The sequence below is a fragment of the Rhodococcus sp. BE178 genome (genome assembly GCF_050433545.1).
In the GTDB taxonomy this organism is placed as follows: Bacteria; Actinomycetota; Actinomycetes; order Mycobacteriales; family Mycobacteriaceae; genus Prescottella.
Genome location: NZ_JBNPXA010000002.1, coordinates 1 through 230,686, shown reverse-complemented (window position 1 = coordinate 230,686; position 230,686 = coordinate 1). Strand labels below are relative to the sequence as shown.

At 68.3% G+C, this 230,686-nt stretch carries 194 protein-coding genes, 19 pseudogenes and 1 riboswitch (1 of these 214 cut by a window edge); of the genes and pseudogenes, 108 read left to right on the top strand and 105 right to left on the bottom strand.

Annotation, left to right across the window (positions count from 1 at the left end; translation table 11 throughout):
- From J2X34_RS05070 to J2X34_RS05040, 7 genes are all read left to right on the top strand, one after another.
- A protein-coding gene (locus tag J2X34_RS05070; protein ID WP_114722359.1) for an amidohydrolase crosses the window boundary here: on the top strand, positions 1 to 243 show its 3' end. It extends 1,371 nt beyond the left edge of the window; 243 of the gene's 1,614 nt are visible here — the last part of the coding sequence; its start codon lies off the left edge, out of view; the stop codon is at positions 241 to 243.
- Positions 233 to 1,942, top strand: a complete 1,710-nt coding sequence (gene lnt / locus J2X34_RS05065) for an apolipoprotein N-acyltransferase (protein WP_114722360.1) — start codon at positions 233 to 235, stop codon at positions 1,940 to 1,942. Before J2X34_RS05070 ends, lnt (J2X34_RS05065) begins: the two co-directional genes overlap by 11 nt.
- Complete coding sequence (locus J2X34_RS05060; RefSeq protein ID WP_114722460.1) at positions 1,869 to 2,651, top strand: polyprenol monophosphomannose synthase; 783 nt, start codon at positions 1,869 to 1,871, stop codon at positions 2,649 to 2,651. The genes lnt (J2X34_RS05065) and J2X34_RS05060 overlap by 74 nt, the downstream gene beginning before the upstream one ends.
- Before the next feature lie 97 nt (positions 2,652 to 2,748).
- Positions 2,749 to 4,875 (top strand): FAD-dependent oxidoreductase, encoded by a 2,127-nt coding sequence (locus J2X34_RS05055; protein ID WP_429516285.1) that lies wholly within the window; start codon positions 2,749 to 2,751, stop codon positions 4,873 to 4,875.
- A 157-nt stretch (positions 4,876 to 5,032) separates the two neighbouring features.
- A complete protein-coding gene (locus J2X34_RS05050) occupies positions 5,033 to 5,257 on the top strand; it encodes an MbtH family protein (RefSeq protein ID WP_429516284.1) in 225 nt (74 codons plus the stop codon).
- A 204-nt stretch (positions 5,258 to 5,461) separates the two neighbouring features.
- On the top strand, positions 5,462 to 32,329 hold the full coding sequence (locus tag J2X34_RS05045) for a non-ribosomal peptide synthase/polyketide synthase (protein WP_429516283.1): 26,868 nt from the start codon (positions 5,462 to 5,464) through the stop codon (positions 32,327 to 32,329).
- Between the two features lie 127 nt (positions 32,330 to 32,456).
- Complete coding sequence (locus tag J2X34_RS05040; protein WP_114722462.1) at positions 32,457 to 32,858, top strand: hypothetical protein; 402 nt, start codon at positions 32,457 to 32,459, stop codon at positions 32,856 to 32,858.
- Positions 32,859 to 32,883: 25 nt separating this feature from the next.
- Here J2X34_RS05040 and J2X34_RS05035 read toward each other — a convergent pair whose 3' ends face one another.
- Genes J2X34_RS05035 through J2X34_RS05020 form a run of 4 tightly spaced genes read right to left on the bottom strand, consistent with a single transcriptional unit; the run spans position 32,884 to position 37,289 of the window.
- On the bottom strand, positions 32,884 to 33,879 hold the full coding sequence (locus J2X34_RS05035; protein WP_429516282.1) for an AurF N-oxygenase family protein: 996 nt from the start codon (positions 33,877 to 33,879) through the stop codon (positions 32,884 to 32,886).
- A complete protein-coding gene (locus J2X34_RS05030) occupies positions 33,876 to 34,772 on the bottom strand; it encodes a prephenate dehydrogenase/arogenate dehydrogenase family protein (RefSeq protein WP_114722364.1) in 897 nt (298 codons plus the stop codon). The genes J2X34_RS05035 and J2X34_RS05030 overlap by 4 nt, the downstream gene beginning before the upstream one ends.
- Positions 34,769 to 36,910, bottom strand: coding sequence for an aminodeoxychorismate synthase component I (gene pabB / locus J2X34_RS05025; RefSeq protein ID WP_429516281.1), 2,142 nt, complete (start codon positions 36,908 to 36,910; stop codon positions 34,769 to 34,771). The genes J2X34_RS05030 and pabB overlap by 4 nt, the downstream gene beginning before the upstream one ends.
- A 7-nt stretch (positions 36,911 to 36,917) precedes the next feature.
- Positions 36,918 to 37,289: a chorismate mutase family protein gene (locus tag J2X34_RS05020; RefSeq protein ID WP_429516280.1), complete on the bottom strand. Its 372-nt coding sequence runs from the start codon at positions 37,287 to 37,289 to the stop codon at positions 36,918 to 36,920.
- 432 nt (positions 37,290 to 37,721) lie between these two features.
- Here J2X34_RS05020 and J2X34_RS05015 point away from each other — a divergent pair, with 432 nt between their 5' ends.
- Positions 37,722 to 38,987: a lipase family protein gene (locus tag J2X34_RS05015; RefSeq protein WP_429516424.1), complete on the top strand. Its 1,266-nt coding sequence runs from the start codon at positions 37,722 to 37,724 to the stop codon at positions 38,985 to 38,987.
- A 123-nt stretch (positions 38,988 to 39,110) separates the two neighbouring features.
- Here the strand turns inward: J2X34_RS05015 and J2X34_RS05010 are convergent, their stop codons facing one another.
- The gene (locus tag J2X34_RS05010) at positions 39,111 to 39,449 is read right to left on the bottom strand and encodes an RNA polymerase-binding protein RbpA (protein ID WP_114722367.1); all 339 of its coding nucleotides are present in this window, start codon (positions 39,447 to 39,449) and stop codon (positions 39,111 to 39,113) included.
- 184 nt (positions 39,450 to 39,633) lie between these two features.
- On the opposite strand from J2X34_RS05010, the gene J2X34_RS05005 reads away from it, so the two are divergent.
- The gene (locus tag J2X34_RS05005) at positions 39,634 to 39,966 is read left to right on the top strand and encodes a hypothetical protein (protein ID WP_114722368.1); all 333 of its coding nucleotides are present in this window, start codon (positions 39,634 to 39,636) and stop codon (positions 39,964 to 39,966) included.
- Here the strand turns inward: J2X34_RS05005 and J2X34_RS05000 are convergent.
- Genes J2X34_RS05000 through J2X34_RS04975 form a run of 6 tightly spaced genes read right to left on the bottom strand, consistent with a single transcriptional unit; the run spans position 39,908 to position 44,896 of the window.
- A complete protein-coding gene (locus J2X34_RS05000) occupies positions 39,908 to 40,399 on the bottom strand; it encodes a hydrogenase maturation protease (protein WP_429516279.1) in 492 nt (163 codons plus the stop codon). The two genes, J2X34_RS05005 and J2X34_RS05000, sit on opposite strands and share 59 nt — an antisense overlap.
- Positions 40,396 to 41,727, bottom strand: coding sequence for a Ni/Fe hydrogenase subunit alpha (locus tag J2X34_RS04995; RefSeq protein WP_429516278.1), 1,332 nt, complete (start codon positions 41,725 to 41,727; stop codon positions 40,396 to 40,398). Before J2X34_RS04995 ends, J2X34_RS05000 begins: the two co-directional genes overlap by 4 nt.
- Positions 41,717 to 42,502 (bottom strand): oxidoreductase, encoded by a 786-nt coding sequence (locus J2X34_RS04990; protein ID WP_429516277.1) that lies wholly within the window; start codon positions 42,500 to 42,502, stop codon positions 41,717 to 41,719. Before J2X34_RS04990 ends, J2X34_RS04995 begins: the two co-directional genes overlap by 11 nt.
- On the bottom strand, positions 42,502 to 43,326 hold the full coding sequence (locus tag J2X34_RS04985) for an FAD/NAD(P)-binding protein (RefSeq protein ID WP_429516276.1): 825 nt from the start codon (positions 43,324 to 43,326) through the stop codon (positions 42,502 to 42,504). Before J2X34_RS04985 ends, J2X34_RS04990 begins: the two co-directional genes overlap by 1 nt.
- Positions 43,323 to 43,793, bottom strand: a complete 471-nt coding sequence (locus tag J2X34_RS04980; protein WP_429516275.1) for a Crp/Fnr family transcriptional regulator — start codon at positions 43,791 to 43,793, stop codon at positions 43,323 to 43,325. The genes J2X34_RS04985 and J2X34_RS04980 overlap by 4 nt, the downstream gene beginning before the upstream one ends.
- On the bottom strand, positions 43,790 to 44,896 hold the full coding sequence (locus J2X34_RS04975) for a 4Fe-4S dicluster domain-containing protein (protein WP_114722373.1): 1,107 nt from the start codon (positions 44,894 to 44,896) through the stop codon (positions 43,790 to 43,792). The genes J2X34_RS04980 and J2X34_RS04975 overlap by 4 nt, the downstream gene beginning before the upstream one ends.
- A 143-nt stretch (positions 44,897 to 45,039) precedes the next feature.
- On the opposite strand from J2X34_RS04975, the gene J2X34_RS04970 reads away from it, so the two are divergent.
- From J2X34_RS04970 to J2X34_RS04960, 3 genes are read left to right on the top strand one after another with little or no spacing between them, the layout of a single operon-like run.
- On the top strand, positions 45,040 to 46,017 hold the full coding sequence (locus J2X34_RS04970) for a 1-phosphofructokinase family hexose kinase (RefSeq protein WP_429516274.1): 978 nt from the start codon (positions 45,040 to 45,042) through the stop codon (positions 46,015 to 46,017).
- A complete protein-coding gene (locus J2X34_RS04965; protein WP_397484721.1) occupies positions 45,918 to 46,184 on the top strand; it encodes a hypothetical protein in 267 nt (88 codons plus the stop codon). The genes J2X34_RS04970 and J2X34_RS04965 overlap by 100 nt, the downstream gene beginning before the upstream one ends.
- 6 nt (positions 46,185 to 46,190) lie before the next feature.
- The gene (locus tag J2X34_RS04960; RefSeq protein ID WP_429516273.1) at positions 46,191 to 47,699 is read left to right on the top strand and encodes an AAA family ATPase; all 1,509 of its coding nucleotides are present in this window, start codon (positions 46,191 to 46,193) and stop codon (positions 47,697 to 47,699) included.
- A 14-nt stretch (positions 47,700 to 47,713) separates the two neighbouring features.
- Here the strand turns inward: J2X34_RS04960 and J2X34_RS04955 are convergent, their stop codons facing one another.
- Genes J2X34_RS04955 through J2X34_RS04935 form a run of 5 tightly spaced genes read right to left on the bottom strand, consistent with a single transcriptional unit; the run spans position 47,714 to position 52,682 of the window.
- Entirely contained in the window at positions 47,714 to 48,652 is a 939-nt protein-coding gene (locus J2X34_RS04955; RefSeq protein WP_429516272.1) for a potassium-transporting ATPase subunit C, read from the bottom strand.
- A 1-nt stretch (position 48,653) separates the two neighbouring features.
- Positions 48,654 to 50,804, bottom strand: a complete 2,151-nt coding sequence (gene kdpB, locus J2X34_RS04950; protein WP_429516271.1) for a potassium-transporting ATPase subunit KdpB — start codon at positions 50,802 to 50,804, stop codon at positions 48,654 to 48,656.
- A complete protein-coding gene (gene kdpA, locus J2X34_RS04945) occupies positions 50,801 to 52,471 on the bottom strand; it encodes a potassium-transporting ATPase subunit KdpA (protein WP_429516270.1) in 1,671 nt (556 codons plus the stop codon). Before kdpA ends, kdpB begins: the two co-directional genes overlap by 4 nt.
- Complete coding sequence (locus J2X34_RS04940) at positions 52,471 to 52,560, bottom strand: potassium-transporting ATPase subunit F (RefSeq protein ID WP_114722380.1); 90 nt, start codon at positions 52,558 to 52,560, stop codon at positions 52,471 to 52,473. Before J2X34_RS04940 ends, kdpA begins: the two co-directional genes overlap by 1 nt.
- A complete protein-coding gene (locus J2X34_RS04935; protein WP_429516269.1) occupies positions 52,557 to 52,682 on the bottom strand; it encodes a hypothetical protein in 126 nt (41 codons plus the stop codon). Before J2X34_RS04935 ends, J2X34_RS04940 begins: the two co-directional genes overlap by 4 nt.
- Positions 52,683 to 52,780: 98 nt before the next feature.
- Here J2X34_RS04935 and J2X34_RS04930 point away from each other — a divergent pair, with 98 nt between their 5' ends.
- The 10 genes from J2X34_RS04930 (at position 52,781) to J2X34_RS04885 (ending at position 62,959) form a co-directional block, all read left to right on the top strand.
- Entirely contained in the window at positions 52,781 to 55,192 is a 2,412-nt protein-coding gene (locus J2X34_RS04930) for an ATP-binding protein (RefSeq protein WP_429516268.1), read from the top strand.
- A gap of 103 nt (positions 55,193 to 55,295) precedes the next feature.
- On the top strand, positions 55,296 to 55,733 hold the full coding sequence (locus J2X34_RS04925) for a hypothetical protein (RefSeq protein ID WP_114722382.1): 438 nt from the start codon (positions 55,296 to 55,298) through the stop codon (positions 55,731 to 55,733).
- On the top strand, positions 55,730 to 56,680 hold the full coding sequence (locus tag J2X34_RS04920) for a hypothetical protein (protein WP_114722383.1): 951 nt from the start codon (positions 55,730 to 55,732) through the stop codon (positions 56,678 to 56,680). Before J2X34_RS04925 ends, J2X34_RS04920 begins: the two co-directional genes overlap by 4 nt.
- Entirely contained in the window at positions 56,667 to 58,055 is a 1,389-nt protein-coding gene (locus tag J2X34_RS04915; protein WP_258557946.1) for a V-type ATPase 116kDa subunit family protein, read from the top strand. The genes J2X34_RS04920 and J2X34_RS04915 overlap by 14 nt, the downstream gene beginning before the upstream one ends.
- Positions 58,052 to 58,471, top strand: coding sequence for an ATP synthase subunit C (locus tag J2X34_RS04910; RefSeq protein ID WP_114722385.1), 420 nt, complete (start codon positions 58,052 to 58,054; stop codon positions 58,469 to 58,471). Before J2X34_RS04915 ends, J2X34_RS04910 begins: the two co-directional genes overlap by 4 nt.
- A 4-nt stretch (positions 58,472 to 58,475) precedes the next feature.
- Positions 58,476 to 58,694, top strand: a complete 219-nt coding sequence (locus tag J2X34_RS04905) for a hypothetical protein (RefSeq protein ID WP_114722386.1) — start codon at positions 58,476 to 58,478, stop codon at positions 58,692 to 58,694.
- Complete coding sequence (locus tag J2X34_RS04900; RefSeq protein ID WP_181818810.1) at positions 58,691 to 59,215, top strand: V-type ATP synthase subunit E family protein; 525 nt, start codon at positions 58,691 to 58,693, stop codon at positions 59,213 to 59,215. The genes J2X34_RS04905 and J2X34_RS04900 overlap by 4 nt, the downstream gene beginning before the upstream one ends.
- Positions 59,212 to 60,927 carry a V-type ATP synthase subunit A gene (locus J2X34_RS04895; protein ID WP_429516267.1) on the top strand — a complete coding sequence of 572 codons (1,716 nt, stop codon included), beginning with the start codon at positions 59,212 to 59,214 and terminating at the stop codon, positions 60,925 to 60,927. The genes J2X34_RS04900 and J2X34_RS04895 overlap by 4 nt, the downstream gene beginning before the upstream one ends.
- On the top strand, positions 60,924 to 62,318 hold the full coding sequence (locus J2X34_RS04890) for a V-type ATP synthase subunit B (RefSeq protein ID WP_114722389.1): 1,395 nt from the start codon (positions 60,924 to 60,926) through the stop codon (positions 62,316 to 62,318). Before J2X34_RS04895 ends, J2X34_RS04890 begins: the two co-directional genes overlap by 4 nt.
- A complete protein-coding gene (locus tag J2X34_RS04885) occupies positions 62,315 to 62,959 on the top strand; it encodes a V-type ATP synthase subunit D (protein ID WP_429516266.1) in 645 nt (214 codons plus the stop codon). Before J2X34_RS04890 ends, J2X34_RS04885 begins: the two co-directional genes overlap by 4 nt.
- 10 nt (positions 62,960 to 62,969) lie before the next feature.
- Here the strand turns inward: J2X34_RS04885 and J2X34_RS04880 are convergent, their stop codons facing one another.
- Positions 62,970 to 63,602 carry a response regulator gene (locus J2X34_RS04880; RefSeq protein WP_429516265.1) on the bottom strand — a complete coding sequence of 211 codons (633 nt, stop codon included), beginning with the start codon at positions 63,600 to 63,602 and terminating at the stop codon, positions 62,970 to 62,972.
- 169 nt (positions 63,603 to 63,771) lie between these two features.
- Between J2X34_RS04880 and J2X34_RS04875 the strand changes: the two genes are divergently transcribed.
- Genes J2X34_RS04875 through J2X34_RS04865 form a run of 3 tightly spaced genes read left to right on the top strand, consistent with a single transcriptional unit; the run spans position 63,772 to position 65,415 of the window.
- The gene (locus J2X34_RS04875) at positions 63,772 to 64,662 is read left to right on the top strand and encodes a universal stress protein (protein WP_220181926.1); all 891 of its coding nucleotides are present in this window, start codon (positions 63,772 to 63,774) and stop codon (positions 64,660 to 64,662) included.
- 25 nt (positions 64,663 to 64,687) lie between these two features.
- The gene (locus tag J2X34_RS04870; protein ID WP_429516264.1) at positions 64,688 to 64,876 is read left to right on the top strand and encodes a hypothetical protein; all 189 of its coding nucleotides are present in this window, start codon (positions 64,688 to 64,690) and stop codon (positions 64,874 to 64,876) included.
- Complete coding sequence (locus tag J2X34_RS04865; protein ID WP_114722394.1) at positions 64,864 to 65,415, top strand: flavodoxin domain-containing protein; 552 nt, start codon at positions 64,864 to 64,866, stop codon at positions 65,413 to 65,415. Before J2X34_RS04870 ends, J2X34_RS04865 begins: the two co-directional genes overlap by 13 nt.
- A gap of 22 nt (positions 65,416 to 65,437) precedes the next feature.
- Here the strand turns inward: J2X34_RS04865 and J2X34_RS04860 are convergent, their stop codons facing one another.
- On the bottom strand, positions 65,438 to 66,421 hold the full coding sequence (locus tag J2X34_RS04860; protein ID WP_429516263.1) for an Acg family FMN-binding oxidoreductase: 984 nt from the start codon (positions 66,419 to 66,421) through the stop codon (positions 65,438 to 65,440).
- 189 nt (positions 66,422 to 66,610) lie between these two features.
- Here J2X34_RS04860 and ppsA point away from each other — a divergent pair, with 189 nt between their 5' ends.
- The 3 genes from ppsA to J2X34_RS04845 are packed head-to-tail and all read left to right on the top strand — an operon-like array spanning position 66,611 to position 70,284.
- Entirely contained in the window at positions 66,611 to 68,926 is a 2,316-nt protein-coding gene (gene ppsA, locus J2X34_RS04855; RefSeq protein ID WP_429516262.1) for a phosphoenolpyruvate synthase, read from the top strand.
- 3 nt (positions 68,927 to 68,929) lie between these two features.
- Entirely contained in the window at positions 68,930 to 69,355 is a 426-nt protein-coding gene (locus J2X34_RS04850; protein ID WP_429516261.1) for a CBS domain-containing protein, read from the top strand.
- Positions 69,352 to 70,284: a universal stress protein gene (locus tag J2X34_RS04845; protein WP_429516260.1), complete on the top strand. Its 933-nt coding sequence runs from the start codon at positions 69,352 to 69,354 to the stop codon at positions 70,282 to 70,284. The genes J2X34_RS04850 and J2X34_RS04845 overlap by 4 nt, the downstream gene beginning before the upstream one ends.
- Here the strand turns inward: J2X34_RS04845 and J2X34_RS04840 are convergent.
- The 4 genes and pseudogenes from J2X34_RS04840 to J2X34_RS04825 all read right to left on the bottom strand — a co-directional run.
- Entirely contained in the window at positions 70,268 to 70,690 is a 423-nt protein-coding gene (locus tag J2X34_RS04840; protein WP_114722467.1) for an Hsp20/alpha crystallin family protein, read from the bottom strand. The two genes, J2X34_RS04845 and J2X34_RS04840, sit on opposite strands and share 17 nt — an antisense overlap.
- Before the next feature lie 109 nt (positions 70,691 to 70,799).
- Entirely contained in the window at positions 70,800 to 71,732 is a 933-nt protein-coding gene (locus J2X34_RS04835) for a universal stress protein (protein WP_429516259.1), read from the bottom strand.
- Between the two features lie 79 nt (positions 71,733 to 71,811).
- Positions 71,812 to 73,446 carry a sensor histidine kinase gene (locus tag J2X34_RS04830; protein WP_429516258.1) on the bottom strand — a complete coding sequence of 545 codons (1,635 nt, stop codon included), beginning with the start codon at positions 73,444 to 73,446 and terminating at the stop codon, positions 71,812 to 71,814.
- Between the two features lie 375 nt (positions 73,447 to 73,821).
- Positions 73,822 to 74,022: pseudogene (locus tag J2X34_RS04825) on the bottom strand (SDR family NAD(P)-dependent oxidoreductase); the annotation flags it as partial.
- Between the two features lie 411 nt (positions 74,023 to 74,433).
- On the opposite strand from J2X34_RS04825, the gene J2X34_RS04820 reads away from it, so the two are divergent.
- Positions 74,434 to 75,333, top strand: a complete 900-nt coding sequence (locus J2X34_RS04820; RefSeq protein WP_429516257.1) for an ABC transporter ATP-binding protein — start codon at positions 74,434 to 74,436, stop codon at positions 75,331 to 75,333.
- Positions 75,330 to 77,657 carry a hypothetical protein gene (locus J2X34_RS04815; RefSeq protein WP_429516256.1) on the top strand — a complete coding sequence of 776 codons (2,328 nt, stop codon included), beginning with the start codon at positions 75,330 to 75,332 and terminating at the stop codon, positions 77,655 to 77,657. Before J2X34_RS04820 ends, J2X34_RS04815 begins: the two co-directional genes overlap by 4 nt.
- 218 nt (positions 77,658 to 77,875) lie before the next feature.
- Here J2X34_RS04815 and aspS read toward each other — a convergent pair.
- Positions 77,876 to 78,749, bottom strand: a pseudogene (aspS, locus tag J2X34_RS04810) (aspartate--tRNA(Asn) ligase).
- Between the two features lie 185 nt (positions 78,750 to 78,934).
- On the opposite strand from aspS, the gene J2X34_RS04805 reads away from it, so the two are divergent.
- Positions 78,935 to 79,090 carry a hypothetical protein gene (locus J2X34_RS04805; protein WP_174907154.1) on the top strand — a complete coding sequence of 52 codons (156 nt, stop codon included), beginning with the start codon at positions 78,935 to 78,937 and terminating at the stop codon, positions 79,088 to 79,090.
- A gap of 128 nt (positions 79,091 to 79,218) precedes the next feature.
- Here the strand turns inward: J2X34_RS04805 and J2X34_RS04800 are convergent, their stop codons facing one another.
- The 7 genes from J2X34_RS04800 to J2X34_RS04770 all read right to left on the bottom strand — a co-directional run bounded on the left by J2X34_RS04800 (position 79,219) and on the right by J2X34_RS04770 (position 84,359).
- Positions 79,219 to 79,638, bottom strand: coding sequence for a hypothetical protein (locus J2X34_RS04800; RefSeq protein ID WP_429516255.1), 420 nt, complete (start codon positions 79,636 to 79,638; stop codon positions 79,219 to 79,221).
- A gap of 100 nt (positions 79,639 to 79,738) precedes the next feature.
- A complete protein-coding gene (locus tag J2X34_RS04795; RefSeq protein ID WP_429516254.1) occupies positions 79,739 to 79,990 on the bottom strand; it encodes a WhiB family transcriptional regulator in 252 nt (83 codons plus the stop codon).
- A 25-nt stretch (positions 79,991 to 80,015) separates the two neighbouring features.
- Complete coding sequence (locus tag J2X34_RS04790) at positions 80,016 to 80,393, bottom strand: HNH endonuclease (RefSeq protein WP_429516253.1); 378 nt, start codon at positions 80,391 to 80,393, stop codon at positions 80,016 to 80,018.
- A 417-nt stretch (positions 80,394 to 80,810) separates the two neighbouring features.
- A complete protein-coding gene (gene lepB / locus J2X34_RS04785; RefSeq protein WP_114722404.1) occupies positions 80,811 to 81,584 on the bottom strand; it encodes a signal peptidase I in 774 nt (257 codons plus the stop codon).
- 144 nt (positions 81,585 to 81,728) lie between these two features.
- On the bottom strand, positions 81,729 to 82,040 hold the full coding sequence (gene mihF, locus J2X34_RS04780; RefSeq protein WP_114722405.1) for an integration host factor, actinobacterial type: 312 nt from the start codon (positions 82,038 to 82,040) through the stop codon (positions 81,729 to 81,731).
- An 82-nt stretch (positions 82,041 to 82,122) separates the two neighbouring features.
- Positions 82,123 to 83,112 (bottom strand): alpha/beta hydrolase, encoded by a 990-nt coding sequence (locus J2X34_RS04775; RefSeq protein ID WP_429516252.1) that lies wholly within the window; start codon positions 83,110 to 83,112, stop codon positions 82,123 to 82,125.
- 20 nt (positions 83,113 to 83,132) lie between these two features.
- Positions 83,133 to 84,359 (bottom strand): lipase family protein, encoded by a 1,227-nt coding sequence (locus J2X34_RS04770; RefSeq protein ID WP_429516251.1) that lies wholly within the window; start codon positions 84,357 to 84,359, stop codon positions 83,133 to 83,135.
- A gap of 630 nt (positions 84,360 to 84,989) precedes the next feature.
- On the opposite strand from J2X34_RS04770, the gene J2X34_RS04765 reads away from it, so the two are divergent.
- The 5 genes from J2X34_RS04765 (at position 84,990) to J2X34_RS04745 (ending at position 87,224) form a co-directional block, all read left to right on the top strand.
- A complete protein-coding gene (locus tag J2X34_RS04765; RefSeq protein WP_258557949.1) occupies positions 84,990 to 85,127 on the top strand; it encodes a hypothetical protein in 138 nt (45 codons plus the stop codon).
- Between the two features lie 433 nt (positions 85,128 to 85,560).
- Positions 85,561 to 85,821, top strand: a complete 261-nt coding sequence (locus tag J2X34_RS04760) for a hypothetical protein (protein ID WP_147283523.1) — start codon at positions 85,561 to 85,563, stop codon at positions 85,819 to 85,821.
- Positions 85,818 to 86,072 (top strand): hypothetical protein, encoded by a 255-nt coding sequence (locus J2X34_RS04755; protein WP_114722410.1) that lies wholly within the window; start codon positions 85,818 to 85,820, stop codon positions 86,070 to 86,072. Before J2X34_RS04760 ends, J2X34_RS04755 begins: the two co-directional genes overlap by 4 nt.
- A gap of 201 nt (positions 86,073 to 86,273) precedes the next feature.
- Positions 86,274 to 86,759 carry a hypothetical protein gene (locus J2X34_RS04750; RefSeq protein ID WP_147283524.1) on the top strand — a complete coding sequence of 162 codons (486 nt, stop codon included), beginning with the start codon at positions 86,274 to 86,276 and terminating at the stop codon, positions 86,757 to 86,759.
- 45 nt (positions 86,760 to 86,804) lie between these two features.
- The gene (locus tag J2X34_RS04745; RefSeq protein ID WP_114722412.1) at positions 86,805 to 87,224 is read left to right on the top strand and encodes a DUF2628 domain-containing protein; all 420 of its coding nucleotides are present in this window, start codon (positions 86,805 to 86,807) and stop codon (positions 87,222 to 87,224) included.
- Positions 87,225 to 87,301: 77 nt separating this feature from the next.
- Here the strand turns inward: J2X34_RS04745 and J2X34_RS04740 are convergent, their stop codons facing one another.
- Positions 87,302 to 87,649 (bottom strand): hypothetical protein, encoded by a 348-nt coding sequence (locus tag J2X34_RS04740; RefSeq protein WP_114722413.1) that lies wholly within the window; start codon positions 87,647 to 87,649, stop codon positions 87,302 to 87,304.
- A gap of 66 nt (positions 87,650 to 87,715) precedes the next feature.
- Between J2X34_RS04740 and J2X34_RS04735 the strand changes: the two genes are divergently transcribed.
- The 5 genes from J2X34_RS04735 (at position 87,716) to J2X34_RS04715 (ending at position 90,453) form a co-directional block, all read left to right on the top strand.
- Positions 87,716 to 88,201, top strand: coding sequence for a hypothetical protein (locus J2X34_RS04735; RefSeq protein WP_429516250.1), 486 nt, complete (start codon positions 87,716 to 87,718; stop codon positions 88,199 to 88,201).
- Positions 88,202 to 88,320: 119 nt separating this feature from the next.
- Positions 88,321 to 88,740 (top strand): hypothetical protein, encoded by a 420-nt coding sequence (locus J2X34_RS04730; RefSeq protein ID WP_429516249.1) that lies wholly within the window; start codon positions 88,321 to 88,323, stop codon positions 88,738 to 88,740.
- Complete coding sequence (locus tag J2X34_RS04725) at positions 88,694 to 89,212, top strand: hypothetical protein (RefSeq protein ID WP_429516248.1); 519 nt, start codon at positions 88,694 to 88,696, stop codon at positions 89,210 to 89,212. The genes J2X34_RS04730 and J2X34_RS04725 overlap by 47 nt, the downstream gene beginning before the upstream one ends.
- 251 nt (positions 89,213 to 89,463) lie before the next feature.
- Positions 89,464 to 89,778 carry a hypothetical protein gene (locus J2X34_RS04720; RefSeq protein ID WP_114722416.1) on the top strand — a complete coding sequence of 105 codons (315 nt, stop codon included), beginning with the start codon at positions 89,464 to 89,466 and terminating at the stop codon, positions 89,776 to 89,778.
- Between the two features lie 141 nt (positions 89,779 to 89,919).
- A complete protein-coding gene (locus J2X34_RS04715; protein WP_429516247.1) occupies positions 89,920 to 90,453 on the top strand; it encodes a hypothetical protein in 534 nt (177 codons plus the stop codon).
- On the opposite strand, the gene metA is transcribed toward J2X34_RS04715, so the two are convergent.
- Positions 90,434 to 91,348 (bottom strand): homoserine O-acetyltransferase MetA, encoded by a 915-nt coding sequence (metA, locus tag J2X34_RS04710; protein ID WP_114722434.1) that lies wholly within the window; start codon positions 91,346 to 91,348, stop codon positions 90,434 to 90,436. The genes J2X34_RS04715 and metA overlap by 20 nt on opposite strands.
- Positions 91,349 to 91,539: 191 nt before the next feature.
- Between metA and J2X34_RS04705 the strand changes: the two genes are divergently transcribed.
- Complete coding sequence (locus J2X34_RS04705; protein ID WP_397484723.1) at positions 91,540 to 91,686, top strand: helix-turn-helix domain-containing protein; 147 nt, start codon at positions 91,540 to 91,542, stop codon at positions 91,684 to 91,686.
- A gap of 10 nt (positions 91,687 to 91,696) precedes the next feature.
- Here J2X34_RS04705 and J2X34_RS04700 read toward each other — a convergent pair whose 3' ends face one another.
- Positions 91,697 to 91,939 (bottom strand): hypothetical protein, encoded by a 243-nt coding sequence (locus tag J2X34_RS04700; RefSeq protein WP_429516246.1) that lies wholly within the window; start codon positions 91,937 to 91,939, stop codon positions 91,697 to 91,699.
- Positions 91,940 to 92,317: 378 nt separating this feature from the next.
- On the opposite strand from J2X34_RS04700, the gene J2X34_RS04695 reads away from it, so the two are divergent.
- Complete coding sequence (locus tag J2X34_RS04695; RefSeq protein ID WP_174910357.1) at positions 92,318 to 93,277, top strand: COX15/CtaA family protein; 960 nt, start codon at positions 92,318 to 92,320, stop codon at positions 93,275 to 93,277.
- A 1,079-nt stretch (positions 93,278 to 94,356) separates the two neighbouring features.
- On the opposite strand, the gene J2X34_RS04690 is transcribed toward J2X34_RS04695, so the two are convergent.
- Together J2X34_RS04690 and J2X34_RS04685 are read right to left on the bottom strand one after the other, a co-directional pair.
- The gene (locus tag J2X34_RS04690; RefSeq protein ID WP_114722438.1) at positions 94,357 to 94,767 is read right to left on the bottom strand and encodes a hypothetical protein; all 411 of its coding nucleotides are present in this window, start codon (positions 94,765 to 94,767) and stop codon (positions 94,357 to 94,359) included.
- A gap of 376 nt (positions 94,768 to 95,143) precedes the next feature.
- Complete coding sequence (locus J2X34_RS04685; RefSeq protein ID WP_429516245.1) at positions 95,144 to 95,632, bottom strand: hypothetical protein; 489 nt, start codon at positions 95,630 to 95,632, stop codon at positions 95,144 to 95,146.
- Between the two features lie 380 nt (positions 95,633 to 96,012).
- Here J2X34_RS04685 and J2X34_RS04680 point away from each other — a divergent pair, with 380 nt between their 5' ends.
- Positions 96,013 to 96,432 (top strand): barstar family protein, encoded by a 420-nt coding sequence (locus J2X34_RS04680; RefSeq protein WP_429516244.1) that lies wholly within the window; start codon positions 96,013 to 96,015, stop codon positions 96,430 to 96,432.
- Positions 96,433 to 96,686: 254 nt separating this feature from the next.
- Here the strand turns inward: J2X34_RS04680 and J2X34_RS04675 are convergent, their stop codons facing one another.
- Both J2X34_RS04675 and J2X34_RS04670 read right to left on the bottom strand, forming a co-directional pair.
- Complete coding sequence (locus J2X34_RS04675) at positions 96,687 to 97,343, bottom strand: hypothetical protein (RefSeq protein ID WP_429516243.1); 657 nt, start codon at positions 97,341 to 97,343, stop codon at positions 96,687 to 96,689.
- A 90-nt stretch (positions 97,344 to 97,433) separates the two neighbouring features.
- Positions 97,434 to 98,765: a hypothetical protein gene (locus J2X34_RS04670; RefSeq protein WP_429516242.1), complete on the bottom strand. Its 1,332-nt coding sequence runs from the start codon at positions 98,763 to 98,765 to the stop codon at positions 97,434 to 97,436.
- 1,006 nt (positions 98,766 to 99,771) lie between these two features.
- Between J2X34_RS04670 and J2X34_RS04665 the strand changes: the two genes are divergently transcribed.
- From J2X34_RS04665 to J2X34_RS04655, 3 genes are all read left to right on the top strand, one after another.
- Positions 99,772 to 100,143, top strand: a complete 372-nt coding sequence (locus J2X34_RS04665) for a hypothetical protein (protein ID WP_429516241.1) — start codon at positions 99,772 to 99,774, stop codon at positions 100,141 to 100,143.
- A gap of 213 nt (positions 100,144 to 100,356) precedes the next feature.
- A complete protein-coding gene (locus tag J2X34_RS04660) occupies positions 100,357 to 100,731 on the top strand; it encodes a hypothetical protein (protein ID WP_147283530.1) in 375 nt (124 codons plus the stop codon).
- 177 nt (positions 100,732 to 100,908) lie between these two features.
- Entirely contained in the window at positions 100,909 to 101,262 is a 354-nt protein-coding gene (locus J2X34_RS04655) for a hypothetical protein (RefSeq protein WP_429516240.1), read from the top strand.
- Here J2X34_RS04655 and J2X34_RS04650 read toward each other — a convergent pair whose 3' ends face one another.
- Positions 101,263 to 101,949 carry a response regulator transcription factor gene (locus tag J2X34_RS04650; RefSeq protein WP_429516239.1) on the bottom strand — a complete coding sequence of 229 codons (687 nt, stop codon included), beginning with the start codon at positions 101,947 to 101,949 and terminating at the stop codon, positions 101,263 to 101,265.
- Positions 101,946 to 103,214 carry a histidine kinase gene (locus tag J2X34_RS04645; protein WP_429516238.1) on the bottom strand — a complete coding sequence of 423 codons (1,269 nt, stop codon included), beginning with the start codon at positions 103,212 to 103,214 and terminating at the stop codon, positions 101,946 to 101,948. Before J2X34_RS04645 ends, J2X34_RS04650 begins: the two co-directional genes overlap by 4 nt.
- Positions 103,215 to 103,323: 109 nt before the next feature.
- Here J2X34_RS04645 and J2X34_RS04640 point away from each other — a divergent pair, with 109 nt between their 5' ends.
- Positions 103,324 to 104,073: an ABC transporter ATP-binding protein gene (locus tag J2X34_RS04640; protein ID WP_429516237.1), complete on the top strand. Its 750-nt coding sequence runs from the start codon at positions 103,324 to 103,326 to the stop codon at positions 104,071 to 104,073.
- Positions 104,070 to 106,001 carry an FtsX-like permease family protein gene (locus J2X34_RS04635; protein WP_429516236.1) on the top strand — a complete coding sequence of 644 codons (1,932 nt, stop codon included), beginning with the start codon at positions 104,070 to 104,072 and terminating at the stop codon, positions 105,999 to 106,001. Before J2X34_RS04640 ends, J2X34_RS04635 begins: the two co-directional genes overlap by 4 nt.
- Positions 106,002 to 106,073: 72 nt before the next feature.
- On the opposite strand, the pseudogene J2X34_RS04630 reads toward J2X34_RS04635, so the two are convergent.
- Both J2X34_RS04630 and J2X34_RS04625 read right to left on the bottom strand, forming a co-directional pair.
- Positions 106,074 to 106,588 (bottom strand): annotated as a pseudogene (locus J2X34_RS04630) (transposase); the annotation flags it as partial.
- 619 nt (positions 106,589 to 107,207) lie between these two features.
- Positions 107,208 to 107,327 (bottom strand): annotated as a pseudogene (locus tag J2X34_RS04625) (phosphatidylserine/phosphatidylglycerophosphate/cardiolipin synthase family protein); the annotation flags it as partial.
- Positions 107,328 to 107,742: 415 nt separating this feature from the next.
- Here J2X34_RS04625 and J2X34_RS04620 point away from each other — a divergent pair.
- Together J2X34_RS04620 and J2X34_RS04615 are read left to right on the top strand one after the other, a co-directional pair.
- Positions 107,743 to 108,633 (top strand): crotonase/enoyl-CoA hydratase family protein, encoded by an 891-nt coding sequence (locus J2X34_RS04620; protein ID WP_429516235.1) that lies wholly within the window; start codon positions 107,743 to 107,745, stop codon positions 108,631 to 108,633.
- Positions 108,596 to 109,246, top strand: a complete 651-nt coding sequence (locus J2X34_RS04615; RefSeq protein WP_429516234.1) for a TetR/AcrR family transcriptional regulator — start codon at positions 108,596 to 108,598, stop codon at positions 109,244 to 109,246. Before J2X34_RS04620 ends, J2X34_RS04615 begins: the two co-directional genes overlap by 38 nt.
- A 1,137-nt stretch (positions 109,247 to 110,383) precedes the next feature.
- Here J2X34_RS04615 and J2X34_RS04610 read toward each other — a convergent pair.
- The 4 genes from J2X34_RS04610 to J2X34_RS04595 all read right to left on the bottom strand — a co-directional run bounded on the left by J2X34_RS04610 (position 110,384) and on the right by J2X34_RS04595 (position 116,071).
- Positions 110,384 to 112,015, bottom strand: a complete 1,632-nt coding sequence (locus J2X34_RS04610; RefSeq protein ID WP_429516233.1) for an AMP-dependent synthetase/ligase — start codon at positions 112,013 to 112,015, stop codon at positions 110,384 to 110,386.
- A 99-nt stretch (positions 112,016 to 112,114) separates the two neighbouring features.
- A complete protein-coding gene (locus J2X34_RS04605; protein WP_429516232.1) occupies positions 112,115 to 113,233 on the bottom strand; it encodes a serine hydrolase domain-containing protein in 1,119 nt (372 codons plus the stop codon).
- Entirely contained in the window at positions 113,230 to 114,786 is a 1,557-nt protein-coding gene (locus tag J2X34_RS04600; protein WP_429516231.1) for an acyl--CoA ligase family protein, read from the bottom strand. Before J2X34_RS04600 ends, J2X34_RS04605 begins: the two co-directional genes overlap by 4 nt.
- 514 nt (positions 114,787 to 115,300) lie before the next feature.
- A complete protein-coding gene (locus J2X34_RS04595) occupies positions 115,301 to 116,071 on the bottom strand; it encodes an SDR family NAD(P)-dependent oxidoreductase (protein ID WP_429516230.1) in 771 nt (256 codons plus the stop codon).
- 252 nt (positions 116,072 to 116,323) lie between these two features.
- Here J2X34_RS04595 and J2X34_RS04590 point away from each other — a divergent pair, with 252 nt between their 5' ends.
- The 3 genes from J2X34_RS04590 (at position 116,324) to J2X34_RS04580 (ending at position 117,894) form a co-directional block, all read left to right on the top strand.
- A complete protein-coding gene (locus tag J2X34_RS04590) occupies positions 116,324 to 116,647 on the top strand; it encodes a hypothetical protein (protein WP_429516229.1) in 324 nt (107 codons plus the stop codon).
- Positions 116,644 to 117,081: an MFS transporter gene (locus tag J2X34_RS04585; RefSeq protein ID WP_429516423.1), complete on the top strand. Its 438-nt coding sequence runs from the start codon at positions 116,644 to 116,646 to the stop codon at positions 117,079 to 117,081. The genes J2X34_RS04590 and J2X34_RS04585 overlap by 4 nt, the downstream gene beginning before the upstream one ends.
- Before the next feature lie 210 nt (positions 117,082 to 117,291).
- A complete protein-coding gene (locus J2X34_RS04580) occupies positions 117,292 to 117,894 on the top strand; it encodes a TetR/AcrR family transcriptional regulator (RefSeq protein ID WP_429516228.1) in 603 nt (200 codons plus the stop codon).
- Between the two features lie 125 nt (positions 117,895 to 118,019).
- On the opposite strand, the gene J2X34_RS04575 is transcribed toward J2X34_RS04580, so the two are convergent.
- Positions 118,020 to 118,340, bottom strand: a complete 321-nt coding sequence (locus J2X34_RS04575) for an AMP-binding enzyme (protein WP_429516227.1) — start codon at positions 118,338 to 118,340, stop codon at positions 118,020 to 118,022.
- 378 nt (positions 118,341 to 118,718) lie between these two features.
- On the opposite strand from J2X34_RS04575, the gene J2X34_RS04570 reads away from it, so the two are divergent.
- Positions 118,719 to 120,239: a flavin-containing monooxygenase gene (locus J2X34_RS04570; protein ID WP_429516226.1), complete on the top strand. Its 1,521-nt coding sequence runs from the start codon at positions 118,719 to 118,721 to the stop codon at positions 120,237 to 120,239.
- Between the two features lie 110 nt (positions 120,240 to 120,349).
- Here the strand turns inward: J2X34_RS04570 and J2X34_RS04565 are convergent.
- The 4 genes and pseudogenes from J2X34_RS04565 to J2X34_RS04550 form a co-directional block, all read right to left on the bottom strand.
- A pseudogene (locus J2X34_RS04565) lies at positions 120,350 to 120,913 on the bottom strand (IS256 family transposase); the annotation flags it as partial.
- A gap of 32 nt (positions 120,914 to 120,945) precedes the next feature.
- Positions 120,946 to 122,148 (bottom strand): annotated as a pseudogene (locus J2X34_RS04560) (IS3 family transposase).
- A gap of 39 nt (positions 122,149 to 122,187) precedes the next feature.
- Complete coding sequence (locus J2X34_RS04555; protein WP_429516225.1) at positions 122,188 to 122,685, bottom strand: transposase; 498 nt, start codon at positions 122,683 to 122,685, stop codon at positions 122,188 to 122,190.
- A gap of 70 nt (positions 122,686 to 122,755) precedes the next feature.
- Positions 122,756 to 122,935 (bottom strand): annotated as a pseudogene (locus J2X34_RS04550) (transposase); the annotation flags it as partial.
- Positions 122,936 to 123,377: 442 nt separating this feature from the next.
- On the opposite strand from J2X34_RS04550, the gene J2X34_RS04545 reads away from it, so the two are divergent.
- Positions 123,378 to 124,663 (top strand): IS3 family transposase gene (locus tag J2X34_RS04545; RefSeq protein WP_429516224.1). Its coding sequence is split into 2 segments (ribosomal slippage): positions 123,378 to 123,651 and positions 123,651 to 124,663, totalling 1,287 coding nucleotides; the frame shifts between segments, so codons are not numbered across the junction.
- Positions 124,664 to 124,764: 101 nt separating this feature from the next.
- Here J2X34_RS04545 and J2X34_RS04540 read toward each other — a convergent pair.
- The 3 genes and pseudogenes from J2X34_RS04540 to J2X34_RS04530 all read right to left on the bottom strand — a co-directional run.
- Positions 124,765 to 124,917 (bottom strand): annotated as a pseudogene (locus J2X34_RS04540) (IS1380 family transposase); the annotation flags it as partial.
- A gap of 263 nt (positions 124,918 to 125,180) precedes the next feature.
- Positions 125,181 to 125,804, bottom strand: coding sequence for a winged helix-turn-helix transcriptional regulator (locus J2X34_RS04535; protein ID WP_429516223.1), 624 nt, complete (start codon positions 125,802 to 125,804; stop codon positions 125,181 to 125,183).
- Positions 125,804 to 126,637, bottom strand: a pseudogene (locus J2X34_RS04530) (IS30 family transposase); the annotation flags it as partial. The gene J2X34_RS04535 and the pseudogene J2X34_RS04530, both read right to left, overlap by 1 nt.
- Positions 126,638 to 127,162: 525 nt before the next feature.
- On the opposite strand from J2X34_RS04530, the gene J2X34_RS04525 reads away from it, so the two are divergent.
- Positions 127,163 to 127,606: a hypothetical protein gene (locus J2X34_RS04525; protein WP_429516222.1), complete on the top strand. Its 444-nt coding sequence runs from the start codon at positions 127,163 to 127,165 to the stop codon at positions 127,604 to 127,606.
- A gap of 444 nt (positions 127,607 to 128,050) precedes the next feature.
- Here the strand turns inward: J2X34_RS04525 and J2X34_RS04520 are convergent, their stop codons facing one another.
- The gene (locus tag J2X34_RS04520) at positions 128,051 to 128,356 is read right to left on the bottom strand and encodes a GNAT family N-acetyltransferase (RefSeq protein WP_174910367.1); all 306 of its coding nucleotides are present in this window, start codon (positions 128,354 to 128,356) and stop codon (positions 128,051 to 128,053) included.
- Between J2X34_RS04520 and J2X34_RS04515 the strand changes: the two genes are divergently transcribed.
- The gene (locus tag J2X34_RS04515) at positions 128,252 to 128,983 is read left to right on the top strand and encodes an AAA family ATPase (RefSeq protein WP_429516221.1); all 732 of its coding nucleotides are present in this window, start codon (positions 128,252 to 128,254) and stop codon (positions 128,981 to 128,983) included. The genes J2X34_RS04520 and J2X34_RS04515 overlap by 105 nt on opposite strands.
- A gap of 405 nt (positions 128,984 to 129,388) precedes the next feature.
- On the opposite strand, the gene J2X34_RS04510 is transcribed toward J2X34_RS04515, so the two are convergent.
- A complete protein-coding gene (locus J2X34_RS04510) occupies positions 129,389 to 130,102 on the bottom strand; it encodes a hemerythrin domain-containing protein (RefSeq protein WP_429516220.1) in 714 nt (237 codons plus the stop codon).
- Between the two features lie 12 nt (positions 130,103 to 130,114).
- Positions 130,115 to 130,666 (bottom strand): TetR/AcrR family transcriptional regulator, encoded by a 552-nt coding sequence (locus tag J2X34_RS04505; protein WP_429516422.1) that lies wholly within the window; start codon positions 130,664 to 130,666, stop codon positions 130,115 to 130,117.
- 1,279 nt (positions 130,667 to 131,945) lie between these two features.
- Between J2X34_RS04505 and J2X34_RS04500 the strand changes: the two genes are divergently transcribed.
- Together J2X34_RS04500 and J2X34_RS04495 are read left to right on the top strand one after the other, a co-directional pair.
- Positions 131,946 to 132,155 carry a hypothetical protein gene (locus J2X34_RS04500; RefSeq protein WP_147283566.1) on the top strand — a complete coding sequence of 70 codons (210 nt, stop codon included), beginning with the start codon at positions 131,946 to 131,948 and terminating at the stop codon, positions 132,153 to 132,155.
- Between the two features lie 81 nt (positions 132,156 to 132,236).
- Positions 132,237 to 133,193 carry a ferritin-like domain-containing protein gene (locus J2X34_RS04495; protein WP_429516219.1) on the top strand — a complete coding sequence of 319 codons (957 nt, stop codon included), beginning with the start codon at positions 132,237 to 132,239 and terminating at the stop codon, positions 133,191 to 133,193.
- A gap of 24 nt (positions 133,194 to 133,217) precedes the next feature.
- Here J2X34_RS04495 and J2X34_RS04490 read toward each other — a convergent pair whose 3' ends face one another.
- From J2X34_RS04490 to J2X34_RS04480, 3 genes and pseudogenes are all read right to left on the bottom strand, one after another.
- The gene (locus J2X34_RS04490; protein WP_114723575.1) at positions 133,218 to 133,457 is read right to left on the bottom strand and encodes a hypothetical protein; all 240 of its coding nucleotides are present in this window, start codon (positions 133,455 to 133,457) and stop codon (positions 133,218 to 133,220) included.
- Positions 133,458 to 134,167: 710 nt separating this feature from the next.
- Positions 134,168 to 134,731 (bottom strand): TetR family transcriptional regulator, encoded by a 564-nt coding sequence (locus tag J2X34_RS04485; RefSeq protein WP_429516218.1) that lies wholly within the window; start codon positions 134,729 to 134,731, stop codon positions 134,168 to 134,170.
- Positions 134,728 to 135,239 (bottom strand): annotated as a pseudogene (locus tag J2X34_RS04480) (FBP domain-containing protein). Before J2X34_RS04480 ends, J2X34_RS04485 begins: the two are co-directional and overlap by 4 nt.
- A gap of 490 nt (positions 135,240 to 135,729) precedes the next feature.
- Between J2X34_RS04480 and J2X34_RS04475 the strand changes: the two are divergent.
- The 3 genes from J2X34_RS04475 to J2X34_RS04465 all read left to right on the top strand — a co-directional run bounded on the left by J2X34_RS04475 (position 135,730) and on the right by J2X34_RS04465 (position 138,373).
- Positions 135,730 to 136,107: a VOC family protein gene (locus J2X34_RS04475; RefSeq protein ID WP_174910380.1), complete on the top strand. Its 378-nt coding sequence runs from the start codon at positions 135,730 to 135,732 to the stop codon at positions 136,105 to 136,107.
- Between the two features lie 714 nt (positions 136,108 to 136,821).
- Complete coding sequence (locus J2X34_RS04470; RefSeq protein WP_174910382.1) at positions 136,822 to 137,445, top strand: RNA polymerase sigma factor; 624 nt, start codon at positions 136,822 to 136,824, stop codon at positions 137,443 to 137,445.
- A complete protein-coding gene (locus J2X34_RS04465; protein WP_147283565.1) occupies positions 137,438 to 138,373 on the top strand; it encodes a hypothetical protein in 936 nt (311 codons plus the stop codon). Before J2X34_RS04470 ends, J2X34_RS04465 begins: the two co-directional genes overlap by 8 nt.
- Positions 138,374 to 138,891: 518 nt before the next feature.
- Here J2X34_RS04465 and J2X34_RS04460 read toward each other — a convergent pair.
- The 4 genes and pseudogenes from J2X34_RS04460 to J2X34_RS04445 form a co-directional block, all read right to left on the bottom strand.
- On the bottom strand, positions 138,892 to 139,650 hold the full coding sequence (locus tag J2X34_RS04460) for a hypothetical protein (RefSeq protein ID WP_147283564.1): 759 nt from the start codon (positions 139,648 to 139,650) through the stop codon (positions 138,892 to 138,894).
- Between the two features lie 390 nt (positions 139,651 to 140,040).
- On the bottom strand, positions 140,041 to 140,661 hold the full coding sequence (locus tag J2X34_RS04455; protein WP_429516217.1) for a hypothetical protein: 621 nt from the start codon (positions 140,659 to 140,661) through the stop codon (positions 140,041 to 140,043).
- A gap of 339 nt (positions 140,662 to 141,000) precedes the next feature.
- Positions 141,001 to 141,738 carry a hypothetical protein gene (locus J2X34_RS04450; protein WP_429516216.1) on the bottom strand — a complete coding sequence of 246 codons (738 nt, stop codon included), beginning with the start codon at positions 141,736 to 141,738 and terminating at the stop codon, positions 141,001 to 141,003.
- A gap of 635 nt (positions 141,739 to 142,373) precedes the next feature.
- Positions 142,374 to 142,595, bottom strand: a pseudogene (locus J2X34_RS04445) (manganese catalase family protein); the annotation flags it as partial.
- A gap of 171 nt (positions 142,596 to 142,766) precedes the next feature.
- Between J2X34_RS04445 and J2X34_RS04440 the strand changes: the two are divergent.
- Positions 142,767 to 143,732, top strand: coding sequence for a TIGR03557 family F420-dependent LLM class oxidoreductase (locus tag J2X34_RS04440; protein ID WP_114723566.1), 966 nt, complete (start codon positions 142,767 to 142,769; stop codon positions 143,730 to 143,732).
- A 22-nt stretch (positions 143,733 to 143,754) separates the two neighbouring features.
- Positions 143,755 to 144,162 (top strand): annotated as a pseudogene (locus tag J2X34_RS04435) (ChaB family protein); the annotation flags it as partial.
- A 223-nt stretch (positions 144,163 to 144,385) separates the two neighbouring features.
- Here the strand turns inward: J2X34_RS04435 and J2X34_RS04430 are convergent.
- The 4 genes and pseudogenes from J2X34_RS04430 to J2X34_RS04415 form a co-directional block, all read right to left on the bottom strand.
- Positions 144,386 to 145,117 carry a HemK2/MTQ2 family protein methyltransferase gene (locus J2X34_RS04430; protein WP_114723564.1) on the bottom strand — a complete coding sequence of 244 codons (732 nt, stop codon included), beginning with the start codon at positions 145,115 to 145,117 and terminating at the stop codon, positions 144,386 to 144,388.
- Positions 145,118 to 145,121: 4 nt separating this feature from the next.
- A complete protein-coding gene (locus tag J2X34_RS04425; RefSeq protein WP_429516215.1) occupies positions 145,122 to 145,361 on the bottom strand; it encodes a CsbD family protein in 240 nt (79 codons plus the stop codon).
- A gap of 78 nt (positions 145,362 to 145,439) precedes the next feature.
- Positions 145,440 to 145,727, bottom strand: a pseudogene (locus tag J2X34_RS04420) (FAD-dependent oxidoreductase); the annotation flags it as partial.
- 29 nt (positions 145,728 to 145,756) lie between these two features.
- A pseudogene (locus J2X34_RS04415) lies at positions 145,757 to 146,226 on the bottom strand (SRPBCC family protein).
- Between the two features lie 171 nt (positions 146,227 to 146,397).
- On the opposite strand from J2X34_RS04415, the gene J2X34_RS04410 reads away from it, so the two are divergent.
- Together J2X34_RS04410 and J2X34_RS04405 are read left to right on the top strand one after the other, a co-directional pair.
- Positions 146,398 to 146,769: a DUF6098 family protein gene (locus J2X34_RS04410; protein WP_429516214.1), complete on the top strand. Its 372-nt coding sequence runs from the start codon at positions 146,398 to 146,400 to the stop codon at positions 146,767 to 146,769.
- 206 nt (positions 146,770 to 146,975) lie between these two features.
- Positions 146,976 to 147,169, top strand: a pseudogene (locus tag J2X34_RS04405) (transposase); the annotation flags it as partial.
- Positions 147,170 to 147,306: 137 nt separating this feature from the next.
- On the opposite strand, the gene J2X34_RS04400 reads toward J2X34_RS04405, so the two are convergent.
- Positions 147,307 to 147,687, bottom strand: coding sequence for a nuclear transport factor 2 family protein (locus tag J2X34_RS04400; RefSeq protein ID WP_114723562.1), 381 nt, complete (start codon positions 147,685 to 147,687; stop codon positions 147,307 to 147,309).
- A 1,939-nt stretch (positions 147,688 to 149,626) separates the two neighbouring features.
- A complete protein-coding gene (lnt, locus tag J2X34_RS04395; protein WP_114723561.1) occupies positions 149,627 to 151,168 on the bottom strand; it encodes an apolipoprotein N-acyltransferase in 1,542 nt (513 codons plus the stop codon).
- Positions 151,169 to 151,419: 251 nt separating this feature from the next.
- Here lnt (J2X34_RS04395) and J2X34_RS04390 point away from each other — a divergent pair, with 251 nt between their 5' ends.
- Positions 151,420 to 152,205, top strand: a complete 786-nt coding sequence (locus J2X34_RS04390) for a SigB/SigF/SigG family RNA polymerase sigma factor (protein ID WP_429516213.1) — start codon at positions 151,420 to 151,422, stop codon at positions 152,203 to 152,205.
- A gap of 9 nt (positions 152,206 to 152,214) precedes the next feature.
- Here J2X34_RS04390 and J2X34_RS04385 read toward each other — a convergent pair whose 3' ends face one another.
- Complete coding sequence (locus tag J2X34_RS04385) at positions 152,215 to 152,448, bottom strand: hypothetical protein (RefSeq protein ID WP_114723560.1); 234 nt, start codon at positions 152,446 to 152,448, stop codon at positions 152,215 to 152,217.
- 254 nt (positions 152,449 to 152,702) lie between these two features.
- Between J2X34_RS04385 and J2X34_RS04380 the strand changes: the two are divergent.
- A pseudogene (locus J2X34_RS04380) lies at positions 152,703 to 153,633 on the top strand (quinone oxidoreductase family protein); the annotation flags it as partial.
- 352 nt (positions 153,634 to 153,985) lie between these two features.
- Here J2X34_RS04380 and J2X34_RS04375 read toward each other — a convergent pair.
- Complete coding sequence (locus J2X34_RS04375; protein WP_114723559.1) at positions 153,986 to 154,537, bottom strand: DUF302 domain-containing protein; 552 nt, start codon at positions 154,535 to 154,537, stop codon at positions 153,986 to 153,988.
- 431 nt (positions 154,538 to 154,968) lie between these two features.
- Between J2X34_RS04375 and J2X34_RS04370 the strand changes: the two genes are divergently transcribed.
- The 4 genes from J2X34_RS04370 (at position 154,969) to J2X34_RS04355 (ending at position 159,937) form a co-directional block, all read left to right on the top strand.
- On the top strand, positions 154,969 to 155,994 hold the full coding sequence (locus tag J2X34_RS04370; RefSeq protein WP_258558101.1) for a tyrosine-type recombinase/integrase: 1,026 nt from the start codon (positions 154,969 to 154,971) through the stop codon (positions 155,992 to 155,994).
- 136 nt (positions 155,995 to 156,130) lie between these two features.
- The gene (locus tag J2X34_RS04365) at positions 156,131 to 156,511 is read left to right on the top strand and encodes a hypothetical protein (protein WP_114723557.1); all 381 of its coding nucleotides are present in this window, start codon (positions 156,131 to 156,133) and stop codon (positions 156,509 to 156,511) included.
- 520 nt (positions 156,512 to 157,031) lie between these two features.
- A complete protein-coding gene (locus J2X34_RS04360; protein ID WP_114723556.1) occupies positions 157,032 to 158,405 on the top strand; it encodes an MFS transporter in 1,374 nt (457 codons plus the stop codon).
- A gap of 158 nt (positions 158,406 to 158,563) precedes the next feature.
- Positions 158,564 to 159,937, top strand: a complete 1,374-nt coding sequence (locus J2X34_RS04355) for an NAD(P)/FAD-dependent oxidoreductase (RefSeq protein ID WP_429516212.1) — start codon at positions 158,564 to 158,566, stop codon at positions 159,935 to 159,937.
- A gap of 9 nt (positions 159,938 to 159,946) precedes the next feature.
- Here the strand turns inward: J2X34_RS04355 and J2X34_RS04350 are convergent, their stop codons facing one another.
- Both J2X34_RS04350 and J2X34_RS04345 read right to left on the bottom strand, forming a co-directional pair.
- Positions 159,947 to 160,408, bottom strand: a complete 462-nt coding sequence (locus tag J2X34_RS04350) for a PaaI family thioesterase (protein WP_114723597.1) — start codon at positions 160,406 to 160,408, stop codon at positions 159,947 to 159,949.
- A 266-nt stretch (positions 160,409 to 160,674) separates the two neighbouring features.
- Positions 160,675 to 161,415 carry a hypothetical protein gene (locus J2X34_RS04345; protein ID WP_114723554.1) on the bottom strand — a complete coding sequence of 247 codons (741 nt, stop codon included), beginning with the start codon at positions 161,413 to 161,415 and terminating at the stop codon, positions 160,675 to 160,677.
- A gap of 185 nt (positions 161,416 to 161,600) precedes the next feature.
- Between J2X34_RS04345 and J2X34_RS04340 the strand changes: the two genes are divergently transcribed.
- The 6 genes from J2X34_RS04340 (at position 161,601) to J2X34_RS04315 (ending at position 167,628) form a co-directional block, all read left to right on the top strand.
- Positions 161,601 to 163,082, top strand: a complete 1,482-nt coding sequence (locus J2X34_RS04340; RefSeq protein WP_397484744.1) for an iron ABC transporter permease — start codon at positions 161,601 to 161,603, stop codon at positions 163,080 to 163,082.
- Between the two features lie 104 nt (positions 163,083 to 163,186).
- Positions 163,187 to 164,182, top strand: a complete 996-nt coding sequence (locus J2X34_RS04335) for a FecCD family ABC transporter permease (protein WP_397484748.1) — start codon at positions 163,187 to 163,189, stop codon at positions 164,180 to 164,182.
- Entirely contained in the window at positions 164,179 to 165,045 is an 867-nt protein-coding gene (locus tag J2X34_RS04330) for an ABC transporter ATP-binding protein (protein WP_429516211.1), read from the top strand. Before J2X34_RS04335 ends, J2X34_RS04330 begins: the two co-directional genes overlap by 4 nt.
- 477 nt (positions 165,046 to 165,522) lie before the next feature.
- A complete protein-coding gene (locus J2X34_RS04325) occupies positions 165,523 to 165,714 on the top strand; it encodes a hypothetical protein (RefSeq protein WP_429516210.1) in 192 nt (63 codons plus the stop codon).
- Positions 165,715 to 165,860: 146 nt separating this feature from the next.
- On the top strand, positions 165,861 to 166,283 hold the full coding sequence (locus tag J2X34_RS04320; RefSeq protein ID WP_429516209.1) for a hypothetical protein: 423 nt from the start codon (positions 165,861 to 165,863) through the stop codon (positions 166,281 to 166,283).
- Positions 166,284 to 166,839: 556 nt separating this feature from the next.
- Entirely contained in the window at positions 166,840 to 167,628 is a 789-nt protein-coding gene (locus tag J2X34_RS04315) for an SDR family NAD(P)-dependent oxidoreductase (RefSeq protein ID WP_429516208.1), read from the top strand.
- A gap of 64 nt (positions 167,629 to 167,692) precedes the next feature.
- Here J2X34_RS04315 and J2X34_RS04310 read toward each other — a convergent pair whose 3' ends face one another.
- Positions 167,693 to 168,304 carry a hypothetical protein gene (locus J2X34_RS04310; RefSeq protein WP_429516207.1) on the bottom strand — a complete coding sequence of 204 codons (612 nt, stop codon included), beginning with the start codon at positions 168,302 to 168,304 and terminating at the stop codon, positions 167,693 to 167,695.
- Between the two features lie 428 nt (positions 168,305 to 168,732).
- Between J2X34_RS04310 and J2X34_RS04305 the strand changes: the two genes are divergently transcribed.
- Positions 168,733 to 168,909: a hypothetical protein gene (locus J2X34_RS04305; RefSeq protein WP_174910416.1), complete on the top strand. Its 177-nt coding sequence runs from the start codon at positions 168,733 to 168,735 to the stop codon at positions 168,907 to 168,909.
- A 27-nt stretch (positions 168,910 to 168,936) separates the two neighbouring features.
- Here J2X34_RS04305 and J2X34_RS04300 read toward each other — a convergent pair whose 3' ends face one another.
- The 3 genes from J2X34_RS04300 to J2X34_RS04290 form a co-directional block, all read right to left on the bottom strand.
- Positions 168,937 to 169,407 (bottom strand): DUF3995 domain-containing protein, encoded by a 471-nt coding sequence (locus J2X34_RS04300; protein WP_429516206.1) that lies wholly within the window; start codon positions 169,405 to 169,407, stop codon positions 168,937 to 168,939.
- Between the two features lie 531 nt (positions 169,408 to 169,938).
- The gene (locus J2X34_RS04295) at positions 169,939 to 170,319 is read right to left on the bottom strand and encodes a hypothetical protein (RefSeq protein ID WP_429516205.1); all 381 of its coding nucleotides are present in this window, start codon (positions 170,317 to 170,319) and stop codon (positions 169,939 to 169,941) included.
- A 245-nt stretch (positions 170,320 to 170,564) separates the two neighbouring features.
- The gene (locus J2X34_RS04290) at positions 170,565 to 171,059 is read right to left on the bottom strand and encodes a DUF1877 family protein (RefSeq protein ID WP_429516204.1); all 495 of its coding nucleotides are present in this window, start codon (positions 171,057 to 171,059) and stop codon (positions 170,565 to 170,567) included.
- A gap of 436 nt (positions 171,060 to 171,495) precedes the next feature.
- Between J2X34_RS04290 and J2X34_RS04285 the strand changes: the two genes are divergently transcribed.
- Together J2X34_RS04285 and car are read left to right on the top strand one after the other, a co-directional pair.
- Complete coding sequence (locus J2X34_RS04285; protein ID WP_114723544.1) at positions 171,496 to 173,067, top strand: class I adenylate-forming enzyme family protein; 1,572 nt, start codon at positions 171,496 to 171,498, stop codon at positions 173,065 to 173,067.
- 147 nt (positions 173,068 to 173,214) lie between these two features.
- Positions 173,215 to 176,580: a carboxylic acid reductase gene (gene car / locus J2X34_RS04280; protein WP_429516203.1), complete on the top strand. Its 3,366-nt coding sequence runs from the start codon at positions 173,215 to 173,217 to the stop codon at positions 176,578 to 176,580.
- Positions 176,581 to 176,603: 23 nt separating this feature from the next.
- Here the strand turns inward: car and J2X34_RS04275 are convergent, their stop codons facing one another.
- Together J2X34_RS04275 and J2X34_RS04270 are read right to left on the bottom strand one after the other, a co-directional pair.
- Complete coding sequence (locus J2X34_RS04275) at positions 176,604 to 177,227, bottom strand: RES family NAD+ phosphorylase (RefSeq protein ID WP_429516202.1); 624 nt, start codon at positions 177,225 to 177,227, stop codon at positions 176,604 to 176,606.
- Positions 177,224 to 177,748 carry a hypothetical protein gene (locus J2X34_RS04270; RefSeq protein ID WP_429516421.1) on the bottom strand — a complete coding sequence of 175 codons (525 nt, stop codon included), beginning with the start codon at positions 177,746 to 177,748 and terminating at the stop codon, positions 177,224 to 177,226. Before J2X34_RS04270 ends, J2X34_RS04275 begins: the two co-directional genes overlap by 4 nt.
- A gap of 196 nt (positions 177,749 to 177,944) precedes the next feature.
- On the opposite strand from J2X34_RS04270, the gene J2X34_RS04265 reads away from it, so the two are divergent.
- From J2X34_RS04265 to yidC, 4 genes and pseudogenes are all read left to right on the top strand, one after another.
- Complete coding sequence (locus J2X34_RS04265) at positions 177,945 to 178,733, top strand: LLM class F420-dependent oxidoreductase (protein ID WP_429516201.1); 789 nt, start codon at positions 177,945 to 177,947, stop codon at positions 178,731 to 178,733.
- 36 nt (positions 178,734 to 178,769) lie between these two features.
- Complete coding sequence (locus tag J2X34_RS04260; RefSeq protein ID WP_429516200.1) at positions 178,770 to 180,278, top strand: MFS transporter; 1,509 nt, start codon at positions 178,770 to 178,772, stop codon at positions 180,276 to 180,278.
- 64 nt (positions 180,279 to 180,342) lie between these two features.
- Complete coding sequence (locus J2X34_RS04255; protein ID WP_114723540.1) at positions 180,343 to 180,663, top strand: DUF6412 domain-containing protein; 321 nt, start codon at positions 180,343 to 180,345, stop codon at positions 180,661 to 180,663.
- Positions 180,664 to 180,800: 137 nt separating this feature from the next.
- Positions 180,801 to 181,721 (top strand): annotated as a pseudogene (yidC, locus tag J2X34_RS04250) (membrane protein insertase YidC); the annotation flags it as partial.
- Between the two features lie 32 nt (positions 181,722 to 181,753).
- Here yidC and J2X34_RS04245 read toward each other — a convergent pair.
- Together J2X34_RS04245 and J2X34_RS04240 are read right to left on the bottom strand one after the other, a co-directional pair.
- The gene (locus J2X34_RS04245) at positions 181,754 to 184,312 is read right to left on the bottom strand and encodes a phosphatidylglycerol lysyltransferase domain-containing protein (RefSeq protein WP_429516199.1); all 2,559 of its coding nucleotides are present in this window, start codon (positions 184,310 to 184,312) and stop codon (positions 181,754 to 181,756) included.
- Complete coding sequence (locus J2X34_RS04240; protein ID WP_429516198.1) at positions 184,309 to 185,616, bottom strand: alpha/beta hydrolase; 1,308 nt, start codon at positions 185,614 to 185,616, stop codon at positions 184,309 to 184,311. The genes J2X34_RS04245 and J2X34_RS04240 overlap by 4 nt, the downstream gene beginning before the upstream one ends.
- Before the next feature lie 136 nt (positions 185,617 to 185,752).
- Between J2X34_RS04240 and J2X34_RS04235 the strand changes: the two genes are divergently transcribed.
- The 4 genes and pseudogenes from J2X34_RS04235 (at position 185,753) to gndA (ending at position 191,474) form a co-directional block, all read left to right on the top strand.
- Positions 185,753 to 186,196 carry a BlaI/MecI/CopY family transcriptional regulator gene (locus J2X34_RS04235; RefSeq protein WP_114723537.1) on the top strand — a complete coding sequence of 148 codons (444 nt, stop codon included), beginning with the start codon at positions 185,753 to 185,755 and terminating at the stop codon, positions 186,194 to 186,196.
- Between the two features lie 29 nt (positions 186,197 to 186,225).
- Entirely contained in the window at positions 186,226 to 187,191 is a 966-nt protein-coding gene (locus J2X34_RS04230) for a M56 family metallopeptidase (protein WP_114723536.1), read from the top strand.
- Between the two features lie 293 nt (positions 187,192 to 187,484).
- Positions 187,485 to 189,461 (top strand): annotated as a pseudogene (locus tag J2X34_RS04225) (DEAD/DEAH box helicase); the annotation flags it as partial.
- Between the two features lie 552 nt (positions 189,462 to 190,013).
- Positions 190,014 to 191,474, top strand: coding sequence for an NADP-dependent phosphogluconate dehydrogenase (gene gndA, locus J2X34_RS04220; RefSeq protein WP_429516197.1), 1,461 nt, complete (start codon positions 190,014 to 190,016; stop codon positions 191,472 to 191,474).
- A 66-nt stretch (positions 191,475 to 191,540) separates the two neighbouring features.
- Here the strand turns inward: gndA and J2X34_RS04215 are convergent, their stop codons facing one another.
- Entirely contained in the window at positions 191,541 to 192,044 is a 504-nt protein-coding gene (locus J2X34_RS04215) for a nucleoside deaminase (protein WP_429516196.1), read from the bottom strand.
- A 163-nt stretch (positions 192,045 to 192,207) separates the two neighbouring features.
- Here J2X34_RS04215 and J2X34_RS04210 point away from each other — a divergent pair, with 163 nt between their 5' ends.
- The 8 genes from J2X34_RS04210 (at position 192,208) to J2X34_RS04175 (ending at position 201,442) form a co-directional block, all read left to right on the top strand.
- Entirely contained in the window at positions 192,208 to 193,587 is a 1,380-nt protein-coding gene (locus J2X34_RS04210; RefSeq protein WP_114723533.1) for a DEAD/DEAH box helicase, read from the top strand.
- 5 nt (positions 193,588 to 193,592) lie between these two features.
- A complete protein-coding gene (locus tag J2X34_RS04205; protein ID WP_429516195.1) occupies positions 193,593 to 194,456 on the top strand; it encodes a DMT family transporter in 864 nt (287 codons plus the stop codon).
- A 94-nt stretch (positions 194,457 to 194,550) separates the two neighbouring features.
- Complete coding sequence (locus J2X34_RS04200) at positions 194,551 to 195,609, top strand: pirin family protein (RefSeq protein WP_114723531.1); 1,059 nt, start codon at positions 194,551 to 194,553, stop codon at positions 195,607 to 195,609.
- Positions 195,610 to 195,650: 41 nt separating this feature from the next.
- Entirely contained in the window at positions 195,651 to 197,087 is a 1,437-nt protein-coding gene (locus tag J2X34_RS04195; RefSeq protein WP_429516194.1) for a GuaB1 family IMP dehydrogenase-related protein, read from the top strand.
- Between the two features lie 316 nt (positions 197,088 to 197,403).
- Entirely contained in the window at positions 197,404 to 198,774 is a 1,371-nt protein-coding gene (locus J2X34_RS04190) for a hemolysin family protein (protein WP_114723529.1), read from the top strand.
- Positions 198,767 to 199,855 (top strand): hemolysin family protein, encoded by a 1,089-nt coding sequence (locus J2X34_RS04185; RefSeq protein ID WP_429516193.1) that lies wholly within the window; start codon positions 198,767 to 198,769, stop codon positions 199,853 to 199,855. The genes J2X34_RS04190 and J2X34_RS04185 overlap by 8 nt, the downstream gene beginning before the upstream one ends.
- Before the next feature lie 5 nt (positions 199,856 to 199,860).
- On the top strand, positions 199,861 to 200,757 hold the full coding sequence (locus J2X34_RS04180) for a 3-methyladenine DNA glycosylase (protein ID WP_114723527.1): 897 nt from the start codon (positions 199,861 to 199,863) through the stop codon (positions 200,755 to 200,757).
- Between the two features lie 154 nt (positions 200,758 to 200,911).
- The gene (locus tag J2X34_RS04175) at positions 200,912 to 201,442 is read left to right on the top strand and encodes a hypothetical protein (protein ID WP_114723526.1); all 531 of its coding nucleotides are present in this window, start codon (positions 200,912 to 200,914) and stop codon (positions 201,440 to 201,442) included.
- 89 nt (positions 201,443 to 201,531) lie between these two features.
- Here J2X34_RS04175 and J2X34_RS04170 read toward each other — a convergent pair whose 3' ends face one another.
- Positions 201,532 to 202,581: a lipoate--protein ligase family protein gene (locus tag J2X34_RS04170; protein ID WP_114723525.1), complete on the bottom strand. Its 1,050-nt coding sequence runs from the start codon at positions 202,579 to 202,581 to the stop codon at positions 201,532 to 201,534.
- A gap of 106 nt (positions 202,582 to 202,687) precedes the next feature.
- Here J2X34_RS04170 and J2X34_RS04165 point away from each other — a divergent pair, with 106 nt between their 5' ends.
- Positions 202,688 to 203,170: a hypothetical protein gene (locus J2X34_RS04165; protein ID WP_114723524.1), complete on the top strand. Its 483-nt coding sequence runs from the start codon at positions 202,688 to 202,690 to the stop codon at positions 203,168 to 203,170.
- A 51-nt stretch (positions 203,171 to 203,221) separates the two neighbouring features.
- Here the strand turns inward: J2X34_RS04165 and J2X34_RS04160 are convergent, their stop codons facing one another.
- Complete coding sequence (locus J2X34_RS04160) at positions 203,222 to 203,578, bottom strand: VOC family protein (RefSeq protein WP_114723523.1); 357 nt, start codon at positions 203,576 to 203,578, stop codon at positions 203,222 to 203,224.
- Positions 203,579 to 203,985: 407 nt separating this feature from the next.
- Between J2X34_RS04160 and J2X34_RS04155 the strand changes: the two genes are divergently transcribed.
- The 3 genes from J2X34_RS04155 (at position 203,986) to J2X34_RS04145 (ending at position 209,222) form a co-directional block, all read left to right on the top strand.
- Positions 203,986 to 206,181 carry a malate synthase G gene (locus tag J2X34_RS04155; protein WP_429516192.1) on the top strand — a complete coding sequence of 732 codons (2,196 nt, stop codon included), beginning with the start codon at positions 203,986 to 203,988 and terminating at the stop codon, positions 206,179 to 206,181.
- 146 nt (positions 206,182 to 206,327) lie between these two features.
- A complete protein-coding gene (locus tag J2X34_RS04150) occupies positions 206,328 to 208,076 on the top strand; it encodes a substrate-binding domain-containing protein (RefSeq protein WP_429516191.1) in 1,749 nt (582 codons plus the stop codon).
- A gap of 3 nt (positions 208,077 to 208,079) precedes the next feature.
- On the top strand, positions 208,080 to 209,222 hold the full coding sequence (locus tag J2X34_RS04145) for a metallophosphoesterase (RefSeq protein ID WP_114723520.1): 1,143 nt from the start codon (positions 208,080 to 208,082) through the stop codon (positions 209,220 to 209,222).
- Positions 209,223 to 209,379: 157 nt separating this feature from the next.
- Here the strand turns inward: J2X34_RS04145 and J2X34_RS04140 are convergent, their stop codons facing one another.
- From J2X34_RS04140 to J2X34_RS04075, 14 genes are all read right to left on the bottom strand, one after another.
- Positions 209,380 to 209,820, bottom strand: a complete 441-nt coding sequence (locus J2X34_RS04140) for a hypothetical protein (protein WP_114723519.1) — start codon at positions 209,818 to 209,820, stop codon at positions 209,380 to 209,382.
- Positions 209,821 to 209,854: 34 nt separating this feature from the next.
- Positions 209,855 to 210,694 carry a class I SAM-dependent methyltransferase gene (locus tag J2X34_RS04135; RefSeq protein ID WP_429516190.1) on the bottom strand — a complete coding sequence of 280 codons (840 nt, stop codon included), beginning with the start codon at positions 210,692 to 210,694 and terminating at the stop codon, positions 209,855 to 209,857.
- Between the two features lie 288 nt (positions 210,695 to 210,982).
- Positions 210,983 to 213,823 carry an aminomethyl-transferring glycine dehydrogenase gene (gene gcvP / locus J2X34_RS04130; RefSeq protein ID WP_114723592.1) on the bottom strand — a complete coding sequence of 947 codons (2,841 nt, stop codon included), beginning with the start codon at positions 213,821 to 213,823 and terminating at the stop codon, positions 210,983 to 210,985.
- A gap of 180 nt (positions 213,824 to 214,003) precedes the next feature.
- Positions 214,004 to 214,110: riboswitch (glycine riboswitch) on the bottom strand.
- Positions 214,111 to 214,164: 54 nt separating this feature from the next.
- Positions 214,165 to 214,782: a MerR family transcriptional regulator gene (locus J2X34_RS04125; RefSeq protein ID WP_114723517.1), complete on the bottom strand. Its 618-nt coding sequence runs from the start codon at positions 214,780 to 214,782 to the stop codon at positions 214,165 to 214,167.
- A gap of 238 nt (positions 214,783 to 215,020) precedes the next feature.
- The gene (locus J2X34_RS04120; RefSeq protein WP_114723591.1) at positions 215,021 to 215,494 is read right to left on the bottom strand and encodes a bifunctional nuclease family protein; all 474 of its coding nucleotides are present in this window, start codon (positions 215,492 to 215,494) and stop codon (positions 215,021 to 215,023) included.
- A gap of 99 nt (positions 215,495 to 215,593) precedes the next feature.
- Positions 215,594 to 216,331, bottom strand: a complete 738-nt coding sequence (locus J2X34_RS04115) for a MerR family transcriptional regulator (protein WP_114723516.1) — start codon at positions 216,329 to 216,331, stop codon at positions 215,594 to 215,596.
- Positions 216,328 to 216,825, bottom strand: coding sequence for an oxoglutarate dehydrogenase inhibitor Odhl (odhI, locus tag J2X34_RS04110; protein ID WP_114723515.1), 498 nt, complete (start codon positions 216,823 to 216,825; stop codon positions 216,328 to 216,330). Before odhI ends, J2X34_RS04115 begins: the two co-directional genes overlap by 4 nt.
- Positions 216,826 to 217,046: 221 nt before the next feature.
- Entirely contained in the window at positions 217,047 to 217,451 is a 405-nt protein-coding gene (gene gcvH, locus J2X34_RS04105; protein WP_114723514.1) for a glycine cleavage system protein GcvH, read from the bottom strand.
- Between the two features lie 45 nt (positions 217,452 to 217,496).
- Positions 217,497 to 218,216: a DUF881 domain-containing protein gene (locus J2X34_RS04100; protein WP_429516420.1), complete on the bottom strand. Its 720-nt coding sequence runs from the start codon at positions 218,214 to 218,216 to the stop codon at positions 217,497 to 217,499.
- A gap of 86 nt (positions 218,217 to 218,302) precedes the next feature.
- The gene (locus tag J2X34_RS04095) at positions 218,303 to 218,653 is read right to left on the bottom strand and encodes a small basic family protein (protein ID WP_114723513.1); all 351 of its coding nucleotides are present in this window, start codon (positions 218,651 to 218,653) and stop codon (positions 218,303 to 218,305) included.
- Positions 218,650 to 219,456 (bottom strand): DUF881 domain-containing protein, encoded by an 807-nt coding sequence (locus J2X34_RS04090; RefSeq protein ID WP_429516419.1) that lies wholly within the window; start codon positions 219,454 to 219,456, stop codon positions 218,650 to 218,652. Before J2X34_RS04090 ends, J2X34_RS04095 begins: the two co-directional genes overlap by 4 nt.
- A 56-nt stretch (positions 219,457 to 219,512) precedes the next feature.
- Positions 219,513 to 220,136 carry a CDP-alcohol phosphatidyltransferase family protein gene (locus J2X34_RS04085; RefSeq protein WP_114723511.1) on the bottom strand — a complete coding sequence of 208 codons (624 nt, stop codon included), beginning with the start codon at positions 220,134 to 220,136 and terminating at the stop codon, positions 219,513 to 219,515.
- 92 nt (positions 220,137 to 220,228) lie between these two features.
- Positions 220,229 to 221,272 carry an SMP-30/gluconolactonase/LRE family protein gene (locus J2X34_RS04080; protein WP_114723510.1) on the bottom strand — a complete coding sequence of 348 codons (1,044 nt, stop codon included), beginning with the start codon at positions 221,270 to 221,272 and terminating at the stop codon, positions 220,229 to 220,231.
- 41 nt (positions 221,273 to 221,313) lie between these two features.
- Positions 221,314 to 221,931 (bottom strand): NUDIX hydrolase, encoded by a 618-nt coding sequence (locus J2X34_RS04075; RefSeq protein WP_114723509.1) that lies wholly within the window; start codon positions 221,929 to 221,931, stop codon positions 221,314 to 221,316.
- Positions 221,932 to 222,024: 93 nt separating this feature from the next.
- Between J2X34_RS04075 and J2X34_RS04070 the strand changes: the two genes are divergently transcribed.
- From J2X34_RS04070 to J2X34_RS04055, 4 genes are read left to right on the top strand one after another with little or no spacing between them, the layout of a single operon-like run.
- Positions 222,025 to 223,287, top strand: coding sequence for a hypothetical protein (locus tag J2X34_RS04070; protein ID WP_397484747.1), 1,263 nt, complete (start codon positions 222,025 to 222,027; stop codon positions 223,285 to 223,287).
- The gene (locus J2X34_RS04065) at positions 223,284 to 223,754 is read left to right on the top strand and encodes a GyrI-like domain-containing protein (RefSeq protein ID WP_174910476.1); all 471 of its coding nucleotides are present in this window, start codon (positions 223,284 to 223,286) and stop codon (positions 223,752 to 223,754) included. Before J2X34_RS04070 ends, J2X34_RS04065 begins: the two co-directional genes overlap by 4 nt.
- Before the next feature lie 50 nt (positions 223,755 to 223,804).
- Positions 223,805 to 224,305 (top strand): DUF732 domain-containing protein, encoded by a 501-nt coding sequence (locus J2X34_RS04060; protein WP_114723506.1) that lies wholly within the window; start codon positions 223,805 to 223,807, stop codon positions 224,303 to 224,305.
- Positions 224,306 to 224,315: 10 nt separating this feature from the next.
- Positions 224,316 to 224,531 carry a hypothetical protein gene (locus tag J2X34_RS04055; RefSeq protein WP_429516189.1) on the top strand — a complete coding sequence of 72 codons (216 nt, stop codon included), beginning with the start codon at positions 224,316 to 224,318 and terminating at the stop codon, positions 224,529 to 224,531.
- A gap of 90 nt (positions 224,532 to 224,621) precedes the next feature.
- On the opposite strand, the gene J2X34_RS04050 is transcribed toward J2X34_RS04055, so the two are convergent.
- Positions 224,622 to 225,557, bottom strand: a complete 936-nt coding sequence (locus tag J2X34_RS04050; protein WP_114723504.1) for an aldo/keto reductase — start codon at positions 225,555 to 225,557, stop codon at positions 224,622 to 224,624.
- 77 nt (positions 225,558 to 225,634) lie between these two features.
- On the opposite strand from J2X34_RS04050, the gene J2X34_RS04045 reads away from it, so the two are divergent.
- Positions 225,635 to 226,234 carry a TetR family transcriptional regulator gene (locus J2X34_RS04045; protein ID WP_429516188.1) on the top strand — a complete coding sequence of 200 codons (600 nt, stop codon included), beginning with the start codon at positions 225,635 to 225,637 and terminating at the stop codon, positions 226,232 to 226,234.
- Positions 226,235 to 226,305: 71 nt separating this feature from the next.
- Here the strand turns inward: J2X34_RS04045 and J2X34_RS04040 are convergent.
- The 6 genes and pseudogenes from J2X34_RS04040 to J2X34_RS04015 form a co-directional block, all read right to left on the bottom strand.
- Positions 226,306 to 226,365: pseudogene (locus tag J2X34_RS04040) on the bottom strand (hypothetical protein); the annotation flags it as partial.
- 728 nt (positions 226,366 to 227,093) lie between these two features.
- Positions 227,094 to 227,225 carry a hypothetical protein gene (locus J2X34_RS04035; protein WP_258558097.1) on the bottom strand — a complete coding sequence of 44 codons (132 nt, stop codon included), beginning with the start codon at positions 227,223 to 227,225 and terminating at the stop codon, positions 227,094 to 227,096.
- 206 nt (positions 227,226 to 227,431) lie between these two features.
- Positions 227,432 to 227,602 (bottom strand): enoyl-CoA hydratase, encoded by a 171-nt coding sequence (locus J2X34_RS04030; RefSeq protein WP_114723588.1) that lies wholly within the window; start codon positions 227,600 to 227,602, stop codon positions 227,432 to 227,434.
- 173 nt (positions 227,603 to 227,775) lie between these two features.
- A complete protein-coding gene (locus tag J2X34_RS04025; RefSeq protein WP_114723587.1) occupies positions 227,776 to 227,955 on the bottom strand; it encodes an enoyl-CoA hydratase in 180 nt (59 codons plus the stop codon).
- 399 nt (positions 227,956 to 228,354) lie between these two features.
- Complete coding sequence (locus J2X34_RS04020) at positions 228,355 to 229,572, bottom strand: tyrosine-type recombinase/integrase (RefSeq protein ID WP_429516187.1); 1,218 nt, start codon at positions 229,570 to 229,572, stop codon at positions 228,355 to 228,357.
- 38 nt (positions 229,573 to 229,610) lie between these two features.
- Entirely contained in the window at positions 229,611 to 229,943 is a 333-nt protein-coding gene (locus J2X34_RS04015; RefSeq protein ID WP_429516186.1) for a transcriptional regulator, read from the bottom strand.
- 333 nt (positions 229,944 to 230,276) lie between these two features.
- Here J2X34_RS04015 and J2X34_RS04010 point away from each other — a divergent pair, with 333 nt between their 5' ends.
- Positions 230,277 to 230,519, top strand: a complete 243-nt coding sequence (locus J2X34_RS04010) for a helix-turn-helix domain-containing protein (RefSeq protein WP_429516185.1) — start codon at positions 230,277 to 230,279, stop codon at positions 230,517 to 230,519.
- Positions 230,520 to 230,686 lie beyond the last annotated feature (167 nt).

The window sequence follows — 230,686 nt, the reverse complement described above, 5'->3', positions numbered from 1 at the left end:
GGCGCGTGGCGGGCCGGCGGCGTCCGCGACGGCATGGCCGGCACGCTCACCCCGGGCGCGCCGGCGTCGTACGTGGTGTGGGACGCCGACGAACTCGTCGTCTCGGCGCCCAAGGACTCGGTGCAGCGCTGGTCGACCGATCCGCGCTCGCGCGTGCCGGCGCTGCCGCGGCTCGAGGACGGCGCACGCACCCCCGTGTGCGTGCGCTCGGTGCACCGCGGGGTCACCGTCCATGGGGCGTGACCGGAGCGCCCTGACCGCGACACTGCGCGACTGCGTGCTCGCGGTCGTGTCCGGCCTGCTGCTGTTCGCGAGCTTTCCGCCGCGCCCACTGTGGTTCCTGGCCCCGGTCGGAGTCGCGCTGCTGGTGGCGGTCCTCACCGGCTACGGCCGCGGGGGGCGCACACTGCGCGCCGGATTCGGCTACGGCTACCTCGCCGGGCTCGGGTTCCTGGTGCCGTTGCTGCCGTGGATCGGCGAGTACGTGGGACCGCTGCCCTGGCTGGCGCTGTCCGCCGCGGAGTCGGTGTTCATCGGGCTGTTCGGGCTCGGCACCGTGCTCGTCCACCGGCTGCGCGCGCCGGTGTGGGTGGTCGCACTGGCGGTCGCGGCGGTGTGGAGTCTCACCGAATGGCTGCGCTCGTCGGTGCCGTTCGGCGGATTCCCGTGGGGCAAGCTCGCGTTCGGTCAGCCCGACGGCTGGCTGCTGCCCCTGGCCGCGCTGGGCGGGGCGCCGCTGCTCAGTTTCGGCGTCGCGCTCACCGGCACCGGCCTCGCGGCGGTGGCACTCGTGGCCGCCCGCAACCGCAGCCTCCGGGCATTCGCGGGACCGCTCGTGGTCGCCGTGTCCGCGTCGGCGGTCGCCCTCGCGGCCGTGCCGTACGTGCACGCGGACAGCGACGGGGACCGCACCATCACCGTGGCAGCGATCCAGGGCAGCGTGCCCCGGCTCGGCCTGGAGTTCAACGCGCAGCGTCGCGCGGTCCTCGACAACCATGTCCGCCGCACCTTCCAACTCGCCGACGACGTAGCCGCCGGCCGCGCGCCGCAGCCCGACCTGGTGATCTGGCCCGAGAACGCGTCGGACATCGACCCGCTCCGCAACGCGGACGCCGCCGAGGAGATCACCGCCGCGTCGGAGGCGGTCGGCGCCCCGATCCTGGTCGGAGCCGTCCTCGTCAACGCCGACGGCACCACCACCAACTCCGTGATCGTGTGGGACGGCGCGCAGGGGCCCGGCGAGCGTCACGACAAGCGGATCATCCAACCGTTCGGGGAGTACCTGCCGTACCGGGACTTCTTCCGGCTGTTCTCGTCGTACGCCGACCAGGCCGGCAATTTCGTCCCCGGTCACGGCAACGGCGTCGTCACCGCCGACGGCATCGAGGTCGGTGTCGCGACCTGCTACGAGGTCGCGTTCGACCGGGCACTCACCGAATCGGTCCGCAACGGCGCGGAGCTGATCGCGGTGCCGACCAACAACGCCACGTTCGGCGACACCGAGATGACTTACCAGCAGTTGGCGATGTCGCGGGTGCGCGCCGTCGAGCACCGGCGCGACGTGGTGGTCTCCGCGACCAGCGGGGTCAGCGCGATCATCGGGGCGGACGGTTCGGTGGGGCAGGAATCGGCCCTTTTCGTGCCCGCGGCCCTGGTGTCGGAGGTCTCACTACGTACCGGTACTACGCTGGCAACTCGGCTCGGCCCGATTCCGGAGGTTCTCCTGTGTCTCGGTGCCGCCGCCGCCCTCGTGTTCGCTGCCGTGCGCAGCCGGCGGGGCGACGGATCGGCCGGCAAGACGACGCAGACCGACTGCGACGTACAGGACACACAGAAGGCACCGGCCTCGGCCGGCAGGGAGGATCTCGATGTCAGCGGGGACGCCGAACGGGGGCAACGCGCGACCGAGCGCACGGACCCTGGTGATCATTCCGACGTATAACGAACGCGAGAACCTGCCGCTGATCGTCGGCCGGCTGCACGCCGCGCTGCCGGCGACCGACGTCCTCGTCGTCGACGACGGCAGCCCGGACGGCACCGGCGGTCTCGCCGACGAGCTCGCCGCGGCCGACGACGCCCGCCGCATCCACGTGATGCACCGCACCGAGAAGAACGGCCTCGGTGCCGCGTACATCGCCGGCTTCCGATGGGGCCTGGAGCGCGACTACACGGTGCTGGTCGAGATGGACGCCGACGGCAGTCACGCACCCGAGCAGTTGCACCGGCTGCTCGACCAGGTGGACGCGGGCGCCGACCTCGTGCTCGGGTCGCGGTACGTGCCCGGCGGGACCGTCGTGAACTGGCCCAAGCACCGCGAATGGCTCTCCCGCGGCGGCAACATCTACTCCCGCCTCGCGCTCGGCGTGCGGATCCAGGACATCACCGGTGGCTACCGCGCGTACCGGCGCGAGGTGCTCGAGGCGCTGGATCTCGCGGCCGTCGAATCGCACGGCTACTGCTTCCAGGTCGATCTCGCGTGGCGGGCGATCAACCAGGGGTTCACCGTCACCGAGGTGCCGATCACGTTCACCGAGCGGGAGATCGGCGAGTCGAAGATGAGCGGCAACATCGTCCGGGAGGCGCTGCTCAAGGTCACCCGATGGGGGCTGGCCAAGCGTGCCGGCCAGGTGAAGGCACTGCTCGGGCGGTAGTGCGGGCGCGAGCGTGGGGCCGGCGGGGGAGCCCCACCGAGTCCCGCTGAGCGGGAAGCCGCCACAAGAGGTTGCCGTCGCGAAATACCTTCTGCTCGTGACGATCCGAAACCAGACGTTCCCGCACCTGCTCGCTCCCGGCACGATCGGGCCCATCACGTTGGAGAACCGGGTCGTTCTCCCCGCCATGGACATGAACCTCTGCGAGGACGGCGAGATCCACCAGGGCGACATCGACCACTTCGCCGCCCGCGCCGAGGGTGGTACCGGTCTGATCATCACGGGCTGCTGCGCCGTCGCGTACCCGGCGGGCTGCACCAGCCGCAAGGAGCCGGGCCTGTCCGAGGACCGGTTCATCCCCGGCCTGAAGGCGCTCGCCGACGCGATCCACGAGGCGGGCAGCAAGCTGTGCGTGCAGATGACGCACCACGGCAAGGTCGCCCGGATCGACACCCTCGACGGCCGCCCGCAGCTGGTGCCGTCCATTCCGAAGCCGCCCGGTGACATGAGTGCGATGGCCGACTGCACCCCCGCGGAACTCGGGAAGATGGCCGCCATCCAGGAGGGCAAGAAGGCCACCTACCACGAGGCCACCCAGGACGATCTCGACTGGCTGGTCCGCATGTTCGCGGAGGCGGCGGGCCGCGTGAAGGCCGCCGGCGGCGACGCGGTCGAGATCCACTGCGCCCACAACTATGTGCTCGGCGGCTTCCTGAGCCGCTACTCGAACCAGCGCACCGACGAGTACGGCGGATCGCTGGAGAATCGGGCGCGGCTGTCGTGCGAGGTGATCCGCGCGGTCAAGGCCGAGGTCGGCGACAGCCTCGCGGTCATCGTCCGTCTGGCGGGGCAGGAGTACGGCGAGTCCGAGGGCCTGACCCCCGAGGAGGCCGCCGGCGCGGCCGCCATGTTCGAGAAGGCCGGCGCGGACGCCATCCACGTCACGGGCACCGCACTGAACGCATTCGCGAACTTCACCGACGGCCCGCTGCCCGACAAGGTCGGCTACTACACCGACAACGCCGCGGTCGTGAAGCGTGCGGTGTCGATCCCGGTCATCACCGTCGGTCGCATGCTGCCCGAGGTCGGCGAGCAGATGATCTCCGAGGGCCGGACCGACTTCGTCGCCATGGGCCGCCAGCTGCTGGCCGATCCCGGCCTGGTCAACAAGCTCGAGGCCGGCCGCAGCGAGCAGGTCCGTCCCTGCATCAACTGCTACGTGTGCGTGCAGGAGAACTTCTGGGACGACACCCCGCTGTGCGCGGTGAACCCGGCACTCGGCAACGAGACACTGCTGCCGTTCCCGGCGAGCACGACCCGCAAGCATGTCGTGGTGGTCGGTGCCGGTCCGGGTGGACTGGAGACCGCCCGTGTCGCCACCGAGCGTGGTCACCGTGTCACGCTGCTGGACAAGACCGACCGCCTCGGCGGAACGCTGTGGTTCTCCACCCTCACCACCCCCGACAACGAACGCCTGCTGAACTGGCTCAGCAACGAGGTCCGGCGTCTGGGCGTCGACGTCCGGCTGAACACCGACGCCACGGCCGCGACCATCAAGGCCCTCGCGCCCGACGCCGTCGTGGTCGCGACCGGTGCGGTGCGAGCGCGGCCGAGCGTCCCCGGCGGCAACCTGCGGCACGTGCACACCGGTGACAGCCTGCGTGGCCTGATGACCGGCACCGGCGACGTCTCCGACCAATCGCTGTTCCTGCGGGTCGCGGGCAGGCTCGGTGGGCTCGTCGGCATCACCAAGAGCCCCGAGAAGATCCGCGTCCTGAGCCGCAAGTTCCTCAAGTTCCTGCCGATGAGCAAGAACGTCGTCGTCATCGGCGGGTCGCTCGTCGGTCTCGAGCTCGCGGAGTTCCTCGCCGAGCGTGGTAGCCGGGTGACGCTGATCGAGGAGGGCCAGCAGTTGGGCGTCCCGATGGCGATGCCGCGCCGCTGGACCGCGGTCAAGCACGCCAAGGAGCTGGGCGTGAACATCCAGCGCAACGCGACGGTCGAGCGCATCACCAAGAAGTCGGTCGAGTTCACGGTCGGGGGCAAGACGCTGTCCGTGCCGGCGAGCATGGTCGTGGTGGCGTCGGGGGTCTCGGCGGCGGCGCCGCTGGCCGATGTGCTGGCACGCGACGGCGTCGACGTCCGCGTCGTCGGTGACGCCGGCGAGGTCGACTACATCGAGGGCGCGATGCACTCGGCGTGGAAGGCCGCCACCGCCATCTGATCCCGATTCTTCGTCTCGACCCGAGCCCACCCGCGCCCTCGCCGCACGGGTGGGCTATCACGTTTTGGGACTAGCATGGTGTAACAGCCCCGGTGTGTCGCTCGATCTAAATAATGGTGTGCATCACTCTTCGTCGGAACGATCGAGAGGTGTAGTGGTGACCAACCCGTTTGACGACCACGATGCGAACTTCCTGGTGCTGGTCAACGAGGACAACCAGTATTCGCTCTGGCCCGCGTTCGCAGATGTTCCCGCCGGCTGGGCCGTAGCGCACGGGAAGGACACCCGCCGCGCCTGTGTCGACTACATCGACACCAACTGGACCGACCTTCGGCCGGGCACTCTGCTCGCCGCGCGGGAGCATGATTCGTCGTTCGATTAGGCGTCCCGAAAGGCGCCTGCGAGCCCCTCGATCCGACCCCCGACAGGGGCGCACGGACGAATCGGACCGAAGGGGCATTTTTGCCTATCTACCAGGCCATATGTCGGTCTTTCGTGCGGCCGGAAACCGTCCGGGCGGCGAAAGGATCTTGATATGGTGTGGTCCCGATGCAACCGGGGCATTCTGCTCTCAGGGGGCGAGTAAATGACGTTGTCAGGATCTCGGGAACCCGGCTCACGCGGTTCCGATCATCCGGATGTACCCACCGAGGCTTTTCCGCTGTCCTCGGTGCAGCGGAGTATGTGGTTCGCCCAGCAGCTCCGGCCGAGCGTTCCGATCTTCATCGCACAGTATGTGGCGCTGCACGGCGACCTCGACCTCGACCTGCTCGGCCGGTGCGCGGTGGTGGTGGCGGAGGAGTTCCAGTCGCCGTTCCTGCGCCTGGTCGACGTCGACGGCGAACCCTGGCAACTGCTCGATCCCGACATCGACACCTCGATCGGCCGGATCGACCTGCGTGAGCATCCCGACCCGATGGCCGCGGCCCGTGAGTGGATGGACCACGACCACTCGGTCCCGATCGACCTGACCCGGGATCGTCTCATCGACATGACGATCCTGCGGATCGGCGACCGAGACTATTTGTGGTACACGAGAATTCACCACGTCGCCCTCGACGGCTACAGCGGCATGACCATGGCGAACCGCATCGCGGCGCTCTACACCGCGGCCGTGGAACATCGTGAACCCGAACCCAATCGGGCCCTCGATCTTCGCGAACTCCTCGCAATCGACCAGAAGTACCGGGCGTCGAGCCGATTCCAGGCCGACCGCGAGTACTGGGCCGACCACATCGCCGGCATCGAGTCCGGGTCCTCCCTCTCCGAGCACGACGCGCCGGTCGAGGCCGTCAGCCGGGTCGCGAGCGCCCCGCTGCCCGCGGCGGTGATCGAGGCCCTCGACACCACCGACCGGCGCCTCGAGGCCACCCCGGCGGCGGTGCTGATCGCGGCCTTCGCGTGCTACCTGAGCCGGATGACCGGCCGCACGGACGTGCTGGTCAACATGCCGGTGTCGGCGCGGACCACCGCCCCGTTGCAGCGGTCGGGCGGCATGCTCGTCAACGTCGCGCCGCTGCGGGCGACGGTGCTGCCCAACGACACCGTCGCCGACGTCGTCGGACGGATCCAACTGGAGTTGATGGGCGCGCTGCGGCACCAGCGGTGCAGCATCGAGGACATCCGCCGCGACGCCGGGTTGACCGGCACCGCGCGAGGGCTGGCCGGCCCGATGGTCAACGTGATGCTGTTCCACCAGCAGATGACACTGGGGCCGATCGTCGGCGAGTATCACATCGTCACGTCGGGACCGGTCGAGGACCTGCTGATCAACTTCGTCCAGAGTGGAACCCCGACAAGGACATTCGTCGAATTCCGGGCTAACCCCGGGCGCTACACCGAGGATGCGCTGCGCACCCACCACCGGCGGTTCCTCGAGCTGATCGACGAGTTCGTCCTCGCGGCCCCCGAGACCCGCGTCGCCGACATCCATACGGAGAGCTCGGCGGTGGGGGCGCAGCTGTTGCGGACCGCGGCGCAGCTCGAGTTCTGGTCCCGCGAGCTGGCGGGGCTGCCCGACATCCTGTCGCTACCGTCCGATCGCCCACGCCCGTCGCGCCGCGCGCTGGACGGCGACCGGGTGGACTTCGTGATCGCGCCGGACGCCCACCGGGCCCTGACGGAGCTGGCCGCCGAGCGCGGGTGCACGGTGTTCGTGGCCGTGCACGCGGCCCTGGCGGTGTTGCTGTCGCGTCTGGCCGATGTGGACGACATCGCGATCGGGACGCCGGTCGCCGGCCGCGCCGCGGGCGGCGTATTCGTCAACACGCTCGCCCTGCGCACCACACTGCCGCCGGGGATCACGTTCGACGAACTGCTCACCGCCGTGTGCAGATCCGACCTGGCTGCGTTCCGGCACGCCGAGACCCCGTTCGCGCAGCTGGTGGAGGCGCTGGACCGGACCCGGGAGAACGCGCACTCGCCGCTGTTCCAGGTGATGCTCGAGTTCCGCGACGGACGCACCCCCCACCTCGAGCTCGACGATCTGTTCGTCCGGGGCGCGGACGCGGGGCCCGACCTGTCCGCGCTCGACCTGCGCCTGACCGTCGAGCAGCGATTCGATGCCGACGGCGCCGACCGCGTGCAGGACGGGATGGACGCCTCGTTCGCGTACGCGACGGACATGTTCGACCGCGAGACCATCGAGGCGCTCGCGTCGCGTTTCGTCCAGGTGCTCGACGCGGTGCTCGACGATCCGTCCACCACTGTCGCCGACATCGACCTGCTCGGCGACGACGAACGTCGGGCACTGTCCGGGGTGTGGGGAGGCGACGGCGTCACACCGCGCACCCTGGCCGATCTGCTCGACGGCGCCGCACGCCGGGACCCGGATCGGGTCGCGCTGACGTACGAGGGCCGGGACGTCACCTACCGCGAACTCGGCGAGCAGTCGAACCGGTTGGCGCGCATGCTGATCGCGCGAGGGGTGGGTCCCGAGACGGTGGTGGCGCTGTCGATGCCGCGGTCGATCGAGTCGGTGACGTCGGTGTGGGCGGTCGCGAAGACCGGCGCGGCGTTCGTTCCCGTGGACCCGAACTATCCGGCCGACCGGATCGAGCACATGCTCACCGACTCCGGTGCGGTCCTGGCGCTGACGGTCGCGGCGCACACCGACGCGGTCGCCGACACCGTCGCGACGCTGGTGCTCGATGCGCCGGGCTTCGCCGAGCAGGTGCGCCAGTGGCCGACCGATCCGGTCACCGACGCCGACCGGATCGCCGGCATCCGCATCGACCATCCCGCCTATCTGATCTACACGTCGGGATCGACCGGCACCCCGAAGGGCGTCGCGGTGACCCATCGGGGCCTGGCGAACTTCGCCGAGGACGAACGGGTCCGGTACGGGGTGCGGAACGAGTCGCGGACCCTGCACTTCTCGTCACCGAGCTTCGACGCGTCGGTGCTGGAACTGATGCTCGCGTTCGGCGCGGGCGCGACCATGGTGATCGCGCCGCCGACGATCTACGGTGGCGCCGAACTGACCCGGCTGTTGCGGCAGGAGCACGTCACCCACGCGTTCGTGACACCCGCCGCGCTCGGGTCGGTCGATCCGGTGGCGCTCACCGATCTGGAGTGCGTCGTGACCGGCGGTGAGGCCTGCCCGCCGTACCTGGTCGAACAGTGGGCGCCCCGGCACCGGATGTTCAACGCGTACGGCCCCACCGAGGCGACGGTGGTGTCGAGCGTGTCCGCACCGCTCGAGGTGGGCCGCGAGGTCACGATCGGCAGTCCACCGCTCGGGACCGGGGCGCTGGTGCTCGACGGCCGGCTGCGCCCGGTGCCGGTCGGCGTGGCGGGCGAACTCTACGTGTACGGCGACGGGCTGGCCCGCGGCTACCACGACCGTCCCGGTATCACCGGCGAGCGTTTCGTCGCGAACCCGTTCGGCCCCGCCGGCGACCGCATGTACCGGACCGGCGACCTGGTGCGCTGGAAGCGATCGGGCGGACGCGAGTACACGCTCGAGTATCTCGGCCGCACCGACTTCCAGATCAAGATCCGCGGCTACCGCATCGAACTCGGCGAGGTGGAGGCCGCGCTGCGCTCGCACCCCGAGGTCGGGTTCGCGCTCGCGACCGGTTTCGTGGGGCCGGCCGGGGACACCCTCCTGGTGGCCTACGTCCAGCCCGACAGCAACCAGGACCTCCACGCCGGCGGTGCCGGCAATCGGCTCGGCGGCGACGTCATCACCCACGTCGCGGACGTGCTGCCCCCGCACATGGTGCCCGCCAGCGTCGTCGTGCTCGAGTCGCTGCCGCTGACCCCGGCGGGCAAGCTGGATCGGCGCGCCCTGCCGGAACCCCGATTCGACACGGGCACCGGCGAATTCCGGGCGCCGAGCACGCTCGACGAGAAGAAGATCGCCGGCGTGTTCTCCGAACTGCTGGGCATCGAACGGATCGGCACCACCGACAGCTTCTTCGACCTGGGCGGCAACTCGCTCACCGCGACCCGCATCGTGGCCCGCATCAACGCGACCCTCGGCACCGAACTGGGCGTCCTCGATCTGTTCGAGGCCCCCACCGTCGGTGAACTCGCCGCCCGCGTCGAGGCCGCCGGCCCCGGCCACGGGGCGCGGCCGCCGCTGGTGCCACGCGACCACGACGGGCCGGTGCCGGTCTCGGCGGCGCAGCAGCGAATGTGGTTCGTCAACCAGTTCGACCCCACCTCCGCGGCGTACAACATTCCGATCGCGGTGAAGATGACGGGTGATCTCGACGTCCGGGCCCTGCGCACCGCGCTCACGGACGTGTTCGAGCGGCACGAGGCGTTGCGGACGGTGTTCCCCAACACCCCGGACGGCCCGGTCCAGTCGGTGCGCCCGACCGCGCAGGTCGCACCCGACCTCGAACCGGTCACCGTGACCGAGGACGAACTGCCGCAGCGGATGACGGCCGCCGCGACGGCGGCGTTCGACGTGACATCGGCGCCGCCGGTGCGGGCGAACCTGTGGCGGCTCGGACCGACCGAGCACGTCCTGACGCTCGTGGTGCACCACATCGCCGCGGACGGGCTGTCGATGGCGCCGCTGGCGCGGGACGTGATGGTCGCCTACGGTGCTCGCGCCGCGGGCACACCGCCCGAATGGTCGCCGCTCGCGGTCCAGTACACCGACTACTCGCTGTGGCAGCGCGACCTGCTGGGCGCGGAGGACGACCCGCACAGTCTGGTCTCGCGTCAACTGGACCACTGGCGTGGCGAACTGGCCGGTGCGCCCGACCTGCTCGAGTTGCCCACCGACCGGCCCCGGCCGCCGCAGCAGTCGATGCGGGGTGCCGAAGCCGACTTCACGATCGCGCCGCATCTGCACCGCCGCCTGCTCGACGTGGCCGGCGAGTACGAGGCGAGCCTGTTCATGGTGCTGCACGCCGCCCTCGCGGTGCTGCTCGCCCGATCGAGCGGCACCTCCGACATCTCGATCGGCTCCCCGGTGTCGGGCCGCGGCGAGGCCGAACTCGACGACCTGATCGGCATGTTCGCCGGCACGCTGGTGCTGCGCACCCAGGTGGAGCCCGCGTCCACGTTCAGCGATCTGCTGGCCCGCACCCGCGCCACCGATCTGGCCGCCCTCGGCAACACCGACGTGCCGTTCGAGCGACTGGTCGAGGTGCTCGATCCGACACGGTCGGGCGCGTACTCGCCGCTGTTCCAGGTGATGCTGGTGCTGCAGGGCTCGGACAACGCCGACCAGAACCGACTGGAACTGCCCGGTCTCGCGGTCGAGGTCTCCGAGGTTCATACCGGCACAGCCAAGTTCGACATGCAGTGGATCCTCACCGAGAGCACCGACGAGGAGGGCCGGCCCGGCAGCATCGACGCGACGGTGTCGTACGCGACCGATCTGTTCGATCCGTCGACGGTGGCAGGGTTCGCGGACCGCTTCGTGCGGATCCTCGAGTCGATCACCGTCGACATCGCGGTCCGGGTCGGCGACATCGACGTCCTCGTCGACGGGGAACGCGAACTGGTGCTCGGCGAATGGAACGCCACCGGTCACGCGGTGCCCGTGAGCACCCTCGCGGGCCTGTTCGACGCGCAGGTGCGCCGCACCCCGCACGCGGTCGCGCTCACGTTCGGCGACGAGGAACTGACCTACGCGCAGTTCGCCTCCCGCGTGCACCGGCTCGCCCGCGAACTGATCGAGCGCGGGGTGGGACCGGACACCCGGGTCGCCCTGTCGATCCGGCGCTCGTTCGACCTGCTCGTCGCGATGTACGCGGTCGTCGAGGCGGGCGGCGCCTACGTTCCGCTCGACCCGGACCATCCCTTCGCCCGCACCGAGTACGTGCTCGACAGCTCGCAACCGGTGTGCGTGCTCGGCACCCGACGGGACCGCGGGCGGATGCCCGCCGGTGTGGACGTCGTGGAGATCGACGGGCTCGACCTCGGCGACCGCGACGACAGCCCGATCCGCCCCGAGGAACGCCGCGCCACGCTGCGCCCGGACGACGTCGCGTACGTCATCTACACGTCGGGCTCCACCGGACGACCCAAGGGTGTGGCGGTGAGCCACCGCGCGATCGTGAACCGGCTGTCGTGGATGCAGGGGCAGTACCGGCTCACCGCGTCCGACGTGGTGGTGCAGAAGACACCCGCGACCTTCGACGTCTCGGTGTGGGAGTTCTTCTGGCCGTTGCAGACCGGCGCGAGCCTGGCGATCGCGATCCCCGACGGGCACCGCGATCCCGCCTACCTGTCCCAGCTGATCGAGGATCGTCAGGTCACCGTCGCGCACTTCGTGCCGTCGATGCTCGCGGCGTTCGTCGTCGGCGGCCGGCCGGCGCAGTGCCGGTCGCTGCGGATGGTGTTCTGCAGCGGCGAGGCGCTGCCGCCCGCGACGGCGGCCGCATTCGCGGAGTTCGCCGCCGCGTCCGGTGCCGACCTGCACAACCTGTACGGCCCCACCGAGGCGGCGGTCGACGTCACGTACCGGCAGTACACCGACGCCGATCGGGTGAGCGTGCCGATCGGTGCGCCGGTGTGGAACACGCAGGTGTTCGTGCTGGATTCGCGGCTACATCCGGTCCCGGTGGGCGTGCCCGGCGAGCTGTACCTCGCGGGTGTCCAGCTGGCCCGCGGGTACGTCGGCCGCCCCGACCTGACCGCGGAGCGGTTCGTCGCCGACCCGTTCGGGCCGCCCGGCTCGCGGATGTACCGCACCGGCGACGTGGTGCGCTGGAAGAGATCGGGGCGACTCGACTACTCACTCGATTACCTCGGCCGGACCGACTTCCAGGTCAAGCTCCGCGGCCTGCGGATCGAACTGGGCGAGGTCGAGTCGGCGCTGCTCGCGCAGCCGGGGGTGGCGCAGGCCGTCGTCGTGGTGCGCCGCGACGAGATCATCGGCGAGGCGCTCATCGGCTACGTCATCGCCGATCCGGACGCGACGGTCGACCCCGCCGCCCTCCGGGACGCGGTCGCCGAGTCGCTGCCCGCGTACATGGTGCCGGCCCAGATCCTCGTCGTCGACGAGTTCCCGCTCGGTGCCACCGGCAAGCTCGACCGCGGCGCCCTGCCCGCCCCCGAGTTCCGTTCCGCGGAAACCGAATTCGTTGCGCCGCGCACCCCGGTCGAGGAGATCCTGGCGTCGATCTTCGCCGAACTGGTCGGCGCGCCCCGGGTCGGGGTGTACGACAGCTTCTTCGACCTGGGCGGCAACTCGCTCACCGCGACCCGGCTGGTCGCGCGCGTCAACACCGCCCTCGACACCCGGGTCGGGGTGCGCGAGGTCTTCGACGCCCCCACCGTGTCCGCGCTGGCGCTGCGGATCGCGTCCGCGGGTACCCGCGGCGCCGACCGGCCACCGCTGTCGGCGGGGGAGCGGCCCACCCCGGTGCCGGTGTCGCTGGCGCAGAAGCGAATGTGGTTCATCAACCAGTTCGACACCACCTCGCCGGCGTACAACGTCGTGCTGCCGGTGCGCCTCGACGGCGACCTCGACCGGGACGGGTTGCGGGCCGCGATCGCCGACGTCCTGGACCGGCACGAATCGCTGCGCACCCGGTTCCCGATGGTCGACGGCGAGCCCACCCAGGTGGTGCTGCCCACCGCGGCCGTCGTCCCCGACCTGGAGCCGGTCACGGTGTCCGAGACCGAGGCGCCGGAGCGGATCGCGGAGTTCGGGGGCACCGGATTCGACGTCACGCTCGCCCCGCCCGTCCGGTCGCTGCTGTTGCGGCTGGCCCCGCACAGCCATGTGCTCGTCATCGTCGTCCACCACATTTGCGCCGACGGCTTCTCGATGGCCCCGCTCGCGCGGGATCTCATGACCGCCTACGTGGCCCGCGCCGCAGGGGAGATGCCGGGTTGGGAGCCGTTGCCGGTGCAGTACGCCGACTACGCGCTGTGGCAGCACCGCGTGCTCGGCAGCACCGACGACCCCGACAGCCTGCTCTCGACCCAGCTCGACTACTGGGCCCGCACCCTCGACGGGCTCCCGGAGGTGCTGGCGCTGCCGACCGACCGACCGCGGCCCGCGGAACGCTCGATGCGGGGCGCGGTCCACGACTTCCGCATCGACGACGACACGCACCGGCGCCTGGTCGCGATCGCCCGCGGCCACAATTCGACGGTGTTCATGGCGGTGCACGCCGCCCTGGCCGCGCTGCTGGCCCGGCTGGGCGACACCGACGACGTCGCGGTCGGCACCCCGATCGCCGGTCGCGGGGAGGCGGCGCTCGACGACCTCGTCGGCATGTTCGTCAACACCCTCGTGCTGCGCAGCCGGTTCGATCCCGACGCCACCTACTCGGCGCTGCTCGCCGGTGTCCGCGACTCCGACCTCGACGCCTTCCACCACGCCGACCTGCCGTTCGAGCGGCTGGTCGACGCGCTCGCCCCGGAACGCTCCACAGCGCACACGCCGCTGTTCCAGGTGATGCTCGAGTTCCGCAACACCGACCGGCCGCGACTCGAACTGCCCGGGCTGACCGTCACGACCGTGGACGCCGCGGCCGAGATCGCGAACTTCGATCTGCAGCTCACGCTGACCGAGGATTTCGCCGAGTCCGGGGAACCGGAAGGGATCACCGCCGGATTCACGTACGCGACCGATCTCTTCGATCCCGCGACCGTCGCCCGGCTCGCCGAACGGTTCACGGCGGTGCTGCGCGCGGTCACGGCCGATCCGACCACCCGGGTCGGCGACGTCGACCTGCTCACCAGCGACGAGCGGGCGGCCCTCGCCCCGGTGAGCGGCGGCGCCGGCGTGCCCGCCCGCACCCTGCCCGAACTGTTGGCGGCCGCGACCGTCATCGATCCCGAGTCCACCGCGGTGGTGTTCGAAGGGCGCGAGCTGTCGTACCGCGAACTGGACTCCCGGTCGGATCGACTGTCCCGGCTGCTGATCGAGCGCGGGGTGGGCCCGGAATCGGTGGTGGCCCTCGCCCTGGCCCGGTCGCTCGAGTCGGTGACCGCGACGTGGGCGGTGGCCAAGACCGGGGCGGCGTTCGTGCCGGTGGACCCGAACTACCCGCCGGACCGGATCGCGCACATGCTCACCGATTCCGGAGCCGCCGTCGGCCTCACCACCACCGCGCACCGCGACACCCTGCCGCAGGCCACCGACTGGATCGTGCTCGACGACAGGGACGTCCGGCAGGAGGTGCGCCGTCAGCCGGCCGGGTCGATCACCGACGCGGACCGGATCCGGCCGCTGCTCCTCGACCATCCCGCCTACCTGATCTACACGTCCGGATCGACCGGCACCCCGAAGGGCGTCGTCGTCTCGCACCGTGGCCTGGCGAACTTCGCGGCCGAGGAACGGACCCGGTTCGGGGTGACGCCGGCGTCGCGGACCCTGCACTTCTCGTCACCGAGCTTCGACGCCTCGATCCTGGAACTGCTGCTGGCGATCGGGGCGGGCGCGACGATGGTGGTCGCGCCGCCGACGGTGCTCGGCGGTGACGAACTGCGGGACGTGCTGCGCGCCGGCGCCGTGACTCATGCGTTCGTGACCCCGGCCGCACTCGGGTCGGTGGACCCGACCGGGCTGGACCGGATCGAATGCGTGGTCACCGGCGGCGAGGCGTGCCCGCCGGAACTGGTCGCGCAGTGGGCGCCGGGGCGGCGGATGTTCAACGCGTACGGGCCCACCGAGGCCACCGTCGTCGCCGCCGTCAGCGAACCACTCGCCGTCGGGGTGCCGGTCACGATCGGCCGGCCACCGATGGGCGCCGGCGCGGTGGTGCTCGACTCGCGCCTGCACCCGGTGCCCGGCGGGGTGCCCGGCGAACTGTACGTGCTCGGGACCGGGCTGGCCCGCGGCTACCACGACCGCCCCGGCATCACCGGCGAGCGCTTCGTCGCGAACCCGTTCGGCGGGCCCGGCGAACGGATGTACCGCACCGGCGACCTGGTCCGCTGGAACGGGTCGGGGCAGCTCGAGTATCTGGGCCGCACCGACTTCCAGGTCAAGATCCGCGGGTTCCGCATCGAGCTGGGCGAGATCGAGTCCGCGCTGCGCCGCCACGACGGGGTCGCGACGGCCGTCGTCACCGTCGACGGGTCCGGTCCCGCGAGCCGGCTGGCGGGCTACGTCGTGCCCGAACCCGGCGCCGAACTCGATGCTGGCGAGATCACCGAGTTCGTCGGGACGCTGCTGCCGTCGTACATGGTGCCGTCCGCGGTGACCGTGCTCGACCGGCTGCCGCTGGGCCCGGCCGGCAAGGTGGACCGCAAGGCGCTGCCGGCGCCGGACTTCGGGACGCGCGTCACGACCGGCCGGGCGCCGCGGTCGCCACGCGAGCAGGATCTGGCCGGGCTGTTCGCGGACGTCCTGGGTCTCGACGCGGTCGGCGTGAACGATTCGTTCTTCGCGCTCGGCGGCGACAGCATCATGTCGATCCAGCTGGTCTCGCGGGCGAAGGCGCTCGGCCTGCACTTCTCGCCGCGGGACGTCTTCGAGCACAAGACGATCGCGGCGCTGGCCGCCGTCGCCCAGTCGGGCCCCGGCGAGACGGTGCTGACCGAACTCGACGGTGGCGGGCTCGGTGACGTGCCGCTGCTGCCGGTGGCGCACTGGTTACTCGGCCGCGGCGGCCATCACGACCGGTTCTCGCAGGCGGCGTTGCTCACCGCGCCCGACGGACTCGACGAGGCCGGCCTCGCGGGCGCGTTGCAGGCGGTCCTGGACCGGCACGACATGCTCCGCGCCCGCACCCGTCCCGGCGAGCACCGCATGACGGTGCCGCCGCCGGGATCGGTGTACGCGGAGGGGCTGATCCGCCGCGTGGACGTCGACGGGGCGACCCCCGGCACCGACGCGTTCGCGGAGATCGTGCGCGCCGAACTCGATGCCGCCGAGGACCGGCTCGATCCCGCGGCCGGTGAGATGGTCCAGGTGGTGTGGCTGGACTCCCGCACCGACCGCGGACGCCTGCTCGTCGTCGTTCATCACCTGGTCGTGGACGGGGTGTCCTGGCGGATCCTGGTTCCGGACCTGGCGATCGCGTGGGCGCGGATCGTCGCGGGTGAGCAGCCGGCTCCCGCGCCGGTGGGGACGTCGATGCGCCGGTGGGCGCACGGCCTCGTCGATGCCGCACCGGAGCGCCGCGGCGAGCTGGATCTCTGGCGGGGGATGCTCGCCGGCCCCGACCCGGTCCTGGGGTCGCGTCCTCTCGACCCCGCGGTCGATGTCGCGGCGACGGTCGAGAGTGTCACCGTGGAGGTGTCCCCGGACGTCACCGAGGCACTGCTGACGACCGTGCCGGACGCGTTCCGCGGCAGCGTCAACGACGGCCTGCTGACCGCGCTGGCGCTCGCGCTGGTCCGGTGGCGCCGCGGTCGCGGGGTCGACAACGACGACGCGCTGGTCACCCTCGAGGGGCACGGGCGCGAGGACCACGTGCTGCCGGGCGCCGACCTGGGCCGGACCGTCGGCTGGTTCACCACCCTGTTCCCGGTGCGGCTGGACCTCACCGGGGTGGACGTCGACGACGCGTTCACCGGCGGCCGTGGCGCCGGCGCCGCGGTGAAGGCGGTCAAGGAGCAGCTCCTCGCCGTTCCGGACCACGGCATCGGCTACGGGATGCTGCGCTACCTCGATCCGGACGGTGAGCAGGACCTCGGCGGCCTGCACGCCCCCCAGGTCAGCTTCAACTATCTGGGCCGGCTCACCGCGAGCGTGCCCGACGATCAACGCGACGCGGGCTGGGTGCCGACCGACGACGCCGACCTGGGGATCCTGCAGGACGCCGATCTGCCCGTCGCGTCGGTCCTCGACATCAACGCCGTCACCACCGACGGCCGGGACGGCTCCCGGATCCGGGCCACCTGGGCGTTCCCGGCCGGTGTGCTGACGGCCGCCGAGGTGGGGGAGTTGGCGGACCTGTGGACCGAGGCACTGATCGCGCTCGCCCGGCACGTGTCCCGGCCGGGCGCGGGCGGCGCGACACCGTCCGACCTGGATCTGGTCGCGCTCGACCAGGTCGAGATCGAGCGTCTCGAACAGCGCTTCCCCGCACTCGCCGACGTGTGGTCGCTCTCCCCGCTGCAGTCCGGCCTGCTGTTCCATGCGCAGATCGCGGAACAGTCCGTCGACGCCTACATGGTGCAGATGATGCTCGACGTGCGGGGCGCCGATCCGCAGCGCCTGCGGCGCGCGGGTCAGGCGATGCTCGACCGGCACCCCAACCTGCGGGCCGCGTTCGTGCACTCCACCGACGGGACGCCGGTCCAGGTGATCGTCGACGGCGCCGAGCTGCCGTGGACCGAGGTGGATCTCTCCGAACTCGACGAGCCGGTGCGGGCGACGGAGCTGTCCCGGCTGCTGGCCGCCGACCGGGCGCAGCGGTTCGACATGGCCGCCGCGCCCCTGATCCGGTTCCTGCTGGCGCGCACCGGACCCGACGAGCACCGGCTGGTGCTCACCAACCACCACATCCTGCTCGACGGCTGGTCGACGCCGCTGATGATGCAGGAGTTGCTGACGCTGTACGCCACCGACGGCGACGCCTCCGCGCTGCCCCGGGTGCATCCGTACCGCGACTACCTGGCCTGGATCGCCGCCCAGGACTCCACACACTCGCTGCGGGCCTGGACGGACGCCCTCACCGGGATCGAGGAGCCGACCCTGCTCGCACCGCTCGACCGCGCCCGCGAGCAGTCCACGATGCCGGACGCGGTGGAGACGGCGCTGGACGCGGCCGGCACCGGCCGGCTCGTCGCGATCGGCCGCCAGCTGGGTGTCACGCTCAACACGATGGTGCAGGCCGCGTGGGCGATCGTGCTCGGCGCGCTCACCGGCCGCGACGACGTCGTCTTCGGCGGCACGGTGTCGGGCCGGCCGCCGCACATCCCCGGCATCGAGTCGATGATCGGCCTGTTCATCAACACGCTCCCGGTGCGGGTGCGCCTCGACCCGCGCGAGTCCGTGGGCGAGTTGCTGCGCCGGGTGCAGGCCGAGCAGGCCGGGCTGCTCGACCACCACCACGTGGGGTTGACCGAGATCCAGAACGCGGCCGGACCGGCGCTCGCGTTCGACACCCTCACCGTGTTCGAGTCGTACCCGGTCGACCGGTCCGCGGTCGCCGACGCGGACATCGCCGGCCTGCGGCTGGTCCACATCCACGAGGGGACCGACGCCGCCCATTACCCGTTGACGCTGGTCGCGAACGCCGACGACCGGCTGCGGATGAAGCTCGAATACCTGCCGGACCTGTTCGACCGCACCACCGCGCAGGCGCTCGCGGACCGCGTCGCCCGGATCCTCGCCGACGTCGCCGAGGATCCGCAGTGCACGCTGGCCCGGCTGCGGTTGCTCTCCGACGAGGAATGGGCCGAACTGGTGCCGCTGCGGGGGCGTCCCGGGCGATCCGTGCGGACCCTGCCCGACCTGTTCACCGACGCCGCCGCCGCGGACCCCGACGCGGTCGCGCTGGTCTCCGGCGCCGCCGAGGTGTCCTACCGCGAGCTCGACGAACGGTCGAACCGGCTGGCGCGCCTGCTGGTCGAGGAGGGAATCGGGCCGGAATCGTTCGTCGCCCTGGGAATCCCACGGTCGATCGAGTCGATCGTCGCGGTGTGGGCGGTCACCAAGACCGGCGCCGCGTTCGTCCCCGTCGACCCGAACTACCCGTCCGAACGCATCGCCTTCATGCTCGACGATTCCGGCGCCGACGTCGGTCTGACGGTGACCGGGTCCCGCGACCGGCTACCGGGCACCGTGCCGTGGCACGTGCTCGACGACGCCGGCTTCGGCGCGCGCTGCGCTGCGACACCGGCGGCACCGGTCACCGATGCGGACCGGACGGTGCCACTGCGACTGGCCCATCCCGCCTACGTGATCTACACGTCCGGCACCACCGGCATCCCGAAGGGCGTCGTCCTCTCGCACGAGGGTCTGGACAACCTGTCCGAGGACTACCTGGCGCGCTTCGCGACGCGGCCGTCGTCGCGGACCCTGCACTTCTCGACACCGAGCTTCGACGCGGCGGTCCTGGACTACCTGCTGGCGTTCGGCGCGGGCGCGACCATGGTGATCGCACCGACCACCGTGTACGGCGGCAGCGAGCTCGCCGAGCTGATCCGCGAGCAGCACGTCACGCATACGTGGCTCACCACCGCCGCCGCCGCCACCGTGGAGCCCTCAGACCTCGACGAGCTGGTCGAGGTCATGGTCGGCGGCGAGGCGGTCCCGCCGGAATTGGTGGCCCGCTGGGCGCACGGTCGACGCTTCTACAACGGCTACGGACCCACCGAGACGACGGTGATCGCGAACGCCAGCGCACCGCTGGTGACAGGGGAGACCGTCACGATCGGCGCCCCGCTGCGGGGTGTGACCGAACTCGTCCTCGACCCGAGCCTGCGGCCGGTCCCGGTCGGCGTGCCGGGCGAGCTGTACATCGCCGGGTGCGGACTGGCGCGCGGCTACCACCGTCGGCCGGGTCTGACCGCGGAACGGTTCGTCGCCAACCCGCACGGCGCGCCGGGCGAGCGCATGTACCGCACCGGCGACGTGGTGCGGGTGCGACCCGATCACACCGTCGAGTACATCGGTCGCTCCGACTTCCAGGTCAAGGTGCGCGGCTTCCGCATCGAACTCGGCGACATCGACACCGCGTTCGGCGACCATCCGGCGATCCGCTTCGCGGTCACGCTCGGCCGGCCCGGACCCGGCGGCGACACCGCGCTGGTGACATACGTGCTGCCCAACGCGGACGCGCGACCCGAGCCCGGCGAGCTGCGGGACTACGCCGCGGCACGACTGCCCGTCCACATGGTGCCGTCGAGCATCATGGTCCTCGACGAGCTCCCGCTGACCCCGATCGGCAAGCTCGACCGCGCGGCGCTGCCGGAACCCGAGTTCCTGCCGGCCGCGACGACGTTCCGGGCGCCGACCACCCCCACCGAGCAGACCGTCACCGAGGTGTTCGGCGAGGTCCTCGGCCTGGAGCGGATCGGTGTCGACGACAGCTTCTTCGAGCTCGGCGGCAACTCGCTGATCGCGACCAGGGTCACCGCCCGGCTCGCCGCCGCACTCGGCGTGGACGTCGGGGTGCGCTCGTTGTTCGAGGCGCCGACCGCGCACGAACTCGCCCGCTGGATCGAGCGGAACCAGGGGACGGCGGCCTCCCGGCCGGCGCTGGTGCCGATGGCGCGACCGCACCGGGTGCCGTTGTCGTTGGCGCAGCAGCGGATGTGGTTCATCAACCAGTTCGACACCGACTCGGCCGCCTACAACATCCCGCTGGCGGTGCGGCTGTCCGGGGACCTCGACGCGGCCGCGCTGCGAGTCGCGGTCCGCGACGTCCTCGACCGGCACGAGTCGCTGCGGACGTTCTTCCCGTCCCGCGACGGGGGTCCGGTGCAGCAGATCGTCCCGGCCGCCGAGGCAGCCCCGGATCTGACCGTGATCGACGTTCCGCCGGACGAGGTGCCGGCACGGGTGTCGGCGCTGATCTCCCGCGGCTTCGACGTCACCGCGGCGGTGCCGGTGCGGGCCGAACTGCTCCGGCTCGGCCCCACCGAGCACGTGCTGGCGATCGTGGTGCATCACATCTGCGCGGACGGGTTCTCGATGGCCCCGCTGGCTCGTGACGTCATGACGGCGTACATGGCCCGCACCGGCGGGCACCTGCCGCAGTGGGCGCCGCTGCCGGTGCAGTACGCGGACTTCGCGTTGTGGCAGCGCGAGGTGCTCGGTTCGGAGGACGACCCGGAATCGCTGGTCCACCGCCAGCTGGCGTTCTGGACCGACGCGCTGGCCGGTCTGCCCGAGGCGATCACCCTGCCCACCGACCGGCCCCGGCCGGTGCAGCAGAGCTTCGACGGTGCCCGCGTGCACTTCGCGATTCCCGCCGACGTGCACCGCTCGCTCGCCGACCTCGCCCGCCGCGGCGGCGCGACGATGTTCATGGCCGCGCACGCCGCGCTGGCGGTGCTGCTCGCCAAGCTGAGCGGCAGCGACGACATCGCGATCGGCACCCCGATTGCGGGCCGCGGCGAGGCCGAACTCGACAACCTGGTGGGCATGTTCGTGGGCACGCTGGTGCTGCGCAGCCGTGTCGCCCCCGCCGACGGGTTCGAGGAACTGCTGGCCCGGACCAAGGAGTTCGACCTGGCGGCGTTCGGGCACGCGGATCTGCCGTTCGAGCGGCTCGTCGACGTCCTGGCTCCCGAGCGGTCGACGGCGCACTCGCCGCTGTTCCAGGTGATGCTCGAGTTCCAGAACAACGAGCTGCCCCGCCTGGAGCTGCCCGGCCTGACCGCCGAACCGGTGGACGCGGAGCTCGCCGTCGCCAAGTTCGACCTCCAGCTGACGCTCGCCGAACGCCACGACGAGCGGGGCGTCCCGGCCGGTATCACCGCGGCCTTCACGTACGCGACGGATCTGTTCGACGCCGACACGGTCGCCGAACTGGCGGAGCGGTTCGTCGGCCTGGTCGAGGCCCTGACCGCCGACCCGGGCCGTCCGACCGGCGACGTCGGCATCGCCACCGACGCCGAGCTCGCCGTGCTGCTGCGGGACTGGAACGCCGCGGGGTCCCGCGCGCCGGAGGCCACGCTCGCCGACCGGCTGGCGGTGACCACGGCCCGGTTCGCGGACGCCGAGGCGCTCACCTTCGACGGGCTGACCCTCAGCTACGCCGAGCTCGACGGGCGGGCCAACCGCCTCGCCCGGCACCTCGTCGCGCTCGGGGTGGCCCCCGAGTCGCTCGTGGCGGTGGCGCTGCCGCGGTCGCTGGATCTGGTGGTCGCGCTGCTCGCCGTGATCAAGGCGGGGGCCGGCTACCTGCCGATCGATGTCACCTACCCGGCGGATCGGCTCGCGTTCATGCTCGAGGACTCCGCGCCGGTGTGCGTGTTGACCACCGAGGCCGACGCCGAGGCGATCCCGCCCACCGACGTGCCGCTGGTGCGCCTCGACGACGCCGCGGTGATCGACGCGCTCGCTGCGCTGCCGGACCGTCCGGTCACCGACGCCGACCGCCGGGTCCCGCTGCGCCCCGACGACGTCGCGTACGTCATCTACACCTCCGGATCGACGGGGCGGCCCAAGGGGGTGCAGGTCACCCACCGCAACGTGCTGACCCTCTTCGAGAACACCGCCGCGACGTTCGGGTTCGACGAGACCGACGTGTGGACGATGTTCCACTCGTACGCGTTCGACTTCTCGGTGTGGGAGCTGTGGGGGCCGCTGCTGCACGGTGGCCGCCTCGTCGTGGTCGACTTCTACACCGCGCGCTCGCCGGAGATGTTCCTCGACCTGCTGCGCGCCGAGCGGGTGACGGTGCTCAACCAGACCCCGACCGCCTTCTACCAGCTCGCCGAGGCCGACCGGCTGGCCGGCGAAACCTCGACGGACACTGCGGAACTGGCATTGCGCTACGTCATCTTCGGCGGCGAGGCGCTGGATCTGGGCCAGCTCGGACGGTGGTACGCGCGGCACCCGGACACCGCGCCGCGCCTGGTCAACATGTACGGCATCACCGAGACCACCGTGCACGTCACCCGGCTCGACCTCGACCGCGACTACGCGGCGGAGGCGAACGCGAGCGTGATCGGACGCGCGATCCCCGGCCTGCGGGTGGTGGTCCTCGACGAACGCCTGCACCCGGTCCCGGCCGGGGTGACCGGCGAGATGTACGTCGCCGGCGACCAGCTCACCCGCGGCTACCTCGGCCGCGCCGCCCTCACGTCGGGGCGGTTCGTCGCCGACCCGTTCGGGGCGCCCGGCGAGCGCATGTACCGCACCGGCGACCTGGCCCGCTGGAACCGCGACGGCCGCCTCGAATACCTGGGCCGCAGCGACTTCCAGGTCAAGATCCGCGGGTTCCGCATCGAGCTCGGCGAGATCGAGTCGGCGCTGCTGCGGTACCCGGGGGTGGCGCAGGCGGTGGTGACCGTCCACGAGGGCGATCACGGTGCCGCGCGGCTGGTCGGCTACACGGTCCGCGAACAGGGATTCGATCTCGACCCACAGGACGTGCTCGACCAGGTCGGCGCCGAGCTGACCTCGTACATGGTGCCGGCCGCCCTCGTGGTGCTCGACGAACTCCCGCTCACCGCGAACGGCAAGCTCGACCGCAAGGCCCTGCCGGAACCGGACTTCGGGGCCCGCACCACGATCGGCCGCGCCCCGCAGACCGAGGCGGAACGGGTGCTCGCCGACCTGTTCGCCGAGGTCCTCGGGCTCGATTCGGTGGGCGTGGACGATTCGTTCTTCGCGCTCGGCGGCGACAGCATCATGTCGATCCAGCTGGTCTCGCGGGCCAAGGCCGCGGGAATCGCGTTCTCGCCGCGGGACGTGTTCGAACACCGCTCCGTCGCCGGCCTTGCCGCCGTGTCGGTCGCCGCCGGCGGCGAGACACCGGTGCACCTCGAGGAGCTGCCCGGCGGCGGTGTCGGCGAGTTCCCGCTCACCCCGATCATGCGCTGGCTGCTGGGCCGCGGGCCGGGCGACGCCATCCGCCGGTACACACAGACCGCGCTGCTGGCCCTGCCGGCCGCCGTCGACCGGGATCGGCTCGAGCGGACCCTGCAGGCCGTGGTGGACCGGCACGACATGCTGCGGGCGCTGCTGCAGTCGCTCGACCACGGCGAGCCCAGCATGCAGGTCCGGCCCGTCGGCTCGGTGTCCGCCGCCGACCTCCTCACGCGGGTGCCGGTCGACGAGCTGACCGGCCCGGCCTTCACCGCCGCGGCCGCCGCGGCACTGGACGGGGCGGCGGGCCGCCTCGATCCGGCGACCGGTGTCCTGCTGCAGGCGGTCTGGTTCGACGCCGGCCCGCGCGGCGGGCGGCTGCTGCTGGTGGTCCACCATCTCGCCGTCGACGGTGTCTCGTGGCGGATCCTCGTGCCCGATCTGGCGGCCGCGTGGTCGGCCGTCGCGGCCGGGGAGGTCCCCGACCTGCCGGCCACCGGTACCTCCCTGCGGCGGTGGGCGCACGCGCTGGCCGACGCCGCGGTCGGCGGCTCCCCGGGCCGCGACCGCGAGCTCGAGCTGTGGCGGTCCGCCCTGTCCACCGACGACCCGGTGATCGGCGCGCGGCCGCTCGATCCGTCCGTCGATGTCACCGGGACCGTCGACAAGGTGTCCGTCGAGTTGCCCGCCGCGGTGACCGAGGCGCTGCTGACCACCGTGCCGAACGCGTACCACGGCAACGTCAACGACGGCCTGCTGGCGGCGCTCGCGATGGCGCTCACCCGGTGGCGCCGCACCCGCGGCCACGACACCGGCACCGCACTGGTGAATCTCGAGGGACACGGCCGCGAGGATCAGGTGGTGGCCGGCGCCGACCTGGGCCGCACCGTCGGCTGGTTCACGACGATCTTCCCGGTCCGGCTCGATATCGGCGGCATCGATGTCGACGACGCGTTCGCGGCCGGCCCGGCCGCCGGTGCGGCGATGAAGGCGGTCAAGGAGCAGCTGCTCACGATCCCGGATCACGGCATCGGGTTCGGCATGCTGCGCTACCTCAACCCGCAGACCGCCCCCGTGCTCGCCGCGTTGCCGGTTCCGCAGGTCAGCTTCAACTACCTGGGCAGGCTCGGCGGCACGGCCGGCGCCGGTGACGTCGGGTGGCTGCCGGTGGGCGATACCGAACTCGACGACGCCCCCGACGCGTCGCTGCCCGTCGCGAGCGTCCTCGACGTCAATGCGGTGGTCACCGAGACACCGGACGGACCGCGCCTGCGGGCGACGTGGGCGTTCCCACGCGGTGTCCTCGCGTCGGTCGACGTCGGCGAACTGGCGGACCTGTGGGTCCGGGCACTGTCCGCGCTGGCGCGGCACGCCGAGCATCCGGGTGCGGGCGGACTGACACCGTCGGACCTGGATCTGGTGCGGCTCGACCAGGGGTCCATCGACGCACTCGAGAGCCGTTTCCCGAACCTCGCCGACGTGTGGTCGCTGTCGCCGCTGCAGTCCGGCCTGCACTTCCACGCCGCGTACTCCGACGAGTCCGTCGACGCGTACCTCGTCCAGTTGACCCTCTCACTGGGCGGAACGGTCGACACCGACCGGCTGTGGCGGGCCGGACAGGCGCTGCTGGACCGGCACCCGAACCTGCGGGCTGCCTTCGTCCAGCCCGATCACCGGGCCGCGGAGGCCGTCGGCACGGTCCAGGTGATCCCGGAACGGGTGGAGCTGCCCTGGACCGAGGTGGACCTCTCGCGGCTCGACCCCGCGGCGCGCGCCCGCCGGTTCGCCGAGCTCACCCTCGCCGACCGCCTCACCAAGTTCGACCTGACGACGGCCCCGGCGATCCGGATGACGCTGGTCGACCTGGGTGACGGGGACCACCGGCTGGTCATCACCAACCACCACATCCTGCTCGACGGCTGGTCCACGCCGCTGGTGCTGCGGGACCTGCTGACGCTGTACGCCACCGACGGCGACGCCTCGGCGCTGCCCCGCGTGCACCCGTACCGCGACTACCTCGCGTGGATGGCGCGACAGGACACCACCGAATCGACCGACGCGTGGCGGCGCGCGCTCGCCGGACTCGAGGAGCCGAGCCTGCTGGCGCCCACCGCCCCCGGCGACGGGGCCACGACGGGCACCGAGGAGTTCGAACTCGCGCTGTCACCGGCGCAGACCGACACGCTGCGCTCCCTCGCCCGGGAGCGGGGCCTGACCCTGAACACCGTCGTCCAGGTCGCGTGGGGCATCGTCCTGGGCGCGATGACCGGGCGCAGCGACGTCCTGTTCGGCGGCACCGTCTCGGGCCGGCCGCCGCAGATCCCCGGCATCGAGTCCATGGTCGGCCTGTTCATCAACACGCTGCCCGTCCGGGTCACCCTCGACGCCGGGGAGACACTCGGCGATCTCCTCGACCGCGTGCAGCGGGAGCAGGCCACGCTGCTCGACCACCACTACCTCGGTCTCGCCGACATCCAGAAGGCCACCGGGCCGGCCACCACGTTCGACACGCTGACGGTGTTCGAGTCGTACCCCGTGGACCGGCAGGCGCTCACCGCCGACACCGACATCGCGGGCATGAGGGTCACCGGCATCGACGGCCGCGACGCCGCGCACTACCCGCTGTCGCTGGTCGCGTCGGTGAACGGCAGCCTCAACCTCAAGTTCGAGTACTTCCCGGCGTTCTTCGACAGCGACACGGTGGAGTCGATCGCGACCCGCGTCGCGGTGGTGCTCGACCGCCTCGTCGCCGACCCCGACCAGCCGCTGTCGCGGCTGGATCTGCTGACCGAGCCCGAACGGCGCGAGCTGGCACCGGTACTCGGCGCCGTCGGCGGGTCCACCCGGACCCTGCCGGAGATCTTCGCCGACGCCGCGGCCCTGGACCCCGACGCGATCGCGCTGTCGTTCTCCGGCCGCGAGGTCACCTACCGCGAGCTCGACACGCGTTCGTCGCGCATCGCCCGGTTCCTCATCGACCAGGGCGTCGGACCGGAATCGTATGTGGCGCTTGGTATTCCGCGGTCCGTCGAGTCGGTACTCGCGGTGTGGGCGGTCGCCAAGGCCGGTGGCGCGTTCGTCCCGGTCGACCCGAACTATCCGCTCGAACGGATCGAGCACATGCTGGCCGACTCCGGGGCCGGGCTCGGGCTCACCGTCGCCGCGCACCGGCACGAGTTGCCCGACACCGTCACCTGGTTGACGCTCGAGGATCCCGAGTTCGTGGCCGCGTGCGACCAGCACTCCGACGCACCCGTCACCGCCGCCGAGCGCACCGCCCCGCTCGGCCTGCACCACGCCGCCTACGTCGTCTACACCTCCGGGTCGACGGGCCGGCCCAAGGGCGTGGTCGTGACCCATCAGGGACTCGACAACTTCGCCCTCGACCAGCAGGAACGACTCGGGGCGACCGCGCAGTCCCGGACGTTGCACTTCTCGACCCCCAGCTTCGACGGCGCGGTGTTCGAGTACCTGCAGGCCTTCGGGGTGGGCGCGACGATGGTGATCGCCGAACCCACAGTGTTCGGCGGCGCCGACCTCGCGCACCTGCTCGCGTCCGAGCGTGTCACGCACGCGTTCATCACCACCGCGGCCCTCGGCACGGTCGACCCCACCGGCCTGGACCACTTCGCCCACGTCGTCTTCGGCGGCGAGGCCTGCCCGCCGGACCTGGTCGCCCGGTGGGCGCCCGGACGGGACCTGCACAACGCGTACGGCCCCACCGAGACGACGATCATGTCGAACATCAGCGCGCCGATGACCCCCGGCGACCCGATCACGATCGGTGGGCCGATCCGCGGTGTCGGCGAACTCGTCCTCGACGGACGGCTGCAACCGGTCCCGGTCGGCGTCCCCGGCGAGCTGTACATCACCGGCCTCGGGCTGGCCCGCGGCTACCACCGTCGGCCCGGGCTGTCCGCCGAACGCTTCGTCGCGAACCCGTTCGGCAAGCCGGGCGAGCGGATGTACCGCACCGGCGACATCGTGCGCTGGCGTCCGGACCACACGATCGAATACGTCGGCCGCTCCGACTTCCAGGTCAAGGTCCGCGGCTTCCGCATCGAACTCGGCGAGATCGACACCGAACTGATGGCCGATCCCACCGTGAGCGTCGCGATCACCCTCGGGGTGCCCGGACCGGCCGGTGACACGGTGCTGGTGTCGTACGTGGTACCCCGCGCCGACACGACGGTGGTGACGTCCGCACTGACCGACCGACTCTCGTCGCGCTTGCCGTCGCACATGGTGCCGGCCTCGATCACGGTGCTCGACGAGATCCCGCTCACCCCCGTCGGCAAGCTCGATCGCGCCGCGCTGCCCGAACCGGAGTTCGAGTTCACCACCGGCGAGTTCCGGGCGCCGACCAACCCGCTCGAGTACACGCTGTCCGACATCTTCTCCGAGGTCCTCGGAGTCGACCGGATCGGCATCGAGGACAGCTTCTTCGACCTGGGCGGCAACTCGCTGATCGCGACCCGGGTCACCGCCCGGCTCAGCGGCGTCCTGGACGCCGACATCCCGGTTCGCGCGCTGTTCGAGGCGCCCACCATCCACGGCCTCGCGCAGTGGATCTCGCGCGAACGCGAGACGACCGCGGCGTACGGGCGCCCGGAACTGACCCGGCGCGAGCGGCCCGACCGGATCCCGCTCTCGCTCGCCCAGCAGCGGATGTGGTTCATCAACCAGTTCGACACCGCGTCGGCGGCCTACAACATTCCGATGGCGATCAACCTGAGCGGGCAGCTCGACGCCGAAGCGCTGCGCGCCGCGGTGGGGGACGTCCTCGAACGCCACGAGTCGCTCCGCACCGCCTACCCGGTGGTCGACCGCGCCCCGTCGCAGCGCGTCGTGCCGGTCGGCGAGGTGCTCACCGATCTCACCCCGATCGAGGTGTCCGACGGGACCGAGCTGCGTGAGCGGATCATCGCGTTCGCCTCCGCCGGTTTCGACGTCACCGTGGCGCCCCCGGTGCGGGCGGAACTGTTGCGGCTCGGGCCGACCGACCACGCGTTGGTGATCGTCGTCCACCACATCTGTGCCGACGGCTACTCGATGGCCCCGCTCGGCCGGGATCTGATGGCCGCCTACACCGCCCGCGCCGCCGGTGCGGTGCCGCAGTGGACGCCGCTGCCCGTCCAGTACGCCGACTTCACGCTGTGGCAGCACGAACTGCTCGGCTCGGACAGCGACCCCGAGTCGCTGCTGCGCCGCCAGCTGGAGTTCTGGACCGGCGAACTCGCCGGGCTGCCGGACGTCATCCAGCTGCCCACCGACCGCCCCCGGCCGGTGCAGCAGAGCTTCCACGGCGGGCGCATCGAGTTCCAGGTCCCCGCCGAACTCCACACCCGGATCACCGAGATCGCGCACCGGCACGGCGCGAGCATGTTCATGGCGATGCACGCGGCGCTGGCGACGCTGCTCGCCCGGCTCGCCGACACCGACGACATCGCGATCGGCACCCCCATCGCCGGCCGCGGCGAGGTCGCGCTCGACGAGTTGGTCGGCATGTTCGTCAACACCCTGGTGTTGCGCACCCGTGTCGGCCACGGCGAATCGTTCGACCACATCCTGCGGCAGATCCGCGAATCCGACCTCGCCGCGTTCGGACACGCGGAGGTCCCGTTCGAGCGCCTCGTCGAGGAACTCAACCCGCCCCGGTCCACGTCCTATTCGCCGCTGTTCCAGGTCTCCATCGAGTTCCAGAACAACGAACGGCCGCGGCTCGAGCTGCCCGGACTCGTCGTCGAGGGTGTCGGCATCGACGCCCAGGTCGCCAAGGAGGACCTCGAACTCGTTCTCGCGGAGGATTTCACCGAAGACGGCTCGCCCGCCGGGATCCAGGCCTCGCTCGACTTCGCGACCGACCTGTTCGACGAGCACACCGTCCGCGGGTTCACGGAACGCTTCGTACGGGTCCTCGAGGCCGTCACCGCCGATCCGACCCGCCCGGTCGGGGACATCGAGATCCTCGATGCCGCGGAGCTCGACGAGCTCGCGCCGGCGGCGGGGGAGACCGCGGTCTCGCCGCACGTGTGGCCCGAACTCCTGTCCGGTGCCGCCGCCGTGGACCCCGACGCGGTCGCGCTGTCCTACCTCGGCCGCACCGTCGCGTACCGCGAGCTCGACGAGCAGTCCAACCGGCTGGCGCGGGTGCTCAGCAGTCGCGGTGTGGGCCCGGAGACCTTCGTGGCTCTCGGGATGCCCCGCTCGACCGAGGAGATCCTGTCGATCTGGGCGATCGCCAAGGCCGGTGCCGCATTCGTCCCGGTCGATCCCAACTACCCGGCCGAACGCATCGCGCACATGCTCACCGACTCCGCCAGCAAGGTCGGCCTGACCACGTCGGCGCTGCGGGAACGCCTGCCCGACACCGTACCGTGGCTGGTCGTCGACGACGGCGAACTCGACGCGCAGATGGCGGCCGCCTCGGCGGCGCCGGTCACCGACGACGACCGGACCTCCCCGCTGCACCTCGCCCATCCGGCGTACCTGATCTACACGTCGGGGTCGACGGGGCTACCCAAGGGCGTCATCGTCACGCACCTGGGGATCGCGAACCTCACCGCGGAGGAACGGAACCGGTTCACCGTCACCCCGCAGTCGCGGGTCTCGCACCTCGCCTCGCCGAGCTTCGACGCCTCGGTGTTCGAGATGATGATGGCGTTCAGTGCCGGCGCCCGCCTGGTGATCGTGCCGCCCACCGTCTACGGCGGCACCGAACTGACCGAACTCCTCTCCCGCGAGGGCGTCACACACGGGTTCATCACCCCGACCGCGCTCGCGTCGATCGAGGACGAGGGTCTCGAATCGCTGCGGGTCCTCGCCGTCGCCGGTGAAGCCTGCCCGCCGGAGCTGGTCGCCAAGTGGGCCCCCGGACGCCGGATGTTCAACGGCTACGGCCCCACCGAGACCACGATCCAGGCCAGCGTCAGCGCACCGATGCAGCCCGGCGAGGTGGTCAACATCGGCGGCCCGGCGATCGGATTCCGCGAGGCCGTCCTCGACGGCCGCCTGCGTCCGGTCCCGATCGGGGTGCCCGGCGAGCTGTACATCTCCGGCCCGGGACTGGCGCGCGGCTATCACAACCGGCCCGGCCTCACCGCCGAACGGTTCGTCGCCAGCCCCTTCGGTGAGCCCGGCACCCGGATGTACCGCACCGGCGACGTCGTCCGGTGGCGGCCCGACCACACCATCGAGTACATCGGCCGCTCCGACTTCCAGGTCAAGGTGCGCGGCTTCCGCATCGAACTCGGCGAGATCGACGCCGTCCTCACCCGGCACCCGGCGGTCACGTTCGCCGCGACGCTCGGGCACACCGGGCCGTCCGGCGACACCCTGCTCGCGTCGTACGTGCGTCCCGTCGAGGGGCATTCGGTGGAATCGCGCGAACTGCGCGCGCACGTCGCGGCGCAGCTGCCCGCGCACATGGTCCCGTCCGCGGTGGTGGTACTGGACGAGATTCCCCTGACCCCGGTGGGCAAGCTCGACCGGCGGGCCCTGCCCGCCCCGGAATTCACGTCGTTGACCACCGAGTTCCGGCCGCCGACCACCGCGACGGAGCGGGCCGTCACCGAGGTGTTCGCCGAGGTCCTCGGCATCGAGCACGTCGGAATCGACGACAGCTTCTTCGATCTCGGCGGCAACTCCATCATCGCGACCCGCATCATGTCCGAACTGCAGTCCCGGCTCGGCCGCCAGATCCCACTGCAGACGATGTTCCTCGACCCGACACCGTCCGGGCTCGCGAAGCGGATCGACCTGCCCGTCGGCTACCTCGGACACAGCGAGTCGCCGGTCGACGACGCGCTGGGCGTGGTGATTCCGCTGCGCCCCAGCGGGGAATGCCCGCCGCTGTTCTGCGTCCACCCGGGAATCGGGCTGTCGTGGGGATACGCCGGTCTGGTGCAGTACCTGGCCAAGGACCGGCCCGCGTACGGGCTGCAGTTGCCGCTGCTGAGCGGGGGGCCGGACTTCGAGTCGGTCCAGCAGCTCGCGCACCGGTACGTCGAGGAGATCCGCATCGTGCAGCCGCACGGCCCGTACCACCTGCTCGGGTGGTCGCTCGGCGGCGTGATCGCGCACGCGATGGCCGTCGAACTCCGCCACGCCGGAGAGGAAGTCGCGACGCTGGCGATCATGGACAGCTACCTGACCGAGGACGAGGAGGAACCCGAGCACCTGACGGTGATCGAACTGCTCGAGGGCCTCGGGCTGGACCTGACGCCGTACAGCGACGTGCGCGACCTCACGTACGCGCAGGCCGTCGACCTGCTCAACGAATCACTCGGGCAGGAAACGGGTTTGACGCCTGCCCATCTGAAGCGGATCAACGACGGTTTCACCACGTCGGCACGGATCATGAACCGCTACCGGCCGGGGGTGTTCGACGGGGACCTGCTGTTCTTCACCGCCGGCCGCGGCGACGGCAGCGACCACGACGCGCCGGAGCATTCACCGCAGGTCTGGGAGTCCGCGGTCACCGGCCGGATCCGCGAGTTCACGATCGACTGCGAACACAACCAGATGATCGAGCCGACCGCGCTCGCCGAGATCGGCCCGCTGCTCGAGGACTACCTCGTGGAGCACTGAAATCGGTCCTGCCACAACAAACTTCGCATACATCCCCAACACCGCCGATTCGTAGCGGAGGAGGCGTACGGGGGACTAGCGTCGAACCCACTGGACCGCCTTCCGTCCACACAGTTTGGAGAGCGCCATGAATCTTTCGAACGCCACGAAGGCCACGAAAGCCACCGTCGCATCGGGTCTCGTCGTCGTCGCACTCGGGACGGGAGTCGGCACCGCATACGCGGCACCCGCCGCCGCCCCCGGCGACGTTGCCGTCCCGCTGGCTGTGCCTGTCGTCGACAAGCAGACGGCGCAGGACAACCTTATTCGCGAGATCACGATCGGGTGGGAGACAGGCGGTCCCGCAGGCATGGCGATCGGCGCCGGTGTCGGCCTCGCGATCGGCTGCGTCTCGATCTTCCCGAACTTCGTCGCCGGCTGCATCGTGGGCACGGGGATCGGTGCCGCCGTCGGCGCCTACAACGGCATCACCGGCGCCAATCCGAACGTGCAGCCGGCGTTCTACGAGTGGCTCAACGCGACACCGTGATCGAGCGGACGTCCCCTACGAGTGGTCACCACTCATAGGGGACGTCGTCGCTCACCCCGAGGTCGTCGCACAGGCGCCGGATCGCGCTGCAGTCCTGCACCAGTTGCTGTCGGTCGGCCTCGTGGGCGGCGTCGGCCACCATCGCCGCCCCGCCCCGCACGTTCTCCGCCTCCATCACCGCGGTCCACGTCGCGAAGTCGTTGGCACGGAACGCCTCGAGCCCGTCGGCCAGCCCGGCCAGCAGCATCCTGCGGTCGTCGCCGTCGAGGCGCTCGAACACGATCTTCAGCAGCTCCCCGGCGATCGACGAGTGGCAGTACTCGTCCCGCCGGTGCAGCACCACCGTCGCCCGGTTGACCGGTTGCACGTTGTCGTCGTCGGTCATCAGCCCCAGATAGGCGCTGATCGAGGTCTCCGCGACGGTGGTGAACGCCAGGCTCACCAGTGCCGACTCGCGGGGAGTGTCCGCCGCCGCGACGGCCGCGTGGTGCCGTCGGACGGTGGGACCGTAGGGCAGTCGGCTCTCGGTCAGGTTCCAGCCGCGCCGCCGCCGGGTCAGCGCGCTCGCGTTGAGGTGCATCAGCGTGTGGTACTGCTCGTCGACCATCGCCTGCAGCGTCGCGACGGTGAGGGTGTCGCCCAGTCCGGTGCCGAACGCGTCCTGCGACAGCAACCGGAACCCGGGATTGACGACGTACTGCTCGACGTCCATCACGTTCTTGTTGTAGGCGATCCACGCCCACGCGAGGATCCGGTTGCGGGTGGGCTCGTCCAGCCCGCGGAACCGGTGGTGGTCGTGGAACGGGATCAACGCCTCGGGGTAGTCCGCCTTGGCCGGGTCGAACAGGTCGTCCAGGTCCGGTTCGGGCCGCTTCACCGTCGCCCGACGCGGCCAACTACCGGCGAGGCTGTCGATGATCGCGCTCTCGACCGGGTCGGACGGATCGAACGGCGGCAGCGGCGGCAGCCGCAGCAACTGCTCGTGCGCGGCGGCCTCCTCGCCGAACGGGTTGTCGGTCACCGAGTCCCCCCGTCCCCGTGCGGCGGTGCGTGCAGGCCCTCGAAGAGGTCGGCGCACAACCGGCGATAGTCACCCAGCCGATCCCCGAGAGGCTCGACGGCCTCCGCCATCAGGTCGCCGAAGACACGCTCGTCGCCGTGCGCGACCGCGTCGGACAACCGGGACAGCGAGGCCGCCAGCGCCGACCGGGCCCGGTCCGCGGCCGGGTTGCCCGCCTGGACGTCGTGGTAGACCTCGGGGACGCCGGACCCGACGCGCGCCAGCAACGCCAGCAACGTGGTGTGCGGCGGGGAAGCGAGTGCGGCCGACGCGCCCGGGTCCACACCGAGCTCGGCCAACGCCAGGCCGAACGACAGGACGGTCGCGTGGGTCAGTGCCTGCGTCGCCGCTGCGATCCGGTCGTGCTCGTCGGCCCCGACCCGGACCACGCGAGCACCCCAGCCGACGACCGAGCCGAGGAACCGGTCCACCGCCGGCGCCGACTGGTGGATCACCGCGGCCACCGGCCGCCCCGGCATCCCCAGCGCCGGCGCGAACATCGGATTGATCCCCACCGCCGGTCGACCCGGCGCCCCGTCCTGCAGCGCGCCGTGGATCCCGGTCTTCACCGACAGCGTCTCGACCAGCAGCGCATCGGGTCTCAGGATCCGGTGCAGCGTGGGCACCGCTGCGATCGCGACGGATTCGGGCACCGCCAGCACCACCGTGTCGGCCTCGGCGAGGACCGCGCGCACCCCCGCGTCGGGTGCGACCGCATCCATCCCGTCGGCCTGGTCGACGACCGTGACGTCATCCCCATCGAGGCGCAGCAGTTCCACGAGCATCGAACCGACCGCACCCGCGCCGCCCACCACCGCGAGCCGGGCGGTCACCGGGTCCGCCCGCGCGGTCATCGGTCCCCGCCGCTGGTCCCGGCGTCTCCGGCGTCTCCGGGGTCCGAGGTCACCGACAGGCACCGCCGCATGGTCACGGCCTTGACCATCGTCTCCTCGAGTTCCTCCTCCGGATCGGACAACGCCACGATCGCGCCGCCCACACCGAACGTGACCCGGTCGTCCGTCGCGACCATCGTGCGGATGACGATCGAGAAATCGGCCGTCCCGTTGATCGAGAAGTACCCGATGGCACCGGAATAGACGCCGCGGGGGCCCTCCTCGAGCTTGTCGATGATCTCCATCGTGCGCAGTTTCGGGGCCCCGGTCATCGAGCCGCCCGGGAACGCGGCACGCACACAGTCCACCGTCGACACGTCGTCGCGGAGTGTCCCGCGGACCGTCGAGACCAATTGGTGGACAGGGGCATACGTCTCGACGTCGAACAGTTTCGGGACGTGCACCGATCCTGGAGTGCACACCCGCGACAGGTCGTTGCGGACCAGGTCGACGATCATCAGGTTCTCGGCACGGTCCTTCTCGCTGTCGAGCAGGTCCTTACGCAGGGCCGCGTCGTACTCGGGCCGCGCGTGGCGGGGCCGGGTGCCCTTGATCGGCTTGGATTCGACGACCCGGTCCACCCCGATGCGCAGGAACCTCTCCGGCGACGCGCTGAGCACCGACACCCCCGTGAACTGGAGCAGCGCGCTGTACGGGGTGGGACTGATCTCGCGGAGCGTCTCGTAGCTCTGCAGCGGATCGATCACCCGGTCCACCGTCGCCGCGTTGGTCAGACACACCTCGTACGACTCCCCGGACCGGATCTCGTCGAGACACTGGCCGACCAGCGCCAGGTACTCGTCTCGGTCGTGCCGCAATCGCGGCTGGGTGTCGGCCTCGAGTTTGACGAGCGGATGCGGGGGAGGCGCCTCGACGGCCTCGTCCAGTGCGCGGATCTCGGCCTCGGTGGCCGCGAACCACTCCGCCACTCGCGGATCGTCGGGGTCCTCGCTGAGGGCGAGCAGATAGCAGCGACCGCCGAGATGGTCGATCACCACCGCGCGGTCGGCGAAGACGAAGGCCGCGTCGGCCGTCGGCGACGTGTGCACCAACTGGCTGCCGGCGTCCGCCTTCAGCTCGTAGCCGAGGTACCCGACGTATCCGAGGCCGAACGCGAACGGCAGGTCCGGGACCGCCGGCACCGCTCGCTCCCGCAACTGCTCGTCGATGTAGTCGAAGAAGCGTTGGTGCACCGATTCGACGGGGCGACCGTTGCGGTGGACACAGACGGTCGTCTCGGCCACTCGATACGTGACGTACTCGGCGAGCGGACCGGAGCAGTCGCCCATGACCGAGAATTTCGACTCCGGCTCGATCGCGGCGCTGCCGTCCAGCCAGAAGCTGTTCGGTCCGTCCGCGAACAATCGGCCGTAGACGTCCTGCGGATCGACAGCGCGATCCACCCGCCGGGTGTGCACGACGTACCTGGGCTTCGCCTCCGACTGGCCCCCGGACCTTGCACCGGAGTCGGCGCGCGGCGGCGGGGACACGGACGCGGTCCGCGTCGACGACCTGCCCGAGTGCGTCGGTGTCAGATCACGGAAGTTGCCCATCAGTTCGCGCCCGTACTGCGTGCAGATCGACTCCGGATGGAACTGCACCCCCCACAGGGGATGTCGGCGGTGCTTCGCCGCCATGATCAGGCCTTCGTCCGTCCAGGCGTGCTGCTCGAGTTCCGGTGGCAGACTCTCCACGATGAGCGAGTGGTAGCGGACGGCCTGGAACGGCGACGGGATACCGGCGAAGATCCCGGCACCGCTGTGCCGGATCGGCGACAGCCGACCGTGCATCGGGACCGGCGCCAGCCCGACGTTGCTCCCGAACAGGTGGCACAGGCCCTGGTGGCCCAGGCACACCCCGAGCACCGGAATCTCCCGATTCGCGATCGCCCGCGCGCTGACACCGAAGTCCCGCTTGCGGTCCGGGCGTCCCGGACCGGGGGAGATGACGATGTTGTCGAAGGTGCCGATATCCACCGACGCCCAGTCCACATCGTTCTTCACCACACACGGCGGTTCGCCGTTCACCTCCGACAACAGGCTGTAGAGGTTGTAGGTGAACGAGTCGTAGTTGTCGATCAGGAGTGTGCGGGTCGACATGGCGCCATCAGCCCGTAGCACGATTCGTGTCGCCGTTGGACCCGATGACGACGTCCTCGACGCGACACGTCTCGCCGATCATCAATTCGTACAGGCTGCGGAGGAAATCGGGAGACAACCCGTTCGCGCGAGCGAATTCCTCGGCGCGTGCCTGCACGAGGTTCACGCGACCGGGCTGCATCATCGGGATTCCCTGATGTCGCTTCACCTCCGCTATCCGGACACACACGTCGATGCGGGCTCGAATGTCCTCGAGTAGCCGATCGTCGATCGCGTCGAGTTCCGCCCTCAGACGAGCCAACCCCGGCTGCTCGGCCGAGATCGCGTCCACGGGGGGTTCTGAGGTGCAGGCCCTCGCGGGGCCGTTGGTGTCGTCCATGCGCCACCTCGCCTTACGTCTGCTGGACCGGCGCGGTAGTTCTTCGAGCCATCGCGTCAGCTGAATCCGCTAGCTGCGTGCGTTCCCTTCATGATGTCACGGGCGACTAGGCGAGGCGAATCCTTGCCACAATTCGGGTGGAGGTCCCGCGAGCGTCGCGATCAGTTCGGTGACAGTGCGGTCACGACCCGTGTCGATGTGTCCGGATTCGATTGCATCGCACGCAATCGTGCGGTATCCGGCCTCGAATACGCCGGTCGCGCAAAGTCGTTCACCGGATTCGAGGGATTCTTCGAAGGAGTCACATAAGCTGAGTCGCCGACCGGTCAAAGATCCGCGACCCGCGCACTTTCCGATATTCATCCAAATGCGTAATTCGGTGAAAACACACAATTCCACGGAGAAATCCGAGGACTTCGAGGGGGTATGTCGATGCTGTTCCTGGTGCGAGCGCCGCGGCCACGGTGGTCGCGGTTGCTGCCGGACACGAGTCGTGGCGGCGTGGGGAGGGCGCTCGTCACGGCCGCTGTGATCGTGTGCGCGACGGTCCTCGCGCCGTCAGCGGTCTCGGCGTCACCGATCTATCCGGTCGCCGATCCCGATCCGTTCTACAGCCAGCAGGACGCGGCGGCCGGCGCGGCACCCGGGGACGTCCTCGCGACCCGCCGTATGCCGCCGCTGCCGCAGTTCCCGAACACGTCGGTGTGGCAGCTCAAGTTCCGGTCCACGAACTCCGAGAACCACCCGATCGCCGCCGTCACCACGGTTCTCGTGCCCGACAACCGGCAGCAGAACGGCCCGCTGCTGTCGCTCCAGCACATCATCAACGCCCTCGGTGCCACGTGCGCCCCGTCGCGCGCGCTGTACACCAACGACCCGAACCTGATGATTCGCGAGTCCCCGGCCCTGAACGTCGCGCTCGCCCGCGGATGGGCCGTGGCCCTGCCCGACCATCTGGGACCCACCAGCGCGTACGGCGCCGCGCGGCTGGGCGGACAGATCACCCTCGACGGCATCCGCGCGGTGCAGCGCGTCCCCGACCTGGGCCTGGCCGCGAGCCCCGTCGCGCTGGCGGGATACTCCGGCGGAGGCATGGCCACCTCGTTCGCGGCGGCCCTCGCCCCGTCCTACGCGCCCGAACTGAACATCGTGGGCGTGGCCTCCGGTGGTGCGCCGATGAACATCGGCAAGATGGCGCGGGCGCTGGGCACCGCGCCCCACCCCGCGTTCGGGCTGGCGCTCGCGGCCGCGATCGGACTCGAACGGGAGTATCCCGACCTGCTGCCCATCAGCGAGCAACTGAACGACAAAGGGATCGCCATGCGCAACGCGCTGGCCAACGCCTGCACCAACGACATCCTCGCCACCGGCGCGGGTCACAGTGCGGCAGAGATTTCCCGCACGACCGACCTGCTCGCCAGTCCGGCCGCGGAGGCGGTGCTCGACGACAACAGCATCGAACGGTATCCGGGCGTGCCGACGGCCCCGCTGTACGAGTGGCACAGCCCCACCGATGCGCTGATCCCCGTGGATTCGATCGTCGCGACCGTGCAGCGCTACTGCCGGGCCGGCGCGACGGTGGAGTCGGAGTTGTTCCCGAGCCCCGACCATCTCACCACCGCGGTTCTCGGGGCGCCGCGCGCCCTGGACTACCTCGACGCCCGGTTCCGCGGGGAGCCTGCGCCCAGCAACTGCTGACCGCCCGTTTCCGTCGGGAAACACGGGGCGCGGTCGCGATCGAGGCCACCCGGCCGGGACAGACAGCGGCGCCGCCACGGAGTTCCGTGGCGGCGCCGAAGTGTTCGTGTGCGAGCGAGCGGGCTATGCGCCGCGCCGCTTCGCCTTGAGCAGGTCCAGACGCTCCTTGAGCAACTCCTCGAGCTCCTCGACCGAGCGACGCTCCAGTAGCATGTCCCAGTGGGTGCGCGGGGGCTTGACCTTCTTCGCCTCGGGGGCGGTGCCCTCCAGGAGGGTGCCCTCGAGACCGTTCTTGCATAGCCAGGTGCCGGGGATCTCGGCGTCGTCGGCGAACGGGACGTCGAACTCCTCGCCGTTGTCGCACCGGTAGCGAGCCATGCGACGGGGCGCCAGGTCGTGGTCGCGGTCGGTCTCGTAGCTCACCGCTCCGAGCCGGCTACCTCGAAGTACGCGATCTGCCATGGGGGTGTCCTCTCCTCGTTCTTCCGCCGCGCCAGTTCGCCGTGGGCGGCGCACCGAGCGTTCACAACCCTCTACAACGTCCCGGAATCCCGGAACGTTCCCGAGACTCACGTGGATGCGGCCGCCCCATGTTACCGGGTACGTCGCCCTGCACGAGGGTCAGCCCGCAGTAAGGTGTGCGTCCATGGCTGCAGCTTCCCGGAGACCCGAATCGTGCGTGTGGTGCGGCCGCGAGGTGGCTCCCGCCGGGATCGGGCGCCGCCGCCGGTACTGCCGTCAATCGTGCCGCCAGCGCGCCTACGAGCAGCGCATCGCGGTCAAGGGCACATCCATCCCGGTCGACGCCCTGGTGCTCACCGCCGAGGAGTCCTCAGCCCTCTCCGATCGGATGTTCGAGCTGCGGTGCGCGGCGGAGGACGTCGCCACCGCCGTCGCCGAGGACGCCGACCATGCCGAACTCACCGAACTCGCCGACCGGTTGGTCGCGATGGCCCGGGCCGCGGAACGCTTCCGCTGACGAGCTCGGCCGCGACCGCGGCGGCCACCCGCGGGACCGCGCGCCGCACCGGTGTCGACAGCCCCACTCCCGACCGGACGTCGGTGCCCTCGACGGTGAACGTCACCAACCGGCGCGGCGCCGTGCCCAATACCCGGGACAGTGCGAGTGCGGCGGCCACGTCCACCCGGTGCCCGCCGACCTCGCCCGCGCCGGCGAAGCCGTCGGTGGCGACTCGCCGCACCCGTCCAGGACGGGGCCGCGCACACTGCAGCAGGTCGACGACGATGGCGATGTCGGTGCCCGACCAGGCGGTGACCAGATCCACGGTATCTGCGGGGATACACACCGGGATCTCCGCAGCCAGGCGACCGCGCAGAGCTCGCACCACCGCCGGACCCACCCCGTCATCGCGGCGGAATTCGTTGCCGATGCCGATCACCGCGGCCCTCACGACCGGGTCATCCGGAGATCGAGGAAGTGGGTCGCACACGAGATGCACGGATCGTGATTGCGGATCGTCCGCTCGCACAGACCGGTCAGTGCGTCGTCATCGAGGTCGAGGTGCTCACCGATCCGCGCGACGAGATCGGCCTCGATCGCATCCTGGTTCTGCGCCGTCGGCGGCACGATGACCGCGTCGTCGATCAGGGCGTCGTCGCCGATGCGGTAACGGTGGTAGAGCAGCCCACGCGGCGCCTCGCTGACGCCGTGGCCCACCCCGGGCCGAGCCTCCATCGCGACCGCGGGCTCGGGACGCTCGTACTCCTCGATCAGGCGCAGCGCCTCCTCGACGGCGTACAGGACCTCGACCGCGCGAACAACGATGCTGCGGTAGGGGTTTCGACACTCGTCACCGAGCCCGGCCGCGGTCGCCGCCCGCCGGGCCAGGGGAGAGAGGTGGTCGGAGTTGAGGGTGAACCGCGCCAGAGGGCCGGTCAGATACCGCTCGCCGTCGAGCCGCGCGTGCAGGGCCGTCGAGGTCGGCACCTGCCGCTCGACGACGTGCCGGTCGAACTCGGCGGCGGGGAACTGTGCCCCACCGCTGGTGCGCACCACACCGTCCTCGATCGCGTACCGGTGTTCATCGTGGAGTGCCACCAGCACCGGATCCAGTTCGACGTCCGGGAAGTCGAAACCCGCGACCCACTCGACGGTCTCCGCGGCGGCGTCCAGGGCGGCGCGCAGGGTCCCGGCGAGGGTCGCCAGTTCCTCGACGGTCGGTGCGCGATAGAACCCGCCGACGCGCACGTTCACCGGGTGGATGGGTCGCCCGCCGATGGTCTCGAGGATCGCGTTCCCGGCCTTCTTGAGCGCCAGACCGCGCTCGACGGCCGCGCGGTCGATCCGGGCCAGTGCGATCGAATCCGGGACGCCCAGAAAGTCCGGTGCGTGCAGGAAGTAGATGTGCAGCGTGTGGCTGGCGATCCACTCACCGCAGTACAGCAGCCGGCGCAACGCGAGCAGCCGCGGTCCGGGGGTCACCCCGCACGCCTGCTCGAGCGCGTTGCAGGCACTGACCTGGTAGGCGACCGGGCAGATCCCGCAGATGCGGGACGTGATGTCCGGCGGCTCCTGGAAGTCCCGGCCCCGCAGGAACGCCTCGAAGAAGCGCGGCGGCTCGTAGATGTCCAGTCGCGCGTCCTCGACCGTGTCGCCGCAGACCGTCACGTCGAGGCGGCCCTCGCCCTCGACCCGGGCCAGTGCCCGCACCGTCAGCCGGCGCACTGTCGCCGCGTCGCGGCCGGGCGGGTCGGGAGTCCCGGAACCGTCAGTGCCCATACCGGCGGCCCTCGTCGAAGTCGGGGTCCGCGACGTTGAACGTCGAGAACACGCGGCCGATGCCGGCATCGTCCATGCCGCAGCGGCGCAGCCAGCCTGCCAGTGACGCGATGTTGGGGTTCGGAGTGGGACCGAAACAGCCGTAGCAGCCCCGGGCGTGCGCAGGACACAGGGCACCGCACCCGGCATGGGTGACCGGCCCCAGGCACGGGGTTCCGTCGGCGACCATGACACACGTCAGACCGCGACGCTTGCACTCGGTGCACACGCTGGTGTTCGGGACGTTCGGGGTCCGGCCCGCCAGGAACGCGGTGATCACCTCGATCAGTTGTCGCCGGTCGATGGGACAACCGCGCAGCTCGAAGTCCACCCGCACATGGGCGGAGATCGGTGTCGACGTCGCGAGCGTGTCGATGTACTCCGGGCTCGCGTACACCGCGTCGGCGAACTCGACGACATCCGCGAAGTTGCGCAGCGCCTGCACTCCGCCGGCGGTCGCGCAGGCACCGATCGTGACCAGCCGCTTGGAGTTGTCCCGGATCGCGTGGATGCGGTCCACGTCCGTGGCGGTGGTGACCGAACCCTCCACGAGCGACAGGTCGTACGGACCCTCGACCACCGCGCTGGACATCTCGAGGAAGTGGGCGATCTGCAGTTGCGTGGCGACGCCGAGCAGTTCGTCCTCGCAGTCGAGCAGCGAGAGTTGACAACCGTCGCAGGACGCGAACTTCCACACCGCGAGAGACGGCCGGGTTGCGGGTGTCGGGGCACTCATCACAGCTCCCGGGTATGCATGAGCGGTGCGGCGGATGCGTAGTCGACGACGGGACCGTCGCGGCACAGCAACAGCTCGCCTAGTTGGCAGTGCCCACACACCCCGATGCCGCACTGCATGTTGCGTTCCAGCGAGACCTCGACGGCGTCCGGTGCGACGCCCTTACCCAGGAGGACCCGCACCGAGAACCGCATCATCGCCTCCGGTCCGCACAGAATCGCCCGGGTTCGGGCGGGGTCGAGGTCGAGGCGACCGAGAACTTCGGTGACGAACCCGATCGGCCCCGACCAGCCGGGAGCCGGCTGGTCGACCGTGACGAGGACGTCGATGCCCGCCGCTCGCCAGTCGTCGAGTTCGCCCCGATAGAGGATCTCCTCGGGGCTGCGGGCACCGACGACGACGGTGACCGCGCGGTATGCGGCCCGGTCGGCGCGGACCGCGAGCACGGGCGCCCGGACCGCGGCGAAACCGACCCCGCCGGCGATGATCAGCAGGTCCCGTCCGGTGGCCGCCGCGAGGTTCCAACCGGTGCCGAACGGTCCTCGCACCCCGATCATGCGTCCGACGTCCGCGTCGTGCAGAGCCGCGCTGACCGCGCCCACACGCCGGATCGTGTGCACCGAGACCCCGTGTCGTGCGGTCGGATCGCCGCACGACGAGATCGGGATCTCGCCGACTCCCGGCGCACACAGCATCATGAACTGGCCCGGCCGGAAGCCCGGCAGCGGCGCGTGGACCGGGCCCAGTTCCAGTGTCACCGAGTCGTGCGTCTCCACCGTGCGCCGCAGCACCCGGTGCGCGGTCGGCACGACCGTCGCGGTCACGGCGAGCCACCGGGGTTCGCATAGAGATCCAACAGGCGCGCGCGGGTGGCCTGGAGTCGGTCGAGGAGGACGGCGGACAGCGCCTGCGACACCGCATAGCCGAACGCCGGATCGGCCTCGGCCGCGTCGCGCAGGGCCACGGCGTCGACCTCCCACGCCTCGGTGGTGTCGGCCGCGACGGCAGCGAAGTCCCACACCCGCGGGGGCCGCAACCACGACCAGCCCAGCACGTCCCCGGCGGCGAGCGTCTCGATCACGACATCCCCCCGGCCCGGCACCGACGTGCTCAACGACACCCTTCCGCGCCGCAGCAGCCAGCATCGACGGGCCGGCTCGCCTTCCCGGAACACGAACTCGCCGGGCAGCCACAGCGCCGGCGTCGACAGCGCCTCGAGCCGGTCGCGTCCCGCCGCGTCCAGCCCCGGCAACAGCAGTCGCGACGCGGAGGCACCCGCACCGGTCGTCACGGCGACTGCCCGGCTCCGGGCAACGCACCGGTCAGCCGCGCCGCCTCCTCGGTGATGTCGATGCCGACGGGACACCAGTCGATGCACCGGCCGCAGCCGACGCACCCCGAGCTGCCGAACTGATCGAACCAGGTACCCAGTTTGTGCGTCATCCACTGGCGGTAGCGGCTCTCGCCGCTGGTGCGGACGTTGCCGCCGTGCAGGTGCGAGTAATCGAGCTCGAAACACGACGACCAGTGCTGCCGGCGCTCGGTGTGGTCGCCGGTGAGTTCGCTGACGTCCTCGGTGGTGGTGCAGAAACACGTCGGGCACACCATGGTGCAGTTCCCGCAGGTCAGGCAACGGGCCGCGACCTCCTCCCACACCGGTTCGTCGCGCGCGGCGCGCAGCAGCGCCCGCAGATCGACGTCGGGCATCTCCCGGCCCATCGCGCCGGCCGCCGCCGTCACCGCGGCGCGGCAGTCCTCGGTCTCGGCGTCGGCCGCGGCGCGGTGCGGGATCCGGTCGAGCAACTGCTGCCCGGTCTCGGTGCCGACGTCGACGAGGAACCAGTGCCCGTCGTCGTCCACGTGCTCGGTCAGGGAGAGGTCGTAGTCGGCGGCGACGTCCGGACCGGTGCCCATCGAGGCACAGAAGCACACTCCGCCCGGCTCGGTGCAGTTGACTGCGATCACGATCAGATTCCTCAGCACGCGGGCGGAGTAACTGTCGGATTCCGCGGACAGGACCCGGTGCAGCGTCCGGATCGCGGCGAGGTCGCAGCCGCGGACACCGAGGAACACATATGCCGGCGGCGGGTCCACCGGCGCCGAGAATTCGCCGTCGTCGCACGACCACAGCACCCGGTGCGCGGGATGCAGGTACTGCTTGAACGACATCGGGCCCGACGAGTGCGCAAATACGGCCTGGTCGTCGCGGCGGCGCAACCGATACTCGCCGGGGGCTGTGAACACACCCCACCCGTCGGGCAGTTGTGTGCCCGACTCGAGCTCGGCGAGCACAATCGCGCTGTCGCGGACCGTCGGTCCCACGACTCGGCGACCGTCGCCGCGCAACACTCGGATCAGATCGTCGAGTGCGCGCCGATCGATGACTGCGTTCATGGCACCCCCTCTCGTCCATTGGGACAGCTCACTCGGCCGGAGTAAAGGGCCGTTCGGCCCTGGACCGCGTCGGCCGCGCCGATGACGATCGGACTCAGGAGGCGGGGGCGGCCATCGCCCGGGCCAGAGGGAGGCGGCCTGCGATGCCGGCGATCGTCACGCTGACCATGAATCCGGCGCTCGATATCTCGACGAGCGCCGGGGCCGTGGGGCCGACCGACAAGATTCGCTGCGCGGAGCCCCGCTACGACCCCGGTGGTGGAGGGATCAACGTCGCACGGATCGCGCGCGTGTTGGGGGAGTCCGTGGTCGCGGTGTTCCCGGTCGGCTCGGCGACCGGAACGGTCCTGGGTGCGCTGTTGGATCGCGAGGGTGTGTGGAACCGTCGGGTTCCCATCGACGGCGCCACCCGGGAGAGTCTCACTGTCGACGAACTGAGCACCGGGGACCAGTACCGGTTCGTGCTGCCGGGCCCGCACATGAGCCTGGCCGACCAGGAACGCTGCCTCGCCCTAGTCGCGGAGGTGGCCCGGGACGCCCAGCTCGTGGTGGCCAGCGGGAGCCTGCCCCCGGGCGCCCCACCGGACTTCTACGCGCGGGTCGTCGCAATGACACGCAATCTCGGCGCCCGCTGCATCGTGGACACGTCCGGCGAACCGCTACGCCACATCGACGCCGGGGTGTACCTGCTGAAGCCGAGCATCCGCGAGCTCCGGGAACTGGCCGGTCGCGATCTGGTCGACGAACCCGACCAGGTCCGGGCCGCACGCGAACTCGTGACGGAGGGTCGATGCGAGGCGGTGGTGATCTCGCTGGGGGCGCGCGGCGCCATCGCGGTCACCGCCGAATCTGCCGAGCGATTCGCAGCGCTCCCGGTCCGTTTCCGCAGCGGGGTCGGCGCCGGAGACGCGATGGTTGCCGGCATCACCGTCGGTCTCGCCCGGAATTGGTGCCTGCACGACGCCGTCCGCCTCGGCATCGCGGCCGGCGCCGCGATGCTCACCACCGCGGGTACCCGTGTGTGCCGGCGCGAGGAGATCGAGAATCTGTACCGCCGCACCCGAGACGCCACTACCGTGGAAGTCGACAGCGCGGAGACGACCGAAAGGCAGGGGTCATGACCGGTCCCGAACACCATCCGCACGATCCGTCCGACCATCCCCACGTCCACGGCGACAATTGCGGTCATGAGAAGGTCCAGCACGGCGACCACGTCGACTACATCCACGACGGGCACCGGCACGCCGAACACGAGGGCCACTACGACGAGCACGGCGAGGTCGGCTGACCGTCGTTGGACACTCGCACCGGAGGTTCCGCGGACGATTCCGCCGAGCAGCCGTTTGCGGCCCTGCACGAGACCCATTCCGGCGTCGTGTTCCTCCTCGGCGATCGCGTCTACAAGGCGAAGAAGCCGATACGCACCGACTTCCTCGACTTCAGTACGCGCGCGGCCCGCGTCGCGGTGTGCGCCCGGGAGGTCGAACTGAACCGTCGTCTCGCGCCCGACGTCTATCTCGGCGTGACGGAACTCCGTGACCCGGACGGCCGCGACGGCGAACCCCTCGTCGTGATGACCCGGATGCCCGAGAAGGCGCGGCTGTCGGCCCTGCTGCGTTCGGAGGTGCCGGTCCAGGATCGGGTCGATGAGATCGCCGACCTGATCGCAAGATTCCATCGGAGCGCGCACCGCGGCCCGCACGTCGATCACGAGGGGACCATCGAGGCGGTCCGTCGGCGGTGGCGCAACAACTTTCGCGAGACTCGGACGATGCCGCAGGACGTCGTCTGCGACGACCGCCTGGACGCGCTCGAGCGCACCGTGAACAGGTTCCTCGACGGGCGTGGGCAGTTGTTCGCGGACCGCATCACGCAAGCCCGGATCGTCGACGGCCACGGCGACCTGCTGGCGGACGACATCTTCTGCCTCCGCGACGGTCCACGCGTCCTGGACTGTCTCGAGTTCGACGACCGACTCCGGTATGTCGACGGCCTCGACGACGCCGCCTGCCTCGCGATGGATCTCGAATTCCAGGGCCGCGCCGACCTGGCGACCCGTTTCCTGGACCGGTACACCGGTCAGGCCGACGATGCTGCGCCCGACGCGCTGCGCCACCACTACATCGCCTACCGCGCCTTCATGCGGGCCAAGGTCGACTGTGTCCGGCACCTGCAGGGCCGGTCCGAGTCCGCGCAGGACGCACTTCGCCACACCGCACTGGCCGCGGAACACCTGCGCCGCGGGGCTGTTCGCCTCGCCCTGGTGGGAGGGCTGCCCGCGTCCGGTAAGTCCACGGTCGCGGCGCGCCTGGCGGAATCGGTGGGCGCGCTGCTGCTGTCGAGCGACGCGATCCGCCGTGACCTGTTCGCCGACGAACGCGGCCGCGACCCGGCCCCCGGATTCCGCGGCGGACGGTACTCGGCGGAGGCGACGGACCGGGTGTACGCGACGATGCTCGACCGGGCCCGCGAGGCCCTGGGACGGGGCATCTCCGTCGTCCTCGACGCGTCGTGGACGGACGCCCGGCTGCGCCGGCGGGCCGAGGCGATGGCGTCGGACGCCGTCGCCGACCTGGTCGCGCTGCGATGCGTCGCCCCGCCGGCGGTCACCGAGTCGCGACTGCGCGACCGTGCGACCGCCGGCGGTGACCACGACTCCGAGGCCGATCCCGCCATCGCGCATGCCATGGCGCGGCGTGCGGACGAGTGGGCCGAGGCCGTCGGGGTCGACACGACAGGTCCGGTCGCGGATGCGGTGCAGGCCGCCGAAGACCGCTGGTGGACCGGTGCACGCCGACCGTAGTCCAGTCGCGATGGTCAGCGCGGCATCGGGAATCGTCGGTCCAGATCCAGGTTGAGATTCAGTACGTTCACGGTGGGCTCGCCCAGGAAGCCGAGTCCGCGGCCGTCGGTGTGGGCGTCGACGGCGGCACGGATCAGGTCCGCGCCGACGCCGCGGGCGGCGGCTACCCGCGGCACCTGCAGCTCGGCATACTCGGTGGAGATGTCCGGATCCAGACCGCTACCGCTCGCCGTGACCGCATCCGCGGGGACCGCCGGCCGCGCCGGTGCACCGCCACGAACGGGGACGATCCGGCCCGCGTCGTAAGTTTCGCGGTCGCCGAAGCGCGCGCACTCCACCGGGGCCCCCTCGTAGCTGTCCAGGAATGTCCGGGCTGGGACCGCTGGGTCCGTCGAGCAGGGCTCGTTGACGCTCACCACCCGTTCCGGGCGGGTGACATTGCCGTCGGCGTCCCGGGGCCCGATCACCGACAGCACCGCACCCACGCCTCCGGCGGTGCAGAACGGCCGGGATCCGTCCACCCCCTCGAGTTGTCCGACCCCGCGGCTGCGGGTGCACACGGCGGTGAGCAGGCTCGGCACGAATCCGGCGTCGGTCGGGGTCGCGCCGCGCGCCAACAGGTCGGGATCGGCCGGGGTGTCCCGGATGCTCTCCGGCCCGAGGTTGCTCGCCCCGGAAGCGAGGGTGTCGAATCCGGTTCCCGCGGCCGACGGGCGGCTCTGGAAGTACCGGCGCAGCGGATTCCCGTCGGAACCGGTGAACGACTGACCGATTCGTCCACTACCGACCGGCGTGCCGTCGACCGTGACGATCGCGCCGTCGGCGCGGTCGCGCAGCCACGGCACCGCGGCCACCCCCCACACCGCGACGGGGTAGACGACGCCGGTGATCACGGTCAGCACCAGAAGCGCTCGCAGCGCGGCAACGTGCTGGCGGAGCCAGGCGCGGCGCATGTCAGGACATCCCCGGCAGGAACTGCAGGATCAGATCGATCAGCTTGATCCCGACAAACGGCGCGACGACACCGCCGAGCCCGTAAATGTAGAGGTTGCGGCCGAGCAGCTTCTGCGCGGTCGCCGGGCGGTACCGCACGCCCCGCAGCGCCAGCGGGATCAGCGCGACGATGACGAGTGCGTTGTAGATGACCGCCGCGAGGATCGCGGACTGCGGGCTGTGCAGGCGCATGACGTTCAGCAGAGCGAGGCCGGGGAAGAGCACCACGAACATGGCCGGGATAATCGCGAAGTACTTCGCGATGTCGTTGGCGATCGAAAACGTCGTCAACGCGCCGCGGGTGATCAACAGCTGCTTGCCGATCTCGACGATCTCGATCAGCTTGGTGGGATCGGAGTCGAGATCCACCATGTTGCCGGCTTCCTTGGCCGCCGAGGTGCCGGTGTTCATCGCGACGCCGACGTCGGCCTGCGCGAGGGCCGGCGCGTCGTTGGTACCGTCTCCGGTCATCGCGACCAGTTTCCCGTTTGCCTGTTCCCGCTTGATCAGGGCGAATTTGTCCTCCGGGGTGGCCTCGGCCAGGAAGTCGTCGACGCCCGCCTCCTTCGCGATAGCCTCCGCGGTCAGCGGGTTGTCGCCGGTGATCATCACCGTCCGGATTCCCATGTGGCGCATTTCCTCGAAGCGCTCACGCATTCCTCGTTTGACGACGTCCTTGAGGTGGATCACGCCGAGGACACCGGCACCGTGACTGTCGGCCCGACCCACCACCAGGGGCGTGCCGCCCTCTTCGGAGATGCGGTCCGCGATCTGCGCGAGCTGATCGGGGACCCGGCCGCCGTGACCGGCCACCCAGTTCGAGAGGGCTGCAGTTGCCCCCTTGCGGAGCATCTCGCCGTCGTCCAGGTCGACGCCGGACATCCGGGTCGTGGCGCTGAACTCGACCCAGGTGGCACGCGAGAGCTCGCCCGGCGTCCGCTCGCGCAGATCGTAGGCCTGCTTGGCGTAGACGACGATCGAACGACCTTCCGGGGTCTCGTCGGCGAGGCTCGCCAACTGGGCCGCGTCGGCGAGGTCCTGCGCGGAAACCCCGTCGAGCGCGACGAACTCGGAGGCCTGACGATTGCCCAGCGTGATGGTGCCGGTCTTGTCGAGGAGCAGCGTGTTCACGTCGCCGGCGGCCTCCACCGCGCGTCCGGACATCGCCAGCACGTTGCGCTGCACCAGTCGGTCCATCCCTGCGATCCCGATCGCCGACAGCAGGGCCCCGATCGTGGTGGGGATCAGGCACACCATCAGCGACACCATGACGATCCCGGCAACCCCGTACTGGTTCAGGGCCGCGGTGTCGGGAACACCGGGATTGTCGGCCTTCGAGTAGATCGCCAGGGGCTGCAGGGTCGCCACCGCGAAGACGAAGATCACGGTCAGGGCCGCCAGGAGGATGCCGAGCGCGATCTCGTTGGGCGTCTTCTGCCGGTTGGCGCCCTCGACCAGCGCGATCATGCGGTCGATGAAACTGCCGCCCGGCTGCTGGGTGATCCTGACGACGATCCGGTCCGACAACACCTGGGTGCCGCCGGTGACCGACGAGCGGTCACCCCCCGATTCCCGCACGACGGGCGCGGACTCGCCGGTGATCGCCGACTCGTCGACCGACGCGATGCCCTCCACGACGTCGCCGTCTCCCGGAACGGTCTGTCCCGCTTCGACGATCACGACGTCGCCCTGCCGCAGATCCGTCGCCGCGACGTCGGTCTCGCTCACTACGGTGCCCCCGGGGGCCCAGTCGGGAAGCAGTCGTGCGCGGGTGCCCGTCCGAGCCTGACGGAGGGCATCGGCCTGAGCCTTGCCACGTCCCTCGGCGACGGACTCCGCGAGATTCGCGAATACGACCGTGATCCACAGCCAGAACACCGCGGCCCACGCGAACCAGGACGGGCTCAGGACCGCGAGGACCGTGCTCCACGCGGCACCCACCTCGACGATGAACATGACGGGATTGCGCCACAGCAGGCGCGGATCGAGCTTGCGGACGGCGACCGGTGCTGCCGCGGCGATGGTTCGCGCGTTGAGCAGGCCCGTGGTTCGGCCCGCCGCCCCGGACTTCGGCGACGCGGGAGGGGCCGGCGGCGGGCCGGGGGCGCTCATCGGTGGATTCCCTCCGCCAGCGGGCCCAGCGCGAGTGCGGGCAGGAACGTCAGGGTGACCAGGATCAGCGTCACCCCGGTGACGAGGGCGACGAACTGCGGGCGGTGCGTGGGCAGGGTGCCGGCCGAGGCGGGAACCGATCCCTGCCGGGCGAGCGTGCCGGCGAGCGCGAGAACGAAGATGATCGGCAGGAATCGTCCGAGCAGCATCGCGACGCCGAGGGCCGTGTTGTACCACGGGGTGTTCGCGGCGAGCCCGGCGAACGCCGACCCGTTGCTGTTGGCGACGGATGTGAACGCGTACAGAACCTCCGACAACCCGTGCGGGCCCGTGTTGAGCATCCGCTCCCGCGGCCCGGGCAGCGCCATCGTGACGGCCGTGCCGACGAGGATGACCAGCGGGGTGACCAGGAAGTAGGCGGCGGCCAGTTTGATCTCACGCGGGGTGATCTTCTTCCCGAGGTATTCCGGGGTGCGCCCGACCATCAGTCCGGCGATGAACACGGTGATGACAGCAAGGATCAGAATGCCGTAGAGGCCGGAACCGGCACCGCCCGGTGCCACCTCGCCGAGTTGCATGTTCAGCATCGTCATCATGCCGCCGAGACTGGTGTACGAGTCGTGGGCCGAGTTGGTGGCCCCCGCCGACGTCAGCGTCCCGGTCGCGGCGAAGGTGGCCGAATTCGCCACCCCGAAGCGCTGTTCCACACCCTCCATCGACGCGCCGATCGCGGTCGGGGCCGTTCCGTGGTGCTGGAGTTGCAGCAGGTTCGTCAACGTCACGCTGACGACCGCGAGGATCGCCGTGATCGCGGCGATCGCGTATCCCTGCTTCCGGCTCCCCACCATCCGGCCGAAGGTGCGGGGCAGCGCCGACGCGATGAGCAGCATCAGCAGGATCTGCACCCAGCTGGTCCAAGCCGTCGGGTTCTCGAACGGATGGGCCGCATTCGCGTTGAAATAGCCGCCGCCGTTGGTGCCCAGCATCTCGATGGACTGTTGACTCGCGACCGGACCACCCGGTAGCACCTGGGTACCGCCGGTGAGGGTGCCGACCGAACGCTGGACGGCGAAGTTCTGGACGACGCCACCCACCACGAGTACCACCGCACCGACGAAGGCGATGGGGAGCAGGATCCGGACCGTTCCCCGCACCAGGTCGACCCAGAAGTTCCCGATCACGGCGCTACGGGTCCGCGCGAAACCCCGCACCAACGCGATCCCGACACCCATCCCGACCGCGGCGGAGACGAAGTTCTGCACCGCGAGCCCGGTCATCTGGACGAGCGGGCTCATCGTGGACTCGCCCGCGTACGCCTGCCAGTCGGTGTTGGTGACGAAGCTGACCGCCGTGTTCCAGGCCAGGTCCGAGGTCATGGGCGTCGCCGGTGCGGGCACGTGCAGCCACAGGTGCTGCTGGACCAGTTGCAGCCCGAACAGGAACACGATGCCGACCGCAGAGAAGGCGAGAACACTGCGCGCGTACACCGGCCAGCTGTGCTCGGCCGTCGGCTCGACGCCGATCAACCGGTACACGACGCGTTCGAGCCGCGAATGCGAGGTTCCCGAGTACACCCGGAACATGTAGTCCCCGAGCGGGACATGGACGAGCACGAGCACCAGCAGCAGTGTTCCCGCGAACAGCGCACCGGCCGCGGCGGAACTCATCAGAATCGCTCCGGGAAGAACAACGCGGCAGCGAGAAACACGGCGATGAGTACGACCGTCACCAGCCCCACGGCGTTGTCGAAGTTCACAGCCGCTCCACCGCCCTCAGCACCACCGTGAGCAGGAGAAAGATCACCACCGTCAGTGCGGTGAACACCACGACCGCCATGCCCGCCTCCTCGGTCGTCGAGCCCTCGGTGGACAGGCCCACGGAGGGACTTCACCTCGATTCAACGTCGGGGTACTGCACAGCGGGGCCAGAATGGGAGTTACCGCGAGGTTTACCCGGATGGGAGGCCGTCGGAGACCATGACGAGCTCCGCGCACCCCGAACCCCCGCCGCGGCGCGGGGCACTGCACATCTATCTGGGGGCCGCCCCGGGGGTTGGCAAGACCTGCGCGATGCTCGCGGAGGCGCACCGGCAGTCGGCGCAGGGTGTCGACGTCGTCGTCGGGGTGGCCCAGACATATGGTCGCGCCGAGACGTCGGCACTGCTCGAGGAGCTCGAAACAGTCCCCCCGCGTCGGGTGACCTATCGCGGCGCCACCTTCGACGAACTCGACGTCGACGCCGTGCTCGGCCGGCGCCCCCGCATCGCGCTGGTCGACGAGCTCGCCCACACGAATCTTCCCGGGAGCCGGCACGAGAAGCGATGGCAGGACGTCGACGAGCTTCTGGAAGCCGGAATCGACGTCTACTCGACCGTCAACGTCCAGCATCTCGAGAGCCTCAACGACGTGGTCGAGCACATCACCGGCATCGCACAGAGGGAGACGGTTCCCGACGGCGTCGTCCGCGACGCCGACCAGGTCGAGATGGTCGACGTCACGCCGGGGGAGCTGCGCCACCGGCTCGCCCAGGGCAAGGTCTATGCCGCGGACCGGGTCGATGCCGCGCTGAGCAACTACTTCCGGCCCGAGAACCTCACCGCGTTACGGGAGCTGGCCCTGCTGTGGCTGGCCGATCAGGTCGACATGGCGTTGGACAAATACCGCGTCGACGAGAGCGTCACCGACATCTGGGAGACCCGCGAGCGCGTCGTGGTCGCCGTGACCGGCGGGCCGGAATCGGTGAAGCTGGTTCGCCGGGCCGCCCGCATCGCCGCCCGGTCCAGCGCACGGCTGATGGTGGTTCACGTCGTCAGCGGGGACGGGACCGCCGGCGCATCCACCGCCACGATGGCCGAGATCCGACGTCTCGCGTCCGCTTCACGGGCGAGTGTGCACAGCGTCGTCGGGAACGACGTGGCCGAGGCGCTCCTCGAGTTCGCACGCTCGGTAGACGCGACCGAGCTGGTGATCGGATCCTCCCGGCGGTCACGCCTTTTCCGGATCCTCGACGAAGGCGTCGGAGAAGAGGTGATCCGGGGAGCCGGACAGATCGATGTGCACATCGTCACCCACGCCGGGGCCGCGGGAGGGCCACGGCTCTCCGTGGCGGAAACCAGGTGGCTCGTCGTCTCGAGCGGGGTCGCAGTACTGATACTGACCGCTGCGTCCACGCTGCTGGCGACCCGGAGCGGACTGCGTGCCGAGACCACGGGCGCGATCGCGCTGTTCGCCGGTGCAGGCTTCCTGATGTCGTTGGCGGTCGTCGCGCTGGTGGACGTTGCGGTCCTCCGAACTCGCCAGGCCCGCCGCGCCTCTCAGGAAGCCGAACTGCTCGCTCTGTTCGCGGGTTCGGTGCTGCGGGGATCCGACCTTCCGGCCCTGCTCGAGCGGGTCCGCGAGACGTTCGGACAGAACGGGGTCAGCGTGCTGCGCCGCGGCGCCGGTCCGGTCTGCTCGGTCGGTGCGCATCCGCCCGGCACGACAGCCGCCGCGAGCACCGTGTGCGAGGTCGGCGACGGTGAATATGCGCTCGCGTTGTCGGGCCGCGGTGTGCGCGCCCACGACCGCCGCGTCCTGACCGCGGTCGCCAATCAGGCGGTCGCGTTGTACCGGCAGCAGAACCTCGTCGACGCCGCCGGCGAGGCCCGTGCCCTCGCCACCACCGCCGACCTGCGGCGGGCGCTGCTCGCCGGGATCAGCCACGACCTGCGGACACCGCTGGCCGCGATCAAGGTCGCGCTGTCCAGTCTGCGCAGTCGGGAACCGGGCGAGTTCACCGCGCGCGATGTCGACGAATTGCTCGCGACGTCCGAGGAATCGACCGATCGGCTGATCGAACGGGTCGACGACCTGATCGATTCGTCGCGACTCGCGGCCGGCGAGGTGCGCCCGACGATGGACCGCGTGGCCGTCGAGGAATCAGTGCACGGTGCTCTGCTGTCGATCGCGCGGGCCGCCGACGGACGCGACCGGATCGGCCCGGACCGCGTACACGTCGACGTCGACGCCGTCTCGGTTCGTGCCGACCCGGGGCTGCTCGGGCGCGTCCTCGAGAACCTGCTGGCGAACGCGCTGCGCCACAGCGCTGGTCGGCCGGTCCGCGTCGGTGCCGCGCGGGTGGGCGAGCTCGGCGTCATCACCGTCGCCGACGCGGGTCCGGGCATCCCACCGGGCAGTGAGAGCCGCATCTTCGACCCGTTCCAGCGCCTCGAGGACGGCCGGCACGCGGCCGGGGCGGGGCTGGGGCTGGGGTTGTCGGTCGCGCGCGGGTTCGTCGAAGCGATGGGCGGCACCGCGACTGCGACGGCAACGCCGGGCGGTGGCCTGACCGTCCTCGTCACACTGGATGCGGCCTCCGGTGCCGCCGACGGCGCATCGTCCATTCGGTGACAGTTGGCCCTACTCGGGCGGCCGCGTCTGGGGTGTGCTGGTCAGATCAGCTCGTGCGTCACGACCCGTGATCGAGGTCTTCGCCAGGTGCAGGGGAGGACGGATGCCACGCTCTCGAGATCTGCTCAGGCGGTTCCGCCCCGCGGGAACCCCCGGCGCCGCGGCCTCCACCGGTGTCCCGGCGGACCGCGTGTCCGAACTGTCCGCCGAGCTCGCCCCGATCCTCGCGTTGGTGGCGGACGACGACGCGCAGGCCGACCGCGTCCGGGCCGAGGCCGAGCAGAAGGCGCAACGCACGACGGAGCTGGCCGCGCAGCGGGCCCGCGATCGCCTCACCGACGCCCGACTGCGCGCCGAGGCGGAACGCTCCGCCGCCGCGGCCCAGGTGGGCCGCGGGTCGGCACAGCAGGCGGAGCGCATCGTCGCCGACGCGCGCCGGGAAGCGGACGTGGTGCGCGAACGCGGCCGCGAACGAATCCCCGATCTGGTGCGGCGCGTCGTCGACGACATTCGGGGCGGCGCGATTGGCGGCCCGTCGTGAGCACCTCGTGGGTTGCCGGCACGGTGCGTGCGCGGGCACTGGCGCAGCGACGGATCGGCGCCGACGCGGCACGTCAGCTGGCGCGCTCCGGGACCCGATCCGACGCAGTCCGGGCGGTGTCGCAGACACCGTACGGACACGCCGTCCATCCCGCCGATTCCCTCGCCGCGGCACAACACGGTGTCAGCGCAACACTGCTGTGGCAATTGCGGGTGCTTGCGGGCTGGCTGCCCCACGACGGCGTCGACGTCGTCCGACTCCTCGCCCGCGGGTTCGAGATCGCGAACATCGACGAGCAACTGGCGCAGGACGGGCGCGGCGTGGGCGATCCGCTGTACCGCCTCGGGGCGCTCGCGACGGCCGGCCACCGCATCGTCGGCATCCACGCCGCGCCCGTCCTGCGCGAGGCGTTGCGGTCGACTCCGTGGGGCGATCCCGGCGGTTCGTCCGCATGGGAGGTCGGAGTCGGGCTCCGCCTGAACTGGGCGGATCAGGTGATGGGACCGATCCCCGAAGCGGCCAGATGGGCGCGTGCCGCCACGGCGCTGCTGCTCGCGCGCATCGCCTGGTCGGACAGGCGAGTCCTTCCACCCGCGCTGGCCCGGCGCGCGGCGACCGTGATCGGGCCCGGATTCGTCGACGTCGTCGGCCCGACGTCGACGCAGGTAGCCGCCGCCGTCGAACACCTACCCGCCGACACCCGGTGGGCTTTCGATCGGGTGGACCGCCCCGAGAACGTGTGGCGAGGCGAGGCGGCATGGTGGCGCCGCATCGACCGTGACGGGTTCGCGCTCCTGCGTGAGCAGGGATTCGGGCGCGGGCCGGTCGTCGGGGCCGTCGCGGTTCTCGCGGCGGACGCCTGGCGTGCGCGCGCGGCACTCGCATCCGCGGCGCGCCACGAGGTCGTCGGCGACTCGGCGGTGGAGGCGTTCGATGTGGTGGCCTAGTGCCGCGGCTCCGGCCCGGATGCGGCGAGTGGCGCTCGTCGCGCCGGTCGCCCGTATCCGCCCGGTCCTCGTGCAGACGGCGGACGCGGGAATCGTCGAGATCGATGTGCCCGAACCGCCGACCGCGAGCAGAGACGCTCTCCGCGCGGGGGGCGATACGCCGACCGCACCGCGACTGTCGCTCACGACGCCCGATCGCGACGCGCTGGAGCGGGCCGGGCGCCGCGATCTCCTCGCCGGTGAGTCGGAACTGGACGTGGTGGGCGCCGCGGCGGTGGTGCGCGGTGGTGTTGCCGCTTTCGCCGGGTGGGCGCGCGAATCCGACGTGCTCGGGCTGGCACGGCAACTGGAACCGGAAGGCGGCGCCGTGGTCCTCCTCCTGACACCGCTCGGCACCGACCCGCCCACGGCCCTCGCCACCGGAGGGACGCTGCGGCGCTCGTTCGCACCGCTCGTCGACACCTACGGCACCGTCCCGTACGCGGACCTGGATCCGACACTGGCCGCCGGACTCGCCTACGTGTTCATGTTCGGGATGATGTTCGGCGACGTCGGCCACGGCGCGCTCCTGGTCATCGGAGGTCTGCTGCTTCGCGCCGGACGGCTCCCATGGACGGCTCGCTACGGCCGGGTATGGCCGTTCGTGGCGGGGGCCGGCGCGGCGGCGGCGGTCTTCGGGTTGTTGTACGGCGAATGTTTCGGCCCCACCGGAGTGGTGCCCGTGCTGTGGATCGCGCCGCTCGAACAGCCGGTCACGCTGCTGGGTGTCGCTCTTGGTGTCGGGGCGGTCCTCCTCGCGGGCGCCTACGTCCTCGGCACCGTCAATCGCTGGCGCGAGGGCGGATGGGCTGCCGCGCTGAGCGCTCCGTCCGGGCTGGCCGGCGCCGCGGTGTTCGCGGGGCTCGGGATGGTCGTGCTCGGACTCGTCGCAGGCAGCGGGTGGCTGCTCGCCGGGGGCGTCGTCGTGGCGCTCGGACTACTGCTCGCCTCGGTCGGATTCCTCGCCACCGCTGAGGGCGGTGCCGCCGGTGTCGTGCAGACCGTCGTCGAACTGTTCGACGCGGTGATCCGGTTGGGTGCCAACCTCGTCTCGTTCGCCCGACTGGCCGCGTTCGGGCTCACTCACGCCGCGGTCGGGATGGTGGTGTGGGACGGCACGACGAACCTGTGGCGGCTCGGAGGTGTCGGGATGGTCGCCGCGGTCGCCGTATTCAGCGTCGGCAACGCACTCGCGTTCGCGCTCGAGGCCCTCGTCGCCGGGGTGCAGGCGCTGCGACTCGAATACTACGAACTGTTCTCGCGGATCTTCGTCACGGAGGGACGTCCGTTCCGTCCGTGGCATGTTCCGCTCGAACCGTCGAGGAGGATCCCGTGACCATCTGGTTGTACGCGCTGCCGGCCCTGTTCGTGGCCGTCGCCGCGATCCTGTTGATCCTGCGCCGTGGTGGCCGCGTCGCGCTCGGTCTGGTCATCGCCTTCGACCTTGCGGTCCTGCTCGGCGCCGTCGCCGCGGTGATCGTCGCCGCCAGTGGGACACCGGCGGCGGCGACGGTGCTGGCGGAGGCTCCCCAGCCGGCCGCCAACTGGGCCGCGTTACTCGGCGCCGCGATCGCCGTGGCCGGATCCTCGATCGGGGCCGCGATCGCCGTCGCCTATACCGGTGCGGCCGCGCTCGCCGCGATGAGCGAGCGACCCGAACTGTTCGGCAGGGCGATGGTGATCGTCGGACTGGCCGAGGGGATCGCGATCTACGGGCTGATCGTCGCGATCATCCTCATCGGGAAGGCCTGACAACGTGGCCCGGGTCGCGGTCCTGGGTGCCGCACCGGCGGTGCAGGGCTACGCGCTCGCCGGTGCGCTCGTGCTCGCTGCCCCCGACGACGCCGCGGTCCGCGCCGCATGGGAGTCCATACCCGACGATGTGGCGGTGGTGGTGGTCACCGCGGCCGCCGCGCGGGCGCTGGCGCCGGACCTCCTGCGCGGCGAGCGCCCCCTGGCTGTGGTGATGCCGTGACCACGGTGCAGACCGCCGCGACCGATGCCCTCGCCCCCGTGCGCAGGGCACTGGCGGCACAGGCGCGGCGTGACGCCGAGCGGATCCGGGCGGCGGCAGCGGCGAAGGCCGCGGCGACCGTGGCGGAGGCCGATCGGGCGGCCGAGGCGCTGCTTGCGCAGGCGCGGGCGGACGGGGAGACCGACGGTGACCTTCTCGTGGCCGCGGAACGCTCCCGGGCCCGTCGGGACGCCCGCGCCGTCGTGCTCGCCGCCCAACGGGAGGTGTACGACGAACTGCGGGCAAGGGTCCGGGCCGCCGCCACCGAGCTCCGGCGGGACCCCGGGTACCCTGCGCTGCGCGCGCAGTTGGCGCGACAGGCCCGCGCCGTGCTCGGAGCCGGTGCCGATATTCAGGACCACCCGGAGGGCGGCGTCGTCGGCACCGCGCCCGGCCGTCGGGTCGTGTATTCACTCCCGGACCTGGCCGAGCAGCAATTGACAGCACTCGGCGACGCCGTCTCCGGGGTGTGGGCGCCGTGACGGCCCGGGTGGTCCGAGTCTCGGGCTCGCTCGTCGAAGTGGAGCAGCTGCCGGCAGTCGCCATCTTCGACATCGTCGCGCTCGGCGCGCGCCGACTCCCCGGCGAGGTCGTCGCGATCGACGACGGACTGGTCACCGTACAGGCGTACGAGGACACCGCCGGACTCGCGCCCGGCGCGCCGGCCGAGTCCTCGGGGGCCCCGCTGTCGGCGCGGCTGGGCCCCGGGCTGCTCGGCGGGGTCTTCGACGGGCTGTTGCGGCCACTCTCGGACGCGGGGACGTGGCTGTCACCGGGCGCGTCCGGTGACAGCGCCGACGAGCACTGCTGGGAGTTCACCCCGACCACGCGGGTCGGCGTACATGCGCAGTCGGGAGACGAACTCGGTGTGGTGACCACCGGCGGTCCGCTCACCGTGCCGATCCTGGTGCCGCCCACCCTGGACGGGATCGTCGACTCCGTCGCGGCCCCGGGCCGCTACCGTGCAGAGGCGGTGATCGCGTCGGTTTCCGGCACCGCGGTGCCGCTGTCGGAGCGGTGGCCGGTCCGACGACCGCGCCCCTCCCGAACCCGCATCGACGACGTCGAGGTCCTGCACACCGGGCAACGGGTCCTCGACATGCTGTTCCCGATCGCGCGGGGCAGTACGGCGGCGGTTCCCGGCGGTTTCGGCACCGGGAAGACCATGCTGCTGCAGCAGATCGCGAAATGGTGCGACGCCGACGTCATCGTGTACGTGGGCTGCGGCGAACGCGGCAACGAGATGGCCGACGTCGTGCAGGATCTGGCCTCGCTCACCGATCCCCGCACCGGACACCCGCTCGCGGCCCGGACCGTCGTCATCGCGAACACCTCCAACATGGCGTTGATGGCCCGCGAGTCGAGCATCTACAGCGGCGTGACGGTCGCCGAGTACTTTCGGGATCTCGGACACCACGTCGTCGTCATCGCCGACTCCACGTCGCGGTGGGCGGAGGCGCTGCGCGAGTTCGCCTCGCGGTCGGGCGAACTCCCGGCCGAGGAGGGCTATCCCGCCGATCTCGCGTCGGCGCTCGCCGCGTTCTACGAGCGTTCCGGCCAGGTTGTCACGCTCGGCGGCCGACGCGGCTCGGTCACCATCGTCGGCGCGGTCTCCCCGTCCGGGGGCGACATGAGCGAGCCGGTGACCGCCCAGACCCTGCGTTTCGTACGCGCGGTGTGGAGCCTCGACCGGGACCTGGCGTACGCGCGGCACTATCCGGCGGTCGCCTGGTCGGGGTCGTTCTCCACCGACACCGTGGCGATCGCCGCCCGACGTGCCCGCGACGGGGATCCGGGGTGGACCCGTCGGCGCGCCCGGATCAGTAGCCTGCTCGCGGACGCCGACCGCCTGGACGCACTCGCCGAACTCGTCGGCCGTCACTCGATGCCCGCCGCCGAACGCGTCGTCATGCTCGGCGGCCGACTGCTGCGGGAAGGCGTCCTGCAACAGAGCGCACTCAGCGACAACGACGGCTTCTGCTCCGCCGCGAAGGGCGCCGCACTCGCGGACGCAGTCCTGGCGGTCATCGACCGGTGCACGTCCCTCGTCGACGCCGGAGTGGAGGCCGATGCGCTGGAGGCCGTGGATTTCGGCCCACTGGTGCAGGCACGGGAGGAGGCCGGACCCGACGATCTCGACCGGGTGGAGCGTATCCGCGACGACATGCTCGCCCGGCTCGAGGAGTTGTCGTGAGCGGGGCGCCACACGTCGAGTACTCGCAGGTGAGCAGGCTGCGCGGCCCCCTGCTGGTGGTGCGCGGGGTCACGGGTGTGGGTTGGGACGAATCGGCGCTGATCCGGCTCGGGTCCGGAGAAATCCGGCACGGCCAGGTGCTCGAGGTCGACCGCGACCTGGCCGTGTTACAGGTGCTCGAACGCACGGACGGCATGCGCCCCGAGAACACGTTCGTCTCCTTCGCCGGCGAGGCACTGCACGTCCCGGTGGGTTCGGGCTGGCTGGGGCGGGTCTGCAACGGCCGCGGCGAACCGGTCGACGGGGGACCGCCGGTCCTCGCCACCCGGCGGGCCCCCGTGTCCGGCTTCCCGCTCAACCCGACGCACCGCGATCCACCCGCCGACGCGGTCCTCACCGGCGTCTCCGCGATCGACGCGCTGACCACCGTGGTGCGCGGGCAGAAGCTGCCGGTGTTCTCCGTCGGCGGGCTCCCGCACCTGGAGCTAGCCACGCAGGTGGCCGCGCAGGCCAATGTCGCCGGCGAACCGTTCGCCGTCGTATTCGCGGGCATGGGACTGACCCACGCCGACGCCGACGCGGTGCGCAACCGACTCGAACAGCGGTCCGCCGCAGGAGATCTCGTACTGGTCCTGAACACTGCCGACGAGCCCGCGGTCGAGCGGGTCCTCACGCCCCGACTGGCCCTGACGATCGCCGAGCACCTCGCGTTCGACGACGGTCGCCACGTCCTCGTCGTCATGGCCGACATGACGTCGTACGCGGAGGCGGTGCGGGAGGTGTCGGCCGCGCGCGGCGAGATCCCGGGCCGGCGGGCCTATCCGGGCTATCTGTACAGCGATCTGGCCTCGTTGTACGAGCGCTGCGGGCGCATCCGGGGCCGACCGGGCTCGGTGACCGTCGTGCCGGTACTCACGATGCCCTCGGGCGACATCACCCATCCCGTGCCAGATCTGACCGGCTACATCACGGAGGGGCAGATCGTGTTGTCGCCGCAACAGCAGAAGGACGGGATCTATCCGCCGGTCGACGTGCTCGCGTCGTTGTCGCGCCTGATGCGCCGGGGCGCCGGTCCCGGCCGCACCCGCGCCGACCACCTCGATCTGGCGGCCCAGGTGCTGGCGTCGATGTCGAAGGCGCGCCAGGTGGGCGAGCTGGCGGAACTGATGGGCGAGGACGCACTGGGCACCGTCGATCGCGCATACCTGGGATTCACCCGGACCGTCCAACGGCACCTGCTCGATCAGGGAGCCGACGAAACCCGATCCCTGGACGACACGCTGAACCGGGCGTGGGCAGCGCTGTCGACGCTCCCGCGTTCGGAGTTGACGATGCTCCCGCAGAGCCTGCTCGACGCGCACTACCGGCCGGCGGAGGGTAGCCCGTCATGACGCGGATGGGGCACGTGCCTCCCGGACGGACGGGGCGACTGTGGCTCGAGCGCCGATTGGAGGTGGCCCGGCGGGGAGTGGACCTGCTCGACCGCAAGCGGCAGGTCCTGCTCGCCGAGGGGGAGCGACTCGAGCGGGTGGCGGCCGACACCGCCACCGCATGGCAGGACACCTGCCGGGAGGCCGACGCGTGGCTCGTCCGGGTCCTCCTGCTCGGTGGCGAGCGGGCGATCCGGCTGGGTACCGGCGAGACGGCGCAGGTCGACATCGAATGGGCGCGATCGATGGGGGTGCGGTACCCGGCCTCTGCCACGGTGACGACACCGGCAGAGCCGCTGCGGGACGACCCGCTGGACGGACCCGCGGTGTTCGACGCACGTCGCAGCCACCGCGCGGCACTCGAGGCGGCCGTCCGGCACGCGGCGGCCCTGGCGGCCGTGCGCACGGTGCGCGCCGAGGAACGGACGACCGCGCGGCGGATGCGCGCGCTCTCGCAGCGCTGGATTCCCGCCCTCGAGGACGAACTGAGGAGGCTGCGACTGGAACTCGAGGAACAGGAACATGCGGATGCCGTCCGGCGGCGGTGGGTTATGGACCGACGCACGGCAGACGGGCCTCGGCAGCCCGAGGCAGGGACGTAGCACGACCGGGTCAGTCGACCTCGTTCGACACCTGCAGTTTCGCGGCCAGCACCGCCGCCTGGGTGCGGCGCTGCACCCCGAGTTTCGCCAGTAGCCGCGAGACGTAGTTCTTCACCGTCTTCTCGGCCAGGAACATGCGCGCCGCGATCTGCCGATTGGTCAACCCCTCACCGAGCAACACAAGCAGCCGCCGCTCCTGTGCCGTGAGATCGTCGGGCAGGCCGCGCCCGGGTCGGCTCGGGCGCGCCTGCTGGACGACCCGAGTGTCGTGCAGCGTGTGCCCAGCCCCGACCTCCCGCACGGCCTCCACCAGCTGCATTCCCCGAATATCCTTGACCACATAGCCTTTCGCGCCGGCAGCGGTGGCCTCCCGCATCGCGCGCTCGTCCCGGAACGAGGTGACCACCAAGCAGCGGAGCTCCGGCAGACGCGTGCGGAGTTGGCGACACACATCGATACCGCTGCCGTCGGGCAACCGGACGTCGAGGAGTACGACGTCCGGCCGCAGCGCCGGAATCCGCGCCAGCGCCTGCGAGCGGTTCTCCGCCTGCCCGATCACCTCCATCTCGGAGTCCGCGTCGATGAGTTCGGCCAGGCCACGCCGCACGACCTCGTGGTCGTCCACCAGAAAGACGGTCAACATCCGAGCACCTCCAGGTGCATTCGATCCGATCCTACGACCTGCGGACTCCCACGACCTGCGGACTCGGCCCAGCCAGGACCGGGTCGCGGACACCGGGACTTCCGGCCCTACCCGCGTGCGACGGACACCGAAACGATGGGGGGACGCGAACGTGTTTGGAGGAGCGACCGTGGACGGTGCCCAGTCCGAATCGCCGATCGTCGTGGGAGTCGACGGATCCGCGACGTCGTATGCCGCGGTGAGCTGGGCGGCGCGGGAGGCCCGGTACCACCGTCGCAGATTGCACATCGTGACCGCGCTGGGTGCGCCCACCCCGTACGGCGACGGAATCCGCTTGCCGCCGAGCTACTTCACGGACCGCGACCGCGCCGTACACGCGCACCTCACGGAGGCCACCGCGATCGCCCGCACCGCACTGACCGACCCGGACGCCACCGAAGTCACGACCGAGGTTCTCGAGGGCTCGGCGCGGCCGGTCCTGATCGAGGTCTCGAAGTCGGCACGGATGATGGTCCTCGGCAGCCGCGGGCTCACCCGACTCACCGCGGTGCTCGCCGGTTCGGTGACCACCGCCCTCGCCACCCACGCGCACTGCCCGGTTGTCGTGATCCGGGGACAGGCAGGTCAGACTTCGGGAACCGGCGCCGTCGTCGTGGGTATCGACGGCTCCGAGAACAGCCGATCGGCCCTGGTCGTGGCGTTCGAGGAGGCGGCGCTGCGCGGCACCGACATCGTCGCGATCCACACCTGGTCGCCGTTCGCGCTGTCCACGGCATTCGACGACCAACTCGACCTGCCGTGGGACCAGGTGGAGGTCGCCGAGCGGGCGGTCCTGTCCGAGAGCCTCGCCGGCTCGCAGGAGCGCTACCCCGAGACCGCCGTGTCACCGATGGTGGTGCGGGGGCAGGCGGCGGACGAGCTGCGTGAGCAGTCCGCGGACATGGAACTGCTCGTGGTCGGCAGCCACGGGCGCGGCGGCTTCGCGGGCATGCTGCTCGGTTCCACCAGCACGACGCTCCTGCACACGGCGACATGCCCGCTGATGATCGTTCGAACATGACCGGCCACCGACCGGAGGGAACGCTGTGGGCAGGCTCGACGCGCAGATCTACCTGATGGCCGGTTCCGCCGTGGATGTCGGCGATGCGATCGCGCGGGCGTTCGAACGGCGCCGACCGTGCGTCGTCAGCGGGCCGAGCGGCCCGGACCCCCACCCCCACCCCGACCTCGACCGCCTTCCGGCAGACGAGGACGGCGGACAATGCCGACCCTGATCGCATACGCGTCGGCTCACGGGTCGACCGCGGGGATCGCCCGCAGCCTCGGCCGGCGGCTGACCCACCGCGGCCTGGACGTAGAGGTCCGCGACTGCGCCGAGATACCTGCCGGCACGCGACCGAGCACCCTGGTCATCGGCAGTGCGGTACACGAGAGCGAATGGCTACCGACGGCGGCGCGGTTCGTGGACCATCTCGCCGCGGGCGCCGAGGAACTCCCCGTCTGGGCGTTCTCGGTCGGGATGGTAGGCGACGAGGGAAGCGCGCTCGCCCGCCCCGTCACGGCGCTGCTCCGACGGATGCTGCGCACCCGCGAGCCGACCGCGGTCCAGCAGCTACGGGCCCGGACCCACCTCCGCGGGCACCACCGCTTCAGCGGCCGCTTCTGCGCCACGGACGCGGCCGACACCGGTCGGGCCGGGCGAATGGTCTTCCGCGCCATGGGCGGCCACTACGGCGACTACCGGGAATGGAGCGCAGTCGAGGCATGGGCCGACGACATCGCAGTCGAGATCGATCGACAGACCCACTCCTGACCGCCGCGTACCCTCTCGATCCTCACGCCCGCCACACCTCGTCGACCGGACGGCGACCCGTCATCGGCGGCGCATCACCACCGGGCCGGGCGCCGATACGAACCACGATCTGAGGGAACGGGAATCGCTCACCCGCGTCGGCGCCCGCATCACCGACCAGCGCCCGGCTCGCCGACACCTCGGTGAGATGCGTCAGGGGGCACGTGGCCAGGCCTCGCGACGTGGCCGTGAGCAGGACGTGCGACAGCGCCTCACCGCTGCGCAGCCAGTCCAGTCGGGTGTCGGCCTCGGTGCTGATCACGGCCAGCGCGGCCCGGTCCGGGCCCGATTCCGGGGACGCGAGCGTACCCACCGGGAATTCGCGACCGACCGGGACGGCGCCCTCGGCCGGCAGCGCCGCGCCGGGAATACCCTGGTCGGGCAGCCGATGGCCCGCCCACCAATACAGTTCGGCGTGGTAGGCCGGATCGTAGTGGCGGATCGAGGCGCTGTTCCGCGCCGCCTCCGCCATCCGAGACGGGCCGTCCTCGCCGAGCATCGTCAAGGACGCCCCGAACCGGGGGACCAGATCCTCGTCCACGCCGACGAGATCCGCGGGACGCGGGGCGGCGAACGGACGGCGATCGGTGCGCCGGTGGGCGATCGCGGTGCGCAACGCATCCGACCGGTTCTCGGTGTCCGCGGCCCGCGACCGGGGCAAGGGCTCGAACGCCACCGTCGCCAGGTGCATCGGGTTCCGCGAGTCGGGGAGTCGCTCGACCGCCGCGCCCCACCCGTACCGGGAGATCACGACCGCGAAATGGTGCAGCACGGCACCGCAACTGATCACCATCTGCCGGCCGATCGGATCGGCGACAGGAACCGAACGGGAGCCGTCGGCGTGCAACTGGAGTCGGCCGCCGGACATGGTCCACCGCCACGGCTGACTGTTGTGCAACGACGGCGCCCGGCAGGCCGTCTCGACTGCCTCTCGAATGGACTGGAGTGCCACACCGGCTGCCATCATCAACCGAGTCTCGTCGCGGCGCCACGGACCGGGGAAGGGCCCAAGGGCCCTTTCCGCACCGACCACGCACCGACCGCGCGGGGCCAGGAACGTCCGATGACCTTGGGCCCTGTCGAGCGCACCCGGCCGGGTGTTTGCTGAAGAGCAGACGGTGACCGACCACCGCGTCCCGACCGAGGAGCTCGGACCATGACCGCTCAGCCTGCCCGGACACAACAGCGCTGGACCGCGTCCATCGACCGACTCGGTCTCGCGGACGCACCGTCGGTCGGCGGCAAGGCCGCCAACCTCGGCGAACTCACCCGCAACCACTTCCCGGTGCCGCCGGGCTTCGCGGTTCCCGAGTACGCGTACCTCGCGGCGATGGACGCGGCCGGTATCCGCGCCGACCTCGCCGCGCGCGGCGTCGCATCCCGCACCGCCGACGACGCCCGGATCACCCGCGCCGCCGAGGAACTGCAGCGCCTCGTCCGGGACGTCGTTCTCCCGGAGAACATGCAGGACCAGATCCAGCGGGCGTACCGGGACCTCGGCGACGACGTGTCGGTCGCGGTGCGCTCCTCCGCGCCCGCCGAGGACGCCGCCGACACCTCGTTCGCCGGAATCCACGAGAGCTACACCGACGTCGTCGGCGTCGACGCCCTGATCGACGCGCTCCGCAAGTGCTGGGCGTCGCTGTGGTCCCCACGGGCACTGACCTATCGGATTCTGCGCAAGTACGACGACGAGCCGTCGATCGCGGTCGTGGTGCAGCGCATGGTCCGCTCCGATCGCTCCGGCGTCGCGTTCACCGCAGACCCCCGCACCGGCGCGCGGGACCGGATCGTCATCGAGTCGGCCCTCGGCCTCGGCGAGGTGATCGTCGGCGGACAGGTCGAACCCGACACCTACGTGGTCGCGAAGGACGGCTTCACCGTCCTCGACCGACACCTCGGCACCCAAGCCTTCGCGATCGAACCCTCCGACACCGGCGACCGCCGCGTCGAACTCTCGACCGATGACGCCACCGGCCAGGTGCTCGCCGACACCCAGGTGGTGCAGGTCGCGAAGCTGGCCGCGTCGGTGGAAGCCCACTACGGCAAACCGCAGGACCTCGAGTTCGCGTTCGAGGGACCACAACTGTGGCTCGTGCAGACCCGCCCGATCACCACCCTCGGCGACAGCGGGCAGTCCGCACCCGCGGCACGAACAGCGGACCGGGCAACCCCACTGGCACACGGACTCGGCGCCGGCCCCGGCACCGCCACGGGAACCGCCCGGGTCCTCACCGAACTCGCCGACGCGGCCCGCCTCGCCGACGGCGACATCCTCGTCGCACCCATGACCCGCCCCGACTGGTTGCCGGTCCTGCGCCGCGCCGCAGCGATCGTCACCGACGGCGGGGGAGTGACCTGTCATGCCGCGATCGTCGGCCGCGAACTCGGCCGTCCCGTCGTCGTCGGAACCCACGACGCGACCACCACGATCGCCGACGGCACCCTCGTCACCGTTGACGGGGACCGCGGCACCGTCCACGCCGGCGCGCGCCCTGCGACCACGGAGCCCGAACCCGGCCGCACAGCCGAACCGGTGCGCGCGGCCCCCGCGGCAACGACGGCCACTGCCGTGTACGTCAACCTCGCCACACCCGACGCCGCCGAGCGCGTCGCCGCGACCGACGTCGACGGGGTGGGGCTGCTGCGCGCCGAGTTCATGATCACCGGGGCGCTCGGCGGCGCCCACCCCGCGGCGATGATCGCCGACGGGCGGCGCCAGGAGTACATCGACGAGATGGCCGCCGGGGTCGAACACATCGCCGCGGCCTTCGCGCCCCGCCCCGTCGTCTACCGGGCGGTGGACCTGCGCTCCAACGAATTCGCCGAACTCGAGGGCGGCGACGTCGAACCCGACGAGGACAACCCGATGATCGGATACCGCGGCTGCTTCCGGTACGTCCGCGAACCGGAACTGTTCGCACTCGACCTCGACGTGCTGCACCGGGTCCGGCGGCACCTACCGAACGTGCACCTGATGATCCCGTTCGTGCGGACCCGTTGGGAACTCGCCCGCTGCCTCGCCCAACTCGACGCCCATCCGCTCGGCACCGACCACGGCATGCTCCGCTGGATCATGGCCGAGGTGCCGTCCGTCGCGTATTGGATTCCCGCGTACGCCCGGCTCGGGATCCACGGCGTCTCCATCGGCAGCAACGACCTGACCCAGCTGATGCTCGGCGTCGACCGGGACTCCGAGATCTGCAAGGACCTGTTCGACACGATGGACCCGGCCGTCCTCGACGCCATCGACCGCATCATCGACACCGCCCGCCGCGCCCGCCTGACCACGTCGCTGTGCGGACAGGCCGTCTCCACCGATCCGCGACTCGCCGAGCATCTCGTGCGGCGCGGCATCACCTCCGTCTCGGTCACCGCCGACTCGGCGGCACACACCCGTCACGTGATCGCGTCCGCCGAACAGCGCGTCCTGCTCGAACACGCCCGCGGGCCCTCCCGCGGGGAGGCCTGACCGATGCGCGCCGGCGACATCATGACCAGCCGGATCGTCGCCGTCGGGGAGCACTCCACGCTCGCGCAGGCGGTGCGACTGCTGGCCGGCACCCCGGACACCTCGCTGCCGGTCGTCGACGCCTCCGGGCACCTCGTCGGCCTCGTCACCGCCACCGATGTGCTCGAACGGATCCGGAACCTTCTCGAATCGTCCGACATCGGGGAGGCCGTCGGAGGTAGCGTCACCGATGCAATGGCCACACCCGTCCTCGCCATGACCGCCGACACCGATATCGAGCACGTCGCAGCCGCCCTCGGCGAACCCGGCACCTGCGCGGTGCCCGTCGTCCGCGGGTTCACGCCGATCGGGATGATCACCCGCCTCGAACTGGTGCGGGCGCTCGCACACCGCGAGACCGGGCCCGCACCACCGAGGAGAACCCCATGACCAACGGCCTGCCGAACGGCCCGATCGTCGTCGGTGTCGACGGCTCGCCCACCTCGCGTGACGCCGTTCGCTGGGCGGCGCAAGAGGCCGACGCCCACGGTGCGCCCCTGCTCCTCGTGTCGAGTGTCAGCCCCGGCGGCATCGGTATGTCGTCGCCGTTCACCGACGACCTCCGGATCTCCGGTGAGCGGGCCATCGAGGACGCGGTGGCGCTCGCGGCCGCCGAGATCCCCGGCGACACCGTCGACACCCGCACCGAGTTGTCGCAGTCCACCCCCGTCAACGCGCTGCTCGAGCACTCACGGACCGCGCGCACCATCGTCCTCGGGACCCGCGGGTTGGGGGAGTTCACCGGCGGGCTCGTCGGATCCGTCACCTCGGCGCTCGTGCGGCACGCCCACTGCCCGGTCGCGGTGATCCCGGGATGGCCCCACCCCGGTGAGCCCCCGGTGGACGGCCCCGTCCTCGTCGGGGTCGACGGCACTGCCGCCAGTGAACCGGCGGTCGCCGCCGCGTTCGAGGAAGCCTCGCTGCACGGTGCCGAACTGGTGGCGGTACACGCGTGGTCAGACCGCGACCTGTCGATCGGCTCCCCGTTCGATCCGTCCGCCGGCACCAGCCGTCTCCCGTGGCCGACCACCGAGGCCGCCGAGCGGGCCGTGCTCGCGGAAAGCCTGGCAGGGTGGCAGGAAAAGTACCCGGACGTGGCCGTCCGTCCGATCGTCGTGCAGGACCGGCCCGTACGCAATCTCCTGATGCGCGGAAACGGTGCCCGGCTGATCGTCGTCGGAAACCGCGGGCGGGGCGGCTTCGCGAGCATGACACTCGGATCTACCAGCACCGCGCTGCTGCACACCGTGACGTGTCCGCTGCTGGTCGTCCGCTCCGCCCCCGGCGATCGGTCGCCCGGGGTCAGTCGACCGGCTTGACCTGGATCTGCTTGGCACCCGACGTCTTCGCCGTCAGCCCCACCGTCACCTCGAGGATGCCCTTCGAGTAACTCGCGTCCACCTTCTCCTCGTCGGCACCGGCAGGCAACGCCACCGTGCGACTGAAGGATCCGTAGCTGAACTCGGACCGACCGCCCTCGGACTTCTCCTCGGACCGTTCCGCTTCGATCGTCAGTTGACCGTCGGCGACACTGACCTTGATGTCATTCTCCGGGTCCAACCCCGGAAGCTCGGCCCGCAGAATGTAGCGGTCGTTCTCGACCCGATCCTCGACACGAATCAGATTGCCGCCGAACGGCGGTCGGAACCCTGTCACCGGGAAGGCGTCGAACAGTTCGGACAGGTCCGGAAACACCGAACGGCGCCGGGCCGGAACACTGGACATGATCACTCCTCGCTGTCGTGGAGACCGCGCAATCGGTCGCCACTCCATTCGACTCCGTTCGGCGCGAGGAAGGCAGGGTCCTATGTCACCGAGGCGGTGCCTCGCAGTGTTACGGAGGTGAGAACCGGCAGATCATGATCGGACAACTCGCGTGATGGAGCAGGTTCTGGCTCGTCGACCCGAGCACGACACCGGTGAGCCGGCTCCGCCCCCGGCTGCCGACCACCACCAACTGGGCCTGCTCGGAGTGTTCGAGCAGCAGCTTCCCCGGACTGCGCCGCTCGAGGTGACTGACGACCTCCACCTCGGGATGGTCGGTCGCGAACCCCGCCAGCGACTCGGACAGGACCGCTCGTTCCTCGGCCTCCACCCGCGGCCAGTCCACCAACCGAAACGCGCTGTAGCGATCTATCGGCCGGTCCGGGCCCCACGCGTGCACCGCCACGAGCGGAACCCCGAACACGGCAGCGAACGCGAACGCGGCGCGGACCGCGCGGGTACTCGCCTCGCTCCCGTCCACGCCCACCACCACCGGGCGGGCGTCCCCACGGCCGGTGCGCCCGCCCCGGCACACCACGACGGGGCACCGTGCATGGTTCGCGACACGCTGCCCCGTCGAACCGACGAGCGCCGCACCGATCGTGCCCGCCCCGGTGGCTCCCAGCACGAGAAGCTCGGCCTCGTCCGCGACGTCGAGCAGCGCCGCCGACGGCGGCCCCGGATAGATCCCGGTCGTGAACTCGACGCCGGGATGAACGGCGCCGAGTTCCTGGCGGGCACGCGCCAACACGCGGTGGGCCGCCTCGTCCAACTGCTCGGTGAACTGGGCCTGGATGAGCACCGCGGCCTCACTCAGGTAGACCCCGGGAGTCGGCAGCACGTGTGCGACGTGCAGTGGCATCCGTCGCCGCCGCGCGACGCCCGCCGCCCAGTGCAACGCGTCGAACGCCGCCTCGGATTCGTCGACGCCGACGACGATCGCACCCCGGCCGGCGTCATCCGTCGTGTCCTCACCCGCGTCGGAATCCGTGCCCGTGTCCATGCCGACCTCCACGTCGCCGAGGAACTGCCCGTGCAGCGGACTCTTCCACTACTGGCCCTCGGCCGCCACGGTTACCCGCTCACCGCGGCAACGGCGCCGACCAGCGGACCCGCGTGCCGACGCCCACAGTCGAATCGAACCGAAACTCCCCGTTCACCTCGTCCGCCCGCGCGGCGAGATTGACCAGGCCGCTCGGATCCAGGGGGTCGGCGACACCACGGCCGTCGTCCCCGACCTCCACCGACAGTCGGTCCCCGCCCCGCACGTCGACGGAGATCCGGTCGGCCCCCGAATGCCGGACCGCGTTGCTCACCGCCTCCCGGACCACGGCTTCGGCATGATCGGCCAACACCGGGCCGACCGCGTCGAGGCCTCCGCCGATGTGCACCTCCGTACCGATGCGACTCTCTGTGGTCAGATCGGCCACCGCCCGGCGCAACCGGGCAGGCAACGACTCGGCCGCCGCATCGCCGCCGTGGAGGTCGAAGATAGCGGTCCGGATGTCGCCGACGGTGGCCTGCAGTTCGTCGATGGTCGCGTCGAGACGTGAACGCGCCGCGGGGGAGTCGATCAACCTGAGCGTGCCGTGCAGAGACAGCCCCGCCGCGAAAAGGCGCTGGATCACGTGGTCGTGCAGATCCCGTGCGATCCGGTCACGATCGGCCAGCAACGACAGCTCCTGCTGTTCACGTTGCGCGGCGGCCAGTCGCATCGCCAGGGCCGCCTGATCCGCGAACGACGTCATCAGCGCCAACTGGTCCGCATCGAACGACGAACGTCCCCGAAGCCGCAGCGTCACCAGAACGCCGACGACAAGGTCGGACGCCCGCAACGGCACGATCAACGTGGGACCGAAATCCCTTACCGCGCTGCCGAATGCGTCGTACTCGAGATGGTCGGTACTGTTCGGCGTCCGGGTCCGGAAGGCCGCGCCGGAACTGGACCGGCCCACCGGGATCCGTTGGCCGACGGCCCTCGTCGACTCGGGACCCGACGCCACGGTGATCACGAGGTAGTCCACATCGTCCGCCGGTAGATCCGGATCGGACGGCACCGCCACGAAACTCTGGTCGGCATCGGTCAGTTCACGCGCACGATCGGCCACCACCTGCACCGCATACGCGGGATCGCCGCCGGCGAGCAACTCAGTGCTGACGTCCCGCAGCGCCTCGAGCCGACTGCGTCTCGACTCGGACTGCTCGTAAAGCCTCGCGTTGTCGATCGCGATGCCGGCCGCCGACGCCAATGCCCGCACGGTGTTCTCGTCGTCCTCGGTGAAGCAGGCCCGATCCCGCTTCTCGGTCAGGTACAGATTCCCGAACACAGTTCCGCGCACCCGGATCGGTACACCCAGGTAGGTGCGCATCCGAGGATGACCGGGCGGGAACCCCACCGCGGACGGATGCCGCTCGACGTCGTCGAGGCGCAGTACCGCCTGCTCCTCGAATCCCAGGCCGAGAACGCCGCGGCCCTGGGGGAGTTCACCGATAGCGGTGACGGTCGCCGGGTCGATCCCACGGTGGATGAACTGCGCCAAGCGGGTCTGTCCACATTCTCGGATACCGAGCGCCCCGTATCGAGCACCGGTCAGCCGCATGCCCGACTCGACCACGCGGCCCAAGGTGTCGTCGAGATCCAGTCCGTTCGTGACATCGAGTATCGCGTGCACGAGCTTCTCGAGCTGATCTCGTGTCCGGCATGCATCGAGGCTCAACTCGTGTTGCCCGAGTTGAGTACCAGCGCCCGGGTCTGCACCCGGACTCGCACGGCGAGACACACCGCCATTGTCCCATGAGCGCGCGGTCCGGGCCGTGACCTCGAACGATTCGGACAACCAGCGTCATTCGCGTGGTACGCGGGAACCGATCATTACGCCACTGTGACGAATAGACGGGTGGGAGCCCCGGGGAGGGGGAGAGCGCCCGGGGGTCGATGCAGCAGGTGTGGTCGTCAGTCCACCGCAGACTGGCACTGCAGCTGCCTTCCCGGGGGACCGCCATCGGCGACCCAAACTCCACACCGACGTTATGGCCTCATACAGCTCGATCCTGCACACGGAGACCGTCGACGTGGCGGTGTCCTACGACTGGAGAGTGCCGAGCAGCGGAGTTTTGAACAGGCCCGGGGCGATCGTGTTCACCCGGATCTGAAGCGACGCCAGATCTCGCGCGATCGGCAGCGTGGCACCGACTATCCCGCCGTTGGATGCCGAGTATGCGGCCTGCCCGATCTGCCCCTCGAACGCCGCGACAGATGCGGTGTTGACGATGACACCGCGCTCGCCGTCGACCCACTGCCAGCTGGATGGAAGGAGAAGGCGCCGAGATCCGAACTCCGCAGGCACCGAACGTTCGAGTCGAGCGGGCACCGGCGCACTCGGCCGGACCGACTGCACCGTCCATTTGCCGAGCGCGGTGACAGCTCTGCCAACTGTGGTGGCGATTTGCCGACCAGCGTGGCGATTCACATCCGGGTGAATCGCCACCGTAGTTGCCATTTCTCGGAGTTCTGACCTGCGGAGTGACAACTGAGATGACGACCGTGCGGCGCCTTTATGGCCAATGTAGTTGGCAATTTGTTCAGGCTGCCCGGACGCGGCAGCGGTTCGCGACGGGCGAGTGATACCAACAGCCCGGCAAGTAAGGTCACCAGACTCGGTCACACGTGCCGGCCGGGTACGCAGGACGCCGACTAGCGCTTGATGGTGATGCCCTGGTCATCGATCTGCGCGGCGCAGTCTTCCTGTCTCATGTTTGCGGTCATTACGCGAGCCCAACGAGCTTCCACAAAAGCCGGACGGCCGGTATGGTCGGTGGTTGCGGTTTACGCCCTCGTGATCCGAACGCATGTTGTTGGGCTAGTGGGTGTCTCGGGCTTCGTTGCCAATAGCGAGCTTGAAATCAATGAAGCGGGGGTGGGGAACATCAAGCGGTTGATGCTCTGCAACGTGTCCAAGCAGTACGATCCGGTGGGCCCGTTGGTCCTCGACGGTGTCAATGCGAGTTTCGATGTGTCCCGGCTGTACTGCGTGCTCGGTGCGTCCGGCAGCGGTAAGACCACGTTTCTCGAGTGCGCGTCGGGGTTGGCTCAACCGTCCTCGGGCAGTGTGCGGCTCGCCGGCATCGACCTGACGCTCCTGCCGGACCGGAAGCTCGCCAAGCTCCGCAGATCGGAGGTCGGGTTCGTCTTCCAACAGCACTCGCTGATCGAGTCGCTGCCGGTGATCGAGAACGTCCTTCTGCCGGCTCGACTGTCGGGTGCGCCGATGCGGGAGATTACCGCCAGAGCGCAGGATCTACTGGGGAGCGTCGGCCTCGGAGACCTCTCCTCGCGGCTGCCGGGTGAACTTTCGGGCGGCCAGAAGCAGCGCGTCGGGATCGCGCGGGCGCTGGTGATGCGTCCGTCCGTGGTGTTCGCCGACGAGCCGACCTCGGCGTTGGATGACCACAGTGCGGCCGAGGTGATGGCGCTCCTACGCGACTTGTGCGTCGTTCATCAGGCGACCGTGATCGTGGTGACCCACGATCCACGGGCGGCCCGAGCCGCGGACGATGTGCTGGAACTGGTCGACGGCGAGTTGACTGCCCGAGCGCAGCTATGACCGGCGCGTCGATCATCGGTCAGTCACTGCGGCGCAACGATTCCGCGGCCTGGCGGGCGGTCGCGTTCGTCGTCTTCACGACCGCGTTCGTGTGTTCGGCCCTCGGGGCGTTGCTCGGACTGTTCGCGTCCACGAAGCCGAGCACCGATGGAGCCTTTCGTGCCGACACCGCGGCCTTGGTGTCGACTCCTTCGTCGTCGTGCTCGGCAGCAGAGGTCGAGACTCGGCTGCAGAACGTGGACTCCGCGCTTCGCGCGACACCGATCACGATTCGCCGCGCGACCGTCGATGGGGTTCCCACGTTGCTGGTCGGCCGCTCGCTCACCGAGACGATGACCGTCGAAGCACGGCCACACACGGCGGACGTGCGACGCGTCGAGGGGTTGGCGTATTCGGTCGACACCGAGGTTGCTCGCAGCGACCTGCTCGCGGCCGTAGTCGTCGACGATGACGTTCTTCAACGACTCGCCGGGAGCGACCGCGCGGCTGCGATCGCGGTGGCAGGGGCAGGGGGCTCGGCGGCTGCGGACACCGCCGGTGTGGCCGCGGGCTGTGGTTGGTTGGCATCGAACATCGACACGGCGGCGCGCGACCTGGGGATTGTCGAGACACCTGATCTCGCAGGGGCATTGGAGGCAGTTTCGACGATCACGGGGTTCGTTGTACTCCTCGCTGTGGTTGTGTTGTCATCGCTGATGGCGCTCGTGACCGTGCACATGCTGCCGGCGTTGGCGGTGGTGCGCGCCGTCGGCGCCAGCCGGGTGCAGACGGTTCGGCTGCACCTGCAGACGTTTCTGGGTGCCGCCGTGATTCCGACCATCGTTGGTCTCGTGTGCGGCGTCCCGGCGAGCTGGGGCCTGCTCACGTTCTTGCATCGCACCGGAGTCGTCGACCCACGTGTCGCGTGGCATCTCGGATTCGGGCTGTTGGCAGGAGTGCTGTTGTCGGGACTGGCGGTGCTGGTCGTCGCAGTTCTGTCCGGCAGCGTCTCGATGCGTCGGGTCTGGAAGTGTGCGCCGTCGGATGCGTTGCGGCCTCCTCGCCGGCAACGCTCCTCGCGGACGAAGGGGCGACTCATCGGCGGGCTGATTCTGATCGCGGCCAGCGCGACGATGATCGTGCCGATGGTTCTGTTGGACCGAGTGTCCGGGGCCATGATCGGGTTCTCGATGGTGATGTTGCTCGCGCCCATCGCAGCGTTGCTCGCGCCGTGGATCGTGCTGCCGCTGGCCAGCCTGATGGGCGCCGGATGGGTGGTTGTCGATCGTCGGCTGGGCAGACTCGTTGCCGACGACATCAAGTTTTACGACGGGTTCATCGTCTCGGTGGGTACACCGGTCCTGGTTGCCGTAGCCCTTGTCTCGTCCTTGTTCGGGTTGCAGCCGACCCTCGGCGCGGCATACGAGTATCAGGCGAGCGAAAGCACCGTGGGCGTGGAGGCGTCGGGAGAGCCCGCCACCGATTTCGGGGATGCGCTCATTCGTGAGCAGATCCCCGGCGCTGACACCCCAGACGACGCCGATTGGACGGTGGTGGGCGTGCCCTCCGCCATGCTCGCAAGTGGTCTGCTCGATCCCGGCTGCACCACCGGGGCCGCGATAGGCCTCGAGGCCGATGAGTTCGCAGCGTCGACGTCTCTGGCAGGCAAACGTGGTTGGGACGTGGGCCAGCAGTACCCCGTCCCGCTACCGGACGGGTCGACACAGACGTTGACGATGCGGTTCACCTACGACCGGGACCTGATCTTCGGCCAGATACTGATGCCGAATACGACGGTCGCCGCGGCCAGCTATGCGCCGTACTCGGCCGCGCGCCTCGTCACCGGTGCCAACAACGCCGGAAGCACGGCATCGCTTGGCGGCTTGAGCGCTCAGGGGCGGGTCGAGGTTGATCCCAGCTCCGCACTGGTCATTGCGGTCCTCGTGGTCTACTGCGCCGCTGCGCTGTCCGGATCCATCGTCCTTGGTGTCTATGGCCGCAAGAGCGCGCTGCACGCACTGCGTAGGCAGGGCACGACACGTGCGCAGCGGACGACGCGGTTGATCGTCGAAGTTACTGCGGGGGTCGCCGCAGCTGCCGTGATCGCGATCCTTGCCAGCCTGCTGACGCTCTTCCCCACAGCGGCGCTCGGAGCGGGTGTGGCCACACTGCGGCTCAGTGGCTGGACCTGGGTGGTCAGCGTGGGCGCCGTCGTGGTCGCAGCCGCAGCTGCGGTGATCGGCTATCGCTCCGTCGAACCAGTGAGGTTCCCCCGGACCGGTGGACGCCAAGACAGCAAGATCGCCCACCCAACCGAGGGCATATCACCAACTCGCGCACCATAGGGTCGTTCACGGGTGGACACGGAGTCGGGGCAGCATCTCGAATGATCGATTGGACTCGCACGAGTTTGCCCGAAAATAGTGGTGCCATCAGGCGTCGTCCGTTCCGTCTTGCGTGGGTATCGCCGGGTATGTCGAAGAATGATGTCTTGCTTCAAGTAGTTGGCACCGTGTCGAGCTTGGGGCGGTGCGGGCAAGTCCCGCCCGCACCGCCGGTGCTGTCAGGGTTGGACGCGGTGGATGTCCCGGGGGAACAGGGTGGCGTAGCGGATGTTGTCGGCTTCGAGTAGTCGTGAGACAAGTCGTTCGAGGCCGATGGCGAAGCCGCCGTGTGGGGGCATTCCGTGTGACATTGCTTCCAGGTAGGAGGAGTGGTTCGCGGGATCCTCGCCCCTGTTTTCGAGTGCTGAGACGTAGTCGGAGTGGTTGTGCAGACGCTGTCCGCCCGTGACGAGTTCGAGTCCGCGGAAGAGCAGATCGAACGAGTTGGTCCAACGGGGGTCGTCGGGTTGCGGGTGGGTGTAGAACGGCCGCTTCGCGGACGGGGTAGCCCTCCACTGCAAGGAAATCCGAGTCGAACTCCGCCTTGGCCCACTTCCCCAGGGTGCGCTCGTGCTCCGGCGACAGGTCAGGTTCACCCAGGGGGGCTCCGACATGTTCGAGCGCGTCGGTGAAGTGCAGGACCGGCATTTGCTCGGGGACCGCCGGCAAGTCCATGCTCAGAGCATCCACGTCGTCGCCAGCGGTGTCGCCGATGTGGTCGATGACGGCAGCGAGCGTGTCCCGTAGTAACGCGAGGACATCGCGGTGATCGTCGATGAAACCGAATTCGACGTCGAGGGAGATGTACTCCGCCAGGTGCCGGGCTGTGTCGTGTGGCTCCGCCCGAAAGACCGGTCCGATCTCGTAGACGCGTTCGAACACCCCGACGAGCATCTGCTTGTAGAGCTGGGGTGACTGCGCGAGGTAGGCGGGCGAGCCGAAGTAGTCGACCGTGAAGACGTTGGCTCCGGACTCCGAAGACTGGTCGACAATCTTGGGGGTCGTGACTTCGGTGAAGCCTGCCTCGTCGAGGTGCTTGCGGAATCCGGCCATGGCGGCCGCTGCGATCTTCCACACGGCCTGGCGTGTGGGGTGGCGCCAGGTCAGTCCGGCAGGTTCGCGACTTCGTCACGGATCGCAGGGTCGGTCACCACGACCTGCGCGAAACCGGAACAGTCTCGGACGACGACAAAAGTCACGGTCGCGAGCCGATCGCGCGCGGGTTGACCGTGGACGAGATGGTCGAACGCTCGAGCGTGTCCCGAGAGGTGTACACCGCAATCGAGAACCTCGCGCACTCCGTCGACATTCGCGAGTTGAGTGCTCTGGCACCTGTCCTCGGGCTCACCGCCGCGGAGGTGCTCGATTCAGTGCAGGCTGCCGGGCTCGAGTAGGGAGCCACCTGGCGCTGCTTCTGATGCCCGATAGCCGCTGACGCTCGCGGGGATGGCCCGATCCACTGAGACCTCCGAAGCTCGGATACGGAGGGTTAGCTGCGCGGGCGATCGGCCGACACTGACGGCTACAGCCTGCGGGGGTGACCGAATTTGGTTGCCGCGACGGTGAGTGCAATTGCGCTGCCAAGACCGATCCATAGGAGCCCGGCGATCGGGTAGTAGAGCAGCCACAGCGCGAACCGGAGTTGGATCAGGATGAAGGGCGCCAGCGCGAGCGCGCGCAGCGTCGGGAGTCTGTCTGCGCGGTACAGGACTTCGGCTAGTAGACACACGACTGTGAGGACGGCGAAGAACGGTAGGTTGATCCACTTGAAAGCGTTCTCCCAGTACGTCTCGCCAGATTCCCAGCTCATTCGTTCGGATGCGTAGTAGCCCATGAGAACCCCGGCCACCCAGTAGAGGGTGGGCCCTGAGGCGACACGCACAGAAAGGCGCTGTCTGCGTTCGTCGTCGGCAGTGCCGGATGCTCGGTCGGGGCTACCCATGGCTGGACCGTAGTCGACACGCGTACGCAACCAGCACGCGCCTAGCGGGGTGAACCTGGAGCACCTGGTTCACCCCGCGGTTGGCGAGCCGTTGCGTCAGCTACCGCGCGATGCGGCCGCGCCGGTACTCGCGCCCGCCCCACACACCGGACTGGCGGGTGGCGGCCGCGTAGGCGCCGCACGCCGCCGCGATGGGGCAGCGGGCGCAGACGCGGGCGGCATAGTCGAAGTCCTCGCTCGGGTCCGGGAACCATCGGTCGGGGTGGCGGTCGCCTCGGCAGGCGGCGACGTCCCAGTCGGTGGTGTCGTCGGTGGCCGGCAGCAGGTGAGCGAGGGTCATCATGGTGGTCATAGGTAGTGCCTCCTTTCAAGGCGATTCACGGGGTGGGGGCCAGGTCGCGCCAGATCGCGCGCTGGCGCTTGAGGTCGGCTCGGGGTGCCCGGGGGATCCACAGCAGCGGCATGCCGGCCTCCTCCGGTGTGCGGTCGGCCTTGACCTGGTTGCAGGGGGCGCAGGCGGCGACGAGATTGCCGTACGACTCGTCTCCGCCTCGACTTTTAGGGAACACGTGGTCGACGGTGTCCGTGCCCTTGCGGCCGCAGTACGCGCACCGGTAGTGGTCGCGCGCCAGGATCGCGGGGAACGTGGCGCGGGTGTCGTCGTCGACGACTGGCCGGGGTGGGGTGTGCACGTACTCGAGTAGTTGGATCGTGCGGGGGAGCGGGTACGACGTCGAAGTTCTCGTACGTGGCATTGAGCACGTGGACGCGGGTGTTCATCCAGGTGCGCGCGGTGATCGCGGTGGGGGATGTGCGGGCCATGACAATCGACAACCTCGTTCTCTCACAAAGGGAGTGGCGGGTTCTCGAGGTGTGCGCGGCCCGTGCCGGCCTGGGTGGGCCGGCGGTTCACCGGAAGGCGACTACACCGTCGGGGCGCGCACGCCCCGAGAAGTGGGGCGTCAGAGGACGCGGAATCCGGCTGCAGTGCCGGGCTTTTCGGAAATCCGGTCCAGGCGCTGAATCAGCGGATGCTGCATGCACTGTGAATACGTGTTGGCGTACATCCGGCTGTTCCTTTCCTGATTGCGTGACGGCTTCCGGCGGTCCAGTGTGCCACGACTCGAGGCGTAGTCCGAGGATTTGTTGCAGCACGCGCCACCGCGGCCGTCCTATTGCTGCGGGTCGACCGCGTGTACGACGCCCAACCGTGACGGTGGGAGCACGATCAGTCGGACCTTGCCAACGATGTCCGACACGGGAACCGCGCCGTGGAAGTCGTCGTTCATGTGGAATCTCGAGTCCTTCGAGTGGGCGCGGTTGTCGCCCATCACCCACACGCTGGCGTCGGGCACCACCACCGGACCGACGAACACACCCTGACACGGGACAGCGTTGCCGGGTGATGTGCGACTGTCGATGTACGGCTCGACCAGCGTCTTTCCGTCGACCTTCACGCCGTCGTCGCCGGGTAGACACTGCACCGTCTGACCAGAGACGGCGATAACGCGTTTGACGAGATCGTTCTCGTCCGGCGGCACCAGGCCCACCACCGAGCCGACATTCTGAATCCCGCGCAGAACGGGGTTCTCCGATCGCCGCGACCGATAGTCGTCGTTCCACGAGGGTGGCCCCTCGAACACCACGACGTCTCCCGGCTCCGGGTCACCGAAGCGGTACGCGATCTTGTCCACCACGATCCGATCTCCAGTGCACCCCGCACATCCGTGCAATGTCGGTTCCATGGATTCCGAGGGAATGAGGTAGACCCTGCCCACGAACGTCTGGAGCAGGAAGCTCAAGACCAGTGCGACCGCGACGAGAATCGGAAGCTCACGCCACATAGAGCGGCGCCGCTGTCGCCCCGCGCCGTGCTGAGGCCCGCCGCCTCGGGCATCCGATTCCGGGTCATCAGATGCACGGTCAGTCCCCCCAAATTTCACCATCCGGCAAAAGTATTCGACGAGTGGCCACCAGGACCAGTAGGCGCGACTCTGCGGGCGCCGAGCACAGGTGGGTCGACCATGCAATGAAGAAGGGGGCCTGCGAGCAGTTCACAACCGCTCGCAGGCCCCCTTCAGGCTGTCGGGTCAGCCGAGTCGTTCGAGGAGTCCGGCGCGCTGGTTCGCACCGAGACCACCCATCCGGCGGGTCTCGGAGATGCCGAGGTCGGTGATGATCTCGAGGGCGGTGGCCTTCCCGATCTTCGGCAGCGATTCGAGGATGTAGAAGACCTTGGCGCGGCTGACGGTCTCGTCAGTGCCAGCGCGGCCGAGGACCTCAGCGAAGGTTGCCTTGCCGGTCTTGAGTTCCTCGCGCAGCGCGGCTCGTGCGCGACGGGAGGCGACGGCCTTCTCGAGCGCCAGGGCGCGCTGTTCGGGGGTGAGGGTGGGCAGTGCCATGTATCCGTCCTTCGTGGGAATGTCTCGCCTGGTCAGCGTCGTGTGCGACGGTAGTACGCACCTCTGACAGGAACGAGTGCCGTCACCAGGCGCCCAGGGTGTTCAGGATCTGGCCGCGGGCCTGCCACAGTTCGGCCGACCAGTAGGACCACGCGTGGGTGCCGTTGACGGGGAAGTTGTAGGTGGCCGGGATGCCGAGGGTGTTCAACCGGACCTGGAAGGCGCGGGTGTTGATCAGCGAGATCGCCTCGAGGCCCATCGCGGTCGCGGTATTGAAGTATGAGATCGGTGTATCGGGATGGTCGTACACGCCCGGTAGGCCGCTGGCCGCGGAGATGTACAGCGACAGTCCCCGCAGTTGCTCCGCGGACACGAACGGGTCGTTGCGCATCCACTCCGCGCTCCACGGAGGTCCCCACATCGAGTCGACGTTGTAGCCGCCGGCGTCGAGCATCGCGACGCGGATCGCCGAACGCATTCCAGGCGCGGAGATGTGCAGGTATCCCGAGAGCGATCCGGCGAACTTGAACTGGTCGCGGTGCCATCCGGCCAGTGTGAGCGCGGCTGAGCCGCCCATCGACAGCCCAAGGACGCCGTTGTTGGTCCGCGACACACCTCGGGTCGCGAGATAGTCGGGCAGTTCCCGCGTCAGGAACGTCTCCCACTTGTAGGTGATCTGCTGGCCGTTGAAGTTGCTGGGCGCGTACCAGTCCGAGTAGAAGCTGGACTCGCCGCCGACCGGCATCACCAGGGTGACGTTGTCGTTGCGGAACTGGTCGAGCGCGTTGGTCTCGAAGGACCAGCCGTTGCGGTCGTTGCGAGCGCGGAGGCCGTCGAGCAGGTACAGGGCTGCGTTGCCGCCGCGTGCGGCCCACTGGATCTGCACCTTGATCGGGCCCATGCTCGAGTTCACGAAGACCTCTTCGTAGCCGCCCGCGGGTGCCCGGTGGGCGACGGGTACTGCTGTTGCGGCGGGAACGGAGACGCCCAGCAGGGAAGCCATCGCGACGGCTGCTGCGCTGACAGTCAGCGCTGCTCGTCGCCACCTAGTTCGAATGTTCTTCACGCTCATGGTTTCTCCCGAGGATCTGGTCAGCAGGTGGTGGTGGTCGGTGTGCCCGCGAAGCGGTCTTCGAGGAACTGCACGGCGTCGGGGAGACCGAGGACCGCCGCGGACAGGTGGTCTGGGCTCCACACCGTCTTGGATTGGACCGGCACCCCGGCGTCGCAGTAGCGGCGCATGGTGGTGGTGATCGAGTCGACCGGGATCAGTGCGTCCTGTCCGGCGTGCCATTCGAAGACGGGGGCGTTCGGCACCGATGCGGTGTGTTCGACACTGTTGTGGTCGAGGACCGCCTGCACGGGTGCAGATCCGAGCAGTTCGGCGCTGCTGGATACCTCGCGCACGCTCTTGCCAGCGCCGGAGGCGATGATCTCGTTCGTGCAGGCGTTCACGATCCGGTCCCGCAGCTCGAGCCCCGCCTGGTTGAGCTGGCTGGTGACCGGCATCGCGTTGGGGTACTCGCGCTCGAGGCCGAGCGCGGCGGCCATCGCGAGCCCGAACGCCGGATGAGGATTCTCGCCGAGCGCAGTGGCCATCTTGCCGATGTTCAGCGGCGCACCACCGTAGGCGCTGCCGGCCAACCGGAGTTCGGGGGCGTAGGTCGGGGCGAGCGCCGCGGCCATCGCAGTCGCCATCCCGCCGCCGGAGTAGCCGGCCATCCCGACCGGGCTGCCCTTCAGCTCGAGCGCGGTGTGGTTCTGGGCGGCGCGGATCCCGTCGAGCGTGATCTGGCCACCGAGGCGGGCGGCGCCGTACGCGCTCGTCGGACCCAGATGGTCGGGGATCGCCACCGACCACCCCTTCTGCAGCGCCACATTCAAGCCCGGTGCTTCCCGGATCATCAGGTTCGGATCCGAGGTGTAGAGCGCCTGCGACGGCGCACACTCGAGCCCGAGCGCATTCACGATGTGCTGGAACGACAACAACGGACGCCCGGGGGCGGCGTCGCGCGGCGACAGCACGGTGGTCACCGCGGTGATGGGGTCGCCCTGCGAGTTCGTCGACCGGAACTTCAGCTGCACCGCGGTGGTGTCGATGAACCCGGCCGGAGCAGGCACCACGCGGGAGTCGATCACGTCACCCGGATGGCGGGACTCGAGGTCACCGGGGCTGCTGTAGAAGCTGTCAGCGAGGGCGGCGGGGTAGACGACCGGGCTTGCAGCCGCCTGCGGGGTGACCGCGACCGCGACCGCGGCCGCAGCCGCTGCAGCAACACCGATTCGTCGGGCACGGGAGGGCGTGGATTGGGGGAGCATTCCTCGTCTTTCATCGTTGGCCCAGCACGCGCTGCACCGCGCCCCGACACGGGTGCATCACGAATGGCTGGGGGGTCCACCTGCACACGCAGCGCGGTGGCCGAGTCAGACCACACGGTCTGCATCAACCTCCGACCGAGGCTATCAACCTCGGAACCGGCTGTGACAGGCCGATATTGGATGCTTGCCTGAGGTCGGGCTGCGCCGCCGCGCCACAGTAACGCCGGGGTTCTCCACGCCGATATGTAGGGGCGGTCTCGCCGACCCAATGCACGTACGGCGCCGCCTACTGCGTTGGCAAGCCGACGAACTCGCCCGACAGTGAGCTCCCACACAGCCGGAGCGATCCAAACTCCCGGCTCCGGAGTGAGACACTCGACGCCTGTATCGGAATCGCCCTGACCGGCGATCGGTAGGGGAGGAGTCCACTGATGTCGGCAGAAGGGTTTGGGGGCGCGTCCTCAGTGGCGCAGGACCGGGCACACCTTCTTTCCCTACGCGGCGTTCGTCGACGGGCGGTGGTGGGTTCTCCGGTTCAACTGCTTCCCGGATCATCCGCTTTGGACGCTGTTCATAGCCGATAGGTGCCGATTCGACTTCGATGACGAGCCGACAGGGTGGGGGATCCGCATGGCGGACGAGGCGCCGCTACTCGAGGGCCACGCGGCCGCAGAGGTGCTCGCTCCTGTCCAGGGCCTGGCCCGGTACGGCAGCGAGGTCGGCGACCCGTGTGACGACTTCCTCTGTCCCTGCGCCTGGCGCGAGTGACGGTCTCCGGGAGGCGGCGACCCTGATGCAGGACGCCGGATCCGGTCAGGTCGCCCATCGTGATCCAAGGCCGCGGCACACGAAGCCGCGGAAAGTGGTTCTCATACTGAGCAATTCAGCTCCGCGACGGCCCATCAGCGGCAGCAATCGACCGTGGTCGCAGGCCACCACCGGTGTCCGGTCTGCCGGATTCTGGCGGCTACGATTGGTCTCGGGGAGTGCGCTCCGGGTCGAGGACGTGCCCAGGGGGCAAGAATCTGGAAGTGCGGGTGGGGGAGTTGCCCGAAAGTCACGGCATGTGGAGTGCCGGGGGCTCACGGATCGCGATGATCTGCGCGGCCGCCATGATCGCTGTGCCGGCGCCGCTGTTGATCGCCGGCCTCGTGTCACCACCGACCGGAGCTCCAGCACCGGACATGTGGAGGGCTGCGAAGTGCTCTCGATCCGGAAACCCGGTTGGGTCCGCGGCAAGGAATCGGCGAAGATCGGCACGACCTGCGGGACTCTGTCGACCCCGCAGAAGGGCGCGATCATCGACAGTCTGACCATCGGCGGCGTGTACGACTTCGACCTGCTCATCAACACCGTCAACGGCTCGACCGCCCGGATCATCACCCGGTCCACGCCACAGTCGACCCTCGAACACCTGCAGCGTCAGTTGCAGCAGCAGTGGCAGGAGGTGTTTCCGAAGTGAGGACCGTGGCGCAGTGGATCGGCCGGCATCAGTTCTTCACCACGATGGTCATCGCCGTGACCGCTCTCGGTGGTGGTGCTGCCCTCAGTACCACCGCGACCGAGGAGCCTGCGACCCGCACCGGGTGCACGATCGACGCCATCAACGAACCCCCAGGGGTGCGACGGGACACGCTGGTCAAAACGTCCTGCGGTGGACTGCGATCACCGAACCGGACCGTCACCGACCGACTGCAGGTCGGCGGAACCTAAGACTTCGATGTGACCGAACGCGTCGTGTGGTTCGTTCGAACCACTCTGATCGACGACGCCCGACTGTCGCGGTAGCCCACTGGGTCCCGTCACGACCCCAGGCAGATCTACCGCCGACATGACCTACGTCGTCATCCACCAGCCGCGACTGCCGGCACCACGAAGTACGGTCGGGTTTCACACATCACGGGAGAGGACACTATGAGGCGCCCGCATGCCGTAGCAGAGGAAAACAACTGGTTAGGTGAGGGAGCGCTGACCGATGCGGAGTTCACCGAGGTGGTCGAGCACTTGCGTGTGGTGTTGCCTGCATTATTGGGGGAACAGTGGACCGATGCTGTGTTCTCCGGTGACGGGTACGTGGTCACCGAATCCCCGAGGAGCGCTGGCGGGTATTTCCGCGGCTATCGGGGTGTTCGCAAGACCGCCCAGGGCTACGAGGTGATGTCCGGCGACGAGCGCGGATCCGAAGGCTTGCTGGTCACGTTCAACCGGTTCGAGGACGCTGTGAAAGGCTATGCCGCGGACGTCATCAGCTCGATTCGGTCGGACCACGGCTCGGCAGTGTTGCGTGGATGTGGAACGGCACAGTTGGCCGCATCGTCGTCGGCTGCGATCGAACTGCGGATCCCAGGGACCCGTGCGTGGTGCTGGATTGGCTATCGGTGGCTGGCTGGGGAACGATGAGCCGGCAGTTGAACGCTGTCGGGGAGAATCAATCAAGGGGTGGGGATGTCGATGTCTGGCGTCAATCCGGAAGTCGTGGAGCTCGGTGATCTGACCGACCTGGACGACAAGTGGCGGCTGCGGTTCCAGTTCTTCCACGAGCACGGGTGGCAGGGGCTGCTCAAGCCGAATCGCGCATATCAAGAGGCGCTCAAGGCGTTGTCGTACCGGCAGCGAAATATCTTGACATTCAATGGGTTCGCGTTCTTCTTCGGCGTGTTCTACATGATGCACCTGGGGATGTGGCGCAAGGCCGTGACCCTGTTCGTCGTGGGAGTCGCCCTCGGCGCAGTGAGCCTGCTGCTCGACCTCCCCAACCCGTTAGACGTGGGGTTGACCTTCGGCCTGTGCGGGTACATCGCCACCCGCGCCAACACCCTCTACTACGAATTCCGAGTTCTCGGTCGACACACCTGGGGGCTGTAGCTCCTGCGCGGTGGGCGGCCCCAATTCCCAGCTGCAGGAAATTGGGGCTGGGGCCACTTCCGTGCTCGCGGCTCGGTTCAGCGGTGCCAGCGATTGCGTTCACGCATCCGCGCCTGGTGCTCCTGGAACCACACCTTCCGTTTCGCCTGCCAGAGGTCTTCCTGCTCTAACCACGGGCCCCGCGCGGTCAGCTCCCGTTCCTCGAGGACCGCCCAATTGATCGAACCCTCCTCGAGCACCGATGCGACGGCGTCCGGGGTGCCATCGGCTGCACGAACCCGCTTGAGGGACTCCTTCGGGTTCCACGCCGGACAACCATTCGCGCGCAGCAGATTGCTGGCCGCCTGGCTGTCGTCGAACCATGCGACGAGCCGGTGGTCGAGGTCGTAGGTGTCATGCCAACCCCGCCAGTGCCGAACCTTCACCTGATCAGCGGGGCGCGACCCGTCCTTGATGAATTGCCGGAACTGGATCGGCCCTAGAGTACGGTGGTGGCGGTCGAGCCCATTCCACGTGGCGCGGGCGAACTGCTCGGGGCGGGTCGTCGAATACGCGATCTGGACGTCGACCGATCACAGCGACTCGATGAGCCTGCGACCGGACAAGATCGGCGTGGCGAATCCGAACGCGCGATGGACGGCGTGCCAGTCGCGGTCACGGGACCGGTCCGTGGCCAACAGCGGCTCGAACCCCCGCATCGAAGCGATGACCCCGTGTCGAAGACCGAAGCCGAGCAGATCCTCGCCAGCCCCGAAATCGGAGGCGCGATCTCCCGGACCGTCATGCGCCGCGGGCATGGGGAAACGAACGGCGAGTACCACTGGGAGAACGATGCTGACGCCTCCGACGCGCAGGTTCAGCAGCAGTGCCCGACCTGCGGCCGCTGGGCGTCGATGACCTCATCGCACAGGTGCCCCGTCCCCGGGTCGGAAGCGGTCGACGAAGGGATGAACGACCTGGCCACGCAGGCGATGTAGCGTGCGGAAGCGCGCGCCGCCCGCGCAGCAGGGCTCGAACCTCCTGCGAAGCCGATGGCCCGCTCGAACCTGATGACGCAGCGCGAATACCGACTCGCGGGCACCGGGGAATCGCGAATGTGCCACCCGCTCAGGATGTCCGCGCCGTCATCGAGGGCGGCAAGATCGCGTCCCCGTCGCTGAGCTTCCGCTACCCCGACGCGACGGTGACCGGTCAGGCAACGATCTGGCGCGACGAGTCCGGTATCGACGTCGCGTCGCCGCTCAAGGAAGCGGGCGGCAACGGGATGCGCTGCACCTGCAGCACATACGCACGTACCGGCCGGTGCGATCACATCGCATCGTCGCTCCAGACGATGGCCACCGCGTACGGCGTCACCTACACCGGCGATACCGGGCTCCGGCCGGGTGTCTCGCTGTCCGATCGCCGTCGCGAGCGAACCTCCGACGCGGCGATCGACAATCGACCTATCGAAGGTGCCGCTCGAGCGGATGAACTACTCGCGGATCCAGAAGCTCCGGAATCAGCGGCAGGGTGACCACGTGCAGGGGCTGTTCGAGAAGGCGCGGCGTGGGGATCCGATCAGCACCCCATCGGTGAAGCCGCCGCGGGATGCTGAGGGCAACTGGGTGGCGTGGCCGACGACGTTCGAGCGGGCGGGGATGGGCGACGCGAACTCTGACCGCACCACGGACCTGAACGACACCGCGGACGTGCAGTACCGGCTCCGAGCGGCGCTGTTCGCTCGGACTCGCAACCACTACTCGGTGCTGCGGGATCGCGACGGCGGCATGCGGATCACCGTGCCGAAGGCGCGGCGAGGCAGGGACGGCACCATTCCGCCCGTCGAGCGGCAGCGGCTCGTCGACAGTCTCGGGATCCCGGCGCACCAGTCCCGCGCTGATGGTGTGTACATCCCGGCGGACACGTCGTGGCGGCACGAGATGCTCTCCCGCGCATACGGGGACAACCCGCAGCCGGTCCGCGCGGCCCACTACACCGTTGCGTAGTACCGCGTAGGTGACGCCATTCGGGAGGTGCTGGCGGCCGCTGCTGGGTGCCCATTCGTCGCCGTCGCTGCTGTCCACAATCCTGCAGGCAGGAAGGGGAGCGCACCACGGCGCCGCGAACCAGTCCATCCGCAGCGTCAGGCAAGTTGTAACACGTTCTAGCACTGAAACATTCATGCGATTCGGTCCGTAGTGTTGGATGCATTCACGACGGGGAACTCACCTCATCTGACACGCCCCAGGAGGCCACCATGGGTATCGCAACGCTGACCTCGACCGCCGTCGTCGTCGATACCGCGTCGGATACGGGGCTGTACCGGCTCGATCCGCCGATCGTCGGGGACGACGGAAAGGCGCACGAGTACGGTGCGGCGATAGTCACGCCCTTCGGGATCCTCGTGGACGTGTGGGCGGCCCACGAGGACGGCAGCCTCGTCCTGGACGATGACGGCGACTGGGTCGCACTCATCAACTCCACTGCCGCGCCGGGAGCTCGACCCACCGTCGCAGGTGAGTTCGAGTCGGCGGGGTACCGGGTCCACAGCCAGGAACGTGCGGCGTCGTAGCCCGGCCCGGGCGCCAGGGGTAGTCCCAAGCTGCCCACGCCAGCGGCTGGGCGAGCGGAGATGGCGTGTGGGAGACAATTCCCAGGCGGGCCCGTCAGCCCGTGGAGGACGTGGACGCGTCCAGGGGAGGGAGTGGCGCCGATGGCATCGCTGTTGGTCTTGATGGTGATCCTGTGGCTGTGTATTCGGCTGGTAGCAATCGGATTGCGATACTGGCGTCGACGCGCTGCTCAACGCGCGGCAGAACCAGTCGCCGCAGAACCAGTCGCTGTAGTAACCGACGTTGAGTCACACGCGGCGGTGTACGAGGCTCATCGACGGCACCGCTGGGACGTCACGCGGCGGCAGTACCACTCGCGCCCAACGTGGACGTTCGCGCTGACTGACGGCGTCGAAGACTGGGCGCAAGGCTGGATGACGGGCGACCTGGCGCATGCTCCGTACAGTCGCGACACCGAGTGGTTGTGGGCTGACGAGTTCGGCATCGATCCATGGCGTGAATCCGTCGAGTTTGAGCTCTTCGAGCGAGCGATCGCCGACGGAATCATCCAGGTCCCGACACCCGGTCACCTCATGTACGCCGAAACGTCATACGAACCCCACCGGCGGATAGCCACGCGCATATCGGAATTGTTGAGGGAACTGGCTCAGCCGGTCAGACCTCGCCTGGAATGAACGGTGTCTCCTGGTAGACGCAGTAGTTTAGCCAGTTGGAGTACAGCAGGTGCCCGTGGCCGCGCCATCGGTTGAGCGGGATGGCGGTGGGATCGTCGCCGGGGAAGTAGTGCGCCGGAGCTGGGACCGGCAGTCCTTGCTCGCTGTCGCGGCGGTATTCACGTGCCAAGGTGTCCGCATCATATTCCGGGTGACCGGTCACGAAGATCTGGCGGCCGTCCGCGGTGGCTGCCAAGTAGACCCCGGCCTCCTCGCTCACCGCCAACACGTCGACCTCACCGGTGGCCTCGATGTCGGCGGCGTAGACATCGGTGTGCCGTGAGTGCGGCGCTAGGAACTCGTCGTCGAACCCGGTGACGATCGGCGACCGCGCGCCAGTGATCCGATGGGAGAATACACCGGAGATTTTCTGTGGGACTTCGTGTTTGCGGACACCGTAGTGGTGGTAGAGGGCCGCTTGCGCACCCCAGCAGACGTGCAGAGTCGACTGCACGGCGCTGCGGGCCCAGTCAAGGATCTTGGTCATCTCCGGCCAGTAGTCGACGTCCTCGAAGTCGAGTTTCTCGATCGGCGCCCCGGTGATGATGAGGCCGTCGAAGTGCATATGGGCCACGTCATCGAAAGTTGAGTAGAACGATTCGAGATGCTCTGCAGAGGTGGTACGCGAGACATGGCTGGCCATGTGCAGCAGGGTGATCTCGATCTGCAGCGGATTATTGCTGAGCAACCGCAGCAGCTGCGTCTCGGTGCTGACCTTCATCGGCATCAGATTCAAGATGGCGATCCGGATAGGGCGAATATCCTGTTGTCCAGCCCGCTCGTCGGACATGACAAAGATTCGCTCCGCCTCCAGGATGGTCCTGGCGGGAAGATCGCGCGGCACAGTGACAGGCATCGCCCAGCAGCTTAGTCCGCCTCCGGTTGCCGACAGGGACCGGAGCTTCAATAGCTCCAGCGGCGCGTCGCGAGAACAACGTCGCAGGACAATCTGTCCACATAATCGAGCGGGACCTTATCCGGGAACGTACGTCGGCCGGCCCCGCCGCGGCCCGTGCCCGGGGCAAGGTCGGCGGCCGCCCCCGGAAGATGACCGACAGTCGGATCAAGCAGGCCCGCAGGATGTGCGAGAACGGCATGTCCCAGACTGAGGTCGCCGAGATCCTCGGCGTCGGACGCACCACCCTGTATCAGTACCTCGGTCCGCAGAAGAGCCGAAGGAGCACTGATCAGTGAGTGCCGGGACTCAGTAGCTCGCCATGCAGTCGCGGAGCAGGTCAGGCGAGAGTTCGGCGATTGTGCAGGAGATTCTGCGCCAGCCGGGCCCACCTCCGAACTGGTCCTGCGACGAGTCGACCAGCACTTCAACGTCATTCGTTCCGGGCACGGTGCGCAGATAGTACACGATGGGGTCGCCCTCTGTCGTATAGAGGGTGAACGCGAACTCGCCGCTGTCGCGTTCTCGACCGTCCGACAGGCAGCCGATCACCGACGGGGTGAGTGGCTCCTGCGGCTCAGCTCTTGGGCGAGGCGCCGCATCACCGCAACTCGGCAGCGGGGAGCGGGGAGCGCCAGGTGATTTTGGCCGGCTTCGGAGCGGCCGGAGGCTCCCAGCTGAAGTAGACAAGCAAAGCGATGGTGGCGAGAAGGATCGCGAAAGGGATGCACCGCACCGCTACCCGCATCTTCCCCGACCCCATGAGATCAGGCTAATGCCGACGCATCTCCGCCCGGCGGAGCAGTTCTTGATCGGGCTGATGTACAGCTTGCCCCTAATCCGCGCGATGTCATCGGTGGTGGCGGCCGCGAAGCAGGCTGAGGTCTGCTCGGTACGTTGGTTCGGTATCGCCAGCAATACGAGGGGGTTGTGGTGACGCCGTTGTCGTGGCTTGCACGTCGCGTGTCGTTCGGGTGGGGGAGTCTTCGGGTCGCCGCGACCGCGACGGTTGTGACGAGTGTGTTGATCATCGTCACTGGTGGTGTGGTCCGCGTGACCGGCTCCGGTTTGGGCTGTCCGACATGGCCATCCTGCACCGGGGAAGGATTGGCGCCCACGCCCGAGATGGGGATCCACGGTGCCATCGAGTTCGGCAACCGGCTGCTGACGGTGGTGCTGTGCGTCGCGGTCGGTGCGTTGATCATCGTTGCGCGCTGTCAGCGAGAGCCTGATCGCGCGGTACTGCGGGCGGCGTGGCTGCAGTTCTGGATCATCGTGCTCAACGCACTCGTCGGCGGCGTGACGGTGCTCGCCCGATTGAGCCCGTATGTTGTTGCGGCGCACCTCATTGCCGCAATGCTCTTGCTGACGGCGGCTGTGTATACGTTCGAGCTGGTCGAGCGGCTGGACAGATCCACCGCTACTGCGACCGCCGATCCGGCGCTGGCAGTGCGGGCACGGTGGTTGGTCGCCGCGACCGCAGTGCTGGTGGTGATCGGTACGGCGGTGACCGGATCGGGCGTCCATGCCGGTGATTCATCGGATGTACATCGGATGCCGTTCGACTGGACGACCATGGTGATCATTCACGCGGTGGCCGCGGTGGTCACGTTTGCTGTCGCGGTCTCATCGCTGCTGATCGCGCGCCGTTCCGGTGCCGACTCGGTCGCCTCCCGCGCCAGCGTGTTCATTGCACTGTTGCTCGCGCAGGGGTTCGTGGGTGTGCTCCAATCCGTCGGTGTTGCTGCCGAGGCCCTCGTGGTCGTGCACATGCTCGGTGCCGCACTGATCTGGGCCGGCGCACTGCGCGTGCTGTTCGCGACCGACCCTGGCCTAGGCGGCAGCCGCGCGGCATTCCATGCGTCCGTCGCGGAGACCAGCCGGATATGAGGCAGACAGACTGATCAGAGAGCTGTCGCAGCGTCGTCACGGCCAACCGGGCGGGCGGAACTGGTCGAAGATGCCACTATCTGCCCAGGATGCCAACTTCGATGACGAAAATGCCAACTCTGTGACGAGTTGCCAACAACGGTGACCATTCACAGCGGTGTGAATCGTCATCGAAGTTGGCATTCCCCGGCGCTCTGACCTGCGGTGTGACAACTAGCGTGACGACGACAGGGCGCGATCGTCGTCATCGAAGTTGGCATTTGTTCGCGGCTGTTTGTTGGCGAACTAGGTTCAGTGTCGGCTGGCATCTCCGCTTCTCGACCTCGACGACGAACCACTGGGGTGATGGTCGCGTCGAGCGCGTGGCTCGCACCTACGTGATCGACCGCGTCGCCGGCTACCGTGACGAGTTTGGGTGATAGCACTGCTGCTACGCCCACGTCGTATCCGGCGCACAGCGCGGGATACCAGTTGGGCAGTCGTGATGACGCGCCTCGTTCGTGCGCGTGATCGAAGACCGCATGCGCAAGCCACCCGCCGGCTGTCAGGCGGGCGGCCCACTGCTTCGGCAGGAGGATCGCAGCGACAAGAACCGCCGTCGTTGCTAACACCGCGGTCCACTCGCGGGTCAGCACGGCCGAATCTGCGGGACGCCCCAGGCGTGCAATTGGGTACACGCCTGCATCGCCTACCAAACCCGCGGCGTAGGCCGTCACTCGGCGAGTTGGACTCTGCCTCGCTAGTGAGCGGTCTGCGGCGATGCTCAGCACGCCACCCGCAGGAACGCAGCGAGACGGACACAGGACCCCCGTAATTCGCTCATCGAGGACCACTGAACCAGAGGGCCGTCTTCGGAGGCGCCCTTTTGCTGAACTTCAGCGGCGCCAACCATCGCCAGCTATCGAGGACGGGTTTCCGAAGGTTGTCGTCAATGCCCCTGAAGATCGCCGTTTACGCACGGTGGTGAGTTGCTCCGGAAGCACTCCGATGCCGGTTCGGTTTGCGAGATGGCGCTGCCAACGGCGGTTGCACCGTCTGGCTGAGGTGAACGCGGGTGGGGTTGCAGGTTCGGCGTGCGGCTAAGCCAAGCGAGACCAGTGGACGCGACCGCAATACGCGAGTAGCAGGGCCAGCAGTGCAATGGGCACAGGTGCCACACGACCGATAGTGAGTCCCGAGGCGTTGTCCAGGAAGTAGTTCGCGTAGGCGTTCGCTATCGCGTCGAGACTGAGAACTGCGGCGCCGATGACCACTCCAGCTCGGTGTCGCCACCACAACAAGATTGCGCACATCGGGTCGAGGACCACCAAACTGGTGAAGAACACTGCCAGCCAGGTTGGGACAGTCGGGTAGGGGTCGGCGGGTGCGCTCAAGATCTGCAGAATGTGGACGACGGTTCCGTACGTAAACACTCCGATCGACACTCGCAGCACCAGCAAGGCGCGCCGCTCGTGACGCGACCACCGGTCCTGAGTCCCGTCGATGGTCATGTTGCCGCAGCATACGGAAGCCCGGAAAGGGGTGTGCGGTATGACCGCTCGTTGCAGTCCTGCTGAGCGCGTGAGCGCGACGCGAGCGTGCGCCGGCGCTCTGCCAACTATGTTGTCAGTTTGCCAACTAGGGCGGCGATTCACGCGGAGAGCGAGTAGCAGCTGTGAATCGTCATCGTAGTTGTCAGTTTCTGGTGCCCTGACCTGCGGTATGGCAACTAGCGTGACGACGGCGGGGCGCGATCGTCGTCATCGAACTTGGCGATTGTTCGCGGCTGTTCGTTGGCTGAACGGACTGTGTCGAGTTACCGGATGAGCTGGTGGAGGCCGGACCCCGGCGCGTCGTCGGGCCCGCACGGGGCGGTCGGCGGGTCGGTCATGGTCTTGGGTGGCGGGGTGTCGGCGGTGGTGGGCTGTATCGGCGTGAGTAGGCGATGTATCCGGCGTATCCGAGCAGCGTCAGTATCGGGAGCATGGTCACGGTCGGCCTGATCCAGAACGGGACGTGTACTCCGGCGGCGGTGATGCCTGATAGGCATGTGACCCCGACGATGATGAGGGTGACAAGGACGCCGATCCACTCGAGGTCAGCGATGAACTTGGTGTTGAACTCGTTCCTGTTCTCGGGCCGTGTCCAGTAGTTCGAGTGCGGTCCGGTCACATTGAAGGCGCGGTCGGGGATCTTGGGGATGTACCACCGAGCGCCACCACAGATCAGTGCTGTGCCGAGGGCGAAGGCGCAGGTGATGGTGACGTACTGGCCGAGGCTCATCCATTCGGTGATCTCTCCGGATCCCTCGAAGTGCGATGGCAGCTGGCCGGGTGCTGTGAGTAGCAGCCAGTTCGTGGCGAGTACGAACGCCACGCCGGATCCGACGAGCGCACACGATGATGGGCGCACGCGTTTCGGTGAGTTCCCCATGCGCGGACCATACGCACCGGCAGCTTCCACTGGGACGCACGGTGATTGCCGATCATGCGGGGATGCGGTCGCGACGCCCGCGCCGGGGCTGTGTGCTTGGTGCGTTGCTGGAGGTGAGGCGGAAGGGATGAGCACGTTGCGCTTTCGGCGCATATGAGACCATTGGGTATGAATATGCAGCTTTGGGAGGTAACGGCGCTCTTCCGGCATCTGCGGAACTATCTCGTCAATGCCCGTCGATTCTTCACGGGCTGGAGTGTCACCGAGATTCCGCCCACTGAAATCCCGCGCCCCGAAGACCGCTGAGCCGACAACGCGCCGACGTGGTCGAGGCGATGACCCTGGAGCGTGGCGTGGGCAGTGCAGTGGAGTACGTCATGGACGGCACACGCATCCATAGGCTGGAAGACGTCTTCGTGGTTGCGGGAGAAGCAGTGCGGGGCGCCGGAGGCTACTTCGGAACGAACCTCGATTCCTTCTCGGACTGCCTGACCGGCGGTTACGGCACGCCGGATGACGGCAACTTCTATTTCGTCTGGGAGAGCAGCGAACGGTCGTGGGAATCTCTGGGCTATTCGGAAACCGTGCGACAACTCGACAGTCGTCTCGAAACATGTCACCCGACGAATCGGTCGAAGGTCCGTGCACAACTCGACCGAGCACTTGCTGGAGCGGGTCCGACAGCATTCGACTGGGTTGTGAACATCCTCGCATTTCGGCGTGTTCGGCTCGACCTTCGATAGCTCAGGCGCCAACAAGGTGACCATCCGCCAGCTTTCATGACGACTCCGCCAACTGAGTGACTATCCGCCAACTACGGTGACCGTTCACGGTGGGTGCGAGTTGCCATCGCAGTTGTCATTTCACGGGCGCTTGACCTGGGGATTGACAACCACGGTGACGAGATCCCCTTGAGGGTCGTCAGGATAGTTGGCATTTGTTCGCGCGCCTGCAGTGCCCACTGAGTCGATGGCGCTACGGGAGGGTTCGTGGGCTGTCATGTCCCGTATTGCGGGTGGGGGTTGATGGTGTCGGCTGTCCAGCCGATGAAATGGGTGTCGGGGACGGGGAAGGCTTCCAGACGTGGGTCGGTGAGGATGGCGTCGATGCAAGCGGCGGTGCCGCCGACGTAGGTCGATCGGAGGTCGATATCGGTTCCCACGCACCAGGTGTGATCGTCAGGCCACCACAGGTTCGCACTGTAGCCGCTGCTCCAGCGATGCGGGGTCTTGCCGAAACGAGCCGCGGCCGCGTCGATAGCCCCGCGCAACACGATCATTCCCCGGCCCGACACATCGAGGTGCTCGATCCCGCGCGGAGGTTCCGCGTCTCCGTATCCGTCCCAGATCGCGAACCAACACGTGTCGGGTGCGGCGGTGTGGTCTTGGAGGATTGATGCGAGGGCTCGGGCCTCCGGTTGAGGTAGGGAGCCTTCTTCCGGATCGTAGCCGGGACGATGGGTACCGGTGATGGTCTGCCAACTCATTGCAGCGTGAGCGATCGTTCCGTGTTGCTCGGCGACGGTTCGCCAGTTGATTCGAGTCCAGTCGTCCCCGCGGCGAAGGTAGACGGGGTGGAAGACACGGGCGTAGGCGGGAAAGACTGGGGGCACGAGGCTTCCGACATCGAACGAACCGCGCCGCAACGCCTCCACGATCCATTGACCAGCGTCCGGACCTGAGGTGAGAGCTAGTTCCTCGGGCGCCCAATGCCAGCACTGTTCGTTTCCGGCCATGCGCTCACCCTAGAGACCAGCAGGCCTGTGGCCGGGGGATGGGTCGTCGAACGCGAGGTCGAGGTCGTCGACGGTCCCGTCCGGGCGGAGGGCGGTTACGGCGCTGTCGGCCAGCCAGACCGTGCCGTCGGCGGTGGCGGACGGCCGCGTCAGGGGAGTGGAGAGGGGCACGACTATCGTCGGCCTGTCCGAGGCCTTGTCGAGCAGCACGAACAGCCACTGACCGGCCTCGCAGGGTGGCAGATCGTCCGGCCCGGTGCCAGGCCACCATCCTCTCCGGCCGATGCCGCGCGGCCGGTACGTGACGGTCCACAGCCGGACGCCGATCAGCCCCAGGCGAAGCCCGTGATGTGACACTGGACGGATCGGCTCGACGGTCAGATCGTCGAGAACTCGGTAGACCATCTTCCGTGTGCACAGCCGCAACGAGTTCGGCGACAGACTCGCTGACGACAGATTCGAATCCAGCTCGAGGATGGGCCCGACCTGCACCGCCCCGTCGGTCGTGATCGACACGAGCCGGCGTCCGCGTGGTTCCGGACCGCTGATCGAAACAGTCAGCAGGAGAAGGAATCCGCCGTCGATGGCCGTGACGGCGTCGACTGTTCCTTTCGGTAGGTCGACCGGTGCCGGGGCGGATCCGGGAACGAGGATACGCGCGGGGCGGTCCAGGATATCGAGTGGCGCGAGGTGGCCGGACCTGGGGTCGCGCCGTAGTCGTTGTTCGGTGTTCCCGATCGCGAGCAGGACCCCGTCGCAGAGGGCGATCTGCGCGGCCGGTTGATCGTCGACACAGGTCACGCCAGCGGCGCCGTCGGGGCTCACCTCGACCCGGTGAACACCGTCGGGGCCTGCGACCCAGCAGCCGGTGGCGTCGGCGACGATGCACCGGCATTGGTCCGGGTCGACAATCGACAGCGGCAGAATGTGCTCGGTGGTCTTCCTCGCGCCGGCGGCGTCGTGAACGTGCGCAAGTAATGGTAGTTCGCGGTCGATCACCCACAGATCCTTGTCGTGCGCCGCAAGCGCGCCCGCCACGACCCGCGGCCGCGGGTCGGCAGGAGGGATGTCGAGATCGAGATCAACCAACGCGCCCTCGCGTCGCACCAAACGCTCACCGCTGCACACCGTCTCGGTGTAGGAGCCATGAGCGCTGAAAGGCGCCTCGTCGACGTCGGTGAAACGGACGCTGCCGGGGACCAACTCGTGAGGCTGCGGGTCCGCGTCATTGGGCCGCGAGGTTGTGGTGATGACCTGCACCCGCGTGACCAGACCTCGAACCTCATCGGCTCCGTACTCCTGCGCGATCAGGATTCCCCGAACCTGCACGTGCCCCGTCATCGGCCGCTCGGCGTCGTACCGCGCGCTCCAACCGTCACCGCGCAGAACAGTCGGCCACCACGGCCGCCCGCCATCCCGAGGAAGATGCGGTCGCTGACCAACCTCTGAATATGCGACCGCGCGTAGCCTGGTGCTGGCCTGATTCGCGATTGCGCCTCGTGTCGTCGATTGCGGGTCGCCGGGACTGGGTGCGGTGCCGAGTGCGAGGCGGACCGCCAACACGGTTCCCACCTTGGGGGGAGGTGTTGCGTCGCAGTCTGAACCGTCCCAGTGGGGGACCCACACGCGTAAGGTGCGTCCATGCGGGTGCGCTGCGCCGCCGGCCAACTCGGGGCCGGACGCGACTCCCTGTGGGTTCGAATTCGATCGTTGTCCGGTCATCGTTCGTGACCGCGCTGTGCATCGATGCTGCCGATAGCAGTTCGGCAGCGCGACAGTCGCTGTAAGACAGAGAGATCCGGTCGATTCGGTCGGCGGAGGCAATGGTGGATATGCACAATTCACTCCCGAGTACTCCGCCCGGAGACGAAGAGAACGAAGCTACACCACACCCAGCGTGACTGTCACGCTCCTCGCCGAACAGAACGGCCTCGACGTGCTCATGTTCCTTTCCAACTCCCATCTGGAACGGTGGCCAGACTGCTGGCACTCGGATTCGCGGCGGTGCTCGGGATGTTCGCCGTCGAGCTGGGGTGATCGGCGCAGGCCGCATAATCATTGGGTGACCGGGGAATTCGGATGGGTCGGCAGTTCCGACACCAGTGTGGCGTCGTGGTTGGCGTCGTATCCGTATCCATACGACACGCCTGTGGGTGGGTGGTTGGAGGACCGGTATCGCCATGGTCTACAGATCCTGCATCCGGCCTACCGGTGGCATGGCGCCGATCGTGATCCGACACCGGTGTCGTGGGCGCAGATCGCTGCCGCCTGTGGCACACGGTTGAAGCCTGGCATCAGTTTCTACGCTGCCGGGTGCTTGGAGGGGCCCGACGAAACTGTCGACGGTGTGTTCGATATGCGACCGGAGGCCGGCTCGATTCCTCCCGAACGGATCGGCGCCGTCTCTGAGCACCTGCACGATGCACATATGGGTCTGTTGTGGGGTCGGTGGGGGACGCTCGTGGATGAGGAGATCATCGGAGCCGCGCGGATCCGCGACGAGGCGGGCTGGGAGTATCTCGTGCTCACCGCGACTCGTGAGATCGGCCAGCACACGATGGTCTCCCGGACGCCGAACTTCTGGTGGCCAGATGATCGTTGGTGGTGTGCCGCTACGGGCGTCGACGAGGAAGACGCCCTCGTGGTGTCCACGGATTTCGCGCAACTCGCTGCGATCCACGCGGACCCGCGGCTGGAGACACAGCTGCACTCTCGCTGATTTGGTCTACGGGCATCGACTCGGCGCACAGGTCACCATGTCTGCGACGACCCCGGGCTGGCGCGGGTCGTCGGCCGGATCACGTAGCGCGGTGATGGTCCGGGCGTCGTTCCCGACTGGACCGGCAGGGAGTGCCCTCGTCATCGACTACACGCGGATGCGGGGACCGCGGGGGTGATGGACTTCTGCCCCGGGCTCGGCCAGGATCAATCCGTGCCCGTGAGAGGGATTCTCGTAGCTACCGCGTGTGTGGTCGTGGCGGTGTCGTGGGTGTTCCTGGTCGTCGACGGGGTCGTCGAGGGCAACTGGATGCAGCTGTTCTGGCAATCCCTGCTCGCGATGATGGCACTCGACTGGTGGCGCGATCGTCAGGGAATGCCGTCCATGCCGGGGGACACGCCGCGTCAACGGCTCACATCCGGGGCGATCGCGCTGGTGATCGGCGTCGGAGGCGGCGCGATGGTCGTCACGCAGGACGCATTACTCGGGCGGATCGACGGGGGAATCCTGGTCGTAGTAGCCCTCGGCTTCCTCTACCTGATTCTGTCGAGCATTCGCGCGACGAACCCTCCCGCCGAACCGGCGTAAACCGCCGACGCCACTAACTCGCGATCTGAACCTGGCTGCCGCGGCGGCGGGCGGCCAACGAGTCTGTCTTCGGAGCTGAGGTAGGGCTGGGTCTACCCGAATGCACGGGCCTGGCGTATGCCGCCGCCGAGGCGAGACGGGTGGAATACCAGTATGAGAAATCTTCTTCATGCAGGTGTGGCCGGAACCATTCTGATTGGGGCGCTGACGTTGACGAGCTGTGCCAGCACAGAGCAGCGGGAGGAGTCGTTTGCTTTCAGCGGGCAGCGATTGGACGTCGTGAACTCACACGCGAACATGCCGGTCACCGTCTCATCAGAGGCCGACACCAAAGAGGTGGTTGTCACTGTGCAGACGCAGACGATGGGCAAGAGTGCCAACACTCCGGCGTGGTCGCTCAGCGGCAGCAGCCTGAACCTGGATACGCCGTGCGGGGATGGCGTTATCGGGTACTGCGAGGGAAGCTACTCGATCGTCGTCCCGGAGGGGACCGAGGTCTACATCAATGGCGTCCCCGCGGCGACTGCGTGATCAGTCTCGGTCCTGCGCCTGCAGATAGGCCAGAACCGCCGCGACCCGACGGTTCTGGTCGTTGTTGGGCGGGATGTCGAGCTTCATCATGATGTTTCCGATGTGCTTGACCACGGCAGCCTCGCTGATGAACAGGATCCGCGCGATGGCGGCGTTCGAGTGTCCTTCCGCGACGACCGCGAGGACCTCGCGCTCGCGAGGGGTGAGCTGGTCGAGCGGGTCGCGGCGGCGGCGGATCATCTGGCTGATCACGGCGGGATCGACCGCCGTGCCGCCGGAGTGCACCCGGCGCAGGGTGTCTGCGAAGTCCTGGACATCGCTGACGCGGTCCTTCAGCAGGTATCCGATTCCGGAACCGCCCGCTCCGTCGAGCAGATCAGCGACGTAGCTTTGCTCGATGTACTGGCTGAGCACGACGATCGGCAGATTCGGCTTCTCTTGCCGCAGTCGCGATGCGGCGGCCAGTCCCTCGGACCGGAACTCGGGCGGCATCCGCACGTCGGTAACCACCAGGTCGGGGTCGTGCTCCCGGCAGGCCGCCAGGAGCTCGTCCGCCGTCCCTACGGCTGCGACGGCGACGAAGCCGTTGCTCTCCAGCAACATCTGAAGCCCCTCGCGTAGCAGCGTGTTGTCTTCCGCAAGGACTACACGCAGCGGTGCGGCGGGATCCGGTCGTGACGCGGTCATCCCGCGGTTCCGTCCGGGACCGCGACGGTGATGACCGTCGGCCCGCCGAGTGGCGAATCGATAGTGAGCGTGCCGTCCAGCGCGGCGAGACGGTCGGTGATCCCACTCAGCCCGCCGTCCTCGCGGCGCTGGGAGCCGGCGCCACCGCATCCGTCGTCATGGACGCGGATGTGGACCTGATCCGGCGTAGGACGGTGCAGCAGGATATCGACGCGGCTGGCGGCGCTGTGCTTTACGACGTTCGACAGCAGCTCAGCCACGCAGAAGTAGAGGTTTGTCTCGACGTCGGGTGCCAGGCGGGTGCCCAACCGCTCGTCCACCTCGACTGGGATGGCGAAGCCGTCCGCGACCTCCCTCACTGCGGAACCGAGGCCGTGGTCGATCAGCACCTGGGGGTGAATGTTCCGCACGACCCTGCGCAGGTCGTCGAGGGTCTGCCGGGCCTGCTGTTGTGCGCGCACGACGTCGTCTCGTCCGGGGACGTCCTGCGGGAGTGCGGTGAGGGCGAGGCCCAGTGTCATGCTCACCGACAACAGCTGCGGCTGGATCGCGTCGTGCAGGTCGCGTTCGATGTGACGGCGCTCGATGTCGAAGGCACGTACCAGCCGCGCCCGCGACTGCGCAGTCGCGGTGAGGTCGTGCCGCAGCCGCTCCTCCGGCCGCGTCAGCACCTGCCAGACAAGTCGCGCGTGCGCGCTCGCGAGGGCCGGCGAGATCCACACCAGCAGGGCAAGTAGAACTGCGCCGACGCCGGCTGCGAGGATGCTGTGTGCCACCGTCGAAATGGTGAATGGGCCGATGACGGCGCTGTCTCCGGTGATCGCCAGGTACGGGCTGAACATGGCGACAACCGAGCCGATCACTGCGAGCAGCACAAGTACCGCGACGGCGCCGCCGAGGGTAAGCATGACGACGGTGTAGGCGATCGGGCGCACGAGTGTCTTCGGTTCACGCAATTGGATATCGGGTCGTTCTGCCTCCGCGCCGTCGTGCAGCGGCGCGGCGGCAACCCAGTCCGTCTTCGCGAGGACGGCCGAGGTGAGCGGCAAGCCGACCCCCAGCACCACTAGTCCAGCGACGAGGAACGCACCTGTTCGCTCAGCACCCCAGTCCTTTTCGGTCGTTGCGATCAGGATCGGTGCCGCCAGGAGCGCCGATGCGGCGACCGCGAGCAGCGTGCGTGTGACCGTGGCGGCGACGTACGTCGCCGCGCGCCAGCGCGCCACAGGTACCAACCCGGGGGATATCGACGTGCTGCCGTTCATCCTCGGATCCTAGGTGCAGATCCTGTACTTGCGCGGTAGAGCCAGCCCCACCATGACTTCACGGTTCAGGTCGACTGACGGCACAGACGCCGCCCGCTGAAGTGGAAGCATGATCGAACCGGAATCGACGAACACAGTTCTTCACCTTCAGGATGTCACGCGGACCTTTCCCTCCGGCGCAGACGCCTTCGTTGCGCTCGACCGCGTCACGCTGGGATGCCGCAGAGGGTCGTGGACGGCCATCATGGGGCCGTCAGGCTCAGGCAAATCCACGCTCATGAACTGTGCCGCCGGGCTGGACAGCCCCGACTCGGGCAGGGTCTTCCTCAACGGCCACGACATCAGCACACTGAGCGACGACACACTGACCCGCCTGCGCCGCACCGACCTCGGCTTCGTTTTTCAGCAGTTCAACCTGGTCGCCGCTCTGACAGCGTTGCAGAATGTGAGCCTTCCGCTGCGCTTGGCCGGCGTCCGCCAGGCGGACACAGCGGCAAGGGACGCTCTGAGGACGCTCGGCCTCGCAGATCATGCCCACCAGAAGCCGCGGGAGCTGTCCGGCGGACAGCAACAGCGTGTCGCCATCGCACGAGCCCTGGCTGCGCGACCGAGCATCCTTTTCGCCGACGAACCGACTGGAGCCCTCGACAGTACGTCCGCCGCCGTCGTCCTCGGACTTCTGCGCGACCTCGTCGACAGCCAGGGCCAGACGATCCTCATGGTGACGCACGATCCACAGGCTGCCGCCCGCGCCGACCACGTGGCGTTCCTGCGCGACGGACGTCTGGTGCGGACCCTCGACGGTGCCGACGCGCCGAAGATCGCGGCCACCCTCGCAGACCTGGAGTCCCAGCCGTGACCGCGCTCGCGGCCCGTACGTTCCTCGATCGTTGGCAGTTGTTCGTCGGGACGATCGCTGCGGTGGCGATCGGCGTGGGGATCGTGCATGCCGGGATGACGATCATCCTCGGCGTAGAAGGCGCTTCGCCGCCCGTCAACGGGGACCCGAAGGCGGCCGAGGCGTTCCGCCAGGCAGCCAGTGGCGCGAGCACGCTCACCGGAATGACCGTGATGCTCGGCGCCCTTCTTACCGTGTTCGTGGTGGCCTCGACGATTGGTTTCGCGGTCGACCAACGCCGACGTGACCTCGCGACGCTACGGATCGCGGGCGTCACCGCCGGGCAGATTCGGCGTGTACTGCTTGGGGAGGCGGCCCTCATCGCGCTGCTGGGAACACTCGTCGGTGTGGCCCTGGGCCTTGCATTAACGCCGATACAGCGGGCGATCCTCACCGGTCTGGGCGTGCTCCCGGCCGAGATTGGGTCGCCCGTTCAGCCCGCCGTTCTGATCTTGGATCTCGTCGTCGCGGTCTGTGTCACGGTCCTGGGCGCGTGGGGGAGCGCGCGGCGTGCGACGCGTGTCCGCCCCCTTGAGGTGCTACGGCGAGGCGAGACGGAACGTCGGGTGATGGGGGTACGACGGTGGCTGACCGCAGTGATCGCCGTCCTGCTCACAGTGGTCCAGGTGTACTTCTCGGCCACCAGCGGCGGGATGCTCATCCCGCTGCTGCTCGGACTGGGCATCGTCGTCACTGCTTCCGTGGCGATGAGCTGTCTCGCTCCGTTGCTGGTGCCAGCCGTCGCGGGTCTCGTCTCCGCTCTCGCCGGGCGGCGTCCGGTGACCGCGGTGGCAGTGGCGAACCTGCGTGACGCGGTACGCCGCACGGCATCCTGTGTGGCACCGATGATCGTCCTGGTGAGTCTCGTGATGGGTCTGCAGGGCATCCTCGACACCCAAACCGCTTCGGCCGAGTTCGAGCGCAGCCACCTGATCCGTGCCGATCTCGTCGCATCCGGAGCAACGTTCGACGTCGGCAGGGCCGAGACGATTCCCGGGATCGCCGTCGCGGCGCCCGAAACGGTCGTCCCGCTCGCGGTGAGGCTCACCCGCGGCGGCGTGGTCCTGGACGGCCCGGGAACGGTGGTCGCGGTCGACCCGGACCGTTTCCGGCAGACGCGGCTCTTGCAGCCGGAGTCAGGCGATCTCGCCGACTTCGGTTCGGGAAGCATCGTGTTCGGTAACGGGCTGGACAGCCTGATGGTCAACGGTGAGTACGAGCAGATCACGCTGCAGGTCGATGGCACCGCCATCCCGCTGACAGAAGCCGCACGCATGCCGGAAACTCTGGCCGGGACGGATGGCTTCTACATCGACCGCGCGATCCTTCCCGCGCAGGTGCTCGAGCGGTACACGACTGCGCTTGTGCAGCTGGAACCGGACGCCGATGTCAACCTGGTGCGTGCCGATCTCGCGGCGCTCGGCGCAACCCGCATCGAAACACCAACGGCGGCAGCGCAGGACGACTCGTCGACGAAGGATCGGGAGAACCGCGGGGTGATGGGTGCAATCGTTGGACTCGGCAGTCTGTACGCCCTGATCAGTGTGCTGAGTACCGTCGCGATCTCCATCGGACAGCGGCGGTCAGAGCTGGCCACACTGCGCCTGTCCGGCATGACGCGCCGCCAAGTCCTGGGCGCAGTCGTCGTGGAAGCCCTCTCAGCAACGCTCATCGGCCTGTTCCTCGGAGCAGCCGCCGCGGTGACGGCGCTCGTCGGGTTGTGGATCGCGACGTTCCGCGCATACGGCACCGCTGTCATTGCTGTCCCCTGGCCGCTGCTACTCGGCATCACCGCACTGACAATGGCCCTGACCGCAGCCACCTCGATCGTGTCAACACGCTCTGCGTTGCGCATCAGCGCGATTCGCGCTGTCGGCACCCCGGAGTGACCCTGCCGGGGACCCGACATGGTGGGTCCCCAGCAGGTGCATTGGGGTGCACCAGGCCCCGACAATGACCACGATGCCCATGCCACGAGTCAGTTCGGCGTGCACGCGCCGGGATCCGTAGGTCTGGCGCGAGGCGTCGTGTACCTCCTTGATCAAGCCGGTGAGCCACTGACGGCGCATCCGCGTCGCCGACATCGGGCGGGTCTTGTACATGTAGTAACCGGGGCTGCTGACCCCGAGCAGGCGGCAACAGACCTTGACCGGGTGTACGGCGTCGACGAGCGAATCGATCACCGAGTGAACCCTTTTGGGGTGGGGCGGTCCTCCCCGAGGAGCTTCGCTGCCTTACGGAGGATCTCGACCTCGGCCTCGAGTTGCCGGATGCGCTTGTTGGCTTTCGCCAGCTCCGCGCTCTCGTGGGTTGCGATCCCGGGGCGCTCGCCGCGGTCGATCTGGTCTTGGCGGACCCAGTTGTGCAACGCGCCGGCGCTGATGCCGAGCTCCGTGGCAGCGGTGGTGATCGGTTTGCCGGCGCGGACGAGTGCGACGGCCCGGAAGCGGAACTCCGGCGGATACGGTCGGGGCATGGATCGCAGCCTCTCAGCAGGGCTCGATCTTCACACCGAAATGGGTAAGAAACCCTGGGGCAGGTCAAGATGTCAACCAAACCGGGGGCAGTCCCGTGCGCTCGAGCTGGGTGGTCCGGGGGTGGCGCCTGGTGCGTGCGGGGTGGTTCGGGGGCCGCGTGTGGGCGGTTTTTTAATTGTGTTGTGGCACAACAATAATGGGGAATTTGTTTGGTGCGGTGTGGATTCGGGGGTGTTTGCGCGTGTGGTGTTGGGTTTGTGCTCGTGTTTCCTTTGGGGAGTGCATGTTTCGGTGTTTCGGGTGCCGGTGCCGGTGCCGGTGTCGGTGTTGGCGTTGGGGGGTGGGGGTGTCGTGGGGCATGGTGGGAGCATGATTTCGGGACGGGTTGAGAGCAGCGAGGCGAGCTGCAGTGGTTGGGACTGTTATTTCGGTTTCGAGCGGAGCGTAGCGACGCGATCGACGGCAGCGTGACGCCACCACCATCGAGCCGCGCAGCGGCTCCCTGGCGGGGAGCGCAGCGACCCGCTCCGTCTCGGGGCGCGCAGCGCCCCGAGACGGAGCGCCGGGGCTCCCTGGTTGCTCGCGGCTCCGGATCTCCATCGGGCCCACGGTTGGCCATAGGTTCCAGAGCCGCAGCAGTGCGGATCGGAGACCGGGGGAGATGATTCGGTGGTCGGTGTTCAGTCGGGGGTTGGGGCGTCCGAGGTGGGCGAGTCGTGTTTCGGCTTCCGGCACCGAGCGAGTGTTTCCCCCTCGCCGGGTACCGCCCAGATCGCTCACGACCCCACCGCGCCGAAGCGTTTGGCGTTGCCCCGACCTTGCCGCCCGACCACCATCGGTGGTCGATCCCAACTGGCGGCCACTACCGAACGTACCCACGCTCGCCGAGTCCGCAACCCGGGCAAACGACCTTACCTGCGCGTGTTCCGGTTACGGACATGGAAATACGCTTGCCGGGAAGTGGAATACACCGCGCCCCGGGTTAGGTCCGAGCGGATGGCGATGTCGTCCACGGCCGCTCTCGGTGATCTCGAACACCGAATCCGAAACCGTCCAGGCCAGCCACTCAGTCCGACGAAAGACCGAGGTCACTGGCCCTTGACAGCTAGGCTAAAGTGAATTCAGTTCAGCAGTTCGGCCTTGAGGAGGAAGAATGTTCCAGACTTTGCTCTACTCCGTTTCGGATCATGTGGCGACGATTACGTTGAATCGCCCCGAAGCGCTAAACACGATCGTTCCGCCGATGCCCGACGAGTTCCAAGCGGCTATCACCAAAGCAACACAAGATCCACAGGTGAAGGTCATCGTGCTTCGTGGATCCGGCCGATCTTTCAGTGCCGGCTACGACTTCAGCGGCGGATTTCATCACTGGGACGATCAGATCAACACCAACGGGCAGTGGGATGCGGGCAAAGACTTCGTGTTCGCGACCGCGCCGACGGAGTCGCCCACGCAGAAGTTCATGAGCATGTGGCGTTGCCCCAAGCCGGTCATCGCCCAGGTTCACGGATGGTGCGTCGGCGGCGCCAGCGAGACGGCTCTGTGCGCGGATATTGTCATCGCCTCAGAAGACGCGCGGATCGGTACGCCGTACTCGCGCATGTGGGGCTGCCACCTGTCCGGGATGTGGATCTACCGCCTCGGACTGGCCAAGGCCAAGGAGTACTCATTGCTCGGGAAGCCGGTCTCGGGCAAGGAAGCGGCCGAGATCGGATTGATCAACAAGTCCGTCCCGTTCGAGGACCTCGAGGCCGAAGTCGCGCGCACAGCAGAGAAGCTCGCCGCGATACCGGTGTCCCAGTTGTCGGCAATGAAGCTGATCGTTAACCAAGCCTACGAGAATATGGGTTTGGCGAGCACGCAGACCCTGGGGCCGATCCTCGACGGTCTGATGCGCAACACATCGGACGCGCGAGAGTTCATCGACATCGCCGAGAAGGAGGGCGTCGCCGCGGTCGTGGCGCGTCGCGACGGACCGTTCGGCGACTACAAGTCTGCTCCGCTGGATGAGCAGCCGAACCCGAACCATGTCATCGTCCCCTAGATCGCTGACGGCGCGCGGGCGAGCCACTCGGCAGCACTTGATCGACACAGCTCGTGCGGAGTTGTTGCACGGGGGCGGGACGTTGGAGGTCGCTGCGGTCGCCGAAGCTGCCGAGGTCTCCCCGGGACTGCTGTACCGCTACTTTGGCGCCAAGGACGGGCTCGTGTCGGCGGTCGTCCACGACTTTTACGACTCGTACAACGATGCGGTGCTGTCGGCCCACATGGCGCCGGAGGCAGACTGGGCGACTCGTGAGCGGATGCGTCTCGCCCGGGAGATCGATTTCCTCTGCGAGGAGCCGATGGCTCAAATCATCGTGGGGCGGCAGCTGCGGGAACCCGCAGCTGCCGCAGCGGATGCCGAGCGCCTCGCCGAGCACATCGATCTGGCGGCACGCAATGTTGCGTATGGCCAGCGCATCGGTCAGGTCCCGACGTCCATCGATGCCCGCCTGGTGGCAGCCGCCTTCATGGGTGCCTTCCGCGAGCTGATGGCCGAAGCGTTGAGCCGGGAGGTCGTCCCCAGCCGGAAGACTCTGTTGGACACGATCTGGAGCTTCGGAGGAAGTCTCGGGCTAGCGGAAGCGCCCGAGTCGCGGTCGTCTCAGGAGTGATGGGCGAGGCAGGCGAGCATTCGTGGATAACACGTACGCGGCCGACCGGGCTCGACGACCGAGTCGTAATCAGGCCCGGGATTCAACGCGAATCCCGGGCCTGAAAGCATTTGAGAATAGATCCCTCGACCACAAACCCTCCACGCTGAGCCGGTTCGCGGAGCTCAAGGCGGACCTCTGTCCGACGCCGTCCTAGCAGCACCGAAAGTCACCGAAGAGTCCGATCACGGCGGCAACCTTGTGAGTATGAAGACAGTCGTCAATCCCCTGAAGCGTGCTCAACCCGCTCGTCACGATCACCGAGCTTGCCGAGTACGTCGGTGTGCCAATCGAGAAGATCTACGAGTGGCAAGCTGGCCGAGGTCCGGTGGCCGTCCGCATCGGTCGTCACGTCTGCATGAGATCTCGGTTCGCAAGGTTGACCAGTTCGTCAAGCGGCTCGCTTCGTCCAAGAGCTACAGCACGGCGAAGCAGGCACGAACAGTCCAGCCTCGCTCTCGGATTAGCTGTCAGATACGACGCGCTGCGGGAGGGTCCGGTTCGCGAAAACGGTGCTACTGCACAAGCCGCCGTCGCAGAGAGATGGCGCTGACCTTGGCGCAGGTCCTGACGGTTCGGAGTTGGCGACGTGGGCCCGCCGGCCAGTTGGAGCACATCAATCGAGGTCATGCTCGGTACGTCCGCTCGGATTGGTGAGGTTCTGGCGATCCGACGGTGTGATGTCGACGTCACGGTCTCGCCTGCCAGGGTGCGCATCTGCGGGGCGATCGTCTCGCGGGCAGGGAAGCCGGCCCCTCGGCAGCCTCACCCGAAGACACAGAAGTCGACGCGCGTGGTGTCGGTGCCTGGTTTCGTAGCCGAAGTCCCTTCGACAGCGGCTCGTAGCCGTCGACTCTCTCGTAGCCGGAGCATCGGGTCTTCTTCACTCGCATTGGCGCGCAGCTCACGACCAAAACATTCGAAGTCGGCTTCGGGCTGTGCTCTCGGAGGCTGGGATCGAGAGGGTCATGCCGCATGCTTTCCGGCGGACGGTCACCACGGTGCTGGACCGGGCGAGCGGTCCAGCGCCGTGGCCGAGTTGGGTGGCACTCCGCGAGATCGTGGAAATGAGGCGAGGGCGCTAAGCCCGCCGACAGGCTAGAGGTCGCTATACAGCGACTTGATCACGTCCGCGAACTTAGACTGGACCGTACGGCGCTTCAGCTTCAGGCTGGGAGTGAGTTCCCCGCTGCCGACGGTCCACTCCGACGGGAGTACATGGAACCGCTTGACCTGTTCGACACGCGCCAATTCCTCGTTCGCAGCGTCGACGGCTCCCTGAATTTCCTGGATCACGCGGGGATCCTGACTCAGTTCGGTGAAGGAGCTGAACTCGATGCCCGACGCCTCGGCCCACTTCTGCGCGTACTCGGGATCGAGCACTAGGAGGGCGACGATGTAGCGTTCCCGATCTCCGTAGGCCAACGCCTGACCGACCAACGGGTGCCGCGTCAACAACGCTTCGATCGCGACCGGAGCGATGTTCTTCCCGCCGGAGGTGATGATCAGCTCCTTCTTGCGGTCGATGATGTAGAGGAACCCCTCTTCGTCACACCGGCCGATGTCACCGGTGTGCATCCAGCCGTCCTCATCGGACGCCGGTGAAACTGTGCCGTCATCCTGCAGGTATCCGGCGCAGACGATCGGTCCCCTAATCAGGACCTCGCCGTCCTCAAGCATGCGCATCTCGTTGCCCGAGATCACCTTGCCGACCGAACCGATGCGCAGTTCATCGGCCGGAGTCGTCGTGGCAATCCCGGTCGTCTCCGTCATTCCCCAGCCCTCGATAATGGATATGCCGGAATCCTTGAAGTACTGCTGAACATCGGCGACCAGCGGGGCTCCGGCACTGCAGGCCCACGTGACGCGGTCGAGTCCGACATCGGCGAGTGTGCCATTCGGGTTCGACCGCAAGCCGGCGGCAATCTTCTCCCAAACGCGAGGTACCCCAAAAAACAGCGTCGGATGCACCTGGCGAAGATGCGGGATCAGGTCGTCCAGGTTCGGGCAGAAGGTGACGTGTCCCGCCTTGACGATCGGCGTGTAGATCGAGATGATCCGCTCGGCGATGTGCGCGAGGGGGAGGTAGCAGATGTTGCTGGCGTGCTGCGGAATCCCTGTTGCCTCATCGAGGCTCTCGACGTTGGAGATCACATTGCGATGGGTCAGGATGACGCCCTTGGGAACACCGGTGGTCCCTGAGGTGTAGATCAAGGTCGCCGGATCCTCGGAGGTTGCAGCGCGCCACTTCGACTCGAAGGCCTCCAGATCGACGTCCTCGACCACGAGTGAATCCCAGGTCCGGAAGCGCGTTTCCTCTGCGGCCGCCGCGCCTTCGTCGAGGACCACGATGTGGCGAAGCCCCGGGAGTTGGTCGAGCAGCGGCAGCCAGCGATCGACCTGCTCCTGGCCCTCCAGCACGGCCACCACGACCTTGGCGTGCTGGGCGACGAAGGCGATCTGGGACGTCGGCATCGTGCCGTAGATGGTGGTTGGAACAGCCCCGAGGTGGACAGCGGCCTGGTCGGCCAGCCATTGCTCCGGACGGTTGGACATCATCAGCGCCACGCAGTCGCCGGGGCCGACGCCCAGGTCGGTGAGGCCTTGTGAGATCTGCGCGATCCTCAGCTGGGCTTGTCGCCAGGTCAGGGTCACCCCTTCGAATGACAGCGCCGGAAGGTCGCCGAACTTCTCAACGTTGCGGTTGACATAGGCGGGAATCGTCAACATCGTTAGAGCCTTTCACTTTGCAGGGGTGGGATCGGGTCGGGTGACCATTCAAGAAGCGGACGGATTAGCGCATCCGGCGAGTACCCCGAGAGTGGGTGCTCACAGGAGCGTGTAGATCTGGGATAGGAAGAGGCGTGCCCTCTCTGAGCCGACCAGGTCGGGCGCCATCTTGTTCATTACGTAGGCCACGACCAGGTGGTTGGCAGGGTCGATGACGAGCATCGAGCCGCCCCAGCCGCCCCAGACGCCGGCTCCTTCTGGGAGGTAGTCGAAGCTTGCCTTGGTGGCGAGCGCGAGTCCGAGTCCCCACTGCAGCGGCAGCCCGAGCACGAGGTCGGGGCCGTCGGAGTGTGCCTCGAACACGCGTGTTCGTACGGCGGGCCGCACGAGGCGGTCATCGAGGAAGGCTTCTCCTACGAGGGCCACCGAGCGCGCGTTGCCGTGGCCGTTCGCGGCGCCGATGTCGGCGTCGCGCCAGGCATCGGTGAGTGTGGTTTCGGCACTCACGCGGGGAGCAGTGAACGTCTGTTTGAACAGCGGTGGTCGGTCGTGCGCAAATGGTGGTGGTGATGCGGTCGGTGGGATCAGGGTGGCCGCCCGCGAACGCAAGGCTTTCGGGAGCCCGATGTGGATGCCGGCACCGAGTGGCTGTGCGACGTAGGTGGTGACGTAGTCGCGCAGCGGCATGCCCGCTGCACGACGCAGGAGCTCGGACAGGGGTGTTCCGAATGAGGTGGCGCCGTACCCGGACGCAGTACCCGGGGTCCACCACGTTTCCTGGCTCGCGAGGCGGGATGCGGCGTAGCGGTGGTCGTAGAGGTTGTCGAGGGTGAAGGGAGGGTCCCAGGCGCAGACACCGCTGGTGTGGGAGAGGAGCTGGGCGAGGGTGACCGAGGCTTTGCCGCCCGCTGCGAACTCGGGCCACGAGTTCGCCACCGGGTCGTCCAGGTCGAGCAGCCCGCGATCCACTGCGTGGAGCGCCGCCAGCGTGGAGACGACCTTCGTGATCGACCAAATGTTGACGAGTGTGTCGCGCTCCCAAGCATCGGCGGCCGCGGGCGCTCCGACGCGGCCTGCCCACAGGTCGGCCAGAACCCGTCCGGCATGCCGCACGTGGATACTGACGCCGATCTCTTCTCCGGCGGCGAGTTGTTGGCTGAGGAGGTCTCGCAGTGGCTCGAAGGCCGGATCGGTGTGGCCGTGGACGATCTCGTTCATTGGATCCGGCGCTCGCGGCCGGCCCAGGCCTGGTCCCGCAGGACGTATTTCTGGATCTTGCCGGTCGAGGTCTTGGGAAGGTCGGTGAAGACGACGAGCTTGGGTGCCTTGTAGCGCGCGAGCCGGTCCTTGACCCACTGGGCGATCTCGTCCTCGGTCGCGGACTGCCCGGGTTTGAGGGTTACGAACGCCGCGGGCACCTCGCCCCACGTTTCGTCAGGAGTGGCGATTACCGCGACCTCCAGGACTGCGGGGTGGTCGGCGATGACTTGCTCGACCTCTACGGAGGCGATGTTCTCGCCGCCGGAGATGATGACGTCCTTGCTGCGATCGCGCAGCTCGACGTAGCCGTCAGGGTGCATGACGCCCAGGTCCCCGGTGAGGAACCAGCCGTCGCGACAGGCCTCCTCGGTGGCCTGCTCGTCTTTGAGGTAGCCGAGCATGAGGTTGTTGCCACGCAGCGCGATCTCGCCGATGGTCACGCCGTCGCGTGGCACGTCCTGGCCGTTGGGAGAGATGACGCGGGCGGTGCAGGCAATCATGTTGGCGACGCCCTGGCGTGCCTTGAGGCGGGCCTGTTCTTCGACGCTAAGGGCGTTCCATTCGGGGCGCCAGTCGCAGATCATGGCGGGTCCGTAGGTCTCGGTCAGCCCGTAGAGGTGGGTGACGTCGAAACCAAGTCGGCTCATCTCTCGCAAGATCGCGGGCGAGGGCGGGGCCCCTCCGGTGGCCATCTTGACTGAGCGGTCGAGGGCGACAGCGTCGTCGGCGTACGCGATCATCGACAGCACCGTCGGGGCTCCGCACAAGTGGGTCACCCCCTCGTCGCGAAGCAGCCGCCAGATCTCGCCCGGATCGACCTTCGGGAGACACACATGGGTGGCTGCGGCAGCGGTGACAGCCCAGGGAAAGGTCCATCCGTTGCAGTGGAACATCGGCAGTGTCCACAGGTAGGTCGACGACGTGTTCATTCCCATGTGACCCACCATCGAGACGGCCTGCAAGAACGCGCCTCGGTGGTGGTACATGACGCCCTTGGGGCGACCGGTGGTGCCCGAGGTGTAGTTGATCGAGATGATGCTGCGCTCGTCGTGCACAGGAGTGCGGAGCGGATCGGAGCCGGTGATGAGCGCCTCGTACTGCTCGCCCGCCTCCACGAGTCGCAGTCCCGGAACGGCCGCGGACACCGTGGCAGCGAGGTCGGTGAAGGTGGGGTCGTAGATCAACACCGACGCTTCTGAGTGCTCGACGATGGTCTGCACCTCACGCGCCGAGAGCCGGGTGTTGATCGCCACGAGCGGGATCCCCGCCCACGGCACGCCGTAGTGGGCCTCCAGCAGCACGTGCGTGTTGGGAGCGATCACCGCGATCGGGCGGCCCTCTGCCAGCGGTGCAAGGCCGCCCGCTAACCGGCCGGCTCGCTCGTAGAGGTCGTCGTAGGTCCATCGCTGGTCGCCGTCGATGACGGCGATCCGGTTGCCGTGGCTGTCCTTGGCGCGCTGGAGGTAGGACAGCGGTGTCAGTGGCTCGTAGGACATGGCCGGGTCGATCATGGGTTCTCCTGCATCGTCTTGTGGTCGGATCGGAGGCTTGGCAGCCGGCGGCATAGCCTGGTCATCGCGGCGAGCCACCTGTCGTGGTCGGCGACGCGTGAGCGCTGGCGACATCGCTGGGCTCCAAGGGCTGCCCTGCAATGGCAAGGGTGTCTTCGGCGTCTTGGGTCATCTGGGTGCGGACCGTCTGGGGACACACGCAGTGCACTGCGATGCCGTCCGTCGGCGTGCGTGATGGCGAGCCATTCGGCAAGGGCGCCGGTCGCCGCTCGTGAACTTCGAGCACGGCTCCTCGCACGGTGATCGGCTCGGGCAGACGCGCCATGTACCGAGAAGACCTCCTCGATGGATCGACCGGCGGCACGCCCCTGGCCACGCATCAACGCCAACGCGTCGCCGTGTCCCGCGGTGGCGACCAACCGCCGCGTGGCCCGATACCAAAGCCGATGTAGTACATGGGAGGAATGCTCCTTGCTGAGGGTTGTGCTCGGTCGTACAAAGATGCAGATGGCGCTCAGCGGAAGAGTCCGGTCAGGGCGAGCCCCGCTCCACCGTCGAGGCGAAGCGTGCGGCCCGTGACGTATCCCGCGGCGGGGGAGAGCAGGAAGAGGATTGGACCGACCACCTCGTCGAGAGTTCCGGTGCGGTGCATGGGAACGCCGGAGAGCATCCGCTCACGCGCGGTGGCCGGCATGGCGAGCACTTTCGGGGTGTCGAATAGGCCGGGCGCGACGGCGTTGACGCGGATGCCATCGCTGACCCACTCGGTCGCCAGTGTGGCCGTCAGGCCGACCAGGCCGGCCTTGGCCGCGGCGTACGACGCCTGCCCGGGCAAGCCATCGAGGCCCGCCTGGGAGGTAACGAAGGCAATGGCTGCGTTCTCGGCCTCGCGCAGGTAGGGGTAGGCCGCCTGAGCCACTCGGAACTGGCCGGTGAGGTTCACCTCGACGTCGGCCTGGAACGCTTCCCCGGGGAAAGCCGCCGCTCGGTGAATCGTGTCCACTACCCCGGCAGCGCCGACAAACGCGTCAATGCCGCCCAATCGTTCGGCGGCATCAGCGACCGCCTTGCCGACCTCATCGCCTTTAGTCAGATCGGCCTCGATGATGACCTGACCCTCCGCTGTCGTCTCAGACACGCGGTCGACGCCGACGACGTGAGCTCCAACCTCGATCAGCGCGGCGCTCAGAGCCTGGCCAAGCCCCCCAGCAGCGCCAGTGAGCAGAACCCGTGTGCCGGGACGAGGCAGAGGGGACCAGGTGCGCTCGGAAATGTTGTTCAGCAAGACGACTCAGACCTCCGCATTGTCGGCCGGACCTAAGATCCAGCGTGTCGATCAGTTGATCGACATCACATCAAACCACCCCCCCGGAGTCGCGTCAAGAAGAAAATGTGACCGCCGCCACGACGTGGGTTGAGGTCTGGGATTGCCGAGTGGGGCGCTTGACGAAGTGATGCGCGCCACATGCTGTTCGCGTCACGCTGATGTCGATCATCAATCGACACACGCCCGCTGACCCGTGTGTACGGAGTCCCCATGCCCGCCGTACCTCACAACGCATCAACCCATCTGCCGCACAAGCTCATGGCCGCCGGCCTGCTGAGCAGTGCCTTGGAGTGGTATGACTCCTTCTCTAGGGCACCGCCGCAGCGCTCGTCTTCGGACCCGTGTTCTGTCCCGCCGCGTCCGTCAAAGCAGGTCCTGCTGTCCTTTGCCACCGTCTGGCGGGCTTCATCGCCCACCCGCTCGGCGGAGTCGTCCTTGCCGTTCTCGATCAACGCGGTTTCCTACACCGTGATGGCAGGCATCCTTTCCTACGGCACCACCGTGCTCGGCCTCCCACGTAACGCGTACCACTGACGGTTCTGCTCGCGACGACACTGAGGATGGCAACGATGTACCTCAGCACGGTGGCTTCGGACCGCTACGGCCGACGACCACTCGCCATTCTGGGCAACGTGCTGATGCAGGCCTGGGCGTTCCCGGTCTTCTGGATCATCAACACGGGGGACATGGTGCTGGTGGGTATCGCCACCTTTGTGGCCTACGGCTCAGCCGCGGCCTACATCACCGAGCTCTTCCCGGCGCATGTCCGCTCTTCCGGAATGACTCTGCTCTACCAGAGCGCCTCGATTCTGATCAGTGGCAGCACTCCTTTCATCACCACGGCCCTGCTGGCGCGGACAGGAACCACGGTCTCCGTTTCGCTCTACCTAGCGGCGATGGCAGCGATCGCACTCGTCTCTGCGCTACTGCTTCCCCGAGACCTACCGGAGGCCGGACTTGGCGGTTAGGCGGTACTCTCATAGACCGTTGAGGACGGGCCGGCCATGAATCCGGCTCGGTCTTCACATCTGGGGATGCAGGCCGATCCGGGACTGTCCGCGTGCCGCGCGACCAGAGCCGCCAGGCGACCGATCGGCGCTGACGGCGCCGCGGGATAATCTTCCCAACATTGCCGCCAGCAATCGGCAGGCGATCGTGACGTCAGGAAAGGGGTTCGGGTGGCTCGCAAGCGTTCCCTGGACGAAGGGCCGGTGCTGCGAGGTCAGATCATGGCCGCATCCGCGAAGCTCTTCTACGAGCGCGGATATGCCGCCACCTCCATCCGCGACATCGCAGAAGCGGTCGATATCTCATCCTCGACGCTGTACCACCATTTCAAGAACAAGCAAGAGGTTCTGCACGCAATCGTCACGCAGTTCATGACGGACTTCGTGGCGGCGACGGACGAGATCCTGCGCGACAAGAAGCTAGCGCCGACCGAGCGGATCCGGCGGACCGTGCGTAAGCACATCGAGTTCAGTGATGACCGGCGCCCGGAGCTTCTCGTCGGCAACCCCATTCGTAGTGCCCTGGACGCGGATCAGCAGCGGGAAGGCATCCGTCTCCAGTCCGCTTACCACGACGCGGTACGGGACACGATCAAGGAAGGCGTCAACTCTGGGGAGTTCGACGTCCCTGACGTCGCCGTCGCCACCATGGCCGTGCTCGACATGCTGAACGGCGTCCGCGAGTGGTTCACCCCGCGGGGCACGCTGACCAGGGACGCGCTCGTCGAAAGCTACGTCTGGCTCGTCCTACGGTTGTTGGGCGCGGACCGGTAGAGGGATTCGTCCCACACGCCAAGGACGCGTGGAACGTGGCCGGCGACAGGCATCGCGGTGTGATCCTCTTCGAGGCCGTGTCCATAGGCCCGCATTTACCTCAGAGCGCCCCGATGCGTGCCTGATCATGGTGCCACTGTGGGCGTTGTCTGGCGCAGCTGACGCTTCAAGATCTTGCCGCTGGCGTTCAACGGCATCTCGTCGAGGAACTGCCATTCCACTGGCACCTTGTAGTCGGCCAGACGCTGCGCGGCCCAGGTGCTCAGCGATCCCTCAGTGGGCTGCGAGCCCGGCTCAGGAACCAGCGCTACGAAGACGCGCTCGCCGAACAAGTCGTCAGGGTGACCGAATACCGCAACCATCGCGACGTCTGGGTGCACGGCGATGGCGCTCTCGACCTTAAGGGCGAAGTAGGTGACCGCATACTCCCCGCAGTTCGGCAGCACGATAGCAACCCGGCCCCCGCCTTCACGCCCTGGAGAGCGAAGGTCGTGTCGCGCACTCGTTGATCGAACTGGTTATAGGTGAACGAGACGCCGGCGTCGAGGATTGCGGGGTGTGGCCCGTGAGCAGCGACCGTCACCGCAAGCATCGCGGACAAGAGCGCGTCCCGGAGGACTGCTCCACATCGCGTGGGTTGACCGGGTTTCCCGGGACCCTCGTCGTCTACAACTCCTTGGTCGCGTCTCTATGCATTGTGTCGATCGATCGATCGCTGCAGAGGACTACAGCGATGCAGCCCCATCGCACAAGGGCAGTTGCGGGAAGCCGGTCCGACGCCGTAGCGTGTCGATCGATTGATCGACACGCTATGAGGAGCCTTCATGAATACCCACTCCGCGCCGTCCAGCGCAGCGCCAGCTCCTGAGGCCGCCGCCACAGGATCGGTCCTCATCATCGGGTCAGGCTTCAGCGGGCTCGCCATCGCCGCGAAGCTCGAGGACGCCGGAATCTCCGACTGGCTGATCCTGGAGCACGCCGACCGCGTAGGCGGCACCTGGCGCGACAACACCTACCCCGGCTGCGCTTGCGACATCCCCTCGCCGCTGTACTCTTACTCCTTCGACCAGAACCCCAACTGGTCCCACCTGTTCGCTCCCCAGCCAGAGATCCTCGAGTACCTGGAGACCTTCGCCCACCGTCGCGGTCTCACCGGAAGGATCCGATTCGGTCGACGGGTATCCGCTGCCGAATGGGACGAACGGCGACAGACATGGACCGTGACAACTGCTAACGGCGAACGATACGAGTACACCCATCTCGTCTCTGCCGTCGGACTTCTGCACCGCCCCAAGTCGCTGGCCATCCCCGGTCTTGAGAACTTCGCCGGCACCGCCTTCCATTCGGCACAGTGGAACCACGACTACGACCTGACCGGCAAACGCATCGCGGTCATCGGCACCGGAGCGAGCGCCATCCAGTTCGTGCCAGCCATAGCCGACCAGGTCGCTTCCATGACCATCTTCCAGCGCTCTGCCCCCTGGATCATGCCCAAGGCTGACCGCCCCTTCGACGAGGACGAGAAGCGCAAGCTCCGCCGCTTTCCCTTCCTGAAGTGGTACCGGCGCGCAAGGTTGTACTGGCAGCACGAGGAACGAGCCGAAGGTTTCACCAACGTCGCGAGCGACAACGACAAGACCGTCGCTTATGCACGAAAGCACCTTGAGCGCCAGGTTCCCGACCCCGAGCTACGTGCGAAACTAACCCCCGACTACACCCTGGGCTGCAAGCGCCTGCTGATCTCCAGCGACTACTACCCAGCCCTGATGAAGCCGCACGTCAACCTTGTCACCGAAGGCATCCGGGAGATCACCGCAACTTCGGTGATCACCGACACGGGTGAGGTCATCGATGCCGACTGCATCATCTTCGGCACCGGGTTCGACGCCCAAAATGCTCTCGCCGAGGTCGACATCATCGGCCGCACCGGCATGCTGCTCGACAAAGCGTGGGCCAACGGCATGAACGCCTACCTCGGCACAACCGTGAACGGGTTTCCCAACTTCTTCATTCTCTGTGGACCCAACACCGGCCTCGGGCACAACTCCCAAGTTTTCATGATCGAGCGACAGGTCCGGTACACGATCGCCGCCATCAAAGAAGCCCGGCGACGCGGGCCGATCGAGGTCACTGCACAGGCCCAAGAACGGTTCCGTGCATGGTTGAACGCCCAGATGTCGCACACCGTGTGGAACGCCGGCGGCTGCACGAGCTGGTACCTGGATCCCCGAACGGGTGAGAACACCCTGCTGTGGCCGTCATCCACCGTCGACTTCTGGAAGAAGACACTCCGAATCAAGTCCTCCGACTACACCTTCACGAAGTCCCGCGGCGTCTCTCGATAACGGGAGCCCGGAACTGGGATGGATGTGGCCCTGACGGATTCGTGGGTGTTCTTCGTGCCGTTCCTGTGGGAGTGTCAGATTTCCGGTGGATCCGGTTCTGGCGCATCGGTTTAGTTCTCACTCGGGGTGATCCGGCCCTCGAACGTGATGGCGAACGCGTTCAGTGCCGGCTTCCACCTCATCGCCCATCGTGCTCTTCCCGTCCCTGTCGGGTCCAGTGCCCGGGTCGCCAAATACAGGCATTTGAGGGCGGCCTGGTCGGTCGGGAAGTGCCCGCGGGCGCGGATCGCGCGCCGGTACCTCGCGTTGATCGACTCGATGGCGTTGGTGCTGCAGATGACGCGTCTGATCTCCGGGTCGTAGTCGAGGAAGGGAACGAATTCGCTCCAGGCGCTGCGCCACAGTCGGATGATCGCCGGATATCGTGGGCCCCATTTGGCGGCGAACTCGTCGAACCGCTCGCTGGCCGCGGCCTCGTTGACCGCGGTGTAGATCGGCCGTAGATCCCGGCTCATCTCATCCCAATGCTTGCGTGACGCGTAGCGGAAGGTGTTGCGCAGCAAGTGGATCACGCAGGTCTGGACGATCGCCCGGTCCCAGACGGTGGTGATGGCCTCGGGCAGGCCCTTGAGTCCGTCACACACCACGATGCAGACATCGCCGGTGCCGCGGTTGGGACTGCTGCAAGATCGGGTGACAGGTTCGGTCACGCAGCCTGAGTGGCTGGTGTGGTCATGATGGTCTCGTATTCGACGGGGGTCAATTTGCCGAGCCTGGCTTGGCGTCGGCGGCGGTGGTAGGTCCGTTCGATCCAGGTGACGATCGCGATCCGAAGGTCGTTACGGGTCGCCCATGGCTGGCGGCCTGGGACGTTCTTCTGCAGCAGGGCGAAGAACGATTCCATCGCGGCGTTGTCGCCGCAGGCGCCGACCCTGCCCATCGATCCGACCATCGCGTGCCGGCCGAGGGCGTGGACGAATTTCCGTGAACGGAACTGCGATCCGCGATCGCTGTGAACCACGCATCCGGCCACCAGATCCCCTGCCGCCGACCGGCGGGCGACGGCGGAATGGAGAGCGTCGACAGCGAGACGTGCCTTCATCCTCGAGTCGATCGAATAGCCGACGATCCGGTTCGAGTACACGTCCTTGATCGCGCACAGGTAGAGCCTGCCCTCACCGGTGTGATGCTCGGTGATATCTGTGAGCCACAACAGATTCCGATCATCGGCGGTGAAGTTCCGGGCGACGAGATCGTCGTGGACCGGCGGGCCGGAACGGACGTGCTTGGTGCCGCGTTTCTTGCCGAACGAGCTCCACCACTTGTTCTCCGAACAGATCCGCCAGCCGGTGCGCGGCGCCATCGTCTGGCCGGCGTCGGCGGCCTCGTCGACGAGGAACCGGTAACCAAATTCGGGGTCGTCGCGGTGGGCGTCGAACAGGGCGTTGGCCCGGTACGCCTCGTCGAGTTCGGCAGCGGTCACCGGCTCGGCGAGCCACCGGTAGTAGGGCTGGCGGGCGATCCCCAGGACCCGGCACATCCGCCGCGACGGGGATGCCGTCGGCGGCCAGTTCACGGACGAGCGGTGGGGGCACCTCCCGCTTGCGGGGGAAGATCATTTTCCCGGCAGGTTCGCCTGCGACAGGTAGGCCGCCGCCCGACGCAGGACCTCGTTCTCCTGTTCGAGCAGCCGGATCCGTTTCCGGGCTTCGCGCAGCTCGGCATTCTCGCTGGCGGTGGTTCCGGGCTTGATCCCGTCTTCGACGTCGGCGGCCTTCATCCAGTTCGCCAGGCAGGACTCGCTGATCCCGAAGTCGGCGGCGATCTGCTTGAGCTGCTGACCCGGTTCTCGGTTGCGGGCTACGCGGACGACGTCGTCGCGGAACTCTTTGGGGTACGGCTTCGGCACGGGGTACATCCTTCCAGCAGTGCCTCCCGGCACCACAGATCAGATGTCACCTATCCATGCAGCAGTCCCGTTCTTGATCTCGGTCAGCACGGCGAGCCAGAATTTGGCTCCCTCGCCGCCGTCGCCGGCCCACAATCCGAGGATGTCGCGGTGCCCGTCGACGGTGACGCCGATGGCCACGTAGACGGGCCGGTTGGTGACCTGCCCGTCGCGGATCTTGACGTGGATGGCATCGATGAACTTCCGCCGGATACACCGAATCCAGTGGCCGCCCGGCCCATTCCGCCATCTCGGCGAGCACCTTGGCGGAGGGGGCACCTCCCTGCACGAAGTGCTCGGGGGAATCTTGCTGATCGTGTCCTTCGACACCGACGCTCCGTAGACGTCGTCGAAGTGGGCGGAGATCTCCCCGGCGGTCAGACCTTTCGCCGACAGCGACAGAATGATCTCGTCGACCCCGGTCAGCCGTCGCTGGCGTTTCTTGACGATCTGCGGATCGAACGACGAGTCGGTGTCCCGCGGCACCTGGATCTGCACCGGCCCGATCTGAAGTCAGGACCGCCTTCGTCCGGCCGCCGTTACGTGAGTTACCTCCGTCGCGGCCTTCGACCTGGTGTTTCTCGTATCCGAGGTGCTCGTCCATCTCCGCTTCGAGCGCCGTTTCGAGGACATTTGCCGTCAACTGGTTGAGCAGCCCGTTCGGGCCAACCAGCTCGACACCATCGGCCTTGGCCTGCGCCAGCAGTTGCTGCGCCAACTTCTGGTGATCGATCTTCGACTGATCCATGGGATCGAGTGTTTCCGTCATGATTTTGCCTCCCCGCCAAGCTGCGCTTGGCGTGTCGGCCAGATACCGGATCAACCGTTAATCAGACAGTCCCGCCGTGGCCGCCGCCCTGACGACGACCGCAGCCTCCGGTCGGGCTTCGTTGCACAGCGGCGGGGCTCACTGGCGTCTCGGGTGCACTGTGTGCTCGGTCGGCTACTTTTGCCAGTGAAGGAGCTTCGTGGTGACTCTTCCTCGTATATCGAGGCGTTCAGCGCTTTTGGAGGGTCTGTGGTGGGTCTGTGCGATGCGCACCGCGGTAGTGGCGCGGATCTCGCGCCGCCGTACAAGCGGGGTTCGCTGGCGTGGCTCGATCGCACGCGGGAGCGCTGGTACGCGAACGATGTCTGGATGAACCGTCTCGGGTTTGATGCCGCTTCCTTTCTTGTGAAGGATGCAGATCATGCCCAAGCGTTACCCGGCCGAGCAGCGTGAGCGTGCGGTGAAGATGGTCCTCGACCACCTCGACGAGTATCGGTCCCTCCACGCCGCCTGCCAGGCCATCGGCCCGAAGCTTGGCATCGGCCCGGAGTCTCTTCGAAACTGGACCAAGCAGGCCCAGGTCGACAGTGCTCAGCTGCCGGGAGCCACCTCCGCGGAGCAGAAGCGGATCAAGGAACTCGAGCGCGAGGTTCGAGATCTCAAGGAGGCCAACGAGATCCTGAAATCGGCTTCGATTTTCTTCGCGAGGGAACTCGACCCTCGCCGCCGTTGATCTGCCAGTTCATCGACGAAATGCGTGCACAGAATTACAGGGTCGAGTCGATCTGCCGAGTGCTCACCGCGCAAGGAGTGCAGGTCGCCCCGCGCACGTACCGGAACTGGAAAACCACACCACCGTCGGCGCGGGTCGTGACGGACGCCTACCTCACGAACGCGCTACTCGGCACTGTCGACACAGCCGAAGGGCTCTACGGGCGCCGCAAGATGACCGCCCACCTGCGACGTAATGGCCATCAGGTCGCCGCCTGCACCGTCGACCGACTCATGACGGACGAGGGCCTGTCCGGCATCGTCCGCGGCCGTCGGCATCGGACCACGATCCCAGGTGGCAAGGCCAGTCGGCGAGCCCCGGACCTGCTCGATCGGGACTTCACCGCCGAGGCTCCGAACCGGAAATGGGTCACCGACTTCACCTACTGCCGGACCTGGGCGGGGTTCGTCTACGTGGCGTTCGTGATCGACTGCTTCTCCCGGGCGATCGTCGGTTGGCACGCCTCGAGTGTGAAGGACACGGCCATGGTCACGACGGCGTTGAAGATGGCGTTGTGGCGCCGGGACCACGGTGGCCATGCCGTGGCCGACGGTTTGATTCACCCGCCCCCAAGCACTTCGTGCAGGGGGTGCCCCCGCGATGCCGGCAGTCAATACACGTCTATCGCCCTCGCGGAAACCCTTGTGCTGGAGGGGATTGTGGCGTCAATCGGCAGTGCTGGAGACGTATACGACAATGCATTGGCGGAGTCGACGATCGGCCTGTTCAAGACCGAGGCCGTCTCCAAACGCAGCCCGTTCCTGACAGGGCCGATCAAGACGATCGACGACATCGAACTCGCCACGATGGGGTGGGTCGACTGGTTCAACACCCGCCGACTGCACAGCACCCTCGGCTACATCACACCCGACGAGTTCGAGGCGATCTACTACGCTCAGCCATCGACCCTCCAACCGGAGTTGTCGCCAGCATAGGGGCGGCATCAAACCCGAGACGGTTCACCTGATCGTGCAGCAGTCCCATCCGGGCGTGCATCGTGATCAGAGTTTATCGAATCGTCGCAGTGGTGGCCTGCGATGGTGGCGGCGCGAGTGAGGTTGAATGTCATGGCCGCAAGAACCAGCCACGCCCGGTTGGCGGAGAACCTGCCAGAGGTGAGGTGCGCGAGGGCCGAATTCTTTAGGTCGGCTTGGACCTGTCCGATGGTGGCGTGCCCACAATGGGTCTTGCCGACTCTGCGTGGCGCGATTTCGTGAGTCTGCTCGAAGGACTCCTGTTCGACCGCCTCCACGGATCACGATCGCGTCAAATGATCCTCCCCGGATACATTGCCGGCATCGCGGACCTCATGCCACCGATCCAGCTTCGGCTGACAGCACTCCAGCACGGTCACTAATTCGACAGCGACCTCTCGCTCCCGCGGAACGACGCCGCATCTTCCGTTGGATTGAGCCAGGTTCGGGGCCATGCTGCTTCTTCGTGGCGACAAGGTCAATAGGCGTTTCGCAGATCTTCACGGCGGACATCATTGGTTCGAGACTCCACCGTCACCTCCCGCGATTCCAGCACCTTGCCGCACTCGCTGCAGGCGAACCCCGGACTGAACCGGTCACCACATGTGGTGTGCGTGAACGTGATCGCATCGCCCTCGGGGGCAGGGAACCACCGCTGGCCCCACGCGATCATGGACACCACGACCGGGAAGAACGCCCGACCCTTCTCGGTCAGGTGATAGGTCACCCGGTCGGCACGTTCTGTGCTGGGCGATTCACGCAGAACGCCGAGTTCGGTGAAGGTGCGCAGTCGGTCCGCCACGATCGTGGGAGACGACTGTATCCGCTCGGCGAACTCGCTGTAGCGGTGCGCGCCGAACAGCGCGGAACCGAGCATCGCGGCCGACCACCGGTTGCCGATGAGGTCCATCGTCTGCGGCAGCACCCGCGGCGGACGCGCGGCGCCGCTCGATCGCCGTCGGCTCGAGGCTGCGGGCACGCTGCGGGTCCACCCGCCGCTCGGTCCCATCTCGGCGACCACGTCGCGGGCGCCGACGGGACGATCGCACGAGAGGCACTCCAGGCGCGGGGTGAAGTGCCGGTCGCACACGGTGTGGCGCATGAGCGTTCGACGAGCGTGGCGATCGCGGACTTGTTGCCTTCACCCATGATCAGGTCGCCCTCCCAGTGGCCCGGCACGGCACGGTCGTCGGCCTCGGCTGGCCGGTCACTGATCATGATCATCGGGTCGACGAACCGGTGGGTGCGCCGATCCGGGGCGCGGCGCGGTATCCGCCTCGCTCGCCCAGACCGAAGCGTCTGCTGCACTTCACGTTTGAGGCCGCCACGGGCCTGGAAATACAGTGCCTGGTAGATCGTTTCGTGGCTCACTCGCATGCTCTCGTCGTCCGGAAAGTCCTTCACCAGGCGGTGCGAGATCTGTTCGGGAGACAACCGCTGCGACAGCCCGTCGGTCACCGCCTCACGCAACACCTGGCTGGTGACCAGTTTGGACTGTTTCGGCCGGGCACGAGCGGCCGCCGCGGCCCGGTCGGCCTGATAGGGCAGATACGTTCCCGCGATACTGCGGGCGCGGACCTCCCGCGAGACCGTCGAAACGTCCTTGCCGATCCCGGCCGCGATCGCCCGCAACGACCGACCGGTCAACAACCCGTCCGCGATCGCCAACCTGTCCGGCAAGGACAGATACCGGCCGCTGATCGTGGCGGGGCCGGCCCCGCGAGGCGTGGTCACAGGCACCGAGTATCGGGCACCACGGCCGTAGTCCACGACCGTCCCGTCGCGGTGGATACGTTTGTTGCCGACCTTGCGGGTGCCGTCACGCCAGTCCCGTCCGGTGCGTTCGTGGACCCCGACCTCCCGGGCGGCACGCCTGACCGACCAACCCGACCCGACGAGTTCGAGGAACCGGCGTCTGGCCTCCGCCTTGCCCACCGGCGCCTTCGCCTCGTCGACCAGGCCTTCGGCCACCAGGATCCGCCGGGCGACCGAATGCGACACCCCGCACGACTTCGCCGCCTGGTTGATCGACCCGGTCACGGTGAACACCGCCGCGACCTGCCGCCGATCGACCGCACGGCGGGGGCCACGCGACCGACCTGCGGGGCGTCCGGTCGCCCGCAGAATCGAGTAACACCGTTGCCGCGCAATCCCCAACGCCGCCGCGGCATCCTTCACCGACACACCGGAATCAACCAAACCCACCAACCGATCACCGAACCGAGCACAGTCCTCCGAAAACGACACGGTCGCCGCAACCCCTCACATCGAGAGTGTTGCGACGACCGTGTGAACCCGCCCAAGCAGGGCCCGGTCCGATGAGTTCTCGTGCGGCCGCCGGTCTATCTGTGCGAGCAGTCGACTATTGCCTTTCGGGCGCGGAGCGCCTGAGGAAATGGAACGATCGCAAGGCTGGGAGGTCAGGGGCGCCCGGGGTTGCGGATTACGAGAGGACCAACAATGACAGCTACCGCAGACACGATGCGTCCGCTCGACAGCGTCATCGGACGGTGGAGGACGTCGGGAACGGTGTTCGACGAGTATGGGCAGGAGGTGGTGACAACCATCGCCGGCACCGACGAGTACGAGTGGATGGCCGGCGGTATGTGGGTCATCCATCGTGTCGACGTGATGATGGGCGACGACCATGTACAGGCCCTTGAGCTGATCGGCGACCACGACACCGAGACCGACACGTACACCATGCGGGCATTCGACGGCTCCGGGACGTTCGGGACGATGACCGCACGCCTGAACACGGACGGCACGTGGACGTTCCTGGGCGAAGGGATGCGCAGCACGCTCCGGACGTCCGAGGACAACTCGTCGATGACGGCCTGCTGGGAGCGACAGGACGAGTCCGGCCACTGGATTCACTGGATGGATATGGACTTCGCCGCCTGACAGCGCGCATCAGGCCTCGGCCGCCACGCCACTTCCAACCAACAGAACACCGCATCCACGACACCGACCCCGATTCGCACGGTATCTAGGTTCCCGTGCTGCCCGGGACGGACGGCACGCATCAGCGTATCCAGCGAAGAAGGCCGCGACGCGCGGAGGGGCGCGCGGCGACAGGAGGTGTGAATCGCCACCGTAGTTGTCATTTCCCGAAGCTCTGACCTGCGGTGTGACAACCAATGTGGCGATGGCAGGGTGCGATCATGGTCATAGAAGTTGGCATTTGTTTCGGTCAGGTGGCCAGCTTGCCTGGAATGTACCGATCGCGGACGTCCTTCAGGTCACTTTCTTGTGTAGGAGGGAGTGGGCTCGGGTGAGGAGGCGGTCCGAAGTCTGTGGCGGAGATCGTGCTCGACCTCGACCGCCTTACCGTGTTTCCCCCGGTTGTCAGATGGTTTCGGGGACGATCTGCAGCTGCAGAATCTCTTCCCTGCCGATGGACTGCCCGGTAGGCAAGAATCCGCATGATTCGTAGAGTGACATGGCAGTGGAATTCTCGGGGGCTACCCCCAGGTGTAGTACCTGCGCTCGGAGTTCCTCGTGGACTTGACGGATCACCGCGCGAACCGCCGCACGGCCCAGCCTCCGATGCTGAAAGCGGTGGTCAATCATCAACCGGTAGAGCCAGACGTGACCGTCATCGGGATCCGGACCGTACATGACAAACCCAACGATGTCGCTCTCGAATTCCACTGCCTGGGTCAAGAAGCCGGGCAGGAACCGACTCTCGGCAATCGAGTACAGGTTCGAGGCAATCAACCCGCGCTGATCGTCAGCGACGTCGAGTTCGGACACTTCCTCCCAGTTCTGTCGACCCAGATCTTCAAGTTGCACTGTCGTCCTCACGGCCCGGTTCTACCGAGAACGGCCGTACCAACGCCACCGATTTTCGGCGCTGCCAACTCGCTGCCTGCGTCGCGCGGCGATGAGGTGCTGCGCCTGGTGGGCCTGAGCGAGGTCGCGAACAAGAAGGCCGGCGGATTCTCGCTCGGCATGTCGCAGCGGCTCGGCCTGGCCGGCGCGCTGCTGGGCGACCCGAAGGTGCTGCTGTTCGACGAGCCGGTCAACGGTCTCGACCCCGAGGGCATCGTGTGGATCCGCAAGTTCATGCAGAGCCTCGCGGCGGAGGGGCGCACCGTTCTGGTGTCGAGCCACCTGCTGTCCGAGATGTCGCTCACCGCAGAGCATCTGGTGGCACCGGGCCGCGGACAGATCGGCTACTCGGCCGCGGGGCGCGCACGCCGGCGGCATTGCCGCGAAGACGATCACCGCCAGCCGGGACGCCGCCCTTGCCCGTGCCGAGCAGGTCACGCGCAGTGAGGGCGCGGATGTGGTCGCCGACGCGCTGCACGGGGTCCGGACCACCACCGGTGCGCTCACGCCGGACGACTTGCCGATCGCGGATTATGACGAGTTGAACGTCTCGGCGGCGGTCGCTGAGATGAGGGAGTTGACCGAGGCGGCCGGCTGGGTTCGACGCCGACTCGCAATTTCGGGCACATCGCACCGTATCGCGGTCTTTCGGTAGGCGGAGGACTCCGGGAAGTGCCAACAGCATTGACGGTCCACAAAGCGAGTCCAGTTGGCCACTTCGCCAACCTGGTCGCGCGCCGCGCCGCACTTCGGGATGTCCTCGACGCGGTCGGGGTGCTCGGGCCGAGCATGCAGCGGACTGACGCGCGGGCCGCCACGTCAACGAGCGCCCCCGCGCCCGTGCCAGTGGATTTACCGGGGACGGTCCTCCATCAGTGACAGGTTGAGCGACGGCACCGCAGCCGCTGGTCCGTCACGCCACAGCAGGGCGGCTTTACGACGGTAGCTCCGGGCAAAGCCGTGGAGGATGACGAAGCGCGGCACGGCCGGGACCAAGCGCAAGATCGCCTCGCGGTCATCCGGTTCGAGCCCGTCGATGACCCAGTGCCCTTCAGCGCCGAGTTCCGTGAAGGTCTTCGGTTTGACGAAGTGCTCGTGCTCGACGGCGAGGTACTCGGCGGTGGTTATGGTGGCGGCGACGACCGGCATCATCTCGAGTTCTTCACGCCGCAGGTGCGGCAGCAGGACGTCGCCCAATCCGGCCAGCGCGACGAGCAACTCTTCGCGTGCGGACCCGTTGTCACGGTAGGCGTGTGCGGCCTCCTCCAGGGCGGCGACCGCCGGGGCAATCCGTTTGTGGTCTGCGTCCATCTGGTCGAGCAGCGCACCCGCCGCCGGATTTCTGGACCGAATCAGCGGCCACAGTCCGACATCCTCGCCAGTGTGGTGAATGTGCAGGAATCGCATCATCCAGAGCACGTGCGCCGCGAGCTTACGGCGACGCCTCCCGTCCGGGTACGGCTGGGTCTCGAGTACCATCCGGGTTCGTTCCAGGTCCCGGCGCAGCGCGCTGTGGACGATCCCCATGCTTCGTATGTCGGCGGGCTCATGCAGGTTGGTCTCCATGGCCCTCTCCTTTCACTCTTCCAGAGCCAGGAGCCTGGTGATGGCTCCGGCAAGCCAATCCTCGTACTGCCCAGGGCTCCAACCGGCGCCGCCGGTCAGGAGCTCGTAGACCTCCACCGTGATCACGGCCCAGAGCCCATCGCTCTCGGTGGAGCTCAAGTCACGGCCCGTCATCAACGCCCCGGCTACCTGCACAGTCATGCGCTGGCGGCGCCGCTCGTCCTCCAGCCTCGACGCGAGTGCCGGCGCCACGGCCGACGCCTCACGCAACGCCCGCATCAGCCCCATGGTGCGTCCATTTATTCCGGTGACCAACGACGCGGCCGCCGCGGCACGTTCCCGGTGTGTCCCATGGGCGAGTGCGGCGAACTCCGGGCGGTCTATCAGGGCCACGGGCTGATCGTCGCCGACCACCGCCACGTCGAGGACCTGGTTCAGCAGTCCCGGCTTGGAACCGAAGTTGGCGTACACCGTCTCGAACGACACACCCGCCGCGCTTGCCATGTCGCGCATCCCGGCGGACCAACCGCGATCACTGAACAGAGCGGTGGCGGCATCGAGAATCCTGCGCCGAGTCTCCTCGGCCTGACGTCGTCGAAGCGTCGAGTCGTACTGTCTAGTCCTCGCGGAGACCGATGCAGCGCGGGGTCCGTCTGCGCCCATGTCCCTATTGTGTAACTCGCTTTCTTTCAATACAAGTGCTATCAAGCCAAATTATCGATCCCCGCCAGTCCACCGCGCCGAGCAGGCCGAGCAGCCGTTCGGATTCCACCGACGTAGTGGTGGGGGACTGGGCATCCGCGGATGCGGCTAGAGCGCCGGCGGTTTGGTTTGTTCTGGGGCTTCATCCCGACCTCGGTGCCCCTGCGACAGAGGTGATTTCGCTTTCATTCGCCGTACATCGGTCCGGGGGCACAGTTGATGACTGCGTTGCATCCGATTGAGGACCACCAGAAGCGCAAGGACGAGGGCATTAGGCGCCGTCCCCTTCTCGATCACCGGACCGTCCGGCAGTGAACCCGCACCGTTTCACCGTCCCGGAGTCGGCGTTAGCGGGAAAAACGTCGGGAATCGCGCTCCTCCGGGATGCTCCCGGAACGCGACCCTCAGCCCGGGCACGACGTGGTGCCATCCATGAACCCACGCGAATGACCACTGACCGCTGTCCAACGCAAGGATCGTCATCCTACGAGCTGCCGGGTCCCATGCGCTCGTTGTGTCGAGTAGAGGGCACTGAGCGACTACGGTGCCTGTTCTCGACGGGTCACGATGCATGGCCTGGTGGGCTGAGGGCCGACAATTCTCACCTAGCATCTTTGATTCACTCCATGTGGCGGGCCATTTCGGTAGGCCGACCGTAGTCGCGCCAGCACACCGCCTGGACTCGTACCACGGCAGCGAAGCGCTGCTCACCGAACGCGGTGACAGGTGGTTCGACGCCGGCCGGATACGGACCGGTTTGGCCATCCCGCACACCCGTTCGACAGCTCAGTACGGCGCGGACAGGGCGGCCATCGGACGCAGGGCATGCGAACAGGGCATGCGAACAATCAAGCCCTGTCCCGTACTGTCGCTCGGCCCGCCTCTGGTTGAGTGCGATCGGCCCCGTAATCGCCGAGGGCTGTGGGCGATCGCACTCTCGCAGAACCTAGCGGCGGGCATGGGCCAGGGCGACGAGTCGTCGAGGCTGCAGCGCGTCTGGGTTGCTACCAGATTGTTGAAATCCGTTGTGGGAAAACACTTGAATGTCTCTTGACGACTCAACGGCACTGTCCGGTAACGAGCCTGCATGGGTTCGGAGAAGGCCCCGGCGAGCGCGTCGGTGCCGCCTAGGGTGGCGGGCATGGGTGTGAACCAGAAGACGATCGGGTTCGATGTCGTCGAGCGGCGGGAGGTGCCGCAGCCGGAGATCGACCGCCTTGCGCGTAGTACGTGGCGGTCGCTGACAGCCACGCGGGAGTCGTGTGAGCATCCGCGGTGGGTGAACAGCGGGCCTGTCGCTGATGCGGAGGCGTACGTCGTGCACCGGTACGAGGGGACGGTCGCGGGCTGAGCTGACCGTGACGGTTGGTGCGGTCGACTTGTGGGTAAGCGCGGCGGGGAAATGACCATCGACCCTGGAACGGAGCCTGCTATGCCCGACACATCGACCCTGATCACGCAGTTGCGCACGATTCTCGACCTGACGAACACCGAGATACAGGTGGCGGATACCCGCAGGGCGCAGGCCCGCACGGAGGCCGTGGCCACCGAGCTGGCCCGTAACACCGACAACGCGCGCGAACGGGCGGACGCGATCGAGCGGGCCCTGCGTGAGCTGGGCGGTCTCCCGGATCTGGTCGGGCCGCTCCTCGGACGCGCCGCGTCAGCGGTCAAAACGGTCACCGAACAGGCACAGCCGTTCGACGAAGCACTGCTCGGCGACCTCGCACTCGAACATCAGCTCGTCGACCGGGCCCGGTACCTGAAAGCCCTGGCCACCGCCGAACACGATCCGGGCGTCGTGCAGTTGGCGGAGCGGCTGATCATCGCGCATTCGGCGACCGTGGAGTGGTTGACGACGGTCCTCGCGGAGGAAGCACTCGGCGGCCCCGCCGCCCTGCGCAGGACACCGATGCAGGCCGCTACCGGGGCCGCGGTGCGATTGGTGAACACCCCGATGTCGTGGTCGGCGAAGGGCTTGGACCGGGCGATGGACGCGGCCCGCTCCACCGGGCCGCGGATCGACCGGCTACTCGGCCGCGGGGCGCACGCCGGCGATATCGCCGCGAAAACGATCACTGCCAGCAGTAACGCCGCCCTCGAACGCGCCGAACACGTCACCCGCAGCGAGGGCGCCGACACGATCGCCGATGCCCTGCACAGCGTCCGCACCACCACCGGTGCACTCACGCCCGGCGAGTTGCCGATCGCCGACTACGACGACTTGAACGTCTCGGAGGCAGTCGCCGAGGTGAAGGAGCTGACCGAGGCGGCCGATGTCCGGGCGATCCTCGCGTACGAGGAGGCGCACAAGAACCGCCACGGCGTCGTCTCGGCAGCTCAGACCCGTCTGGCCGCGATCGCGCAGGAAGCGACGGGCATTCGCTGAACCCCGCCACGTTCCGGCGTCCGCTCAGCTGCCGGAGCGGGAAAGGCATTCGGACAGTAGGGCTTTGCCTTGTTCGCCGCCTTTGCGGCTTTCTGCCTGTGCTCTTGTGAAGAATTCGGCGAGCTCGTTGTCGCCGTCGCGTTCGGCGTCCTGGACGTAGGTCTCCATCCGAAGCGCGTTCCTCAGTGACGCCTCGACGAACCAGATCAGGTTGCAGTCCTTGTCGCGTGTGCCGGTGATCGAGCCGGTGTCCTCGTTCGCCATCAGATAGTCCCCCTCCTCTCCGGACTGGCGATGGTGCCGGCGGGATACCCAGTAGCGGCGACATCGAACCGGCTCGAGGTGTCGCGGACGACGCGGCGTCAGGTGTGCGGTCGCCACAGCGAAGACAGCCACCGGGTTCCCAGACCGGTAGACGGGCCACGTGGCGGTCGGCTTCGACTACCCGCGATGGTCGACCACGTTTGATCGTGGGCGACCGTCTTGCGTCCTCGAGCGTAGGCGCCGATCGCCTTGCGGTGGCCGACTGCACAGAATCCCCCTCTGTTGCAGTCAGCGTGCACGACGGCGCCATTGTCGCGTCTGCGCGACGGTCGCACCGCCGGAGTGGTCGCGAGACAGGTGGACGATTGCGACGGCCGCGAGGGTCCCGTCGACGTCAACGAAGGCAGTTCGGTAGGACCCGTTTGACACGGTCGAGTTCGTTGCGCGAGCTCGCCCTGTAGGTCACCGTCGATCTGTGCACCCTCCGAGGATCGCGGCGAGCACCGCGGCCGCGAGGAGGAAGAACACGACGGGCGAGCTCTACTCGCTGCTGCTCAGGTCTGTCCACGCAAGCGCTTGCGCGATAGTCGCGATCACGTAGAGACCGATCGCCGAGCTCGTGTGGTGGACGACGTTTGGTGTTCCTTGACAGCTGGCCTCGTCGGCGCGCCTGCGCGGCCCCGGTGGATCGAGCGACATAGCCGACAGCGTCAAGCGCACTCCGCGTGGATGGCCGAGAGCATGACGGAGCGCAGGGAGATTGGCGGATCGTCGGTGATGCGGGCGATCCCGGCGAGGCCGACGGCGAGCATGAGCAGTCGGCCCGCGGCTTCCCGGGCCCGAGCCACGTCGAGGTCACGGCGAACTAGGACGGACGCAAGCACGTCCGTCAGTCGGGCGAGCGACTCGACGTAACTGTCCGCGACGGGCTTGCGTAACTGCGCGTGCGCCGCCGCCTCGGCCCATCGGGCCATTGCGTGACCGTCCGTCTCGCCCAGCAGATCTTGAAAGAAGTTCGTCAGCGCCTCGAGCGGTTCGAGACCGCTGACTTCCACCCCGTAGGCCTCGATCTCCCTCGCGGCATACTGGCGCCACGCCTCGGCGGCGAGTTCGTCGGTCGAGGTGAAGTGATGATGGATTTGCCCCTGTGATCCGCCGAGTTCCTCCGCGACCGTGCGCACTGTCACAGCGCCGAGACCGTCCCTCGCCACGACCGTGGCGGCCGCATCGACGATGGAGCGTCGGCGCTCGGTACGTGCCAGATACGCCATCATTCACCCCGTCGTGCAGTTCGATCGAGATCCGACACCGACCGTAGGAACGTCACTGTTCGCTCCCGCAGCCCTTGTCGGCGCCGTTCTATGGTCTCCTCGGCCGGGGGGTCGAGTGGTCCGACGATCGGCTTGCTGTGGACATTCACGCTGCAGTCGAGATCAGTGCAGACGTGGAGCCCCAGCGTACTCAGCCGCTGACGCTTGTCCCTGGACGGGCGTGGCGCGGTGAAGAGTGAAACCTCGTTGAACCGCCGAGCGAACCGGCACAGTCGCACATCACTGCGCGAGAACCGAGGGCGGTTTGGTTCGGGTTCTGCCGAAGGATGACCCCGAAAGCCTCGTCGTCGACGTCGGCGACCAGGTAGACCCGCATCGGAGCCCGCAGGTCTCGCCAACCGAGGTAGTCGATCCGATGCCAGCGCACCTCGTCGAACCACGTCGGTAGGTGCACCTTCTTCTGCGCCGGATCCAGGTTCACGATCGCGGCACGCACTTCTGCCCGTGTCATGGGCCGCATGACAACTCACCTCGCAAAGTTGTCTATCGATACAAGTTGTATCAATGTACAACTTCGCTCTGCGGCGTTCGTTGCGCGGGCGGGGAGGACGCTGGGCGCGCTCGGCCTGGTCACTTCGACGAGCACGCCCCCCCCCCGAGGGAAACGTCTGACGCGCGAGAATCCCGTGCGTGTCGAATGTAGGTTTCCCGGCCTTCGAAGCTGATCCTCTTCATGCAGTCGACGTAATCAGTTGTGCTGGTAGCTGCCTGGCTCGGCATGTTTGATTGGGTGCGTTACGACTGGAAGAGCTACTGATGGCGGGTGGTCAGGCTTCGTCAGATGACACGGGTCGCCGAAAGATCAGCAGATGGAACTGGCGATACCAGTGGCCTCGAGCGGTACGACGAATGGCCAGTCACCCACCGCTAGTTCTAGTCGCCGACCGTGACGGCTATCGCGAAGTCCTGCCGGGCCGTCGGGCCCAGGCTAGCCTGAGTGGATGATCACGCATGTCGCTTCGGCGGTTATCTACGTGGCCGACCAAGACGAGGCGCTCGCCTTCTACCGCGACATTCTCGGGTTCGAGGTCGTCTCCGACGCTGACATGGGAAATGGTGCGCGTTGGGTTGAAGTGCGACCTGCAGGAGCGCAAACCACGATCGTCCTTTCGCCCGCGGACATTTTTGGGCGATCGTCTGGTGACGGGGCCTTCCTGACCTTCGCAAGTGACGATGTCGACGAAACTGCACAGCAGCTGCGTGCACGTGGGGCAACAGTGTCAGACGTGGTCAGGGAGCCCTGGGGTATCTACGCGACCGTCGCCGCTCCAGACGGCCACAAGGTCCAGTTCAATCAGCGCGTTGCCGCGAACGAGTAGAGCCTATTCCACGCTCGAGCAAGGCGTCGACATGATCGCTTGCGCATTCGGCGCAGTTGCTATCCGGGATACGCATGGCGGTCCACTATGTCGTGCACTGGCCGTAGCGCGGTATCACGCTGAAGCGAGCCCAAGCCCGAACTGCTCCGAGCGCTGTGATGGATGAGGGGCCGATCCTCACGATGTGGGATCGGTTCTCCGACCTCGGCGAGCTCGATGGCCATGTACTCGACACGTCGGGCGAAGCGGAAGAAGCTCAGTGCCCAGCGGGTGGCAGAGGCCATTCGCGATGGTCGCTTCCCGACGGTTTGCAGCGTAGCGACTGGACCTGCAAAGGAAGGCGGTGTCTCAGGGACTATCTCGCGAGAGTACACGGCCAGCCTTGCGAGAAGCACTCAGCGGTGCATCATCGATGACTGTCTCCAGCCACAACATCACCTTTCGCGTCGATGGTGATGCGCCTCATAGGGATTCACCTGACGGGACGCTCACCATTTTCGGCGTGATGGCGAGAAGGAGACCGGATCCTATCCGGGTCGTCGCAAAGCAGTCCGACCGTAGCCCGGCCCGCATCAGCCCGACCCGGCCTAGGGGACGCTTGCCGTCCTTGTGTGGTCCACGAACCGTCCACAGCAACGGCACGGCCGCTGGGATTTCATCCACGCCGTCTGCCCTGACCGTGAACCGGATCCAGCGCCCGTGACAAATGAGCATGTGGACACTGATGTACTCCGCGAGGTTCCCTGCCCGCGAGACAATGAGCTGATCGCCCGGTCGCTGACGGATCCGGACGCCTTCGCGGGGATCTTCGATCGTCACTTCGGCACGATTCATCGCTATCTCGCTCGTCGGGCGGGCAGCGATGCGGCCGATGATCTCGCCTCGGACGTGTTCGTGGTCGCCTTCGGTCGTCGGGCCGGTTTCGACCTGGCCTACGAACACGCGCTACCCTGGCTGTACGGAATTGCCGGCAACGTTCTGCACTCGAACCGTCGCCGCCTGGGCCGGGACATCGCCCTGCTCGCCCGCCATCCCAGGCCAGACAGCTCGTTGCCATTCGAGGACCGGGTCGACGCCTCGATCGACGCCCGCCGCGAGGTCCGCGCACTCGAGCGCCGGCTGCGGCGACTCTCGCAGGCAGATCTCGACACGCTGCTGCTCTACGCGTGGGGAGATCTCAGCTATCCCGAGATAGCCGAGGCGCTGCAGATCCCCACCGGAACCGTGCGTTCTCGCTTGAACCGGCTCCGCCGCAAACTGCGTGAACCGGAACCCGATGAACTCACAACAACAGGGCGACAGCAGACCGAACCGGGGCAAGGAGATGGACATGGGTGACTTCACGGAGATCCGCAGTCGGCGACCCGAGCCGCAGCCTCCCCGTGACGAGGTCATCCTCCGAGCGAGACGAAACCTGATGCGCACCGTAGAAATCGAGAAGTCCACGCAGCGATCGGCGTCCGACGCCACCGGGTCATCGACGACGGTCGTCACTCTCGGTAGGTTCCGTCGCCGGCCAGGGCGGGTGACGGCGGTGGTCAGCGCCGCCTGTGTCGCCGTCTCGGTGTTCGTCTTCGCCGCAGGATACGACCACATGGGTGTACCCGAACAGAGCCAGGTCGTCACGGTGGGTGCGGCCCGCACGCTGGAGCAAACCGCGGACTTGGTCGCGGCGATGACCGAGCCGATCGAGACCGGACCGATCCGGCACCTGCAGTTCACCAACCTGACCGATGCGGATCACCCGACGTACGACACCTTCGTGCGCCCGGACGGAACCGCACTCGTCGGCAAGGTCGGCGGGGACCTCCACGAAACTTCCGGATACCTGACGAGCGCGCAGCTGGCCGGACTTCCTGCCGACCCCTACCAGCTGCGGACGCAAATGCTGAGTCTGTCGCAGCAGCTCGGACTCGGGTACGTCGACGAAGCCCCTGACCGGGCACTTTATCGGCTGGCGACCAAGCTGCTTCCGGACCCGGCAGTCACGCCCGAGGTCAAGGCCGGGATCTACCGAGTCCTCGCCGGGCTCGACCTCGAGGCGATCCGGGCACGCGACCTCGGTATCGGTACGGATCGGACCGGGAGGCCCGGCTATGTACTCGAGTTCACCTTCGAGGAGGGCTACGTCGACCGGATGGTGATCGACAGTGGGTCCGGAGCGCTGATCAGTGTCGAGACACTGGACCGCGGCGGAAGGTTCTTCGGCGGTCAGGTCAACGTCTTTGCCGAGATGGTCGACCACATGCCGCCGGCGCACCCCTGAGACGTGAGTGCGGTCGTCGATGACAATGTGCACACGCGTCAGCTGAGCTCTCATCCGGCGCCCATCTCCCAAGCCGTCCGCTTGGTCCCCAGACCCACGTCGTCGGCGAGGCGAATCGTGACGTCCTGAGCGTTGGAGGTATGGAGCGAGATCACGTTTGTTCGGACTTCTTGATCGCGAGGCGGGCGGACATGGGGGGAGTGTGACCGTGTTGAATGGAATTCGGACATCTGCTTTCGCGACGTCCGATGCGGGCAGTGAAGGCGCCGGACGCCGACTGACGCACCGGTTTTCAGGATCTGCTAGGCACCCTGCTGTGGGCTCGGAAGGTGTTCCGATAGGCATGGGGAGACACTCCGATTGCCGCGTGCAGGTGCTGTCGCAACGACGCCCCTGTGGTGAAGCCGACCTCCGCGGCGATCCGGTCGACTGGGAGGTCGCTGATCTCCAGGAGGTTGCGGGTGCGCTGCGGGGTCGACCGCCACGGACCCCGGAGCTGGACCAGACCCACCGCTTTCTCAGTCGGCGAAGTTGTCGGTGTAGCCGAGGAAGAGCGTCCGCCTGCGAGTCAGGGCGTCCTCGAGGCGAGTCCATCCGGGCGCGTCAATACCGCCGTAGATGGGCTTCAGCTCCTCGATGAGTTCATTCGCCTTCAGCAGGGACAACGGCGTATCCCGTTCGAATCCAATCCAGGACGCACCGATACCAAGTGGACGATAGCCGTAGGCGTCGGCGAGATGACGAGTGACGGTGTAGTTCTGGAACGTGTCCCAGTCGACGCTGAAGTACCCATTCGGGAAGCCGGCGATTGCCGCCAGACTGTCGCGGACCGGCACGTGGAGAACGTGGATTTCGTCGTCGAGAATGGTGGTCGGGTCGTCGTTGACGGCGGCCATCCGGTCAATCCAGTCGGGAGGGCATTCTCGAGTGCCGTGCAGTTCGTCCCAGCTCGGTATGAGTTCGCTCCTGCCGAGCTGAGCCGCCGCATGAGCGACCTGCCGGAGCTCGAAGCGCCGTTGAGCGCCTGGGTCGTTCAGAAAGTCGAGATCGTCTGTCGCAACTTCGAGTTCATCAGCCTCGCCGGCGTGCATGCTCGTGTACGAGGCTTGGGCGAGATCGTCGAGCGTGATGAAGATTCGGGAGTCGAGATTTGCGGCTCGTTCTGCAGAAACCAGCGTCAGAATGTCATCGACGTCCTGAATGTCACTTAGTCGTGCGCGCGTCAAGACGCTGGCGCGGGGGTCCTGAGCTCCGTCGGGAATCCGGTCGATCTTCACTGACTCATGCTAGCTCTACGGCCCGTTGCTGCTACGGCCGCCGTGGCGAGACTGACAGAGCTGGGCACTTGGATAGCCTGCAATGGTTCACGAGGCCTGTCGGAATCAGTACTCTACGAAGCTGTCTCCTCTCCTGGCGATGAATGACATTCAATGATACCCTCGGGGGTATATATCCGCCAACCGGCAAGGTTGGCAAAGTGGCCAGCTTGGATGACGAATGGCCACCTACGGTCGCCATTCACAACAGAACAGACGACGGGCCGGGGTGAATCGTCATCGGAGTTGTCATCCGAAGGTGCGCCGACCCGTGGTGTGACAACTAACGCGACGGATTTCCGTCGCGATCGTGGTCACGATAGTTGGCAATTGTTCGTGCGAGAGCAACGGCTACACCGCGGTTGGCCAACCGATCTCCGTGATGTCGTCGGTCAGGTCGACGATGCCCGCGGACGGGTTCAGCGCGGCCACAATCTCGCCGGTCAGCGGTTCGCCGTCGAAGAGGTGCCGCATCGCCTCAACCTGCTCGGCGCTCGGGGTCCGCTCGTAGTAGGTGGCTGCCCAGCAGGCGTGCTCATCTGCGTCGCGGGTCAGCGCTTCTGCCAGGTCAGGAATCCGCAGTTCACCCGCGAGCAACTGCCAGATGCCCGCGTCGCACGTCGCCAACCACGAGATGCGATCCATCGAAAACGCCGGTTCGCCCCAGAAGTCCTCGAGCCCTGTGTTCGCGGGCGTATGGGCGGCCCAGCCGGCGGAAGGCGGCGGCACCGCCAGACTCTGGGGTTCGTAGGACTTGAATCCGATGACATCATCCGAGATCAGGGCAAAATACTCGGCGCCTTGCCCGTCCCGGGCCGAGGCCATCGACTGTCCGGAACCCCATTCCGAGTTGAACGAGTAGTAGCGGTACTCCCACTCCGGGCACAGGATCGCGTCGATGATCGCGAGGGCCTTGGCCCTCTGCGAAAACGCCCGGCCAACCGGAAGAGCTTCGATGGAATTGCGGTCCATGAATCGAATGTAACTGGGGCGACCGAAACCAACCGGAGCCGGCGGGCCACACAACTCGGGGATCCCTCGGCGTGCTGTCGCGGTGGCAGGCGCCTCGTTGCAGTCGTACCGGACGCGAGACGAGCGTGCGTCGGCGCCGCAAGGAGGGCCGTATATGCAGACCTCTTGCTCCACCCCGTGGAGTGGAAGGTCCTGCAGACTAACGTCCGACAAGTATCGTGCAGGTCTACCGCTGGCTCGTTGGACCCCGTGAAGCAGAGCCGCCCGACAGGCCATTGCCTCGGCTGCCCGGGCAATGGCCTGTCGGTGTGCTTCACACTTCACGCGATCGTCAGGCACTTACGCCCGGCGACGATGCCTGCCGAGGCCAGCTGCTGTCGTACCTGCCGCGGCCGCGACGAGCAGGGCGCTGCCGACCAGCCAACCGGATCCGTGTCCAGCGGTGTCGTTCGAGGGTCCGCCGCCGGCTTCGACGCCGCCCATAGGGACGAGAGCGACCTGCCCTCCGCCTTGCGGGGCGGGTGGCGCTTGCTCGCGGGGGCCGGGGACGCTCGGTCCCGGTGCGCTGGGGCCGGGAACGATCGGGGCCGGTCCCGGTGCGCTGGGGCCGGGGACGCCTGGGCCGCCCGATCCGCCGGACCCCGCGAAAAGGCTTCCGAGCCCGACACTTCCGAGTACGCCACTGCCGAGTAGGAGGCTGCCGCTGTTGGAACTGGAGCTTCCGAGCAACGGCAAAATCAAGCTGCCCAGATCCGCACTTCCGTGCTCCCCGAGGCTGGCGCTGCCGGCCTCCGCGCTACCGGCACTGCCCAGACTGCCCTCGCCGCTGCCGGAGCTCTCACTGCCGTGGCTACCCAGACTGCCCTCGCCGCTGCCGGAGCTCTCACTGCCGTGGCTACCCAGACTGCCCTCGCCGCTGCCGGAGCTCTCACTGCCGTGGCTACCCGAACTGCCCTCACCGTCGGCGTTCGCCAGTGCCGGCGAACCGATCGCAAGCGCGGCGACTGCCGTCGCGGCAACCATGATGCGGGTCTTGATCTTCAGAGTGCGTATGTCTGTAGCTCTGTGCTTTGGCATCGCGATACAACCTCCTCGATTGGCCTGCGCAACAATTCGTAGAGATTCCGCCCAACCGCATGAAGACAGAAAGAAGCTGCGGCGCCACCATTTCCTCACCCCAGTCAGAGACCAACTAAACCGGCGGCGCCCCATGCATATAGGCGAAAGCAACGTAACATCTCGATCAGCCGAAGGAAGGTGGAATAGGTTCAGGTGCACAACGCATCCCCGGCTGCGTCTGTACCGGAAGTTCTCATCCTGATAGGTCTTATCTGCACGTCAGCGCGCTATTGATCCCGTTGCGCGATCGGTGATTTCGCGTAGGGTCGATCGTGGTCGCCGGTTCAGATCTACCGTGAAGGTCGGGCGGCAAGTTCGGGGCAACGCCCACTCTATGGCGCGGTGGGTCGTGAGCGGTCCGGGCGGTACTGGAACGGGGATGAGCGGGGGGCGCTCGTCCGGCGCCGCCCCCGCCACGGCAGGTTCTGTCGATGCGTACCATCGGCAGGCCCTGCAGCGGCACGGTCCACAAGATCATTTGCCCTCATTCCCGAAAAGCGGCACACGCCGAACAGGTGCAGTTCCTATGGTGAGAGAGCCGCTGGTGGAGCCCTATCGTCGACGGCGGAAGCCACACCGCTTCCGCCAAGCTGTCCGCCGCCGGTGAGACTCAGGTAGATCGGGTTGACGGCAACCTGGTGAATGGCTCGTTCCCGTCCGTCCGCGGTCGCTACGACTGGCATCCAGTCGCAGCGTTCGTTGGCCTGCTTGAGGTCGTCGTTGAGGCCGTCCAGAAGCATCGTGATCATCGATCCCACGATCTCGAGGTGGCTGAACTCCTCGGTGGCGATGTCCATTGACAGGTCGTACACCTGTACCCGCAGAGGCGCCGGGGAATCCTCGGTAGGCACGCACTTCGGTGATCGTGACTCGAACGCAACACGGCATATGAGGTCCGTGACGACCTTCGGTCGGTTTCGGGTGGCCGCTTGCGGGGTATTCCGCCCGCACACCGGGTCGCGCGTGCAGGATGGGATGGAGGCGTCATGAGGGTCGGGTTCAAGCTGTTCGCAGAGGCGTACTCACCGATCGAACTGGTTCGGCAGGCGGTCCGGGCTGAGGAGGCGGGTTTCGACTTCGTCGAGATCAGTGACCACTTCCATCCGTGGCTGCACGATCAGAACCACTCGGGCTTCGCGTGGTCGATTTTGGGATCGATCGCCGCGAAGACCTCGACCATCGAACTGGCCACCGGTGTGACGTGTCCTTTCGTGCGTTACCATCCGGCGATCGTGGCCCAGGCGGCAGCAACGACAGCACTTCTCTCCGACAACAGATTCGTGCTGGGACTGGGAAGTGGGGAACGACTGAACGAACATGTCGTCGCACGCGGCTGGCCGGCGGCATCGACCCGCTCGGCGATGCTGCGCGAGTCGATCGAGATCATTCGGCTGTTGTGGAGCGGCGGCTATCACAGTTTCAGCGGTCGACATCTCGAGCTCGAGGATGCGCGCGTGTTCGACCTGCCGGAGCGACTTCCACCGATCGTGGTGGCGGGTTCCGGAGGACCGGCGGCGAAGATCGCGGCCGAGTTGGGCGACGGGTTGTTCGCGACGGAGGCCGACCGGGATCTGATCGCCCAGTACGAGAAGGCGGGCGGATCAGGGCCGAGGTACGCCGAAGTCTCGTTGTCGTGGGCGCCGACGGAGGAGGCCGCCCTGCAGTCCGCTCACAAGCTGTTTCGGTTCTCGGCCGCGGGGTGGAAGGTTCAGGCCGAGCTGCCGAACCCGGTCAATTTCGAGGCTGCCGCGTCCGTCGTTCGAGCATCCGACATAGCCGAGAGCTTCGGATACGGGCCCGACCCGAGACGTCATCTCGAGCGAATCCGCGTGTACGCCGACACGGGTTTCGATCATCTTGCCCTGGTCAACGCGGGGCCGGACGTCGACGGATTCTTCGACTTCTACACAGAAGAGCTCGCCCCCGCGCTGAAGGAACTCGCGTTGGTCTGAGAGAAGAAGGGAGACAACGGCAATGCCCAAGACGACCAAGTCCGCCCAACCGAAGAAGCGGGAGTTGCCGGAGACGCTGCTCCGTTCATCCCCCAAGGCGCAACGTACCTTCGCCAAGGCTCACGATGCTGCAGCGGAGGAGTACGGCGAGGGGGAGCGAGCACACAGGGTTGCGTACGCGGCCCTCAAGCACAGCTTCGAAAAAGTCGGCGACCATTGGGAACCCAAGGCCGAGAAGGGGCCGTCGGACGAGCGAGCCCGCAGCGGGGGCCCGCGAGCGACCGGTCGAAAGGCCGAGGGCGTCGACGCCAATGCGAGCAGACGGCACCTCTACGACATTGCCCGGCGTCTAGGCATTCACGGCAGATCGACGATGCGTAAAGAGGAGTTGGTCCACGCGATCGAGAAGGCGAACCGACGACGAACTGCCGCCGGCGGGGCTGAAAGAGGCACTGCGACCTCTCGCTCGATGCGAGTTAGTGAGTACTCGGGGCCTGACACGGTGGACGTGGGTGCCTCCCGCGTGCCTGGTGGAGAGGGAAGCAACCGGGGCAGTAGGAACGAGGGGCAAGATCAGGTGAACCTACAACGGAAGAAGATCGTATTCAACGTCGTCGAGCGACGAGGGGCAGACCAGTCGGCAGTCGCACGAGTCAGTGTGCGGCCGACCTGCTGTTGACTGCGCGAAAAACGACGAGCTTCTCGAAATCCTCGTCAGGTCGCAGTAGCCCCCGCTGTCGTAGCAGGGATGCCCGCGCGGTGAGTACCGGGCCGAAGGGTATGTGCTCGGTCGATACGACGTCCGTCGAAAGTCCTTGGCGCCGCAGCTCGGTCCATGTGGCGTCGATATCACTCAGGCCTGACTGCAGGAGCAGGAGGACTCCACCAGGAGAGAGGATGCGGGCGGCCTCGCGGCAGATGCGATCCAGATACGCTCGGCCGTCCCGCCCGGCATCCCAGCAACGAGCCAGGCCGCCGACAGGCAGAACGTCGTCGGCCGCAGGAACATAGGGCGGATTGCTGACGACGAGATCGAAATCGTTCGCGCCGAACGGAATCGTAAGATCGCCACGCACCACGCGTACCCGTACGCCGTTCAACCTGGCGTTGAGCCGAATGTTCAGCAAAGCCCGTCTGTCGACGTCCACCGCGGTCACTTTGCGAGATCCGGCCAACGCAGCCGAAACCGAGAGATATCCCGTACCCGCGCCGATGTCGAGAACGCGGGTACCGGGTTCGAGCGATTCCACGAGCAGCGTGCGTGCGAGGAGATGCGTGTCCGACTGCGGCGGATAGACGCCGGGCAGTCGCCAGAACCTGCGGGGAGTCGGCTTTCGCGGACGAATCGGTTCACCCGTTCCACACAGCGTCGTGTCCGACGTCATCGCATTACTTGTCCTGCTCGGTACGCTGGCGTGCCTCGTTCGCGGACGCCTTGCCGCGCGCCTTTTCTGCCGCGGCCTCCTTTTCTGCCGCTTCGCGCTGCGCGGCGGCCTTGTCCTGCTGTGCTTTACCCTCGCGCACGAGATCGTCCTGACCCGTCACGGCGCCCGCCGCTTCCTTGGCCTTCACCCCCTCGACGGTGCCTTTGACTGCCTCTGCAGGCCCAGACTTGTCCTTGTCCGTCATGACATGATCTCCATTCCGTGGATACGGTCTACGCAGCCAATACCCGGTCGCGTCCGCGGGCAAACATTGTCAGTGACCGACGGCGGGAGCGTTCGCGTCCTCGGCGTCCAGCGGATGCGTCACCGCGATCGGCGCCCGACTCCAGGACAATCCGTGCTTTTTCCAGGTCGAGCGAGGGGAATGCGGGCGACACCGCGGTGAGAGGATAGAAGGCGCTGAACCGGTCGTAGCGGTACCCGGGATGGAGGTTCACCCGACCGAACGGCACCTCCCGGTGTCGGCCCGGTCGAGAACCAGCACGTCCCATCCTCGGTCGGCGAGGGTGATCGCCCCGACCAGTCCGTTGGGCCCCGCACCGATGACGATCGCGTCCGCTCGCTCGCTCGCTCATCCGATCACCCGAGTCTCGGCGCGGTCGAGCCGTCGCGCGAATCGGAAGGAGTCTCCGCGAGCAGCGCCAGCCGCCGGATGCACTCCCGATTGCGGGGCACCGCGGCCAGTTCGACGACGCGCTGTGGAAAGCACGACATGGGAGGCGAGGCGAGATGCTCGCCCATCGCGATCACACAGCCGACCCCGTCGGGACGTACCTGAATCTCGATCCGAGCTCGACCGAAGCCCTTCGCGCGGGCGTTGAGCGTGAGTGCTTTCCCTGAATTGCCTCGAATACCTCGGCGTGGTCGATCAGGAACGGCCACAAACCGACCGAATGATGGATCCGTGCGCAGGGTGCGGGCCATTCGGGGTCCACGGCGCGCATTCCGGACGCCCCGACCACCCAGCCCGGATACCGCCATCCGTCGGCGAGCACCTCCCACACCCTTTGAGGAGAAGCTTTGGTTTCCCAATGTGCCTCGAATCTCATGTCTGTCTCATCGCACCTGCGCCTCCGAAGCGAATGCAACTGACGGTGTATTCCCGAGGCTCCTGGAAGTGAAACGTGGGTCGGCACCGGGGCGCCGTGCGGACTGCCGGGTCCACGGACTGTGGTCGTCATCGTTGGAAACGCGAGGAATGCTCGAGGGGTTTGTCCGAGATGTGTTCGGAGGGTGGCGTCGTGACCGGCGCGGTTTCGAATCGGGAGCCATCGGGGGCGCCGCTCGTCGCGATTACGACACTGGCCGAACTGGTCGCTCTGACGGCGTCGACCCACGGCATCTTTCTACGCTATTCGAGCGGGCCAGAACGCGATGCTGCCGACTGCCGAAGCCTCGACCTGGAATCGGGGATAGACATGCCGGGCCTGGCTGTGACGCCGCTTTCACCTGAACCGTGGTGGCCCGGGTCCGCCGAGGGATGGATAGCACGTCGCCTCCACCGCTGTTGCGGTCTTAGTAACACACTCACGGCGCGCAGCAGACTCACGATGAAAAGAGCGCAGAATCGGACTGGTTTCCCTGGTTGCTGACCGGCACCGTCATCGGTCACAGCCTGGATTTGGAACCGCTTGTCACGCGTCTCAGCCCCGCTGTTCCGTTCGCGTCGCCAGGTGTGTAATCCGCACAGACGGAATCGGCAGCCGACCCGCGTGGTGTCCAACAGCGGTAGCTGGACAAGCAGGCGAGGGGAGGGCAATTGCCAACTATGGTGACAGCCTGCAAGAGGATGCTCCCCATACCGAAGCCGTTCCCCGAGGAACTCCGCCGAGACGTCATCGCGGTCGCCGCCGGCAAGCGCTAGGCCCTCTGCGCCAGATCTCCAAGGACTTTGGAATCACCGAAGGATGCCTGCACCGCTGGCTGAAGATCGCCGATCGAGAGGACGCGATCAGCACCGGCGGGAAGTCCACCAACTCAGACGAGTCCGCAGAGCTTCCACCGGCTACGACTCCTCGCCAAATAGGAGACATACCTTAGTCCGGGGCCTCGTTCGTGGTCACGGCCGGATGGCTGGTGTCCCGGTGACGGAGATGAGATGGGCGACTGCTTCGACCTGCTTGCCCTCCTCACTGGTAGTGGTCGGCGTCCGGAACGGATGTCTGCTGGTAGAGCGTGAGTCGCCACTGGCCGTCGCGACGGGTGTAGACGCTGGACATCAGAGCGTGGAACGCCGGCGCGCCCTCGCCGCGGGAGGCCCGGCCGGTGTAGACCAGGATCGCGGTGTCCTCGCCGACCTCGATGAGGCGGTCCTCGCTGATCTCGTAGTCCCGCCACGGCGGGGCGTCGTCGAGCGAGGCGATCACCGCGTCGCGATCCAGCACGAAGCCGTGCGAGAGAACCATGACCGCATCCGCTGTCATGAGCCGGCCGTAGAAGTCAGCCCCTGTTCCCTGGCACAAAGATGCCCATCCTGCATGCTCCAGCCTCAGAATCTCCGCGCCGTCCATACGTCGACCCTAGCCAGCCCGAACCATGATGTCGTCGGCATTCGCACCGAGTGCCTCCTCACGTGCGGTCGAAGGACGGCTTCCGGCGGACAAGAAACAGTCGGTTCCGCTTGTGCCTCTATGTCATTGCCGTGGGAAGCGACGGCTCTATCAACGACCACTGCTCATCCGTCAAGTATCCGGTGCGCGACACAATGAAGAGTGTCGCCGATCAACCGCCCACGTTGGGAGACACTCCCTAGGCCGGCTCTGTCCGTCGGAGGCGGGACCGACCTTTGATCTTCTTGCCGAATCTCGGCAGCGCTAGTACCAGTAGCGGCGGCCTCCGACTGCACGGCCTGTCGCGCCGAATCTAGTGCGAGGAAGCAAGATCGACGGCGATGTCGTCGACGGCGGGCAAGATGGCCGACCAGACAGCCTGCGGTTCGCGGAGATCGCAGCCTCTCAGAGCCCTGCAGTAGACCGTGATTGTTCCGTCGGCGCCAACTTCGCCCACCGGAAATGGCAGTGTCGGCCATGGTCGCGAGAAGGGCCACTCCCATTCCCAACCCATCACCGACTCTACTTGCAACACAGTCGAATACACACCACCTTCCCGATCTGTCGGTCGCGCGGTCACGAGTTTCAATGCTGCACGTGCCTCATCCTCATTGCCGCCGCAGCATCTCAATCGGGGTCGTCCCGACAAAAGATCCCGGTCGATGTGAAGATGCGGGCGGTGTTGTCCGGGGGAGATGCGCGGCGCCGAGGCCTCCCGCCGGCACGGGGTGTCGGATATGTCGGTGTCGAAGTGGAAGCAGCATTTCCTCGACGCCGGTCGGCAGCTTCTCGAGGCCGACGGTGCGGGCGAATCCTGCCTGCACCATCCCGGGCTTCACACCCTGCCACGTACTTGACGTAAGACAACCTCGCGCGTCAGGAGACGCCGGCCACACGGCATCCTTGGCGTGCCGACACTCATGCCGCGACCCGCGGGGAGATCATGATCGGACACACGGACTCCAAAACATATTCGTCACGTGACTAAATGACACCCCGCGACGGCAAAGCGGGAGGAGCAGCCGGGCGAGTGCCACTCGACGCGAGTAGGTGCGAGAACCAGCATCAGCCGATGCGGCAGCGCGCGAAGGGTGAAGCGCGGTAGCAGCGGCGACGGTCGGACGATCCACAGTCCATGAAAGCCCGCAAGCGCTAACCGATCTGATCATTTGCCAACAGCGGTGACGAAAATGCCAACTAGGCGTTCGTGGACGGCTCTGGCCGATCTGCGCTGGCTGGTCCGTGGCATACCGCCCGTCACGTCCAACCCGGTCTAGCGGAACTGCGAGAGATGCCAACTATCTGACGATTTGCCAAGTTCGATGACGATTCACAGCCGGGGCGAACATTCGGCGTTATCGCAGGTCGTCGTTTCACCGATAATCCACATTATGTCAAGTACTGGAGATCGGGCGGTTCCCCGCGGAGACGGGACCGAGCACTGCGCCACGGAGCCGACTGCATGTCCGATACCCCGCTGCGGCCGCGCGACCCGTGACATCGACGACCGACGCACCCGCCGCGGGCCACATCGACTCAGGTGCGATCAGGCTCGATGTCTCCGTTTCTGCCCGCAGCTCGGACCTGCCATCCGGGCCCCGGCGAGTTCACGGAGTCGATCTCATCGACTCGCGCAGCTGAGGCGAACTCCGAGTATCAGATGCCGGTCGACACCGCGTCATGTAGCGTGCCGGGTACGCGGCCGGCATCAGACAAAACGCCGTCGCGTACTGCACTCGACGACGGATGCGGCGCAGGATCCCGAACCGGAACATCGATCGGACCCGGACCTCCCCGCCGGTCACCGCCCCCACCCACACCACTGTCATGGATAATGGCGAATATCCATGCGCGCGTGCGGGTTTCGCTCGCCTCCCCTGCGTTGTCGTGAATCGCCGCGCTAGTTGGCAACTGGACCACCCCGCCGCCGGACGACCGCCGCTGCCACGTAGCCCACCACGACCGCGGTACAGACGCCCGGGACGTAGTTGCCGAGCCGGTAATAGAGCGTGTCCTCTGTCCGAACGGGCACTTCGACGAGCAGAACGCCGTGCTCGTCGGCGGGCATCGACCCGAGCCGGCGTCCTCGCGCGTCGAATGCGGCCGACTCCCCCGTCAATGCGGCCGCCGCGACCGGGCGGCCACTCTCCGCGGCCCGCAGCGCACCGAACGACGCGAGCTGCGCGGGCGCCCAACTGCCCTGAAAGGTGGCCGTGGAGGATTGGTACACCAGCATGTCCGCCCCCGCCCGCGCCTGCGCGCGGGCCATGTCCGGGAAGGTCTCCTCGAAGGAGATCAGCGGCCCGACCCGGAAACCGCCGGCGTTCATCACGACCAACCTGTCACCGGGCTGCCGGTTCTGCCCCGCCGCGGCGGTGATCCGGTTGAGCCAGCCGAGCTGGTCGCGGAACGGGATGTATTCACCGAACGGGACCAGCCGGATCTTCCGATAGGTATCGCGGATTCCGCTGTGGTCGATCAGGACAGACGCCTTCGAGATCGCGCCGGACTCGCCGACCGGCGCGTCGACGTTGACCAGTAGGTCCGCCCCCGCGGCCGCGGACAACGCGCCCAGCCGAACGAGCAGCGCTTGGTCGGCGGCCGGATTGGTATCGACGCTGCTCTCACCCCACACCACGAGGTCGACCGGCGCGCCGATCCCTCGGGTCAGGTCTTCCTCGAAAGAGAGCAGGTCGCCGTGCACGATCCCCGGCTGCACAAGCGCGACGACCGCGACGTCGGCTGGCGGCTCCGCTGGTCGGCACGCGGACCAGAGTGGACCCGAGGCGACCGCCACCGCCACCGCCACCGCTCCGACGGCCCGGGCTGCCACGCCGCCGACCACGCACAGGGCGACCCCAATGTTCGATGCCACGATCGCGAAGCTGACCAGCCACACCCCGCCGAGCGCGGCGAGCCCGAGCACACCTGGGTGCTGCCACTGGGTGGCACCGAGCAACGACCACGGCCCACCGAGCCACTGCCACGACCGGACCACCTCGACCAGCACCCACCCTGCAGGCACGACGACTGCGGCCGCCGCCGCCCGGCCGCCGGTGAGCGGCTCCCGCAACGCATCCCACACCAACACGCCCCACCCGGTCCACAGCAGCGCGAGCACACCCACAGCCAGCGGGAAGAACCAGACAAGGTTCGGCGCCACCCAGTACTGCGTACCCGCGAGGAATCCGACGCCGGCCAGCCAGCCGCGCAGTCCGGCCTCGCGCGCGGTCGCCGCGGCGCGCACCAGCAGCACCACCGGCACCAGCGACACCCACGCGAGCACGCCGAGGTTCGGCTCGGGGAACGCCAACAGCGGCAGCGCCCCCGCGGCCGCCACCCCGGCCCGCGGCACCCACCGCGAACGCGTCGCACCGACTGTCCATCCCGGTACGCGGCTCCCGTGACCGGGTGGTTTCCCGGAGGACGCTCCGCTGGACACGTGTCGATTCTAGAGTTCGGGCCTGACCTGAGCGGGTCCTCCGTTCGATCCGGGCAGAGGTAGTCGATCGAGTTGGCGGAGGTCAACGGCCCTCCCGCAGTGACCACGCACCGTCATACGATGGACGCATCCGATGTCCGGCCGAACGGAGGACGCGTGAGGGACGACGACGCACCTCGACACGATGCGCGGCGGACGAACCGTGCGGGACCACCGTTCCACTCCCCCCGACGATCTCCCGGGTCGATTGCGTGAATCCTGCAGTCGAGCACACCGACGAATACCGTGACGTGGGTCCGGTCTTCGAGTTGATGGCGTCGCTCGACCGCAGGGACCCGCGCTACCGCGTGCTCCGCGACTCCGTGATCACGCGGTGTCTCCCCCTCGCCGATCACATCGCTCGCAGGTTCGACGGCCGTGGGGAGTTCCACGACGACCTCGTTCAGGTGGCGCGTGTCGGGCTCGTCAATGCGGTCAACCGATATGACTCCCGCGTGGGGTCCGACTTCGTCGCTTTCGCGGTCCCGACCATGATGGGCGAGGTGCGGCGACACTTCCGGGACACCGGGTGGGCCGTGCGGGTGCCCCGCCGGGTGAAGGAACTGCATCTCGAGCTCGGTCGCGCGGTGTCGGTCCTGTCGCAGCGTCTCGGTCGGCCGCCGACGCGCCACGAGCTCGCGGCGGAGCTGCGGATCGGTGAGGACGCGGTCGCGGACGGACTGCTGGCCGGCAACGCGTACCAGACCGTGTCGGTGGATGCCGGGACCGTGGGGCGCCGCGACGACCATCCGCTGGCCGAGACCCTCGGTGCCGACGATCGGCGTCTCGAGGCGGTCGAGAATCACGAGACGCTCCGGCCGATACTGGCGGCGTTGCCCGATCGCGAGCGCCGGATCCTGTTGTTGCGGTTCTTCGCGAACCTCACGCAGAGCCGGATCGCCGAAGAGATCGGGGTATCCCAGATGCACGTGTCAAGGCTGCTGGCCCGGTCGCTCGCGACGCTCCGCTGCCAACTCGAGGACCAGATCGAAAGCTGACGCTGCAGGTCACACCCGATCGACGAGCCGTTCGTGGCCGGCAAGCCGCGCGCAGTTCGCGCAGCAGAAGATCCGACTCTCGTCCTCGACGCCATGGCCGAGTATCCGGCATCCGCAGTGTCCGCACACCGGCGCCATCGCGTGTGCGGCGCATTCGAAGCTGTCGAACACGCCACGACGGTCCCCCATGATCACGGTGAATGCCTTGTCGTAGTCGTTGCCACACGTTTCGCAGTTAGGCATCGTCGTCCTCCTCCTGATGGCGTCGGTCGTGGTGCCGGCCGACGACGGTCTGATACCCCGTGGGAGACGGCTCTACACCTGACGGCTGTCGACCGATTCGCCGACGGGGCCGGGTGCGGGATCGGAGTAACGTGTTCAGCGGTGACACCCTGCTTCTGTTCGGGCAGTGCGTCGTTGACGAGCGAGCCGGCGCCGCAGCCGCCAACTCTCGTGTGGGCCGTCACCGCATCAGACGGCATCATTCTCGATGACGATCCTACGTCGAGAGGCCACAGCCATCACCGGGGCCGGAAGAGGTGTTGATCAAGGCCGAAGCGATCGGCGTCAACTTTTCTCGACACCTACTTCCGCTCCGGCCTGTACCCGCACGAGCTGCCGTTCGCCGTCGGCAGCGAGGTGGGCGGTACCGTCGCCGCGGTCGGCGCCGGCAACTCGGCGTTTCTGGTCGGCGACCGGGTGGTCAGCGCGGACGCAGTGGGCGCGTATGCCGACTACTGCGTGGCACCAGCGGGTCTGTTGGCGCGGGTGCCGGAGGGAGTCGCCCCCGACATCGCCGCATCGGCGCTGCTGAAGGGCTTGACCGCGCATTATCTGGTCAAGTCGGTCTACCCGGTCCGGCGCGGCGACACCGTGCTGGTGTATGCCGGCGCCGGCGGTGTCGGGCTGATTCTGACGCAGTTGGCCACCAGCCTGGGCGCCCGAGTGATCACGACAGTGTCGACGCCGGAGAAGGCCGAGCTGTCCCGCGGTGCCGGTGCGGTGGAGGTACTCGATTACCCCGACGACCCGCACGAATTCGCTGCGACCGTCCGTGCACTCACCGAAGGCAACGGCGCCGCCGCAGTGTACGACGGCGTCGGCAAGTCGACCTTCGACGCCAGCCTGGCCAGCCTGGCGGTCCGGGGCACGCTGGCGCTGTTCGGTGCGTCCAGTGGGCCGGTTCCTCCGGTCGATCCCCAACGCCTCAATGCTGCCGGATCGGTGTACCTGACCCGACCCTCGCGAGGGCACTTCAACCGGACACACGACGAGTTCGTCTGGCGAGCCGGTGAGGTTCTGGATGCGATCGCGGCCGGGTCCGTCGTGGTCACTGTCGGCGGACGCTACCGACTGAGGGCCGCCGCTCAGGCCCATCGCGATCTCGAAGGCCGCAGGACCCGGGGTTCGACGGTCTTGACGCCGTAGCGTCACGGATCTGCCTTGAAAGCACGATGTCCCGCTGCGCAGGCGTGCACAGCGGGACATCGTGGAAGCTAGAGGCCAGGCACACGTCGGGGGGTGCGCCTGGCCCTCAATAAAGTATCGAGACAGTTCCGTCAGGGAAAGCTGCATCGGGGTGAAATCGGGGGTGAAGCGGTCGTCACGCTCGCCTCACCCCGAACTTCCGAGCACATCCGCCGGGCGAACGGCGTCGAACTCGCGCGTTCGACGTGCTGTGGAATCCCAGCGGGTCGGGCGCGGACCAGGACATAGTCTGCGTCCGGGGCGTACCGCGGCGAGGGGAGCCGTCCGGGCCGCCGGTGGTGATCCGGGTTCGTTACGGCAGCTTCGGTGGCAGATCAACGGGTAGGAGCGCGGGTGGAACATCGAGCCCGAGATGCGCGAGCAGGACGGCGAGTTCGGCGTCGAGGTCGCGGCCGGTCGCTGTGATGCGGGGGTCACTGAAGCTGCCGAACTGGGTGCTGGGTTGGTCGACCGCAAACCATGCCTGGCTCGAGCTGTCCTGCCAGAGCACAGTGCGCAGCGGGGCGTAGAGCATGGCCGCCGGGTTGTGGCGGAACATCCGTTCGGCGATGGTGTGGTTGCCCATCAGGTAGGCGACGCAGGGTGCGGTGTCCCCGGCGAGCCGCATCACCTCATCGGCCTGGTTCTTCCAGTAGATCAGGAACCCGAACGGAGCGGCGGCGCCGATGAATTCGAGCATCTCGGCCCACGGCGCTCTCCGGGCGACGAAGTCGGCGACCTGATCGAAGTCCAAGGCCGGGACCGCCCGTTCATATCGGGCCCGGAAGTCGTCCAACGAGGTCGTGACCGGTAGCTGCAGACGGTTGACAGCGACCGGTGTGACGATCGGGACTCGAACGGCCATGACGTCTCTCCTGGCGAGGTCTTTCCGAAGTGGGTGGTCGACGGACGAGCGCAGTGAGGTGGTGGCAACGATCAGGTGCCAGGTTCTGTGCTGTTGCTGACACGGGAACCTCCTCGTCGTCGAGACGTACCGGACTGGTCCGCCGGCGTCCTGGTCGAGCCACAGGAACGTATGAGGTCACGCACCCGACGGTGCCGGCACGGCTTCTGCCTCTCAACGCACGATCACTGGTCCTTAACCCTCCGGACGGCAACTGCCGTCCGGGCGGTCGGATCCCTCCACACTAACCGCGGAGGCTGTAGTCGAGCAGCCGCCGAGGACATCGATCGGGTCCGGGCCGGCAGCCGATACACTTGTCGGGCGCGGTTCGAACACACTTTCGCCGCGCATCCGACAGTCGAAGTCCCGGAAGGACATTGGAGCAGGCCCACGTGAGTGACGATCGACAGCTTCTCGAGTCCTGGTTCGGCGAGTTCCTGTTGCACCGCAGCACCGCGAAGCCGTCACCGCACACGCTCAAGGCGTACCGCCAGGACTTCACGGCCATCGCCGGGCACCTCGCCGAGCAGTCCGGGCTCGCCGCATCGGCGCTTCCGGTGGAGGTGATCACCAAGCAGTCGATGCAGCAGGCGTTCGCGGCGTTCGCGGCATCGCACGAGGTGGCGTCGATCCGTCGGTGCTGGTCCACTTGGAACACGCTGTGCGACTTCCTGTTCTCGATCGACGCGATCGTCGCGAATCCCATGTCGGCGGTGCTGCGCCCCAAGGCGCCGAAGCGGCTGCCCAAGGCGCTTCCTGCTGATGCCGTCACCCGGCTGATCGCGACGTTGCAGGAGGACGACACCGACGGGGTCCGACCGTGGGGTGAGCGCGATTTCGCGATCATCCTGATGGCGCTGCTGACCGGGATGCGGTCGTCGGAGCTGATCGCGGTCGACATCGGCGACGTACGCGGTGCCACCGATCCGTCGAACGGCGGCGCACGGGTGATCCTGGTGCGCGGGAAGGGCAGCAAGGAGCGGGTGGCGACCGCGGAGCCGGCGTTGGTGGCTGCGTTGACCGGCTATCTGGAGTCCCGCATCGAACGATTCCCCGGCACCGCGAAGCAGCGGGTGGCGGCCGACGCCACGCCGTGGCAGCACTTCCGCAGCGCCGATCCGCTGTTCGTGGGGGCCGACGGCGCGCGGATCACCCGCGGAACGCTGCAGTACCGGGTGCTCCGGGCGTACCGCCGGGCCGGGATCAACGGCGAGCGCGCCAAGGGAGCGCTGACCCACCAGTTCCGGCACACCTTCGCCACGAACATGGCGGACGAGAACGTCAGCATCTTCACCCTCATGCGGATGCTCGGTCACGAGTCGATGAACACCACGCAGGTGTACACCGAAGGCGCCGGAACGGGCGTGCGTGAGGCCGCTGCCCGCAATCCGCTGTATCGGATGCTCGACGGCGGCTGACGAACCCGCTCGTCGTTTCCGGACATTTCATCCCGGAATACGTATACCGGAACGCCACTCGGGACGTACGGTGGTCGGCGGCGGTCGATGCGCATACCGCTGTCCTGTTCGACCTCTCCGGTGTGCCCTCTCCGGTGTGTCCCCTGAGCAGAAGGTGAATTCGTCGATGTACGCCGACGTCGGCCCGGCCGCCACGCCCCGTCACCTGCGACTCGTGGCGCCTCTGCCCGCGTCGGCCGCCGACTCCCCCGACTTCGCTGCCGACCGTGATCACAATCGGCACGCGTCGATATGGCCGGACTTCGTCAGTGTCCCGATCGTGCCGCCGACGGAGCTCGGTGCGACGTGGTGCGTGGACGACGACACCTACGTCGAGGCGCACGGTCGGCGGATACTGCTCCGCTGTGTCGACGTCGACGGCATGGAAACCACTGTCCACCTGCAGGACGGCGTGATCGACGAGTTGGTGGCGGCGATCGTGTCGGCGCAGATGCACCGCTGCCCGGCGCACGACTGACCCCGTACTCACACGTACAGCACCGGTTTCCCCGTTCCGCTGCCAAAGCTTTCGGGACCTGCGACACTGGTCAACGGTTTGTTCCGGCGGTTCGACGCACCCGGTTGCGTGTCGCGGAGCACGGACCACACTGCCGATCCCGTCGTGGTCTCATCCAACGGGATCGCTCGGGCAGCGGGGCCCTCGGGTGCCGACGCCCTGATCAGCGGTTTCCCCCGTTCCCCCAGTTCGCCGCTGTAACGGCGGTCACCACCAGGTCCCACTGAGTGCGCAGACCTCTGATGCCGGGAAAGTGAGTTGGCACACTCTGTGACCAACGGAACAGAAGCGACGCTCACCCATGGCGGCTTGCCCGTGGACGCGACGACCTCGCAGTTCTTCGAATTCCCGCAGCACAGCCCGTAATTCGGGCCAGTCAAGAGTCTGGACATCAACTTCAGTGACAGCTACTGCAGACACTCGTGTCACGTCGGCGGCGCCCGCACCGCGCGGACGGTATGCCCGGCAGCGCCCCGCATGGGTGATCATCACCGTTCTCGTTCTGGTCGAGATCATCAGCGCGTTCGAGACGTCGATGGTGTACGCCGCCATCCCCACGTTCATCAAGGAGTTCAACAGCGACGCCGCCACGGTCGGCTGGGCTGTCACGGCGTTCCTGTTGGTGGCAGCCGCATCGGCCGCGGTGTGCGGCCGCCTCGGCGACATGTACGGACGCGAGCGTGTGCTGGTCGTCCTGCTCGGTGCTGCCGCCCTCGGTTCGTTCATCAGTGCGATCGGTGACAGCATCGGCAGCATCATCGTCGGCCGCGCCATCCAGGGTGTCGCCGGCGCGATCCTCCCGCTCTGCATCGGCCTGGCCCGCGAGCACCTCCCGGCCGCGAAGGTCCCCGTCGCCATTGCAGTCATCTCCGGCTCGGCCGTCGCGGCCGGTTCGGCGTCGTTGCTGGTCGCCGGCGTGATGCTCGACCACGCGAGCTGGCACATGATCTTCGTCGTCGCGGCGGTCTATGCGGTGATGGCGCTGCTGCTGGTGCTGTTCGTTCTGCCGTGGCGCCCGCCCACCGGGACCACACAGAAGGTCGACTACCTCGGCACCCTCGCATTCGCCCCCGCGATCGCGGCCGTCCTGCTGGGCATCAACAAGTCGGGAGCGTGGGGCTGGACCGACGCGAAGACCCTCGGCCTGGTGGTCGGCGGTCTCGTCGTCCTCGCCCTGTGGGTGCTGTGGGAGCTGCGGGTGAAGGACCCGATCGTGAACGTGCGCCTGTTCACCGACCGCAAGGTGGCGCTGACGATGTGCGCGACCCTGGCGATCGCAGTCGGCCCGATGGGCATCAGCACCATGATCATCCCGATGATCCTGCAGTCCCCGACCACCGCGTCGTTCGGTCTGGGCATCTCCGCTACCAACGCCGGCTGGCTGTCGTTCATCGGTTCGATGTTCGGTTTCGTGTGCACGCCGCTCAGTGGCCGCATCACGCGGACCGTCGGCTCGCGGGTGTCGATGCTGCTCGGTACGACGCTGTTCACGATCAGCAGCGCGATGCTCATCGTCTTCCACGACTCGGTCGCCGGCATGGTCGCGATGATCATCACCGTGTCGATCGGCACCGCCTTCGCGTACACGGCACTGCCGAACCTGATCGTCGAGGCGGTCCCGGAGGGCAACACCAGCGAGGCGACCGGCACGAACTCGGTGCTGCGCACCGGCGGTCAGGGCATCGGCACCTCGATCGCGACGATGCTGCTCGCGTCGTCGGCCGCCGCCGCCGGTGGCGTCGCACCGACCGTCAGCGGCCTCAACACGGTCGCGACGATGATGGTCGTCCTCGGGCTCATCACGATCGGCTTCACGCTGCTGATCCGCCGCGGAAGCGTGTACGACCGCAAGTGACGGTCGCACTGTGACGTCCGGCTGTGGGCGGTGGGGTTCATCCCCACCGCCCACAGCCGTCTGGGGGTGTTCCGACGCCCGAGTTGGCGGGACGGGTGACCACCAGGCGGTTACGGTGACTAGGTCAGCACGTTTCGACGAGCCTCGAGGAGCGCGGAATGAGCATCGCCTCGACACAACCCCGCCGCCATCGCGTCGTGGTCATCGGATCCGGCTTCGGCGGATTGTTCGGCACGCAGGCCCTCAAGCGCGCCGACGTCGACATCACCCTCATCGCGAGGACCACCCATCACCTGTTCCAGCCGCTGCTGTACCAGGTGGCGACCGGCATCCTCTCGGTCGGCGACATCGCACCGGCGACACGGATGGTGCTACGCAAGCAGAAGAACGCCGAGGTCCTGCTCGGCGATGTCGAGACGATCGACCTGAAGGCCGGGACGGTCACCTCGCGGCTGCTGGACCGGACGACGGTCACCGAGTTCGATTCGCTCATCGTGGCCGCGGGTGCCGGGCAGTCGTATTTCGGCAACGATCATTTCGCCGAGTTCGCGCCCGGCATGAAGACGATCGACGACGCGCTCGAGCTGCGGGGCCGCATCCTGGGGGCGTTCGAGCAGGCCGAGTTGTCCGACGATCCCGAGGAACGCGCCCGTCTGCTCACGTTCGTGGTGGTCGGCGCCGGACCGACGGGCGTCGAACTGGCCGGCCAGATCGCCGAACTCGCCCATCGCACGCTGCAGGGCGCATTCCGTCGGATCAACCCGAGCGATTCCCGGGTCATCCTCCTCGACGGCGCCCCCGCCGTGCTGCCGGTGTACGGCGGGAAGCTTAGCCGCAAGGCCGCCGAACGGCTCGAGAAGCTCGGTGTGGAGATCCAGTTGAACGCGATGGTCACCGACGTCGACGTAGACGGGCTGGTCGTGCGGCACAAGGACGGCACCGACACCCGGATCGAGTCGCAGTGCAAGGTGTGGTCCGCCGGCGTGCAGGCCAGTCCGCTGGGCAAGCAGCTCGGTGAGCAGTCCGGAGCGGAGGTGGACCGGGCCGGCCGCGTGCACGTGAATCCGGATCTGACGTTGCCGGGCTATCCGAACGTGTTCGTCATCGGCGACATGATGGCGCTGGACAAGTTGCCCGGGCTGGCGCAGGTCGCGATGCAGGGCGGGAAGTACGCCGCCAAGGAGATTCGGGCGGGACTCGACGACGCCCGGTCCGAGGATCGGCAGCCGTTCAAGTACTTCGACAAGGGCTCGATGGCGACGATTTCCCGGTTCAGTGCGGTCGCGCAGGTCGGCAAGCTCGAGATCAGCGGCTTCATCGGCTGGGTCGCCTGGCTGGTGATCCACCTGATGTACCTGATCGGGTTCCGTAGTCGCCTGTCGACGGTGATCTCGTGGACGGTCTCGTTCCTCGGCCGCGGGCGTGCGCAGATGGCGTCCACCGAGCAGCAGGTGTTCGCGCGCAACGCGATCGACCTGCTGCAGGAGCAGAGTCGAGCGCGTCGCGCCGCCGAATCACGTGAGGTCGGTTGACCGACCCCGCTACTTGTTGCCGAGCGCGGACGTCTCGGTGATGTTCTGCAGTCGGACCTGCCCGCGAGCGACGAGGCGCTGCTGCTCGTCCGTCACGGTCACGAGCCACAACTGCTGGGTGCGGCCCCGATGCACCGGGGTGCCCTCCGCGAACAGCACTCCGTCGCGGGCGGCGCGCAGGAAGTCGGTGTTGTTGTTGACGCCGACGACGTGACCGCGGTCGCCGAGCCAGATGCTGGCGGCGATGCTCGCCACCGATTCGATCACCGCGCAGTGCACGCCGCCGTGCATGATGCCCCACGGCTGGTACAGCGCGGGCGTCACCTTCCACTGCGCACGAACGCGGTCCGCGGTCAGTTCGGTGAACTCGAGGCCGAGCGCCTCGCCGAAGCCCTTGTTGAGGAATGCGTTGACCTCGGCGGGATCCGCCCCGTCCCCCAGCACGAATGCGTGCTCTGCCTCGCTCGCCATGATCTGCTCCATCGATTCTGGTGACCGAGCCCCGAGGTGCCCGACCGACCCGCCTGCCGAATATGTACCTCGTCATAGTGATCCACCGCCGTCGGCGGCACGCACTCGACCCGCCGGAAAGACGAACCGGCGGGTTCCGCGCCATATGCGCGGAACCCGCCGTGGAGGGGACCGGGAGTCACTGCAGCCCTCAGGACTCCGGCACGGTCCAGCAGTACTGATGAATCGAGAATAGGGAAGGCTGACCTAATTCGCCAACCCCTTCGTCAGCAGGCGTGCGCCAGCATGGCCCGCGTGCGCACCGGAACACCCGCAGCCTCGAACGCGTCCAGCAGGCCCTGACCGCGCCGGGACGCGACAGACTGCGACGAACCCGCCAGGATCGGCACCCGCGTCGTCACGCCCAGGACCGCGTCGGCGACCAGGCTGCCGAGTCGCAGCTGGTCGACGGACGCGAATCCGTCCAGTGCGCACCGAATCGCCGACAGCGACGTGACGCAGCGGTGCGCAGTCCACACCAGTAGGGCTCGCTCACACGGCAGGGTGACGACGTCGCGCGAGCCGGCCAGACCGTCGTCGGGCAACACACGCAGCGTGTCGTCCACGACGCCCGCCCAGTCGATGCCGCTGTCGCTGTCCATGTGGATCCAGAGGTTGTCCACGCCGGGGTCCCACGCTCGCCCCTCCAGCACCACGAGCGCCGCGACCCGGCCGACCACCGCGTGCACGAGCGCCGACGCCACCTGTATCGCGGCCGCGTCCGGGGAGTGCAGATCGTCGAGCATGCGCTCGTACATCTGACCCACTCGATGACCCTGCAGTTCGGCCGGCTCCCCGCCTCCGGTGCACGACGCGATCGGCCACCACCGCCGCTTGCCCTGATGCGCCATCGTCGCGACCGCGTAGACCCGCGGGTAGTCCGGCGAGACGTCGCGGAGTCGCGAACACGAGTCCGCCAGTGCCGTTGCCTCGGACACGGTGAACTGGAATTGCGCGGTCGCGGACATCGAGCCTCCATCAAGCGTTCGGTTAGTTCCGTCGAGTAGTTCTTCGGCAAGCGTAGGCTAGCCTAACTATGATCGAACCGGGGGGGTCTATTCGAGCCGCGGAGCGGATACCTCCCTCGCACGTTCGGTTAGGCTTCCGTAACCTGACGCTCGACAGCGTTACCTCCCCAAGGAGCACCCCAGCCGTGACGACGACCCGCCTCCCGGATATGAACCCGGATGCGTCGAGGCACACCAAACCGCAGTCGGATTTCGGGAAACAGGTTGTCCCGCAAGGCCCGGCGCCGACAGCCCTGCGCCTGCTGGCGAATCTCGTCGACCTCGGCGTCGTCGCCGCACCCCTCGTCCTCGGGTGGTACCTCGTCGATTCGCTGCGTGACGCCAACGGCGGCGGCGAGGCCGACCGCGTCGTATTCGGCGGAGCCGCGCTGCTGATAGCAATCGGATTGTTCGTCTGGAATCGCGGATTCCGTGAAGGGAACACGGGCACCACCGTCGGCAAGGGCTGGTGCGGGCTGGTGACCTGGGACGCCGAGACCGGTGCGCCTATCGGCGTCCGGCGTGCGGTGCGGCGGGTACCCGGGATCGTCTCCGGTGCCGAGGTGGTCCGCGAGGCCACCGCGCGCGCGGACGGCTTCACCCCGATCACCCCCGACACGTCCCTCGCCGCCGTGCGCCGGCGTCGGATCCTGGGCCTGCTCGCCCTCGCAGTCCTGTTGGCGCTCGTTCTGTTCGCGAGCATCGCCGTCGGCGCCCGTCCGCTGTCGTTCGCCGAGATCTTCCACGCACTGTTCTCCTCGACCGGCGGCGAGACCGACATCATCGTGCGCACCCTCCGGATCCCACGCACCCTCCTCGGTCTGGTCGTCGGCATCGCCCTCGGCGTGGCCGGCGCACTGATCCAGGGACACACCCGAAATCCGCTCGCCGACGCCGGCCTGCTCGGCCTCAACGCCGGCGCCGCGTTCCTCGTGGTGATCGCGATCTACACCCTCGGCCTCACGTCACCGGGCCAGTACCTGTGGTTCGCGTTCGCGGGCTCGGCCCTCGCCAGCGTCGTCGTCTTCGGGCTGTCCTCGATCGGCAACGGGAAGGCGAGCCCGCTGAGCCTGGCGCTCGCGGGCGCGGCCGTCGCCTTCTTCCTCCAGGCCATGACGAACGCGGTCGTGATCCTCGACCAGACCAGCCTCGACGGCTACCGGTTCTGGGTCGTCGGATCGGTCGCCGGCCGCGGCTACGACATCCTGTGGCAGGTGCTGCCGTTCCTGATCCTCGGGCTGGTCATCGCGATCGCCAGTACCCCGAGCCTCAACGTGATCAGCCTCGGTGAAGACGTCGCCCGGTCGCTCGGCACCAACGTCGCGGTCTCGCGGACGATCGGCATCGTCGCGATCACGCTGCTCACCGGCGCCGCGACCGCCGCGTGCGGACCGATCGCGTTCATCGGACTGGTCGTACCGCACGTCGCCCGCGCGATCACCGGCCCCGACTACCGCTGGCTCGTCCCCTACGCCGGACTGCTCGGCGGCCTGATGTTGGTCATGTCCGACGTCATCGGCCGAGTCGTGGTCCGTCCCGGCGAACTGCAGGTCGGCATCGTGCTGGCCGTCGTCGGTGCCCCGTTCTTCATCGCGCTCGTTCGGCGCAGGAAGCTGGCCAGCCTGTGAGCGTCCTGAATACTCTCCCCGACGCCGCCGACGGCATCCCCGCGGCGGTACCGTCCCGGCCGGCGTTCCGGCTCGGCCCGATCTCGCTGGTGCTGCGGCCCTACATGATCGTCGTCAACGTGGTGCTCGCGGTCGCGCTGTTCCTGCTGGTGTGCGTCGGCATCGGCCGCGGAGACTTCCCGCTGTCCGTCCCGGAGGTCACCAACGTCCTGTTCGGCGGCGGCAGCAAGGTGCAGCGGTTCATCGTGATGGACCTGCGTCTGCCCCGCGCGTTGACCGCGGTTCTCATCGGTGTCGCGCTCGGCATCTCCGGTGCGATCACCCAGTCCATCGCGCGCAACTCGCTGGCCAGCCCCGACATCCTCGGCATCACGTCGGGCGCGAGCGCGGCGGCGGTCGCGTTGATCGTCCTCGGCGGCGGTGGCTCCTTCGTCGGCCTGTTCGCTACGCTGGGCATCCCGCTGGCCGCGCTCGTCGGCGGCCTGCTCACCGCCACCGTCATCTACCTCCTGGCCTGGCGGCAGGGTGTCGAGGGCTACCGGCTGATCCTCATCGGCATCGGCATCAACGCGATGCTGATCGCGGTCACCGGGTGGCTGCTGATCTCCGCCGACATCAACGACGTCTCCCGCGCCAAGGTGTGGCTCAACGGGTCGCTGAACGGCGCCGGGTGGGGTCAGGTGTGGCCGGTGGCGATCGCGCTCGCCGTGATCGGCGGCTGGGCGATCATCGCGGCGTTCACCCTCGGCGCGCTGCGCCTGGGCGACGACAACGCCCGGTCCCTCGGCGTCCGGCAGCAGTCCGAGCAGGCGAAGCTGCTGTTCGCGTCGGTGATCCTGGCCGCGATCGCCACCGCCGCGGCCGGTCCCGTCGGATTCGTCGCACTCGCGGCGCCCCAAGTCGCGATGCGCCTGGTCCGCTCCGCCGGGCCGCCGATCCTCGCGTCCGCGCTCACCGGGGCCGTGCTGGTCGTGGGCAGCGACATCATCGCCCGCACCGTCCTCCCCGTGGAACTGCCCGTCGGCATCGTCACCTCGGCGCTCGGCGGCCCGTTCCTCCTGTACCTCCTCGTCCGCAACAACCGGAAGGTCTCGGCATGACCCAGCACTCCCTTGTCACCGAGCCGGCACTGTCCTCCCCCGCGCCGCGACTGGTCGCCGAGAGCCTCACTCTCGGCTACGGCGACCGCGTGATCGTCGAGGGCCTCGACGTCGAGATCCCCACCGGCGTGATCACCACCGTGATCGGCCCCAACGGGTGCGGCAAGTCGACGATGCTGCGGGCGCTGGGCCGGCTGCTCAAGCCGCGCGCGGGCACCGTCCTGCTCGACGGCAAGGCCATCACGACGATGCGCACCAAGGATGTCGCCCGAACGCTCGGCATGCTGCCGCAGGCGCCCGTCGCCCCCGAGGGCCTGACGGTGGCCGACCTGGTCGCCCGCGGTCGGCATCCGCACCAGTCGTGGATCCGCCAGTGGTCGTCCGACGACGAGACCGAGGTGGCGCACGCGCTCGCGCTGACCGGGGTCGCCGACCTCGCCGATCGCCCTGTCGACCAACTCTCGGGTGGGCAGCGCCAGCGGGCGTGGATCTCGATGGCGCTCGCGCAGGGCACCGACATCCTGCTGCTCGACGAGCCGACCACCTACCTCGACCTGTCGCACTCGGTGGAGGTCCTCGACCTGGTGGACCGGATGCACGAGGAGATGGGCCGCACCGTGATCATGGTGCTGCACGACCTCAACCTCGCGGTCCGCTACAGCGACCACCTGATCGTCATGTCGGAGGGCCGGATCGTCGCTTCCGGTGCGCCGCAGGACGTCATCTCGGCGGAGCTGCTCCTGGAGGTGTTCGGGCTCGAGGCGGCGGTCATCGACGATCCCGTCTCCGACCGGCCGCTGATCGTCCCCATCGGCACGCGGCACGTCTACGGTGCGGTGGGTGGGCCGACGCAAGACGGGTGATCAGAAGGACGGCACCCGCGAGTGTTCGCCTCGCCGGGTGCCGCCCAGATCGCTCACGACCCCACCGCGCCGCAGCGTTTGGCGTTGCCCCGAGCTTGCCACCCGACCACGATCGGTGGTCCATCCCAACCGGCGGCCACTATCGACGCTACCCACGATCACCGTGCATGCAACCCGGACGAACAGGGCGATGGCCTGCGCGTGTACCCGTTTCAGGCGCGATCCTGATCGGGCGCATTTCGAAAGAGCAGGGATACGAGGCCATCTCGTCGTCGCGGCGGCCGCGAGTCAGGGGACGTGTCGACGTCGACCACAGATATCGGCTTCTCTGATCCCGACGACGTCGATCCAGATTTGAAACCCATTGCGGGAAAACACTTGACGGTGTCCTGGCGATTCAACACCGGACGGTAACGAGCCTGTATGAGTTCGGCGACTGCCCCTGTGAACGCGCCGAACGTACCTAGGGTGGCGGGCATGGGTGTGAACCAGAAGACGATCGCATTCGATGTCATCGAGCGGCGGGAGGTGCCCCAACCCGAGATCGACCGCCTTGCTCGCAGTACCTGGCAGTCGCTGACCGCCGCCACGCGGGAATCGTGCGGGACGCCACGGTGGGTGAACAGCGGCCCTGTTGCTGGTGCGGACGCATACCTCGTGCACCGGTAGGAGGGCACCGTCGCGAACTGAAATCTCAGTCGTGAAGGTCGTTCGGGCGACCCGTGGGTAAGCGCGTGCAGGATGATTCTCGCGCCGGCTGGCAACCGACTCCTCAGAACTTCGTTGATATCGAACCGGGATCGCCAAGGGGTGGAATGTCGAAGGTCGTGCAGGTACTCGAGAGCGAGGTCATTCAGCGATGGGCCGCTACCGTCGGCACAGTCCTGTTCCCTCTGATTGTTCTGCCTTCCCGCGTTGGCGAGGCCGTCGAGCACCCGACTGTATGGAACTGGGTTGTCGTCGTGGTCGTCGCAGGAGGCGTCGTCGCCTTCGCGACCGAAGCCATCACTTTGTGGCGCAAGCGCTTCGGCTTGACCCGAGGAAGAAAGCCTGAACTCACGTTCGTTGCACCCGAGGATGTTCCGGCCTCGGATGTGGAGTCGGCGATCGCATCGACATCGGACCGCATCTCGGCGATCAAGGCGCTGCGTGAACAACATCGAGGTCTCGGATTGAAGTCTGCTGCGGATCTCGTCGACGCGGCTATCGGACGCCCACCCACCCGAAACCTCGCGTAACCGGTGTATCCCGGACTCGGCGTGAGCGGACCCCGTGTCGTCGGTCCTCGTGGTCCACCAGTGAATATGACGCACCGCCCGATGTCGGGGCCCTGCTGACCGACGACCCCACCATCACTCGACTCAGCGACCTCCCACGCCCTCGTCGCCTTGCGTACCTCGAGAGCATCGACCGCCTGGCCAGCGCGGTGGAGCACGCATGTCAGCGTGCCCACCGATCAAGCACGGTTCGGAATCGATGGCGAATCTTCATCGATTACGTTCGAACCGAGGTCAGTGCACGTGCGATCAGCGAGGCTGAATCCGCCTGGTCGGTCGTCGAAAATAAGGGCAATATGTCTAGTTCGCGCTGTTGTCCCCAGGCGCTCGTCTCAAACTCTCCTGTCAGCGGCACGACCCCTGACCGATCGGGCTCGTGCCGGAATCAGCCACCGGTAGCGGGTCTGTCTAGACAATGCCTGACAGCCGCCAGGGCACCACCGACCCACTCGCCGACACCCCCGGCGCCGACGTTGTCCACGGCCGGCAACTTGAAACGTGTTCTACTCTGTTTGGAATGGACGACACGTACGAGGGGACGCAACGGGAATTCGATACCGGTGCAACCGATGCGGGTGCGGTACTGGTTCTCGGCGGGCGAAGTGAGATCGGGCTCGAGGTGGCTCGGCGACTGGCGCCCGGGCGGGTAGTGATTCTGGCGGCGCGACGCAGTGACGACTTGGCCAACGAGACCGCACTCGTACGCACAGCCGGCGCATCTGCAATCCACTGTGTGGAGTTCGACGCCGACGACACTGCGAGCCACCCAGGTCTGCTGGAGACCATCACCGCCGAGCACGGCCCGATTGGTGTCGCGGTGCTCGCATTCGGAGTCCTTGGCAATCAAGCCCTGGCGGAACGGGACCCGGCACACGCACTCGCAGTAGTTCACACCGACTTCGTAGCGCAGGTCAGCGTTCTCACCGTGCTGGCCAATCTGCTGCGTGCTCAAGGTAGCGGCCAGATCATGGTCTTCTCGTCCGTAGCGGGCATACGGGTACGCAAGGCCAACTATGTCTACGGATCGGCCAAAGCCGGCCTCGACGGATTCGCCAGCGGACTCGGAGACGCCCTGCATGGCAGCGGCGTTCATCTCTTGCTGGTGCGTTCCGGATTCGTCATCGGCCGCATGACCGAAGGCATGAGCCCCGCTCCACTACCCAGCACCCCCGGTCAAATCGCGAACGCGGTCGTGAAAGGCCTGCGCAACAATCGGATCCGAATATGGGTTCCTGCCCTGACCCGCCCAGCCTACTTCGCCGCGCGCATGCTGCCGCAAGCAATCTGGCGCCGGATGCCCAGGTAGGTTGCACCGACGGCGGCGGAGCCGGGCCCGAGCCCCGCACGGCCACCGCGCTCTGGATGAGGGCCTATCGCTGGTGGTGCCGCCGCCGTCGATAAAGCAGGATCGCTGCCAGCGCGGTGGTGATAGCGGTGATGGTGATGGCGGGCCACGGTAGCAGCGGGTTACGTTCGGTCCCGGTACCCTCAATCGTCATAGGTGCTCCGTCTTGCGCGACGGGGGCCTTTCTCAGGGTGGGTGGTCGGGGTTCCCCGTAGACCGTGACCGCAGCTTCACGGGTTCGGTCGTTCGACGATTGTGTTGTGGCTGAGCAGCTGTTGACCGACCACTGGGCGCCGGCGGTCTCGTATGTGGAGGTGAAGACGATGTACTCGGTGCCGACCTCGAAACTACGGCCGCAAGCAGCGCCTTGCACGCTGGACGAAACCGTTGTCGTCGTGCCGATGTCACCTGTGAATACTTCGCGGACTTCGAACTCGTAGAACGCGGTCTGATCTTCGACGTGCTCGGCGGTGACAGCACCCGTGAAGACCGACGCGGCATTCGAGACCATGTCGATGATCTGGGGTCCGTCAGGGTCGTAGACGCACGAGCACGCGTGCGCCTGCGTCGGTGCGGCCAGCGGAAGTGCACCCGCCAGTCCCATCACGGCGATAATCGAAATCAGCCAGCGCACCATCGCCCCCTGGTTCCGGTCGGCGTCAGTCGCCGACTCGAAACGATGCTAGGCGGCGGGAGCTTGGACCCTCTGTTTCTCCCCTACCGTCTGCCGGTCTACGAACTCGGGAGAAAACAATGCACGAAGACTGGCCAGTCGCAGCGCGTCCGCCAGGCGGGCTTGAAGTCGTCTACAACCACAGGGCTCGTCCCTGTCACGCGGCGGAAGCTGCGGCCGTCGTGCGTCGCTTGGACGATCCTCGCGGCTGGGAGGTGTTCGTGCCCAGGGGCATCCAAGCTGGCGAGATCAGGCAGATCCGTCCGGCGCCGCGTTCGCCGGGGTGGCGGTACTTTCCTGATGCACATGGGACAGCGCCGTGTACGTGTGAAGGATGCGCGCCTTTCGGTAGTTACGGGGCGGCCCGATTGCGTGAGCGTAGGCCGCATGAGATGGATGGCCCGTTCGAACCGCGAAACGTTCTACTGGCTCAGCTTGCCGATGCCGCGTGGCGTGCTCCCGGCGTCGACGATCTCCTCACTCGGCTTGCCGCCGACGTCGACGTCCGTGAGTCGGCGGCATGGGTCCTCTCCGAGCGCCGCCGGACGGGTCGAGCTGAGGCGCAGTAGCCACCTCCAGTCACCATCGAAGAGCGCTCAGTCGATTCCCGGGTACGTGACTGCGGCGGTGAGGATGGCTGCGGCCGTACCGAGGCAGAGCGGCCGGTACACCGCGTTGTCCAACCGGACGAAGCGTGGTGAGGGTTCTTCCAGACCGAGGACCTTGGTGGCTGCCCGTCCGCCTGCAACGCCGCGCGCTGCAACGCCGGCGCCCAAGGCGACCCTCGCCACCGTTGCGGCCCTGCCCATCCCGCCCACTCCCGCCACCAACGCGGCCGCCGCCGCTGCGAGTCCAGCAACAGCGAAGCAGGCTCGGGCATCAGGCATGGCGTCGCTCCCCACCACGGCATCGGCCAAATCGGCGCGGCTGCGCATCGGCCATGCCGAACCGAGGCCCCACGCCGTGTGGACCAATGCCGCCGCTGCGAGCGCCGACGAGCCGGTCAGGCCTGCGATGCGAGCCTTCGTTCCCAGGGCACGATCGGTGAAGACCGGGAGAGTAGCCATACCGCCAACCTATCGCGGGCACCGCAGGACGGACCTGCTGCCCGGTCCCGCGCCTGCCGGAGAGGCAGCTGCTGCGACGGATGTGACAGTCACCTGCTCCCCCTTCGCACGCGAAGGACTTCGCCGACCACGCCAGATACTTGACGCACGACAGGCGAAGCGGCGGACGATGGATTGTCACGGAGGACTCGAAGTCGGCGGTGATCGAGGCGGGGGCGGGGGCGGGCGAGAAGATCCTGTGAAGGAATGGAGCCGCGGCGAGTAGTACGTGCCTGTCGGTCCCCGGCTCTACTGTCTGGCGAGTGCAGGAGCAATGAACCTCCGTCATGTGGTCAGAGACTGCCGCCGACAGTTGGGACGAGTATTTCCCTCCCACGCCCGAACTCGGCGAGCATCGCCGGTGCGCTCTCCATTGGCAACGAAATCTGGGACCCACGGCCAGGAGAGAGCATCGCCATCGTTGTCGCCATTCTCGTACTGGTCAACGGGCTTCCGAGCCTGATGGCGACCGTGCTGCCGCGCGGACGCGTGTCAGGACGATCCCAGCGCCCCCGAAAGCTGCCCCGGCGGGGTCGGAACCGGATTGACGATGTGCAAGTTCTGCGCGAACGGGACCCGCATCAGCTGATGCGTCTGCCGCCACGGATCGAGTTGAAAGCAGTCGAGCGGAAGCGGGCCGGTCACAGCCCCCGGCCAGGTGTAGCAGTAGGTGTCGCTCGTGCCGAACGGACTGAGCAGGTTCGAGTTGTTGTCCCACGACCTGCTGGGCTCCCACGGAAGCTTGAAATACCTCGTGTTCAGCTCGTACCCAGGTGGCGGAACGTAGGCCTGATCCGCCGCACTCGCCTGCGGCGCCGCCGCCACGGCGATACCCGTCGCGATCGCCGCACTCACCACCAGTTTCTTCAGCATTCCGATCCTCCCCCACGTCGGACAGTTCCTGCCAAGTCGATCGCGCAGCGGGCGTAGGTGTTACCGACACCGCTGTCGGTACAAGCGGCGAATCCGCACCACCACGGTGCTACGCGACCCATCCGATCGTCTATGGGACACCCTGCCGACTGTCGCCAATTCGACTCCAGTGTGATCTGCCCCCCGGTCCGGGCGGGCGGGTGCGGAAGATCGGGACCGGTGCGGCGATGGTGCGCCGCGGGCGGTCAGAACCGCACGGTGAACACCACGTGCCGATCGTCGCGGGCGGCGCGCTGGAAGAAGTCGATCACTTCTTGCAGCCAACCCCAGGCGTATGCGTGCTCGTCGGCGCCGTACTCGGGATTGCGATCGTCGGGCGGCATCGCGTCGTAGCCTGCGGCGAACTCGGATTCGGTGATGCCGGCCAGATATGCGGCGACTTCAGCGACCCGGTCGGGCGTCAGGTAGGTGATCAGTTGGTCGTCGGTGTCCGTGTTGAGGTCCTCGTCCCCCAGGATCACGCCGTATGCCGGCCAGTGCTCGGGCGCGCGCTGGTACCCGGCGCTGGAGAGGGAGCACAGGATCGGGTCCCACGCCTTGTCCGTGTCGCAAGAGAACTCGGAGCGCCCAGTCTCCTCGATGTCCTCGACCACCGCGCCGAGCCTGCCGTCGTCGCCACGCGCGCCGAGAAGTTCCGCTGCCACGCGGTCGGAAAGCGCGAAATGCACCCCAAGTTCCATGGTGTCACGCTAACGGCTGTGCCTGCGCATCCGACTGCGCGGCAGGGGTTCGACGCGTTCCGATCGTTCCGAACTGCGGTCCTGGCCACGTCGGCACCTCATCAGCGGAGATATCGGTGTCGATGAGCCCCGGTCGGTGTACGGCCACCCGGCCGGGCGTACCTGCACCGTTGCCCCGCTCCGGTCACCTGACCCCCTGCACGAGTCACCATCGCACGAAAGGGGTTTGCCCGCAGCCCCAGTTGACGACTTTTCGAACCTGACTCGCGTTCCCCTCCGACAGCGTCGGATCTGCGGCATTCAGAAAAACAAGCACACATGCTTGCTTAGTTGGGTGGACCCGCTTACAGTGACGCAATTCGACTGATGTGACCGACGTCACTGCGCCGGCCTCGGTGGCCGTCCGCGCTCTCACGACGACTGATCGGAATTGTTGATGGACAAAGGAATTGACAACGGGTCGACGATTTCCACGATGCTCGCCGCTCGGGTCGCGACAGCACCCGAGTCGACGTTCGTCCACTTCGGTGGCGAGGCGTTCAGCTACGCCGAGATCGACGAGCAGTCGGACCGCGTCGCCACCGGTTGGTTGCGTCTGGGTCTCGGCCACGGCGACCGCATCGCGATCGCGGCGACGAACTCACCGCACTGGATCGTCGCGCACCTCGCTGCGGCGAAGATCGGGGCGGTGCTGGTCACCCTCAACGTCGTCTACCGCGAGCGCGAGTTCACCCACATGCTCACGCAGTCGGGGGCCCGCGCCCTGATCTGCGACGCGGAGTCGAACGGATTCGAGTTCGGCCCCTTCCTCGACCAGCTGCGACCCGACATCCCGACGGTCGAGCATCTGGTCTTCCTCGGTGGTGACGAGGCCCCAGGCCGACGACGGTGGGCGGACCTCGCAGCCACCGAGCCCGAACCGGCGATGCTCGCCCGCGCCGCCGAGGCCGTCCGGCCCACGGATCCGGCGGTGATCCTCTACACCTCCGGAACGACCGGGACGCCCAAGGGCGCCACCATCACTCACGCCAGCCTGCTCGCCTCGGCCGTCGCACAGGTGGAGCGGTTCGAGCAGTCTGCGGCGGACGTGATCCTCGGTGTCATGCCGTTCAACCACGTCGGGGGTTTGACCTGCACGCTGGGCTCAACCCTTGTCACCGGGGGCGCGATCGCGCTGCTGCCGAGGTTCCATCCGGATCTGGTGGTCGACGTGATGGCGGACACCGGGGTCACGATGTTCGTCGGCGTCCCGACCATGTACAAGATGGTGCTCGGCGCGGACTCCTTTGCGGGCATGGACATGTCGAGCGTGCGCCTGTGTGTCGTCGGCGGGTCCAACCTCGAACCGGCCCTGGCGGAGCAGGTCGCGGCGAGATTCGACGGCGTCCGGATCGCGAACCTCTACGGTATGTCCGAGACCTCCGGCGCCTGTGTCATCTCGCCGCCGGGTGACTCTCTGGAGACGGTCGGCCGCAGCATCGGGATCATGACCGGCGACTTCGAGGGCCGCATCGTCGACGACCGGAACACCCCACTCTCCCCGGGGGAGGTCGGCGAGCTGCAGGTCCGCGGCGGGTGCGTAGCGGCGGGCTACTGGCAGCTGCCCGACGAGTCGGCCGCGACATTCCTCGCCGACGGCTGGCTCGCGACGGGCGACGTCGCATCGATGTCCGAGGACGGGCACGTCAGCCTGCTCGGTCGCCGCAAGGAGATGTACGTGCGCGGCGGATACAACGTCTACCCGGCGGAGATCGAGAACGTGCTGGCCGCGGACCCGACGGTGGCGCTGTGCGCGGTGATCGGGGTGCCGGACGAGACGTTCGGCGAGACCGGGTACGCCTTCGTGGTGCCCGCACCCGGTGCTGCGGTGGACCCCGAGTGGCTGATCGAACGGTGCCGGCGAACTCTGGCCAAGTACAAGGTGCCCGACCGAGTCGAGGTGGTCGACGGCCTGCCGATGACGCCGGCAGGCAAGATCCGGAAGGTCGCGCTGACGCCGCGGACCTGACCGGCCTTGTGGGCCGATCCGGGCGGTGGCAGATCGGTGTCGAACCCTGACCGGTATGCCTGACCCGGTCTGGCGAACCGGCCCCGTCCTGCCCGCAGCTCGGTTGAGAGGACCCGCGACGCGCGGATAATGGCGGCGGGAGGCACCATGACCGCCGAAACCCCTGTGGACGAGCGCCTCGTCCACCGTGTCGAGGACCTGTCCACCACCGACCCGCAGTTCCGGGCCGCGGCACCCGACTTGGCCGTGACCGCCGCCGCGCGACGCGGCGGGCTGCGATTGTCGGAGGTCGTGGCCGCGTATCTGGACGGCTACGCCGATCGTCCCGCGCTCGGCCGCCGGGCCCACACGCTCACCACGGATCCGGACTCGGGCCGCACCACCGTCGCGCTGCTGCCGCGGTTCGAGACGATCACCTACCGTGCACTGCGAGAGCGGGCTGCCGCCCTGGCCCGTTCGTGGCAGGCGGAGTTGCCGGGCGGTGTCCGCGCGGGTGACTTCGTGGCGGTGCTGGGCTTCACAAGCATCGACTACGCGGTCATCGATCTGACCTGCATCCGGTTGGGGGCCGTGTCGGTTCCCCTGCAGTCCAGCTCGACGGCAAGGCAGCTCGCACCGATCGTCGCCGAGACGGCGCCCCGCGTGCTGGCCGAGGAACTGGACCGGGGCGCCGCGCTGCCGGCGGTTCCGGCGTTCGTCCCCGCGCAGGACGACGATCCGCTCGCGATGCTGATCTACACGTCGGGCAGCACGGGCGCCCCCAAGGGGGCGATGTACACCACCGACATGGTCACCCGCATGTGGCAGCGGTCGCGCGGTCCGGACGCGGACGTCGACGGCCGGGTGCCGGCGATCCACGTGCAGTACATGCCGCTGAGCCACGTGTTCGGGCTGGGATGGCTGGTGACCACCCTCTCGTCGGGCGGCACCGGGTACTTCGCCGCGCGCAACGCGATGTCCTCGCTGTTCGACGACATCGCGTTGGCGCGCCCCACCGCCCTGAATCTGGTTCCGCGCGTGTGCGAGATGATCTTCCAGCGCTACCGGAGAGAGCTGGACCGTCGGCCTCCCGGCGCGAGCCCCGACGCGGTGAAGTCCGACCTGCGCCGGAACGTCCTCGGCGGACGGGTGCTCACGGCCCTGTGCGGCAGCGCGCCCCTGTCGGAGGCGATGCACTCCTTCGTCGAATCGACGCTCGACGTCACGGTGAACGACGGCTACGGCTCCACCGAGACCGGCGGCGGCGTCCTGCGCAACGGCCGGATCCTGCGGCCCCCGGTGACCGACTACAAGCTCGTGGACGTCCCCGAGCTTGGCTACCTGACCGGCGACGAACCGTATCCGCGCGGCGAGCTGTGCGTGAAGTCCACGAACCTGATCCCGGGCTACTACAAGCACCCCGAACTTTCGGCGAGCATCTTCGACCGGGACGGCTTCTACAAGACCGGCGACATCATGGCCGAGACCGCGCCCGACCGTCTCGTCTACCTCGACCGACGCAACAACGTCATCAAGCTCTCGCAGGGCGAGTTCGTGGCGATCTCCAAGCTGGAATCCGTGTACTCCACCAGCCCGTACCTGCGGCAGATCTTCATCTACGGCAGCAGTGAACAGTCGTTCCTGCTCGCGGTGATCGTGCCGAACCCCGACACGGTCGGCGACGGGGACGCGCACACCCTGATCGCGGCCTCGCTCCAGCAGATCGCCGACGACATCGACCTCGATTCCTACGAGATCCCCCGCGACTTCCTGCTCGAATCCGAGCCGTTCACTCGGGACAACGGGCTGCTGTCCGGGATCGGCAAGCTGCTGCGCCCCGCCCTCGCGGACCTGTACGGGCCGCGGCTCGAAGCGATGTACGACGAGATCGCCGCAGGACAGGACACCCGGCTCGCGGAACTGCGCGCCGCCGCTGCCGACCTGCCCACGCTCGAGGCGGTGCGCCGCGCCGCCGCCGTCACACTGGGGGTGCCGGACGCGGACATTCCCGACGGTGACGACGCCGGCTTCGCTGACCTCGGCGGAGATTCGCTGGCCGCGTTCACGTTCGCGACGACACTGGAACAGCTCTTCGACGTCGATGTGCCGGTGCAGACGATCGTGAGCCCCATCGCGACCCTCGGCACCATCACGAAGTACCTCGACGGCGAACGCAGTTCGGCCGCGACCCGGCCCACGTTCGCGTCGGTGCACGGCCGCGGCACCACCATCGCCCGCGCGGAGGGCCTGCGCCTGGACGCGTTCATCGACGCCGCCACGTTGGCCGCCGCGCCGTCGCTGCCCGCGCCGACCGGGACGGTGGACACCGTCCTGATGACCGGGGCCAACGGGTATCTCGGCCGCTTCCTGTGCCTCGCGTGGCTCGAGCGGCTGGCCCGCACCGGTGGGACGCTGATCTGCATCACCCGCGGCGCCGATCCGGCCGAGGCCCGGCAGCGGATCGTCGCCGCGATCGACAGCGGCGACGAGGACCTGTCCGTGCGGTTCCGCGCCCTGGCCGACGATCATCTCGAGGTGCTCGCCGGGGACGTCGGCGATCCGTATCTGGGGCTCGACCAGCCGACGTGGAGCCGACTCGCGGACTCGGTCGATCTGATCGTGCACTCTGCGGCCCTCGTCAATCACGTGCTGCCCTACAGCCAACTGTTCGGCCCCAACGTGGTGGGCACCGCCGAGATCGTCAGGCTGGCGATCACTGCACGGCTCAAGCCCGTCGACTACATCTCGACGGTCGCGGTCACCGCCCTGCCCGGCGGCGGGTTCATCGGCGAGGACGTCGACGTCCGCGCCGCGAGCCCGTCCCGCGCACTCGACGCGTCGTACGCCAACGGTTACGCCACCAGCAAGTGGGCGGGCGAGGTTCTCCTGCGCGAGGCCCACGACCTGTGCGGGCTCCCGGTCACGGTGTTCCGGTCGGACATGATTCTCGCGCACAGCCGGTATGCCGGGCAGCTCAATGTGCCCGACATGTTCACCCGCCTGATGCTGAGCCTGGTGGCCACCGGGATCGCGCCGCGATCCTTCTACCGACTGGACGCGGCGGGCCACCGGCAACGGGCCCACTACGACGGGCTGCCCGCCGATTTCACGGCCGAGGCGATCACGACCCTCGGCGCGCAGGTCACCGGCGGCTTCCGCACCTTCAACGTGCTCAACACGCACGACGACGACATCTCCCTGGACCGGTTCGTCGACTGGCTCGTCGCGTCGGGTCACCCGATCGAGCGGATCGACGACTACGACGACTGGCTCGCCCGCTTCGAGGCTGCGATCGAGTCGCTGCCCGACAACCAGCGACAGCACTCCGTGCGGCCCCTGCTGAGCGCCTACGCGCACCCGGCGCCCGCGAGGCCCGAGGCGCAGCCGCCGTCCGAACAGTTCCGCGCCGCAGTGCAATCGGCGGGAATCGACGGGTTCGCGGACGTGCCGCATCTGACCGAGTCGTTGATCGACAAGTACATCGCCGATCTGCGGCGTCTCGGCCTACTCGCGGCGTCCCCGAGCGACGGGTAGCCGCCGCGACGCGCGCTCGGCCGTCACTGTCCGGGTGGCTGCACGATCCGCACGGCCCGGGGCATCGCCCCGACGGTGAACCCGCATCGGCGCGCGGCGGCGGCGAACGGCTCCGGGGCGTCGTCGGCGGGCCAGTCGTCGCGCGCACCCGCCGGGCCGAACAGCGCGGCGGCGTACGCGGACGATCCGGTGGTGAAGCGGCTCTGGTAGCGGACGCCGTCGAACTGCGCCGCGAGCGCGGTCGCCCACTGCCGGGGCACGTCGTAGGGCGTGACGGTGCACAGCTCCCGGGTGAGGCCGAAATCCGCGGCGGTCTCCGCGCATGTGTCGGCCAACTGCCGCCGGGTGGGGATCCGCAGCTCCGACAACGAACGCTCCGTGGCGAACTCGTCGGTGATCACGCCGAGCGACGCCAGCACCTCCCCCGCCGTCTCGCGGATCGCGGTGCGCTCGTCGAAGGCGACGTAGCAGGTGCCGTCCGGGTCGTCGAGGTCGAACCGGCCGCGGCCGGAGGACGCGAACCACCACGCGCCGTTGGCCGTGCGATGCCCGCGCAGCAGCCGTCGGCGGGTGGTCAGCGACCACCCGGGAAATCCGTCGAGCGACCTCGCGCCGGGCAGACCGAGCGCGACGACCTCACGGGTCATGCAGCCCACCGTTGGGCGTCGGCGCGCGCGGCGACGCGGACGGGTTCGACGGGGCCGTCGGAGACGAGCCAGTCCGCGGCGGAGCGGCCGTCCAGCGCGTCCTGCGGCGTGCACAGCCACAACGCGCATGTCCACGCGTCCGCCGCCCCGCGCAGGATCCGCCACACCTCGACGAGCGCCGGATGCGCGGCGCCGCCGGCGGTGAACTGCCACACCGGGTACACCCACTGGCCGTCGTCGAGCCGACAGGCGATCAGCGCGTTGGTGGCGACCTTCTTGCTCACGGCCTGACGGCTCACCCGCCACCAACGGGTGAGACCAGAGGTGTCGTAGAACGGCCCGACGATCTGGTCGTACACGTGGCTGGTGGGCAGGGCCGCCGACATTGCGTCGGCGATCGCCTCGACGTCGGCGAACGTCTCGGCCGGGACCCCCGCCTCGGCCGCGGCCGCGAAGGTGCTGTGCACCCGCCGGGTGAGCAACTCGATCAGTTCGCGTTCCTGCTCGACCAACGACGTCACTGCCCAGTCCTCTCGCCCGTCAACCTTGTCAACCACACCCTGCCACCCGACAGTCAACCACGTCAACCAATCGGCGCGGCCGCGACGAGGCCCCCGCCCCTTCCACGTGCGTCGATTCGGTGTCGTTTCGTTGCGGTTCCCGGTTCCCGGTCCGCAATGATTGGGAGGAGCTGACCCCACATCAGGAGGCGCTCCCGTGGCTACCGCGACACATCCGGTTCGCATCGGACTGCACATCCAGCTCCAGCACGCCGACTACGACGCCATCCGCCGAACCGTGCGTGAGGCCGAAGAACTCGGCGTCGACATCGTGTTCGACTACGACCACTTCTACCCCCCGTCCGGCGACCTGACCGGAAAGACGTTCGAATGCTGGACGACCCTCGCCGGGTGGGCCGAGACCACCGACCGGATCGAGATCGGCCCGCTCGTCACGTGCAACGCCTACCGCAATCCCGACCTCCTGGCCGACATGGCCCGCACGGTCGACCACATCAGCGACGGACGGCTCATCCTCGGCATCGGATCCGGATGGGCGCAGAAGGATTTCGACGAGTACGGCTACGCATTCGGCACGGCCGGCAGCCGCCTCGACGATCTGGCCGCCGCGCTGCCACGCATCGAACACCGCCTCGCGGTGCTCAACCCGCCCCCGGTTCGGAAGATCCCTCTGCTCATCGGCGGCGGCGGCGAGAAGAAGACGCTCCCGATGGTGGCCCGCCACGCCGACATCTGGCACGGGATCGGCGATCTGGACACCCTCGGCCGCAAGAACACCCTGCTCGACGAGTACTGCGCGGCCGCCGGCCGCGATCCTCACGAGATCGAACGCAGCGCACCCGTGTCACCACAGCTCGGTACCACACCACCACAGCTGCTCGACCTGGTTTTCACCCTCTTCACGTGGACGATCGGCGGCCCGCACTACGACCTGAGCCCACTGCGACCGTGGCTCGACTGGCGCGACCGGCACAACCGCGCGTGATCACGCCCGACTGTCGGGCTCCGTAATCTACGGCGCATGGAGCAGCGCCAGGAGACGGGTGGACCCGACGGCAGGCAGCGGGTTTCGAGAACCGCCGCGGAGCGGCCCGAGAACAGTTCCGTCCTGTTGGTTCCCTCGCTGGTGTTCATCGCCCTGGTCGTCGCCGCGGTCGGCAGCCTCGGGGCACCGCTGATCACCAGCGTCGCCACCACGTTGCATGTCTCGCTCGCCAGCGCTCAGTGGACGCTGACCATCACCTTGTTGACGGGCGCCATCGCCACGCCCGTCCTGGGCCGCTTGGGGGCCGGCCCGCATCGCAGGGGCACCATTCTCGTCACGCTGGGGGTGGTGGTGGCGGGAAGCGTGCTCACCGCCCTTCCCCTGCCGTTCGCCTGGCTGCTCGTCGGCCGGGCCGCACAAGGTGTCGGGTTGGGGCTGACCGCGCTGATGATGGGTGTGGCCCGCGACCATCTTCCCGAAGATCGCGCGGTCTCGACGATCGCGCTGGTGTCGGTGGCGTCCACCATCGGAATCGGCGTCGGCTACCCCCTGGCCGGACTGCTCACCGAGCTCGGCGGCCTGCGCGCCGCCTACGGGCTCGGCGTGGTCGTCACCGCAGTTGCGTTAGTCGCGGCCCTGCGCAGCATGCCCGTGCCGCCCGAAGGGCGCTCGGCCCGGGTGGACGTACCCGGCGCGCTGCTCCTGGCCGCCGGACTGCTCCTCGTTCTTCTCCTCGCCAGCGAGACGAGCCTGTGGAACCGGCATCTCGGCCTCGCCGTGGCCCTGGCGGTCGTCGCGGTGCTCCTGCTCGGCGTCTGGACGGCCTACGAACGCCACGCGAAGGCGCCCCTTGTCGATGTCCGGCTGATACGACACCCGGCCGTAGCCGGAGCCAACGCCGCCATGTTCGTCGGCGGCATCGGCATGTACCTGCTGGTGACCCTCATCACGCGCTACGCCCAGACGCCGCACGGCGCCGGCTACGGGTTCGGGCTCTCCACCTTCGTCGCCGGTCTCGTCCTCGTTCCGTTCTCCCTGATGGGCTTCGTCTCCGGCAAACTCACTCCTCGCCTGCGGGACCGAATCGGCGGACCCGCGCTCCTGGCTGCTACCGCCATCGTCGTGCTCGGCGCCTTCGCCCTGTTTGCCGTTGCCCGCTCGAATCTCACCGAAGTGTTGGTGTCGATGGCGATCCTGGGCTTCGGTGTCGGGAGCTTCTCCGCCGCGATGCCCGCAGTCATTCTGGCCGTCACCCCGAAGAGTGAGACGTCGAGCGCGATGAGCTTCAACCAGGTCGTGCGCAGTGTCGGGTTCTCCATCGGAAGCGCTGTCGGCGGCCTGATGCTCGCCGCCGGCACCCCTGCCGGGGAACTCTTCCCGACCGACGACGCCTACACGAGCGCAGCGTGCATCGGCATGGCGGCAATGGCAGTCACCGCGATCACGTGCATCACCCTCGCCCGCCGGCCTGGGCCCCGAAACGACACCGGCACGACCCCGGGAGCGAGGCGTCCGGAGGACCATGCCGGATCCGGTCATCGCTGAGCGAACTCCTCGACGTAACGCCGCATCCTGCGAACGTGGGAGATCGCTCGCTAAGCTTTGTCGCATGGCACGGATCCGGTCTGTATTCACGCGCCGGCTGACCCTTGTTCAGCTCACGTGGATGGCCGTGCTGGCGTTGGTGGTTGCCGCAACGGCGATCGACGGGCCGGCTGCGGTCGTCGGCGCCACGGTTGCGGTCCTTCTTCTGCTCGCCGTGGCCGGGCAGAGTGTGCTGCCCCGACTGCACTCGCTGACCGAATCGGCCTCCGGCCCACCCCGGGAAGAGCAGCGGCTGCGTGGCGCGTTCCGCAGGCAGAGCGCCCCCGACACCCCCGGCCGCCCCCGTCGGCCTCGAGCACCCGGACAGGTCCTCGCCGCCGCATAGCACCGCTGATGCTGTGCGGCCGCCTCGGTCGACCGTCCCTTTTCCACTCCGTCACGAGTCCGCACAGGACACCGGCGTGAACTCCCACCCGCACGATGCCGTGTGACGCCGCGTCGTGCAGCAAAGAGGTGCTCACCATGCTCGACTTCATCTACTACCCCGTGTCCGCGATCCTGTGGTTCTGGCACAAGGCGTTCGGCTCGATCCTGGGCCCGGACAACGGATTCGCCTGGGCGCTGGCGGTGGTGTTCCTGGTCTTCACCCTGCGCGTTCTGCTGCTCAAACCCGCGATCAACCAGATCCGCACGACCCGCCAGATGCAGGAACTGCAACCGCAGATCAAGGCCCTGCAGCAGAAGTACGCCGGCGACCGGCAACGCCAGGCGACCGAGATGCAGAAACTGCAGAAGGAGCACGGGTTCAACCCGCTGATGGGGTGCCTGCCGGTGTTGGTGCAGGTACCGGTGTTCCTCGGTCTGTACCACGTGCTGCGCTCGTTCAACCGCACCGGAACCGGGCTGGGCCAACTCGGAATGACTCCCGAAGCCAACGCCAGTACCCCGAACTACATCTTCAGCGCCACCGATGTCCAGTCGTTCCTGAGCGCCCGTCTGTTCGGTGCACCGATCTCCGCGGCGATCGCCAGTCCGCAGAGCACCCTGGCGTCATTCGCTCCGTACGGCGGAGTCCCCACCGTGGCCACGATCGCCGCCGTGGCCGTCCCGCTGATGGTGCTCGCCGGCCTTGCCACCCACTTCAACGCCCGGGCATCGGTGCGGAGGCAGCGTCCGGACGCGGCGGCCAACCCGCAGTCGGCGATCATGAACAAGCTGATGCTGTTGGGCTTCCCACTCGGCGTCCTCGTCGGCGGACCGTTCCTGATGATCGCGATCCTGCTGTACTGGGTGAGCAACAACGTCTGGACCTACGGCCAGCAGCACCTCGTCTTCGCCCGCATCGACCGGGAGGAATCGGCGAAACAGTTGGAGACTGCCGAACGACGGCCGGCCGCCGGGCCCCGACCAGGCGCCCGACCGAATCCTGCCCGGCAGAAGCGGGGTCGGCGAAAGTAACAGCCGAAGCACCGGGTTCACCGCCGGATCAGGGTTCGGACCAGGCGCACCCCCTGCCCGAACGACACCTCGGGCAGGTAGGCGCGGCCTACCGCGTTGCCGATGCTCGGCAACGCGACGGGGTCCGGGAAACACATGTGCATCGGGTCGTACCGCGGCTGGAACTTCGACTTGAAGGCAAGCAACGACCGGAACCCGTACACCGGCTCGAGGGTCTGGCCCAGCACCTCGAGCACCGAGTCCAGTGCCTCGGACAGGCCCGGCCGGACGTCGCCCGCGGGCGCGGCCGTGACGGTGTCGTCGCCCTGCTGCACCGTGGCCAGCGGCGCCCCGGACAGGCTGACGAACTCCGCGCCCTCCTGTTCGAGCGTGATCGCGGCCGACGCGATGAGGAACTCCATCGCCGGCCGGAAGCCCTGGTGCAGACCGTCGGCGCGCCGGCGCATGAAGTCCAGCGTCCAGCCCACCACCACGCCGTCGCGGTACACCGGCAGCCACGACGTCACCCCGTGCACGGTGCGCTGCTCGTCGACGGCGATCAGGCAACGCACCTCGGGGTCGTCCATCTCCTGCAGCCCGCCGAGCGTGAACCCCATCTCGGGCATCCCCTTGTCGGCCACCCACTCCTCGGAGATGGCCGTGATCTGGTCGGTGATCGACAGCGGTGCGGTCGAGAAGCTGATCCACTCGGCGGTGATCCCCGACTTCGCGGCGCGGTTGAGCGCGGTGCGCACGTCCTGGAACTTCTTGCCGGTGAACGCGATCGAGCCCAGATCCAGCACCGTCTCCTCGGCGACCTGCACACCCACCCAGCCCAGGTCCTCGGCCGCGGCCCGGACGTCCCCGGTCACCGAATAGAAGCACGGTGTCCAGCCGTTGGACGCGGCGAACTCGGCGAACCCGACCACGTCGTCCCGCACCCGGTCGCGCCGGCCGACCGGCCCTCCGGTGGTGAGCGCGACACCGCCGATGACGCGGTACGCCACGTAGCTGTCGCCGGCGGCGCCGAACCAGTACGAGTTGCCGTGCCAGGTCGTCATCCACGACAGCGCGCTGCCCGACCCGGAGGTGAGGATCGCCCGGGCCCGCTCCGCCGCGCCGCTTTCGGCCCCGTACGCGGGTCGCAGGAATGTGCCCGCCACCAGGAGGCAGGCCACCACCCAGAACACGACGCCGGTCCACTCGTAGAGCAAGGTCGACGCCCAGTCGACCGGCAGCAGCCGCGGATCGAGCATCTGCAGGTACACCGGCGGGACCAGACGTTCGGGGAAGTCGGCGATCAGTGTCGTCATGGTCGGCCGGCGGTCGAAGCCGCCCCGCGCCCACATCCCGCCCAGGACATAGAGGGCACCGAGCCCGACCACCAGCGCCCCCAGCTCGGCGGACATCCGGAGATACGTCTTCGGGGGCGCCTTGACATCGAACAGTTTCCGCGTCGCGAGCAGCAGGATCACCAGCGCCAGCGGGGTCAGGAACGGGATGAGTGTGCGGTAGACATTGGGCGATTCCAGGCCGTAGAAGAGCGTCTCCTCGTCGGCCACGTCGATGTAGCGGACGACGAAGTTCAACAGCGACAGCGCCAACAGCACCACCTGCGCGACGGTGGCCGCGATCCACGCGAACCGCCGGCCGCGCCGCAGCCCGTCGCACAGCACCAGCAGGAACACCGACGGCATCAGGCTGAGCAGCGTCGGGCCGATGCCGGACAGCCGCAGGTCCAGCTCGCCGCGCCGACAGTCGGGATCGGTCTGTGACGCCTCGCAGATCTCGCGCACCTCGGCAGCCGTCCAGGGCACGCCCCGGAACAGGTCGCGCAGCACCGCGAGCGGCCCGACGGCGTGCGGCGACAGCGCCGCGAGCATGGTGCCGATGGAGGTGGCCGCGACCACGATCGCGACCAGCACCCGCCCCTCGCGCCGGGTCCCCGAGATCCGGGGCCCGCGCGCGGACCGGCCCACGATCCACGGCCCGAGACACAGGCCCACCACGACGGCACCCAACCGGATCACGTCCTGCAACTGTCCGGCGAACAGCACCAGCGTGATCGTCAGCGCCAACAGTCCGACGCGGATGCGTCGGCGCCACAGCGTGTCCATCGACGCGCTGGCGACCATCACGACGCCGACGATCCAGGTGGTGGGGCCGACCGCGGTCCCGATGTGCAGACGGAAACCCCAGTCGGAGTCGAGCATCTTGACGACGGTCGCTACAGCCAGGCCGAGGACCGCCCCCGCCACCTGGGTGACCGCGGCCGACACCGCGAACCGTCCCGACCCCACCCGTCGTTCGATCGGGGCCGCGACAAGGAAGACGAGAACGGTCGCACCGAGATAGCCGGCAAGTCCGGACGCCCACAGACCGGCGGTCAACGGAGTCCACAGCCGCCAGTGCTCGATCGGCCCGATCCCGACCGCCAGGTGCCGATCGACGAGCTGGGTGGGGCCGTGCACGAGCGAAGCGGTCGCGAAGCCCAGCACCCAGATCACCGCGAGCAGCGTGACGCTGACCGGGGCGCCGGTGACACCGTGCCGGAGCAGGTCGACGACCCGTCGCCCGTACCGCCGCAGCGTGTTCACGAGATCAGCCCCATCCTCTTCGCCAGCCAGTCGAGTTCCTCCCGTAGACCCGTGGACCAGACCGAGAAGCTGTGGGCGCCCGGTACTTCCACGTACTGCACGTCCATGCCCGCGTTCTTCGCCGCCTCGAACACCTTCTTCGCGCCGCCGCGGTACGCGTCGTCGCGGTCGCCCATGACGATGATCCCCGCCGTGTCCGGGTAGCGACGCGTCTTCATCAGATCCATCGGATTAGCCGCCACGAAGGCGGCCTCGTCGCCGCCGAACGCCTCGTCGACGGTGCGCTGCCGGTCCCCGAGCGTCGGTTCCTCCTGCCCCGACAAGTCGAGGAACGTGGGATACACCTGTGGGTAGTTCGTCGCCAACTGCAGCGCGCACGTCCCGCCGTAGGACAGACCGGCCACCGCCCAGGAGCGGGGATCCGGGTCGACCTGTAGATGCGACCTCGTCCACGCGGGCACGTCGACCGCCAGATAGGTGGCGACGTTCCCGAGCTTGGAGTTCATACACAACGGGTTGGCGAGCTGCGACCCGGTGCCGTCCGGCACGACCACGACCGGCGCGAGTCCGTGATGGGCGCGCGCGAACGCGTCCATCGTGGCGGCCAGCTTGCCGCCGTTCAGCCAGTCCTCGGGCGATCCCGGCTGCCCGGCGAGCAGGACCAGCACCGGCAGCAGCGGCCGAGGACTGACGAAATACGACGGCGGGAGATAGACCACCGCGTCGCGCGCCGCGAATCCCGACGTCTCCCCCGGGATCGGCGCCGACGCGTACCGTCCGCTGTCGGGCATGCCGCCGGGGACCTGCGGCGCCCACGCATCCTCGAGTGGGCGACCGGTGACGACCGGTCCCGTCGGCGGGGGCACCTCGGCGAAGTCGATACGGTCGGGGTCGGGCAGACCGAGCGCCGTACCCACCGTCGGATAGGCGTAGAACACCTGATTGATCTGCACCGCCGCGACTAGCACCACCGTAGCGGCCGCCAGGACCGAGACGGGGATCATCCACCGGCGCCCGGCCACGATCCGCGGGACCAGCAGCAGCACCGCCCACAACCCGACCCCGATCCACAGATAGACCGGCTTCTCGACCGGATCGGGGAACGGCCGCCAGACGTGCTCGACGATCACGTACAGGGCCGCGGTCATCGCGGCCGCCCCGACGATCGACAGCGGCAGCGCCCACCGCAGGAACCACCGGCGGCGATCGGCGCACAGCCAGCCCGCCCCGAGGATGCCGAGCACTACGACGATCACCGGGAGCGGCCCGGACACCAGGGACACACGATCGAGCCAGCCGAACATCGGACCTCCGCCCCTGACGTTTCCCCCACCGGTATACCGCGCCGCGGGGGCGGTGCGACCCATACCACACCGACGCGCCGAAACTTACTACTGGCAGTAGTAAGCATTCGGAGCGGGCGGTCCGTAGAATCGCAGCATGGCTGGACTCGGCGAGCTCGAACGCGCGGTGATGGACCACCTGTGGTCCATGTCGGAACCTCAGACGGTGCGGCAGGTGCACGAGGCACTCGCCGCACGACGAGAGCTGGCGTACACCACGGTGATGACCGTGCTGCAGCGTCTGGCGAAGAAGCACCTCGTCATCCAGCAGCGCGACGACCGCGCCCACCGGTACCTTCCGGTGCACGGACGCGACGAGTTGGTCGCCAGCCTCATGGTCGATGCCCTGCAGCAGGCCGACGCGTCCGGTGAGCGCGCCGCCGCACTGGTGCATTTCGTGGGACAGGTGGGCGCCGACGAGGCCGCCGCGCTGCGTGAGGCTCTCGCCGCGCTCGAGGCGTCGGAGTCGGACAAGGCCGTGCAGACCGGCGATCCGGTCCGCCCGACCGGTCTCCGCCCGGGCACCGGCCGCGCGAGTTGAGACCCCTCACCTGCCATGACATGTAAACGATGAACGCCCCCACGGCGCTGGCATTCGGGGTGCTCGCGCTCGCTCTCACGGGACCCGTGCCGGCCCTGCTCAGCCGCGCACGGTGGACGTTCCGTTCCCCGCGGGCGGCCCTGGTGCTGTGGCAGGCCGTCGCGCTGGCCGCCGTGCTGTCGGCATTCAGTTCCGGGCTCGCCATCGCGAGCCGGCTGCTCGTACCGGGCCCGGACGGCCGACCCACCACGGAACCGACCGCCGAGATCGACGCGCTGGGGCTTCCGCTGTGGATCCTCTACGTGGTCGTGTTCGGACTGACTCTGTTGATCGGTGCACGGCTGATCTTCTCGATCGTGCGGGTGGCGATCCACACCCGGCGACGCCGCGCCCGCCACCGGATGCTCGTCGATCTCCTCGATCGCGGCGACGTCGACATATCGTCCGCGTTGGGCCGCATCTCGGACGTTCGCGTGCTCGACGCCGCGGAACCGATCGCGTACTGCCTGCCCGGGCTCCGGCAGCGGGTGGTCCTCAGCGAGGGCACGCTGAACTCGTTGAACGAGGCCGAGATCACCGCGATCCTCACCCATGAGCGTTCGCATCTGCGGGCCCGGCACGACCTCGTGCTCGAGGCCTTCACCGCTGTGCACCAAGCTTTCCCGCGGGTCGCGCGCTCCAAGTCGGCACTCGGATCGGTGCAACTGCTCGTCGAGTTGCTCGCCGACGATTCCGCGGTGAAGGTGACCGGCCCGGCACCACTGGCCCGCGCGCTCGTCACCTGCGCGGGCTCCACGGCACCGCGCGGGGCGATGGCCGTCGGCGGTCCGAGCACGCTGGTGCGTGTGCAGCGCCTCACCGACCCGACCGGAGACGTCCGCATCGCCGTCGCCGCATACATCGGTGCGGCCGCGATCCTGGTGATCCCCACGATCGCCGTGGCCGTGCCGTGGCTGGTCGAGTTGAGCCGCCTGTTCTCGGTGTCCCATCGCTGATTGCGCGCAGTAACGCTGGTCACAGCGCCGTGCCGGATCCTCGACACCGATCGAGATCGCGTACACTCGTTTGCGACCGCCATCGCGGTCCGATCAATCAATGTAGGCACACAGCCCCATCTCACCCGCGCAAGGCGCTCGGATGGCCAGGTGAATTGTGCCCTGGCTCGTCTCTTCGTGCGGCTGCGTGACAGCCCGCTCCGCGACGTGCCCGACGTCCGGAGAGGTAATTCCGCGTGACTAATGCTGCCCAAGATTCCGCTGCTCGAAACGAGAACGAGCCAGCAGTCGAGATTCCCGAGACCACGGTCGACACCGTGACCACCGAGGTAACGGCCGACGCCGTCGAGACCACCGAAGCTCCTGAGGTTTCCGAGACCGAGTCCGCCGAGGACGCGGCCGAGGCCGACGGCACCGTCGAAACCGACGAGGCGCCCGGCCTGACGTTCGCCGAGATCGGGCTCCCCGAGCCCGTGGTCGCCGCGCTGGCCCGGAACTCGATCATCAGCCCGTCCCCGATCCAGGCCATGGCGATCCCGGATGCCATCGCCGGCAAGAACATCCTCGGCCGCGCCCAGACCGGTTCGGGCAAGACCCTCGCCTTCGGCCTGCCGATGCTGGCCCGCCTCGCCCGCCACGACGACCGCCCCGCCCCCAAGCGTCCGCGCGCCCTCGTCCTGGTGCCCACCCGCGAACTGGCCTTCCAGGTCGTCGAATCGCTGACCCCGTACGCGGGCTCGATCGGCCTGAACGTCAAGGCCGCTGTCGGTGGCACGCCGTTCACCAAGCAGGTCGATCAGCTGCGCCGCGGTGTCGACATCCTGGTCGCCACCCCCGGTCGTCTCGGCGATCACCTGCGGCAGAACACCTGCATCCTCGACTCCGTCGAGATGACCGCGCTCGACGAGGCGGATCAGATGGCGGACATGGGCTTCCTGCCCGAGGTCCGCACGCTGCTCGGCGACACCCCCGACGAGAGCCAGCGGCTGCTGTTCTCGGCGACGCTCGACAACGACGTCAAGACCCTCGTCCGCGAGTTCCTGCCCGAGCACGAGCTGCACTCCACGCAGGACGGCCGCGCCTCGGTCACCACGATGGACCACTACGTGCTGCTGGTCGATCGTGGCCAGAAGGACGCTGTCCTCGCGGAGATCGCGTCGCGTGAGGGCGGCCGCACGATCATGTTCGCGCGCACCAAGCTCGGCGCCGAGGGCATCACCGAACGTCTGCGTGAGCAGGGTGTGGCGGCGGAGTCCCTGCACGGCGGCAAGGCGCAGAACCAGCGCACCCGCGTGCTCGAGCGCTTCAAGAACGGCCGCACCCCGGTGCTCGTCGCGACCGACGTCGCGGCCCGCGGCATCCACGTCGACGGCATCGACCTCGTCGTGCACGTCGATCCCCCGGCCGATCACAAGGACTACCTGCACCGCGCGGGTCGCACCGCGCGCGCCGGCGAGGCCGGTGTGGTCGCCGCGATCGTGCTGCCGAACCAACGTCGCCAGTTCCGTCGTCTGACGGGCATGGCCGGCGTCAACGCCACCGCGGTGCCCGTGGCACCGGGCTCTGAGGAGCTCGCGACCATCACCGGCGCCCGCACCCCCAGTGGAGAACCGGTGCGCGAGAGCCACTTCCGCAGCGAGCGTGACGGCCGCGGCGATCGCCGTGAGCGGTCGTTCGGCGACCGTGGTCCGCGCCGCGAGGGCGGCTTCCGCGGCGGCAACCGTGACGATCGCGGCCCGCGCCGCGACTTCGGGGACCGTGGCCCGCGCCGGGACTTCGGTTCGCGTGACGATCGTCCGAGCGGCCAGCGCAGCTACGGCGATCGCCCGCAGGGTGACCGCAGCTTCGGTGACCGCGACAACCGTTCCTTCGGTAACCGCGACGACCGCGGCCCGCGCCGCGACTTCGGCGATCGGGACAACCGTGCACCGCGCCGCGACGGCGACGGTGGCGGCTTCCGCGGCAACTCGAGCAACCGTGACGGCGGCTTCCGGGGCAACCGGGACGATCGCCCGCAGGGTGACCGTCCGCGCCGGGACTTCGGTGACCGCGACAACCGTTCCTTCGGTAACCGCGACGATCGCGGCCCGCGCCGGGACTTCGGTAACCGGGACGACCGTGGTCCCCACCGGGACTTCGGTGACCGCGACAACCGCTCCTTCGGTAACCGCGACGACCGCGGCCCGCGCCGCGACTTCGGCGACCGCGACAACCGTGCGCCGCGCCGCGACGGCGACGGTGGCGGCTTCCGGGGCAACCGGGACAACCGGGACGGTGGCGGCTTCCGCGGCAACGACTCGCGGGGCGGCGGCTTCCGCAACGACCGCAACGACCGGAACGACCGGAACGACCGCAGCTTCGGCGATCGCGGTCCCCGTCGGGACGGCGACAACCGTTCGTTCGGTAACCGCGACGATCGCGGCCCGCGCCGCGACTTCGGCGACCGCGACAACCGCGGTCCCCGCCGCGACGGCGACGGCGGCGGCTTCCGGGGCAACCGGGACGATCGCGGCCCGCGCCGGGACTTCGGCGACCGCGACAACCGGTCGTTCGGAGACCGCCGCAGCAGCGGTGCGCCGTCCGAGCAGCGTTCGAGCGGCTTCCGTAGCCGCACCGACCGCCGCAGCTACGACGGTTTCGACGGCCCGAGCCGCGGCCGCAACCAGTAACACGCGGACCGGTCGGTGATCGATCGGTAGACCTGAGCATCGGCCCCGGCCGCCCGTTGACGGGCAGCCGGGGCCGATGTGCGTGACGGGTGCCATATCCCGAACAGCGGGGCCGGTTCGCGTTTCGCGGGGGTAACGAGGGAAGCTGTAACCATGACCACCGAGACCTCTGCCAGCACCGAGGCTGCCCGCGCCCAGATCGGCGTTACCGGGCTCGCCGTTATGGGATCCAACATCGCCCGCAACTTTGCCCGCCACGGCCACACCGTGGCGCTGCACAACCGCAGTGTCGCCAAGACCGATGCGCTGATCGCCGAGCACGGTAGCGACGGTGATTTCGTCCGCACCGAGACCATCGAGGAGTTCGTCGGCGCGCTGCAGAAGCCGCGACGCGTGCTGATCATGGTCAAGGCCGGCGACGCGACCGATGCGGTCATCGAGGAACTCGCGAACGCGATGGAGCCCGGTGACATCATCATCGACGGCGGCAACGCGCTGTACACCGACACGATCCGTCGTGAGGCGGCGCTGCGCGAGCGCGGTCTGCACTTCGTCGGCGCGGGCATCTCCGGCGGCGAGGAGGGTGCCCTCAACGGCCCGTCGATCATGCCCGGCGGTCCCAAGGAGTCGTACGCGGCGCTCGGCCCGCTGCTCGAGTCGATCTCGGCGCACGTCGACGGCACCCCGTGCTGCACGCACATCGGCCCCGACGGCTCGGGTCACTTCGTGAAGATGGTGCACAACGGTATCGAGTACGCCGACATGCAGCTGATCGGCGAGGCCTACAACCTGTTCCGTGACGCCCTCGGCTTCGACGCCGACAAGATCGCCGACGTGTTCACCGAGTGGAACGCGGGCGAGCTCGAGAGCTACCTCGTGGAGATCACCGCGGAGGTGCTCAGGCAGAAGGACGCCGAGACCGGCAGGGCACTGGTCGACGTCATCGTCGACGCCGCCGAGCAGAAGGGCACCGGCCGCTGGACGGTCAAGTCCGCGCTCGATCTCGGTGTGCCGGTCACCGGCATCGCCGAGGCCGTGTTCGCCCGCGCGCTGTCCGGTTCGCGTGACCAGCGCAAGGCCGCGCAGGGCCTGGCGTCGGGCGACCTGGGCGCCAAGCCGACCGATGTCGAACAGTTCACCGAGGATATCCGCCGCGCGCTGTACGCATCGAAGATCGTCGCGTACGCGCAGGGCTTCGATCAGATCCGCGCGGGCAGCGAGGAGTACGACTGGAACCTCACCCCGGGTGACCTGGCGACCATCTGGCGCGGCGGCTGCATCATCCGGGCCCGCTTCCTGAACCGCATCAAGGATGCATACGACAGCAACCCGAACCTCACGTCGCTGATTGTCGAGCCGTACTTCCGCGAGGCGATCGAGAACGCGATCGACAGCTGGCGTCGCGTGGTCGTCACCGCGACCACCCTCGGCATCCCGGTGCCGGCGTTCGCGTCGTCGCTGTCGTACTACGACGGCCTGCGCGCCGAGCGCCTGCCGGCGGCCCTGACGCAGGGCCAGCGCGACTTCTTCGGTGCGCACACCTACGAGCGCATCGACGAGCCGGGCAAGTTCCACACCCTCTGGAGCGGTGACCGCTCCGAGATCGAGGCCTGAGCCTCGTCGGCGGACAGATGACGGGGGCGGACGCGACCAGCGTCCGCCCCCGTCGCACGTCTGCGGTCAGGCGCCGTGGAGTTGCCGGTGCAGCACGTGCACGTCCTCGACGAGTTCCGGGATCGGTCCGACCACGGTGACACCGGGGGCGACGGCCTGGATCGGCAGCGGGCTCACCGGGGCCGGCGCCACCCCCATCTCGGTCAACCAGCCCACCAGCTGTTCGGTGGAGGCGACGTAGACGATCCGGCCCAGACCCACCCAGGCGTGCGCGGCCGCGCACATCGGGCAGTGTTCGCCCGAGGTGTAGACCGTCGCGCCGGCGCGCTCGTCGATGGTCAGGTTCTCGGCGGCCCAGCGGGCGAGTTCGAACTCCGGATGCCGTGTCCGGTCGCCGACGGCGATCCGATTGCGGTCCTCGGCCACTGCGGTGCCGTCGGCGGTGGCGAGCACCGATCCGAACGGCTCGTCGCCGGCCAGCAGGGCCTCGGCGGCGAGTTCGACGCACCGCTGCAGGTGCCGGAACTCGGCGTCGGACACCGACGGCCTGGAACTGCGGGATTCGGACACGTCTACCTCCTCGTGGACCGTGGCGCGAGAGGATCGTCCACGGGAAAAGCTGAATTCTGTCATCCGCCGTACGCGGTAACCTGTGACTTCACACGCGAGCTGCGTCTGTGCCCGGGTCTGCGGCCCGGTTCCTCACCGGCCCTTACGGAGGCACCCCATCCCGATGTCCGACCGCTCCGACGTCACCTTCGCACAGTTGGGGCTTCCGCCCACGCTCGTGCACGCATTGGGCCGTGACGGGGTGAAGACCCCGTTCCCCATCCAGGCGGCGACGATCCCGGACATCCTCGCCGGACGGGACGTGCTCGGCCGGGCGCCGACCGGGTCCGGGAAGACCCTCGCGTTCGGGTTGCCGATGCTGGTGCGGCTGATCGGAAAGGCGAGCCGACCGGGTCGCCCGCGCGCCATCGTGTTGGTCCCCACCCGTGAGCTGGCCGCCCAGATCGACAAGGCGCTCGACGAGTCGGCGCTCGCGCTGGGCCTGCGGATCGCGCTGCTCGTCGGCGGGGTGCCGTTCAAGGGGCAGGCGGTGCGGCTCTCGCGCGTCGCGGACGTCGTCGTCGGCACGCCCGGCCGGATCGCCGATCACCTCGCGTCGGGGACGATCACGCTCGACGACGTCGTGGTCACCGCCGTCGACGAGGCCGATCACATGGCCGAACTCGGGTTCCTCCCCCAGGTGACGGAGGTGCTCGATCGGACGCCCGCGCAGGCGCAGCGGCTGCTGTTCTCCGCGACGCTGGACGGCGAGGTCGACGCCCTGGTCCGGCGGTATCTCACCGATCCGGTGCTGCACGCGACCGCGCCGCCGGAGGCGTCCGTCGAGACGATGACGCACCACGTGCTGTACGTCGAGCGGTCGGACAAGGCGGAGGTCGTCGCGCGGATCGCTTCCCGGGCGGGACGCACGCTGCTGTTCGTGCGGACCAAGCACGGGGTGGACCGGTTGCACGAGCAGCTGCGAGCCGTCGGCATCGACGCGGGCGCGCTGCACGGCGACAAGCCCCAGGGCTACCGGACGCGGACGCTGGCGGAATTCGCCGACGGCACCCGACCGGTGCTGGTCGCCACCGACGTCGCCGCGCGCGGCATCCACGTCGACGACGTCTCCCTCGTCGTGCACGTCGATCCGCCGACCGAATCCAAGGCCTACCTGCACCGCGCGGGCCGCACGGCGCGGGCCGGCGAGGCCGGCGCGGTGGTCACGCTGGTGACCGAGGACGAGCGTGCCCCGGCGGCGAAGGTTATGCGTGCGGCCGGCGTCGAGGCGGAACCGATCGCGGTCGGACCGAACGACCCGCGGCTGGCCGCGATCACCGGTGCACGCCGTCCCAGCGGCGTGCCCATCCCGGATCCGGTGGCGCCCCAGCGGACGGCCGACGAGCGGCCGACCCGGGTGTCGCTGCGCGGCACCGCGCTACCGCCCCGCGGCGCCGCCGGGCAGAAGGACCGCGACGGGGCGCAGAAGCCCGGCCGCGGCGACCAGCGTCGGGCCCGGCCCGGTGCGGCGCCGCGCAGCCGGCGACGCCGCGGGGGTGCCTGAGCGCCATGCTCGCCTCCGTCCTGTGCGCACTGGTCGCCGCGTTCCTGTTCGCGTGCGCGTCGGTGGCGCAGCAGAGCGCGGCGTCGCAGGTGCCGGAGGAGCAGTCCCTCATCGCGTCGCTGATGCGCAGTCCCCGCTGGTGGGCGGGCCTGCTCGGCGACGGCGGCGGCTACCTGATGCAGGTGGTGGCGTTGGCGCTGGGTTCGGTGCTGGTGGTGCAGCCACTACTGGTGACGGCATTGCTGTTCGCGTTGCCGCTGTCGGCGCGGTTCTCGGGGACCCGGTTCCCGCGCAGTTCGTGGGGGCTGGCGGTCGCGCTCAGCGCCGCGCTGGCGGTGTTCCTCGTCGTCGGCAATCCCACCGCGGGCGGCGTCGACGCCCCGTGGGCGCAGTGGGCCGTCCCGCTCACCGCGGTGGTGGCCGCCATCGCGGTCGCGACGCTGGTCGGCCTGTCCCCGCGGGTCGCCCCGGGTCGGCGGGCGCTGCTGCTCGGCGCCGCGAGCGGCGCGCTGTACGGGGTGGCGGTGGCGTTCACCAAGTATGTGACCGATCTGTTCGAGCGCGGGTTCGTCGAGGTGATCGGCGCGTGGCAGACGTACGCGCTGCTCGCGTCCGGGATCGTCGGCGTGTATCTGCAGCAGCGCGCCTTCCAGGTGGGCCCGCTGTCGGCGTCGCTGCCGGCGATGACGATCGGCGAGCCGGTGATCGCGGTGTTCCTCGGGATGACGGTGCTCGACGAGCGCCTGCGCGTCTCCGGTGCCGGGATCGCGGTCATCGTGGTCGCCGCCGCCGTCATGGTGGGGACGACGATCGCACTCTCCCGCGATCAGGCCGCACTGCAGCGGGCGCCCGAGCCGGTCGCGGACTGACGGGAATACCCGGCGGCCGGTCCGCGTTGCCACCCCCGAGAATGAAATCAAATCTTCAACTATCGGGTTCGCCCGATCCACATCAGGAGGAAGCATGGGTTCGACCACCCGCTCGGGACAGATCTTCCGCCTCGGCGGCCCGTGGCAGGCACTCGATCCGTTCCTGTTCGCGGTCCACCACGTCGACCACTACCCGGAGGGCACCGCGGACATGACGCCCGCCGTCGACGTCTCCGACCGCCCGCTCGGCCAGGACTTCGGCAATCCGTCCGGCTGGAACATGTACCACGGCACGACGGTGCCCGGTTTCCCCGCACACCCGCACCGCGGGTTCGAGACCGTCACGATCGTCCGGCGCGGCTTCGTCGATCACGCCGACTCCACCGGCGCCGGCGCCCGCTACGGCGGCGGCGACGTGCAGTGGGTCACCGCGGGAGGCGGGGTCAGCCACTCGGAGATGTTCCCCCTCCTGAACACCGACCGCGACAACGACTTCGAGCTGTACCAGATCTGGCTGAACCTGCCGGCCCGCAACAAGTCCGCGCCGCCGGAGTTCAAGATGCTCTGGAACGAGGACATCCCCGCCGTCGAGGTCGTGGGCGAGACCGGCACCGCGCACGTGCGGGTGATCGCCGGCCGCTTCGGGGACCGGGACGCGCTGGCACCGCCCGCCCACTCCTGGGCGGCCGAGGACAGCGCCGACGTGGCCATCTGGCTGGTGGACCTCGAACCGGGCGCGGCGATCGAACTCCCCTCCGCGGCCTCCGCCGACGCCCGGCGGGTCCTCTACGTCCACGGCGACGGGGCCCGCGTCGACATCGACGGCACCGCCGTCGAATCCGGGTGGGGCTACGCGCCCGACGACGGCGACAGCCTGTCCGTGCGCGCGGACACCCGGTCGACGGTGTTGATGCTGCAAGGCGTGCCCATCGGCGAGCCGGTCGCCGCGCAGGGCCCGTTCGTCATGAACTCCGAACGCGAGATCATGCAGGCATACAACGACTACCGGACCACCAGGTTCGGCGGCTGGCCGTGGCCGTCGGAGGCCCCCGTCTACAGCCGCGAGACGGGCCGCTTCGCCCGCTACGGCGACGGACGACTCGAACGCCCCGAGTCGGCACCGGCAGACGACACGGACCCGACGCTCGCCTGATACCGGGCACGGGGCCGGTGCGGGCAGTACGCTCGGCCACTGTGGAGTTCCTCGAAGGGCACCGCCCGCCGTACGACCTCACCTACGACGACGTGTTCCTCGTCCCGAACCGGACTGACGTCGCGTCGCGCTTCGACGTGAGCCTCGCGACGTCGGACGGGTCCGGGACCACGATCCCGATCGTCGTCGCCAACATGACCGCGGTCGCGGGACGGCGGATGGCCGAGACCGTCGCCCGGCGCGGTGGGCTCGTGGTCATCCCGCAGGACGTGCCGTCGTCCGCGGTCGCCGAGACCGTCGATTTCGTCAAGAACCGGCATCTGGTGGCGGACACGCCGATCACCCTCGATCCCGAGGACGCCGTCTCGGATGCGCTGACGCTGCTGCACAAGCGCGCGCACCGGGCCGCCGTCGTCGTCGACGGCGGCAAGCCGGTCGGGGTGCTCACCGAATCGTCCTGCGCGGACGTGGACCGCTTCACACGTGTCGGCGCCGTCGCGGTGCGCGACTTCGCGACCGCGCCGGTGACGGCGACACCCCGCGAGGTGTTCGCCCTGCTGGAGTCGCGGCACGATCCGCTCGCGGTGATCGTCGACGCCGACGGCATGCTCGCCGGCGTCCTCACCCGCACCGGCGCCATCCGGGCCGGGATCTACACACCCGCGGTCGACCAGCACGGCCGACTTCGGGTCGCCGCCGCGGTCGGCGTCAACGGAGACGTCGCGGCCAAGGCGAAGTCGCTCGCCGATGCGGGCGCCGACCTGCTGGTGCTCGACACCGCGCACGGACACCAGCAGCGGATGCTCGACGCGCTGCGTTCGGTCGCCGCGCTCGGCCTGGGGGTCCCGCTCGTCGCCGGCAACGTGGTGTCCGCCCGAGGCACCCGGGACCTCATCGAGGCCGGCGCGAACATCGTCAAGGTCGGCGTCGGCCCCGGCGCGATGTGCACCACCCGGATGATGACCGGTGTCGGCCGCCCCCAGTTCTCCGCGGTGGCCGAGTGCGCGGCCGCCGCGCGCGAACTGGGTGCGCACGTGTGGGCGGACGGCGGCGTGCGGCATCCGCGCGACGTCGCGCTCGCGCTGGCGGCGGGCGCGGCGAACGTCATGGTCGGGTCGTGGTTCGCGGGAACGTACGAGTCGCCCGGCGAGCTGCGGATCGACCGGGACGGCAACCGGTACAAGGAGAGCTTCGGGATGGCATCCAAGCGGGCCGTCGCGGCCCGCACCGTCGACGACACCGCGTTCGACCGTGCCCGCAAGGGTCTGTTCGAGGAGGGCATCTCCACCTCCCGGATGCTCCTCGATCCGGCGCGACCGGGCGTCGAGGACCTGCTGGACCACATCTGCGCCGGGGTCCGCAGCACCTGCACGTACGCCGGTGCCCGGACCCTCGACGAACTGCACGACAAGGCCGTCATCGGCGTCCAGTCGGCGGCCGGGTTCGCGGAGGGGCGTCCGCTCCCGTCCGGCTGGTGACTCCCCCACCCACAGCGCGAAAGCATGTCCGTTTCATCCCATTCATGCCTCGACCGGTACAGTGGAAGCTCTATTTCCGGAAATATGATCGGCGCAGCATCCGTTATTCGTGACGTAATGCGCCGCCCGACAGAGAGGACTCCGGTGCCCGAGGCACCCATACACACACCCCCCGACGCACCCCCCGTGGCAACCTCCCCGGGCTCGAATGCCGAGTCCGCCGGTGTCGAAGGTTCCTCCGAAACCTCGGAGGGGTCCTCTACCGAGCCGGGAGACAAACCCGGCGGCCCCGAACTACTCGGCGGGCGGTGCTGACGTGAACATCGCACTGACTGCCCTCAGCCTGGTCGGCTTCGTAGCCTTGACCGCAGGCACCGCCATCTTCGTGGCGGCGGAATTCTCCCTCACCGCGCTCGAGCGCAGCACCGTCGACGCCCACGCACGCGACGGTGACCGACGCGCCCGACAGGTCCAGCACGCGCACCGCACGCTGTCGTTCCAGCTGTCCGGCGCCCAGCTCGGCATCACGATCACGACACTGATCACCGGTTACCTCGCCGAACCGGTGCTGGCCCGGTTCATCACCCCGATCCTCGATGCGATCGGGCTGTCCGCGTCGACGGCGAGCGGAATCTCGCTGGCGCTGGCCCTGATCATCGCGACGTCGTTCTCGATGATCTTCGGTGAGCTGGTCCCGAAGAACCTGGCCATCTCCAGGCCGCTGCCCACCGCCCGCGCCACCGCCGGCCTGCAGGCCGGCTTCTCGCTGATCTTCAAGTGGGCGATCAACGGCCTCAACGGCACCGCCAACTGGGTGGTCCGACGCCTCGGCATCGAACCCGCCGAGGAACTGCGCTCGGCACGGTCCCCGCAGGAACTCGGGTCTCTCGTCCGCACGTCCGCCGAACGCGGATCGCTGGACGCCGGCACTGCGCTGCTGGTGAACCGCTCGCTGCGGTTCGGCGAGCTCAGCGCCGAGGAGCTGATGACACCGCGTGTGAAGATCGAGTCCCTCGACACCGACGCCACCGTCGTCGACCTCATCGACGCCGCCTCGCGCACCGGGTTCTCCCGGTTCCCGATCGTGGACGGCGATCTCGACAACACCATGGGCGTCGTGCACATCAAGCACGCGTTCACCGTCCCGGCGGCGCGCCGCGGCATGACACGACTCGACAGCCTCGCGCAGGCCGTGCCCGTCGTCCCGTCCTCGCTCGACGGCGACTCGGTGATGGAACAGATCCGGGCCGACGGCATGCAGGTCGCACTCGTCGTCGACGAGTACGGCGGCACCGCCGGCATCGTGACCATGGAGGACCTCATCGAGGAGATCCTCGGCGACGTCCGCGACGAGCACGACGAGCCCGAGATCGACGTCCAGCGCGTGGGTCACAGCTGGTCCTGCTCGGGACTGCTGCGCACCGACGAGATCACCCGGGCCACCGGGTACACCGCCCCCGAGGGCGAGTACGACACCCTCGGCGGCCTGGTGCTGACCTGTCTGGGCCGGATCCCGGTCGAGGGCGACGAGGTACCGCTGCCCGATTCGCACGGCAATCCGATCGGCCCCGACGGCCGCGGCTGGATCGCCCGGGTACTGACGATGGACGGCCGACGGATCGACCGGGTGCTCCTCACGCCGGTCCCCGCCATCGGCGCGACGCGAGAGGAGAACGACCGTGGGTGACCTGTTCGGTGTTCTGCTCACCGTCGTCCTGCTCGCCGGCAACGCGTTCTTCGTCGGTGCCGAGTTCGCACTCATCACCGCCCGCCGCGACCGCCTCGAGGCCCTGCACGCGCAGGGCAAGAAGCGGGCCCGCACGGTCATCTCGGCGGGCGAGAACCTGTCGCTGATGCTCGCGGGCGCGCAGCTGGGCATCACGATCTGCTCGATCCTGCTCGGTAAGGTCGGCGAGCCGGCCATCGCGCACCTGATCGAGGCCCCGATGGACGCCCTCGGTGTCCCGGACGGACTGCTGCACCCGATCGCGTTCACGATCGCGTTGGCGCTGGTCGTGGTCCTGCACATCCTGCTCGGCGAGATGGTCCCGAAGAACATCGCGATCGCCGGACCGGAGAAGACAGCGATGCTGCTGGTGCCGATCCACCTCGGGTTCATCAAACTGGTGCGCCCGCTGATCGGCTTTTACAACATCAGCGCCAACGGCATCCTCAGGATGCTGCGCGTCGAGCCCAAGGACGAGCTCGACGCCACCGTCTCCGCGATCGAACTGTCGGAGATGATCGGCGAATCCCACACGGAGGGCCTGATCGACGAGGAGGAGCACAGGCGTCTGACGCAGGCGCTCGAGACGGAGGGCCGCACGGTCGCCGACGTCATGATCCCGTCCGACAAGGTCCGCACGGTGCCGCTGTCCAGCGACGGCACCACCCTCGGTTCCGTCGAGGAGGCGGTCATCGAGACCGGTTACTCGCGGTACCCGGTGCGGGACGCCGACGGCTCACTGGTCGGCTACCTGCACCTCAAGGACGTGCTCGACCGGGTCGCCGACGAATCGGCCGGACCGGAGACGGTGATCCCGCGCTCCGACATCCGACGCCTGCCCCGCATCTCGGTGACCCTGCCGCTCGACGACGCTCTTGCCGGGCTGCGCCGCGCCAGCTCACACCTCGGGGCCGTGGTCGACGCGTCCGGCCGCGTGATCGGTATCGTCGCGCTCGAGGATCTGGTCGAGGAGTTCGTCGGCACCGTGCGCGACGGCACGCACCGGATCGACGACGTGATTCCCGGTCAGAAGGCGGTCTGAGAGTAGTGAGTTCGGCAGTTCTGCCGGAAGAGGTGTGGACTGCCCGACGAGACCGCCACCACGAGGTGGTGGCGGATCTCGTCGGGCCGCACCTGCAACGTCGTGCGGCCGGCGAGAGTCACCCGGTCCACGACTTCCTGTTCACGTACTACAGCGTGCGCCCCAATCAGCTGCGCCGCTGGCATCCCGGTTTCGGCACCGCCCTCGGCGGCGCCGCGGCGACGGACTACCTGAAGTACGCCGGCTACGCGGCCACCGCGCGGGGCGTGACCGTCTCCCCCGACGTCCTCGAACACCGACGCGCGACCGTCGAGTACATCGCCGCACTGCTGTCCGCGACCGCGCAGCGACGCCCGCACCTGAGCTGCTTCGGCCTGCACGAGTGGGCGATGGTCTACCGCGGCGGCGACGAGGCGGTACGCCACTCGCAGGTCCCGCTGCGGCTCGGGCACGCCGGCACCGACGAGGTGGTCGAGTCGATGAGTCTGCGCTGCACCCACTTCGACGCGTTCCGCTTCTTCACCGCCGACGCCGCACCCCGCAACGAGGTGCCGCTGAGCCGGGACGAGCAGGTCGCGCGCGAGCAGCCGGGCTGTCTGCACGCCGGGATGGACCTGTACAAGTGGGCGACCAAGCTCGGATCGCTCGTCGAATCCGAGTTGGTCATCGACTGTTTCCGTCTGGCAACGGACGCGCGGGAACTCGACATGAAGGCCAGCCCCTACGACCTCGCCGACTACGGCTACGAGCCCGTCCGCATCGAGACTCCGCAGGGCCGCGCCGACTACGTCCGCGAGCAGGTGGCGCTCTCGGAGCGCGCGGCGCAGTTGCGCGGGCGACTGCTCGGGCGATGCCGGACGCTGCTGACCGACCACGCGGCCGAGACGATCCTCGCCGATTAGCTATATCCGCCCGTAACCACTAAATTGTTCGACGGTCTGGGGGGACATTTCGAGCACATCTCGCGCGTCTACCGCAGCCTTGCGGCGCCCGCCCGGGACGCCGATGCACACCATCGCCGCGTCCCACGCGGCACCGAATTCAGGGGGAATTCTCATGGCTCGCCATGCTGCGAAGCAGAACCGTTGGGCGCGACGCGCCGTCGTCGCCGGCGCGCTGCCGGTCGCGATCGTCGCCGCCTCCGCCGGCACCGCGCACGCACAGGACACCGGATCCGCGAACATCCCGGCCCTGCCCGAGATGCCGCAGATCGAGGTTCCGCCGCTGTACAACCCGTACGACCTGAACGCGCGACCGTTCAATGTTCTGCAGCTCGGGTACGCACCCACGCCCCAGCAGCGCGTCGCGGACTACACCGACACCGGCCAGTTCCTGGGAGCTACCGCCGGCCACGTGATGGGGGGTTCGTTGATCGGCGTGCCCGTCGGGGCCATCGCCGCCGCCGTTGTCGCAGCGGGTGGTCCCGCGTCCTGGCCGGTAACGCTGGGGCCCGCTATGGCGGCGACAGCTGCAGCGACGCTGATCGGAGGGTTCGCCGGCGGTTCCGTGGGGGCCGACCTCGGCGCCAACGCCGCTACGGATCTTGCCAACCAGCACAACGCCGAAGGCCGCACCGGATCGCTGTAGCAGTCGAGCCGTCGCGCCCCGCGCGCGAATCGGCGTCCCGCGCGCACCGTTGCGCGCGCACGGCGCCGATTCGCGCGCAGCGCCGGCGGTCAGGGCACGCGGTAGGTCCACTCCGGGTTCGCGAACTTGTTCTCGACCAGTTCCCTCGCGGCGGCCAGTTCGGCGTCGGTGTACGAACTGGTGTGGGTGTCGTAACGGGCGCGGAAGTGCGTGAGGAACGCGGCGATGATGTCGTCGCGATCCATGCCGGTCTGTGAGCGCATCGGGTCGACCCGCTTGCCGGAGCTGGTGATGCCCTTGTCGGAGATCTTCTCGCGGCCGATGCGCAGCACCTCGGTCATCTTGTCGGCGTCGATGTCGTAGGCCATCGTCACGTGGTGCAGCACCGCGCCGGCGGCGAAGCGTTTCTGCGCGGCCCCGGCGATCTTGCCCTTGTCGGAGGCGATGTCGTTGAGCGGCACGTAGCGGGCGTTGATGCCGACGTCGGCGAGCGCACCCATCACCCACTGGTCGAGGAACTCGTACGAACGCTCGAAGCTCAGCCCGTCGACCAGCGAGGTCGGCACCGCCAGCGAGTAGGTGATGCAGTTGCCGGGCTCCATGAACATCGCGCCGCCGCCGGAGATGCGCCGGACCACGCCGATGCCGTGCCGGGCCGCCGCCTCCTCGTCGACCTCGTTGCGCACCGACTGGAACGACCCCAGCACCACCAGCGGCGAGTCCCAGTCCCAGAACCGCAGCGTCGGGCGGCGCTCCCCGGCCGCCACCTCGCGGGTGATCACCTCGTCGAGGGCGACGTGCATCGCCGGATCCAGCACGACGGGTTCGATGACGTCGAAGGTGTGGTCGTGCCAGCTGGTCGCGTGGCCGAGAGCGCGTCGGATCGCGATGCCCACCGACTCCGGAGTGAAGCCGATCATCGCGACGTCGTCACCCAGCGCCCCTGAGATCGCCTGACCCAACTGCGCGGAATCGGCAGCGACGGGCATGCCGGTGACCGCGGCGGTGATGTCGTCGAGCGCCTCGTCCGGTTCGAGGAAGAAGTCACCGGACAACGACACCCGCGACAGGCGCCCGTCCTCCACCTCGACGTCGACCACGACGAGCTTGCCACCGGGAACCTTGTATTCACCACGCACGCCGGAAAGCGTATCGGTGAGTGCGACAGCGCAGTCGCGCGGAGGCCGGACACCTACTGTGTGATCGACGGGCGGGGCGCCGAGCCCACGGGACGAGAGGATTTCGATGACCGACACGACGAATCAGGAGGCGGCCGTCGAGCTGCAGGCGACGATGTTCGACCTGCTCGGTCGCATCGCGGGGCTCGAGCGCGACGTGTTCCGCACCGTCGGCCAGGGTGGCCCCGAGTTCGAGGCCGCACACCGGGCCGTCGTCGACTTCGCCGAGTTCACGCTGCGCCCCTGGCATCGGGCCGCCGAGGAGGCGCTGTACCCTGCGGCCGCGCCGGTCGTCCGGGCGCAACTGCTGGTCGAGGGTCTGCTCGGCGAGTGGCAGACGGTCGAGCAGGCGTACTCGCGGCTGTCGTGTGTGAGCACCGACCGGGTCCGCGTCGCCGCCGACATCAGCGCGCTGCGGGTGTTGCTGGTGGTGATGCTGGGCAAGTGCATGGATCTGCTGGTGCCGGCGCTCGTCGAGGACGGTATTCCGCTCACAGACGCGGCGGAGCGGCTCGCGGCGGCAGCGGCCGCGACCGCCAAGCAGGGATAGAACGACGAAGGCCCGCAGCGTCACACGCTGCGGGCCTTCACCTTGGGGCGACTACTTCCGGGCGAGCGGGCTGTAGAACACCAGGCCGTTGCCGTTGTTGTCGTAGACCACCGCGCGCCGCTCGTGGGCGTCGTCGTACGGGCCCTTCACGATGGCCCCGCCGCCTTCCTCGATCGCCTTCGCCGCGGCGTCGACGTCGGCGGTCTTGATGCCGACGACGACCTTCCCGGGGATCGGGTGGTCGACGGCGGTCGCGAGCGCGATCGTCACCGATCCCCCGTCGAGGGCCGCGAAGTGCGCGCCGTCCCGGAACTTCAGCGTCATCCCGAGGGTCTCGGTGTAGAACTTGACGGCCTCGTCCAGGTTCTCGGTCGAGAGCATGATCATCTTGGCGTCGTAGTCGCTCACTTGTACCTCCTGTACTTGATCAACTTCGCTCCACACGAAACGGCAGGAACGCCGCCGCGTCAACAGCAGCGCCGCTCACCGCATGTGCCGGACCGCTCGTCGAGGTGTCACCCGGCAAGGCCCCGGGCCGCCGCGCGGTGATCGTGACCGGCCAGTATCATCTGTGCACGATCGGCCAACTCGCCTTTCGTGATCGAGTCTGCATCCGGACGCGCACCGTTCGTCCCACCGCAGTCGGCGCCCACCTCACGCGCCTCAGCTCTCCAGCTGTATTCGTCGATGCCGTCCCGGCAGCCGCACCGGACTGATCTCCTCCGGAAGCTACCGCCGGGTAACATTGTTGTCGTCCCGTTCGGCGTCCCTGCTGTGGATGCTGCTGGTGGTACCGGAAAAAGTGAGGCAGTTCAATGACTGAACGCGTGCAGGTCGGTGGTCTTCAGGTCGCCAAGGTTCTCTACGACTTCGTGAACGATGAGGCTCTTCCCGGCACCGGCGTGTCCGCCGAGACGTTCTGGGAGGGCGCGGGCAAGGTCTTCGCCGACCTGGCGCCGAAGAACAAGGCACTGCTCGCCAAGCGTGACGATCTGCAGGCGCAGATCGACGCGTGGCACCGCGAGCGCGCCGGCAAGCCGCAGGGTGCCGCCGAGTACAAGGCGTTCCTCCAGGAGATCGGCTACCTGCTGCCCGAGCCGGCGCCGTTCCAGGTCGCGACCGAGAACGTCGATGCGGAGATCGCCACCACCGCCGGCCCGCAGCTGGTGGTTCCCGTGCTCAACGCCCGCTTCGCGCTCAATGCGTCCAACGCCCGCTGGGGCTCGCTGTACGACGCGCTGTACGGCACCGACGCGATCTCCGAAGAGGGCGGTGCCGAGAAGGCGCCCGGAGGAAAGCCCGGCTACAACAAGGTTCGCGGCGACAAGGTCATCGCGTGGGCCCGCAACTTCCTCGACACCGCCGCGCCGCTGGCCAAGGGTTCGCACGCCGAGGCCACCCGCTACTTCGTGGTCGACGACAAGCTGGCGGTCGAGCTGGGCGGTGAGGTCATCACCGGGCTCGCGCAGCCCGAGAAGTTCGTCGGATTGCTCGGCGACAAGGACTCCCCGACGTCGGTGCTGCTGCGCAACAACGGCCTGCACGTCGAGATCGAGATCGACCCGACCTCCCCGATCGGCCAGACCGACGGCGCCGGCGTCAAGGATGTCGTGCTCGAGTCCGCGATCACCACGATCATGGACTTCGAGGACTCCGTCGCGGCCGTCGACGCCGACGACAAGGTGGTCGGCTACCGGAACTGGCTGGGACTCAACCGCGGCGACCTGTCCGAGTCGTTCGACAAGGGCGGCAAGACCGTCACCCGCACGCTCAACGGTGACCGCACCTACACCACCCCGGACGGCGGCGAGCTCGCGCTACACGGCCGCTCGCTGCTGTTCGTGCGCAACGTCGGTCACCTGATGACCAACCCGGCGATCGTCGACGCCGACGGCAACGAGCTGCCCGAGGGCATCCTCGACGCGCTGATCACCGGCGCGTGCGCGGTCCACGGCCTGAGCATCGACGAGGACCACGGTCCGCTGAACAACTCCCGCACCGGCTCGATCTACATCGTCAAGCCCAAGCAGCACGGCCCCGAAGAGGTCGCGTTCACCACCGAGCTGTTCGGCCGCGTCGAAGAGGTTCTGGGCCTGCCCACCAACACGCTCAAGGTCGGCATCATGGACGAGGAGCGGCGCACCACCGTCAACCTCGCGGCCTGCATCAAGGAAGCGGACCAGCGGGTGGTGTTCATCAACACCGGCTTCCTCGACCGCACCGGCGACGAGATCCACACCTCGATGGAGGCCGGTGCCATGGTGCGCAAAGCCGACATGAAGAAGCAGACGTGGATCACCGCGTACGAGGACTGGAACGTCGACACCGGACTGGCCACGGGTCTGCAGGGCAAGGCGCAGATCGGTAAGGGCATGTGGGCCATGACCGACCTGATGGCCGACATGCTCGAGCAGAAGATCGGCCACCCGAAGGCCGGCGCCAACACCGCATGGGTGCCCTCGCCCACCGGCGCGACCCTCCACGCGACGCACTACCACCAGGTGGACGTGTTCGCGGTCCAGGATCAGCTCAAGGGCAAGCCCCGCGCGACCGTCGACGAGATCCTCACCATCCCGCTCGCGCCCAGCACCGACTGGTCCGAGGCCGAGAAGCAGCAGGAACTCGACAACAACTGCCAGTCGATCCTCGGCTACGTGGTGCGCTGGATCGACGCGGGCGTCGGCTGCTCCAAGGTGCCCGACATCCACGACGTCGCACTCATGGAGGACCGCGCGACGCTGCGTATCTCGAGTCAGCTGCTCGCCAACTGGCTGCGCCACGGCATCGTCACCGAGGCCGACATCGTCGCGAGCCTCGAGCGGATGGCGCCGGTCGTCGACCGGCAGAACGAGGGCGACGCGTCGTACCGTCCGATGGCCCCGAACTTCGATTCCTGCATCGCCTTCCAGGCGGCGAAGGAACTGATCCTCGAGGGTGGCAAGCAGCCCAGCGGCTACACCGAGCCGATCCTGCATCGCCGTCGCCGCGAGTACAAGGCCGCCAACGCCTGATCGCGACCTGAGTCCGCATGCGGCCCCGGCACCGTCACAGGTGTCGGGGCCGCGCGCGTCGGGATGTCCGTATTCGCAACTAGACTGCGTTCGTCAGGGCCGGTCAGGAGCCGGTCCTTCGGTTGTGAAGCGAGGCGGTTGAACACGTGGGGCAACATCGCAGTGACCGACGCGCACGCGGCGTCAGCAAGGGCCCGGTCATCGCAGTGGTGTCGGTGATCCTCCTGGTTCTCGCCGTCGTCGGCTGGTTCCAACTGCGGGACCGCACCAGCAATGAGGGAACGACGGCGGCGGGTGCGTGTGTCGAGGGCGACGCCACCCTGGAGGTGGCCGCATCGCCGGACATCGCCGACCAGATCCGCGAACTCGCGGCCCGCTACACCGCCACCGATCCGGTGGTCCGGGACCACTGCGTGACGGTGTCGGTGACCGCACACCACTCCGCCGCCGTCGCCGACGCCCTCGGCGGCGCCCCCAGGGGGCCGTGGAACGGCGATCTCGGGCCGGCGCCGGCGCTGTGGATCCCGTCGAGCAGCCAGTCGGTCAACCGCGTGGCAGCCACCGGCGGTGTGGTCGACGGACAGCCCAAGTCGCTCGCCACCAGCCCGGTGGTGCTCGCCGCCCCGAGGGAACTGGCTCTGGCGTTCACCGCGGCGGGCACCGGGTGGCAGAACCTGCCCGCACTGCAGTCCGGCAAGGACACGCTGGACGGGCTCGGGCTACCCGGTTGGGGCTCACTGAAACTCACGCTGCCCGCGGGCTCCCCCACCGATCAGGCGCTCGACGCCGTCGCCGCGTCCACCGCCGATGTCGGCGCGGGTCCGCTCGACGAGACGCAGGCCGCCTCGCCGCAGGTGACCGCCGCGATCGCGGCCCTCGCGAACGGCAGCAAGGCCATCGACGGGGCGCCGACATCGACCGCGGACGCGACCTCGGCACTGGCAGCCCAGCCGGAACCGGCGAAGGGCACCTTCCACGCAGTGCCCTCGACCGAGCAGCAGATCCGCGCCCTCGGTAAGAAGGCGTCCGGGCTGGTCGCCTTCGCGCCCGCCGGTGCGACGCCGGTCGCCGATCATCCCGCCGCGATCCTGGCGACGCCGTGGGTCGACGAGACCCTCGGCCGCGCCGCCGCCCAGTTCGTGGACTTCCTGCGTCAGCCCGAGCAGGTCCGGACTCTCGTCGATGCCGGATTCCGGGTCGGCGACGACATCCCGGCCGCAACGGATCAGGCGCCGATGCCCCCGATCGGACAGGTGCTCGCACCGGCCACCGGCCCCGCTCAGCAACACCTGCTGCAGACGTTCGCGAATCCCGCCGTCCCGCAGGCCACCACGATCCTGCTCGACGTCTCCGGCTCGATGGGCTACGACGACGGCACCGGCACCCGCCTGAGCAACACCGTCGACGCAGTGTCCCGACAGATCGCGAGCCTGCCCGACTCGTCCGACATCGGCCTGTGGGTGTACAGCCGCGGGCTCGACGGCAACAAGCCGTACCTGGTGAAGGTGTCCACCGGGCCGCTGTCCGAGGGCACGCGACGGCAACAGCTGGACAGTGCGCTGCAGTCGCTGCGCCCAGCGACCGCGACGTCGACGTACGCGTCGGTGATCGCCGCCCACAAGAGCGCCGTCTCCGGGTTCGTCGCCGACCGCCCCAACTCGGTCCTGCTGATCACCGACGGACCCAACGACGACACGTCCACCACCAAGCAGCAACTCACCCGCGAGCTCACCGGTTCCGCACAACCGGTCCGGGTCGACGTCATCTCGATCGCCGAGAACAGCGACCAGGCGACCCTGCAGGCGATGGCCGAACAGACAGGTGGAACCTTCACCGCGGTGCCGTCGACACAGGGTCCCGAACTCGGTGCCGCGCTCGGACAGATGCTGTCGTAGACCATGGTCCGCATCGCCGTGTTCGGCGTCTTCCTGGCGCTGGTGAGCTGGTGGGTGCACCGACGTCTCGTCCGCGCGACCGGGCTGACCGGTCGCGCGGCACGCGCCGTCGACATCGCCCTGATCACCCTTTGGGTGCTGGCGCTGATCGGTCTCGGCAGCGGCGAGGTCTTCGACCCGACGTGGGCCCGGATCCCCGGCTTCGTCGGCTGGGTGTGGCTCGCGGCGCTGCTGTACCTGGTGCTCGGGTTGGTCCTGGTCGCCGCCGGATCGGGCATTGCCCGCCTGGCGGGTCGACCGCAACCCACCGACCCGTCGAGGCGCCGCGTGTTGCGCGGTGCGACGGCCGCGGTTGCGGTGGCCGCCGTCGGGGCCGCCGGCTACGGCGTCGCCGAGGCCCGCACACCGGGCATCGAGCGCGTGCGGGTGCCGCTGCGGCGCCTGCCGAGTCAGTTCGCCGGCATGCGGATCGCGCTCGTGACGGACCTGCATGTCGGCCCGGCTCGCGGCGTCGGGTTCACCCGCAAGGTCGTCGAACTGGTCAACGAGCAGAAACCCGAACTGATCCTGCTCGGCGGCGACCTGGTCGACGGCACGGTCGCGAAGGTGGGACCGGACCTCGAGCCGTTGCGCGACCTGCGCGCGCCGCTCGGCGTGTACGGCGTCAGCGGCAACCACGAGTTCTACGCCGGCGACGGTGGCCGATGGCTGGACCTGTGGGACCGGCTCGGCATCCGCACGCTCCGCAACGAGCGCGTCGAGATCGCGCGCGGCGGCGCGGTGATCGACCTCGCAGGCATCCACGACCGCACCTCCCCCGCCCCGTACGAACCGGACCTGCCCGCGGCACTGGCCGGCCGGGATCCGGAACGCTTCGTGATGCTGCTGGCGCACCAGCCGAAGCAGGCGATCGAGGCGTCGGAACTGGGCGTGAACCTGCAGTTGTCGGGCCACACGCACGGCGGACAGATGTGGCCGCTCGGCTACCTCGTCCCCCTGCAGCAGCCGTCGGTGACCGGACTCGATCGGATCGGCGACACCGTCCTCTACACGTCCCGCGGGGCGGGTGCGTGGGGGCCGCCCGTTCGGGTCGGCGCCCCGCCGGAGATCACGATCCTCGAGTTGGCCAGCCGCCCGGCAGGGTGAGTGTGGGGTGTGCCCCGTCGTCTTGGCTGCTCGAAACCGAGGTGTCGGTGGGGTGAGATTGCTGCATGGCAGGCCCTGGAATTCTGGATTCATACGGATTCCGTCGCATACCGATTTCCGTACACCGACACCGGTCCGGATTCCGGCGATTGCCGGACTACAGCGACGGGCAGAGAATCCGACGCGCCTGATCCCAGAACGGGAACAGCTCCGGACTGGTCGCCTCCGGGCGGTCGACCCGCACCCGGTCGAGGTATTCCAGGAACGTCCGCCCCGGAACGCCGGCGGTGATGCATGCTTCGAGGCCGAGTTGTGCCGCCTCCTGGGCGCCCAACCCCCTACCCCACGGGCCGAGGTCGCTCGTCACGTAGGCACCGAGGCCTTCGCCCCACCGGTCGTAGGCATGCTGAAGATCGAAGTCGCACCCATCGGGAAGCAACTCGGCGCAGGTCACGGTACGCCCGCGGACCGTGAACGCGCTGTTCTCCACCGGTCGCGCACCATCCTCCCCTGCGACGTCGGACAGCGCCCGGAACGACGCGACTCCTACCCCGAACAGTGCCGCGACGACGAGTACCGCCACCAGAATCCGCGACATGCCGCCCCTCCCGTTGCTGCGCATCCCGGCCGGACTACGGCCGCTGGGCGAGTGTCAGCCTGATCCGATGCCGTGACGTGATCCGTCCCTGCTCGTCGCGCCAGCCGTCGACCCGCGCGAGCGCGGCGTCACGAACCCGATCGAGGTCACCGGCCGGAATCGAGTCCCACAGTTGTCGCTGCCCGTGCGAGCGAGTCCACGCGTACCACTGCTCCGTGTCGTCGAAGAACAGATCGAGATCGAAAGCGACGGTGCGCGGATGGACCAGGCCGGCGGTTCGCATCAATCCCTCGACGGCGCCGTCGCTGCCGAAGGGCCCGTTCGGATCCCGCGGATCGATACGGAAGAAGGCGCGATCCCGGTAGGGCCCGAACAGATCCTCCATCTGCTCCCAGCGCGGATCCCACGCCCCGAACGTCGACACGCCCACGGTTCCGTGCGGCACCAGGAGCGATCGCCACGCGGTCAGGGCCGCCGCGGGGTCCGGCAGGAAGAAGATCATGAACGACGCCGTGATCGCGTCGAACGCGCCCCGCGGAAGCGTCGGCGCCGTCGCATCCATCACCTGGACACTCACGTTCGTCAGCCCCCGGGCGCGCGCCTCGTGAGCGGTGGCCGCGACCATCTTGGGCGACACGTCGATGCCGACCACTTCCCCACCGGGGCCCACAGCCTCCGCGAGTCGGAACAGGACGGCGCCGCGTCCGCATCCGATGTCCAGCACGCGCGCACCCGCGCGTGGGTCGACCTCCGCTATCAGTCGATCCGCGATCGGCCCGAAGAAAGGCACCCCCACGTTGTCGTAGCTGTCGACCACGAGGTCGAACAACTCCGCTAGTCGCGCAGCCCGTATCTCGTCCGGCACTTCGACCATCCATCGATCATCTGCCCGCCCACTCGGGCCGGTCAACGACGTTTCGGTATCGGAACGCCCGGTCGGGCTCTGCGAGTGCGCGACGGGACCGAATTGTCAGGTGCGACGAGGGCCCGTCCGCTCCCCCTCCTCCCGCCGATGTAGACGAACCCCCGAATTCGGGATTCTCCATAGTTCCGTGCTGCACGGACCTCCGCCCGGGTCGATCCGGCCCGAGCGCCGAATCGGCGAGGCCCCGGTCGTTCCAGAGAACGACCGGGGCCTCGCCCGGTGTCGGATTCAGTCAGCTCAGCTGCTGTACGCCTCGATCGGCGGGCACGAGCACACGAGGTTCCGGTCCCCGTGCGCGCCGTCGATTCGACGCACGGACGGCCACACCTTGGGCCGGCCGGTGCCGAGCGGGTAGACGGCGATCTCCCGCGAGTACGGGTGATTCCACTCGGAAACGAGGCATTCGGCGGTGTGCGGGGCGCCTCGCAGCGGGTTGTCCTCGACGGGCCACTCCCCTGCCCCGACTCGGTCGATCTCGCGACGGATCGCGATCATCGCCTCACAGAACTGGTCGATTTCGTCGAGGTTCTCGCTCTCGGTGGGCTCCACCATCAGCGTGCCCGCGACCGGGAAGCTCATGGTCGGCGCGTGGAAGCCGTAGTCGGCCAGACGCTTCGCCACATCGTCGACCGTCACGCCGGTCTCCTTGGTGAGCGGACGCAGGTCGAGGATGCACTCGTGCGCGACCATCCCGTTCTCACCGGTGTAGAGGACCGGGAAGTACTCGTCGAGACGACGGGCGATGTAGTTGGCCGAGGCGATCGCGGTGAGCGACGCACGGCGCAGGCCCTGGGCACCCATCATCTTGATGTAGGTCCAGGTGATCGGCAGGATCGACGCGCTACCGTAGGGCGCCGCCGAAACCGGCCCCGAGCCACCCAGTTCGGGGGCCATCGGATGCCCGGGCAGGAACGGCGCGAGGTGCGAGCGGACACCGATCGGGCCGACGCCCGGGCCACCGCCGCCGTGCGGGATGCAGAACGTCTTGTGCAGGTTCAGGTGGCTGACATCGCCGCCGAAGCGTCCCGGCCGCGCGAGCCCGACGAGCGCGTTCAGGTTCGCACCGTCGACGTACACCTGGCCGCCGGCGTCGTGGACGGCCGCGCAGATCTCACCGATCTCGTGCTCGTACACGCCGTGCGTCGACGGGTAGGTGATCATGATCGCGGCGAGACGCTCGGCATGATCGGCGATCTTGGCCCGCAGGTCGTCCAGATCGACGTCACCGTTCTCGCGGCACGCGACGACCTCGACGCGCATCCCGACCATCACCGCGGACGCCGCGTTGGTGCCGTGAGCACTGGACGGGATCAAGCAGGTGTCGCGGTGATCGTCGCCGCGGCTGAGGTGGTAGTTGCGGATGGCCAGCAGGCCCGCGTACTCGCCCTGGCTGCCGGCATTGGGCTGCAGGCTCACCGCGTCGTAGCCGGTGATGGCGACCAGCCAGTTCTGCAGGTCCTCGATGACCTTCATCATCCCGGGCGCGTCCTCGGCCGCGAACGGATGCAGCTTCGAGAAGCCGGGCCACGTGATGGGTTCCATCTCGGCGGTCGCGTTGAGCTTCATGGTGCACGAACCCAGCGGGATCATGCTGCGGTCGAGCGCGATGTCCTTGTCCGACAGCGCCCGCAGGTAACGCAGCATGGCGGTCTCGGTGCGGTACTTGGTGAACGACTCGTGCTGCAGGTACGGGGTGGTCCGGTCACCGAACGGCGCGGGGACGTTGTCGATGTCGGTGCCCGCCGGCAGGCCGAACGCTGCGAGCACGGACTGAACGTGGGCCTCCGTGGTCGCCTCGTCGCACGCAACGCCGACGTGGTCTCCGTCGACGAGACGCAGGTTCACGCCCCACGCCTTGGCGTTCGCGACCACTTCCTCGGCGCGACCGGGCACTCGGGCCAGGACGGTGTCGAAGAACTGCTCGTGGACCACCTCGACGCCGGCAGCGCGCAGGCCCGCGGCGAGGAACTCGGCACGCTGATGGACGCGCTGCGCGATAGCCTTCAGGCCCTCGGCCCCGTGGTAGCTGGCGTACATTGCCGCGACGATCGCGAGCAGCACCTGCGCGGTGCAGATGTTGCTCGTAGCCTTCTCGCGACGGATGTGCTGTTCGCGTGTCTGCAGCGCCAGGCGGTACGCCTTGTTGTCGTCGGCGTCGACCGAGATGCCGACCAGGCGGCCCGGGAGCTGACGGGCGTGCTTGGTGTGCACGGCGAGGTACCCGGCATGCGGGCCACCGAAGCCCATCGGGACACCGAACCGCTGCGTGGTGCCGAAACAGGCGTCGGCCCCCTGCTCACCCGGCGGGGTCAGCAGCGTCATCGCCAGCAGATCAGCGCCGACCGCGACCAGCGCACCGCGCTCGTGGGCCTCCGCGATCATCGCGGAGTGGTCGACGACCCGGCCCGACGCGCCCGGAAGCTGCGCGAGGACGCCGAAGAACTCACCGTCCGGCAGCCCCTGCGTCAGGTCCGCCTCGACGATCTCGATGCCGAGCGGCTCGGCGCGGGTGATCACCACGGCACGCGTCTGCGGGAACAGGTCGGTGTCGAGGACGAAGCGCGGCGACTTGCTCCGCGACGCACGACGCAGCAGCGTCATCGCCTCGGCCGCGGCGGTGCCCTCGTCGAGCATCGACGAGTTGGCGATTTGCATGCCGGTCAGATCGCCGACCATGGTCTGGAAGTTGAGCAGCGCCTCGAGTCGGCCCTGGCTGATCTCGGGCTGATACGGCGTGTACGCCGTGTACCAGGCGGGGTTCTCGAGGATGTTGCGCACCAGCACCGGCGGGGTGAGCGTGTCGTAGTAGCCGAGCCCGATCATGGACACGGCCGTCGTGTTCTTCGCCGCCAGTGCGGACAGTGCGGCGAGCGCGTCGTGCTCCGTCAGCGGGGCGTCGAGCGCCTCGAGACCCGCAGCGACACCGCCGGAGGTCGGGTCGAGGATGCTGGCCGGCACCGCGCGAGTGGCGAGTTCGTCGAGCGAACCCACACCGACTACCTCGAGAATGCGGCCCAATTCGGCCGAATCCGGGCCGACGTGGCGGTCGGCGAACGAATGGCTACGAGCGTCGATCAAGTGAACTCCCAGGCGGTTCGACAGGTGCAGGATGCGCTCCACGAATGGAACGGTCCTCCCCCTCTGTCGCCTGCTCGGGAGACCCGAGCGCCTGAGAGATTCAGCTGCCGCCGCATCCACCGGATGTGCGCGCCTTTCCCCGTGGGCGGGTGGGTACTCCCACCGCTTTCCAGAGGCGTCGGAGCCCGCACGGTCCTGGGTGCCTGAGAGATTGACGGGGAGGTATTGCTCCTTCGGCGTCCGAGCAGCAGCTACAGCTGCGCCCGGAACTCTCCCGCACGACGGCGACGCACCGTCAGTCTATGCCACGACCTGGCACCTGGACGAAAGCCCAGAACAGGCTAGCCGGTCTTGCGGTCGCCGCGACTCTTGCGCCGCGAGGCGAGCTCGTCCTCGGGGGCCTGGGCGGCCTCGCCGCCGTCGGCGCGTTCGGCCGGGAAATCGGCGATCGTTCCGGTGAGCTCGCGCATTGCGCCGCTCACCGCGATGCCGAAGACGCCCTGACCGCCCTGCAGGAGATCGACGACCTCCTCGGCGGACGTGCACTCGTACACGGTGGTGCCGTCGGAGAACAGGGTGATGCGGGCGAGGTCCCGCACACCCCGCCGACGTAAGTGGTCGACCGCCACGCGGATGTTCTGCAGCGAGATCCCGGTGTCCAGGAGACGCTTGACGATCTTCAGGACGAGGATGTCCTTGAATGAGTACAGGCGCTGGCTGCCGGATCCCGCGGCGCCGCGGATCGACGGGACAACCAGGTTGGTGCGTGCCCAGTAGTCGAGCTGGCGGTAGGTGATGCCGGCGATCTGGCACGCGATCGGCACGCGGTATCCGACGAGGTCGTCGGGGACGGAATCGTCGGGGAACAACCCGGGCTGCACGTCCTCGTCGACGTTCAACGCACCGATGGTCGCCTCGTCGGTGAGGTTCAACTGGTGCTCCTGCGGCCGATCTCCCACGGACTACTCCCTCTCGCGTGTTCAGCAGCGGCTGACAGGCGCGGAGCCTCGACGATTCCCCGCTACCTGCACATCGCTCACTCGTGACATCGAGTAAACCCGAACGGTGGATCCACTCAGGGTACGCCCCGCGCATACCGCGCGGCGGTCGTTCACAGCACGTGACGGTATGGCCTCGACGAACGGAGGTCAATGCAACACGCCCAAAACCCTCAACCTAAAGTTGAGGCTTAGATCGTCAGCCGTCGGTCGCCTTGAAATCGTCCGGCGACACGGACTCGAGGAACTCCTTGAACTTCTCCACCTCGTCCTCGCGCTCGTCGGGCATCACCAGACCCGCCTCCGCGAGAACCGCCTCGTCCACATAGATCGGAACACCGATCCGCAGCGCGATCGCCACCGAGTCCGACGGACGGGCCGATACCCGGACATCGCCCTCGAACACGAGGTCGGCGTAGAACGTCCCGGCCTGAAGGTCGACGATCCGCACTTCACGCAGGGTGTGACCGAAGGCCTCGAGAAGATCCTTGATGAGGTCGTGCGTGAGCGGGCGTGCGGGTTCTACCCCCTGCTGCTCCAACGCAATCGCTGTGGCCTCGGTCTGCCCGATCCAGATCGGCAGGTACCTGTCGCCGTTGCTTTCACGCAGAAGCAACACCGGCTGGTTCTGCGGCTGTTCGACACGGATTCCGATCACACGCATCTCACTCATCGCGTCCTCCACCTCGTACCGGTGACCGGGTCCACCTCGAACGGCGAACAAGCCCCGTTTGACGTACTGCCCCGATTCTATTCGAACCCGCTGCGGCCGTCAGCGATCGAGAGCCCCGCGCACCGCCGCCTTCACCAGGCAGGTGTGCAGCGTCAGGGACAGCGCCGCGAGTTCACGCACCATCTCCTCGGCTCGGTCGCGCGCACCCGCATCGCGACCCTTCGCCACCGGCCCGGCGATCTGCGCGACCAGGCCTGCCTCGCGGTCGGCGGCCAGTTTGAACGCCCGCAGGTGCCGGACCTCGAGACCGAACTCCGACATCGCCTTCGCGGTCCGTGACAGCGTCACGGCGTCCTCGTCGAAGAATCCGGCGGCGCCGGGCACGACGAGGCCGCTACGAAGCAGGTCACCCAGGAATCGTTCGTCGATACCCGACCGTGCGATCAGATCGTCCCGGCTGATCCGCACCTCACGATCGGCACGGAACTCCTCGGGCGACACCTCACCGGGTGCCACCGCGAGGGTGCGCGGCCGCCGAGGCAGCGAATCCACCGCGCCGACGGTCGCGACACCGCTGTCGATCGCCTCCAACTGTTCCTTGATCACCTTGAGCGGCAGGTACTGATCCCGCTGCGCGGTGAGCACGAACCTCAGTCGCTCACAATCGGCGATCGAGAATCGCCGATACCCCGACGGCGTCCGCTCCGGACTGATCAGCCCCTCTGCCTCGAGGAATCGGATCTTGGAGATCGTCACGTCCGGAAAATCCGGGCGCAGTCGATCGAGCACCGTGCCGATCGACATGCCAGTGGCGGCCTCCTGCCGGACGGCTGTCATTGGTTGCCCGCACCAGCCGCGGACTCGCCGATCTGCGGGCCGGCGTTGCCGCCGCGCGGGCCGGTCAGGAACACGAGGCGGAACTTGCCGATCTGCACCTCGTCGCCGTTCGCCAGGACAGCGGAGTCCACCGGCTCACGGTTCACGTACGTACCGTTCAGGCTGCCCACGTCGACTACCTGGAACTCGTCGTCGTCCTGACGGAACTCCGCGTGCCGGCGGCTCACCGTGACATCGTCGAGGAAGATGTCGCTGTCGGGGTGGCGCCCCGCGGACGTCGTCGGCTGGTCGAGCAGGAAGCGCGAGCCCGCGTTCGGGCCCCTCTTGACGACGAGCAGCGCGGAACCGGCGGGCAGCCCCTCGACTCCGGAGACCGGAGCCTCAGCCGTCTGCGAGGACGAGCTGTCCATCTCGTTGAGAAAATCCGCACGGAAAACCGATGTGGTCTCGGCCGGCGTCTCTCCGTAAACCGCATCGTTGCCGTTCTCGCTCACCGTTTCTCCTCCTCAATCCGTTTACCCGGGAACGTTTTCTGTGTCCCCGGGGTCACGCGGTACCACTCGGCCTCGACGAATCTCGGCCACCATCACATTCCGATGCGAATCTGCGCACCGACAGGCATCTCGCTCACCTCGACCGTACCCTGACAGCGGCGGTGCGTGTAGGTGGACAGGCCGGGCGAAGACCCGCGAAATCCGGCGAAATCCTCCGGGAATCAGCTGCCGGAAACCGCGAGGTACGCCTCGGCGTCCAACGTCGCGGCGAGTACCTCGTCCAATCCGGCCTCGTCCTCGACCTCGAGGTCCACCAGCCAGCCGCTTCCGTACGGGTCGGAGTTGACCAGCTCGGGGCTGCCGTCCAGATCGGCGTTGACTGCAACAACTTTCGCAGTCAACGGCGCAAAGATGTCCGAAACGCTCTTCGTCGACTCGACCTCGCCGAAGGAATCACCCACGGTCACGTCCTCGCCCTCCGCCGGCAACTGCACGAACACGACATCGCCGAGCTGCGACTGTGCGAAGTCGGTGATACCCACTCGCACCGTCGTCGGACCCGTGCGCCGCACCCATTCGTGCTCTGCTGTGTAGCGCAGATCGGCGGGGGTAGCGAGCTCACTCACGGTGGCTTCCTTTCGGGGGCGGCCCCACGAGCGGGCCGGAGAAGATCAGTTTCCGGGTTGAGCGTATTGGCGCGGTTTGACCTCCCGCAAGGCGGAGACGGTGACCTGCGGCGATTGCACGATCCGCAGTTGTCCGCCGCTGCGCGCGACGGTGTCGACCACTCCGCCGGGGATGTTCAGGGCCGCCGCGAGCGTCGGTGGATCACCGATCGCGACGATCCGGAACGGGGCCGAGATCCGCCGACCGTCGACGGTGACGTTCCCGCCCCCGCCGCTGACCCACGAGTCGACGCCGATGCGGATCGGTTCGGAACCTGAGCCGCTGATCTCGATCGCCTCGGCGCCGGCGGCGCGCAACTCCTGGATGAGATCGAGTAGCACCTCCGAGCCCACCGACGAGCCGGGGTCCTCGACCGTGAGGGTGACGCCCGGACCGGTCGCGGCCACGGTGCCCACCTGGATCGACAGCGCGGACAACCGGGCTTTCGCCTCCTCCAGGGCCGCGCCTGAACTACCCCCGCCGGCCTCGAGCTTCGACAGCGTCTGCTCGAGCCCGGCAATCTCCTGCCGGAGCGCGGCCTCGCGCTGGTTGAGATTGCCCAGGACCGCGAGCAGGTCGGCAGGTCGGGCCGAATCCAGGTTGTCACCCGAGCCGGTGCTGCTGACCTGTGTCACGATCGCGACGCCGAGCGCTGCCATCAGCAGCACCGCGAGCAGCCCGAACGCGAATCGGGATCGCGTCCGTGTCCGCGTCGACGAGGGCATCTCGTGGCGGCCCTCGCTGCGGGGTCCGGTGGTCTGAGTGGTCTCGGTGGTGTCGGTGGGGCCGTCGTCGTCAGGTTCCACGCCGATCACGCCCCGAACAGTCGACGCCGCAGCGCCGCAGCGTTACCGAAGATCCGGATACCGAGGACGACGATGATCGCCGTCGACAGCTGTGTCCCGACACCGAGCTGGTCGCCGAGCCACACGATCAGCGCCGCGACCAGGACGTTGAACACGAACGAGACGACGAAGACCTTGGAGTCGAAGATCCCGTCGAGGTAGGCGCGCAGCCCGCCGAAGACGGCGTCGAGCGCGGCGACCACTGCGATCGGCAGATAGGGCTGGACGGCGTCGGGCACCTGCGGGCTGAACACGATCCCGAGCGCGATGCCGGCGACGAGCGCGAGCACTCCGTAGAGCGCGTATCCACCTTTCACGGTGCCCCCGTTTCCTGTGCGAATCTCACTTCACGACCGGCCGCTGCCGGGAGCTGCAGGTCGTCGGACTCGGCGATGGAGAATCCCACGCCGTACAACTGCTGAACCGTCGACATCCGCAGATAGGCGTCACTCACCACGAACCCGGTCTGCAGCTTGCGCGGCGGACCGATGGCCGACACCCGGTAGGGCGACGGCACCGGCTGGTTGTCGACGAGCATCGCCCCGCCCGCCTGCCGGATGGTGACGGCCGGACCGACCCGCACGTCGCCGACGGCGACGGCCTCGGCGCCGCTCGCCCACAACGCGTTGACGACGGCCTGCAAGTCCCGGTCGAGCACGCCGGCCTGTGGGGAGCCGGGGACGCGCTGCGACGAGTCGGACAGGTCGGGCCTCGCCGCCGGATCGGTGAGGGTGACAACCAGCCCGGGTCCGTGCACCGGTTCGGCTGCGGCGGCGGACTCGAGCGTGCGCAACTGGTCGAGGACCTGCGCGCCCTCGGCGTCGCCGGCGAGGACGGAGGCCCGGAGGTCGTCGACGCGGACGGTCAGCTCGTCCCGACCGGTGGCCAGGCCGCGGCCCCGATCCTCGGCGTCGCGCACCTTGGTCAGCATCTCGGTACGCGTCTGGTCCACATCGGAGGCGGACGAGGTCGCCTGCGCGTACGAGATCCCGAACACGAGTCCGACCAGGACTGCGCCGAGCGAGATCCATGCTCCCGCCGCGATCCGGGTCGGTCTGGAGTGCCCCTGTTCCCGGTCCTCGACTGCTCCGGCGTACCCGGGGTCGAGGTGGTCGTTCATGAGCGACTTCAGCAGCGACGGGACCGGATTCCGTCGGACCGGCCTGGGTGTACCTGTCACGGGCCGCTCCGGGTGACGGCGCGCGGCACCGTGCGAGCCACCTCGGCCGCCTTCGCGATGTACAGGCCCGCCGTCCAGACGTAGAGGACGGTGCCCCAGATCAGCAGCGCGTATCCCCACGGGTCGGCGATCGTGGCGAAGCCCCAGTCGAGTTGCGCCGCCAACAGGAGCGGGAGCGCGAACATCAATGCGAACGTCGCCGCCTTGCCGAGGTAGATGACCTCCGGCGGCGGAAGCCCGCGGCGACGGTAGACCGGCAGAGTGAACGCCAGGATCAGGTCCCGGCCGATGAGAATGGCCGCGACCCACCACGGGATGATGTCGCGTGCGACGAACGCGATCAGCGTCGTGATCACGTACAGCCGGTCCACCAGCGGATCGAGCAGGGCGCCCAGACGCGACATCTGGTTCAGCAGGCGGGCGAGCTTGCCGTCCGCCCAGTCGGTGAAGCCGCTGAGCATCAGGACCGCCAACGCCCACCCGTCGGCCTGGGGACCGAGCATCAGGTACAGGAACAGCGGAACACCGGCGAGCCTGATCGCGCTGAGAAGATTCGGGATGGTGAGGATGCGATCGGCGTCCGGCTCCGAGCCCACGTTCTGCTGTCCTACCGCGTCCACCGACAATCCTCTCGGGTTCCCGTCCCTGTCGCAGGCCAGCTTTCCACACCCGGTGTCCCATTTCAGGGACCGACCGTTCGGAGGCGGACCGGTCAGAGCCCCAGCTCGCAGCGCGGGACCCGCGCGAGTGCGCCCGCAGAGAGGCTGCCGAGGTAGAGCCAGTCCGGCGTCTCGCGGACGCCGGTCACGGGCGAGTAGCTCCCCTTCCCGCCCCGCAGGCTGTGCACCACGCGGCCGGCGCCGTCCAGCGCGAGCACCCAGGCCCGGTGTTCGGGATCGGGTTGCACGCGGCTCGGCAGATTAGCGGTGAGGATTCGCAGACTCGGGTACGGCGCCACCCGGTCCAGCAGCGCCATCCGGGGGCTGTACAGCGCCACCCAGAAGATGCCCTCGGCGGTCTGCGACGTGACATTGTCGGGGATTCCGGGCAGGTTGTCCGCCCATACGGAGACGGCGCCGGCCCGCGGTCCCGTCAGCTCCACCCGCTGGATCCGGTACGAGCCCGTCTCGGCGACGATCACGTAGGACTCGTCGGTCGCGAGGCCGACACCGTTCGCGAACTGCAGACCGTCGGCGAGCAGGTCGATGTCACCGGTGCGTGGATCGAACCGCAGCAGACGTCCGGTACCGCTGTGCTCGAGTAGGTCGAGGCGGTGTTCCGGGACGGTGAACCGGGCCGACGAGTCGGTGAAGTAGACGATGCCGTCCCGGCCGACGGCGGAGTTGTTGCACGCCAACAGTGGTCGGCCCAGCGCCGAGTCGGCGAGCAGTTCGACGCGTCCGGTCTCGTCCACCCGCAGCAGCCCGCGTTCGCAGTCGCACACCAGGTAGCGGCCGGCGTCGAGGACCTCGACCCCGAGCGGACGGCCACCGGTGTGCGCGAGTTCGGTGGCGCGTCCGGCAGCGTCGAACCGCCACAGCCGGCCGTCGTCGCCGCCCGTGATCACCCGGCCGTCGCCGTCGACGGCGACGTCCTCGGGCCCGCGGCCGGTGGGCAGCCGCCACTGCTCGGAGCCGTCGAGCTCGTGTCCGGGAGCGAACGGTCCCGTCTCGGCGGGCGCGGGCGGCGGTTGCCACGCGACCGGTTCGATGCCGGTGCGGTCGAGGGCGCGTAGAACCGTCCGCAGGATGCTCACGAGCCCGACGCTAGTCCGGCGCGCGAGCACTCACGCGGGTTTCAGCGCCACGCGAAGGCGGGCTGCGCGAACGACGCGACCCGGGTGTGCCGCCCGTGCAGGACCACCTCGCAGAACTGATGGATCACCGCACCGGTGGGGGCGTGGATGTGCTCACCGCGGAAGGGCCAGCACGCGACGCGCTCGGTGGATCCGGGGATCGTCGTGTACTGCGTCGGGACGTCGAGTTCGTCCAGCGCGATCGCGAACACGTGGGCCACCTCGTCCGGGCTGGGCACCACGGACGCGATCGACTGCTCCGACCACACCACGTACGGGGTCATGATGTAGCCGGAGTGGGTGACGAAGTCGTCGAGCCTCCCGAGTACGTCCTCGGGGCCGACGTGCACCCCGAGTTCCTCACCGAGCTCGCGCAGGGCCGCGTCCTGCGCCGTCTCCCCCGGGTCGAGCCGTCCGCCGGGCAGCGCGAACTGGCCCGCATGGGCGCGCATCTTCGAGGGCCGCAGCGTCAAGGGGAACACCGGAGCACCGTCCTCGCCGCGCATGACCGCGATCGCGACGGCCGCCTCACGACGGCCGGCGCGGGCCGCCGATTCGGGCTCGAAGGCCCGCAACGCAAGTTCGATCCGTTCCCGGGTGCCGCTCGTCGAATCCGCCATGACCGCCTCCTGCGTGCCGAACCGCTGTTCGCCCGATCATGCCCCATCCGTCCGGGGGCCTCGATATCGTGAAGGCCTGCGATGGGGGTTGCAATGCGCATGTCGCCGCGATCGATCGTCCGCCGCGTCCTGGGCGGCTCGGCCGCCCTGTGTGCCGCGGCCGCGCTCGTCGCAGCGCCCACTCCGGCAATTGCCGCGCCCGTCGATCCGCTGCCCTGTGCGTGGCGATTCATGTCCGACGGTCAGTCGCTCGATGTCGCTTTCCCGGATACCAACGCCACCTACTGGGTCCTCCCTTACGCCCTGGGTCCGCGGGATTCCATCGAGCTGTCCGGCGCCTACCCGTCCGCACGCTACTTCTCGCTCAACACCTACGGCACGGACCTCGACACGATCGACACGTTGCGGGACGACCAGATTCTCCCCGACCCCGGGAGCGGGAATCCCTTCACCGACGCCGACAACCGTTCGCTGCCACCCGATCCGCGGCGGTGGCACGCGACGCTGGTGTCCGGACCGGCCGACCGTACGCGCAACGAGATTCGGGCCCTGCGGGACGACGCCGCGCCGGTCGGCTTCCTGATCGTCCGGGTCTACGTTCCCGACGATCCAGGCTCGCTCAGCGGCGGCGTGCCGCTACCCGATGTCACCTACAGGCTCGGTGGAGCGACCGTCCCGGTGCATCCGTGCTCGCAGCCGTTCGACCCGAAATCGTTCTCGGGCCCGGTCGCCGATGTGGCTCGGCGCGGTATCGACCGGGCGATCGAAACCGCCGCGTCGGGCACCTTCCTCAACGACACACCCGAGGCGGTGTTCGTGAACCCGGCCAGCACGTCGGGCCTGTTTCCGAACGGCGACAACAAGTACATCGCCGCCCAGTTGACTCATCGGCCCGGACGGGTCGCCGTGGTGCGCGGCAAGGCGCCGTCGTTCCCCGACACCCGGGCGGGCGTGTCCGCGATCGAGCCGGATCGTCAGGTGCGTTACTGGTCGATGTGCCAGAACGACCTGGTCTCGCCGTACCCGGTGGTGGCGTGCGCCGCGGACTTCCAGACCCGGGTCGACGACGACGGCTGGTACACGTTCGTCGTTGGCGCCCCCGAGGACCTGCCGGCCTCGGATTCGACGGTCACGGTGCTGCCGTGGGGGTCGACCGACGTCCCGAAGAAGGTCCTGATCCTGCGGAACATGCTGCCGTCACCGGACTTCTACCCGATGTCGGTCCAGGCGTCCCAGTCCGGCGACATCGATCCCGCCGTCTCGATGGGGCCGTACTACCCCACGGTCGCCTACTGTTCCGCCTCCACGTTCGCCGCGCGGGGTTACCACGGCTGTTTCGAGGGCCCGCAATCATGAGCTACGACATCCGGATTCGCGACATCGACGAACAACCGACCGGCGTCGTCGACGGCAACGTCGACGTCGACTCCATCGCCGCGTTCCTGGGCCCGGCGTTCGCTGAGGTGGCCCGCGCCGCTGCAGCCCAGGACATCGTGATCGTCGGCCCACCGTTCGGACGGTTCCGGCCGCGCTCCGACGGCATCTGGAACGTCGAGGCGGGCTTCCCGCTGGCGCGCACGATCGAGCCCACCGGCCGGGTCGAGTCGGCGGCGCTGCCGGCAGGTCGGTGCGCGAGCACAGTGCACGTCGGCAGCTACGACACGGTCGAGTCGGCCTACATCGCGCTGACCCAGTGGATCGCCGAACACGGTTACGCCACAACCGGCGAGCCGTGGGAATGCTATCTCGACGACCCCGACGTCCCCCTGCCCCGCACCGAGATCATCATGCCGATCGTGTGGCCCGTCGCGAGCGGGAACTGAGCACGCCCCGGAAGAGATCTTGTCGCCCTGGTAGGGCAAGATTCCGCATCGTGATCCGCTCGGCCCGCTTCGGCTTCTTCTCCGCTCTCTCCGCCACTGCTCTGATCCTCACGGGCTGCAGCGGCACTCCCACCGACGGGGAGCCCGTCGTCATTGCCCACCCGACCCCCGACGCGACCACCTCGGCCGCTCCGACGGAAGCCGTCCCTGCAACCCATGCGACACCGCGCACTTCCGTCGCAGGACCATCGTCGCTCCCCGTCGGCGACTCCCCCGCCGTCGTCGCACCGCCCGAGCGCGAGACCGAACCGAACAGCACCCTCACCAGCGAGGACATCCTGTTCCTGTCGTACATCACCGAATTCACGCTGATGGAGAAGTCGGAGAGCGATCAGATCCGGATGGGTCTGTCGATGTGCAATTCGCTGTACCGCGGGCAGAGTAAGCCCGATCTGACCACCGAGTACCTCGGTGACGGCCGCTACACCACCGCCGAGGTCACCAACGTCCTCGGCGCCGCGACGGTCGCGTACTGCCCCGACTTCGTCTGAGCACGTTCCGATGAGCGAACAGATCTCGTACGACGCGATGCGCCGCCTCCTCGGGCTGCCCCAGGCGCCCGCTCGAACACCCGCTCCGTGGGCGGTCCGCAAGATCCGCGTCGGTGACGACTGTGGGCAGTGGGGCGTCTGGAGGTACACCGGCCGTGCCGCCCCGATGCACGTCCTCGTCGCGACGTACGACAACTGGCCGGACGCGATCACCCGCATCCGCTGAGGGTTTCCGCGTGTGCCGTCGAGCAGATGCGCATTCGAACATCGTTCGCATCCTCTACCGGAGGGCCGTTCGATCGAGGGGTGCGGCTTCCTACATCCGGCCGCCGACGCCGCCTGTGGGGGCGATCTGCTCGATGATGGCGAGATCGTCGGGAGTCAGGTCCAGTTCGGCCGCGGTGACGTTCTGGTCGACGCGCTGCGGGTTGCGCGATCCCGGGATCGGGACGATGTAGTCCTCGCGGGTCAGCAGCCACGCCAGTGACAGCTGCGCGAGCGTGGCGCCCTTGCTTCCGGCGAGTGCGGTCAACTCGTCGACGACGGCGATGTTGGCGTGAAAGTTCTCCGGCGCCCACCAGGGGATGTGCTGGCGGAAGTCGTCGGCGTCATAGCTCTCGCGGGAGGCTACCGCGCCGCTGAGGAAGCCCCGGGCCAGCGGTGAATAGGCGACGAATCCGATACCGAGCTCCTGGAGGACGGGGAACAGGGATTCGACGTCGCGCGCGAAGATCGAGTACTCGGTCTGCAGCACCGAGATCGGGTGTACCGCGTGCGCGGCGCGGATGGTGGACTCGTCCGCCTCGGACAGCCCCAGATACTTGACCTTGCCTGCCTCGACGAACTCCTTCATCGTGCCGACCACGTCTTCGATCGGAATGTTCGGGTCGGGGCGATGCTGGTAGAGCACGTCGATCGTGTCGACGCGGAGGTTGCGCAGACTGGACTCGACCACCTCGCGGATGTGAGTCGGGCGCGAGTCGAGGCCGAAAGAGCGGGTGAAGCCGAACTTCGTCGCAATGACCACGTCGTCGCGAATGGGTGCCAGCGCCCGTCCGAGCAGTTTCTCGCCTTCGCCCCAGCCGTACATCTCGGCGGTGTCGAACATCGTCACGCCCAGCTCATGGGCCTTTCGGATCGCGGCGATCGACTCGGTGTCGTCGGTGGGGCCATAACCCGTGGCGGTGCCCATCGCCCCGTAGCCGAGAGCGGCAGCGGTCAGGCCCTGCCGGCCGAGAGTGCGAGTGTCCATGATGAAGCCTTTCGTCGATTGTCATGATGCGTCATACGTGGCAGTCTCTGACACTTTCGACACTGTACGCTTCCCTCGTGGAAAGCTCATCGAATCCGGGCCTGCGCGACATCACGCGCGAGGCCGTGCGTGCACGGATCGCCAAGGTCGCGATCGACCTGTTCGCCCAGCAGGGTTTCGATGCGGTCACCGTCGAGCAGATCGCCGCCGAGGTGGGCATTTCGGCCCGCAGCTTCCACCGCTACTTCCCGGCCAAGGAAGACGCCGTCATCGGCGACCTCGTTCCCTGGGGTGAGTTCGTCCGCGACGCCTTCGCCGCGCGGCCGGCCGATGAACCGGTCTGGGATTCTCTGCGCGTGTCCTTCGAAGCCCTACTGGCTCAACCGAACAGGGACGAACAAGGAAGCAAGAGGACCATGCGTGTTCTGACGAGCGCAGCGTCCCTACGCGCTCGCAACCTCGAGAAGCATCTGCTGTGGGCGAGCCTGCTCACCCCGCTCGTGCAGGAGCGACTCGCCGGCGATCTCGCGGTACTGCGAGCACAGACACTGGTGCAGGCGTCGCTGGCCTGCTTCGACGTTGCGATGACCACCTGGGCCGAGCCTGACGAGACCATGGACGCGGTGGAGCTCCTCCGTCGATCCTTCGCCACGCTCGACCCCAAGTATCCGACATAGGGCCGACTACAGCGCTCCACGTCCCGTGAAGCCGGCCCGGCGAGGGGATCGCCCACCTCGTTCACGAACCGGGTGGGATCGCCGGTGCGCGCCAGCATGCGAGCCGCAGTCACGACACCGACACCGGGGATCTTCAGGAGCTTGGCGCCACCGGCGGCGAGCTGCGGTCACCGCGCACCAATTCGAAGTGCAGCGCCAGTTCGGTTGCGGCAGGGCGGATCACGGAGGCGCGATCGGCACGACGTCGTGCGGGCCGCGCTCTGAGCGAACACGCTTGTTGTTGAACCATGCTTTCGATGGCTCGCTCAAACGGATAGACGAAGCCGAAGAGTAGAGAAGTTGCTCCCGCATCGCGAGAGTCCGCCGCGGCACCAGTGATCCCACCCGCCCGCAAGGGGCTCGGGACCGGATCACCGGCCGTAACGCGATCTCGTCACACCGACCGGGTGGGCGGTGGCTCCCTTTCGAAATGTGCGTTCGAAATGCGTGCGGAAGCCACCGCCTGCAACTTCCCGGGATCCGTCAAGAACGGGACGTCACCACCACTCGAGTCAGGAGGCGAGCAGTGAGTTGGACGTTAGTCCAACTATCCTCCCCGCGCACCTCGACAGAGCGTTTTCACCCTCGAAGTCATCCTTTCGGGGCATCCGCCCAGCCCAGCGGCCAGCTGTCGCCGCGGGCCCGCACGACGTGGCACCCAGATCAAGGACCGGTGAGCGCACAGCTGGAATCCCCAGGGACGTGATGAGCTCGAGTAGCTGCTCGGCGAACGGCCCCGCCAGATTCTCTCCGGGGCGCGTGCAGTCCTCGACGATCGCCTGCCGATCGACATCGGCGAGCATCAGCTGCATCGCCGACATCAACCCGGTGCAGTTGTCACGTACAGATCGCTCGAGGTCGGGATCTGGTCGACAATGCCCTGGATCTGATCCGGCGTCAGCGGTCCGGTACGACCGTCGGACGGCAGGAGTTGCTCCACAAGCTCGTCCATGGCCCCACCCTGAACCGGCAAAACGATGAAAGCGACGTGCACCGTGAGGATCCAGGGTGCATCGAGGCTTCGCCCAGTGAGGACGTGGAGCCGGAAGCATCAGCGAGTGTGCGGACGGGACATCCGAGGGGGCGTTGGCGTTGGCCCTCGATGCACGAAGCCCGACTCGAATAGTCTTCGCGCCGGGGCTTCTCGCCGTTCTCAGTTCATGACGTCGAAGAGCTGGGGCCCTCGTCGTCCGGGGCGGCGAGCGTGAAGGTGGGGTACTTCTCGCCGGGCATGCGAGCGAGGGATCGAACTCGGGCACCCTTCGAGCTGAGTCCGCCGATGATCCAGCCGAAACACCAGGCGCCACTGTCCAGCGCAACGATCGCCATCCTGCGCGGGCGATCGTCCCCGGCCTGAAGTCCGCGGAGCACGGGACGGAGAGCAATGATCGATCCCGCCAACGCTGGGCGAGCGATCTCTATGGCGGATCGGACCAGCCGACTATCCGCGCTGACGCATCGGAGACCGAAGCACAACATCGTCCACGCTCCTCCGGCGCTCGCTACAGAGCGAAGCCGATCCCGCAGTTCGGGGCGGCGACGGTGAAGGTCGGCAGCTTGCTCGCGGCGGGACGGACAAGTTCGACGCGCAGACCGGACTCACGACGCTGACGCCCGACGAGCCTGGCGAAGCACCAACCGCCGTCGTCCAGTGTGATGAGCGTCTTGCGTCCGCGGAACATCGTGGTCACTCTCCCTGCGTTCTTGTTGAACAGGACGCATCGAGCGTGCCCTAGCGGACGTGGTGGGAGCGACGGTACTTCTACCTGTTCGAGTACCTGTCTTGTTCGCCCCGAGGCAATGGGCTCGGAGTGCCGGTGGTCGCCGACAACGCCCGTACAGGAGCGGCACCGCGCAAGCACGCCCCGATCGCGGTGCCATTCCGACCCACAACCAGTGGAGCCGCGGCCACGCCGATCCCGAGGGCCTGCCTTATGCCAGAGCGTCGCAGGATGTCCCCAGATACAAGAAAACTCAGGTGAGATGGACTCTCACCTGAGTTTTCCTCGGTCGGGCTGACAGGATTTGAACCTGCGACCACTTGACCCCCAGTCAAGACAAATAGCACTCTGACCAGCAGTCTAGGCGGTTTTGGTGTCTGACTGGTGTCTGGCGGCTCTCTGTCGCCGCTGCTCGAACCTCTGCCGCTCGGCCTTCATGTGCTCGCTCATCCGCTGCGGAAGCGCGTCCAACTCCTCGTCCCATAAGTGCCCGTAGATATCAAGGGTCATGGCAGCCGACCGATGGCCGAGCATCCTCTGGACCGTCTTCACATTCGCGCCGGAGTGGATGGCAAGCGATGCGGCAGTGTGCCGCAGTTCGTAGGTGTCCAGATCGGCAAGGCCTGCATCCTCGACCGCCTTCTCCCAGATTGTCCGCCAGCGCGGGAGGGTCCACCCGCGACCGTCCGGCATCCGCAGCAGCCACTCCCCCCGGTCGCGCCCCTCCGCTTCGTTCTCGAGGTCGAGTAGAAGATCGCCACCAACCGGGACGTCGCGATGGCGGCCAGTCTTTGTGTCGTCCGCCCCGCCCTGCGCGTCGACGTCGCGCGAGACGCGGCATCGGCCGCGCATCGAATCAAGATCGCCTACCTGGAACCCGAACGCCTCCCCCGGGCGCACGCCCGTCTGCACAAGGGTGTCGATCACGAACTGCGCCTCTGGATGGGGCATCACCCCACGAAGCCGGTCAACCTCGACGACCGACAGATACCGGCGCGCGGTCTCGCGCTGCCGCGGGGCGTCCTTCATCTTGACCGGATTCGACAGGATGATCCGCTCCTCGACAGCTGTCTCCAGGACTCCATGGAGAACGATCATCACTTTGCGTAGCGATGACTCGCCGAGCGGCAGCGGATCGCCCTTCTCGTCCTTGTAGCGGCCGGTGATCGTCGGCAGCCATGCGGCAACGGCGGCCCTGGAGATCTCCGCACAAGCCTTCTTGCCCCATCGCGGTTCGATGTGCCTCCAGGCCGCCTGATAGCCGTCACGTAGCGACTTCGACTTCGCCGCTTTCGTGGCCCACCAGATCGGCCAAACTTCAGCGAGCGTGATTTCGCGATTCGCCTTCGCGATATACGTTCCATCGGCCTGCTCGGTGACTGTCCGGGATAGGAAAAACTCGGCCGCCTTCTTGACGTCGAACGCCTTGGAGACCCGTCGTCCATCCTCGTCCCATCGGGCAAGCCAGCGCTTGCCGCTCCCCCAGCGCTCGGTGCGAACCGTCTTGTACTTGGTGTTGCCTTCGTCGTCTTTCCCGTCGGGAACCTTCTTGGTCCATTGGTCATAGACCTGCGCCATCGCCTATCCCCCATTTCGCTGCACGCCACCCAACACGGTCAGTTCCGCTCGGATGGCTTGGTATTCAAGTCGTCGCCGTGACCGTCGCCCATGCGCCGGTCTATCTCGTCCAGCATCTGCCGGCTCGAAGCGAGACGGAGGGCGGACTCAATGCCAACGCCCTCTATGTCACTCCGCTCGAGGAATCCTGTGTGAACCAGTTCGTCCCCGGCCTTCTTGCCGTATGCACGCGATAGGGCGATCACGTTCTCTGCCGAGATCCGGCCCCGACTCAACTGGCGAAACAACGTCGCAGGGGTGATCCCCGCCTTCTCCGCCGCCCCATTGGTCGTGTCCGTCGTCAACTCGGCGAGCCACTGCTTGTGATCCATGTCTTGCATTTTGCATGACATGAAAACCGCCTGTCAACCTACGGCGTGTCTGAACCTAGATCGATTCAGCTGCTTACACGGTTGCAATTCGATAGACGCTCTGGCAACTTGAAAGTCGATCCCGCAAAACGCAAGGAGGTGGACCGTGAAGCACTTCACCGCCCAACTGGAACCCGGGCTAATCGACCGACTGAAGCAGCACCACCGATTAGACACCGATTCGCAGCTCGCCGCGGCGATTCGATGTACAGAGGAAGATGTCGACGCTCTCAGGAATGGGGCGGAACCGACGTACCCGACAATCCTGGCTATTGCAGCGATCACAGGTAGGGAATGCCTCGACTTCGTTCGGCCAGTAACGGCGCAGGCCGCATGAGCGCAAAAGGGAAAGTCGAGCTTGAGCGACTACTGACCTACGAGGAGGCGGGCGACCACCTCGGCATCTCGGGGAAGGCGATGTCCGATCTGGCGAGACGCGGTGAGATCCCTCGCGTAGTCCTCTCAGAGCGCAAGCACCGTATCCATCCGGATGATCTCGTCGCGTACATCGAGAAGCATCGTCGGATCGCTAGCTGACGCATCCGCACACCCGGCCTGATCTAGGCCACCTCTTCTTCAATCTTCACGCCACGCAACCACGTGGCGCGCCCTTTCACACCTTCATAGCGTGATTCAGCCTGGTGAGCGCGACAGCTCATACACCTGCCATTGGTTTCAAAGGTGCCCAACTTGCCGTATTCCAT

Coding starts and splice junctions, on each gene's coding strand:
- lnt (WP_114722360.1), top strand. CDS start 233: ATGGGGCGTGACCGGAGCGCCCTGACCGCGACACTGCGCGACTGCGTG.
- J2X34_RS05060 (WP_114722460.1), top strand. CDS start 1,869: ATGTCAGCGGGGACGCCGAACGGGGGCAACGCGCGACCGAGCGCACGG.
- J2X34_RS05045 (WP_429516283.1), top strand. CDS start 5,462: ATGACGTTGTCAGGATCTCGGGAACCCGGCTCACGCGGTTCCGATCAT.
- J2X34_RS05040 (WP_114722462.1), top strand. CDS start 32,457: ATGAATCTTTCGAACGCCACGAAGGCCACGAAAGCCACCGTCGCATCG.
- J2X34_RS05030 (WP_114722364.1), bottom strand. CDS start 34,772: ATGACCGCGCGGGCGGACCCGGTGACCGCCCGGCTCGCGGTGGTGGGC.
- pabB (WP_429516281.1), bottom strand. CDS start 36,910: ATGTCGACCCGCACACTCCTGATCGACAACTACGACTCGTTCACCTAC.
- J2X34_RS05020 (WP_429516280.1), bottom strand. CDS start 37,289: ATGGACGACACCAACGGCCCCGCGAGGGCCTGCACCTCAGAACCCCCC.
- J2X34_RS05015 (WP_429516424.1), top strand. CDS start 37,722: ATGCTGTTCCTGGTGCGAGCGCCGCGGCCACGGTGGTCGCGGTTGCTG.
- J2X34_RS05010 (WP_114722367.1), bottom strand. CDS start 39,449: ATGGCAGATCGCGTACTTCGAGGTAGCCGGCTCGGAGCGGTGAGCTAC.
- J2X34_RS05005 (WP_114722368.1), top strand. CDS start 39,634: ATGGCTGCAGCTTCCCGGAGACCCGAATCGTGCGTGTGGTGCGGCCGC.
- J2X34_RS04995 (WP_429516278.1), bottom strand. CDS start 41,727: ATGGGCACTGACGGTTCCGGGACTCCCGACCCGCCCGGCCGCGACGCG.
- J2X34_RS04990 (WP_429516277.1), bottom strand. CDS start 42,502: ATGAGTGCCCCGACACCCGCAACCCGGCCGTCTCTCGCGGTGTGGAAG.
- J2X34_RS04975 (WP_114722373.1), bottom strand. CDS start 44,896: ATGAACGCAGTCATCGATCGGCGCGCACTCGACGATCTGATCCGAGTG.
- J2X34_RS04970 (WP_429516274.1), top strand. CDS start 45,040: ATGCCGGCGATCGTCACGCTGACCATGAATCCGGCGCTCGATATCTCG.
- J2X34_RS04955 (WP_429516272.1), bottom strand. CDS start 48,652: ATGCGCCGCGCCTGGCTCCGCCAGCACGTTGCCGCGCTGCGAGCGCTT.
- kdpB (WP_429516271.1), bottom strand. CDS start 50,804: ATGAGCGCCCCCGGCCCGCCGCCGGCCCCTCCCGCGTCGCCGAAGTCC.
- kdpA (WP_429516270.1), bottom strand. CDS start 52,471: ATGAGTTCCGCCGCGGCCGGTGCGCTGTTCGCGGGAACACTGCTGCTG.
- J2X34_RS04930 (WP_429516268.1), top strand. CDS start 52,781: ATGACGAGCTCCGCGCACCCCGAACCCCCGCCGCGGCGCGGGGCACTG.
- J2X34_RS04925 (WP_114722382.1), top strand. CDS start 55,296: ATGCCACGCTCTCGAGATCTGCTCAGGCGGTTCCGCCCCGCGGGAACC.
- J2X34_RS04915 (WP_258557946.1), top strand. CDS start 56,667: ATGTGGTGGCCTAGTGCCGCGGCTCCGGCCCGGATGCGGCGAGTGGCG.
- J2X34_RS04885 (WP_429516266.1), top strand. CDS start 62,315: ATGACGCGGATGGGGCACGTGCCTCCCGGACGGACGGGGCGACTGTGG.
- J2X34_RS04880 (WP_429516265.1), bottom strand. CDS start 63,602: ATGTTGACCGTCTTTCTGGTGGACGACCACGAGGTCGTGCGGCGTGGC.
- J2X34_RS04865 (WP_114722394.1), top strand. CDS start 64,864: ATGCCGACCCTGATCGCATACGCGTCGGCTCACGGGTCGACCGCGGGG.
- J2X34_RS04860 (WP_429516263.1), bottom strand. CDS start 66,421: ATGATGGCAGCCGGTGTGGCACTCCAGTCCATTCGAGAGGCAGTCGAG.
- ppsA (WP_429516262.1), top strand. CDS start 66,611: ATGACCGCTCAGCCTGCCCGGACACAACAGCGCTGGACCGCGTCCATC.
- J2X34_RS04850 (WP_429516261.1), top strand. CDS start 68,930: ATGCGCGCCGGCGACATCATGACCAGCCGGATCGTCGCCGTCGGGGAG.
- J2X34_RS04845 (WP_429516260.1), top strand. CDS start 69,352: ATGACCAACGGCCTGCCGAACGGCCCGATCGTCGTCGGTGTCGACGGC.
- J2X34_RS04840 (WP_114722467.1), bottom strand. CDS start 70,690: ATGTCCAGTGTTCCGGCCCGGCGCCGTTCGGTGTTTCCGGACCTGTCC.
- J2X34_RS04835 (WP_429516259.1), bottom strand. CDS start 71,732: ATGGACACGGGCACGGATTCCGACGCGGGTGAGGACACGACGGATGAC.
- J2X34_RS04820 (WP_429516257.1), top strand. CDS start 74,434: ATGGTGATGCCCTGGTCATCGATCTGCGCGGCGCAGTCTTCCTGTCTC.
- J2X34_RS04815 (WP_429516256.1), top strand. CDS start 75,330: ATGACCGGCGCGTCGATCATCGGTCAGTCACTGCGGCGCAACGATTCC.
- J2X34_RS04805 (WP_174907154.1), top strand. CDS start 78,935: ATGGTCGAACGCTCGAGCGTGTCCCGAGAGGTGTACACCGCAATCGAG.
- J2X34_RS04800 (WP_429516255.1), bottom strand. CDS start 79,638: ATGGGTAGCCCCGACCGAGCATCCGGCACTGCCGACGACGAACGCAGA.
- J2X34_RS04795 (WP_429516254.1), bottom strand. CDS start 79,990: ATGACCACCATGATGACCCTCGCTCACCTGCTGCCGGCCACCGACGAC.
- J2X34_RS04790 (WP_429516253.1), bottom strand. CDS start 80,393: ATGCCACGTACGAGAACTTCGACGTCGTACCCGCTCCCCCGCACGATC.
- lepB (WP_114722404.1), bottom strand. CDS start 81,584: ATGGTGAAATTTGGGGGGACTGACCGTGCATCTGATGACCCGGAATCG.
- mihF (WP_114722405.1), bottom strand. CDS start 82,040: ATGGCACTGCCCACCCTCACCCCCGAACAGCGCGCCCTGGCGCTCGAG.
- J2X34_RS04775 (WP_429516252.1), bottom strand. CDS start 83,112: ATGAGCGTGAAGAACATTCGAACTAGGTGGCGACGAGCAGCGCTGACT.
- J2X34_RS04770 (WP_429516251.1), bottom strand. CDS start 84,359: ATGCTCCCCCAATCCACGCCCTCCCGTGCCCGACGAATCGGTGTTGCT.
- J2X34_RS04765 (WP_258557949.1), top strand. CDS start 84,990: ATGGCGGACGAGGCGCCGCTACTCGAGGGCCACGCGGCCGCAGAGGTG.
- J2X34_RS04750 (WP_147283524.1), top strand. CDS start 86,274: ATGAGGCGCCCGCATGCCGTAGCAGAGGAAAACAACTGGTTAGGTGAG.
- J2X34_RS04745 (WP_114722412.1), top strand. CDS start 86,805: ATGTCGATGTCTGGCGTCAATCCGGAAGTCGTGGAGCTCGGTGATCTG.
- J2X34_RS04725 (WP_429516248.1), top strand. CDS start 88,694: ATGAACTACTCGCGGATCCAGAAGCTCCGGAATCAGCGGCAGGGTGAC.
- J2X34_RS04720 (WP_114722416.1), top strand. CDS start 89,464: ATGGGTATCGCAACGCTGACCTCGACCGCCGTCGTCGTCGATACCGCG.
- J2X34_RS04715 (WP_429516247.1), top strand. CDS start 89,920: ATGGCATCGCTGTTGGTCTTGATGGTGATCCTGTGGCTGTGTATTCGG.
- metA (WP_114722434.1), bottom strand. CDS start 91,348: ATGCCTGTCACTGTGCCGCGCGATCTTCCCGCCAGGACCATCCTGGAG.
- J2X34_RS04705 (WP_397484723.1), top strand. CDS start 91,540: ATGACCGACAGTCGGATCAAGCAGGCCCGCAGGATGTGCGAGAACGGC.
- J2X34_RS04690 (WP_114722438.1), bottom strand. CDS start 94,767: ATGACCATCGACGGGACTCAGGACCGGTGGTCGCGTCACGAGCGGCGC.
- J2X34_RS04670 (WP_429516242.1), bottom strand. CDS start 98,765: ATGACGGGGCACGTGCAGGTTCGGGGAATCCTGATCGCGCAGGAGTAC.
- J2X34_RS04650 (WP_429516239.1), bottom strand. CDS start 101,949: ATGACCGCGTCACGACCGGATCCCGCCGCACCGCTGCGTGTAGTCCTT.
- J2X34_RS04645 (WP_429516238.1), bottom strand. CDS start 103,214: ATGAACGGCAGCACGTCGATATCCCCCGGGTTGGTACCTGTGGCGCGC.
- J2X34_RS04640 (WP_429516237.1), top strand. CDS start 103,324: ATGATCGAACCGGAATCGACGAACACAGTTCTTCACCTTCAGGATGTC.
- J2X34_RS04620 (WP_429516235.1), top strand. CDS start 107,743: ATGTTCCAGACTTTGCTCTACTCCGTTTCGGATCATGTGGCGACGATT.
- J2X34_RS04615 (WP_429516234.1), top strand. CDS start 108,596: ATGAGCAGCCGAACCCGAACCATGTCATCGTCCCCTAGATCGCTGACG.
- J2X34_RS04610 (WP_429516233.1), bottom strand. CDS start 112,015: ATGTTGACGATTCCCGCCTATGTCAACCGCAACGTTGAGAAGTTCGGC.
- J2X34_RS04605 (WP_429516232.1), bottom strand. CDS start 113,233: ATGAACGAGATCGTCCACGGCCACACCGATCCGGCCTTCGAGCCACTG.
- J2X34_RS04600 (WP_429516231.1), bottom strand. CDS start 114,786: ATGATCGACCCGGCCATGTCCTACGAGCCACTGACACCGCTGTCCTAC.
- J2X34_RS04590 (WP_429516229.1), top strand. CDS start 116,324: ATGCCCGCCGTACCTCACAACGCATCAACCCATCTGCCGCACAAGCTC.
- J2X34_RS04570 (WP_429516226.1), top strand. CDS start 118,719: ATGAATACCCACTCCGCGCCGTCCAGCGCAGCGCCAGCTCCTGAGGCC.
- J2X34_RS04535 (WP_429516223.1), bottom strand. CDS start 125,804: ATGCGCCACACCGTGTGCGACCGGCACTTCACCCCGCGCCTGGAGTGC.
- J2X34_RS04525 (WP_429516222.1), top strand. CDS start 127,163: ATGACAGCTACCGCAGACACGATGCGTCCGCTCGACAGCGTCATCGGA.
- J2X34_RS04515 (WP_429516221.1), top strand. CDS start 128,252: ATGCTGAAAGCGGTGGTCAATCATCAACCGGTAGAGCCAGACGTGACC.
- J2X34_RS04510 (WP_429516220.1), bottom strand. CDS start 130,102: ATGGAGACCAACCTGCATGAGCCCGCCGACATACGAAGCATGGGGATC.
- J2X34_RS04500 (WP_147283566.1), top strand. CDS start 131,946: ATGGGTGTGAACCAGAAGACGATCGGGTTCGATGTCGTCGAGCGGCGG.
- J2X34_RS04495 (WP_429516219.1), top strand. CDS start 132,237: ATGCCCGACACATCGACCCTGATCACGCAGTTGCGCACGATTCTCGAC.
- J2X34_RS04490 (WP_114723575.1), bottom strand. CDS start 133,457: ATGGCGAACGAGGACACCGGCTCGATCACCGGCACACGCGACAAGGAC.
- J2X34_RS04485 (WP_429516218.1), bottom strand. CDS start 134,731: ATGATGGCGTATCTGGCACGTACCGAGCGCCGACGCTCCATCGTCGAT.
- J2X34_RS04475 (WP_174910380.1), top strand. CDS start 135,730: ATGATCACGCATGTCGCTTCGGCGGTTATCTACGTGGCCGACCAAGAC.
- J2X34_RS04465 (WP_147283565.1), top strand. CDS start 137,438: ATGGGTGACTTCACGGAGATCCGCAGTCGGCGACCCGAGCCGCAGCCT.
- J2X34_RS04455 (WP_429516217.1), bottom strand. CDS start 140,661: ATGGACCGCAATTCCATCGAAGCTCTTCCGGTTGGCCGGGCGTTTTCG.
- J2X34_RS04450 (WP_429516216.1), bottom strand. CDS start 141,738: ATGCCAAAGCACAGAGCTACAGACATACGCACTCTGAAGATCAAGACC.
- J2X34_RS04440 (WP_114723566.1), top strand. CDS start 142,767: ATGAGGGTCGGGTTCAAGCTGTTCGCAGAGGCGTACTCACCGATCGAA.
- J2X34_RS04430 (WP_114723564.1), bottom strand. CDS start 145,117: ATGACGTCGGACACGACGCTGTGTGGAACGGGTGAACCGATTCGTCCG.
- J2X34_RS04425 (WP_429516215.1), bottom strand. CDS start 145,361: ATGACGGACAAGGACAAGTCTGGGCCTGCAGAGGCAGTCAAAGGCACC.
- J2X34_RS04410 (WP_429516214.1), top strand. CDS start 146,398: ATGTGTTCGGAGGGTGGCGTCGTGACCGGCGCGGTTTCGAATCGGGAG.
- J2X34_RS04400 (WP_114723562.1), bottom strand. CDS start 147,687: ATGGACGGCGCGGAGATTCTGAGGCTGGAGCATGCAGGATGGGCATCT.
- J2X34_RS04385 (WP_114723560.1), bottom strand. CDS start 152,448: ATGCCTAACTGCGAAACGTGTGGCAACGACTACGACAAGGCATTCACC.
- J2X34_RS04375 (WP_114723559.1), bottom strand. CDS start 154,537: ATGGCCGTTCGAGTCCCGATCGTCACACCGGTCGCTGTCAACCGTCTG.
- J2X34_RS04355 (WP_429516212.1), top strand. CDS start 158,564: ATGAGCATCGCCTCGACACAACCCCGCCGCCATCGCGTCGTGGTCATC.
- J2X34_RS04350 (WP_114723597.1), bottom strand. CDS start 160,408: ATGGCGAGCGAGGCAGAGCACGCATTCGTGCTGGGGGACGGGGCGGAT.
- J2X34_RS04345 (WP_114723554.1), bottom strand. CDS start 161,415: ATGTCCGCGACCGCGCAATTCCAGTTCACCGTGTCCGAGGCAACGGCA.
- J2X34_RS04335 (WP_397484748.1), top strand. CDS start 163,187: ATGATCGTCGTCAACGTGGTGCTCGCGGTCGCGCTGTTCCTGCTGGTG.
- J2X34_RS04330 (WP_429516211.1), top strand. CDS start 164,179: ATGACCCAGCACTCCCTTGTCACCGAGCCGGCACTGTCCTCCCCCGCG.
- J2X34_RS04325 (WP_429516210.1), top strand. CDS start 165,523: ATGGGTGTGAACCAGAAGACGATCGCATTCGATGTCATCGAGCGGCGG.
- J2X34_RS04320 (WP_429516209.1), top strand. CDS start 165,861: ATGTCGAAGGTCGTGCAGGTACTCGAGAGCGAGGTCATTCAGCGATGG.
- J2X34_RS04315 (WP_429516208.1), top strand. CDS start 166,840: ATGGACGACACGTACGAGGGGACGCAACGGGAATTCGATACCGGTGCA.
- J2X34_RS04310 (WP_429516207.1), bottom strand. CDS start 168,304: ATGGTGCGCTGGCTGATTTCGATTATCGCCGTGATGGGACTGGCGGGT.
- J2X34_RS04305 (WP_174910416.1), top strand. CDS start 168,733: ATGGATGGCCCGTTCGAACCGCGAAACGTTCTACTGGCTCAGCTTGCC.
- J2X34_RS04300 (WP_429516206.1), bottom strand. CDS start 169,407: ATGGCTACTCTCCCGGTCTTCACCGATCGTGCCCTGGGAACGAAGGCT.
- J2X34_RS04295 (WP_429516205.1), bottom strand. CDS start 170,319: ATGCTGAAGAAACTGGTGGTGAGTGCGGCGATCGCGACGGGTATCGCC.
- J2X34_RS04290 (WP_429516204.1), bottom strand. CDS start 171,059: ATGGAACTTGGGGTGCATTTCGCGCTTTCCGACCGCGTGGCAGCGGAA.
- J2X34_RS04285 (WP_114723544.1), top strand. CDS start 171,496: ATGGACAAAGGAATTGACAACGGGTCGACGATTTCCACGATGCTCGCC.
- car (WP_429516203.1), top strand. CDS start 173,215: ATGACCGCCGAAACCCCTGTGGACGAGCGCCTCGTCCACCGTGTCGAG.
- J2X34_RS04275 (WP_429516202.1), bottom strand. CDS start 177,227: ATGACCCGTGAGGTCGTCGCGCTCGGTCTGCCCGGCGCGAGGTCGCTC.
- J2X34_RS04260 (WP_429516200.1), top strand. CDS start 178,770: ATGGAGCAGCGCCAGGAGACGGGTGGACCCGACGGCAGGCAGCGGGTT.
- J2X34_RS04255 (WP_114723540.1), top strand. CDS start 180,343: ATGGCACGGATCCGGTCTGTATTCACGCGCCGGCTGACCCTTGTTCAG.
- J2X34_RS04240 (WP_429516198.1), bottom strand. CDS start 185,616: ATGTTCGGCTGGCTCGATCGTGTGTCCCTGGTGTCCGGGCCGCTCCCG.
- J2X34_RS04235 (WP_114723537.1), top strand. CDS start 185,753: ATGGCTGGACTCGGCGAGCTCGAACGCGCGGTGATGGACCACCTGTGG.
- J2X34_RS04230 (WP_114723536.1), top strand. CDS start 186,226: ATGAACGCCCCCACGGCGCTGGCATTCGGGGTGCTCGCGCTCGCTCTC.
- gndA (WP_429516197.1), top strand. CDS start 190,014: ATGACCACCGAGACCTCTGCCAGCACCGAGGCTGCCCGCGCCCAGATC.
- J2X34_RS04210 (WP_114723533.1), top strand. CDS start 192,208: ATGTCCGACCGCTCCGACGTCACCTTCGCACAGTTGGGGCTTCCGCCC.
- J2X34_RS04205 (WP_429516195.1), top strand. CDS start 193,593: ATGCTCGCCTCCGTCCTGTGCGCACTGGTCGCCGCGTTCCTGTTCGCG.
- J2X34_RS04200 (WP_114723531.1), top strand. CDS start 194,551: ATGGGTTCGACCACCCGCTCGGGACAGATCTTCCGCCTCGGCGGCCCG.
- J2X34_RS04175 (WP_114723526.1), top strand. CDS start 200,912: ATGGCTCGCCATGCTGCGAAGCAGAACCGTTGGGCGCGACGCGCCGTC.
- J2X34_RS04165 (WP_114723524.1), top strand. CDS start 202,688: ATGACCGACACGACGAATCAGGAGGCGGCCGTCGAGCTGCAGGCGACG.
- J2X34_RS04155 (WP_429516192.1), top strand. CDS start 203,986: ATGACTGAACGCGTGCAGGTCGGTGGTCTTCAGGTCGCCAAGGTTCTC.
- J2X34_RS04145 (WP_114723520.1), top strand. CDS start 208,080: ATGGTCCGCATCGCCGTGTTCGGCGTCTTCCTGGCGCTGGTGAGCTGG.
- J2X34_RS04140 (WP_114723519.1), bottom strand. CDS start 209,820: ATGTCGCGGATTCTGGTGGCGGTACTCGTCGTCGCGGCACTGTTCGGG.
- J2X34_RS04135 (WP_429516190.1), bottom strand. CDS start 210,694: ATGGTCGAAGTGCCGGACGAGATACGGGCTGCGCGACTAGCGGAGTTG.
- J2X34_RS04120 (WP_114723591.1), bottom strand. CDS start 215,494: ATGAGTGAGATGCGTGTGATCGGAATCCGTGTCGAACAGCCGCAGAAC.
- J2X34_RS04115 (WP_114723516.1), bottom strand. CDS start 216,331: ATGACAGCCGTCCGGCAGGAGGCCGCCACTGGCATGTCGATCGGCACG.
- J2X34_RS04100 (WP_429516420.1), bottom strand. CDS start 218,216: ATGCCCTCGTCGACGCGGACACGGACGCGATCCCGATTCGCGTTCGGG.
- J2X34_RS04090 (WP_429516419.1), bottom strand. CDS start 219,456: ATGAACGACCACCTCGACCCCGGGTACGCCGGAGCAGTCGAGGACCGG.
- J2X34_RS04075 (WP_114723509.1), bottom strand. CDS start 221,931: ATGGCGGATTCGACGAGCGGCACCCGGGAACGGATCGAACTTGCGTTG.
- J2X34_RS04070 (WP_397484747.1), top strand. CDS start 222,025: ATGCGCATGTCGCCGCGATCGATCGTCCGCCGCGTCCTGGGCGGCTCG.
- J2X34_RS04065 (WP_174910476.1), top strand. CDS start 223,284: ATGAGCTACGACATCCGGATTCGCGACATCGACGAACAACCGACCGGC.
- J2X34_RS04055 (WP_429516189.1), top strand. CDS start 224,316: ATGAGCGAACAGATCTCGTACGACGCGATGCGCCGCCTCCTCGGGCTG.
- J2X34_RS04050 (WP_114723504.1), bottom strand. CDS start 225,557: ATGGACACTCGCACTCTCGGCCGGCAGGGCCTGACCGCTGCCGCTCTC.
- J2X34_RS04035 (WP_258558097.1), bottom strand. CDS start 227,225: ATGGACGAGCTTGTGGAGCAACTCCTGCCGTCCGACGGTCGTACCGGA.
- J2X34_RS04030 (WP_114723588.1), bottom strand. CDS start 227,602: ATGGCGATCGTTGCGCTGGACAGTGGCGCCTGGTGTTTCGGCTGGATC.
- J2X34_RS04025 (WP_114723587.1), bottom strand. CDS start 227,955: ATGTTCCGCGGACGCAAGACGCTCATCACACTGGACGACGGCGGTTGG.
- J2X34_RS04020 (WP_429516187.1), bottom strand. CDS start 229,572: ATGGCGCAGGTCTATGACCAATGGACCAAGAAGGTTCCCGACGGGAAA.
- J2X34_RS04015 (WP_429516186.1), bottom strand. CDS start 229,943: ATGGATCACAAGCAGTGGCTCGCCGAGTTGACGACGGACACGACCAAT.
- J2X34_RS04010 (WP_429516185.1), top strand. CDS start 230,277: ATGCCTCGACTTCGTTCGGCCAGTAACGGCGCAGGCCGCATGAGCGCA.